Origin of the sequence: Fulvivirga sp. M361 (genome assembly GCF_007097395.1) — a bacterium.
Taxonomy (GTDB): Bacteria; Bacteroidota; Bacteroidia; order Cytophagales; family Cyclobacteriaceae; genus Fulvivirga.
Window position 1 is genome coordinate 115,343 of the sequence record NZ_VKDC01000008.1, and the last position, 230,686, is coordinate 346,028.

167 protein-coding genes (1 of these 167 only partly in view) are annotated in these 230,686 nt (G+C 42.2%); 95 read left to right on the forward strand and 72 right to left on the reverse strand.

The annotated features are described in order from the left end of the window. Nucleotides 1-114: 114 nt before the first annotated feature. Both FNH22_RS31985 and FNH22_RS11190 read left to right on the forward strand, forming a co-directional pair. Nucleotides 115-1,029 (forward strand): hypothetical protein, encoded by a 915-nt coding sequence (locus FNH22_RS31985; RefSeq protein WP_185154182.1) that lies wholly within the window; start codon nucleotides 115-117, stop codon nucleotides 1,027-1,029. Nucleotides 1,030-1,079: 50 nt separating this feature from the next. Then, nucleotides 1,080-3,863 (forward strand): CHAT domain-containing protein, encoded by a 2,784-nt coding sequence (locus FNH22_RS11190; RefSeq protein WP_143398462.1) that lies wholly within the window; start codon nucleotides 1,080-1,082, stop codon nucleotides 3,861-3,863. Here the strand turns inward: FNH22_RS11190 and FNH22_RS11195 are convergent. From FNH22_RS11195 to FNH22_RS11225, 7 genes are all read right to left on the reverse strand, one after another. After that, nucleotides 3,860-5,602 carry an ABC transporter ATP-binding protein gene (locus FNH22_RS11195; RefSeq protein WP_143398463.1) on the reverse strand — a complete coding sequence of 581 codons (1,743 nt, stop codon included), beginning with the start codon at nucleotides 5,600-5,602 and terminating at the stop codon, nucleotides 3,860-3,862. The two genes, FNH22_RS11190 and FNH22_RS11195, sit on opposite strands and share 4 nt — an antisense overlap. Then, a complete protein-coding gene (locus FNH22_RS11200; protein ID WP_143398464.1) occupies nucleotides 5,589-6,671 on the reverse strand; it encodes a molybdopterin-guanine dinucleotide biosynthesis protein B in 1,083 nt (360 codons plus the stop codon). Before FNH22_RS11200 ends, FNH22_RS11195 begins: the two co-directional genes overlap by 14 nt. An 84-nt stretch (nucleotides 6,672-6,755) precedes the next feature. Beyond that, nucleotides 6,756-7,505, reverse strand: coding sequence for a DUF2490 domain-containing protein (locus FNH22_RS11205; protein WP_185154183.1), 750 nt, complete (start codon nucleotides 7,503-7,505; stop codon nucleotides 6,756-6,758). A gap of 330 nt (nucleotides 7,506-7,835) precedes the next feature. Then, nucleotides 7,836-9,161: a DCC1-like thiol-disulfide oxidoreductase family protein gene (locus FNH22_RS32385; protein WP_221420259.1), complete on the reverse strand. Its 1,326-nt coding sequence runs from the start codon at nucleotides 9,159-9,161 to the stop codon at nucleotides 7,836-7,838. Further along, nucleotides 9,158-9,619 carry a hypothetical protein gene (locus FNH22_RS11215; protein WP_143398466.1) on the reverse strand — a complete coding sequence of 154 codons (462 nt, stop codon included), beginning with the start codon at nucleotides 9,617-9,619 and terminating at the stop codon, nucleotides 9,158-9,160. Before FNH22_RS11215 ends, FNH22_RS32385 begins: the two co-directional genes overlap by 4 nt. A 278-nt stretch (nucleotides 9,620-9,897) precedes the next feature. Next, nucleotides 9,898-10,665, reverse strand: a complete 768-nt coding sequence (locus tag FNH22_RS11220; RefSeq protein WP_143398467.1) for a M48 family metallopeptidase — start codon at nucleotides 10,663-10,665, stop codon at nucleotides 9,898-9,900. Beyond that, nucleotides 10,655-11,281, reverse strand: coding sequence for an RNA polymerase sigma factor (locus tag FNH22_RS11225; RefSeq protein WP_255518032.1), 627 nt, complete (start codon nucleotides 11,279-11,281; stop codon nucleotides 10,655-10,657). Before FNH22_RS11225 ends, FNH22_RS11220 begins: the two co-directional genes overlap by 11 nt. 195 nt (nucleotides 11,282-11,476) lie before the next feature. Between FNH22_RS11225 and FNH22_RS11230 the strand changes: the two genes are divergently transcribed. Continuing rightward, entirely contained in the window at nucleotides 11,477-12,190 is a 714-nt protein-coding gene (locus tag FNH22_RS11230) for a ParA family protein (protein ID WP_143398468.1), read from the forward strand. A gap of 93 nt (nucleotides 12,191-12,283) precedes the next feature. Here the strand turns inward: FNH22_RS11230 and FNH22_RS11235 are convergent, their stop codons facing one another. Both FNH22_RS11235 and FNH22_RS11240 read right to left on the reverse strand, forming a co-directional pair. Continuing rightward, entirely contained in the window at nucleotides 12,284-12,652 is a 369-nt protein-coding gene (locus tag FNH22_RS11235) for a hypothetical protein (protein ID WP_143398469.1), read from the reverse strand. After that, nucleotides 12,649-13,053, reverse strand: a complete 405-nt coding sequence (locus FNH22_RS11240; protein WP_221420260.1) for an alkyl hydroperoxide reductase — start codon at nucleotides 13,051-13,053, stop codon at nucleotides 12,649-12,651. Before FNH22_RS11240 ends, FNH22_RS11235 begins: the two co-directional genes overlap by 4 nt. A 49-nt stretch (nucleotides 13,054-13,102) precedes the next feature. On the opposite strand from FNH22_RS11240, the gene FNH22_RS11245 reads away from it, so the two are divergent. Beyond that, on the forward strand, nucleotides 13,103-13,951 hold the full coding sequence (locus FNH22_RS11245) for an alpha/beta fold hydrolase (protein ID WP_143398470.1): 849 nt from the start codon (nucleotides 13,103-13,105) through the stop codon (nucleotides 13,949-13,951). Here FNH22_RS11245 and FNH22_RS11250 read toward each other — a convergent pair. Further along, nucleotides 13,883-14,275: a hypothetical protein gene (locus FNH22_RS11250; RefSeq protein WP_143398471.1), complete on the reverse strand. Its 393-nt coding sequence runs from the start codon at nucleotides 14,273-14,275 to the stop codon at nucleotides 13,883-13,885. The genes FNH22_RS11245 and FNH22_RS11250 overlap by 69 nt on opposite strands. Before the next feature lie 225 nt (nucleotides 14,276-14,500). Between FNH22_RS11250 and FNH22_RS11255 the strand changes: the two genes are divergently transcribed. From FNH22_RS11255 to FNH22_RS11280, 6 genes are all read left to right on the forward strand, one after another. Beyond that, nucleotides 14,501-14,836 (forward strand): hypothetical protein, encoded by a 336-nt coding sequence (locus FNH22_RS11255; RefSeq protein ID WP_143398472.1) that lies wholly within the window; start codon nucleotides 14,501-14,503, stop codon nucleotides 14,834-14,836. Nucleotides 14,837-14,903: 67 nt separating this feature from the next. Then, nucleotides 14,904-15,602, forward strand: coding sequence for a hypothetical protein (locus FNH22_RS11260; RefSeq protein WP_143398473.1), 699 nt, complete (start codon nucleotides 14,904-14,906; stop codon nucleotides 15,600-15,602). A 184-nt stretch (nucleotides 15,603-15,786) separates the two neighbouring features. Continuing rightward, a complete protein-coding gene (locus tag FNH22_RS11265; RefSeq protein WP_143398474.1) occupies nucleotides 15,787-17,667 on the forward strand; it encodes a DUF4139 domain-containing protein in 1,881 nt (626 codons plus the stop codon). Nucleotides 17,668-17,835: 168 nt separating this feature from the next. Continuing rightward, entirely contained in the window at nucleotides 17,836-18,423 is a 588-nt protein-coding gene (locus tag FNH22_RS11270) for a Crp/Fnr family transcriptional regulator (protein ID WP_143398475.1), read from the forward strand. Between the two features lie 94 nt (nucleotides 18,424-18,517). Then, nucleotides 18,518-18,871: a nuclear transport factor 2 family protein gene (locus FNH22_RS11275; protein WP_143398476.1), complete on the forward strand. Its 354-nt coding sequence runs from the start codon at nucleotides 18,518-18,520 to the stop codon at nucleotides 18,869-18,871. An 8-nt stretch (nucleotides 18,872-18,879) separates the two neighbouring features. Beyond that, nucleotides 18,880-19,476 carry a YceI family protein gene (locus tag FNH22_RS11280; protein ID WP_143398477.1) on the forward strand — a complete coding sequence of 199 codons (597 nt, stop codon included), beginning with the start codon at nucleotides 18,880-18,882 and terminating at the stop codon, nucleotides 19,474-19,476. Between the two features lie 203 nt (nucleotides 19,477-19,679). On the opposite strand, the gene FNH22_RS11285 is transcribed toward FNH22_RS11280, so the two are convergent. Both FNH22_RS11285 and FNH22_RS11290 read right to left on the reverse strand, forming a co-directional pair. Next, nucleotides 19,680-20,222, reverse strand: coding sequence for a hypothetical protein (locus FNH22_RS11285; protein ID WP_143398478.1), 543 nt, complete (start codon nucleotides 20,220-20,222; stop codon nucleotides 19,680-19,682). Nucleotides 20,223-20,238: 16 nt separating this feature from the next. Continuing rightward, entirely contained in the window at nucleotides 20,239-20,787 is a 549-nt protein-coding gene (locus FNH22_RS11290) for a hypothetical protein (protein WP_143398479.1), read from the reverse strand. Between the two features lie 338 nt (nucleotides 20,788-21,125). On the opposite strand from FNH22_RS11290, the gene FNH22_RS11295 reads away from it, so the two are divergent. From FNH22_RS11295 to FNH22_RS11325, 7 genes are all read left to right on the forward strand, one after another. Further along, nucleotides 21,126-21,359 (forward strand): thioredoxin family protein, encoded by a 234-nt coding sequence (locus FNH22_RS11295; RefSeq protein WP_143398480.1) that lies wholly within the window; start codon nucleotides 21,126-21,128, stop codon nucleotides 21,357-21,359. A gap of 97 nt (nucleotides 21,360-21,456) precedes the next feature. Then, the gene (locus FNH22_RS11300) at nucleotides 21,457-21,720 is read left to right on the forward strand and encodes a DUF2024 family protein (RefSeq protein ID WP_143398481.1); all 264 of its coding nucleotides are present in this window, start codon (nucleotides 21,457-21,459) and stop codon (nucleotides 21,718-21,720) included. Between the two features lie 28 nt (nucleotides 21,721-21,748). After that, nucleotides 21,749-22,420, forward strand: coding sequence for a MarR family winged helix-turn-helix transcriptional regulator (locus FNH22_RS11305; protein WP_255518033.1), 672 nt, complete (start codon nucleotides 21,749-21,751; stop codon nucleotides 22,418-22,420). A 45-nt stretch (nucleotides 22,421-22,465) separates the two neighbouring features. Further along, the gene (gene map / locus FNH22_RS11310; RefSeq protein ID WP_143398483.1) at nucleotides 22,466-23,230 is read left to right on the forward strand and encodes a type I methionyl aminopeptidase; all 765 of its coding nucleotides are present in this window, start codon (nucleotides 22,466-22,468) and stop codon (nucleotides 23,228-23,230) included. A gap of 129 nt (nucleotides 23,231-23,359) precedes the next feature. After that, nucleotides 23,360-23,842 carry a DinB family protein gene (locus FNH22_RS11315; RefSeq protein WP_143398484.1) on the forward strand — a complete coding sequence of 161 codons (483 nt, stop codon included), beginning with the start codon at nucleotides 23,360-23,362 and terminating at the stop codon, nucleotides 23,840-23,842. Nucleotides 23,843-23,902: 60 nt separating this feature from the next. Beyond that, on the forward strand, nucleotides 23,903-24,364 hold the full coding sequence (locus FNH22_RS11320) for a RidA family protein (RefSeq protein WP_143398485.1): 462 nt from the start codon (nucleotides 23,903-23,905) through the stop codon (nucleotides 24,362-24,364). Nucleotides 24,365-24,369: 5 nt separating this feature from the next. Beyond that, a complete protein-coding gene (locus FNH22_RS11325) occupies nucleotides 24,370-24,945 on the forward strand; it encodes a uracil-DNA glycosylase family protein (protein ID WP_143398486.1) in 576 nt (191 codons plus the stop codon). 33 nt (nucleotides 24,946-24,978) lie between these two features. Here the strand turns inward: FNH22_RS11325 and FNH22_RS11330 are convergent, their stop codons facing one another. Beyond that, complete coding sequence (locus tag FNH22_RS11330) at nucleotides 24,979-26,067, reverse strand: family 16 glycoside hydrolase (protein ID WP_143398487.1); 1,089 nt, start codon at nucleotides 26,065-26,067, stop codon at nucleotides 24,979-24,981. 110 nt (nucleotides 26,068-26,177) lie between these two features. Between FNH22_RS11330 and FNH22_RS11335 the strand changes: the two genes are divergently transcribed. Continuing rightward, nucleotides 26,178-27,416, forward strand: coding sequence for a hypothetical protein (locus FNH22_RS11335; protein ID WP_143398488.1), 1,239 nt, complete (start codon nucleotides 26,178-26,180; stop codon nucleotides 27,414-27,416). 106 nt (nucleotides 27,417-27,522) lie between these two features. Here the strand turns inward: FNH22_RS11335 and FNH22_RS11340 are convergent, their stop codons facing one another. Genes FNH22_RS11340 through FNH22_RS11355 form a run of 4 tightly spaced genes read right to left on the reverse strand, consistent with a single transcriptional unit; the run spans nucleotide 27,523 to nucleotide 31,612 of the window. After that, entirely contained in the window at nucleotides 27,523-28,227 is a 705-nt protein-coding gene (locus tag FNH22_RS11340) for a LytTR family DNA-binding domain-containing protein (RefSeq protein ID WP_143398489.1), read from the reverse strand. Next, a complete protein-coding gene (locus FNH22_RS11345) occupies nucleotides 28,224-29,267 on the reverse strand; it encodes a sensor histidine kinase (RefSeq protein ID WP_143398490.1) in 1,044 nt (347 codons plus the stop codon). Before FNH22_RS11345 ends, FNH22_RS11340 begins: the two co-directional genes overlap by 4 nt. Before the next feature lie 48 nt (nucleotides 29,268-29,315). After that, nucleotides 29,316-30,320 carry a galactose oxidase gene (locus FNH22_RS11350; protein WP_143398491.1) on the reverse strand — a complete coding sequence of 335 codons (1,005 nt, stop codon included), beginning with the start codon at nucleotides 30,318-30,320 and terminating at the stop codon, nucleotides 29,316-29,318. A 14-nt stretch (nucleotides 30,321-30,334) separates the two neighbouring features. Continuing rightward, nucleotides 30,335-31,612 carry a DUF4270 family protein gene (locus tag FNH22_RS11355; RefSeq protein ID WP_143398492.1) on the reverse strand — a complete coding sequence of 426 codons (1,278 nt, stop codon included), beginning with the start codon at nucleotides 31,610-31,612 and terminating at the stop codon, nucleotides 30,335-30,337. A 316-nt stretch (nucleotides 31,613-31,928) separates the two neighbouring features. Here FNH22_RS11355 and FNH22_RS11360 point away from each other — a divergent pair, with 316 nt between their 5' ends. Then, nucleotides 31,929-33,182, forward strand: coding sequence for a hypothetical protein (locus tag FNH22_RS11360; RefSeq protein ID WP_143398493.1), 1,254 nt, complete (start codon nucleotides 31,929-31,931; stop codon nucleotides 33,180-33,182). A gap of 107 nt (nucleotides 33,183-33,289) precedes the next feature. Here the strand turns inward: FNH22_RS11360 and FNH22_RS11365 are convergent, their stop codons facing one another. From FNH22_RS11365 to FNH22_RS11415, 11 genes are all read right to left on the reverse strand, one after another. Beyond that, on the reverse strand, nucleotides 33,290-34,513 hold the full coding sequence (locus FNH22_RS11365) for a hypothetical protein (RefSeq protein WP_143398494.1): 1,224 nt from the start codon (nucleotides 34,511-34,513) through the stop codon (nucleotides 33,290-33,292). A 10-nt stretch (nucleotides 34,514-34,523) separates the two neighbouring features. Further along, nucleotides 34,524-42,032 (reverse strand): polymorphic toxin-type HINT domain-containing protein, encoded by a 7,509-nt coding sequence (locus FNH22_RS11370; RefSeq protein WP_143398495.1) that lies wholly within the window; start codon nucleotides 42,030-42,032, stop codon nucleotides 34,524-34,526. A 59-nt stretch (nucleotides 42,033-42,091) separates the two neighbouring features. Next, entirely contained in the window at nucleotides 42,092-42,775 is a 684-nt protein-coding gene (locus tag FNH22_RS11375; protein WP_143398496.1) for a hypothetical protein, read from the reverse strand. 42 nt (nucleotides 42,776-42,817) lie between these two features. Beyond that, a complete protein-coding gene (locus tag FNH22_RS32635) occupies nucleotides 42,818-45,346 on the reverse strand; it encodes a nidogen-like domain-containing protein (RefSeq protein ID WP_143398497.1) in 2,529 nt (842 codons plus the stop codon). A gap of 11 nt (nucleotides 45,347-45,357) precedes the next feature. After that, on the reverse strand, nucleotides 45,358-50,190 hold the full coding sequence (locus FNH22_RS11385; protein ID WP_143398498.1) for a hypothetical protein: 4,833 nt from the start codon (nucleotides 50,188-50,190) through the stop codon (nucleotides 45,358-45,360). Continuing rightward, on the reverse strand, nucleotides 50,187-50,789 hold the full coding sequence (locus FNH22_RS11390) for a hypothetical protein (RefSeq protein WP_143398499.1): 603 nt from the start codon (nucleotides 50,787-50,789) through the stop codon (nucleotides 50,187-50,189). The genes FNH22_RS11385 and FNH22_RS11390 overlap by 4 nt, the downstream gene beginning before the upstream one ends. After that, a complete protein-coding gene (locus tag FNH22_RS11395; RefSeq protein ID WP_143398500.1) occupies nucleotides 50,773-51,270 on the reverse strand; it encodes a hypothetical protein in 498 nt (165 codons plus the stop codon). The genes FNH22_RS11390 and FNH22_RS11395 overlap by 17 nt, the downstream gene beginning before the upstream one ends. 50 nt (nucleotides 51,271-51,320) lie before the next feature. Further along, nucleotides 51,321-52,118 (reverse strand): hypothetical protein, encoded by a 798-nt coding sequence (locus tag FNH22_RS11400; RefSeq protein ID WP_143398501.1) that lies wholly within the window; start codon nucleotides 52,116-52,118, stop codon nucleotides 51,321-51,323. Between the two features lie 52 nt (nucleotides 52,119-52,170). Further along, nucleotides 52,171-53,316, reverse strand: a complete 1,146-nt coding sequence (locus tag FNH22_RS11405; protein WP_143398502.1) for a hypothetical protein — start codon at nucleotides 53,314-53,316, stop codon at nucleotides 52,171-52,173. Between the two features lie 11 nt (nucleotides 53,317-53,327). Then, complete coding sequence (locus tag FNH22_RS11410) at nucleotides 53,328-57,044, reverse strand: leucine-rich repeat domain-containing protein (RefSeq protein ID WP_185154184.1); 3,717 nt, start codon at nucleotides 57,042-57,044, stop codon at nucleotides 53,328-53,330. A gap of 89 nt (nucleotides 57,045-57,133) precedes the next feature. Continuing rightward, nucleotides 57,134-60,985, reverse strand: coding sequence for a T9SS type A sorting domain-containing protein (locus FNH22_RS11415; RefSeq protein WP_143398504.1), 3,852 nt, complete (start codon nucleotides 60,983-60,985; stop codon nucleotides 57,134-57,136). A gap of 827 nt (nucleotides 60,986-61,812) precedes the next feature. On the opposite strand from FNH22_RS11415, the gene FNH22_RS11420 reads away from it, so the two are divergent. Genes FNH22_RS11420 through arsB form a run of 4 tightly spaced genes read left to right on the forward strand, consistent with a single transcriptional unit; the run spans nucleotide 61,813 to nucleotide 64,364 of the window. Beyond that, nucleotides 61,813-62,148 (forward strand): helix-turn-helix transcriptional regulator, encoded by a 336-nt coding sequence (locus FNH22_RS11420; RefSeq protein ID WP_143398505.1) that lies wholly within the window; start codon nucleotides 61,813-61,815, stop codon nucleotides 62,146-62,148. Nucleotides 62,149-62,195: 47 nt separating this feature from the next. Continuing rightward, the gene (locus tag FNH22_RS11425; RefSeq protein WP_143398506.1) at nucleotides 62,196-62,669 is read left to right on the forward strand and encodes a DUF6428 family protein; all 474 of its coding nucleotides are present in this window, start codon (nucleotides 62,196-62,198) and stop codon (nucleotides 62,667-62,669) included. A 29-nt stretch (nucleotides 62,670-62,698) separates the two neighbouring features. Next, on the forward strand, nucleotides 62,699-63,310 hold the full coding sequence (locus tag FNH22_RS11430) for a protein-tyrosine-phosphatase (protein ID WP_143398626.1): 612 nt from the start codon (nucleotides 62,699-62,701) through the stop codon (nucleotides 63,308-63,310). Between the two features lies 1 nt (nucleotide 63,311). Beyond that, nucleotides 63,312-64,364, forward strand: a complete 1,053-nt coding sequence (gene arsB / locus FNH22_RS11435) for an ACR3 family arsenite efflux transporter (RefSeq protein ID WP_143398507.1) — start codon at nucleotides 63,312-63,314, stop codon at nucleotides 64,362-64,364. Nucleotides 64,365-64,560: 196 nt separating this feature from the next. On the opposite strand, the gene FNH22_RS32640 is transcribed toward arsB, so the two are convergent. Continuing rightward, on the reverse strand, nucleotides 64,561-64,695 hold the full coding sequence (locus FNH22_RS32640) for a hypothetical protein (RefSeq protein WP_255518034.1): 135 nt from the start codon (nucleotides 64,693-64,695) through the stop codon (nucleotides 64,561-64,563). A gap of 608 nt (nucleotides 64,696-65,303) precedes the next feature. Here FNH22_RS32640 and FNH22_RS11440 point away from each other — a divergent pair. Continuing rightward, nucleotides 65,304-70,130, forward strand: a complete 4,827-nt coding sequence (locus FNH22_RS11440; protein WP_143398508.1) for a GLUG motif-containing protein — start codon at nucleotides 65,304-65,306, stop codon at nucleotides 70,128-70,130. Between the two features lie 205 nt (nucleotides 70,131-70,335). Here FNH22_RS11440 and FNH22_RS11445 read toward each other — a convergent pair whose 3' ends face one another. The 6 genes from FNH22_RS11445 to FNH22_RS31990 form a co-directional block, all read right to left on the reverse strand. Continuing rightward, nucleotides 70,336-70,926, reverse strand: a complete 591-nt coding sequence (locus FNH22_RS11445; protein ID WP_143398509.1) for a hypothetical protein — start codon at nucleotides 70,924-70,926, stop codon at nucleotides 70,336-70,338. A 235-nt stretch (nucleotides 70,927-71,161) separates the two neighbouring features. Further along, nucleotides 71,162-71,386, reverse strand: a complete 225-nt coding sequence (locus tag FNH22_RS11450) for a hypothetical protein (RefSeq protein WP_143398510.1) — start codon at nucleotides 71,384-71,386, stop codon at nucleotides 71,162-71,164. 1,338 nt (nucleotides 71,387-72,724) lie between these two features. Next, complete coding sequence (locus FNH22_RS11455; protein WP_185154185.1) at nucleotides 72,725-73,264, reverse strand: toll/interleukin-1 receptor domain-containing protein; 540 nt, start codon at nucleotides 73,262-73,264, stop codon at nucleotides 72,725-72,727. A gap of 85 nt (nucleotides 73,265-73,349) precedes the next feature. Further along, entirely contained in the window at nucleotides 73,350-74,075 is a 726-nt protein-coding gene (locus FNH22_RS11460; RefSeq protein ID WP_143398512.1) for a response regulator, read from the reverse strand. Nucleotides 74,076-74,078: 3 nt separating this feature from the next. Further along, nucleotides 74,079-75,893 (reverse strand): tetratricopeptide repeat protein, encoded by a 1,815-nt coding sequence (locus tag FNH22_RS11465; RefSeq protein WP_185154186.1) that lies wholly within the window; start codon nucleotides 75,891-75,893, stop codon nucleotides 74,079-74,081. Nucleotides 75,894-76,083: 190 nt separating this feature from the next. Further along, complete coding sequence (locus FNH22_RS31990) at nucleotides 76,084-76,224, reverse strand: hypothetical protein (RefSeq protein WP_185154187.1); 141 nt, start codon at nucleotides 76,222-76,224, stop codon at nucleotides 76,084-76,086. A gap of 1,005 nt (nucleotides 76,225-77,229) precedes the next feature. On the opposite strand from FNH22_RS31990, the gene FNH22_RS11470 reads away from it, so the two are divergent. Next, the gene (locus tag FNH22_RS11470; RefSeq protein ID WP_143398514.1) at nucleotides 77,230-78,000 is read left to right on the forward strand and encodes a hypothetical protein; all 771 of its coding nucleotides are present in this window, start codon (nucleotides 77,230-77,232) and stop codon (nucleotides 77,998-78,000) included. A 454-nt stretch (nucleotides 78,001-78,454) separates the two neighbouring features. Beyond that, on the forward strand, nucleotides 78,455-79,651 hold the full coding sequence (locus FNH22_RS11475) for a T9SS type A sorting domain-containing protein (protein ID WP_143398515.1): 1,197 nt from the start codon (nucleotides 78,455-78,457) through the stop codon (nucleotides 79,649-79,651). Between the two features lie 165 nt (nucleotides 79,652-79,816). Here the strand turns inward: FNH22_RS11475 and FNH22_RS11480 are convergent, their stop codons facing one another. The 5 genes from FNH22_RS11480 to FNH22_RS11500 all read right to left on the reverse strand — a co-directional run bounded on the left by FNH22_RS11480 (nucleotide 79,817) and on the right by FNH22_RS11500 (nucleotide 87,680). Next, nucleotides 79,817-80,815 carry an endonuclease/exonuclease/phosphatase family protein gene (locus tag FNH22_RS11480; protein WP_143398516.1) on the reverse strand — a complete coding sequence of 333 codons (999 nt, stop codon included), beginning with the start codon at nucleotides 80,813-80,815 and terminating at the stop codon, nucleotides 79,817-79,819. Between the two features lie 74 nt (nucleotides 80,816-80,889). Continuing rightward, the gene (locus tag FNH22_RS11485) at nucleotides 80,890-82,356 is read right to left on the reverse strand and encodes a SusD/RagB family nutrient-binding outer membrane lipoprotein (RefSeq protein ID WP_143398517.1); all 1,467 of its coding nucleotides are present in this window, start codon (nucleotides 82,354-82,356) and stop codon (nucleotides 80,890-80,892) included. Nucleotides 82,357-82,367: 11 nt separating this feature from the next. Continuing rightward, nucleotides 82,368-85,883, reverse strand: coding sequence for a SusC/RagA family TonB-linked outer membrane protein (locus tag FNH22_RS11490; RefSeq protein ID WP_143398518.1), 3,516 nt, complete (start codon nucleotides 85,881-85,883; stop codon nucleotides 82,368-82,370). Between the two features lie 150 nt (nucleotides 85,884-86,033). Beyond that, entirely contained in the window at nucleotides 86,034-86,993 is a 960-nt protein-coding gene (locus FNH22_RS11495; protein ID WP_143398519.1) for a FecR family protein, read from the reverse strand. A gap of 102 nt (nucleotides 86,994-87,095) precedes the next feature. Further along, nucleotides 87,096-87,680 (reverse strand): RNA polymerase sigma-70 factor, encoded by a 585-nt coding sequence (locus FNH22_RS11500; RefSeq protein ID WP_143398520.1) that lies wholly within the window; start codon nucleotides 87,678-87,680, stop codon nucleotides 87,096-87,098. A gap of 222 nt (nucleotides 87,681-87,902) precedes the next feature. On the opposite strand from FNH22_RS11500, the gene FNH22_RS11505 reads away from it, so the two are divergent. Further along, a complete protein-coding gene (locus tag FNH22_RS11505) occupies nucleotides 87,903-88,799 on the forward strand; it encodes a hypothetical protein (protein WP_143398521.1) in 897 nt (298 codons plus the stop codon). A 128-nt stretch (nucleotides 88,800-88,927) separates the two neighbouring features. Here FNH22_RS11505 and FNH22_RS11510 read toward each other — a convergent pair whose 3' ends face one another. Both FNH22_RS11510 and FNH22_RS11515 read right to left on the reverse strand, forming a co-directional pair. Beyond that, a complete protein-coding gene (locus FNH22_RS11510; protein ID WP_143398522.1) occupies nucleotides 88,928-90,343 on the reverse strand; it encodes a type IX secretion system membrane protein PorP/SprF in 1,416 nt (471 codons plus the stop codon). A 7-nt stretch (nucleotides 90,344-90,350) separates the two neighbouring features. Continuing rightward, nucleotides 90,351-91,085, reverse strand: coding sequence for a gliding motility-associated C-terminal domain-containing protein (locus FNH22_RS11515; RefSeq protein WP_185154188.1), 735 nt, complete (start codon nucleotides 91,083-91,085; stop codon nucleotides 90,351-90,353). On the opposite strand from FNH22_RS11515, the gene FNH22_RS11520 reads away from it, so the two are divergent. The 5 genes from FNH22_RS11520 to FNH22_RS11540 all read left to right on the forward strand — a co-directional run bounded on the left by FNH22_RS11520 (nucleotide 91,075) and on the right by FNH22_RS11540 (nucleotide 99,152). Further along, a complete protein-coding gene (locus tag FNH22_RS11520; protein ID WP_143398524.1) occupies nucleotides 91,075-92,421 on the forward strand; it encodes an IS1380 family transposase in 1,347 nt (448 codons plus the stop codon). The two genes, FNH22_RS11515 and FNH22_RS11520, sit on opposite strands and share 11 nt — an antisense overlap. A 196-nt stretch (nucleotides 92,422-92,617) precedes the next feature. Next, nucleotides 92,618-93,304 (forward strand): basic secretory protein-like protein, encoded by a 687-nt coding sequence (locus FNH22_RS11525; protein ID WP_143398525.1) that lies wholly within the window; start codon nucleotides 92,618-92,620, stop codon nucleotides 93,302-93,304. 75 nt (nucleotides 93,305-93,379) lie between these two features. Beyond that, a complete protein-coding gene (locus FNH22_RS11530) occupies nucleotides 93,380-95,671 on the forward strand; it encodes a GH92 family glycosyl hydrolase (RefSeq protein ID WP_143398526.1) in 2,292 nt (763 codons plus the stop codon). A 180-nt stretch (nucleotides 95,672-95,851) separates the two neighbouring features. Continuing rightward, on the forward strand, nucleotides 95,852-98,164 hold the full coding sequence (locus FNH22_RS11535; RefSeq protein ID WP_143398527.1) for a GH92 family glycosyl hydrolase: 2,313 nt from the start codon (nucleotides 95,852-95,854) through the stop codon (nucleotides 98,162-98,164). Nucleotides 98,165-98,174: 10 nt separating this feature from the next. Then, nucleotides 98,175-99,152 (forward strand): glycoside hydrolase family 43 protein, encoded by a 978-nt coding sequence (locus FNH22_RS11540; RefSeq protein ID WP_221420266.1) that lies wholly within the window; start codon nucleotides 98,175-98,177, stop codon nucleotides 99,150-99,152. A 206-nt stretch (nucleotides 99,153-99,358) separates the two neighbouring features. Here the strand turns inward: FNH22_RS11540 and FNH22_RS11545 are convergent, their stop codons facing one another. Then, entirely contained in the window at nucleotides 99,359-99,538 is a 180-nt protein-coding gene (locus FNH22_RS11545; protein ID WP_143398529.1) for a hypothetical protein, read from the reverse strand. A 304-nt stretch (nucleotides 99,539-99,842) separates the two neighbouring features. Here FNH22_RS11545 and FNH22_RS11550 point away from each other — a divergent pair, with 304 nt between their 5' ends. The 12 genes from FNH22_RS11550 to FNH22_RS11600 all read left to right on the forward strand — a co-directional run bounded on the left by FNH22_RS11550 (nucleotide 99,843) and on the right by FNH22_RS11600 (nucleotide 124,548). Next, nucleotides 99,843-102,947 carry a TonB-dependent receptor gene (locus FNH22_RS11550; RefSeq protein ID WP_143398530.1) on the forward strand — a complete coding sequence of 1,035 codons (3,105 nt, stop codon included), beginning with the start codon at nucleotides 99,843-99,845 and terminating at the stop codon, nucleotides 102,945-102,947. 17 nt (nucleotides 102,948-102,964) lie between these two features. Next, nucleotides 102,965-104,878, forward strand: coding sequence for a RagB/SusD family nutrient uptake outer membrane protein (locus FNH22_RS11555; RefSeq protein WP_185154189.1), 1,914 nt, complete (start codon nucleotides 102,965-102,967; stop codon nucleotides 104,876-104,878). A 46-nt stretch (nucleotides 104,879-104,924) separates the two neighbouring features. Beyond that, nucleotides 104,925-107,807 carry a SusC/RagA family TonB-linked outer membrane protein gene (locus FNH22_RS11560; protein ID WP_143398532.1) on the forward strand — a complete coding sequence of 961 codons (2,883 nt, stop codon included), beginning with the start codon at nucleotides 104,925-104,927 and terminating at the stop codon, nucleotides 107,805-107,807. Nucleotides 107,808-107,832: 25 nt separating this feature from the next. Continuing rightward, entirely contained in the window at nucleotides 107,833-109,575 is a 1,743-nt protein-coding gene (locus FNH22_RS11565; RefSeq protein WP_143398533.1) for a RagB/SusD family nutrient uptake outer membrane protein, read from the forward strand. 124 nt (nucleotides 109,576-109,699) lie between these two features. Continuing rightward, the gene (locus FNH22_RS11570; RefSeq protein ID WP_143398534.1) at nucleotides 109,700-110,605 is read left to right on the forward strand and encodes a DUF1735 domain-containing protein; all 906 of its coding nucleotides are present in this window, start codon (nucleotides 109,700-109,702) and stop codon (nucleotides 110,603-110,605) included. Nucleotides 110,606-110,706: 101 nt separating this feature from the next. Beyond that, the gene (locus FNH22_RS11575; RefSeq protein WP_185154190.1) at nucleotides 110,707-114,858 is read left to right on the forward strand and encodes a two-component regulator propeller domain-containing protein; all 4,152 of its coding nucleotides are present in this window, start codon (nucleotides 110,707-110,709) and stop codon (nucleotides 114,856-114,858) included. A gap of 147 nt (nucleotides 114,859-115,005) precedes the next feature. Beyond that, the gene (locus tag FNH22_RS11580) at nucleotides 115,006-117,480 is read left to right on the forward strand and encodes a glycoside hydrolase family 2 TIM barrel-domain containing protein (RefSeq protein ID WP_143398536.1); all 2,475 of its coding nucleotides are present in this window, start codon (nucleotides 115,006-115,008) and stop codon (nucleotides 117,478-117,480) included. 39 nt (nucleotides 117,481-117,519) lie between these two features. After that, a complete protein-coding gene (locus FNH22_RS32645) occupies nucleotides 117,520-117,645 on the forward strand; it encodes a hypothetical protein (RefSeq protein WP_255518035.1) in 126 nt (41 codons plus the stop codon). 12 nt (nucleotides 117,646-117,657) lie between these two features. Further along, the gene (locus FNH22_RS11585; protein WP_143398537.1) at nucleotides 117,658-119,589 is read left to right on the forward strand and encodes a sulfatase-like hydrolase/transferase; all 1,932 of its coding nucleotides are present in this window, start codon (nucleotides 117,658-117,660) and stop codon (nucleotides 119,587-119,589) included. Between the two features lie 28 nt (nucleotides 119,590-119,617). Beyond that, nucleotides 119,618-122,467, forward strand: coding sequence for a glycoside hydrolase family 2 protein (locus FNH22_RS11590; protein ID WP_143398538.1), 2,850 nt, complete (start codon nucleotides 119,618-119,620; stop codon nucleotides 122,465-122,467). Nucleotides 122,468-122,527: 60 nt separating this feature from the next. After that, nucleotides 122,528-124,045 (forward strand): hypothetical protein, encoded by a 1,518-nt coding sequence (locus FNH22_RS11595; protein ID WP_143398539.1) that lies wholly within the window; start codon nucleotides 122,528-122,530, stop codon nucleotides 124,043-124,045. Then, nucleotides 124,042-124,548, forward strand: coding sequence for a hypothetical protein (locus FNH22_RS11600; protein ID WP_143398540.1), 507 nt, complete (start codon nucleotides 124,042-124,044; stop codon nucleotides 124,546-124,548). The genes FNH22_RS11595 and FNH22_RS11600 overlap by 4 nt, the downstream gene beginning before the upstream one ends. 716 nt (nucleotides 124,549-125,264) lie before the next feature. Here FNH22_RS11600 and FNH22_RS11605 read toward each other — a convergent pair. After that, a complete protein-coding gene (locus FNH22_RS11605) occupies nucleotides 125,265-130,115 on the reverse strand; it encodes a glycoside hydrolase family 2 protein (protein WP_143398541.1) in 4,851 nt (1,616 codons plus the stop codon). 406 nt (nucleotides 130,116-130,521) lie between these two features. Between FNH22_RS11605 and FNH22_RS11610 the strand changes: the two genes are divergently transcribed. Both FNH22_RS11610 and FNH22_RS11615 read left to right on the forward strand, forming a co-directional pair. Then, nucleotides 130,522-131,325: a type II toxin-antitoxin system antitoxin SocA domain-containing protein gene (locus tag FNH22_RS11610; protein ID WP_185154191.1), complete on the forward strand. Its 804-nt coding sequence runs from the start codon at nucleotides 130,522-130,524 to the stop codon at nucleotides 131,323-131,325. Then, nucleotides 131,315-131,665 carry a hypothetical protein gene (locus tag FNH22_RS11615; RefSeq protein ID WP_143398543.1) on the forward strand — a complete coding sequence of 117 codons (351 nt, stop codon included), beginning with the start codon at nucleotides 131,315-131,317 and terminating at the stop codon, nucleotides 131,663-131,665. The genes FNH22_RS11610 and FNH22_RS11615 overlap by 11 nt, the downstream gene beginning before the upstream one ends. A 356-nt stretch (nucleotides 131,666-132,021) precedes the next feature. Here FNH22_RS11615 and FNH22_RS11620 read toward each other — a convergent pair whose 3' ends face one another. Both FNH22_RS11620 and FNH22_RS11625 read right to left on the reverse strand, forming a co-directional pair. Further along, a complete protein-coding gene (locus FNH22_RS11620) occupies nucleotides 132,022-137,526 on the reverse strand; it encodes an ELWxxDGT repeat protein (RefSeq protein ID WP_143398544.1) in 5,505 nt (1,834 codons plus the stop codon). A 343-nt stretch (nucleotides 137,527-137,869) separates the two neighbouring features. Next, the gene (locus FNH22_RS11625; RefSeq protein WP_143398545.1) at nucleotides 137,870-142,033 is read right to left on the reverse strand and encodes a hybrid sensor histidine kinase/response regulator transcription factor; all 4,164 of its coding nucleotides are present in this window, start codon (nucleotides 142,031-142,033) and stop codon (nucleotides 137,870-137,872) included. Between the two features lie 273 nt (nucleotides 142,034-142,306). On the opposite strand from FNH22_RS11625, the gene FNH22_RS11630 reads away from it, so the two are divergent. From FNH22_RS11630 to FNH22_RS11670, 9 genes are all read left to right on the forward strand, one after another. Continuing rightward, nucleotides 142,307-145,381, forward strand: a complete 3,075-nt coding sequence (locus FNH22_RS11630; RefSeq protein ID WP_185154192.1) for a TonB-dependent receptor — start codon at nucleotides 142,307-142,309, stop codon at nucleotides 145,379-145,381. A 9-nt stretch (nucleotides 145,382-145,390) separates the two neighbouring features. After that, on the forward strand, nucleotides 145,391-146,956 hold the full coding sequence (locus tag FNH22_RS11635) for a RagB/SusD family nutrient uptake outer membrane protein (RefSeq protein WP_143398547.1): 1,566 nt from the start codon (nucleotides 145,391-145,393) through the stop codon (nucleotides 146,954-146,956). A 104-nt stretch (nucleotides 146,957-147,060) separates the two neighbouring features. Then, entirely contained in the window at nucleotides 147,061-148,506 is a 1,446-nt protein-coding gene (locus FNH22_RS11640; protein WP_143398548.1) for an arylsulfatase, read from the forward strand. Nucleotides 148,507-148,536: 30 nt separating this feature from the next. Then, the gene (locus FNH22_RS11645; RefSeq protein ID WP_143398549.1) at nucleotides 148,537-150,105 is read left to right on the forward strand and encodes a hypothetical protein; all 1,569 of its coding nucleotides are present in this window, start codon (nucleotides 148,537-148,539) and stop codon (nucleotides 150,103-150,105) included. 245 nt (nucleotides 150,106-150,350) lie between these two features. Beyond that, the gene (locus FNH22_RS11650) at nucleotides 150,351-151,811 is read left to right on the forward strand and encodes an arylsulfatase (RefSeq protein ID WP_143398550.1); all 1,461 of its coding nucleotides are present in this window, start codon (nucleotides 150,351-150,353) and stop codon (nucleotides 151,809-151,811) included. A 33-nt stretch (nucleotides 151,812-151,844) separates the two neighbouring features. Continuing rightward, on the forward strand, nucleotides 151,845-155,006 hold the full coding sequence (locus FNH22_RS11655) for a glycoside hydrolase family 2 TIM barrel-domain containing protein (protein WP_143398551.1): 3,162 nt from the start codon (nucleotides 151,845-151,847) through the stop codon (nucleotides 155,004-155,006). Between the two features lie 6 nt (nucleotides 155,007-155,012). Beyond that, entirely contained in the window at nucleotides 155,013-156,479 is a 1,467-nt protein-coding gene (locus FNH22_RS11660) for a sulfatase (protein WP_143398552.1), read from the forward strand. A 27-nt stretch (nucleotides 156,480-156,506) separates the two neighbouring features. Further along, nucleotides 156,507-157,961, forward strand: coding sequence for a sulfatase (locus tag FNH22_RS11665; protein ID WP_143398553.1), 1,455 nt, complete (start codon nucleotides 156,507-156,509; stop codon nucleotides 157,959-157,961). A gap of 493 nt (nucleotides 157,962-158,454) precedes the next feature. Next, nucleotides 158,455-160,254 carry an alpha/beta fold hydrolase gene (locus FNH22_RS11670; protein ID WP_143398554.1) on the forward strand — a complete coding sequence of 600 codons (1,800 nt, stop codon included), beginning with the start codon at nucleotides 158,455-158,457 and terminating at the stop codon, nucleotides 160,252-160,254. Between the two features lie 187 nt (nucleotides 160,255-160,441). Here the strand turns inward: FNH22_RS11670 and FNH22_RS11675 are convergent, their stop codons facing one another. Then, on the reverse strand, nucleotides 160,442-162,244 hold the full coding sequence (locus FNH22_RS11675) for a tetratricopeptide repeat protein (RefSeq protein WP_143398555.1): 1,803 nt from the start codon (nucleotides 162,242-162,244) through the stop codon (nucleotides 160,442-160,444). Between the two features lie 797 nt (nucleotides 162,245-163,041). On the opposite strand from FNH22_RS11675, the gene FNH22_RS11680 reads away from it, so the two are divergent. From FNH22_RS11680 to FNH22_RS11745, 14 genes are all read left to right on the forward strand, one after another. Further along, a complete protein-coding gene (locus FNH22_RS11680; protein ID WP_143398556.1) occupies nucleotides 163,042-163,353 on the forward strand; it encodes a hypothetical protein in 312 nt (103 codons plus the stop codon). Between the two features lie 110 nt (nucleotides 163,354-163,463). Beyond that, nucleotides 163,464-164,189, forward strand: coding sequence for an ABC transporter ATP-binding protein (locus FNH22_RS11685; RefSeq protein WP_143398557.1), 726 nt, complete (start codon nucleotides 163,464-163,466; stop codon nucleotides 164,187-164,189). After that, nucleotides 164,170-165,594 carry a DUF3526 domain-containing protein gene (locus FNH22_RS11690; RefSeq protein WP_143398558.1) on the forward strand — a complete coding sequence of 475 codons (1,425 nt, stop codon included), beginning with the start codon at nucleotides 164,170-164,172 and terminating at the stop codon, nucleotides 165,592-165,594. The genes FNH22_RS11685 and FNH22_RS11690 overlap by 20 nt, the downstream gene beginning before the upstream one ends. Then, nucleotides 165,591-165,992: a hypothetical protein gene (locus FNH22_RS11695; RefSeq protein ID WP_143398559.1), complete on the forward strand. Its 402-nt coding sequence runs from the start codon at nucleotides 165,591-165,593 to the stop codon at nucleotides 165,990-165,992. The genes FNH22_RS11690 and FNH22_RS11695 overlap by 4 nt, the downstream gene beginning before the upstream one ends. Next, entirely contained in the window at nucleotides 165,992-167,299 is a 1,308-nt protein-coding gene (locus FNH22_RS11700; RefSeq protein WP_143398560.1) for a DUF3526 domain-containing protein, read from the forward strand. The genes FNH22_RS11695 and FNH22_RS11700 overlap by 1 nt, the downstream gene beginning before the upstream one ends. After that, the gene (locus FNH22_RS11705; protein ID WP_143398561.1) at nucleotides 167,296-167,706 is read left to right on the forward strand and encodes a MerC domain-containing protein; all 411 of its coding nucleotides are present in this window, start codon (nucleotides 167,296-167,298) and stop codon (nucleotides 167,704-167,706) included. Before FNH22_RS11700 ends, FNH22_RS11705 begins: the two co-directional genes overlap by 4 nt. Next, entirely contained in the window at nucleotides 167,657-168,883 is a 1,227-nt protein-coding gene (locus FNH22_RS11710) for a GTP-binding protein (RefSeq protein WP_143398562.1), read from the forward strand. Before FNH22_RS11705 ends, FNH22_RS11710 begins: the two co-directional genes overlap by 50 nt. Before the next feature lie 13 nt (nucleotides 168,884-168,896). Continuing rightward, entirely contained in the window at nucleotides 168,897-169,589 is a 693-nt protein-coding gene (locus tag FNH22_RS11715) for an ABC transporter ATP-binding protein (RefSeq protein ID WP_143398563.1), read from the forward strand. A 69-nt stretch (nucleotides 169,590-169,658) separates the two neighbouring features. Beyond that, complete coding sequence (locus FNH22_RS11720; RefSeq protein ID WP_143398564.1) at nucleotides 169,659-172,154, forward strand: TonB-dependent siderophore receptor; 2,496 nt, start codon at nucleotides 169,659-169,661, stop codon at nucleotides 172,152-172,154. 4 nt (nucleotides 172,155-172,158) lie between these two features. Continuing rightward, nucleotides 172,159-173,601 carry a DUF3526 domain-containing protein gene (locus tag FNH22_RS11725; protein WP_143398565.1) on the forward strand — a complete coding sequence of 481 codons (1,443 nt, stop codon included), beginning with the start codon at nucleotides 172,159-172,161 and terminating at the stop codon, nucleotides 173,599-173,601. Nucleotides 173,602-173,616: 15 nt separating this feature from the next. Next, on the forward strand, nucleotides 173,617-174,954 hold the full coding sequence (locus tag FNH22_RS11730) for a DUF3526 domain-containing protein (RefSeq protein WP_255518036.1): 1,338 nt from the start codon (nucleotides 173,617-173,619) through the stop codon (nucleotides 174,952-174,954). A 6-nt stretch (nucleotides 174,955-174,960) separates the two neighbouring features. Continuing rightward, nucleotides 174,961-175,767 carry a succinylglutamate desuccinylase/aspartoacylase family protein gene (locus tag FNH22_RS11735; RefSeq protein WP_143398567.1) on the forward strand — a complete coding sequence of 269 codons (807 nt, stop codon included), beginning with the start codon at nucleotides 174,961-174,963 and terminating at the stop codon, nucleotides 175,765-175,767. A gap of 73 nt (nucleotides 175,768-175,840) precedes the next feature. Further along, complete coding sequence (locus FNH22_RS11740; protein ID WP_221420261.1) at nucleotides 175,841-176,110, forward strand: succinylglutamate desuccinylase/aspartoacylase family protein; 270 nt, start codon at nucleotides 175,841-175,843, stop codon at nucleotides 176,108-176,110. A 132-nt stretch (nucleotides 176,111-176,242) separates the two neighbouring features. After that, nucleotides 176,243-178,453, forward strand: coding sequence for a DUF5916 domain-containing protein (locus FNH22_RS11745; protein WP_143398569.1), 2,211 nt, complete (start codon nucleotides 176,243-176,245; stop codon nucleotides 178,451-178,453). A gap of 335 nt (nucleotides 178,454-178,788) precedes the next feature. On the opposite strand, the gene FNH22_RS11750 is transcribed toward FNH22_RS11745, so the two are convergent. The 8 genes from FNH22_RS11750 to FNH22_RS11785 all read right to left on the reverse strand — a co-directional run bounded on the left by FNH22_RS11750 (nucleotide 178,789) and on the right by FNH22_RS11785 (nucleotide 183,214). Then, nucleotides 178,789-179,187, reverse strand: a complete 399-nt coding sequence (locus FNH22_RS11750) for a nuclear transport factor 2 family protein (RefSeq protein WP_143398570.1) — start codon at nucleotides 179,185-179,187, stop codon at nucleotides 178,789-178,791. A gap of 107 nt (nucleotides 179,188-179,294) precedes the next feature. Next, nucleotides 179,295-180,149 carry an AraC family transcriptional regulator gene (locus tag FNH22_RS11755; RefSeq protein ID WP_143398571.1) on the reverse strand — a complete coding sequence of 285 codons (855 nt, stop codon included), beginning with the start codon at nucleotides 180,147-180,149 and terminating at the stop codon, nucleotides 179,295-179,297. 25 nt (nucleotides 180,150-180,174) lie between these two features. After that, nucleotides 180,175-180,474 (reverse strand): hypothetical protein, encoded by a 300-nt coding sequence (locus tag FNH22_RS11760; RefSeq protein WP_143398572.1) that lies wholly within the window; start codon nucleotides 180,472-180,474, stop codon nucleotides 180,175-180,177. 164 nt (nucleotides 180,475-180,638) lie between these two features. Then, a complete protein-coding gene (locus FNH22_RS11765) occupies nucleotides 180,639-181,016 on the reverse strand; it encodes an iron chaperone (RefSeq protein WP_143398573.1) in 378 nt (125 codons plus the stop codon). Nucleotides 181,017-181,031: 15 nt separating this feature from the next. After that, on the reverse strand, nucleotides 181,032-181,892 hold the full coding sequence (locus FNH22_RS11770) for an alpha/beta fold hydrolase (protein ID WP_143398574.1): 861 nt from the start codon (nucleotides 181,890-181,892) through the stop codon (nucleotides 181,032-181,034). Between the two features lie 6 nt (nucleotides 181,893-181,898). Further along, entirely contained in the window at nucleotides 181,899-182,372 is a 474-nt protein-coding gene (locus FNH22_RS11775; RefSeq protein ID WP_143398575.1) for an SRPBCC domain-containing protein, read from the reverse strand. A gap of 31 nt (nucleotides 182,373-182,403) precedes the next feature. Further along, the gene (locus FNH22_RS11780) at nucleotides 182,404-182,892 is read right to left on the reverse strand and encodes an SRPBCC domain-containing protein (RefSeq protein ID WP_143398576.1); all 489 of its coding nucleotides are present in this window, start codon (nucleotides 182,890-182,892) and stop codon (nucleotides 182,404-182,406) included. Between the two features lies 1 nt (nucleotide 182,893). Then, nucleotides 182,894-183,214: a metalloregulator ArsR/SmtB family transcription factor gene (locus FNH22_RS11785; protein WP_143398577.1), complete on the reverse strand. Its 321-nt coding sequence runs from the start codon at nucleotides 183,212-183,214 to the stop codon at nucleotides 182,894-182,896. Nucleotides 183,215-183,251: 37 nt separating this feature from the next. Between FNH22_RS11785 and FNH22_RS31995 the strand changes: the two genes are divergently transcribed. Then, a complete protein-coding gene (locus FNH22_RS31995) occupies nucleotides 183,252-183,428 on the forward strand; it encodes a hypothetical protein (protein WP_185154193.1) in 177 nt (58 codons plus the stop codon). A 34-nt stretch (nucleotides 183,429-183,462) separates the two neighbouring features. On the opposite strand, the gene FNH22_RS11790 is transcribed toward FNH22_RS31995, so the two are convergent. The 13 genes from FNH22_RS11790 to FNH22_RS11850 all read right to left on the reverse strand — a co-directional run bounded on the left by FNH22_RS11790 (nucleotide 183,463) and on the right by FNH22_RS11850 (nucleotide 190,373). Continuing rightward, the gene (locus tag FNH22_RS11790) at nucleotides 183,463-184,080 is read right to left on the reverse strand and encodes a YdeI family protein (RefSeq protein ID WP_143398578.1); all 618 of its coding nucleotides are present in this window, start codon (nucleotides 184,078-184,080) and stop codon (nucleotides 183,463-183,465) included. Then, on the reverse strand, nucleotides 184,070-184,474 hold the full coding sequence (locus FNH22_RS11795) for a DoxX family protein (protein ID WP_143398627.1): 405 nt from the start codon (nucleotides 184,472-184,474) through the stop codon (nucleotides 184,070-184,072). The genes FNH22_RS11790 and FNH22_RS11795 overlap by 11 nt, the downstream gene beginning before the upstream one ends. 8 nt (nucleotides 184,475-184,482) lie before the next feature. Continuing rightward, entirely contained in the window at nucleotides 184,483-184,944 is a 462-nt protein-coding gene (locus tag FNH22_RS11800; protein ID WP_143398579.1) for an SRPBCC domain-containing protein, read from the reverse strand. 3 nt (nucleotides 184,945-184,947) lie between these two features. Then, entirely contained in the window at nucleotides 184,948-185,271 is a 324-nt protein-coding gene (locus FNH22_RS11805; RefSeq protein ID WP_143398580.1) for a helix-turn-helix transcriptional regulator, read from the reverse strand. Nucleotides 185,272-185,355: 84 nt separating this feature from the next. Beyond that, the gene (locus tag FNH22_RS11810; RefSeq protein WP_143398581.1) at nucleotides 185,356-185,745 is read right to left on the reverse strand and encodes a VOC family protein; all 390 of its coding nucleotides are present in this window, start codon (nucleotides 185,743-185,745) and stop codon (nucleotides 185,356-185,358) included. Then, entirely contained in the window at nucleotides 185,742-186,173 is a 432-nt protein-coding gene (locus tag FNH22_RS11815) for a VOC family protein (RefSeq protein WP_143398582.1), read from the reverse strand. The genes FNH22_RS11810 and FNH22_RS11815 overlap by 4 nt, the downstream gene beginning before the upstream one ends. A 39-nt stretch (nucleotides 186,174-186,212) precedes the next feature. Then, on the reverse strand, nucleotides 186,213-187,037 hold the full coding sequence (locus FNH22_RS11820) for a helix-turn-helix domain-containing protein (RefSeq protein ID WP_143398583.1): 825 nt from the start codon (nucleotides 187,035-187,037) through the stop codon (nucleotides 186,213-186,215). A 39-nt stretch (nucleotides 187,038-187,076) separates the two neighbouring features. Continuing rightward, the gene (locus tag FNH22_RS11825; protein WP_143398584.1) at nucleotides 187,077-187,529 is read right to left on the reverse strand and encodes a DUF1569 domain-containing protein; all 453 of its coding nucleotides are present in this window, start codon (nucleotides 187,527-187,529) and stop codon (nucleotides 187,077-187,079) included. Nucleotides 187,530-187,604: 75 nt separating this feature from the next. Further along, nucleotides 187,605-188,621 (reverse strand): alpha/beta fold hydrolase, encoded by a 1,017-nt coding sequence (locus FNH22_RS11830; RefSeq protein ID WP_143398585.1) that lies wholly within the window; start codon nucleotides 188,619-188,621, stop codon nucleotides 187,605-187,607. 75 nt (nucleotides 188,622-188,696) lie between these two features. Beyond that, on the reverse strand, nucleotides 188,697-189,089 hold the full coding sequence (locus FNH22_RS11835) for a VOC family protein (protein ID WP_143398586.1): 393 nt from the start codon (nucleotides 189,087-189,089) through the stop codon (nucleotides 188,697-188,699). Between the two features lie 11 nt (nucleotides 189,090-189,100). After that, nucleotides 189,101-189,478, reverse strand: a complete 378-nt coding sequence (locus FNH22_RS11840) for a nuclear transport factor 2 family protein (RefSeq protein ID WP_143398587.1) — start codon at nucleotides 189,476-189,478, stop codon at nucleotides 189,101-189,103. Nucleotides 189,479-189,496: 18 nt separating this feature from the next. Next, nucleotides 189,497-189,871 (reverse strand): hypothetical protein, encoded by a 375-nt coding sequence (locus tag FNH22_RS11845; protein ID WP_221420262.1) that lies wholly within the window; start codon nucleotides 189,869-189,871, stop codon nucleotides 189,497-189,499. A gap of 97 nt (nucleotides 189,872-189,968) precedes the next feature. After that, on the reverse strand, nucleotides 189,969-190,373 hold the full coding sequence (locus FNH22_RS11850; protein WP_143398588.1) for a VOC family protein: 405 nt from the start codon (nucleotides 190,371-190,373) through the stop codon (nucleotides 189,969-189,971). 107 nt (nucleotides 190,374-190,480) lie between these two features. On the opposite strand from FNH22_RS11850, the gene FNH22_RS11855 reads away from it, so the two are divergent. From FNH22_RS11855 to FNH22_RS11875, 6 genes are all read left to right on the forward strand, one after another. After that, entirely contained in the window at nucleotides 190,481-191,452 is a 972-nt protein-coding gene (locus tag FNH22_RS11855) for a GlxA family transcriptional regulator (RefSeq protein WP_143398589.1), read from the forward strand. 195 nt (nucleotides 191,453-191,647) lie between these two features. Beyond that, nucleotides 191,648-191,773, forward strand: coding sequence for a hypothetical protein (locus tag FNH22_RS32650; protein ID WP_255518037.1), 126 nt, complete (start codon nucleotides 191,648-191,650; stop codon nucleotides 191,771-191,773). A gap of 207 nt (nucleotides 191,774-191,980) precedes the next feature. Next, on the forward strand, nucleotides 191,981-193,789 hold the full coding sequence (locus FNH22_RS11860) for an alpha-L-fucosidase (protein ID WP_143398590.1): 1,809 nt from the start codon (nucleotides 191,981-191,983) through the stop codon (nucleotides 193,787-193,789). Between the two features lie 7 nt (nucleotides 193,790-193,796). After that, nucleotides 193,797-195,224 carry a sulfatase-like hydrolase/transferase gene (locus tag FNH22_RS11865; protein WP_143398591.1) on the forward strand — a complete coding sequence of 476 codons (1,428 nt, stop codon included), beginning with the start codon at nucleotides 193,797-193,799 and terminating at the stop codon, nucleotides 195,222-195,224. A gap of 18 nt (nucleotides 195,225-195,242) precedes the next feature. After that, nucleotides 195,243-196,178, forward strand: coding sequence for a family 43 glycosylhydrolase (locus FNH22_RS11870; RefSeq protein ID WP_143398592.1), 936 nt, complete (start codon nucleotides 195,243-195,245; stop codon nucleotides 196,176-196,178). 16 nt (nucleotides 196,179-196,194) lie between these two features. After that, complete coding sequence (locus FNH22_RS11875) at nucleotides 196,195-197,442, forward strand: redoxin family protein (protein ID WP_143398593.1); 1,248 nt, start codon at nucleotides 196,195-196,197, stop codon at nucleotides 197,440-197,442. A gap of 332 nt (nucleotides 197,443-197,774) precedes the next feature. On the opposite strand, the gene FNH22_RS11880 is transcribed toward FNH22_RS11875, so the two are convergent. The 4 genes from FNH22_RS11880 to FNH22_RS11895 form a co-directional block, all read right to left on the reverse strand. Further along, nucleotides 197,775-198,443 carry a hypothetical protein gene (locus FNH22_RS11880; RefSeq protein WP_143398594.1) on the reverse strand — a complete coding sequence of 223 codons (669 nt, stop codon included), beginning with the start codon at nucleotides 198,441-198,443 and terminating at the stop codon, nucleotides 197,775-197,777. Nucleotides 198,444-198,446: 3 nt separating this feature from the next. Next, entirely contained in the window at nucleotides 198,447-201,503 is a 3,057-nt protein-coding gene (locus tag FNH22_RS11885) for a class I SAM-dependent DNA methyltransferase (RefSeq protein ID WP_143398595.1), read from the reverse strand. A 13-nt stretch (nucleotides 201,504-201,516) separates the two neighbouring features. Next, entirely contained in the window at nucleotides 201,517-202,254 is a 738-nt protein-coding gene (locus FNH22_RS11890; protein WP_143398596.1) for a helix-turn-helix domain-containing protein, read from the reverse strand. Nucleotides 202,255-202,325: 71 nt separating this feature from the next. Then, the gene (locus tag FNH22_RS11895) at nucleotides 202,326-202,520 is read right to left on the reverse strand and encodes a helix-turn-helix transcriptional regulator (protein WP_143398597.1); all 195 of its coding nucleotides are present in this window, start codon (nucleotides 202,518-202,520) and stop codon (nucleotides 202,326-202,328) included. Between the two features lie 161 nt (nucleotides 202,521-202,681). On the opposite strand from FNH22_RS11895, the gene FNH22_RS11900 reads away from it, so the two are divergent. The 19 genes from FNH22_RS11900 to FNH22_RS11990 all read left to right on the forward strand — a co-directional run. After that, complete coding sequence (locus FNH22_RS11900; protein ID WP_143398598.1) at nucleotides 202,682-202,879, forward strand: hypothetical protein; 198 nt, start codon at nucleotides 202,682-202,684, stop codon at nucleotides 202,877-202,879. 207 nt (nucleotides 202,880-203,086) lie between these two features. Beyond that, nucleotides 203,087-206,026, forward strand: coding sequence for a hypothetical protein (locus FNH22_RS11905; protein WP_143398599.1), 2,940 nt, complete (start codon nucleotides 203,087-203,089; stop codon nucleotides 206,024-206,026). A 3-nt stretch (nucleotides 206,027-206,029) separates the two neighbouring features. Beyond that, the gene (locus FNH22_RS11910) at nucleotides 206,030-208,252 is read left to right on the forward strand and encodes a glycoside hydrolase family 3 C-terminal domain-containing protein (protein WP_143398600.1); all 2,223 of its coding nucleotides are present in this window, start codon (nucleotides 206,030-206,032) and stop codon (nucleotides 208,250-208,252) included. An 83-nt stretch (nucleotides 208,253-208,335) separates the two neighbouring features. Beyond that, the gene (locus tag FNH22_RS11915; RefSeq protein ID WP_185154194.1) at nucleotides 208,336-211,095 is read left to right on the forward strand and encodes a family 16 glycoside hydrolase; all 2,760 of its coding nucleotides are present in this window, start codon (nucleotides 208,336-208,338) and stop codon (nucleotides 211,093-211,095) included. A 5-nt stretch (nucleotides 211,096-211,100) separates the two neighbouring features. Further along, nucleotides 211,101-212,054, forward strand: a complete 954-nt coding sequence (locus FNH22_RS11920) for a ThuA domain-containing protein (protein ID WP_143398602.1) — start codon at nucleotides 211,101-211,103, stop codon at nucleotides 212,052-212,054. A gap of 8 nt (nucleotides 212,055-212,062) precedes the next feature. After that, nucleotides 212,063-212,725, forward strand: a complete 663-nt coding sequence (locus tag FNH22_RS11925; protein WP_143398603.1) for a sulfatase-like hydrolase/transferase — start codon at nucleotides 212,063-212,065, stop codon at nucleotides 212,723-212,725. A gap of 607 nt (nucleotides 212,726-213,332) precedes the next feature. Continuing rightward, nucleotides 213,333-214,823 (forward strand): sulfatase-like hydrolase/transferase, encoded by a 1,491-nt coding sequence (locus FNH22_RS11930; protein ID WP_143398604.1) that lies wholly within the window; start codon nucleotides 213,333-213,335, stop codon nucleotides 214,821-214,823. Between the two features lie 100 nt (nucleotides 214,824-214,923). Continuing rightward, entirely contained in the window at nucleotides 214,924-215,268 is a 345-nt protein-coding gene (locus FNH22_RS11935; RefSeq protein WP_143398605.1) for a hypothetical protein, read from the forward strand. Nucleotides 215,269-215,397: 129 nt separating this feature from the next. Continuing rightward, nucleotides 215,398-215,979 carry an RNA polymerase sigma factor gene (locus tag FNH22_RS11940; protein WP_143398606.1) on the forward strand — a complete coding sequence of 194 codons (582 nt, stop codon included), beginning with the start codon at nucleotides 215,398-215,400 and terminating at the stop codon, nucleotides 215,977-215,979. Between the two features lie 62 nt (nucleotides 215,980-216,041). After that, nucleotides 216,042-217,022 (forward strand): FecR family protein, encoded by a 981-nt coding sequence (locus FNH22_RS11945; RefSeq protein WP_143398607.1) that lies wholly within the window; start codon nucleotides 216,042-216,044, stop codon nucleotides 217,020-217,022. Nucleotides 217,023-217,109: 87 nt separating this feature from the next. Beyond that, nucleotides 217,110-220,514 carry a TonB-dependent receptor gene (locus FNH22_RS11950; protein WP_143398608.1) on the forward strand — a complete coding sequence of 1,135 codons (3,405 nt, stop codon included), beginning with the start codon at nucleotides 217,110-217,112 and terminating at the stop codon, nucleotides 220,512-220,514. 11 nt (nucleotides 220,515-220,525) lie between these two features. Then, on the forward strand, nucleotides 220,526-222,163 hold the full coding sequence (locus tag FNH22_RS11955; protein WP_143398609.1) for a RagB/SusD family nutrient uptake outer membrane protein: 1,638 nt from the start codon (nucleotides 220,526-220,528) through the stop codon (nucleotides 222,161-222,163). Nucleotides 222,164-222,314: 151 nt separating this feature from the next. Continuing rightward, entirely contained in the window at nucleotides 222,315-222,560 is a 246-nt protein-coding gene (locus FNH22_RS11960) for a hypothetical protein (protein WP_143398610.1), read from the forward strand. 2 nt (nucleotides 222,561-222,562) lie between these two features. Continuing rightward, nucleotides 222,563-224,950, forward strand: a complete 2,388-nt coding sequence (locus FNH22_RS11965; protein WP_143398611.1) for a glycoside hydrolase N-terminal domain-containing protein — start codon at nucleotides 222,563-222,565, stop codon at nucleotides 224,948-224,950. A gap of 30 nt (nucleotides 224,951-224,980) precedes the next feature. Beyond that, nucleotides 224,981-226,378, forward strand: coding sequence for a sulfatase-like hydrolase/transferase (locus FNH22_RS11970; protein WP_143398612.1), 1,398 nt, complete (start codon nucleotides 224,981-224,983; stop codon nucleotides 226,376-226,378). A gap of 9 nt (nucleotides 226,379-226,387) precedes the next feature. Further along, nucleotides 226,388-227,584, forward strand: coding sequence for a hypothetical protein (locus FNH22_RS11975; protein WP_143398613.1), 1,197 nt, complete (start codon nucleotides 226,388-226,390; stop codon nucleotides 227,582-227,584). Between the two features lie 89 nt (nucleotides 227,585-227,673). After that, entirely contained in the window at nucleotides 227,674-228,606 is a 933-nt protein-coding gene (locus FNH22_RS11980) for an alpha/beta hydrolase (protein ID WP_143398614.1), read from the forward strand. 122 nt (nucleotides 228,607-228,728) lie between these two features. Continuing rightward, complete coding sequence (locus FNH22_RS11985) at nucleotides 228,729-230,255, forward strand: sialate O-acetylesterase (RefSeq protein ID WP_143398615.1); 1,527 nt, start codon at nucleotides 228,729-228,731, stop codon at nucleotides 230,253-230,255. Between the two features lie 88 nt (nucleotides 230,256-230,343). Beyond that, nucleotides 230,344-230,686: the 5' end (the start) of a T9SS type A sorting domain-containing protein gene (locus FNH22_RS11990; protein WP_143398616.1), read on the forward strand. It continues 2,501 nt past the right edge of the window; only the first 343 of its 2,844 coding nucleotides appear in the window; it begins with the start codon at nucleotides 230,344-230,346; the stop codon falls past the right edge of the window.

Sequence of the window (230,686 nt, forward strand, 5' to 3'; positions counted from 1 at the left end):
AGGCCGTACTCTTTGGAACTATCTGAATATGAATTCGTTGGGCAAATGTGATGAAAAAAATCGCTTTACCGGTTACATCGCAACAACCTTAAACGACTAATTAAGAAAAAAACCATGTTCAGAATTTTTAGTGCTTTAATTATTTTGTCTATAGCAATGTTCGCGTTGGCCTGCGAGGGAGATGATTCACCCATGACACCAGACGTTGGTTCCGGCTCCGGAGACAGCAGTAGCTCCTGCGGCACTTTTGCTTACAGTGATACACTATTTTTTTTAAGAGAACAGGCTACAGATTATATCGAATCTCCTGTAACTGCACTATCCGGATCTTTTGGAGCTGTACCTGCCGGACTATCCATTAATGCTGCAACAGGTGATATCAATGTCAGTCAAAGTGACACCGGTGTAAAATATGAAGTGTTTTACGTACCTACAGGCACCACAGATACATGTCGTATCAAGGTAATTATTTCAGGTATAAATTACCTCAGCGGAGTTAGAATACTGGATAATAACGACACTTTGGCCATACCGTTTTACAACGGTCAGCAGGGATTGTTACCTCCCTGTTCTGATGATGATGACGACGATGACGATGATGACAACGACTGTGAATTTGATGATGGGAATGATGATGATGACGGTGATGGTTTTGGTGATGAGCCGCCTGCCGGACAGCAGATAAGACCACAAGGTATAGACATCAATGTAGCCACCGGCACGATCAATTTAAAACAGACAGTGGCCAACGGAACATTCGGCGCCATACCCGTAAGCGGTACTGTAAAGTCGGTCCGGTTGTATTACAGAATTAATGATGCCAGTAATGGTGCATTGGACTTTATTGATCTTGATCTCTATTATTATGACTCACTTAGCCAAGTACCTGCCTCTTTGATCGCAGAAACTACCGGTAAAAATGGAGCCCTCCTAAGGCGAAGGAATCCAATCCAACAAAAAAACCGACAAATGGCCCGTTATAAGCCCAGACCTCCGGCCTTGGTTATTGTAAATCGCGCCACAAGATAGCTTTTTTATATCTTACAGAGCTTATTAAATTTGAAGCTCTGTAAGATATTATGCTTTATAAATATTCTTTATTATTATCTCTGATTTGTCTAATAACGACAAAACCTTGGTGCCAAGAACGCCCCATTAATAAGGCTGAGGATCTTTACAGGAGAGCAGAAAAGCTTTATTCCAGTGGTGATGCCACTGATCAGTCAGATAGTATAGCTCTTACCTACTATAGATATGTCATTGACAATATCCCAGTCGACAATAAAAATGACCAGTTGATTCATTTTGATGCTTTTATGAAAGCTGGCCGATTAGCACATAGTTATTTACCACTTAAAGAAGCAATAGCACTCTATTCTGGTGCTTTAGTTAGTTCTGAGGTATATGGTTTAAATGATAGTACTAGATTTCATCCTAATTTACTCATTGGGATGGCTTATTATGTACTGCAAGAAATTGATTCATCGATCATATACCTGGAGCGAGCTGAGGCTATTTCAACAGAATATTCAAATATCAGTGAGCAAGATCGTCTTTTCAATTCATTAGGCGTATTATATTATGAGTCAGGAAATTATGGACAAAGTATAAATTACTTTCAAAAGGCCATTGGAATCACACCGAATATCGATGGGTACTATGAATATCAAACCAGCGCTTATAGAAGCAACATAGCTGCTGCCCTTCGAAGATTAGGCCAATACGATTCTGCAATAATCATTTATCGTAAAATAATAAGTGATGATCTAAACCAGGATTATATTCCTATTAATCTTGGAATAAGTTACAATCAGATGAATAAGCCCGATAGTGCAATCTACTTCTTCAATCAATTGAGTATATCTGATTTAAGCCAATCAAACGTAGCATTGCCGGCATTTTATAATAACATAGCCGAGGCATACGTCTTAAAAGGTGAGCTGAATAGAGCCGTTGCATATCTTGATACGGCAAGATTACTGTCAAAAGGTAATGATGGACTAAATACTTTTTTAAGTAGAAGCAATAAATTACTAGGTGACATAGCAAATTTAAAAGAATTGCCATTTGATGCACTCCATTACTATCAGCTTGCCTTAAACGAATTAGTATTGGAGTTCAATGATACTTCAATCTACACTAACCCAAAGACTGAGTTCACCATCAGCAGTTATGATTTGTTTGAAACCCTTGCGGCCAAAGCATCCGTTTTTGACAAGGAATACAGAAAAACTGGAGAATCAAATATACTACAAGGTGCGATTGATTCTTATGAGGCCGCAATACATGTATCTGACTACATTGCTAAATATTTTGACAATGACAATGCGCGAATATTTCATACTTCCCTGGCCCTCCCCATTTATGAGAATGCGGTAGATTTATTGGTTTATACCTATGAACGGACAGGCAATAATAAATATCTTGAAAAAGCCTTCTTATGGAGTGAGAAGAGCAAGGCTAATACACTCTCAATTAGCCTTAAAGAAGGTACTTTAAGAAGCAAAGAGCATCTACCGGACTCTTTGATCAAAATGGAAGATAATCTCAAATTTCGCTTATCACAACTTACTTTGAGACTAGAAAGTGTGAAAGATACTACCGAACTGAATCAACTGAAAAATGATTTAATCAACACGAAAGTCTCACTGTCCAGATTACGTGCCAGATTCCATGACTACCCTGAATACTACGCATTAAAATTTGCCTACGACAGTCTGTATCTTGAAGAATTTCAAAGCAGTATATTACAAAAAGGTCAGGCTTTACTGTCTTATTTTTGCTATCAAAATAATCTTTTGTTATTCATTGTCACCAAAAATGGATTAAAGTATGTTAATATCAATTTTTCCGATCAAGAAAAAGCCTCTTTAGCAGAATATATTAAGGGACTACAAACCATACAACCTGGTAAGCCCTACGCAGGGTACCAACTATCCACAACGCTTTTTGATCTGCTTATCGAACCTATATTTGATCATCTGACAAGGGTCCATTCGCTTATTATAATACCTCACCACCAATTAAATAACTTACCTTTTGAAACATTACAGTTCCATGAAAATGAATACCTGGTCGAACTTTTTGATATAAGTTACCAATATGCCGCTTCCTTTATTTCTGATGACAAGGAATTCAAAGTGAAATTAAGTGAATCGTTAGGCGTTGCCCCATTCAGCACGGGCACAGAACTCAAAAGTCAAAAATATGCACTACTACCCTCTTCTGCTCTTGAAATAGAAAGCTTAGATGGTATTAGCTTATTGGGAAAGGAAGCGACCAAGGAAAATATATTAAGAGATATTCAAGGTGTGAAATTATTACACCTTGCCACGCATGCCTATGCAGACAATACGTCACCCAGTAAGTCACACATCACCTTATACCCCGGATCTGCTGAAGATTCAGAGTACAAGCTTTTTACTACTGAGCTTTCTAACCTCGACCTGGACGCTTTGGAGTTGGTTTTTTTAAGTGCCTGTGAAACTGCTGCCGGCAAATTAGTCCATGGTGAAGGAATTATGAGTATTTCCCGTTCTTTTACCAGTGCGGGCTGTAAGAATATCATTACATCTCTATGGAAAGCAGAGGACCGCGCAACGGCTTTTATCAGCAAACGCTTTTACCATCATCTTGAAAAGGGGCACTCTCCGGCTAAAGCACTACAGCAAAGCAAAATTGATCTGTTATCCGACAAGGATTACAGCCAGTTCAAAACCCCTAACTATTGGTCACACCTGATCTACATTGGTGATAGTCAGGCATCTAATATGCAAAACTATTATTGGATCTATATTCTGGCCGCGGCGATTGCCCTCTTTTTGATCTACTACATAAAAACCACGAAACAAAGTGTGTTTTAGTTACTGTTAACATGACTCTTCTTCTGGTTTTGAGTTGAAAACTCAACAGGTTCTTTCATACTAATGAACCGGTCGAAATCAAGTAATCGCTCCTGATCAAATTGATCAAAAACTATCACTGTTTTCTTTCCTCTTAAGCCGTTAATCAGGTCAGCTATTTGACGCTGGGTAGCTCTGTCTAATCCGTGAAATGGACTATCAATGATCAAGACGGGCTTATCAGTTAGCAAGGCACGTGCGTATGCCAGGAGTTTGCGCTGGCCTTTAGAGAGGCCGGCCCCCAGATCTCCTATTCTACTGTCCAAAGATAGTTTTAAGTTTTCCGGCAAGTGCAATTGTACAGCATCCAGCATATCTTCTGCCAATCTTCTTTTTTCAGCTTTCCGACTATAACTTATGGCCTGGAAAACGGTTTTCCCTAATAGTGGCCAGTTTTCGGAAACAACAGCCATGGCTTTTCTTATGGACTTCCTGGTTACCGTAGATAAGTCTTGACGGTCAATGGTTATTTTACCTGTGCCTGGTAAATATAATCCAGTCAGCAACTTGATCATAGTGGTTTTTCCAACGCCGGCGCTTCCTTGTATCAAAGTAGTTTGCCCTGGGTGGATTACCTGGTCAATAAGTAATACTGACTTTACAGATCCCGGGTATTGAAAGCTTACACCACTAAAAACTATCCTACCTTCCACCAACTTCAACTCTGAAGAAAACGCTTCATCATTTTCAGCCAGATGCAATACTTTTATTAGTTTGTCAAACGATATGTGACCAAGTTCCCAAAATGTGCTGACCCGCAATAACCTTCTGAACACAGGCATGGAGGTAATAAGCAATAAAATAGCCGTGAGCAATGCACCCGCATCTAATGAAGGTAACCCTGACTGCTGTTGATAATATACATAGCATAAGATGGAAAACAAGATAGTATAAAAAAGGCCCGGAGCCACTGCCATAACAACGCTTCTTATCGCATGGTACTTCATACTTGCCCGGTACACCCGCTCAGACCGTTTTTCATAACGGTTCATCTCAGGAACCGTTCTGTTAAAAGCTTTAATGGAAAGTATACTCCTCAGCGTAATATTAACAAAGGACAGCAAACCGGATTTGTAATTTCTCTGCGTCAAGCTTTTGCTGTGTAATAACCGGTTCAAAAAGATAATCGTTACTCCTATAAAAGGTAAAGAGATCAATAAAATGATCAAAAGGTCTTTATCAAGTAGTGCAAGAGTAAGCAGCACCAGACAAAGCAGAATAACATCTACTGCAAAACCGACGATTCCTTTGGCCATATAGTTTTGAACACTTTTTAAATCTCCGCTATGCCGTAAAAGATATTTTCCGATGCCTTTTTCATCATAAACCGGCATTGGGATATCCAGCTGGGCTTTGAAAAGCATTTTCCGTATATCCATCAACAGCTTTTCTCCCATACCGGCTACCTGATAACGCTGGGCAAAATCAAAGATGACTTTAAGCATTACCAGAACAATAAAAAAGGTTAAAAAATGAGGTACCGTATCCCAAAAGACCGAAGGCAAAAAATCGAGCATTTTTGATCGTTGTGCATTCAACCCAAAAACAAGGTTATAGAACTTCCCTATACTCACGGGAATAACGATCGAAAAGACATTTGATAATAAGCTCACCACCACGGTAATCGCAGTAGTAAGCTTATTACTTTTAAAATAATCAAACAGTATGTCTTTTTTAGTCACCATTTCAAGCCACTTCACGTGCTCTTTTTTTGAATTGTGCCATATCAGGTGCCATTGTTGTCCGTATATGGGTATTAATAAAATAGTTTTCTACATCAGCAGAAGCCAAATGAGCTAAATTCAATACTGGAAGCTTAAGGTTACGATTTGCTTCGTCAACCAGTAACGGCCGCGTGTTGATCATACCGCTGATCGCGAAAGGCTTTATTTTCTTACTATGCAGCGTCTCCACCCCTTGCATTGCACTAAGACTGTCCCCGCTTGAGAATAAAACATGATCTACTGTAGACATGAAAGCTTCATGGCTGATCAACATCTCTGTTTCACGCTGTAACAAACCATCCGCTATTTCGATCACCACGTAATCCGGATTGATCTCCTCCACTTTATCCAACAACGCTTCATAAAGGTCTAATAATGAATCGGTCGGGCAAAGGTAGGTAGATGGAAAGCCAAAGTCTGAAAAATCTATGGCCATATCAGCGCCACAGTCATACGCCAGTACTTTATCTTTATTAAAAACCGTACCCGTAAGTTTTATAAATGCTACTTTATTTCCGGCAGCCTTAAGCCCACGACATAGGTAAGCTGCTGACGTAGTTTTTCCGCTATCCATACTGGCTCCTACGGAAAGGATGGTTTTGTAAGGTCGCTTTTTATCGGCATCAAATACTGCTGAAATACTTTTTTCATTTATGGTATTGATAACTTCTCCCTGCTTATCAGTAGCATAACCAATCAATTTCAGCTTAGTAGGGCCAAGTAATTCCAATTTATAGTACATGGAGGTAACAACACCTACTACACCACCTTTACCCATAAAATCATATTCTTCCTGAAATGTTGTCGGCACGTATCCTTCAAATTGGTTGCTGGCGTAACGATTTCCGAACACTGCCATTATTCTATCTCCCTCAAAAATGTAACGGTTTCTCCCGTCACTATCCTGCAACGTACTTAGACTACCTAATTGAAGCACCTCAAAAATAGCTACATCTCCAGCCATAGGTATATAACTTTTTGTGATGACAGTGTTCAATTTGTAATCGGTAACGCCTTTGCAACTCATTGGTTTTTTGATATTCATACTATTGGTTTTTAAAATCTTATTAAACTTTCTGAGCCAACTGACAATCGTTCAATTAAAGGTTGATTATTGATCTCTTCATTGTTATTTTTTCACTTTGAACCGGTATGATACACTTAGTATCATAGCAGAAAAGTTGCTAAATCTTCTTCTTATCCGCCCGTTACGCGGGTCTTCTACATTGATCCTACGATACTTGTTACCTAAATTAAATTCCGTTTGTCGCATAAAACGCAGGTTAACATTGGTCCTTTTAATAGGTCTGAGGGTTACTCCGAGTGTAAGTCTATGCGCGTGAAGACCTCTGGGCGATTGACGTATTACACGCTCTCCCTGCTCATCACGATACCAAAGTGGTCGCCCGGACAAATAATAATGGAATTCGTTGGTGATATAAGGTCTGGCCCTTAAAGGTAGCCTCCAGTTCCTTCGATGTATCCGAAAGGCATAGCGCAGGCGATATTCGAATTTGCTCCTTTCGGGAGAGTGCCACTCTGCACGGAAATAATTCATCAGCCTGATCTTTCCAAAATTTCGAGCCACATGTATACGCGCCGTAAGCCTGTTCCTTGCATCGTCGTTTGCATTTTGCACACTACCTGATCTTTGGTAACCCAAGCCCAGACATACTTTGCTATTGAGCCTATATTGTACATTAAGACTATTTTGTATTGTACCTAACTCTGTGGGATTTCTTCTAAATAAGAAAAGCTGGCCCACTGATACTCTCCACTCTTTAGTGATCCTGGCCTGCGCACTGTGTCCATACCAAAACCTCACCCCGTCCTGGGCAACTGCCGATTGAATGGTTGAAAAAACTAAGAGCAATAACATTAGTAACAATAAATTAATATTCAATTTGATTTTATCAATCATATTATCATTATTTATAATTATTTATTAATTAGTCGAATCAATCTGGTATGATGTAATCCTTTTTATTAAAAAAATCCGACCTTTTTTGCTATAAAGCCTGGTCACGGTATACACAGGCCTTCGCTACTAATGACAGAATAGTATTTGTGATAATTATTGGCATGAATGGTGTTAAAAAGTAATAGTCCCCGGAGCAGCAGAAGCCGGTATCTACACCTCTTCCTGCATTACCGAATAGCTTTCTTCACTGACCTTCCCACGCTACCCGGAAACTATCTCCACCATTTATTATAAAAATTTTGCTTTCATACGAGCATCGGGTATTTCACAGGTGTCTTTTATACCAAACCATTGATAACGATGCTTCGCGAATACCCTGTAAGCTGCATCCCTGAAAGGTTTTGGCAACCCTATCAATGGATATAACCAGTACCAGGGCCCTTTGAGCTGCCGGGCTATCCGCAATACAGCACTGCTTTTGGTAAATACCTTTGAATCTTCTATCAACACTATGGTCGAATTGTCACTTGGTGCGTGATACTGATTCAATAATTTTTGTCCTTCTAAGGACTGGATGGATGCAAACTGAAAGTGATTCTTGTTATCATTTTTTATAACAAACCGGACTGTGCTGTCACAAAAGTTACACACGCCATCAAAAAGCACTATGGCTGGCCGGACAGGCTCACTAGCATCAATCGTTGTACGATCAGAGTTACTTCTAAATATGTTTTTCAAAGGAGTTATGCTCTTTTCCACGTCAAAAAATGAAAGAAATATTAGTCCGCTTTGTTGATATCTAAAGCTTATACCCATGATAAAGAATATACCCCAATGCATACTCCATGTTAGAAAAGCCCATATCATACCTGCCCTTTTATTAAATAAAACCAGCGGGGCTCCCAGCTCAATAATAAAAGTACCGATACCCAGTATCAGAAATAACCCGGTATTGGGATATATCCATTCAAAAAGTGGCGAGGTGGTCTCACCAAAGATCTCCTTTCGAATGGCATCCACCGCTACCTGGGAACGCATAGCATCTCCACTGACCCAGTCCCAGGCCAGTTCTCCAAACAATTTGGCCAGACCAGACAGAAAATAAGTAACAACGGTCCCTGCGCAAATCAATTTTATAGGCCAGCCATAACGCCAGTGTGGTTGAACTTTCTTCTTTTTTGACATTGCATCCAGTGAGAGTGAATCTGCTGCCGAAACCAACCCGATGATAAATACATGTAATACAAGTGCTATACGGCTATGATAGATCATGGTCCAGGAGTTCCTGTAGCTCAGTATGAATAGCAAAAAGAGGGCAAACAACGGCCCCGTCCACTTGTACTTCCAGCCCAACGTGTAAGAAATACAAAGTCCGACGCCAACAGCTAATATCAAGGTAAACACAGCCGGGGGTAATGGTTCGCTGAATATATTCGCCAGGCCTACCGGTTCAAACATAGAAAGATCTGAACGGGATATTTTTTTCATCATGTCGAACCTGGTCAAAAGATACCATAAGGAGAAGCCTCCGGTACTGATCCTTAAAATTGCCAATCGGTTAGCAGGGGCCGGGTCGAACCAGAATTTTTCGATTTTCAATAGTAAGTCTTTCATTTTCTTTCGATGTTTTGACGGCTATAAACTTTTTCTTTAAGTGGCTCCTTTTTCTTTGTCAGAAAATAATCCTCAAGATGATAGCGCCCCTTTACCATTTCCACTTGTACAATCTGCGTCAGCGGCTCTCGTTTTGAACGTGCCAGACGTTTTGCTACTTCCATGGTCAGATCGTCATGTTTGCCGGTTTTTGCACTTTTTCTTACTTGCCTGCGTACTTGATTAAAGCCTCCTGTACCCAGGTATTTGTAAGGAATAGTGTGCCGGTTTCCGGTAGCATCATAACCTACAAAGTAGGTAAAAGAGTAAGTAGGTTTTCTTTTATGAGAAAACATAGGGTAATAGGACAGGGGGAACTCGTCCTTTGGTTTTTCCTGCCAGTTTTCCCGGACAGGCCAGAAAAGGGCAAGGGTCACCGCCAAGCTAAAGACAACTGCTAATGGTTTTTTTTCAATCATAATAATTGAGTATATATTTAGTTTAATGGTTCTACTTGTTAAATAAGTAGTATTACTATTAAGTCGATTCAGAGAGTAGACTTGTAACCTTGTTCGGCTATTTTTTTAAAAAAAACAGAAGCTTTAAATGGAGCACGAACTGCACTGATTAACAGCAAGTTCATGTTAGGCGCTGTGATATTAATCCAGGAGACTCTGCGCCAGAATAAGTAATAAGGTAAGACAACAACAGATCATAGGAGTAGTATAGTTACATTATGGGAAAATGTATTATGTGTTCAGTTTTTCAACTTAAGCATTTTCAAATCAAGCATATCCTCACTGGAAACATTGCAGCGATATATATGTGAAGGATTATTTTTAATGGCTTTAAACAATACCAATGCTTCATCAATATTCCTGTTATTCAAATAAGCCAGGGCCAGGTAGTAATCAGATTCCTGCTCAAAATCCTGTGTCCCGTTACGCTTATTTTCCTTTTTTAGTTCATTGAAAGTTTTCACGGCCTGATCATATTCAGCCTCTTTGAGGAAAGAAACGCCTGTAAGAAAGTAGTCCCGCGACGTTTTATTATCTAACTGCTGAAAATAAGCCATGACATCTGCATATCTCCCGCTGATATAAAGTGAATCCAGGTGCGCATATTCCACATCAGAAGACCGGGTGATGGGTAAGTTGTATTCCGTATATAGCTGGCTGTATATGTCTGAAGAATTTACCATGGAAAAACGAACGACACTATAACACACCATAAGCGCCAGCAATCCCGCTGCTATTCTCATGCCCCAGGTAGTTAAACTGACCGTTTTTATTTTGTGGTAAGGCTGATCCTGGTTTAAAAACCTATGGTTAGCCATTTTAACTTCTTCACGGATAGACGATCTTGTAGTAACTTCCACAGACATCTTAAAAAGATCAAATTCATTTTGAAGGTCCGGGTTCTCATTCAGCTCTGCTTCCAGCAGTTGCTGCTCACCTGGCTCCATATTGCCTTTCAGAAGGCTATCAAATCTTTCATAATAGGTTAAGGCTTTGTTATCTTCCATGTTCCAATGCGCTTTTTAGGTTTTGATATAATGCCGGTGAGGCTTCTATCCTCTTGATCAACTCTCGCTGACATTTGTATTTCTTGTTCCGTAACACTTGCTCGTTCTCGTAGTCTACATGTTCGAGGATCTCCCGCATTGGCAAGTCTTTAAAATAAAAAAGAGTGAGTATCTTTTTACAAACTTCTCCCAGGCTTTCAAAAAGGTTAGAGACAAACTTTAGTCCTTCCGAGTACTCCAGGTAATCAGTAACATCTTTTTCCAGATCATCTTTCTGATCTTCAAAATAAGTATCTCTTTTTAAGGCGCTACTTCTTTTCCGTGCTTCCGAAAACCACATATTCCGGGTAAGCGTGTATAGAAATGATCTGACACTGGCTTCCTTTCGATATTTCTCTTTTCTGACCAAATCAATAAATGCTACAAATACTTCCTGCATGATGTCCTGAGCATCTTCTTCATTGCCATTATTAGAAAGTATGATAGTCTTCAACATTTCAAAGTAGTTTCTATACATGAAATCCAGCACTTTACTGATTTCCCGGTTATTTTGGATGGATGAAATGATCTCCTCATCGGAAAATCCCCTTTCCACCTTCATGCTCTCCTTATTCATTAGTCGAAGTCAATTAATTTTTTGTAACCTAATTGTCAATATTTTTCCAACAATAACCCAACTATGACTACTTCAGTACAGGATGCTACGTTAAAACACCTATTATTTGAACTAGAAATTTACGCATAAAACTCGATTGATTGCCAAGCGATTTGGTTGGTACTTTGTACTGTATCATTTAAAACGGAAGAAGCGATGAGATTAGCAGTTGTAAATTTAGAAGATAAAAACGATCAGTTTAGTGCAGCATTAAGTATAGCCAGATCGTTGGTCAAAGAAAATGAAAGTGTATTATTGGTTGATTTAGATCCTCAAGCATACATTACAAGAACATTAAATATAGTAGATCCGGAAAAAACAATCAATGATGTTTTGAGCTGGGAAGCAAAACTGGAAGATACCTTCATGGAAGCTGAAGGCCTTACTATTGTACCGGCGGATATCCAATTGTCATTATTAAATATCTCTCTGGCATGGTCAGACCAACGTGAAATTTACTTGAAAACGGCATTGGATATGCTTTCGGAAAACTTCGATCATATCATTATCGATTGCCCGGGCTCTTTATCCTTTCTGACGATCAACTCACTGTATGCCTGCGATATGGCTATCATTCCTACTGTGCGCAATTCATGGAACAAAGATCACATGAATGAAGTGGAATTAATGTCTCTAAATGCGTGCGAGGAGCTGGTAGGTACAAAAGTAGTTTCAATGGATAATAGTTCAAATATTTTAAATGACCTGTCCAGTCACTTTATCAACAATAACAAGGTAGTAATACTCAATAATGCGGATAAAGAAACTCTTGAGGAAGTACCGGTATATTCTAATCGTACATCCTCACACAATTATTCCAAAATGGCTGTTATGCAGGAAATTAAGAACTATACAATACATTTAAATTAGTCAACAGAGTTTGTTCACTTAACTTACCACACTTATTTGAAGTTGATGAACTTACTCAATATCCGGTAATTTTTTACATCGTTCCGGAGTTTATCAGCCCTTTCTGTGCATCCATACCCAGGCAATCAATAATGGGTGGATGATCACCAACCTCAACCATGCCACCCACAGTGGCACACATAATCCACTCTCCACACATCCTCCCACCTGGATGAAATAAACATGGGACGGTATAAAAAGGATGAGTAAAAAGATCAGGGCATAAGCAGCATCATTTCTTACTTTACTCCATATCAAGCCCAGTCCAAGTATTACCTCCAGTATGCCGGAAATAACATTAATGACTTTTGGAAAAGGTAGATAAGGAGGAATAAGCGGGTAATAGAAAGCGGGGTCTCTGAAATGATTTAAGCCTGCCAGCACAAAAAAGGCGATCAACAGGTAAAAGCTAATTTTTTTCATACCGTAAGTTTCCAATTTCTTTTCTGATGTACGGCCCGTAGTATTAAAGCAAAAGGTATCCACCATATGAGGTCGTTAGTGATAAGCGTATAGCCAAATTCTGCTGGTGCAGCTCCGGAAAAATAATTAATTACATATCCCATCGGTCCAAAAAGCTTGCCTAAAAAACCTACGGCTACAATAGGCCAATGTACCAACGGCGCATAACTGGCCCACCAGTACCCGAGGCCATAAACACCAATTACCATCCCCATCCCCTGCCAGATCATCGGGTGATTGAGCGGGTCCATACCTGTTAACTCAAAGAAATGTTGTGGAAAAAGCACCACCCATGCTCCCCATAAGATATTGTAAAAAGCGGCTATTTTCAGCACGTAATTCATCCATTTTGAATCTTTCATAGTCCAGGTTTAATGCTACACTTTCTCATTAACCTTAAAACATCGACCAATGTCTTTTGTTAAGGCCTTAGTGTTATATTATGAAACCCGTAAGACAGATCACCAAAAGCCCTGGGTGGTATTTTTACATGGCGCTGGTGGCAGCATAAAAACCTGGTCATACCAGGTATCACATTTTACTGCCCATTTCAATCTGATACTGATCGACCTTCGGGATCATGGCAGATCAAAGAACATCGTCCCGGAAGTTGATCGTTACCATTTTTCTATTATCACGGAAGATATCAAGTGTGTACTTGATAATGAGGGCATTACCAAAGCACATTTCATCACATTGTCATTTGGTAGCGTACTGTTACAAGACTTATATATGCGTTACCCCTACCTGGTAGATCGTATCGTTATTGCCGGTGGTATATTTAAGGGGAATTTCTTTATACGTTCGTTTGTGCAACTGGCCCGGTTGCTAAATGTATTCCTGAACTTCTCTACTATGTACAGGCTCTTCTCATACCTTTTGATGCCTCGTAAACATCATACACTGTCCAGGCGCATATACCAACGGCAGGCATCAAAACTCACCCAGGAAGAATATATGAAATGGGTAGAGTTATATGCTGAGTTTTTCAGACTACTTCGCCTCTTTTACCGCCAAAAACTAGCGGTAGAAACCCTTGTAGTTATGGGAGAACAGGATTATGTCTTTCTGAAGGCTGCACGTTCCTTTACAGCAAGGCAGCAAGATGCTATATTAAAAGTAGTCCCAAATGCGGGTCACATTGTTAACATTGACGCTGCATTGGCATTCAATGAATTAGCCATCCCTTTTTTACAAGAGGTCCATCAAAAAAACAGCGCTCCAGAGCACAGTACGAGGCCAGTTCCACCAGATCAATGATTTGATGCATTCCGGGGTATTCTCATTACGATCAATTTGAGCATGTAATGGAACGGCCCTGAAAAACGTGACACCCCATGCACCGGAAATCATACTTGCCTGAATAATTCGCAAAATGGAGGGCTGCTGCCAAATGCCTATGGCATGAAAAGCTACCTGACTGAACATCAAAGGTATCACTATCACAGTTATCATCACTGTATATTTAGGATGCCACCGGCTAAGGCCCGTCTCATCAAAAAAATGAAAGGAGGGATAAACCACCAGCTGTACCATCCAGATAAGTATTACCAGGCCGAAGTCTATAATGATTTGAAAAGACATATGTATAAATTACTCCTAGCCTCCTAAACCAGTGACATTCTCATTTGTTCAGGATCAGGAAGATTTGAGATCATAAAACACGGCCGACACACATCACGGTTATTAATCAAAACACCACTCCAACCGGCCTTGGGCACAGAACGAAAAACAAATCCTTATTTTTTCAATTTCATAATACTAATTATTTTAGTATTTACTATTTTTGATAGTAAATAGATGAAGATTATGAAGTTACAGACTGGTATTTACAAAGTAAAACTTAAAACCCTCATTGAAGAATTCGCCATCCTACAGGTATATCATCGTGATCGAAAGACCTATTATAGGATTAACAACGGAATAGAGAATGATATTGACTGGCTTACTGAGCGGAACCCTTGCATTGTGGTAAAGCAACTTAACCAGTTAAACGTGCAGACGGCTCGTATGGAAATTAAATTCAGAGATGATGAGGGAGACTATTACAGTTTCCCGGCATCAAATGTGGATGTGATACGTCAGCTCTTTCAAACATTTCCGGAAGTGGCCAGAGCATTAGGATCAAAAATACGGGCCCGATAGTGCCATGGGCTACCTATTAGATCTGGCAATGTAACACCGAACCCCCAACCTACACCTTAATAACCTAGTGGAATTAATAAAAATAACGAATAAAGGCGCAACAGGAAATCTTTTCGTCGGACATGAAGAAGTCCTGTTTGTCGATTGGAATAATGGCAATAAAGAAGGTTTTTATGCTATTGATAAAAGCTTAGCACTTCGGCAAGTAGATAAAGTATATTTCGCATTAAACACGATTGGGGCACATTACCCGGTCATTGAAAATCAGCTCCCTTTTGCCATAGAAAACTATGTAACAACTCCTGGCCCTGACGGAGAGGTCTATTGTTCCTATTACCAGGAATCAAGCGTATACGGTTTTGATAAAACCGGTAAAAAGATCTTCGAATGGAAGGACCACATAGGGCAAGGTCATGCCTTGCACGACATCAGATTCCAACCTCCGCATTTTCTATGGCTTGCTTTCCCTACCGGGCAAACAGTGACTAAACTTTCGTTGATCGATAAAAAAGAAACATTTCGCATTGGAAACTACAACTGGAATTATGATAGGTATGAACCGTTGAGTTATCCTGAAAGCTTGTGGATAGACGAACATTTCCTTTACATCCCTAACATGGGCAACCATAAGATCTACAAGCTGGATTTGAACAACTATCAATTAAGTGAAGAAGTAACATTAAATGAGCAGCCATGGCAATACCTCAAATGCACTATTGGAACATTTATTGTGAGTGGAACAGGCATATACCAGGTAATTAATTAAACCTTTTACAAAACAAACCCGGATACTTGTTGCCATACTTATTAGGCACATGGGCGTACCGAACAGCAGGTAGCAAGTTAAACTCCTGACTTTTTTGACGATTAGATTTCAGGTGTTTATTCAAAAAAAACTCCCCAAGTTTATGGAATCCGGGTTTATTCTTCATCTATAAAAGAAAAAAATTATGCATCACCATCATCTCATTTTCTTACTATTACTCGCCAGTCCTTCGTTCTCACAAGACTTTCAAGAGCGGGCCTGCAAGACTTCTATCAAAGAAGTAACTATTTTTCTCAACAGCGCCCAAATCACCCGTAACGGGAAGGTCACTGTGCCAAAAGGTAAATCAACCCTTGTGGTTAAGTCTTTATCACCCTACCTGGATGACAAGAGCATTCAGGTAAAAGCCAGTGAAGGGTTCACCATTTTATCGGTTAATCATAAATTCAATTACCTGGATCGTTTGAGGCGAACTAAAAAGACTGACAGCTTAACAAAGGTGATGAAGTCCCTGGACCTCGATATTGCCGTAAATCATTCCCGCCTGGATGTATTGAAAGAAAAGCAGAGCTTACTGAATGAGAATAAGAATTTAGGTGGTCAAAACTCCGGGGCTTCCTTAACCCAATTAAAACAGGCCATTGAATTCTATGAGAAGGAACTTTCAGCCATTAAGGCTGACGAATTAAAGACCACACAGGAAATAGCAGCTTTAAATGAAACCCGGTCGCGAATAGAAAAGGAAATGTCAGAAGTTAAAAATAGCGATGAATTACCTAGTGGTGAAATTCATATAAGAATTGAATCCGAGAGAGAAATTAATGGGAACTTCACTATTACTTACGTAGTTACCAACACCGGGTGGTATCCAAAGTATGATGTGCGAGTCAAAACCATAGAACAACCTCTTCAACTTAACTATAAGGCAGAAGTTTTTCAAAATACCGGGGTAGATTGGAAAAATGTTAAACTGCGGTTTTCAAACGGTGATCCCAATCAAAGTGGGTTAGCCCCTGAACTAAGCACCTGGCACTTAAACTATGCCAGGAACACCATTTACCAAAAGGGGAACTATAGTAATATTGTTCGTAATGTCGGAAATGTTTCAGGAAGAATAACAGATGAAACGGGAGGACCATTACCTGGCGCAACAGTGGTAGTAATGGGCTCAACAATAGGCACTGTGACAGATTTGCAGGGTAATTATTCTTTGACATTACCCAATGGATCAACACATATCAGTGTATCATTTGTAGGATATGTTGCCCAGGAAATACCTATCAATTCTTCTAACCTGAATATTCAGTTGGCCCCTGATGTATCTCAATTATCAGAAGTAGTAGTGACAGGTTATGATCGCTTACAAGGACGTGCGCCAGGTGTACGTATAAGAGGAGTCAACAGTCTAAAAAAGAAGCAATTTAAAAATAGCATTTCTACCACTATCGTTGAAAATCAAACCACGGTAGAGTTTGAAGTAGAAAAACCCTATTCGATCAAATCAAACGGAGAAAAACTATCTGTTAACTTAAAAAACCTGGAAATTGACGCACTTTACAAGTATTATGCCGTACCTAAACTGGAGAAAGATGCCTTTCTTATTGCCGAAATAGTCGATTGGGACCAGTATAATCTGATGGAGGGAGAAGCCAACCTGTACTTTGAAGATGCCTATGTAGGCCGGTCAGTGCTGGATGCCAAAGCACTATCCGATACGCTCAGCATATCGTTAGGCAGAGATAGAAACATAGTTATTGCTCGCAAAAAGGTAGATGGATACACCAAAACAAGAACAATCGGGAGTAACGCCATAGAAGCAATAGGATATAAGATCATAGTAAGAAACAATAAATCCCAACCCATCAAACTCACTGTAATGGACCAGGCCCCTGTCTCTTCCATCAGTGATATAACTGTAACACCAGAAGAATTGTCTGATGGACAGATGAATGAAAAAACAGGAAAAATCGTATGGGAAATTACCTTAGAAAAGGGAGAGCAAAAAGAACTGAATATGGCGTACGAAGTTAAGTACCCTAAAAGAGAAAGGATTTACCTGGAATAACCTTTGACGCTGTCAGAATATAATCTCCAAATGACATGAGATGAACACCATCTGCACCAAAATTTTCATAGAATTGATATCTTAGCCAGACAGATCTCTTCCATAAAACGGATAGTTAAATTGAATCAATATTCGTCTGGCGGCAATTAACAGAATCAGCAGAAATAAATGGAGTCCAAACCCTTATTAGATTATATCGGCCGGTATATTCACTTAACCAGTGATGAAGAAGCACTGTTACTCGAAAACATCTCTTATAGAAGATACCTAAAAGGGCAATACATTACTCAGCAAGGAGATATTTGCAAGCAAGAAAGTTTTGTGCTATCCGGATGCCTGAGAACATTTTACGTGGATAACGAAGGCCAGGAACATATCGTAATGTTTGCGGTGGAAAATTGGTGGACAGCTGACCTGGGAAGCTTTATCACGCAAACCCCTGCTGACTATAATGTCCAGTGCCTGGAAAATACAGAGGTAATACAGTTCTCATACAACGATATTGAAGAGCTCTACATTAAAATCCCCAAACTGGAACGCTTTTTCCGAATTATCATCCAAAACGCGTATGTAGCATCCGAAAAGCGTATTATTCAGAGTTTCAGCATGACAGCCAAAGAACGTTATCTCAAATTCAGAGAACAGTATCCTCAAATAGAACAACGTGTTCCACAATATATGATCGCTTCTTACCTGGGCATTACAAAAGAGTTTCTCAGCAAGATCAGGAGCCAGTTGATCTTTGAAAACGAATAATGTTAATCTAGTTTAACTTCCTTTTTTAATATAGTTCATTTCATAGCCATTATGGGAGGCCCAACTTTGTGTCATCACATAATAAGAAAGAATCATGGCAACGTTATTAGAAAAAATCAGTGACCTGAATGACCTCATCCTTCAGGGTAAGGCAATGGAGGCCTTTGAAAAGTACTATCATGAAGATGTAGTAATGCAGGAAAATGAAAATGAACCTGTACTGGGAAAGGACGCTAATCGTAAGCGAGAGGAAGAATTTTTTGGCTCTATTACTGAATTCCGAGGCGCCAGCCCATTAAAGGTAACGGTAGGTGAAGGTACCACTATGGTAGAATGGCATTTCGATTACACACATAAGGATTGGGGGGAGAGAAACTACACTCAAGTATGTGTACAAGAGTGGAAAGACGGATTGATCGCTAAAGAAAAATTTTATTACGCTAACTAATCTTTAACATGAACTACCCAAGTAAAAAAATAACTATTGTGGCTGTTGCGGTGCTATTATCCATAGGAGCAGTTGCGCAAAGTACTAACTGGAAAGTAGACCCCAGTCATTCGTCCATTGGTTTTTCAATAGACCACATGGTGATCTCAGAAACAGTAGGTGAATTCAATGCCTATGACATGATCGTAAAATCAAATAAAGATGATTTTACAGACGCACAATTTGAAGTAACCATCCAAACCGGTAGTATCGACACGAAAGATGAAAAAAGAGATGGCCACTTAAAGTCTGCCGACTTTTTTGATGCAGAAAAGTACCCTACCATAACGTTCAAAGGTAAAAAGCTACAAAAAGTAGAAGGCAATAAATATAAAGTTACCGGCCTGCTCACTATGCACGGTATCACCAAAGAGGTGACGCTGGATGCAAAATTCGGAGGGACCGTTAAAGATCCGTGGGGAGGTACTCGTGCCGGATTAAAAATATGGGGTGAAGTAGATCGATATGATTATGACCTGAAATATAATTCAGTGCTGGAAGCAGGTGGCCTGGCTATCGGACAGGAAGTAAGGATAGAATGTAGAATAGAGTTGGTAAAAGGGTAATTCTGTAGTAGCTACAGCTGTACCGGACCCTATAAAGATTGTTTCAAAAGTAGGTTGAGACATCCTTTATAGGGTTTATCAATTTAAAACCATCCCTTTAGCTTAATACTTCATACCCGTCTTTCCTGACATAATCATAATGTAGCCACAGGTCACTCCTGACTAAAACTAATAGCCGTCAAAGAGCAGGCGGCATAACCTATTTAAAGGTTAAAATTATATCCTACAACGATCAGTACCGGCCACGCTTCCGTGAATTCAGCAATTCTGGGATCATTCTTAATGGCATCTTGCTGGTCTTTGAAACTCGTTGACGTAATAGGGACAAGCAAGCCAAAATCCCAAAAGTTCCCTTCCCTTTTCAGAGAATTCACTTTAACCCCCAGGCCAAATGAAGGTCCGATATATACCTCATCATATTCAGATAACCCTTCAACTTTTATAGCAGCATTCGTACCTACCATACCGGTAAAGTAAAACTCAGTCTGTTTCGTACTTGGAAGTGAATATTGCAATCCGATATTATATCCAACACCGGCTATCATATAGCCTAATCCACCAAATACATTGAAATGATCTGCCAGATTAAGCCCCAACCTTGCCCCGATAGAACCGTATTGTAATCCCAGGCCTAAACCCAGCGAGGCCTCTCCTTTTTGTGAGCTTTTATGAATATCCTGCGCACTTAAAGGTAATGAGACACTTAACGTTAAGAACAGAAAAATAGCTAGTACAATTGTCCGCATAAGTATGTGATTGGTTTTAGTTATGACTCATTTCAGACTGTAACTTCGGAAATTCCTTCCCATTTCTCTTGTCACGGTTGTATTTTGTAAGCCCATTTTTAATAAAAAATGCAAGCTCTTCCTCCTCTTCATTTTTTGATGCTGAGTTAACAATCAGTTTAGGTTCTTTATTCAATAGCCTGGATATTTTCCGGAGAGTTTTTTCATCTTCTCTCTTAACAGGAAATAATTTGACAGCAGCTTTCATTGCACCCATGGTAGGCCTGACCTCGACCAGGTATACTTTATCAGGCGCCAGATCCGCTTCAATAAATCGCCTGTTTTCTGCTGCTACCCAAAACACGTGTGGCCCCGGATCACATTCATAAATCATGTAATTCTTATTGCTGAATTTCCCGAGGTATTTTTCACTATCAAAATACTTAAAATTGATCAATGCTCCGGTACCGGAGGTCCTAAGGAAGTAAACGATACTTTTTCCATCTGAGGGCAGATTATAATTTTGTGCGTTTAAAAAAGAACCGATCGATAACGATAGCGTGAGGAATAAAAGAGTTGGCCTCATTTCAGTAAAGTATGTACACAAGGAACGAATATATTATGACAATGAAAAGTCCTGAAACCAGAAAAATACTCAGTAAGTAGGGTATTAAGATTTTATTTCATGAATGAGTCATAAAACTTTGCCTGCTAATTATTGCCAACTGCCTACTGATCGAATTATACTGATCATAATAAACACCATGCATGATGTACGTCCGGTACGTCATTGAATCATTAACTCAACACCTGTTTTCTATCACCAGGCCGCGTGATTAAAAAAAGTTACTTTATTTTTTATAGTTAGGATTCCTTACTATATTTGTGTCATCAAAAAGTAATGACCATTTAAAACATTAAAAAATGAGTAAATCAATTTTCTATCACGCAGGATGTCCGGTCTGCATAAGTGCAGAACACGACATCATCGGTCTAGTAGGTGAATCAAACGTAGAAGTGGTCCATTTAGGAGAGGACAGGGACAGAATCAATGAAGCGGAAAAAGCCGGGGTCAAATCGGTACCTGCCTTGCTGACACCTAATGGTAATGTATTGCACCTCAATTTTGGGGCATCCATGGAGGACGTAAAAAGATAAAAAAATTTCCCTTATTTGATTAGGAATCCCACCTACATTCCTGACCAAATACTTTGATCAGTTATCTATCTTATTCAATGAACCTTAATCAATACCTATGAGAGTAGCAGTTTGGGACACTTATGTAAACAGAAAAGACGGACAGGTTATGCATTTCGACATCCTGGTACCGGACACGTTAACAGATGAAAATGAAATATTTGAATTCGGTAAAGCTTATCTAAGGAATAAGGCTTTTGAAACGGAGGATATTAGCGCTGAAAAATGTAGCTTTTGTCATATCGCACAGGCACCTCAGCATGTTGTAGATTCAATTACCTTATCAGGTTATCACATCATTGAAATGGAAAATTGCCTGTGATTAGTTTCCTGACTTAATTTAACCCAGGATGACTAACTTTGTCAATGCAGGTGGCCACTCCATAAGCTTTTTCAGCATGAAAGACAGTATATTTAACTTAGAAGCTCAACAACTGAATACCAGTAGCAAGATTGTTGTCGGCCTTGAGCGCATTTCCGAAGCTTTTAAGGTACTGCTATGGAAACAGGCAAAAACCCTGGGGTTAAGCCCCATTCAGATTCAGTTACTCATTTTCATAGCCTTTCATAAATATGAATTGTGCAATGTAAGCCATTTGGCTAAAGAGTTTAACGTCACAAAAGCCACCGTAAGTGATGCGGTAAAGGTGCTGGATAAAAAAGGGTTGATCATCAAGACCCACTCATCCACGGACAGTAGAAGTTATATCATAACACTCTCATCCAAAGGCAAACAGATCGTGAACCAAACGAATAGCTTTGCTGATCCTATAAAAAGTGTACTGGAAAACGTAAACAAAACTGACCTGGATCAGCTATATGGCACACTTACTCAATTGATCTACGGACTGAATCGCTCAGGTATCCTTGATGTTCAACGGACTTGCTATGGATGTCAATTCTATGAAAAGAAAGAACGGGATCATTATTGTCACCTTTTAAAGAAGAAACTCTTCACTAACGAGATACGTTTGGATTGTCCGGAATACAATGAAAAGCCAACTGGTAATGAAGCATCCTGAAGATAGCTCGAATAAACGACTGGAAACTCAACTTAAAATCAAAAAATGTCAATAACAAAAGAATCAGAACTCACCGGTATGAAGAAGGTCAGTGAGGCCGTTGGTACTACGCTTAAGCTAATGAGAAAGTACACCAAGCCTGGTATGACCACAAAGGAGTTAGATAGCTATGGCAAGATGCTTTTACAAAGTTTTGGTGCAAGACCTGCTCCAAAGATCACCTATAACTTCCCAGGCTGGACGTGTATCAGCGTAAACAACGAAATCGCACATGGTATTCCTTCCAGTAACACGTGGCTGTCAGAGGGTGACCTCATAAATATTGATGTTTCTGCCGAGTTAAACGGGTTTTGGGCTGACAATGGCAGTTCATTTGTATTAGGAACAGATGTTAACAGGCATCAACCCCTGGTAGACACCTCCAGAAGGATCCTACTGGACACGATCCAAAATATCAAAGGAGGTGTCAAAATTGCTGATATCGGCCATTTTATAGAGATGCATTCCAGAGCTTCAGGATTTAAAGTAATCAAAAACCTGGCCGGCCATGGAATAGGAAGAAAACTACATGAAGCCCCTGAAGACATTCTGAATTACCGGGAAAAACGCAACAAACAACGCTTCAGAAAGAATTCTGTAGTAGCAATTGAAACATTCATTTCCACAAAGTCTAACTATGCGATCGAATCAAATGACGGGTGGACTTTAGTGGGAAATAAGGGAGGGTTTGTTGCCCAACATGAACATACGATCCTCATTACTGACAATAAACCTGTCATACTCACTGCAGCCAACGGCATTTGGGATTGAAAAATAAATGTCAAACGCTATTGCTGCCCTAAAACACTACAAGTGATAACATAAAAAAGAACGGAGGCTTTAAAAATGTTCCCGGACTTTCACGAACATAAATAGAGCATATTATCTCAAAACAGTAGCATGAGCAACAAAATAAAACAATACATTGAAGAGTGTAATACCATTTTCAATGGCGATCCATGGCATGGCGGCGGATCATTATTACAAAAACTAAACAGCATGGATCATAGGTATATAAATGACAAATGTATTTGTTCTGCTAATTCCATAGTCCGTTTAGTGGCACATCTCATTCGCTGGAAGGTATTCACTTTAAAAAAACTTCAGGGTGATATGAATTTCAAAATTGAACTAAACAGTACGGAGGATTGGCCTGATATACACATCTCTTCAGAGACAGAATGGTTCAACCTAATAGAGGATTTGACAAACACGCAGGAACAATTGATAGGTGAATTAGAAAATATGGCTTTTGAGAAGTTGGATGATATAGTACCAGGAGAAAATTATAGTCACGGCTATTTGATCTCAGGGATCATACAGCATGACGTTTATCATCTTGGTCAGATCCAATTGATTTACAATACCGTAAGCAAAGCTTGAACTAAATCAAAAGCACTTGGTGTTATGGGATTCATATCACCATTCTATCCATAAGCAGCTATGCAGCCACTCAAAAACCTAAAAGATCTGGGTATTGAACTTCCCGGACTTTCAACACCGGGAGGATCATACTCCTCGGTCAATATTCGTAAAAACATTGCTTATATTGCTATTCAATTCCCTATAAAGAACGAAGAATACCTCTACCGGGGAAGGTTTGGCACTGAGTTGTCTACAGAAGATGGCTATAAGGCAATGGAGTTATGTGCTTTGAATGTGCTTGCCCAGGTTCAGGAAAAGGTCGGATTTGAACAGATCATCGGGCTGAATCATATAGATGCCTACTATCAATCCGACGGGAATTGGGATGATGGTCCAAAAGTGGTAAATGGAGCATCAGACCTGTTTGTAAATGTACTGGAAGAACGTGGAAAGCACTCCCGGGCTATATTCGGAGTGCATCAGCTGCCACGCAATTTTAGCGTTGGACTTACTTCTACTTTCACCATTAAACATAACTAAGCGTCATGGAATCTCTGCTTCGGGAAATATCAAAATGTACTGTATGTGCACCTCAACTTGAATTGGGAGTAAACCCTGTTGTGACCGCAGACCCGGAAAGTAAAGTGGTGATCATCGGACAGGCGCCAGGACGTATCGTCCATGAAACAAGTATTCCCTGGAACGATAAAAGCGGTGATAACCTGAGGTCCTGGCTGAAAGTAGATAAAACTACTTTTTATGACACCAAGAAGATCGCCATCATACCCATGGGGTTCTGTTATCCAGGTAAAGGGAAGTCCGGGGATTTACCTCCCCGGCCTGAATGCGCCCCTTTATGGCACACGCGGTTATTAGCTAAAATGAAAAAAGTGCAGCTTACCTTGCTGATCGGGCAATATGCCCAGACCTGTTATCTGAATTCCAGTACAAAGAAAACGCTAACGGAGACGGTAAAAAACTACAAGACTTATCTACCCTCTTATTTTGTATTACCTCATCCATCACCGCGCAATAATATTTGGCGGGCACGTAACCCATGGTTTGACCAAACAGTCATTCCTGAATTACAGGAAAGGATACGGACGTTGATTGCTGACTAGAAAGAGTTATGGGAGCACAATGATATACTGCTACTATTCTTCAAATTTCCCCAGCAAACCCCACCCATTGGCCTTATCTGTTACGGCGCACAATATTTCATTGCTTCCTTTCTTCACATTAAAATAAACAGCGTTCCCTTCTATGTGTATATCACCCCTGTACATCGGGCCTTTAAAACGAAACGCATTTTTGCCCGAAAACAGCAATCTCCCATTAAAATAAAGGTCTATATTGTCGCTATAATCAAAGTAGAATTTTCTTTGCCCTTCCTCGTCTGATTCAAACGTGTGGCGAGCCCAAACCACCTCATCTTCATTTTTTTCAAAACTTCCAGCCTTCCTTTTCTTGCGGTATTTGTTGATAGGAAGTAATCCTGATGGTTCAGTTTTTCCGGTTACCCACTCAATCCGGTCCAACGCAGTTTTCCCCGGATACAGTCCTGTATTTACATTCTTATAAAGCATGCTGGGGCTAAGTTCCCACTCTTTCACAATACCTGCGGCATTCTTTACAGAGCGGACCTTTCCGGACTTGTCCTTAAATGTTGTATAACGAAAGTTGGTAAAATAGCTGCCTAAAAAACTGTAAAAACCAATAAACCCTTGTGCATTATCCAGTTTGAGGTGATCGACTTCCAAAACAGGTTTTTTAGCATTGTCAATATACACTTTCAGCTGTTGGCCCTGGATCTCTATCTTTAAATGCGTCCATTTTTTTGCATCGAACTTTGCATATTTCTGATGTTCACGATAAAGTTGCCAATTAGCCTCTCCATTGAATTCCGGATTATACTGTACAGCATCTGCACTACCGGACTTATGCATTCTTAAATACAGGGCTTCATAGTTCACCTGATCTTTGACTCTGAACATAAGTCCTGCAAAAGATCGCTTTTTTTCAGCTAATACATCTACCTCTACGATACCATCAGCCAGTGTTACCTCTTTCAAAAAAGCCTTTCCATTAAGGTATAACGCTTCACGCCCTTCAACATTGACGATTTTTCGTGACTCTCGCTCTACAAAATGGAATTTAGCCTGATCTATGGCATAGGATTTATCCTGGGTTTTTGCAGGTTTGAAAAATAAGATCAAACCCATTAAAATGAATAATATTCGCATAGTTTTTTTAGGTGATATTCATACTTTCAGCTTGAACAGGCCATTCAAAGACGTTCAAGATCATTCAAATGCATTCAACCCTTCTGAAAAAACCTCGTAATTAATAAAGAATGGATAATGATCAATACATAAAAGCCCTTGCTGCCCTGCTCGTTGAAAAATTAAACTGGGGCGATGTTGCCGAGTGGCATACCAAAGACTTCGATACGCTAAGCGAGCATATTTTGGATGCTACCGCTGTAAACCTAAGTGTGACCACGCTGAAACGGCTATTGGGAAAGGTAGAATACAATAGCCGGCCTACTATCACTACCCTGGATGCCATTTCAAAATACCTGGGCTATGAGGACTGGAGAGCGTTCGTCCGGTCGTGTGAAATAAAAAGGCCGAAACGTTCTAAACCAGAGTTGAAAAAAAGAATTGCCCTACCCTGGATGATCACTGTTAGCCTTATTGTGGTAATAATATTTGTTGTTTTTTCATTCATAAGTAGTCCAAAGGCAAACTTCAAAAACAATCCACCTCATTTCGAAGTGGAACGCGTAACAAAGGGAGTCCCTAATACTGTGATCTTTCGCTATAACGTGGACCCAAATGATGTGAGCGTGGTAGAAATTCAACAGGACTGGGACCCCACAAAACGGCACCGGGTAGACCCTAATAAAAATATCTTCACCCATTTTTACGAATACCCGGGCTACTACAACGCCAAGTTAGTATTGGATGGTCATGTAGTTGCACGGGAAGACCTTTATATTCCAAGCGACGGATGGATAGCCATGCTCTCGTATAAGGAAAAAAAGCCACGATATTTATTGGAAAATGAGTTTTCATTCAATCAGAAACTAAAGGTCAGTAGTAGTACAGAACAGCTTATTTCACAGGAAAGTGAGACAGTATTATTGAACTATTTCAATGCAATGGATGAACCTCAGCATGACTTCCAAAACTTTGAGCTGAATACCCGCTTCAAATTCACGGTAACATCAAGCAAAGACATTTGCGAATGCAAAAGGGTAGTGCTGTTTGGCACTAAAATGTCCATGCGAATACCCTTGACCATTAAAGGTTGTATATCAAACCTCAGGCTTAGGCTGGGTGATGTTTTCATCTCGGGCAAGGATCATGACCTGAGCTACTTCGGTGTAGAGCCAGGCGAAGCTACCGATCTTCGTATACTAAATAGGAATAACACACTTACCGTCTACATTAATGATCAAGAGGCCATCAAACACCATCTTACAAATGATTTTGGAAAAATAGCCGGCGTACGATTTGCTTTTCATGGGGCAGGTGAGGTAGAATCGATGGAGTTATCATCAGAGGGGGAAACGTTAATCAAATTATAGCGGATTGAGAAAGGCCTTTATTTCATTTACACCACCGATTATTCATATCTAATAATAGAACGATTGACTCTTACTTCGTTTCCTCCTCAAAACGAAGTGCAGTACTTCAGATCCGTCCCTTTAACACTACATCATTGAAAACATCTTTGTAACTGTCCCCTATTGGAATATACCTGTCTTTGATCTTCACCTTACCACTTCTTATGTCCTGGATTTTGCTGATGTTAATAATGTAAGACTTATGAATACGTACGAAATGTTCGGAATTCAGCTGTTCGGTAAGTGATTTGAGACTTTTTATCGTCAGAATGGGCTTTGCGTCTGCCGTATGGATCTTCACATATTCTTTATAGCCTTCAATGTAACAGATGTCTTCCAGTGAAATTTTTATGATATGATGCTCGGAATGAACAAAAATGAAATCAAGGGTTTGGGGTTGTATTGTACCTGAAGCCCTGACGGTAGTCTCCTTGTTTACTTTATTAATTGCCTTTAAAAAACGTTCAAAACTGAAAGGTTTTAACAGGTAGTCTGTGGCATCCAGCTCAAATCCTTCTACCGCATATTCCGAATAAGCCGTTGTAAATATGACATGAGGTGATTTATTGAGAGATTTGATAAATTCCAGCCCGCTTAAACCCGGCATGTTGATATCAATGAATATAATATCAACCTCGCTGGTATGAATTTTTTGTAACGCTTCGAAAGGGTTTTCAAAAGTAGCTGCCAACGTGAGGTACGGGACTCTCTTAATATAATCCCTGAGTACTGTCAGCGCCAGCGGCTCATCATCGATGGCTATACATTTCATTTACTGAGTTTTAATGTCACATTGAACATGTCATTACTACGATCCATTTCCAGTTTATGCCTGTCCGGATATAACAAGTGTAACCGTCTCTTTACATTTTCCAGACCTATTCCCGAATCTTTTTCCATTTGATCGCTAAAGTCGCCCACAGAATTAGAGACTTTAAAAACCAGTTCTTCACGGTGTTCCTGCTGAATAGAAACGTTAATCCTGGTTTTCCTGGTATAGCTATGGCTATGCTTAAATGCATTTTCCACAAATGGAACGAGTAATAAGGGTTCAATATCAAAATGCATGGCATCACTGTCATAATTAAATTCGACTTCCTTGCTATTTGTTTTGGAATACCTCAATTTATGCAGATCAATAAAGTCATTGAGAAACTGTATTTCTTTTGTTAAACTGACCTTTTCCACATTACTTTCATATAAAATATATCGCATAAGATTAGACAGCAATAGTACGGCACGTTGGGTATTATAGGAATCAGTGGCAGCCATAGCATATATGCTATTCAACGTATTAAAGAGGAAATGTGGATTGACCTGAGATTTCAAAAAAGACAGTTCTGCGGACAGTTTTTCTTTCTTCGTTTTTTCAATGACCTTTCCACGGCGCTCCCAATCCAGCAGCATTTCAAAACTGGTACCTAACGTAAGTGTAAGCAATAAAAAAGGTATGATCGGGCGCGGTAAGCGATGTCTTGCCGGTGGCATTTCAAAGTGTTTTCCAGAGTCCAGGTGAAATACAAAACTAATATCGCTTATGGGATCAACCCATTTGAAAAAGTAGTAAAAGGCGGCGATCATAACAACAATTCCTATAGCATACTCCCAGTATTTGCGTTGCTTTAGATACCTCGGAACCAAAAAAAATACATTCGTAAGGTATAGCGGGATGATAAAAATCGAGGTAAAGATCTTACGCCCTAATCGTTCAATATTCAAACCAGCATCATATGCTACGATCACCGGCATAGCCAACATGACAACAATTACCAGTACATGGAATACCCAACCGTATCGCGTACTCCTTTCCATCAAGCCTTCAGTTGATGTAAATCTATATTCATGTATATGTTTTAAACTTTAATCTTCTTCATCTTCTTCGTCAAACGGCTTAAATTCCCATATATCATCAAAATAAGAGCTCCCCGTTCTGCCGGTACTGATAAAACCACGCTCATTTACAGAGAACGCCACCGCATCTGTACGGGCAGCGCCTTCCAAAGGTGTTTTTTCCGTCCAGAAATCTGACCGGGGGTTATATTCCCATACAGAACTTGTCACAGACCCCCTCACACCGCTGACAATATAGGCAAAGCCATTCATGGTAAAAGCAGTAGCATTCTCACGTATGACCTCGTAGTCATCCTCCTCATCCAGGTCTTCCATTTGAGTCCACGGAAAATCAGGTAATAAAGTTTGGTCAAAACGCCAGAAGTCTAACTCCAGAACACCATTATCCGACCCGGTACCTACATAAGCAAAGTCATCCAGTACAAAGGCTACCGCATTTTCACGTTTGCTACCTCCAAGACTGGGTATTTGCAACCAGCTATCATTTTCAGGATCATATTCCCAAAAATCCTTAAGTGTATTGCCATCATCACCCGTACCTACATATCCTTTTCCGTTTAGGCTGAACGCAACGGAATTTCTTCTTGCTGAACCTCCGAAATCAGCAATTTGGCTCCAGCTATCGGTGGAGGCGTCGTAGGCATAGAAATCTTTCAACTCATCATCTCCGTCAAAACCCAGACCTACATAAGCCTTACCACCGATGCTAAATGCTACCGCTGCACTTCTTCCCACACCAGGAAAGCTGTCTACCCGTTGCCAGAAGTTCTGCCCCACATTATATCTCCAGAAGTCCTGGTAATACTCATCTTCCACACCATTAAATCCGGCACCTACATAGGCTACTTCACCAATAACAAATGATACCGCACTTGATCTTCTGATCCCTTCAAATTCCGATAACTCAATCCAGTTGCCAATAAAATCATCACCTTCGTCATCATCACCGCAGGATAACAGCACAAAAACTGCAGGAAGAAAGGTAATTATATAAGATAATCTAATGGGTTTCATAATCATTCTATTCATTAATTTCCAATACTATAATCGAGGATAAAAAGCTCCAGACTGACGTCATATTCGCTAAAGCTATCACCGAGCACCAGTTGGTCTGCCGTAGTGCCTAATGCGTCACTGGTACCGCTAACCATAATAGCATCTTCCGTTAGCTCGTCTTCATCAATCTTCTGTTGGATAAAATCGGTAATCAATATCCGGTACTCAGTATCTTCTTTAAATTCATCGTCAAAGTTTAAGACACCTGCCACACCCAATACCTGTTCAATGCGATTGAGCCTGTCAACTTCGTAAAAAGTAAAGCCAGCAGGAAGTGGTCGTACATTACTGTATGTATCTTTTACAGGCCTTAACACCAGAGTAGCCTCAGTAATGAAGTTATCGTTCAGCACCTCTCGTATATCTCGTAAAAAGGGAATCTCTAACTTAATGAACATCCCTACACTGTTATGAAGGTAAGAGCGGTTATTAGTTTGGAGAGAGGTAATGTCTTCTTCTCGTGTGACAAGATCGGCCAGTGCTGCTTTGCTTCGGTCATTGCTAATTTTATTGTATCGAATACCATTAGAAGATAATATCATTTCAAAGTCCTCTCCGGACAGGCGGTAGTTGATAATTAACCGGCTGGTGGTAGCAAACCCTAAAAATGACTGCGTTGTTGATGTATCTGCTACCAGGGCCAGTCCTGGGTAACGATCTTCGAAGTCATCAAGAAAATCGTTTTGATCTTCGGTAAGCGCCAGATTGAAAATACTACTTCCATACTCATCATCTACCGGAATGGAAATCGTTTTATTTCTTGAAGGGCGCGGGACAAAGGTCAAAGCTCCTAATCGGGTATTTTCCTGGTAGTCATAGCCGGATACATTATATAAGAAACCATCGTCATCAAGCTCCAGCACGTCCTTTAGCGGATACAACTCAATTGTAAAATTTTGACTTGTATCGTAGTAAAAGTATCCGTCATGAAATAATTCAAATTCTGCAGATAAATATGTCGCACCTTCATCAGGAAATTCCAGAGAATCAAGACTTAGGCCAAATAATGAACTTGAAGTAATACGACCGATCTCATCATCACGGAAGGTACCTATCAAGTGTCTGTCGGTATTAGAAGTAACGATAGAGTCACTGATAACCGTAGACAGTCGCACATCGATGGTGTCAATAAAAACAATATCCAGAATTTCGCTTTGAACGATTTCCTCGCCCAGTGGCGTGGGGAAATTGCACTTTCCTAACCAAAAAGGTACTGTTGCCAATCCAACATACACCACTATTTTATTCATGCTCTATCTGCTCCAGTAAATTACGCCACCTGTTTTACCTTATACCTCAAAAATTGCCGTATCACTACATCCAAAAAAATATATTCAACAAACGCTTGTAATTCATCTACAAAAAGAGGTTCACGACTTATGAATTCAAACGGACCCGTTGGATGGACCATATCATGGGTTAATAGAGTGAATCATCCCATACGTAGAGTTTAATTTCAAGACCGTCTACACCATACTAGCTTAGAAAGATGTGAATAGGGGTATTCTATATGAGGTATTCAAAAAAACAGTTATCCCTCCAGGTTTTTCACACATTACATATACAATGAAAAACGCTTTAATTTTAGTATTGACATTGAATGTAGGATTTGCTGCATATGGTCAAAATTCTCCGGGATCACCTTATACCTATTTTGGGATTGGCGATATCTATCACAAGGGGTTCGGACATCACTTAATGAAGGGCGGCACAGGAATAGCCGATCGCAATGGGTATACGATCAATAACTTAAACCCTGCATCCTACAGCAGCATGGGGTATCCGTACACATTCATCAATGAATTCGGCCTGAGTGTGGCCACAGCTACCCGCGACGACGGTAGTAACCAGGGAAGGCAGATGGAAATGGATTTTCCCTACCTAACCATGGCATTCAAAACCGGAGAAAAATCCGGAGGCTCGTTCGGACTGAGAAAGTTTAGCAGCGTTAACTATGATATTTTAGGGTTTGAAGACTTCAATGGGATACCCGGCAGGTATCAGGTAAGGTATGAAGGTTCAGGTGGACTAAATGAGGTATATTTTGGCTATGGCAGGACAATAGGAAAACGATTTTCGGTAGGAGCGCATTTTTCTTATATTTTTGGTTCACTTCAAAACCACCAGTTAGTCAACAGCGATGAGGTAAACTTTAATGTAAGCATTGAAGATAATAATCATCTTACAACATTAAGTGTTGATATAGGCGCCCAATACATTCTGCCTATAAAAAAATCTTCCCTGACTTTCGGATTGACCTACGATCCGGGCAATGACCTAAAAAGCTCGCATGAGCTCGAAATATTGGAAACGGAGCCAGGAAGTAATATACCCATTGATGTTTTATCGTCCGAACTCCTGGAAGAGGAAGAAGACTATATTCTACCTCATACGCTGGGCTTTGGCGTTTCATGGAACAAAAACAATAAATTCAGTATCAGTCTGGACGCTCAAACACAATTTTGGTCCGCTTCTTCCCTGGACGGCAATAATTTCAGCTTACGTGATAGCCGCCGGGTTGCTTTAGGTTTTGAAAAACTGCCCAACTACAGGTCTGAACACTATGTGGGACTAATAAGCTGGGGATTCGGTGCCTATGCAGAGCAGTCATACCTCGTACTGGATAACGAAGGATTAAACAATGCGGGAGTCACTTTAGGTTGTAGTCTTCCCTTAGGCAATCGCGGCATGGTCCGGTTCATCGGAGAACGTGCCGCCAGAGGCCAGTCATTAAGTGATTTTTTCAATGAAAGTTATACCAAGTTCACCATCAACATTACATTTATGGATCTTTGGTTTGCGCAGCGGAAGTTTAATTAGTTTCGGATGACAACACCGGAATGTCTATGGCTTAGATTATCGCTGTTAAAATCAATAAATCGTTGAGTAATCAGATTACCCTATTTCTTACATGAGAAAGTGTTAGCTCACCATTCCTGGCGCCACTTCCAGGTAATATCTTCGTATTCATCTATGCCTTCTTGATTAGCACGTTCATTAAAAAAGTCCACAAGATCCTGTCGGCAAGCAGTATCTAAGAAATGATCATTCTCGAGCTGTAGTTGGTCTAATGCTTTTATCGCTATTTTAAAATAGTCAATTTTACTTTTTTCACCATTCGTGTTATCAATAGAATGAACAAATGCAGAAAGTACGCTTTGCACTTTTTCTACCAGCATCTGGTCTATACCTTGTTCCGTCCAGGTTTCAGTAGGAAGTTGATTCTCCGATGACGTGGCGGTACCGATTGATTCACCTATTACCACATTCAACGATTCTTGATTTTTAATACCATCATTTAATGCCTTGCATGATATCTGATAGTGTTTTTCATCCTTAAAACGTACCTCCTTCAGATGTTTTAAAGATGAAAGAGGTGTTAAATCTCCATCTAATACTTTCGTAGCCCAAAAATCAAAGTACTCCAGCTCAGGAAAAACTTCCGGAAGCCATTTTAAAGTGTCAATGTTACCAAATTCTTTTAATCCAAGCCTACTGACGGGTATGCGGCCCTTATAATCCTGTATTGGCAGTTTCTTACAGTTAATAAAAGTGAGTTCAACAAGGTTTTTAAGGTCAAGAGTACTATGCTTTAGCGTTTTAAGGCTGCGCATATCAGCTATTTCCACTATTTCAAGGTTTTGATAAGCAGTAAGGCCTTCCAGGTCCTGGAGATTGCCCCCAGTAAGATGTAATTCTTTCAAGTTAGGGAACATGCCTAAGTCTGTTAGATTCTTTTCGGGTAAGGTGATGCCTCCTATACTTAAATACTCAAGGTTAGGTAAATTATCTTTTCCTATTACACTATTGGTCCACTCTATTGCCAGCTCTTTCAGATATTGACTGGACCTAAGGTTAATGGTTTGTGGTAACTTATCCCCTCCTATGTACAATGCACTAAGATTAGTGAGCTTATTTATACCTTCAATATTTTCAATCTCCTCCACACTCATCAACACTTTTTCAAACCCTTTGCCTTCCAGGAAATTAACGTCATCATCCCAGTACCCTCTCATCCAGTCAATACAAATTGCTTTTATCCCTTTACTCTCTGCATAGGACAAACACTCCACAATGTTTTTAGAGTCTATGCATAGAAAATCTTCTTCTCTATAGGTATCAAAAGTAAATCCATCAACTTCTTTTTTCATGTTCTTAGACTTAATTGCTCTTGGCTGGCCCGTCAGCTATAATTTTATTAAAGGTATCCAGAAAGTGTTTCTTTTCTTCTTTGGAAAGTGCTTCAAATTTCTTCTTACCCGGCGATTGGATCCTATTTATCGTACTTCCTTTATTTGCTCCATCAAGAAATCCATTGTCTCTCATATGTAAGTACTCAAATATAAACGCTGCATCTGAACTTTCCGCCTCATACCAATCTACTCCGCTTCCTCCTTCTCTCTTTTTAGAAATTTTGGCCCTGTCAAATTTACCCTTACCAACATAAACTTTACCATTCACTTCCACCCTGTAAAAACCATTTTTTACATTTAGGTCACAGGGCGTATTATGGACCAGAATACTGTGAGTGCCGACAAAATAGTTATGCAGGTCAGCAACACTAAAATTATGAACCTTAGTCAGTCCTGTTTTTACTTCGATGTTTTTTACCTCCGCTTCATTACCATCAAACAATGTTAAGCTTTGCCCTTCTTTAACTTCTGAGACTTTTATCCATTCACCTCCCACAAAAAAGGGATGGTCAGGGGTGACATTTATTTTTTCATTGCCAATATCTAATACATAGATACTATCACGTTCCAGAGAAAAGACTTTGTCTATCTGTTTTAATTCAGGCTCATTAGTCGTTTCATCCAGTGCCCAAACCAAATCACCGGCCTTCAACTCTTCAATGGATTTGTTCCCCTCAGCCGTTTTAACAAGTGTACCCGAAGTAAAACAACCGCAAGGACTACTCACTTTTTTCAGAGATGGAGCATATTTAGCGATGAGACTATTACTTACTCCTACATTTCTCAGCGTATTTCTTATCGTTTTGCCATCAAGCCCTACTTTTTTCAACCCCTTGGCTATGGCTTTAGGACCATATTTTGATAAAGCATCTCCTAAAATAGGTTCCAACAACCCCATACCACCAGCCAGCAAGGCACCTTCAAAACTGGCATTGTCCATACCTACTTCATCGATGTAGTTAAAAATACCCAGAGTGGCATTAGCCGCCATTCGTATTTTCTTGGTACCTAATTGGTCCACAAGACCCTCAGAAAAAGCATCCCAAAGACTTACTTCATCCCAAGCTTCGCCTACTGTATTTACATTATCGTCAAACATGTAGGCCATCAGCATTTGAGTGGCAATATTTATCCCTACATCAATGCCATATTTAATGATGATCTGGGCAAATTCACCATCCATGTCCTTCGCTGCAATAGGCGTATTAGCTGCAAAGGCATAGGGAGACATGCCTGGGAAATTCGGAGCCATAGGATCTACCGAAAGGAATCTTCCGATACGGGGGTCATGTATACGGGAACCAAAGTCATAGGAATTTCCGGGGCCTTTCCAATCATTGTCTTTCTCCATCCCATTGAACCCATACCGATATCCTATACTATCTGCAAAGGTTCGTCCGGCCATGAGCATTCCAAAAGGATAGTAATCTGAGGTACTAAGGACAGTGGCCCATGTGCTGTCCGAACTCATATGGATATTGTCTGTTATTACAGCCAATATATTTCCTAAATGATTAGCTAATTCATAGTGCTTACCTCCCAGGCTACGTGTGCCTGTCATACTTCTATCGAGGTATGTTCCTAACCGTGTCCCACCATAGATAGGTTGCTCTATGAGCACGCCGTCCTGGTAAATTGCGGCTATATTACCACCGGCATCACGCACGTAGGTTGTACGCTGAATGCTTCCGGCATTATCAACTTCTTTTGAGATACGGTGACCAGCGGCATCGTAACGGAATCGAATGGTGGTGCCGTCACTCTTACTTACTTCCTTGACCCTGCCGTATACGGTCCAGGTTATATGCAAACCTTCTGCTAAATCATTGGTCAAATTACCAATAGCATCATATTGATAAGTCTGGCTCGCATTACCTGCTACATTCTGCAAGCGGTTTGTACCAGGATAGTATTGATAGTTTAAGTTATCAGATACACTGTTCTGGTCATCCCTCCTTTGTAAAGTCAATAGATTACCGCTGGCATCATAGCTGTAGTCTGTATCATATACTTCCTGAGAGCTCGCCGTACGGGATATAAATCCATTGCCAGGCACGTAATCAGAAAGGCTTCTGCTATTCCTGATCCTGTGCAACTGATCATAGTGGTAGAGCATTGCCTGCATCCCTTTTTCCAACCTACCTTTACGCTGACCAACATCCGGCAGATCTGTTGTGATCCAGGATATATTACCATTATACAATCCTTTGGAGGTTGTATTATTATTCTGATAATGCGACCAAAGGCCATCACGTTCTCCGGAAATGGACACAGCAGGGTTCAGTGGTCGATAGTCGCCCTGGTAATAGCCTAATTCAAATGCAAAGGCATCACGACCAATACGTGAGCCAAACAAGCCATCCCTGGCCAAATCATCATTAAAGGGCATATTTATCCCTTTAAGCCAACCCTGGAGTGTGTAATAATAATCCAGCCCCTGAACGTTGTACTGCCCCAGGTGAACACGGGCCAGAGATCCATGCAGATAATAAAAATAGAATGCTTCCCGGTTCCAAACGAAACCATCGGAAGAAGTGAATACTTGCTGCAGGCGATTATCAGAATCATAACTGTACCGATGGATAAGCTGATCAGGCTGATTAAACTGGTACATGGCATAGCGTACATTACCACTAATCAGGTCATATAAGTAATCTATTTTTTTTGGTGCAGTATGAGGTAGTTTTTGTAAAGTGGATTTGATATTACCATGAATATCATAACTATAATAAGTCGCAACTGTGTCCGCAGTTGGGTCATCAATAACCTCTACCCAGGAAACTTTGCTTAAAAGATGTTCCTGGCTTAAATTCTGCTGTATGCGAGGATCGGGAAAGTCATAATAGGTATGAGTTACATCTTTTAAAGGATATGAGGTTGCCAAAGGAAAATTAGCCAGTGTATCAATTTTAGCAATCAGAGCGGCAACACTCTCTGTGGTAGTTATTTCACCAACTTCCACTACCCTACCTTGCTCATCATACTTGCTATAAGAATATTGATTGTCAATTTTTTGCTGAGCATCCTGTGAAAGCCGGAGTTGGCCCAATCGATCATACCAAAACCTACTTTCCCCACCGTCAGGTGTTTGTTGTGAAATGGACTGATCCAATGAGTTAAACCTGTAAGCAGAGGTCAGGTCATGCGTAGGCTCTATTCGGTTTCCGGCAAGGAAGGCATCTACCTGTGCCTGGATTAATGGATTCACACCTTTCGGAGGAACTGTTTGTACCAACTGGCCAGACTGATCATAATAGTATAAGGTGTAGTGATATTCCTTTTGGTCAAAGGTGTAACTAAGGTCTTCACCTGATTTCTCTATACAGGAGGCAGAATAGCTCTCATAAAAGTCACTTATCGCACCTTCAATAAATTCGGTGATTGCATAGCTTACCAGTATCTCTCTTTCTTCAGCGGCCCGTTCCTGGCAAAGCGCTACCTCCCTGCTCCAATCTACCGTGTAAGTAAAATTGGACAGAGAAGTATTGGTGGTGTCATAGTTTAGACAGACATATTGCCCTTCAAACAAAACTCCGTTTTGTCTTGGCAATATTTTTCGAACCACCAGGTCATTAAGTTCAATGGCCTGATAGGTATTGTTAGTACAGGACATAACACCCAGATAAAAATAGGTGCTAGCCTCTGTAGGTGTGAAAGAGATGCAGGTATCTTTCCTTACGGTTACATTACTACTATTATTTTGCATCCAAACATGGTCGCTTAGTGTGGACTGCCCCTCGAATAAAACCGGGTCCGGATACCGGGCGGTAGGTAAAAGGCAATTGGGCACAGTAGAAAATAGAGAAGCATCATTGCTATTTCGAGTGAATCGCTGAGTAGTGCTGTCTTTTCTTAGGCTGGACGATGCCAGAGCGGTCCCGGAAGCATCACTTCCGGCCTGAGTCAAAATACCCTGCGCATTTAGAAAGTCTCTGCTCCTTGAAAGTTGCAGGAAAGCATGATCCATCTGTCCACTATAGGTGGGGTCCTGGAAAACCGAATAACTCAGGCATAGTTCATATTTGACACCAGGAATCAATGGCTCGGCGAACGTACCCCTTATTGCTTCCGAATCAGGATCTCCAGGGTAAGCCCATAAAAAAACTTTACCCGTACTTCCTCCAATATCTGTATTCGGCGTGCCTGTGGCTACCGCCCAACCATCATAACAACTATCCGTAATGTCACTAGGGTGGCAGCCGACAGCGCCGTTGCGATCAAGCTGGGCATTGATAATGATGTTTTCGGGTTCTTCCTCACAGTTTAGCGGATCTTCCTGGGCTATACTATCTAATGCACAACTGTATCCGTTTAATATGGCCTGTATGGCTTGTAGTTGCGGATCACTTTGAAGATCAGGCCTCAGAATGAAGCGAAAAAAGTTCAGTGGATTACTGTTAAAATAGGTTTCAAGATGGCCTGCTATTGCAGTGCTATCTGCCGACGAAAAATTTGTCTCACACGTGAACGCCAGGTTTCCGATGGTCATTTCCAGCACTTCATTGTCCACCGGGCCGGTTGCACCATTTGCCTCCCCCCAGGTTTCCAGACCCTGCTGGGTCTGTGGGATACCGTCTACCTGCTCCAGCTCTTCCCTGGCCGCCAGGCAATTGCTGAAATCGGGTATCCCAAGTTTAGTTTTGCGTTTGGCCTCGAAGTAAAAGCTCTTGTACAAAGCCCACCGTTGCCCGTTGATTTCGTTATCATAAGTAGTCTGGTCCAGTTGGTCTCTACGGTCCATCAGATCCAAATACAAAATGTGTCGCCCATCGACCGGGTCAGGGTTACCACGCTGATCAATATAATAACTGGTATTGGCCGGGTCAGTCACCTCGTCCAGTGTGCCTCTGAATGTATTTGAACCATCAGCTATGCTATCTCCATCATTGTCAAATTGGATTACACCTACCAACAGGTCATTCAACCTGTTTTGCATAGAACCCTTGTGCCCATCACCACTCAAATTGGCATTATTGAAAAAGGGATCCTGGTCGATTAAATTTGTGTAACCTGCAGCCTGAGCACTGGTCCAATCTGCATAACGGGCTACCTGCTTTTCAAAAATGGTGCTTTCCTTATTTTTGATGCATAACTCATATTGACAATATAATGGGTGAGCGGCAATGCTATCTTCCGGTACTATGTAAGGAGTTTCCGAGGTGTTACCATACAGGTCCTGATAGTGTTGTATAATACGGTTATAGAGGTTATCACAGTCTTGTTGTGCTACTTCTTCTATGGCTTCATTTATAGTATCGCCGGCCTCAGGACAATCCGTACATATCTCACATGCTGCTGAGTCAATGGTATAGCTGTTAATAATGTTCTGAACTTCACTGGCGACAGAATCATTACTGAGCACAATACTAGCCATCTGCTCATAGGTAAGCCCTTTTGCAGTCAGGGTTTTCGTAACCGTATAGTCACCAACTTCCGGCAGTAACAAGGTAAATTCAATGTCATCAACAACCGTAGCTGCTGCACAACCGGTGGCTGTAATATTGGTGCGTAGATAGCTTTCACCTGTAGTTGACTCATTCCCTAAAGCCATTGAAAGGTCCATCGGACGGCCTTCCGTATCCGTTACGCTGATGGAAAGGTCAAAATTGCAAGTCTGGCAACTCAGGTTCCCCAATTCAGTCCCTAAGGCTGAAAGTGAGTACTGAAAAGCATAAGTTGTATTTGGGTTTACATTAAGAATTTTATGACTTATGGTACTCTGTTCGCCACTAAATGTATTCTTCTGGCCCAGTTCTATTCTTACAGAATCCGGAGATAAGTTATTATAACTGTCCAGCGCCTCCACATTGTCAGGTGGATTTCCCGCCAGTGCTGTAGCCACGGAACGTCCCACCTGATCGAGGTAATTCACGGATACCTGTCCGTTGGGGTCTACTACTACATTTTTTTTATAATGTGTTGCATTACCCACATTACTTCCGAAAAGCCGGATTAACTCGGCCGGAGCTGCGCTACCATAATAATAGCGGGTAGCATGGGCGCTGTCCACGCGAAAGGTTTTTCCAAACCCTGATTGGCGACTTACTCGTCCCGTACCGTCATTCGTGTATTCTGTCTGGCTGTACACATACCCCTCAGCATCCGGCAAATAGTTTCTATGGATAATAGACATACCATTTGAAGGAGAATAATACCTGCTTGCCCCATCAATATTGGCTATAATGCTATTTTCCAATCGTCGATTGTCATAATGGAATTTTTCGCGCGTCAGTGAGGTATGGCTGTTAACCGTTGCATTGGTGGTCTGGAAGCGATTAATACCAGGAACATAATCCAGTGTATTGTTCAGTACCGGACCAGGCATTATAGAAACTGATTCCCGACCTTCAAAATCGTACTTGAATTCTTCCAGAAGCGTTACTCCCTGGGAGCTCAGGTTGGTCAAAGTCTGTCTCGGACGCAGCGAACCATCGAAGTACTGCATGATCTTTTTGTACCTGCCTTCCTCAGAAAAAATGGTTTGTTGCTGCCAGGTTTTGGTGGCCTCATGGTTGCTATAAACCAATGCTGTACCCGGGCCGTAAGACCATTTACCGACAATGCGATGGTCAGGAAAATCAGGGGTATAGCCTACTGCTCTCACCCTATACCAAATCCTGCAACTAGGGTAGTTCGTGAGATGACTATAGAAATAAGACGAAGTACTGATACGTACCGGCTCTTTAAAATTAAAAGCCTCCTGGGCGGTAGTACCGGCAAAGTTCTCGTGATCTTCAATGGATACCCACTCAAGATCAAACTCTTCTACGCCTTCAGCTGTATAGCTCCAACTTACGTTGGTTTGTCCACCCCCGATAAGTTGGTAGTTAAGCGCTGGGACAATATTGGTGTTAAAGTTGTTTTCAGGTACCTTATAGAGCAGTATGCTTAAGTAAATATTATGTTCAGGCGTGATCGGATCAGATACTTTATTGGTAATTGAAAACAGGATATTGGCATTACACACCAATGAACTATCATGAAATACAGTAGCCAGAAAAGTCTGGTCAGACATAGCAAGTCCATTGGGTTTTTGCCACAAGGTGTCTGCCTGTCGGGCCAGAACAATATCCATTTGTGCACTCCAATCTTGTTCTGTATTAAAGTCACCCAGATCATACTCCAGCTGAAAGGCCAGGTAGTAATTACCTGAAATACAAGGTGGTGCCTGAAATACTTGTGTCCAGGCATCCTGTGTTAGGCTTGCCAAAGTGAATTTCCTTTCATAATCAGGAGTTGGCAAACGTCCTTCCTTACTTAACCGGATACCCGGTGGTATATATACTGAGTCAGAGCTATTGTCGGGTACAGAAACTTCTTCATTAGCTGGCAAAAAGTTCGCAGCAGATGCGTACGTTGTACATAGGACGCTGGTCAGAAATAAAACAGCAATAAAGGCGCTTCTCATGGTACTGAATAGCTGATAGGGTCTTGGGAGGTAGATGTAATTCATTGCGTTGGGGGTATTGAATTTCATATCATATGGTATTAAACTGACTTAGCAGTTGGCATATCGTTTTTGATTTAGGTCATGTATCACCTGGCTACTGATTCTACTAAATGGTATTGACGGTAAGCATTAGCTGTCACCATCTTTGTATCCTTCAACCGGATAAACTGTGCTTCGCTAAACGTGTCGGACTGAAAAGAAGGATGACCGTTAAACTGTTTAAATTCGATTTTCACATACGATCCCTGCCGGTATTCGTAATCCATCCGGCGTAGCAGCTTGGTGTGGTCATCTATCCACAAATAAATCTTATATACAGGTCCTTTTTGTTGAACAATACTGTATTGATGCAGGGCATTTTCATACCCCAGGTATTCGGGTTCATCATAAAATAACAGTATACTATCCATATTAAAATTCAGGTAATCGGGTAGGCTATTGTCATCCACTTCCGTTCGCTTTCCATATACCATTTCTTTTGCTGATTCATCTATCATAATGAAGTAGCGGTCATTCATCAGCATTCGATTGCTGCCGTAGTGATAGAGGTAATTTTCTCCCTCCTTTTTAATATCCACATTTAAAGCGTAAAAAGGTGCCGTTGCTTCTATGGTTTCTGATACTTCTACCGACATTTCAATATGTAACCCATCCATTTGATCATACATCTGCCGCATTTGCTGCAATGCATACCTGAGGTCTTGTGCATTGAGCAGATAAGGGATCAGTAAAAGGCCTGTCAATAGCCAGTGGTATTTATATGCATTCATAATACAACCATTTTTATGTATCCCTTTCCATATTGAATCCTATTAATGTTCCAGCACATAGCGTACATTTTCTGAGATAGTTTTGATACCCTTCTCTGTCTCTTTCTTTGTAAGGTATAGGTTGCCCTCACCATCATAATAGAAGAAAGTCCCAAAGTTCTCTTCGTCCAGCACAGCTTGCAGTCGGTAATCAGTAAGGCTATATACATAGGACTGCATATTACCTTTCGCAGGATGCAACCTCAGATCATCGTACCAGGCGGTACCTGTACTGCCGGCTTTGAAGCTAAGCTCCATTTTAGGATTGTTCAATGGGCTGGTGAATGTTCCTGTCACCTGCTGCCACCCCTCTATGATCTTACCGGCAGGTTCTGCCATAAAACTTCCCGCCAACACATCATTTTGATCCTTAAAAGTAATTTCAACACCTAATCCATCAGCCAGCTCAGGAGTGCTGAGATGCTCATTATTGACAGACACCCAGGCACTAATATGATAGGACTTCCCGGAATCTAAGCGCAACAGACTTTGCTCATAGATTTTGTTATTCGTCACTTTCAAGCTATGCTCACCACTATGTGAAATAGTATTGTCCAGATCAGGACTGATGATAGGTTGCAGCTCATTGCGCAACATCACATAGCCGCGCCAAAAGCCTTCAAAAAGCGCCCTGCGTAGAACCAATATAGACCATTCTGGTGTAAGTGGGTGTTCTCGACGACAGACAATCTCATTGTCACGTATATATCTGTATCCGAAAAAGGGGAAGAAACTATAAAAATAATTCCTTCCAAATACGTCTACCTTATCAAAGCCTTCGAGTTCTTTCAGACTGGCCTTCACTACCACAATGTGTTTATAGTTGTATTCTGTTCCAAACCAGCGATAACGTGGTATAGGCTGATTGCCAAATATCCAGTTGCCCGAAGCCTTGCCAGTCAGGTATTCAAACCCGGTAAAGGCCATTTCATCATTACGCATGTTAACACCGTTAGCTGATGGGAAATGGCCTCCGTAATCGTACAGTGCCGCATTGTATACACCCAGCACGTTCCTGTTTTCTAATTCGTAGCTGTAAGGACTGTATACTGTCATTGTGTTGGCCTTTATCCAATTAGGTATGGCATCAAGTGCAGCAAACTCCCAGTTAAATTGCTCTAATTCATACGAGCCGTCTTTCGACAAAGAAAGTGTGGGTGATTGCTTCCGGTCTACTTCATAGGCATGTGTTCCTTCCATACGCCATACACCCTGACTACCGTTCAAATATCCGGACTGGTTGGCCTGTGTCTGGACTTCATGCTGCAGTGGCCATGTATCTGAATATGTTGATGCCACATTGGATAATACCTCTTTTTTGATGGCTGAGCGAACATTGATAAGAGTATCTACAAAGAGGTTTTCATCCGGGTCCAATACAATTTGTTTCTTGATAGATAAGCTATTTCCTGTGCAGGCCCCGCATTGGTAAAATACATTCAGGGTTACGGTGTAGGTACCAGGTGCATTATAGCTATGCAACGGGTTTCTCTCATTGGATGTGGTTCCATCTCCAAAATCCCATTGATGAAATACCCTGCAATTCTGAGGGTTATCCACTTCCATCTCAAAATCAATGGCACAAAGCAGGTTTTTATGCTTAAAGTCTACACGCACATCTTCTAAGGTGGAAGCATCAAACCGGTAACAACGATTATCCAGGTGATCAACACCGCTTACCTGGAATGCGTCAATGTATTCGCTACCAGGCTTACCAAACCTACCTATCTGGTAGTAAAAACATGCTCCGGCACCTTGTCCGTTATTCAGTCCTACTGTTGCAGCTATGCCATAAAAGCCATTGCCACTACCTGATGCATCCCCTGTAGTCCATTGCATATCGCCATAGTAGAAGGCTGTATTATTACCGGCCCCAATAATAGGATCGGTCCCATCCGTAATCACCAGCTTGAAGGTATTGGTTTTATCAGTTTTTTGATTGTAATATCCTACCTTATACCAGATCACAGTAAAACGAGTAGCTTCTGCCTTGTAAAACACTCTCCCGTTACCAACGCCACGGGTATCTACATCCGCCCAAAAAGGAGCAATCATATCAAAGGAAGAAGGGAAACCGGTAGACGTATAGGTGGCGTTCGATGCGTTAAATGAAATGTTACCGTTATTATTTACATATACCTGGCTGTAATTATTGCCAAAGAAGTTAAAGGTAAACGGTAACGGAACGGCACTACTGGATTCATCATCGTTTACGGGTAGTACCTGATAAGAAGGATCAAACCATGGATTTTCAATGCTACAAGAAAAGCTTTGTTGTAAGGCAGCACTCTGATTACTAATAGTCTTGGGCTCAGAAGCAGCTACACCCTGCACACGGGCGACTTTTGTACTGGCATCGAGCAGTACAGGATAGTTTTTTTGTCTTGGAACCTGGGCAGGTTGCCTGATCAAACCTTCTGCTTTCAGTCGATCATACTCTTTCGTACCTGGTTGGGGGTTATTCTGTGCATTAGTCGTTATCCATTGAACAGAAAGAGCTAGGTAGAGTGTAAAGATAAATGTTGGTTTCATGGTGGGGGTGATTAATATGCTTTCGGTATGGACACGGTCTTCTGATAAGTTCTACTTCCCTGGTTGATTGAGGGGTCTACCAGTGAGGTAATAGTACTGGCTTTGGCCGTCAATTGGTTACGGAAACCGGCCCTTATTATCATGCACTTATATTCGCTGGCAGTTAGTGGGGTATCACAATACAGGATGCGTAACCCGTCTTCTTCGCCATTAAATACAGCCCGTGAAAGAGGGGCCGTCAGCTCTCCGTTAAAATCATAGAGTAATAGTTCATCACCTGCTTGTAAGTAAGTGCTATTTGAACTGGAAGTGGCAAAACTGTAGAGATCCGGTTTAAAAGGATTAACTACCACATTGTTGATAGTAAAGGTAAAGCCTGAGTTTTGGTAAGCGGCCCCCATACCCTGATACTGCGTGTATGCCGGCAGAGTATAGTTGTAAATCGGATCGTCAAAATTATTATTAGCTGAGGTAAGCAACACCTGGCCTGTGATCTTATCCCATTTTAAATTGTTGGTTTTCACCAGTGAGCCTCCATCAAAAGCTTCAATACTTTCTAATATTCCTGATTTGAAAATAACTTTGTTAGTAACAGCCGTTTTGAGATCGCTGGTACTTTTGGCTACCCTGGGCCAGACCGTAGGGACAGGTATAGGAATAATGGCAAATAGTATAGGGATGTAGACAATGTCCACGTTGAGCATGGCACCCCCCGTCCAGGCATTGTCCTCATAATGCCGCATATCCATAAAAAACTCCGTTTCCTGACCAAGCGTAACTTTGGATATCGCGCTATTTTGCAAATCACCCGCAGCGGCCAGGCTCAATGTACCTGATCCGTCTTCTTTGAACACGTTCATAAGTTCGTTCACCCTTTCTCTTTGGTAGATACGTGGTTTAGTATGATAATTATACTGTACCCAGGAAATGGCTTCCGGCTCTATAGCACCGGTTTTATCCTGGCGGTAGTTGCTTGTCTTCTTTTGCCTTCCGTGCATATCATTGGTCACTATGCTGTACCCCTGTGAACTAGCCAGTTTAGATATACTGATATTACCAAGAAAGGGTACCAGCACCGATAGTTTATAAGGCTTGTTACTTTTTTCGGTCTCATCAGTAATGATTGGAAAGTCCCTGGCTGTGTAAAACTCATGTACTGTAAGCCCGGTCGTTCCATAGCCTATCCCCTGGCCGGAAGGAAATAATGGTTTACCGTCTGATAGATTAATGTTTTTCACCTCCTTCCCTGCATGATAGGCAGAAGCCAGACTACTCACCTGTACCTTGCTATAACCCACCCTGGCGCCTGGATAGTAGGATTCATTGATAGGATATTCAAAATAAAGGTTATTATCGGTACGTAATGGCACACTCTGGACGTATTTTTTAGCATAGCGCAGTGGTATTTCTTCTCCACCGATCAACGGTTCGTAAGCGGCCACACCGCTACTGATGATTTTTCCGTTTTCTTCTGTAGTATATTCATATACTTCTCCATAAATTCCTTCTTCGTCATGTTCCCACTGGTCTTTCATGGTGATCTGGCGTACCCTCAGGCCTCCACCATATTTGATCTTATCAGGGGATTTGAGTCGTATCCAGGATTTATTAGCCACTACTTCCCTACCCCATTTTTTATTGTAACAATAACGGTAAAACCCTTCGAAGATCTGGCGTATTTGGGCACCGATACCTGCCAGACTTTTGATCTGACCGATGCGCTTACCCGTGCTATTGGTTTGCTCCAATTTCCTCCCTGAGTTGGTAAGTTCCGGCTGATTCGTGCGTAAATGCTGGAAGGTTCGTAGTGAAAACGGATGATATCCTTCTTCTGATTTTACATGAAAATACCCAAATACATACTCTCCTGAACCATCTTTTTCCAACCCCATGGGTTGAGCAAAATCTATATCTGCGTAACCCGAAATATATTCATGAAAATTTTCAGATGACGTACGCAGATTAATGAATGATTTAAAATATAACTGCCGGGTTTCCTCGTCAAGGTAGCGAAGTACTTCTCCACGATGTTCAGTAGCGGGTAAATTTCCAGGCAATGATTTTTCAAGCGCAAACCGTATCTTCATGTTGTCTTTGCTGAGCAGAAACTTATTTTTCAATGCTCCTGTAGAAACCGTATAAGGATCAACAATGTCGGTCATTTGCATGGCAGTTTTATGCTGCACATACGCGTAGTCATCACTTTCATAGTCGATAACTACTTTTCCACCTGATGGCAAGGTAATCTCCTTTAAGCTCCAGGCTGCCATATTTTGGTCTATTTCCGGCTTCATGGCCGGGTCTTGTTCTACATAAGGAAAGTCCCGATTTTTTCTAAAATCACCCGGCGGATAAGACTTATAGTTACCCCAGCGGTCATAAGCATAAAAATCATATCGGGGATTATTACTATGGTAGGTAAATTCATAAGGATTTAATCGTCCACGTTGGCTGTTGCCGTATTCGAACCATAGTTTTTTGAGCGTCAGCTTACCGGTACCCGAAGCGTTGTTAAAAACACCCGGGCAGAGTGAGTAATCATATTCAAACCGAACGGAACGAATGGGGTAAGCATTTCCTGTAGCACGGGTAAACAACCTGATCCTGTCCAATGCATAAAGTCGTGCACCTTTGTTGTTACTATCTTGAAGTTTGGAAGAAACTCCCCTGCCATCATTGCGTTGACTTATTTCAAATGTAGCGATGTGTGATTTAGTCTCCGCCTTGGTCAGATACCATATTTCTTTTTCGCCATACGTAAAATATCCTTTATCATCACGCGGATCTGTGATCCAACCTTCCTGGAAATGGGCCTGAGAATACGGGTCGCGCCACTTGTAAGGGTTGGCACCATCTGCCATTTTACGATAGGTGAACTTCACCCAATAACCCAGATCATCTTCACTGAGACCGTTGCCTGTCACATCCACGTAATCGGCGCCAATAATGGACGTCAAAAGATAGGAGTGCGCATATGCCGGTAGTTCTGTTCTCTTTAGATATTTTCGGGTACCGCTGTACTCAAAAGACGGATCCTGACCGCCGTTATTACCTACATTTACCCGGGCGGTCTGACCGGGCTGCTTACGTACGCTATGGTTTACTTCTTCCTGGTGCAGGTTATAAGCAGGCAACCCATAATTATAACGCAGCCCCTCTGTGCTTAAAGCAGTAAAACCTGCTATATGATGTCCCGGCAGCCCCGACCGGTTGTATTTTCTTTCGGTACCCAGCCGATCGATGTAATCAATTTTAAAATGAGTAACTGTTTCCTGTGAGCCACTGATCAGTTGCTCATTTGTAATGGGTTGAATGACCTGGCTTCTTGACTTTCTACTTCGGTTGGTGCTACTATTTGAAGGTGCTGTTTTGCTCCAGCCTCTTCTTTCCAATGTGCTGGTAAGCGAAGGGTTTCTCCTGCTACCACCCAGTCGTAATTTGACCGCTTCATCACCACCAATGTTCGTAATAGTGTTAAGAGCTTCTGCGGTAGGCTCACCATGTCCCTTGAAATACCAGGGTTCATAGATCTGGTTAATGCTCTTTTGCTGAAAGGCCGCCTTGGACGTCATCTGGTTATTTTCCGACCAAAGCCCCGAAGTGGATTTGGAGTGATTTACTTCCAAACTGACACCACCATGAGAAGCTGCAGGGGCCACATCCACTCCAACAGACCCTCCTGTAGATGTTGAAACCGTTTTAGGGTCAAATACTCTACCATAATCATTGCGTAATGGCCGGTACATAGCGGAAAGGCCCTGACCGTTAACACTGTAAATATCATATGTCAAAGATGGGATGGCGAGGTTGGGTGATTCTTTCAGCACTTGCCCGTCTTTTTCTCTATTGAAATCCAACAGGTCTTCATCGCTGGTGGAATGCTGATAGTTCAGGTATCCGTACGCGTTGGACCGCACTCTTTTTTTATTGTCTTTCAGCCATTGTTCATTGTAAAACCCCTTTATGTAAGGCGCTCCGAAAATCCCCCACCATGATCCTCCCGGCTTGAAGGTGGCCGCTATGTTCACATTACGCATAGGCATGCTGATCTGCGGCGTGTAAGACGGATGTGCCAATGACAGTGTTGTACCCCATTTATTGGTAACACTGGTTTTCCCCAGCTTCATAGGTTTTCGTTCATGTGTTGCAGAAACATTTTGCAACCCTTGTTTTGAATGATATTCAGCACCCAGCCCGGTGGAACCTATTTTTGAATCCAGGCTCAATGAAGGACTTACCCCTACACCTTCTTTAGGATCAAGCGTAATGTTCAACCCGACTCCCCCGGTCATGGATTTATTGATAGATTGTTCATAGCCGATTGAGGCATCGATACTGTATCCCATGCCTGTGTAATTGTTATGGGATACATTAAATCCCATTTTTAAGGAAAAGTTGTCACTCCCGAACACCTCCACTCCTGCTCCGGCTCCCAGTCCTACGGTAACACTTGGCTCAATCGACGTTTTAGTATGGACAGGGTCTCCTTTAAACTCATCAGGTAATCCACGCATCTGACGATTAATAGCACCTGGGTTTAAGTTAAAACCTAAACCTACCCAACTGGCTTCCTGATCCATACCTATCCCTGAGTTATAGTGCAAATTGAAAGGATATCCACCATCGGGTCCCGGTAGTTCAAACAGAGGGATGTTATAGCTAAAATCGCCACTGAAAAGATCCACCATGTCGGATACTCCTGCGGGCTGAAAGCTCCGGACCTCCGGTTGGCTGGGACCTGATGTTAAAGCCAGTGCCACACCGGTCTGGATAAATTCAAAAAACATCAAACTGGTTAAGAATATGGCGATAGGCCGCTTTTTTCGGTAGAGTAATCGTATCATAATTGGAGGGTTGGAATGTTATCTTTGGAAATTCTTATTTTAATCGGCAGGCTTCCAAAAACAGAAGACTCTATTACCACCACTGCATCCTTACCTGGAGTAATTTCTTCTTCAAAACCGAGCAGGAATGTTCTGCCAGGCATTAGTCCGCTTGCCTTTTCAAAGTGATATAATACGCAGGGCACTTTAGTCTTATTCACTTCCAGATAGATGTCATTTTGAAAGCTATAAGAAAAGTAATACAGACGTCTTTGCTTTTCTTTGACATTATTTACCGCACTACTGATAAGCTCTTTATCCTTATTTTCTGAGGAAATAGTGAGTTTGTAATATTGTAAGGAATTATCCCGGGTTCTTTTTTTTACAGAAGAGGGAGTGGTATTACTTTCATTTCGCTGCAGTCTGAGGTAGTCCTCCGGCATATATTGTATATCAAACGTGTAACCACCATAGACTCTTTTAGCATGTAGTCCATTCTCATAATCCTGTACCCATTTTCTGTAATGTTCCGAGTCTATTTTATCGGAACATGCGGAGAGTACAAGTGCTAAACATAGACCTGTAGTAGCAACTAATAAGTAGTTACAGTTTATCTTCATAATGATCGTTCATGTATTGTATTAGTTCCTTTGTTACATTTTTGGCATTGTTTGCGTACATCAAGTTTCCATCACCTGTAGCTCCAAAAATGAATTCGTATCCACGTTCCTGTCCAAATTGACTCACATATTCATTGATTTGCTTCCAAAGATCCATTTGGTACTGCTCTGCTATGGTTTTTTCCTCATGTGTAAACTGTAGCTGTGCTTTTTCGTAGGCATTTTTCAGACTTTCATTGCCATTATTTCTGAGCAAAAGTGATTTCATGGAATCCAGCTTTTGTCGGTTGGTCTGGCTTATAGACAACAGTTTTTTCTCCAGATCAGTACGTGCATGAAAAGCCTGATAGATCTCTTGATTGATGACATATGCTTTTTTATCTGCTTGATCTATGGCATATTCAGTTCGAAAGAATAAGGCCAGAAGCAATCCCAAAATGATTAAATTGATGGTCAAAACCAGGTAGTTATATTTCATCATTGTTAGTTTATTATCTTGCTGTCAGCATTTAATCCCTTTACTATCTCACTTTATTGTTTATTTACTGCTCCCATGGTCTTGGAAAGCGGCTCTATGAATATAGAGTGATATACTTTTTCTTCTTTCTGACAATTAACACTGACCACTTTATTCAACTTATTACCACAGGCGTCCTCTATTTGAGCCATCACATGATATGCCGGAGTGGCATCCACGGTTACAGACATTCCTTTGCCCGGGCCATCAATTTTTTCCAGACGTGGCAGGTAAAGGAAGTCGCTCATCTGTTCATTCAGAACGAACCATTGTACCTGGTAAGGAGTACGGCCACCGGACAGTATTACATAAAATTCTATGAGGTTGTCTGTAAATGATTCGCAACTTAGATTCATCGGATTGACGATGATTTCAGCATTCGGTTTATCCTCTGTTGGCGGCCCCTTCAGGCTAAAAGCTGTATGATGTGTGACCCCGGCTTCATCAATGGCCTCTGCAAAATAGACCTGTTCCACCTTCAAAAAGTCTATCTCAATATTGTAATAGTTGAGACCATAAGATTTGCTAAGCTTATAATGTCCAACTTCCTGCCGCTTCCAGTCATAAATAGTTACCGGTAGGAAATCAAGTGTATTGATAGCATCAAAATACTTGATACTCCATACATTATCAGGTAGCTGATGTATCGTGTTGGTGTTGATATTCAGATCAATGAAGTAGGAAGCTTCATGATCAGGTATGTCGGTAATCTTCTGTGTGAGACCAGGGTAAAAACCGGTCATCAGGAACATTAGTAACGGAACAAAACGTGCCTTACTAATATGGCGTATCTTTTGGGGTGGGGGGATCATGTTAACGTAGGGGTTTCGTTAGTTATTTTAATTCAGGTATCACTTATTTTGCTCATTTTCTACTTTTTTTTAGTGTGCTAAATCCAAGCCTTAACAACCAGGGGGAAGGGTATCCTTCCTGTGGTCCATGACGGTTATTCACTCGATACAACAAGGAAAAATTCAATCCCCAGTTGTGTGACAGGCGCATAATATAACCACCACCTGCATAAAACCTGTGCCTTCTGTCGTTATCGTTGTCTTGCATCAATTGTATGTTAAATATATTCTCTACGTGCAGATAAGCACTGTTTTCAAAAAGGTCGGCTTTTAAAAAAGCTCGGTAGCCCAGGCTGGATTTAATGTTCTCTTCCTTCTGCCTACCGGTAAACTGCAAATCCGGACCGACACCTAATGAAAAAGGGCCATAGAGCCGGTACGCCAAAGCTGGTGATATATGGGCGGCTCCTGCGTTATCAATGAAATCTGTAATACCTACTACACCTTCTAAATACCATCGATCAAAGAAGTCAGGCTTACGTGGTATAATAACCTTTTTTAATTCATTAGATGGTTCTGTTTCACGTAATTTATGAATGGTCTTAGTCTTGTTGACAACGTCTTCATTCAGCAGCCCGTTGAGTTGAGCAGAATCCAATACCGCTCCACGCAAAGGAGGCAGATCGCTGACAGCTATATCTGGCAATGTGAAATCTGCAAGGTCAAGGTCTACTGGCAATGGATCAACTGACGTGCCAGAAGAAGCAAAATCTTCCTTACCGGGCAGGCCGGTCTGAGACGGTACCTGAGTATGCTGATCATGATACGCCTGCGCTCCGGCCAATTGATCTGCAAAGGCTTCACGTACCTGTTGTGCATAGTCCCTTCTGTTCATGACTTTTTTTGCAACGCTTGACTGATTGATAAGACCGCACCGTTGTAATGAGTCAAAATGTTTATTGAGTGTTTTTTCTGAAAAAACCGTAGGGATAACATCCAATGAATCAACATTATTTTTTTGTGCAATGGAGTCATCAAAAGCCTGGGCAAACGGCATTAATTGACCGTTATTCGATTTTTCCTGTACCCAGGCATTGATATCTGCTGGTAACGGATCTATGGAAATTTGCTGTGCACAAGCCAATCCTGATATCCAGATCATGGCTAGCAGCGCTAACCGTGATTTAATGCAGTAGGATATCTTTATTCGCCGGCTCATAATATCCACAGTTAGTTGGTAATGGTAAATTTCATGGTCGTTGTCAGCTCGGCATCCAGATAGAGCCTGGCAAAATAGATCCCTTGCTGCAACTTGACCGAGCCTTCTATGTTCGTAATCTCCCAGGAATATTGATTTACTCCGGGAATTAATTCCTGATGATCAAGTGCTTGTCCAAGTCCATTAAAAATGACCAACTGGCCACTCTTATAGGTATACCCGGACAAGTTGAAATTCACTATTCCATTGCTCGGGTTAGGAAATATTTTCAGCATGGATAGTTCTTTGTCTGATAACAGGCTTGTTGTTACCTCCACGATATAATTTTCTTCCAGAAGATCTTGTGTCAGGACTTCATAAAACCTCTCTCCAGGAGAGAAACGCCTGTCATTGAGTTCAGGCACCACTATTCCGGACCAATTATAAGGTACCTGAGCCAAATAAATACCGTTTTCGTCTGTGGTAGTTTCAGAAGGAAAGCCTATCAGCACAACGTCACTCACGGGTTCTCCTTCAGTAGTAATTATCGTACCTCCAATTTTGTAATCTCCCACGTAAGTGGCCGAATAGTTCTGATCCTGCCGGCTAGAGGTTACATTTTGATATTCTCTACTGTCCGGTTCGAAAACGAAGTCCTGGAGCAAAGGTGTAATTGTGCCACTCCAGGCGTTAGGTACTTTGGCTTCATAACGTCCTGCCAAATCAGTTATCACTACATCGGGGAAACCTTCCAATAAAACTCCGGCAAGAGGGTTTCCCTGCCTTATATCCACTACAGTTCCATATACAGCATACCTTGTAGTACCATTGAACATACCTACATAGTCCTGCACTACCTGCGGAATATCCAGGTTATTGTAGATTACTGTGTCTGGCTGAAAAAGATAATCTTCCAGTACAGGATATACTTTACCTCCCCAACCAATCGGTAAAGTCACAGAATATTGTCCTAGGTTATCAGTGATAATGGTCTCCGGAAAGCCTTCCAGACGAACATCTGGTAATGGTTCTCCTCCTTCAGTTGACGTGATGACTCCAACAATTGTCACGGGTCCTATGTACCGGCCGCTGTAATTTTGTTCCGTCTGTATTACCTGAACATCGGTATACGTAATGGTGTCAGGCTCGAATGAATAATTAAGTAGTCCAGGGTACACTTTTCCACTCCAGCCAGGGGGAACACCGCATTCGTAGTGCCCTGATGCATCAGATAGTACCAATTCAGGAAACCCGATGAATTCCACACCAGCGAGTGGTTGGTCCAGCCTATCTTTAACAGACCCGCTTATGGTTATGCCATCAATAATAGTATAGGTAACTGTAAAACGGCTCTCACGTAAAAAATTGGTTTCTTCGGAGGCAAAATAGGCAATGGTGCCGGTATAACTACTGTCAGGATAAACCGGGGTTACCCGTGATATACTGTCTTCCAGTACCAGGGAGAGTGAGGGCATAGCGCTGGCCCTCCATATAATATTCTCCCTGGCTACATAGTCATCTTCTACAAATTCATTCAGGTTCAATACCGGGAACTGTGCTTTACCTTTCAATATCACTTGATCCGGAATAGCATTGATCAGTGGTGATCTATTCGGCTGTGCGCCCAATCCCAGAAATTGTATTTGTTGCTGCCTGATGCCTCCCTCCCTGTCGGTCACCTCCAGTGTAACTGTGATTGTAGTGTCCTGGTAAGCAAAGACGGTTGCATCCATAACCACCCCTTCCGGCTGAAGACCAAATTTGATTGTTACCTTATCCGTAATAACACCAGTGATCGGATCAGACTCCAAAATTCCGTACTCCAGATTATCAATCGATGTAAAATCATCCTTAACAAAGTGTTTCAACAATGTTTTGGATACAAAAGGGTAAAACGCTGAACAACCCGACGTTCCGGGGACGCAGGGAAGGGTGATATCTTGAAAAATATTCATGTAAATGGGCGGCATGCTAACTTGTGGGGCCTGATTTTCAGAAGGTAAAACAGTGACCGTAAAGGTAGCCTCACTGCTGCTACTGTTTTCATCTGCCACCATGACCGTAACGGTATCGGTACCTACCCATATTGGATCCAGTGCATAAATCAACCTTCTGCTCTCCAGGGGAAAAGAAGGATCAACTTCAAAACGCAAATGAGTGGTTTGTTGCGGCCAGGTATAACTAAGGTCTTCCTTAGCCGTGAAATCATCTATACCATTTGCAGTAACAGCAGTGGTATTTCCTTGCCTGAAAACTACGTCATTCAGTACTAGAGTGGGTGCAGCGTCCTCTGTAATAACTCTTATCCTATTACTTTCCAGGTTTAAGCCAGGTAAGCCGGGGTGTGTTACTTTACAATAATAAATACCGCTGTTCACTGCGGGATCAAAGGAAGTGAAGTTCAATACCTGTTGATCCGAAACCTTAACAGGGTTTCCCTCAGCCAGGGTAGCGATACGGTGCCATGCAAATACTGCCCCACTTACCGGTGTATAATTATCTATGGATATTGTAACACTCTCCCCGGCCTGGGGATAACGAGTACAAAAAGTACCGATCTTTTGCTGTGGCTGGAACTCAATGATGGTGTTATTAGCCGGGTCAAAGTCATTGTATTGCTCTATGATATCATTTAATGTAAACCGGTTGTTCGTTAAGAATAACCTTTGTGGCAGATTACCTGGGTCTATGGCTAATCTTCCCGATAATTCATTGTCGTCCAGGAAAAGCCTTAACCCGGTAGTATTAAAAACTGCATCAGGTATTGTCCCCATCATCTGATTACGTTCTCCGAAAATATTGCGTAACTGTGTCAGTCCTGCCAGTGAAGATGGAAATTGGGTAAGCCTGTTATCCGAGAATCTGATCTGTGTTAGATTGATCAACTGCCTGAAACTCGTTGGTAACACAGTGAGCAGGTTATGAGTGAGGTCCAGGTTAGTAAGGTTGACTAAATCACCCACCTCTTCAGGCAGAAACGTCAGTTGATTATGGGAGAGCTGTAGGTCTCGAAGCATCTGAAGTGCTCCAATACTGGCAGGCAGGTTGCTCAAAGCAGCACCATCTGCATCTAATACCTCCAGTGCAGTCAGGTTACTGATCTGCGTTGGTAATTCATTAATTAATGTAAAACTGATGTCTAACCTGGTCAGGTTTCGGAGGGCAAATGTAGCAGGTGGTAATTCTGTAAGAGTTTGATTAGCGCTTAGTGTGAGATTTTCCAATTGTGTCAATGCACTCAAATCCGGTAACCCTGTAAGCTTGTTGTTATTAAGAAATAGTAATTTCAAATGAACCAGGCGATTGATTTCCGGTGGTATTTCTGCAAGCCTGTTATAACCGAGCCCCAAGGATTCCAGATGTTGGAGGTTGCCAATTTCAGCAGGTAAATATTTAATACCTAATACGGAAAGCCATAAATCTTTCAATGAGTTGAGCGATTGTAATAAACCAATAGCAGATGGTAAACTGTCCGTTTGAAAAGGCGGTGAAATCCTGTCTCCACTAATATCAAGGCCTGTTACTTTTCCATTTACCGGGTCCAACGATACACCGGTCCATCCAGCTACATTCTGGTTGGTATTCCATAAGACAGGCCAGCCCTTCTGTATCAGTTCCTCGTGAAATTGCAGCAACAGCAATGAATCCTGCTTATCTGCCTTAAGCTGAGCCCAGGCACTTGTGACACAACACAAAAAAAATATCAAACAACCAAACCAACCAGTCAACTTCAACACTCTTTCTCTCAAAATAAAGCTTTAATCTAAATGGGTTTATAATTAAGAAGGTACCATCCAGGTATTTCCGGATGGACCTTCCATAAAGAATTATATTAGTCTTATTGCAAAATGATCTTCCTCACTTCAGAGGAATCACCCTGTCGAACTTTCAGGAAATAGATCCCCATTTCCAGGCCACGGGTATCCAGTTTAATTTGATGCTCACCTGGCGCATAATTTTTAGGTTCAATAATACGTACGCGCCGCCCGAGTGAATTAGTCAGATGAATTTCCGTAGGCTGAGGAGTGTCTACCACCTTAAAAGCTATCTTCAATTCATCGGCAGTAGGATTAGGGTACACTTTCAACGGATTGTCAAGCTCTGATATTAACCCTTCTTGTATGCTGCCGGCAACAGCCACCCTATGATTGGCATATACTCCAGCCCCTGTCCTCCAATTGGTTACTTCAACTACCTGCTCCTGGTTCGAAACAGGGGACCACACTTTTAATCGGAATGCCTCACCTTCAGACATAGACCAACCATCCAGGATAACCAAAGCACCCGCTGATTGTACTCCTACCTGGCCTATCAGATCATTTTGCATACTGTAAGCCCTGATCTCACTACCTTGCTCCGGTTCAAATGCCCATGCATCGGCTGGCAGCATTACATGCATATACTTGTTGGCTGATTTTACACGTTGCACAGTTTGGTTTACTGAGTTATCGCCTCTACCTGATCTCTTACGAGCGGTGAAAGGCCCACGCGGGGCAGGAAAGATAAGCGATGGTTCAGGTAGTAGGGCGAACGCATAATATGCCTGCCCGGGCCGCATATTTTTATCCACCCAATTATTGATAGCAAACATCGGTGAATAAGTTTCTATTGAAATAAATCCAGTGCCATCATTGACATATTTATCAACTGCATAAACGTTTGAGGTGTAACCACTAAATGCCGCCTCTACATTTTCAGCACTTTCGTACGGGCTGCCTATCAAGGTACTTTGTTGATTTCCAACCAGGCTTACTCCTCTTTGATCCAAAGGTATTCTACTACCTTCTACAGTGACTGTATGAATAGCATCAGCATAGACTTCATATCCATAGCCCAGCTGATAATCATTTAATGTATTAGCGGCGCCACCAGCAGGTTTCCAGATATTTCCTTGATCATCACGCACCTCACGCACCTGGGTTTGTCCTGAAAATATATCATCGAATTTGTTGCTTTTAGGCTCTAAGTAGGTGGACCATAGATTCAAATTAGTTTTGGCTTCTGCAGCCTGTCTGTAAAACGCCCGGATCGATGCTATGTCAGAAGTTCCTCCATCGCGAAATACCACGTCTTTGGCAGGTACTGTCACACGAAAGGTATGTTCAGCACTAAAATCACTCACCTCATTTTTTCTGAAGATCTTAAATATTAGTGTGTCACCATCTACAAAACCATCCTTTTCAGAGGTATTGATATCATCGCCATAAGCAAAAAAGGAATCCAGCGTAGGTTGTCCATTCCACGGATAGAAACCACCACTTTTTTCTACAGTCTGACAGTTGTTGCCCTGCGCATCACATTCCTGAGTAGTAAAGAAAACACCTATAAAATCACCTACATTGAGTGGTTCAATTCCCATTTTAGCATCTATCGACCAGATCGGAGGGAAGCTTGAAAAATCAATCCCCGCCAGATTTATCGTATGCCTGGCAGGTGAATTGGTGTTGACCTCCCAGGGTATGTCCGTGGATATGGGAAATGGGGTCAGTTCAGAACCGGCAAAAGCATCTACACCAAAATTGTCTGACGCCACAATGTAGTATTCGGTCAAGCCTCGCAGCAATGTAAGCCCGTTGAATATGTAGAGATTACCACCAGCTGAAGTCATTTGGTATTGCTGAAAACCAATATTATCGGAGGATTCTTGACGTACCCATACCCAAACACCCCCTATAGCATTTGTACTATCAACAGCTCTTGCTACAAAATTAATTATATCACCTTCTTTCAGCGACGACGACTGTGTAAGATTGGTGACCTCCGGCGGTAAATTAGGTAACACTGCAAAAGACCAGGGATACCCCTCACGATCAATAATTTCCGGCGCCGTAGTGGTGGCCTGTCCGTCAGAAGCCCTTATGTAATATTCAATTCCAGGATCTACAACATCAATTGCCGGTATGTTAGCCGTATATCTTTTGGATATGGTTCCAGTACCTACCTGGGTCATCGTCACTTCTTTGTATGGAACACTACTGCCTACCGTCCGGTAAAACATGGATACTGCCTGGGTAAAGTCTGCTATACGATCCACAACGTCCACCTGGATCGTTATCTGCCTTTGGTTCAACTGAGCACTTTTATGCAATTCCAGCGTAGCCTCAGTACGAAATACCGCCGGAGCAGAACCCGGGGTATAATCACCCAAAAGATCTAATGAACTGGAGTCGTAATCAATCGTTATTTTCACGTCACGCCTGAATCCATCAAACATAGGTACGGTAGGGGTGTATCGGACGGTGTAGGTATTACTGATCTGAGTACCTATCTCATTTAAAATATCATTAAAAGAACCCTCTAAAGCAAAGATACTTCCATTTGTCGCTGTTGAAATGGTTCCGAAGTCTCTCTCAAAATCAGCCAATGTCTCTCCTGATGTGAAATTTGTAAAAGGAACGATGGAGTAATTAGTAATATTTGCATCCTGTAGTCGGTTGATTACTAATTGTTGATCTGTGATCTGGCTGAATTGAGTATTCATTCTTGGTCCGGTCATTGACTCATTTGTAATGTGAATGAATATACGCTGCGCACCATTTCTGAACGTATAACTAGAAGCAGAAAAGTACATAGCGTCCCAGGAAGGTTCCCGGCTTCCGTCAACAGTATTCACAGCATTCCAAACACTGACAAATGTAGAATCATCCGTATACCATCCTGAATTGTTATGAAAAATAGGCGCTCCTAAACCCGCACCTTGTCCAAAACGGCATAGTGCCAGGCGGTAGTCAAAGCCCAGGGAATCAAGACGATCAACAAAGCTTTCCACATTGGCTGCAACAGCTGCCTGAGGACCATTCATGCTACCACTATTGTCCATAAGAAAAACAATATCTACCGGTCGGACGCTCGAATCACTTTGTGGTGCAAATACCTTAAAAGTATTGTCCTTTATAACATCTTTATCATAAGGAACACTGTCGTTAATCGTTTCTACTATAGAAAAATTAGACTCATCTAATGTATTTAACGGTGTGGCACCATCGTTAACATTCAAATTAGCAAAGATGAACCGGGGGAATTTCTGTGCATCGAGCCCGGTCAAATTACCATTAAGTGCTGCCATTGTCCGTGCACCTCGGTCGCCCTTGAAGCTGGTATCATTACTCCTCTTAAAAGTTAATGTCTCATGTTTCAATTGAATGTCATTGATAATCCATCCATCATAGATATTAGAATCATCTACCTGCATGTTAAACTTGATGCGAATGGTTTTATTAGCATAAGCAGATACATTAATCACTGAGGTATGGAGTTGGCTAAGACCTGTTCTTTCAGAGAGTGTATTCCATGTTTGCCCACTATCATCGCTGATCTGAATGAGTCCCTTATCATAAGAATCTTCTAATTCATAAGATTCGGTTAAATATAGATTCAGTCTTTCTGATGGATCTTGCAGCGCGGGTAAGCTTATTTCAGGGCTCTCAAGTTCGTAAGTGTGTCCATAATGGTATCGGCCTGTAAGAAATGCTTTGTGTCCGTCAATTGTTTCTATACTCCAGTCTCCAAGGTTCCAGTTGGCATCATCAGGCTTAGCCTCTACAAGTGTAGATATAGTCTGGTAAACATTCAATATTGGCATCACAGGGCGCTCTGTGATTTGTCCTTTTGCCGGGAGCGGTTCATTATCCTGGGCAAATGAAATAACGCTCAGAAGAAATAGAGCAAAAAAGGTAAAGTGCTGTTTCATTTTTTTGGGGGTTAAGTATAAAATAGTTGGTTTTAAAGCATATCTGTTCAGTACATATCAGCCATGTCTTATATTGAGAGTTATAGGTAAGATTTCTCTTATCATTTTAAAATTCAAATAAACGACCGGTTGGGACTCTCAAAATACTTTCCGGCCATTTAACTAATGTATTATAAGTATGTAAAGTCAGTCGCATAGATCAAAATGATAGTAACTTTGCAAGTAGACACCAGACAAATGTCATAAAAGGAAAAATCATAAAAAAGGTTACTCTCGAAGCAAACCTCACATTAGTGATAAGCATAATTAATAATATTAAATATTTAATTGATTTAATTATATGTTTGTTCAAACACACAACTAAACTTAACAAGACATCTGGCTTATCCACAAGGCATCAAACTGACAGTAAGCAACTTTATAATGGTCTGTAAAGAAAGCAAAGTGTAAGCTAATGGCTCTATTAAGAAATCATTACGAACATTTGAGACGTACAATTTAATTCCGGAAAAGGAATATATTAGATAAAAAACCTACTTCCTATGTCAGAAACTTACATTAACCATACAACCTTGCATTAAAAACCGGGTTACCTTACTATTCGGGTTTAATCATATAAACAGAATTCTATGAAGTGTTTTAAGTGATTAAGCAATATTTACCTGATTACAATGTCCTTAACTTAGTTGTTGATTTTAGAAAAGGTTATCAGTGGTACAGGTAAACTCTCCTTACTGTTTCGTTCATTTAATCTGCATTAAACTTAGATCTATGTTTTTGGTATCCAACCCAATTAATCGTAATATTGCAATATATTAATTAACTCAATGGGAGTAACAAAAACAGACCTGTTTTCAGATGTGCAAAATGAACTAGCTGTAGCAGCCAAAGCCTTTGCTCATCCAGCCCGTGTAGCCATCATTCAATACCTGTTGAAATCAAATGCCTGTATAAATGGTGACTTGGTACAGGAACTTGGACTTGCCCAGGCCACCATCAGTCAGCACCTCCGCGAACTAAAAGATACCGGCATTATTCAGGGGACTATCGAAGGTTCAAAAGTAAATTACTGCATCAATTCGGTGCGTTGGGCAGAGATAAAAGGCAAGTTCAATGAAATATTTAATCAATTTGACAAGCCCGGTACGGGTGAGTGTTGTTAAAAAAATTTGATTCCATCCATCGTGATATTGCAATAACATAACCAAATATGAAACTATCAGAAATAAAACAAGCCCTCAGCCAGGTAAATTCCATTCAATTTCTTTTACCAGATGGCGAACCGGTCCCTGCTCATTTTCACATAACGGAAGTTGGTAGAATAGACAAACATTTCATTGACTGTGGAGGTACCATACGCAAGGAGGCGGTGATCGATTTCCAACTCTTCACCGCCACCGATTATGACCATCGACTCAGCGCTCAAAAGCTCAACTCCATCATTGAGTTGTCAGAAGCACAGCTTGACCTTGAAGATCTGGAAATTGAAGTAGAGCACCAGGCAGATACCATTGGTAAGTATGGATTAACTTTTGATGGCCAATATTTCCAATTAACGGCTAAACAAACCGATTGCCTGGCAAAAGACAAATGTGGCATCCCACAGGAAAAGCCCAGGATCAGATTATCCACTTTAGGCGTTCAGCAAGACATTTCCTGTGAACCAGGCTCAGGTTGTTGTTAAATAATACTCAAGAAACGGATATAAAAGGAATGCAGCTAATCGATCAATTAACAGATACTGTACATAAGCTCAATATAGATGATGTATCGCAGGAAAGACTCAAAGTTCTGGAGCCATTAATCCACTATATACAATCAAAAGTCTATGCTGGTGAAAAAGTCAACTTGAATTTCATATGCACACATAATTCACGAAGAAGCCAGTTTTCACAAATATGGGCGCAAACAGCCGCTTATTATCATGGTATTGAAATCTGTAGCTACTCAGGAGGTGTAGAAGTCACTGCATTTAATGAAAGAGCCGTAGAAGCTGTGAAAAGGGCTGGGTTTGGAATAGTGGAAAAGGGGGAAGGTAATCCAACCTATTTCATCTACTTCTCTGAAGATGCCGAGCCTGTTACCACGTTCTCTAAGGTCTATGATGATGAAATAAATCCAAAGAAGAACTTCGCAGCCATCATGACCTGTTCTCACGCTGACGAGAATTGCCCGTTTATTCCCGGGGCGGAACAAAGAGTACCCGTACGCTATGATGACCCCAAAGCATTTGACGGTACTCCTTCCGAAGCTGCCAAATACGACGAAAGATCAATGCAGATAGCGAATGAAATGTTTTATGTATTCTCTCAAATAAAAAATTAGGATGAGCTCAACATCAAAAAAACTTAGCTTTCTGAATCAGTACCTCACACTCTGGATATTTCTTGCCATGGCAGTGGGCGTAGGCATAGGCTACCTTTTTCCCTCCAGCGCATCATTTATTGATTCGTTCAGCAGTGGTAGTACCAACATCCCTATTGCCATAGGTTTAATACTGATGATGTACCCGCCATTAGCCAAAGTAGATTACAAGCTTTTACCACAAGTATTTAGAAATGTGAAAATCCTCTCTATTTCCTTGATATTGAATTGGATCATTGGCCCGGTACTCATGTTTGTATTGGCTTTATTGTTCTTACAGGATTATCCGGAATACATGGTAGGACTCATTTTGATAGGACTGGCACGATGTATTGCCATGGTACTGGTATGGAATGACCTGGCAGAGGGAAGCAGTGAATATGGAGCCGGGCTGGTAGCGCTTAACAGTATATTCCAGGTATTTGGATATAGCTTCTATGCCTGGTTATTCATTACCGTTCTCCCCCCCTATTTCGGATTTGATGGCGCCATTGTAGACATTTCCATTGCCATCATTGCAGAGAGTGTCGCTATCTATTTAGGCATACCTTTCCTTGCAGGGCTACTCAGCCGGGTATTCTTAATAAAACTAAAAGGTGAGGAGTGGTACAAAACCAAATTTCTTCCTGCCATATCCCCCATGACGTTGATAGCCCTATTATTCACTATTGTAGTCATGTTCTCCTTAAAAGGTGAGTTGATCGTACAAATACCGCTGGATGTTATCAGAATAGCCATTCCATTAATGGTGTACTTCATTGTCATGTTTTTAGTAGGGTTCTTCTTTAGTAAGGCTATGGGAGCGGAATATGATAAGAATGCTTCCATTGCTTTTACAGCAGCCGGGAATAATTTTGAATTGGCCATTGCTGTAGCAATCGCAGTTTTCGGATTAAACTCCGGTCAGGCATTTACCGGGGTGATCGGTCCTTTGGTGGAAGTACCAGCACTGATTTTGTTAGTCAGGGTGGCATTTTGGTTGAGAAAGAGGTATTACATTTCTAACAATGCGTAAGAAAGATTTGCTTAATATTTAGATGCACACAATCATATAAGGGAATGCGGGCATATTCCAAGTCACCGGTCGTAGGGCATTTTCTTTGTCCATTCCGGATCTGGCAAGGCAGCTCTACGATCAGGAAAGGGTAACAAAAAATATCAGAACAAGGAACCTGGTATCTGATCTTCTATTTTTCAATGCATCCCTTATGTTATTGTTTCCCAAAAGAAATAATCCCTCCAACTCTCAATAGCTGTGCAAACATAGCTACCAGGGAACTGATCAAAGAGTTGATATCATTCAACACACTCATTTGACCGGAAGATACAAAAACAATCGAACTCACTACCAAGATGTTAAGAAGAAAAAGTATAATGCCTCTAAAGCCTTTTAATGATAAAAACCCTCTTTTATCTCTGATCAAGGATAGGTGAATCTTACCCCAGGTTACTTCCTTGCATGAAGTTCAAGAGATCGTTTCATTATAACTTTGAACTAGACGTTAAAAAGTTAAAATTCTCATCCATGTGTGCCACGCCATAATCGCTTTCACAAATAAAAAACGGATCATTTACCTGGCAGGGTATCAAACAAGACAAAAAACAGATAAATCAATGGACAAATCAGTGGACAATTGAAATTGAACCCATCCAACATCAACAATTCTAATTAAATTTCTTTCCAATGATTTTTTTTCTTTCACGAATTTCCCTTTTCAACTTATATGAGATTTTATCAGCCCCTTCACTATGAGATTTATCTTCACAATATGGCATATGGGGTCAATGGTCTATATAGCCCATTAGTTGTTTTTGGCTCTATTACCTATTCCATGATCATACTGAATTAAACATCGACATACATGCTGAAAATAGGCTTATGACTAAACTTTGAAGCATACGTTTTCAACTTCATTATTTTTTTTCGATCCAGTGACACAAACCGTTTTTAGACATGAAAATATACCACTGCCCAAAAATTCCAATCCTGTTTTGTCATACTATCTTATGCCTACTTATAAGCTTCACAGGCAAAGCACAATTTTCAGGAGGTAACGGCAGCCGGAATAACCCATATGAGATCGCTACCCTCACAGATTTAAGAACGTTATCAGAAAACCCAAATGTGTGGGACAGGCATTTTATATTAACGAATGACATTAACGCCTCCGACACACGTAACTGGAATGTCTTTGGTAATGAAGCACTTGGCTTCTCTCCAATTGGTGACGCACCACCGACTCAGGGTGTACGTCAGCAAATACCTTTTTCAGGTTCTTTCAATGGATTAAAACATAGCATTTCACAGTTGTATGTTAACCGTGCCGATGACCCGAACATCGGTTTATTCGGGTATACCGAGAACGCAGAAATTTCAAACATCGAATTGATCGATGTGAACCTTAGAGGACGTACGCAGGTCGGAGGCTTGGTAGGACAAGCTATAAATTCTGAGGTCCGTACCTGTTATGTAACAGGAAGGTTGCGCACCTTATCCACGAGTGCCTCGAGCATTGGAGGTCTGATAGGATTGACCAGCTCTACAACCCTGAATAGTTCTTATGCAAACACTGACGTTCAAAACAATGGCACGGGCGGAACCGGGGGCTTGATAGGGTTCAACATACAGTCTTTAGTAAATAATTGTTATGCCACCGGGCAAACTGCTTCCATGATAGATTCACTGACCAGTACCGGCGGGTTGATTGGCGTCAACGCTTCTTCCACTGTAAACACCAGTTATGCCATGGGAAGGGTAGTTGGAAATTCAAACGCTGATAAAAAATTCAACACTGGCGGACTGATTGGAGCCAACTTTTCTTCTCGGGTAAGACGTTGCTTTTATGATACGGATGTTACTGACCCAAGCACAGGTATAGGTGTAGATAGTAGCAGCCAAACGGTGACAGGCATAACCACATCGGATTTTAATGACAGAACACGATTTAACGATGCAGGCTGGGATTTTGATGACATATGGCGGATAAGAACGGTCAGTAGCATTGATGCCGCCCCAAGGCCTTACCTTAAGATGCAATTTTTAGATTTCGAAATCGATGTAACCGTTCTACCCGCATCAAAAGCCAATGTCAGAGGGGCGAGTTTTTACAATTTAAACGATCCTGTTATCCTTCGGGTGCAAATCCCATCTCCCGATTATACTTTTGAAGGTTGGCAACTCAATGGCTCTATAGTAAGTAGGGACAATCCTTATTCTTTTAATTGTACCGGCAATGCCCGTTACACTGCGTTACTAAAAGAAACTACCAGCATTTCTTTTACAGGAGGTATAGGTACTGAATCAGATCCCTATCAAATCACCACCATCGAGCAGTTAAATGCCATTCGCGAGGTTCCTACGCTATTGGAGAGGCATTACGTACTCACCTCAGACATAGATGCAACAGAGACGGTAAATTGGGACGGAGGGAAAGGCTTTGAACCAATAGGCTACCACAATGATATTTTTGACTTTCTACACTTCACCGGTACTATAAATGGAAATGGACATACGATTTCAGGACTTTATATCAATCGTCCTGAAGAAAACTATGTAGGATTATTTCGTTACAGCGATAAAGCCTTTGTCACTGATTTGGGATTTTTTGATTGTACGATTGTGGGTAAAGACACCGTAGGTGTGCTCTTTGCACACCACAACGGGCGTAGTAAAAGTGGTTTACCTGGTATTTCTAATTGCTACGTTTCCGGCGCTGTTAGCGGCAATGATTATGTAGGCGGCTTGATTGGACACAGCGACGACATCTACATCACTAAATGCTATTCTACCGCTGAGATTACCGGAAACAAAGATGTAGGAGGTTTAATAGGACACAGTAAGGCGTTAGGTATACTAAATTCATTTGCACAAATGACATTTTGTTATGCTGCCGGGCCGGTAACCGGACAAGAGGCTTTCGGGGCCCTGTTAGGAAGGTCCCTAAACACAAGTATCCAAAGCAGTTGCTATGATTTCAATACCACACTAATGGAAAAGGGTACCGGCGAAGGAGATGTCAGGGACAATATTATTGGTCTGAGCACAAAAAATTTCGCGACACCTTTCTTTCTCAGGGACCAGGTAGGTTTTGATCTTACCAATGATTGGCAGATCGCATACAGTCATGACGGATATAATCGCCCCTGTCTGAAGTGGGAAACAGTACATGACGTGGATATCATTGTTAGCGGTAATGGCACAGTGGAGGGTGCAGGTTCTCGTAAAGTGATAAACAGACGCGGTACAGGAGCATTGAGGGCATTGGCCGGTGACAGTCATAAATTTGTAGCGTGGAAAGATGCGGGTGACAATACCCTTGCTGTCGAAAACCCATCCGAGTTTAGTGACCTTATCAGTGACACATCTTTCAAGGCCGTATTTGAGGCCAGAACAGGTAATCAGAGCCTGACATTTACAGTAACAGGAGGTACAACTCCACTGGAAAATAGTACGATCAGGTTGGGTAACGATTATTATCTCACCAACACCAATGGACAGGTCGTCATTGATCCAATTGAGAATGGCACGTATTCCTATGTTGTCACAACGGATGGTTATGACGAAGCCACAGGATCAGTTTCAATAAATAATGCAGATGTAAATGAGTCTATAACCTTGCAAAAGGTGTCCAATACCACAACATTTAACGTAAAAAACGGGTCCTTGCCTGTTGCCAATGCAAAGATCTCATTGTTTAATTTGGCAGCACCTTTCAGTGTAATCCATAGGTTCACTAATGTTAATGGAATAAGCTCTGTAAATAATTTGGAAGGTCAATACACATACAGAATAGAAGCTCCGGGATTTGCGGATCTTGAAAGTGAATTTGTAATGTCCTCAGACGATGTAGTGATCAACGTTTCTATGAATGTGCTGAACACTTTGACCTTTGAAATATTTGGAGTTACTGAAGAAGCGGATACCATTCCTGTTCCCAATGCAGCCATAAGACTGGAAGGAACAGACTATATTACTGACATAAACGGAGAAGCGATTATCGATGAGATGCCTGCCGGAACATATTCTTACCTGGTATCAGCGGAAGGTTTTGCTACTATAAGTCAAAGTGTTCAGGTGATCGCAGATACCCGGGATAATGTAATACTCCCTCAACAATCAGGATCTGTACATCAGGTAACGTTAAACATTACCAACGGTCAGGACCCAATAATTAATGCAATAATCATTTTTGACGGCCTGACACTTTACGCGGATGCAAATGGTCAGGTAACTGTCAATGCAGGCGATGGAAGATATACTTATTCGGTCTTTGCTGAGCAATACAGGTCATCAGGAGGAAGTGTGGCAATATCAGGCGCCGACACTACTGAAGACATTGTTTTGAGACCCTCTTCATTAACTACAGTAACATTTCGTGTAACGGATGCTATAAGCCCAATTAACCTGGCTACTGTTACTTTTGATGGCATCGATTACACAACGGATAATAATGGTGTAGTAGTGATCGGTAATGTCTTACCTGGCAGTTATTCTTTGTCTGCCACCGCTCCGGGTTTTGGAGTCGAAAACTCAAGAATAAACGTTAGCACGGATCTTCAATTCAACATAAGACTAACCCCTCCCTATACGCTAACATTTAACATTACGGATGGCGCAAATCCCATTGAAGGGGCACGTATCACCACTAATTTTGATACGTATGTTTCAGATGTAAATGGGGAGGTGATGATAAACAACCTGGTGTCCGGTACCTATCGCTTCAATGTAAATGCTCCGGGGTTCCAGGTAAAGCCGATAGACATTAGTATAGCAACTTCTAATGTAACGGAAAGTATTATTTTGATACCTGTCATAGTAAGCACAATAACCTTTAATGTAACCGATGGCACAGATCCGGTCCCTGATGCTACCATCACTTTTGATGGAAACAATTATGTGACAAATTCCAATGGCGAGGCAACAATCAATGGTGTAATATCAAATGGATATCGTTACACTGTAACTGCACCAGGTTTTCAACAAGCAGACAGGACTATGGTTGTTGAAGATGGTGATGTAATTGAAAACATCCGACTACTCAAAACAGATGGTCCTAAATACGAGCTGACTTTAAGGGTAACCAACGGCAACAGGCCCATCTCAAATGCTGTCATAACTTTTGAAGGGGTAGAATATGCAACGGATAACAGAGGCCGGGTCGTCATCCCCAACCTTCCCGGTGGTACTTATAACTATACAGTATCAAAGACTGGCTTCGGAACTGCTGGTGGAATGATTGAAATCACAAACGGCGACGTCACCGAAACCATCACGTTAGGCCCACCGACCTACGATCTGACTTTTGTAGTAACCGATGGCACTGACCGTACTCCCGGTGCTATTGTAACTTTTGAGAATAATAATTACATTACCGATACTGAAGGAGTATCAATAGTGACCGGTATAGCCAACGGCACCTATCACTACCTGGTAACAGCTACCGGCTTCAATGATACCAACGGAACCGTTGAAGTAATGGACGATAACCTGATAGAAACCGTAACATTGAATTTAATTACTGGAGTGAATGAGCATCTTACCCATTACATCACGTACTATCCAAACCCTGTCCGTAACAAATTAAAGATTGAGCTGTCAAACCACTCTCAGGTTTCAATGATTGAGATCTGTACCTTACAGGGGGAAACCCTTTATCAGACTAATACCATAGAAGGGTCAGTAATTGAAATAAACTTTGAAGATTACCCCCGGGGGCTTCTTTTTATGAAAATGATGAACAAAGAAGGTACGCTGTTTACAAAAAAAATAATTAGAAAGTAGTACGGAAATATTTGGCTTCTTTTACTCTTAGTACCACTTTGTTCTGGCTGATCTTTAATGAACCTGGCTAGTTATACCTCGCAGGAGAATGGTATAATTATAACTATGAAGGCTTCCAAAATTTGGAAGCCTTCATAGTTATAATCAAAAGACTATTTTACTTCTTTCAACTTAACTTTTTTTGCGCTAATTAATTGAAAAACCATCAAAGTGACGCGGCTACGTCAACCGCAAGTGTAAGCCGAAACATTTGTTGCTCCAACCCTATACAGTCTTCTTTTAACCTGCCATTAATTTGATCGATATAGTTTAAAGCCATGCAAATGCTAATATCCGGTGAAGTATTCGCATTGATAAAAAAAGGGATATCGGTATCTATAATAAGTGAATACCTGCTATCAACCGAAGACAATCCTACCAGAATGAATGAAGTGTGCTTTTCACGGGCATAACGACACAAGTAGGTGAAGGCCTGGTAAAGCAGGCTTATGATTTTTTCATCAGGAGCCTTGCCAAAGGCTCCCCCTGGAGAAAACCCTTTGGATGAAAAAGATATAAACGTTTCTTTTAGCTCAGTATTGAGTAAATCGCAGAAACGCTGTAGCGCATGGACCAATCCATGAACATGCAGGACACGTTGGATAAGGCTATTCATGCAACGATCAGAAATGAGCAACATTCTAATGTTCTCTTTCATTTCCTCATTTTTCACTTGACATAATGAATTCAAGATCTTTTCCGAGGTGTCTGTATCAAATGTCTGTGAAAGTTGATGAAAGGGATCAGGTGTATCCATACAATCTGTTGGGTTTTACATTCAGGTTAAGCAATCAAAACGTTATACAGAATGATTTTCATTGCCTGAAAATCATTCCGGTTAATAGCAGGTTATACCTTATAAATCCATGCTTTTTTCAAAGTTCATAGGTTCTTCAGACTGTGTAAAAAAATCTTATCTACACAAAGAGATATGAATTGTTATATCAAAGAATAAAAACAATCAATCCTTAAAGTCAAACCTATGATCCGGTTCATTTGGCATTGGCCGACTTAACGCGGAATTCCTCAATACATTCTTCGCATGCATCTATTTCATAGAGATATTCTTCCGCTTCTCTAAGTGCGCTATAATAGTCAGGGTGCTCGCCAAGATAAAGTCCGTTTTTAAGTGGCAGATGTTGGCATCCTTCTTTATGCACTTCATGATCCTTGTTAGGATTACTATCTACCCAATTATTGACCCAGTACTTTTCCATGATGATAATGTTTTAGGGTTAGAAATGATATAATGAAGCTAATACCGAATAAAAACTTATACTAATTGGTTTTCCGAATAATATAAATTAGTATCCGAAATATTGGGATTTTCCTACATTGAAGGTGCTTTGCCTGACTTATAACGAGCATATTTTGCGTTTTCAAATTTATGTATGACCCAATATCATCCGGCGATAAGCCTAAACTAAAGGTTATTTTAAACCTACGTGAACCTCCACTTTCTGGCACCAATCGACGCTATAACCAACTTAGGGGGTTGGCTACTTAAAAGAATTCCCAACCTGTTAGATTTTCGAAAAGTAAAGGACCTTAATAGTTACATTGCCGCTGTCAAGGACAAGTTTCTTCTGACGATTTTTAATTTGTTTTTTGGACACTGGAAATTATAAATCACTATTTTCTGTGCGGGCTTAGGAACACTCAAATACAGTTAATTTTTTAAGTAAAAAGTGATCCAACTGAGGTTATTTATTAACTACCAAGGTCAAAAAAAATGTATATATGGTGATGAGCCTACTCAGTGATTTCCGAAAGCCCAGTACCTTACAGTTAACCAGGCTGCAAAACAAGGTATTTTAGTGGCAATTTTACTCATTAACCCGGGTCGGGTCATAAGACATCTAAAAGCTTAGATTAGATCCGTATCACTACTAGAATTTATATTGGATTTATAATCAGAAAGTTAAAGTAACCCTCCCGCGAAAGAGGCTACCTACACTTCCTACACTAACAATCCGGAAATTGGTTTGTGACAACAATTGGGTAAATTGTAGTTATAATCCCAACCCAGGTTAACAAGTATGTAAGCATCATTTTTTAAAAGTTAAGAAGGCACATGCGCGAGGCACCTACCTTCTATACCACCCTTTTCCATTCTGTCATTAAAACCTTCCAAAACCTATACGCCTACCACACAACCCTCCTTATACTATGAAGATCAGGATTAGTTTTAAATCGTTGTATTATTGTCAAAAAAGAGATATAACCGGATCATAAGAAAATGCATTTTCCCAATGCACCTCACTGCTTTCCGAAGAACTAACCTGAGTCATGAATTTTTCTACGCTTTTAAAATTCAACGATCCCTTTTCTTTAAAGCAGTAAACTTTTTATCAAAGCTTTGAAGCGCTGTTTTATACTATTAAACCCGGATCATGCTGACCATATAAGTGTTATATTGACCACTTCTGGCTATACACTATTTGTGATAATCTCCATACGGACTGTTTTTGAATCAGCATTGACAGTCGAATCCTGGAAAATTTCGAGACACTTTCTTACTAATGGCAGGGTCAATTTATACAAAGGGAATCCTGCTAAAGGAAATACCATGCACTTATTAAAACCATAGCAAGCAAAAAAACAATACCAAAACGCACATAAAGCTTATTACGGATTTTGCCTACAGGACTCACGGCTTCACGCATTGCAGCGTTCTCATCATCTCCTTTTATACAATACACCAATTTTTCCACCACCCTGTCTACTCCTTGTTTGGTATCTATATTGTAATGGTCAACCAGTGCAGGATCATATTTACTTACTTCCTCTTCTGTAATCTTATGCCAAACAGGGAATACTCTGTATCCGGGTTTTGGCCATAATGTATGAAGTTCCTTTTCCGGCCAGTCTTTCTGAAAGTAATTATGGGTAAACAGAGCAATGCCATACCTGGACCTGTCAAGACCTTCTTTGATCGTTTCATCCGCTCCAGAGCCTACTCTCAACTTACGACTGGAATACCATACTTTGATGCCGAAGTCTTCAAGTTTTCGTACCAGTTCATTGGCAATATCTATCTTATCCTCAACTGCGTGAGAGATAAAAACATCGTATTCATACTTTCGAAGAGTCATGTACATATAATAACTACTAGATAACCAAATCTTAAGGATATGTACAAACCTGATTTCCGAAACTATGGAATCACTTTCCGTGTAATCACTTGACTGTGTGTATTTTACCTATTAACGCATCTTTATATTTGCTGCTCATTTGTACGGTATACTTATCTCCTAATTTGATAAGATTACCCTCAATGCCGGTAATGCGATTGATATTAATGATAAAACTACGGTGTACTTTAATAAAGTCAGGGCTTTCGAACTGGTCAAATACCTTTCTCATGTTACTGGACAAAACATGTTTTGCTTTATCGGTGACAACACAACAATAGGCCCTTTCCGCTTCCAAATAAAGAATGTCTGAATACCGGATCATTTCAACGGCCTGGTTGTCCGTCCTTATAAAAATACGGTCCGAAAGTTTACTCGGACGATTCCTCGAATTTTGACGTTTGGCATTGATAAAAGCCAGCTCCAGGGCACGCAACAGATCACTACTTTTATAGGGTTTGGAAAGGTAATTGGCAGGAAAGGTGTGTTTGGCTCTGTCCACCGTGTGCTTATCTACATGATCAGACAAGTAGATAACCGGAATGTCATACCGCCGGGTGATCTGTTCTGTCGTTTCTATCCCGTCAAGATCACCATCTAAATGGATGTCCATCAGTATCAAGTCAGGCATATTGATGTCGATCTCTGTTAAAGCATCTTCACCGGAGGTATGGATGGCTGTTACTTCAAATTGATGTTCTTCCAGCCTGGCCTTCAGATCTTGCGCGATCAGTAATTCATTTTCAACAATAAGTACTTTTATCTTTTCCATGAGTTATACGACATTTAGATCAAGATCAAGTTTGAATTTAACGCCTTCACGGTTTTCCCAATGTATCTTGGCCCCTAACTGCCTGGCCAGTGTTTCTACAATATTAATACCCATAGAATCTCCGGTTTCCTTTTTTTGAAAACCTTCTCCATTATCTTGAATACTTAGCTCCAGGCGCCCATTGGTTCTCTCCAAAAGAACGGCAAGTTTAGGATGAAGAGATTGTGGAAAGGCATATTTAAAAGCGTTATTCACGAGCTCATTCACGATCAACCCAATAGGTATGACTTTATCTACATCCAAATCCAGGTTATCCATCTTCACAAAGATGCTGTCCCCTTGATGGTCCACCCCATAACTTTCCGCTAACTCATGGATCAGTTCCGTCAGATAGTCATTGACATTCACCGTTCTGGCATCTGTTTGCCTATACAATTTTTGATGGATAATTGCCATAGCATTCACCCTGTTCTCTCCACTTTTCACTGCTTCTAATGCATCCTTATCTCTCACCAACCTGGATTGAAGGCTGAAAATACTGGATAATAATTGTAAGTTATTTTTTACACGGTGGTGCAACTCCTGCATGAGGACCTCAATTTTATGTTTGTCTTTCTTTTCACTTCTCCAACGTGTCCAGATAAGCAATACAATTGCCAAAACAAGTAAACTGAAGATGGTGAGCGCCCATATCCAAATTTGGCGTAGTTTCAGGTTAGTTTCCTGCAACGTTTGTTTTTGTTGCAATAGTTCTATTTCCTGTTCCTTTTTATGCGTTTCATACCGGGTTTGCATCTGGGTTAAAGCCTTGATCTTATCTTCATTCAGTAAACTGTCTTTTATAACCGCCAAATGTTTAGAAGTGGAAAGTGCTTGTTCGGTCAGTTTTAAGGCCTCCTGAACGTCAAGCCTAATTTCTAAATTCTCTTTTAACTCTTCTAATAAGCCCTGTTTATCGATTATAGCTCTGGCCTGCTCAAGATATGATATTGCATCGTCGTACTTTCCAAGTGAATAATATAACCGACTAAGATTGTTTAATGTAATGGTTTTACCAGTCTCGTCCGTAGTATTCGAATGTATGTCCAAAGCATTCTCAAGATATTTTTTGGCCTGGCCATATTCGCCACGTTTCAAGTAGATCAATCCTACATTATTCAGTGTACTCGCTATTCTTTTATTATGCTTCAAAGAATTTTTTAATTCTATAGCCTTTAGGTAATAATGGAGTGCACTATCAATATTATCCCGTTTGCTATAGGTTGTACCTATATTATTAAGCGACAAGGATTCTTCTTTCGCAAGGTTAAGGTCCCTTGCGATTTTTAGCGCTTCTTGCTGGTATCTAAGAGAATTATCATAATCTTCCTGGCTTGAGTAGATCATGGCTATATTATTGTAAAAAGAAAACAAAGCTTTACTTTGCTCCATATCACTCAGATATTGAATCCCCTCCAGAAAATAATTTAGAGCCAAATCATAAAGTCCCTTTTCTTTGTAGATAACCCCGAGATTGTTATTTATGTAGGCCATCCGGAACTTATTGTCGAACGCCTTAAAAATCTCCTTGGCTTTGGTATAATAATAAATACTACTATCAACCTTGCCAATAGAATAATAAAGCACTCCAATATTATTTAACATACGGGCATACTTCTTTGAATTACGCTCCAAACCGTCAGAATGAATCGCTTTTTGATAATACTTCTTCGCGCTGTCATATTCACTATTTTTTAAATGCAGCTTGGCTATTTTCCTATACCAATCCTCATTTATACTACTTTGACTATACAGTGAATCTTTATACTTAAAAAGCAATGTGTCAGGATTAGCCTGACAATAAAAAATGGGTAAATGAAAAAAAAGGAGTAGGGGCCAATTGGACATAATCAAAATATAGAAGACAATTTAGAACTAAAAATAGAAAAACCACTTAAAATAAGTGGTTTTTCTTGTACTATATCAGTCTACTATTTATTGTAGTAAACAAAGGTTTATTACAGAAACTTTAATCATCATCATCCATAATCAGCACACTTTCATCTTCATCTTCTCCGCCATTCAAGGGAGTAACGGCTTCACCGTCACAAGCAAAAGCGAATGCACTAAAAATTATTACAAACACCGATAGATATTTTAACTTTTTCATTTTCCTTGATTTTTTAGTTACACATCGGTCAAGGCTGGTTTTTAGAGGCAATAGGGGTCTGCTTAAGCAATTTTTTTAATTGCAAATAATTGAATATCAGATACTTATTGACTTGTGAATGCCTTAACCCTTAAGGTGTGGGAAGGCTCTTACTTTCAAGAACTGGCCTGATCAGTTCCCACAACTGATCTTGTCCGGGACTCTAAAGTTTGAGCAGGTTGAAACATCTTCGCGAACAATGTTTCGGTATGATTAATCAATCAATACTATGCAAAAGTGTATCTATCTTGTTGATTTTCAGAATTTTAACTGGATTCTCTTTCCCTTTTTCAATACCTTAAGTACACATGACTGTACCGCAGCCTTTGAGCATTGCAGAAAATCAGATATGTTGGAACACCCTTATAAATGGTTTGGCTTCATCAAATAAAGTTCAAACCGTAGCTCAGGTTGCTATCATCGAAATAGTTTCAGGCTAGTGTGAAGGTGCTATGTAATAGTAAAAGAAAGGGAAGGAAAACATCCGTAATGTCTGATTCCAAAAGCGCAGTAAAATATGATGGCATCAGTTTAAAGAAGTTAGACAAAATATTTATTAAACTGATAATCAGTTATTTACATTGAAATTATTCTTTTTTTTCATATATTCCATACTATACTGGCATGATACGATCCATGCAAACCTGAAGCCTCCACCGCGCAACTTTGATAAGTAATAAATGAGCGGAGAAATTTTATAAAAACGAATTTGATCGTCAGGCAGTCTGAAATCTTTAAGTATCAGTTATTACTGCCCTGAGTCCTGCATACCCGAATAAAACACAGAAGTAGAAATAGAGGAAAAAGGTCCCTATCCCTTTGGGTGTCAAAACATGAAAAGCCTTACTACGCTTTTGAGTAGATAGCATTATTTCAAGTTAATTATCTGATAATCAGTTGATTAACTTGTTGATTTTTCTTTTTTTTGATATCTTCAATATACGTTTTTCATATCTCAGCACTACTATGAACCTAGAAGCACCTATCGAGCAACTTCAACGGATGTTAGTTGAACTGTGTAAAAAACTAAAGGTAGACCTGGACAAAGGCGGCTTTATGACCATGTCGTCTAAAATCACCGGTGTCAGTCACCGATACTTTCGGGATAACATGCATGGAAAAATGGTAGCCGCCAAAAAACGAGGCGACGCATTCATTAACCTCAGTCTCGAAAAGTTAAATGAAATTTCACGCTACCTGGGCTATGACAGTTTTGTGGCCTTTCAGGATTCATTCAAGCTAAATCCCTACCTGGCTTATTTTGAGGGAAGCTACTATTCATTTATACGAAAAAACAGTCGTAGTAAGGAGGTGATACAATCCCCTGTGAAAATTGAAAAAAAGGGCCCCGGAATGCGATTAACTTTAAAAGGAGAGGACAGGGAGTTTGAAGGAGACATAGAACTAAAGGAGGGTTGTATAACCTGTCTTATAAAATCCGTCGACGAGTCATTTTATCATGTCTATAAAGTAGGTAAAACGGTCAAGCCTAAGGTCATCCAAGGTATTTTTTCTGGTGTATCTTCAGCTCTTGACCCTATAGGCGGACGCTGCGTTCTGGTGCGACAAGAATCAGATTTCGAAACTTTGGCCAACTCTAAAATAGTACTAAACAAAGTACCTGTGGCAGAAAACAGCTATCATCAACCACTCTGGCGCTATTTTAAAAAGAACCAGGAAAATAACCTTAAGATCAAAACCCCGGTCGGGTTTGACCTGGATGATCTGATGATGTAGATTTTCTCAAGCATGTTAAGAATTCAACTTCGTGCACTGAAAGGTTATACCTTCTCTTGGGTCTGATTTACAAAGGTAAATTCTGAAATTCAGTCTGTTTGCTAAATCTTATTTACAAGGCTGCCGATGGAATTTTCTATTTTCTGCTAAATCATATCGACGTAGACCGATAAGGCTGCGACACCAGGATATAAGACGATCAATCTACCTTCCCTGGGCTTCAAGCTTATGCTTCTGTATAGTTCATACTCATTTACAGACCCAGTCAATGTAGGTAGAAATGAACCAGGAATATATGACCTCAACAAAGAAAAACATCGGGTTTCTTGCATAATGGTACATCAAATAAGGTCCAAAACCGGACAAATAAATGGACAGTTAACAGTATACTACAAATAATTTAAATCTAGTACGTAATTTTCGCTTTGGCTTTATTTTAAAATACTGTACTCTTATGAATACAAAAGTAATCCCCACAATATTACTGTTTCTCCTATCTTCTTTAGTTGCGTACGGACAGATTGACTATGACTCCCACGACAATTATACCGGTGATTGGTTAAATAACGACTCCTGGGTCGATCTTGATCCTACTCAATCATGGGCTCCTCAAACCCCATCTGACCCAGACAACAACATTCTGACGAACAGAAATGCAAATAACATCGATATTTCTGGTTATATCACCCGACGAGGTGACCTGACTGTTGAGCAAGCTAACCCTGTCATCACAGTTTATGATACCTTATTAGTGACCGGAAATGTCATATTGGGATCGGGAGCTTCAATGAACGTACCTGCTAATGGCCTCCTGATAGTAACGGGAAACTTAACAACAAAAGGGTCATTTGAATTAGGTAATTCCGGTCGTGTGGTAGTCGGAAGAGATGTAAACGTAACTAACGGAAACATTAACAATAACCAGGATTTTTATGTATTCGGAACCACAAATACCTCCGGTGGTGGTAAAATAGACGGGTGCGATCAATATGATCCGAAATGTGATGTCCCAAATGCCCTGGATGATGAGGATGATCTGCGTAATAACGACCCATCTCTCGAACAATTTCTACAATCCCTGAATATTCTGCCACCAGTACTCCCGGTTGAATTAATTTCTTTTGATGCCACGATGCAGGAAGAAGAAATAGTTTTAAGCTGGACCACAGCCAGTGAGCTTAACAACGATTATTTTGAAATACAACGATCTGAGAATGGGATAGATTTTCATATGATCGGTAGCATGGACGGTTCCGGCACTACGCAACAAATGACCCACTACAGTTTTACAGATGGGTCTCCTTTCAGAGGAGCGAATTATTACCGGCTTAAACAGTATGATCTTGATGGTGCATTTGAATACAGCGCTCCGGTCGTTAGGTTCTTTGATGCAGAACATAAGGATTTGACAGTACATCCTAATCCTGCCATTGGCCAACTTCACCTTTCACTAAGTCATAAGTTCATCAACACCAAAGTGCATTTGAAATTATACGATAGTAACGGGGCAATAGCCCTCGAACATAAATTTGCACCACATACTTTTGCAGCGGCCATAGAGCTGGAAAGTGTGAAGACCCCTGGTTTTTATCTCATCCATGTAAGTAATGGTGCATTTGAGGAATTTGACAGAGTATTGATCTTGAAATGATTAAAAATATATCAGGCAGGTGTTATACACCTACCTGATAAATAAGAAAGAAGTCCGTGGAATGAAGGATTGACACAGTCTCTCAACGTAATTTGTTCCATTGCACCTTTTACTTCATAATGTTGTACTTATACTAAATCATTGTTACCAATTTGTTTTAGTACCCTAATCAACTTCACTTTTTCGAAAAACACCGGTAAGCGGCAAATGATCACTGATAATGCGCATCGTATCGGGTGAGAAAAAGTACTCTACCCGTATGTCTTTAACTTCAGGATCCATATTTTCATTGACTAAGATATAATCAAGCCTGCGCCCGGGCTTATTGGAAGGATGCGTGTAAACCGTGGTATCCAACGGGTCAATAAATCCATTTTTTAAACCATTATTTTTCACCAAAAGACCAATTTCTTCGCTAGTGGGAGTTGAGTTAAGGTCCCCCGCCACGATCATATTTTTATTAGGATCTTCAGCCAGCATCCGGTTGAATTGAGCGGTCAACAAATTCATTTGTCCTTTACGCATAGCAATGTTACGGTTACCTCTTCCTGCTTTCAGATGCAGCCCGGTAAGTACAAAGCTGTAGTCTTCTGACGGGTATACATCGATGGACCACATCCTGGTATTAATATGGTTTTGTGTCTCTTTTTTGCCTTCGTCACTAACATATTCCGGCAAAGGGGTAGTAGCGCTTCCATATCCACGGATGATACCCATCGGAAATCTACTCATTACGACTACATTCATATACCAGTTATGGCTCGGGATATCTGCAAAAAATTGATATTCCATATCCGGAAAAGAATCCTGAGCCAGTTTTTTGAGGTATTTAGCACTTTCAAACTCCTGCAGGACTACAATATCTGCATCAGCCTCTTTCAGCGCATCAATCAAAAGTTTCCGACGGAGCGGCATATTATCAGGAGGAGAATTTTCTCTATCATTATCAATGTAAGGATCATCATATGGATCGATGAAATGTTCTACATTCCATGAAAGTAACTTAAACGTTGGTCCTTTCGGATAGTCATAATCATGGGGTGTAACTATTACGGAATTCCAGTCAAAAGGCTCATCCTTAAGAGATTCTGATTCTTTCACTACTTCAATGCAAGAAAAAGTAACGGCACAAATCAATATTAAGCGTATAAAGTTTCTGGTCATGTTTTATTCAGTTAAAAAAAGAGCAGGCAAAAGGCCTGCTCCTTACTCATAAAATTTGATAGATCGTTCGTTTGTTATTTAGACCACCATCCCTCGGAAAGCAAGTCATCCCCTTTGTCCAGTCTATTCACAGCGTCTGTATAATTCGCTTCATTTACTGCTTTTAACAACGGTGGGTATACCATACGTTTCATAATCTGGTCCGTGAGCATAGCAGAACCAATATTAAATTCAGGAAACCGGACTCTTCTGAAATTGAGCCAACCATCGTATCCCTGGTAGTAGAAATTGATGTAAGATTCTCTCCACACCTGGTTCAAGGCAACTTCTTTATCCGGTGATAGCTCAACATTGGTTTTGGCCAAATGACTGTCTATCTCATCTTCTTCCACCCCCCACCACAGGCAGTTGGAGCGGATACCGGCCTCATAGTGCATGGTTGCATCTCCGGTCACATACCCTTGCAGAATAGCCTCTGCAATATAAAACTCTACTTCAGCGTAGGATAAAAGTACAGAAGGAGCAGTAACACCATTAAGCCCTGTAAAAGGCGCCGCAAGTCCATTGAATTCACGAATAATATCAGGGTCTTCACCGGAAGGAACCCCCAGGTAAATGGGATTACCACCGTTATCTACGTTTATGGTATCACCATTTGTATCCACACCTAAAGCGGCCATTTTTGGTCTTCTTGGATCAAGTGTTTCATGAAGTAATTCCGCAAAAGTTTCAGCCAACGCCACAGAACCGGCCGTTCCGGTAGCGTTAGCAGGTTCAAGCCCAAAACGACCGTCATAGATAATGGCACATGTTTCATCATCTGAAGCAATAAGTTCACCACTGTTAATAAGTGTAGCGATAGCATCCTCAAGAGATGGGTCCACATTGACCATTTTCATGAGCATTCTTAATTTCAGGCTATTGGAAAGTTTTCTCCATTTTTCGTTATCCCCAAAATAGAAAGGGTCACCTCCCCTGATAAAGTTTCCTCCCGGACGGGTTTCTAATAACCCATAGGCTTTATCCAGTGAGTCCAGGTTAGCCCGATAGATCTCTTCCTGCATATCAAACTTAGGTGTGAAGTTAAGCTGGTCTCCTTGTACAGACTCATTAAAAGGTACCGGGCCAAATACATCTGTCAGGTAATTTGTGAGATAAACATCCAATATCAACCCTGCCGCCAGGTAATCATCCAACCCTTCATTAATGGCGCGCTGTTTGAGGTCAAATATGTCATAACGAATACCATAGATCACATCATACACGGCCTCTGAATCGGAACCTCTGAAATCATAGCGATGACGTTGGTCGATCAATGAAGTATTGGTCCAATATTGTCCGATATAGTTACCGATAGTTCCATAACTACGTGACCTCCTGCCTGCGTCAAAAGCTACCTGGGTAAGCAAAGATGAAGCGTCAATATTAGTCAAACGCGTGGGATCGGTATTGATCTCTTCAAAATCGTAACAAGAAGTAAATGCCATGATCATAGCCGCAGCCCAGATCAATGATTTGTTTTTCAGGATAGTTCTTATCATGATGGAAAGTTTTAAAAGGTCAGTTTTATGTCTACACCAAAAGTGCGGGTGGAAGGCGAGCCTACAGCTTCAAGTCCCGGGGTCAAAGACCCGTTATTGGCAACAGCAAGTTCCGGATCATAGGAAGGGAAATCTGTCCAAATGAAAAGTTCATTACCAAAAACAGCAAATGTTCCGCCTTTAAACATCCACAATGCAGGGATCTGATATTCCAATCGTAAATCCCGAAGCTTTAGAAAGGTAGTTTCATGCACATTACCTTCTATTTGATCACGCTCGTACATAGAGTTATAATAATAAGGAGCACCTGCAGAAACCGTATTTTTAACATACCCACCTGCATCTTCATCCCACATCAAACCATCGCCAATTACACCGAATCGGCCGTCTGCATTTTGTATCCACTGCTGTGCAGCCATGTCATACTCCGCACCTGATTCAAAAGGAGCACCACTTTCTCTTCCGAGAACTGTTTTATCCGACTTCCCCGTGTAATTCATGAGAAAGTGCGTTATAGAGTAAGCATTTCCCCCATGTTGGTAATCAAACTGGAATGAAAGACGGAAATTTTTGTATCGAATAGAGTTAATGATGCCTGCTCTCCAGTCGGGGAACACATTACCCAGGTAGTCCTCATCATTATCACGCTGTGCCAGGCCGTCTTTAAAAATGATCTGCCCCTCGTGTTTATCATAGCCTTTTCCGTATATCCTTCCCAATTGTTCGCCTGGTTCAGCTTTGATCAGAACCCTTGACCCAACATAACGGCCTATAATATAAGTATCAATCACTCCGGGCACCAGCTCTTCTACCTTACCACGATTTGCTGACCAGTTGGCCGTAATGTCCCAGCCAAACGAACTTGAATTGAAAGGTTTCGCTCCAAGTTGCAACTCTATACCCCGGTTGGATACGGAACCTGCATTCATCAAAGCATTCAAATAACCTGATCCAGAATCTACCGGTAAGGTTAATATCTGGTCCTTCGTAACGGACCGGTAAAATGTGGCATCAAAATTAAGCCGGTGGTCAAAAAGGTGAAGGTCTAATCCCAACTCTACTGAGTTCGTTGTTTCAGGTTTCAATGCCGGATTAGGCAATGTGGAAGGATTAGAATAACCACCGGTAACACTATTAGATACCGCATAATACCTGTCCAGGCGATAAGGCCTGGTATCGGAGCCTACCTGGGCGGCCGAAGCCCTTAACTTCAGGTAAGACAATGGCCGGAAATCCAGTTTAAGGGCTTCAGTAACATCCACCGCAAGGGCTGCCGACGGATAGAAGTAGGAATTATTACCTTTAGGTAATGTAGAGGTCCACTCATTCCTTCCTGTAATGTCCAGGTAGATCATATCACGATAGTTTGCACTAACTACCCCATAGGTAGCGTAATTCTCTTCCTGGTTTCTTCCAGGCCTGACAATAGGATCGTCAATAGAATTAGCAATATTGAACACGCCTGGTATCCTTAAACCCCTGTCTCCGTTATTACTTCCCCCCGTGTCGGCAAACATATCGTTCCCATCCTTATAAAAATGATTGAAACCTGCTGTTCCGGTTAATTCCAGGGTATTCAACTTCCATTTTTTAGATAAAAAGATATCTGTGTTCAACAGAAGTGTTTTGAGCGATTGTTCATTGTATTTACCAAATCTATTTCTGGGCTCTGACCAGGCCCTTTCCCGCGTCCTTAATTCCGTGTAGAAGTCAATACCACTTCTGGCCGTTATTTTAAAATCCTCAGCTATCTCATGATCAAACTGTAACTTACCAAAGACCCGATCCTTATCCAGTGTATTGATAGAATTCTGAAGGATCCAATAGGGATTGGCGCTCAATCCGGTTACCCTATCCTGCTGGATATTTTCCTGGCCATCAAACCAAAGGTTATCACGAAACCACGCCAGGTTATCATTGGAATTAAGCCAGAATACCTGGTAATGTGCATTTTGTCTGTCATAACCTTCGGCAGGAAGATTATCTGACGTTTGATTCACATAATTGATCTTAGTAGAAAACTGGGACTTACCTACCTTTACACCTGAAGAAATGGATAAGTTTAAACGCTCATAACCGGTATTCGCCATGATGTATTCATTGGTCAGATAATCCAGTGAACCTCTGAAATAGGCTGAGCTGTTACCTGCATCTACGGACACTCCTGTAACTTGTGTAAAACCAGTCTCATAAAAATCTCTTTCTATGTCATAGGGCTGCCACGGTGTCTGGCCTCCTACCTCATACTCCCATATTTCGTTTCTTCTGTCAGGGTCATATACAGCCGTATGTGGTGAGTTATATTGATAGAAATTCTGCCCCATGTATTTAGGTCCCCATGAATGGGAATTTTTAGTGTTACCACCATCAGGTGAGTCGCGGAAGGAGTAATAATCTCTCTCAGAACGGTTTCCTGAACCAAACATCTTCTGACGTGGCAACCACCGGTTGACTTGCTGAAAAGAGGTGGTACTTCTAAGGGTCACCCTTAATTTTTGATCAAACTGACCACTTTTTGTCGTGATCATAATCACTCCGTTGGCTGCCTGTGATCCATAAAGTCCGGCCGCTGTAGGTCCTTTTAGCACGGTTACATTTTCAATATCATCAGGGTTAAGGGCCGACAGGCCATCACCGTAATCGACCACAGCCCCTAAATAAGACTGTTCACCATCTCCATTCTGATCATTGGTGACGGGTACACCATCAATAACAATCAGGGCCCGGTTATTATCAAGGTCTAAGGAAGATTCTCCTCTCAACACAATACGTGAAGACCCCATAGCACCGGAGGAGCGGGTAAGCTGTAAACCAGGCACTTTACCTGCCAGTGCAGTGGCCAAATTAGGGTTCCCGCTTCGCGAGACGTCATCACTGTCCACCTTGGTAATGGAATATCCAAGGGCCCTGGTCTCACGCTCAATGCCAATGGCTGTTACTACTATTTCCTCCAGGTTCACAGAAGATGATCGTAAGGTAACATTAATCGCAGACCGGTTCCCTACCTCAGTCTCTTCTGTTTCGAAACCAACAAATGAAAACTGCAATGTAGTTTTGGGAAATGTCATGAGATTGTAATTCCCATCCAAGTCAGTAATGGTGCCTTGCGTACTGCCTTTTATTAAAACAGTGACTCCTACCAGGGGCTCCCCGGTCTCAGCCTCAGTTACTTTTCCGGTTACTTTCCGTTTTTCAGGAAACTTTACTGAGACTTTACGGTTGGATAGCCTGTACTCAAACCCGCTTTGCCTGGACAGTTCATCCAGTATGTCTTTCAGCGTAGCATCTGTATAATCCAGGCTGAACTTCCGTTGATCACTAATAACGACATCTCCATAACCAAACTGGTAGCCTGACTGCCGCTCCAGTTGATTGAAAATACGTTCAAGTGAAGCATTTTTCACCTCCAAGGTGATCTGCTCACTATTTTGGGCGTACCCTGAAAATCCTACTAATAATAGGATTACAACAAAAAGATTTTTTATTCGCTTTATAAATCTTGAATAAGTGGTTAATATAGCTCTCATGAATATTTTTTTGATTTTAGACTGGTCGTAAGTTTGAAATCATCAAGATGAAGTCCGGAGCTGGTAACGACAGTTCCGGACCATTTTTTGTGATCTTTAGTAGTGGTTATTTTCTCATATATTTCTGATTTTTAAATTGTTATATTTCTTTTATTGATAAATGGAAATGGAGTCATTCCTATGGGTATACCGAAAGTCAAGTATGAATTGAAGATCTTCCAGTACCGTCTCAATAGTTACATTCTTATATTGCGTTCTGATCGTTTGAGATAGCAGTTCTTCATCTTCGCAATAGATGGTGACATCAAAATGTTCCTCTATCCTATCTAAAGCTTCTGACAGTTTAATTTTATCCAGAACAAGCACTCGTTTCATCCAACCATGGTACAGAGGACCTTCGATTTGGTTCACTGATATTTCTTTGGTTTCGGGATTGAACGAAGCTTGCTGTCGCCGGGTCAGATAGAAAGGTTGCTCATCACTTTGATCTTTTGTCACCTTTACTTTTCCTGAAGCTACTGTAACTTCCGTAAGTGCATCTTTATAGGACCTGACGGTAAATGAAGTCCCCAACACAGTAGTTTTTAAACCTCTCGTTTTTACAATGAATAACCTGGAGGTGTCCCTTCGAACTTCAAAGAAAGCCTCGCCTGAAAGCGCCACTTTCCGATTCTTATTGTCAAAGCTCCTGGGATAGGTGATCGAACTGCCCTCATTCAATCTCACCAGTGTACTATCACTTAATCTGATGATAGCCGTTTCGCCCACTTCCGTCGACTGAGTGATATAGTTTTCCGGCCAGGGTTGAAACCGGGTGTATAGTAAGGAGGCAATACCAACGAGCAACGTAACGGCAGCCGCAACCTTCCATAACGCCGGCATACTCTTTTTCGGAAGGTCAACTTCAGTTTCCTGCTCAATACTCTTGTTAAGCGACTGGTAGATAGCTATTTTGACACGTTCTTTGTCTGTCAGCGCCCACCCCGGCCAGAATATATCCTCTTTTTTTTGATGGTCATCAAAAAACTGATCAAAGAGTTTTTTCTCAGTTTCAGTAGCATCCCCTTTGAGGTATCGATCAAGTAAATCAAGAAATTCTTGTCTCGTCATTAAATAATGTCTTTACCCTTAGAGTGTCATCAGCAGGAAAAAGCACGGGGGTAAAAACGACCAAAAACAGAAGGTTAATGATTTAGTAATACTACCAATGGTTTAGTAACACACTGATAAAATGGTGATAAAGATTATGGCAAGATGATCTAATGAAATACGGATGTGTTTAAGTGCATTGGAAATGTGCCATTCCACCGTCCGATGTGACAGGTTCATTTGCTGTGCAATCTCTTTATTAGATAAATTATTGAATCGGCTTAAACAAAATACTTCTTTGCACTTAAAAGGGAGTTGGTCCAGTATCACAAACAAACGGCCATTGAGCTCTTTATAATTGATCTCATCCTCGGTCGTGTTCGCCCATCTTAAATTTATCAAATGCTCATCGTGTGATTGGCTCAGCTTACCTTTTTTCAGGTGCCTGGCCACCTGAAATTTAACAGACTGACCAAGATATGGCAGCAGGCTCTCGATCTGATGAACTTCTCTTTTACGCCATACATCCAAAAAAATGTCTTGCACGATATCTTTGGAAGCATCCTCGTCTTTTATAACATTGAAAGCCAAACGGTATAGCTTTTCCCAATATCGAAAGAAAAGCTCATTGAATGCTATTCGGTTATGCGCTTTGATTAGCACTAAAAGTTTTTGATCGGATGCCTCACTGAACTTTCCTGGTTCCACTTGTCCAAATTATTTTTCTTCCTCAGCACGAATATAAATGAAACACTACGAGGGTGTCAAGTGCCTGATTATTAAGGAATTTTTAACTTTTAGTACATGAGGTGGTCTTGGTCAATGAGACTTCTGCCATAAAAACATGGTAAAGTTATTGTGGGTTTTATACATTGAGATCATGTCACTAAAATGATCTATAGTTGTTATTTGTTTATAAACCCGTTCAGCATGAAGCTCAATTACATTATTATTTCATTGATTCTTGTGAGTCTTAGTAGTTACAGTCAGGAAGTAGAATTAGTGAGGGAATATACCTATGAAGCAAGTGACCATGATAGCAAAATTTCTTCCAGGGAAAAGGCGATATACGCTCTCAAATCTTTGGCAATAGAAGAGATTGGATCAATGGTCTTATCCTTGCAAAACTATAGGGCTGAAGAAGAAAATTTCAATTTTAAGGACTATTACAAGAGTAAAACCAAAGTGTTGGCGAGCGCCATCACACGGCTTAGGATCATAGAGGAAAGCTGGACTGGCAAGGAATACTATCTAAAGGCTGCCATACAATTAGACCAGAACGAGATCCGGGAGAAGTTCGACGACCTTGTTCAAAAATTCTTAGAAAACAGCGAGCAGGTTCGGAGTTATCCGAAATGGCTAAATGCTATTATGAATAAGGAGGTGCATTCCGGTGAAGGGATAGGAGAATTACAATTAGGTATGAATAAAGCTACTGTAGTTAAATTACTTGGTAACCCAATAGAGCGAAAAACCGAAAACCATGTAAATAAGAAGGGTATTTCCTTTTCTTCAGCTAAATTCTATTATAGGTACAAGGGAATACGGTTAATAGTAGGATTTTTAGTAGATACAGATGCGGTCAATTTAATATCATATTCAGAGTCTTCATGGGATGATCATACGATCATCAATGTTTCACCCGTATTCTATGGTTTAAAAATTGGTTCCCGGATAAATCAGATGTTGAACGTTCTTGGGCAAGCAGAGAAAAAGGAAATCTATGAAAATGATTTGGTTGTTTTCCATAAATACAATGGGATCTCCATCGGTGAGGACACTACCATAAATCAAATATATTGCTTTCAGATCACCAAAGTAGATTAGTCGAAAAATGCTTCCGGTTGGCAAGGTATTTTTAACCCCGGATCATTCTGTTCACCAGACAAAACTTTCCGGTGCTATTTGATATCTATCAACAAAGATAACAGGAGCATAAGTCATCATAGGATGGTTCAATCGTACTTATATATCCACGGCTGCCCTTCTATCAAAAACGATTCTAACGCTATGACGTCTTGTAGTCCTTGAATAAGTACTTCCTTCTTTTTAGATGACAGGGTATATATAAGATAATGGGTCTGTTCTTTGTTTTGTACTACTTTGGTCTGTAAGTCATGGTTTCTTATGAGCAGTTTTTGATAGTTTTTGGCATGTTTCAGGTCTTGAAAAGAACCCACCACAACATAATACAAGGCATTACTATGGACAAAATCCTCTATTTCAGTATCTATCGAAGTTCGCTCAATCAGTCGTAATGTATTAAACCTTTGTTCGGCTATTATTTTCTGTAAATTCTCAATTTCCTGTTGTTCATATTCGCTCATTGCCGCGCCTTGCCTTAATTGAGATTCGAGTCGGTCGACTTGCTGCGCCAACTGGTCCATCTTTTCTTCCTGGACCTTAAAATCTTTGGTATAATCTTTTTGATCAATTATGGGTAGTTCCACTACCATGGGTTTTTGACTTTGCAATTTCTTCCCAAACCGGTAGCCAATGATGAATTCATGAGACCCACCGCTATAATCACCAAAATTTCCCATATTCATTTCATACGAATAGCCAATGGTTATCTTGTCATAGACAAATGTGCCTAATGAGGCAGCCCAGTTATTTGCCTGTCGGTAGGTAACTCCCAACCAAAGATCTTTATCATAAGTGAATAGGACATTACCTTCAACTTGTGAAGGTAGTCCCTGTGTGGCCCTGACCAGCAGCTTGGGCTGTACGGTGATTTTTGGATAAACATCAAACAGGTAAGAGGCTGATACGATATATTGGCGGACCAGGTCAAAGCTTACCGATTCCGTTCCGTCATTATTTTCATAGTCAAATCTACTGGCCAGCAGGTCATGAGCACCGAACCCTGCCCTCAATTTTTTGAATTTATAGCTTATGCCAGCACTTCCTTCTGCCGCCGTTTTATTCTCCCGGCCATCCAATATGGCATTATCAAATTGCTTTTGTCGTGAATTGACTTTATCAAAATCAATCCTGTTTTGGAGCACCCCAAAAGAAATTCCAAAGCTAATATCGTGACCTTCAGCCAGTGGAACAGAATAAGAGAACGTACCCATAAATGTAGTTCTGGAAACAATATTTTCCGAATCATTGATCAGAATTATGCCAGCACCTGCCCTATCATTAACAGGTCCGTCAATGGTCAGAAATTGTGTTTGTGGAGCATTTTGAATGTCACTCCACTGTTGCCGGAAAAAACCAAAAACCTGTGTATAATCGTTACGTCCAAAGTCTGCCGGGTTATAGAGGTTGGAATTAATAAAGTGTTGATTATAAACAGGAAAATGCTGAGCCAAAACACTTGAATGAAGTCCAACAGTAACGAGTATATAGAGTATTTTTTTGATCATTAGGTCGTTATTTTTTTCCGTCCCTGATTATGGTCAGCGCGCCCCGAAATATGGCATTGCTACTTTCAGAGACCACAATATAATAGTAGGTACCATCCGGAAGGATATCACTGCCACGCGTACCCTGCCAATCGTTATTATAACCGTTGCTGGAAAAGACTTCCACGCCATTTCTATCAAACACCTGGACGCTTGGATTATTAATGGATTCGAGATTATCAATCTCCCAATTATCATTTACTCCGTCCCCATTGGGCGTCAGTACATTGTTTATGTTGATATTGAAGTTCTCATTGACAAATATGGTAACACTGTCCTGATGTGTGCACCCTAAAAAATTAGTACCTTCTACCACATACATGGTTGTTGTGGATGGCGTAGCTATGGGGTTAGCTGCAAAAGGGTTGGTCAGGTCTTCCGTAGGTGTCCAGCTGTACGATTGCCCTCCCGAAGCTGACAACTGTACACTTGATCCATTATCAATGGTTTGATCATTTCCAGCCGATACACCTTGAAAATTCACAACGGAAATTGTCCTTGAAATGGCGTCAGAGCAGTTCTTATCAGTGGTAGCGGTAAGGGTTATCTGGTACACGCCCGATTCGCTATAGGCGTAATCAGGGTTGACCTCAATGCTTGAGTCGTTGTTCCCAAAATCCCAGGAATAATCAATCTTACTACTACTAAAAAAGGTATTATTATTAACCCAAATTACGCAATAGGATTTTCTAATGCGTAGCAATAAAGTATCTTTTGGTATGAATTGGGAGATACGCTTTAGTAGACAGCAAGTTACGGCATGGTCAGGTTTGGCATTTTTAAGGAGAATGATGGATAAGATGGGGTTCAGCGAGCATCTTTTAAGCGGAGATATGTTGCCCGAACCAAAATCAAACAGAGGATATAGCCCATTGACCATCATAGAGGCTTTTATGGTCAGTGTCTGGTGTGGTGCGAATCGTTTCCTGCACACCGAAATAACCCGCCACGATCATGCGCTTTGTAAGATTTTTGGATGGAAAAGGGCCCCTGGGCACGATACGTTCAAGCGTTTTTTCAAGAAGTTTGACTTGGAAAGCTCAAGCCAGTTGTCTGATCATTTATTTGGCTGGGTGTTTAACAATATACAGTTTGATAATATCACGCTGGACTGTGACTCTACGATCCTGACTCGTTATGGAGACCAACAAGGTGCTTTGAAAGGCTATAATCCCAAAAAGCCGGGTCGTCATTCTCATCATCCCATCCTTGCTTTTGTCAACGATTTGAAGCTGGTAGCCAATTTTTGGTTAAGGAGTGGGAATACCGGCTCTTCAAATAACTTTCGGGCTTTTCTGGAAGATACTATGAGAAAGTTGGGGGAGAAAACCGTAGGGTTAATCCGTTTAGATAGCGGTTTTTACAGCAAAGAAGTCTTTGAATACCTTGAAGAGATCTGCCTGGATTACTTAGTAGCAGTCCGGTTTTATATCCCTATTCAAAAAATGATCTCATTGGAGCAAAACTGGTTGTACGTAGATGAAGGGATAGAAATCTGTGATACTACTTATCAAAGCCCTGAATGGAAAAAACCCAGAAGGATCGTTGTAGTCAGGCAGAAAGTTAAAGAAAGGCCAAAGGCTGCAGGAAAGACGCTAAGTATTTTTGAAGGCACTCAAGATCACTATACCTATAGATACAGTGCTTATATAACCAACTTAAAGCTTCCTGCAGCGGAAGTTTGGCGGTTATACAGGAGACGTGACGATTCAGAGAATCGTATCAAAGAACTCAAGCAAGATTTTGGCTTGAACAGCTTCTCACTGAACGAGTTTTATGCCACTGAAGCAGCCCTAACAGTGGCCATGATGGCTTACAATCTAATGGCTATTTTCAGGCTCTTTATTCTTAAATCAGAAGTACAGCACACATTATCTACGCTACGCTTCAAAACTTTTGCCATCGGAGCGTATTTCCTGAAAGTAAAAGGAAAAACCGTACTCAAAATCGCACTAGCCAAACAACGAAGAAAATGGTTCAATGGACTTTGGAATACCTCAAATCAAGTCCAAACACCTCTGATATTTCCTATTGCGTAATTTGGGTTTATCCACTTTTGGAGCGGGGCGGCAGGTACGGACCTTAAACCTTTGGCAGAAGAGGCCTTCGGGTGGTCTGATGAGTGGGAAACTCAATTATACACAGCAAAGATAGACTTTGATAAAATAACCTATTAGTCCCTGAAGCCCTGCAACACTTAAATAATAACCCAAAGTATAGCAACTTATCTACATCATGAAAAATAATAAAAATGTATTACTGGCCACGACGATACTCCTTTCATTCATTATTGTTTCTTTCACCTTTATGGAGGACAGCGATGAAGTCTATAAAAGAAAGGGATATACATTGACAGTGATCAATAAAGCTACAGGCCTTGATGGTGACGTAAAAAATGACCTGGTTGAAACATTTTTTACCGTATATCCGGTACTAGCCAGAAGTTACAACCAAAACACAGTTAAAGAGGTGGAATTTTTTATCGATCCGGACTATAAAGGCGTAGCAGAAGCCGGTGGAGGAAGAGTAAGGATAAGTCCGCATTGGTTGAAAGAACATCCTACCGATTTTGATTTAGTTACACATGAAGTGATGCACCTGGTGCAGTCTTATCCTGGTAATTCAGGTCCATGGTGGGTCACCGAGGGGATCGCAGACTATGTGCGATATGTGAATGGATGCGACAATGCCAGAGGTGGCTGGTCTCTTCCAGATTATAGCCCGGAGCAGAATTATGACAATAGCTATCGTGTTACTGCCAGGTTCTTTTTATGGATAGAAAATAAAGTGAGTCCGGGCTTTGTTAAACGGCTTGACCACGCGATGAGAAGCAAAAGTTACTCCGAAAAAATATGGGTGAAACTAACCGGTAAAAATGTGGATGATCTTTGGAAACAGTACAGCAAAGATCCTTCAATTTAGTACAGGGAGGGTTAACTTTGGTTTACTATTCCGTCACACCACAAAATTAAATGACTTTTTAAAATAAAAATTCATATGAAGTTCAAGTACTCTATTTTTCTGTTCCTGTCACTTAGCATTACCGGGCGGGCACAGCTCATAAACGACATCACTGACCCGGTGGATTATGTCAACCCGTTAATGGGAACGGATTCGGAACCAGGCCTGTCAAATGGAAATACCTATCCTGCCATAGCCGTACCCTGGGGCATGAATTTATGGACCCCACAGACGGGCCCTATGGGACACGGCTGGGCGTATACCTACGATGCTTATAAGATCAGGGGCTTCAAGCAAACACATCAACCTTCACCCTGGATGAATGACTATGGTCAATTTGCCATTATGCCGGTCATTGGTATGAAGTTCAACCAGGACGAACGTGCCAGTTGGTTCTCTCATAAAGCGGAGACAGCAAAACCTTACTACTACAAAGTTTACCTGGCAGATCATGATGTGACTGTGGAATTAACGCCTACGGAAAGGGCCGCACAGTTTCAAATCACATTTCCTGAATCAGACAGTTCTTACGTGGTGGTGGACCCGTTTGATAAGGGTTCCTATGTGAAAGTGATCCCTGAAGAAAACAAGATCATCGGGTATACTACTAAATACGCCAGGGGTAAGCTTATTAACTTCAAAAATTATTTTGTACTCAAATTTGATAAGGCTTTTGACAATGTTCATACCTGGGAGGGTGAGGAGCTGGCCGTAGGCGTGGCAGAAATGGAAGGCAATCATGCAGGGGCCATTGTCGGTTTTAAAACTTCAAAAAAGGAAACGATCAATGTACAGGTGGCTTCTTCTTTTATAAGTTTTGAGCAGGCGGAGTTAAACCTTGAAAGAGAACTTGCCAATGATGATTTTGAAGCTACTAAGAAGAAAGCCAGAAATCTTTGGAATGATAAACTGGGCAGGATAAAAGTAGCGGGTGGTACGATCGACCAGGTACGGACGTTCTATTCCTGCCTTTACCGGACCCTTTTCTTTCCAAACAAACTTTATGAGATCAACGAAAAGAATGAGAGGATACACTGGAGTCCTTACAATGGGGAGATACTGCCCGGTTATATGTTTGCCGGTACCGGTTTCTGGGACACATTCCGGGCGCTGTATCCATTTCTGAACCTTGTTTACCCATCCATTAACAAGGAAATGCAGGCTGGTTTGGTGAATGATTTCAAAGAAGGAGGTTGGTTACCCGAATGGTCGAGCCCGGGGTACGCCAATATCATGGTGGGTAACAACTCGGCTTCGGTAGTATCAGATGCTTATATCAAAGGCCTGAGAGGCTATGACATCGAAACACTTTATGAAGCACTGACCCACGGCGCCAATAACGCCGGGCCAATGACCGCAGTAGGCAGGGCCGGAGCGGAGTATTACAACACATTGGGTTATGTGCCGTATGACGTGGGGATCAACGAAAATGCGGCCAGAACACTGGAATATGCCTACGATGACTTTACCATTTACCAATTGGCCAAGGCGCTGAAGAAACCAAAGAAGGAGATTAAATACTACGCAGAGAGATCACTTAATTACAAGAAGTTGTTCGATCCATCCTCCGGTCTGATGCGAGGGAAAAATAAGGACGGCTCCTTTCAATCTCCTTTCAGTCCTTTTAAATGGGGAGATGCTTTCACGGAAGGTAACAGCTGGCACTATAGCTGGTCGGTATTCCATGATGTACAAGGCCTTATTGAACTGATGGGAGGTAAGGAAAATTTTGTAATGAAATTAGACTCCGTATTTGATCTGCCACCCATATTTGACGAAAGCTACTATGGCGGTGTAATACATGAGATCAGGGAAATGCAGATAGCCGATATGGGACAATATGCACATGGTAATCAGCCTATCCAGCACATGATATACCTGTATAATTATGCCGGAGCGCCATGGAAAACCCAATATTGGGCACGGGAAACCATGAACAGGATGTACCAGCCAACACCCGATGGGTATTGCGGAGATGAAGACAACGGACAGACTTCTGCCTGGTATGTGTTTTCAGCCATGGGATTTTATCCTGTATGTCCGGGCGTAAATGAATACGTTCTGGGAGCCCCTCTATTTCAGAAAATTACATTAACGCTGCAGAATGGGAATGAATTAGTGGTCAATGCTCCCGGGAATAACGTTCAAAGCCGTTATGTGAATGAATTAAAGATCAACGGTAAAGTAAGCACTAAGAATTACCTGGATCACAACGAGTTAATGAAAGGGGGTACGCTGGACTTTAAAATGACAGATAAACCCAGTAAGAATAGAGGAATCGACAAGGAAGATTTTCCTTATTCTTTCTCAAATGAAAGTAAGAGATGATCATGTCACATATAAAGAAGATCAAAAGCGTTTAATCGCCAAAGTTGATATCAGAAGCTTAAGGCGTGCGTGCTTATCTTTAGTTTAATAGTCCATAATACTCAGTACAAGACTAACTGAAAACTCATGACTCACAACTATAGACTTACGACTAACTACTAACCAACAAAACACACAGGAATGAAAGCTAAAATTTATCCGTACATTATGCTATTGGTCGTTGTGGGATGTATCAGCAAAGAGCAGAATACCCAGCCATCCTCAGCCCCTGACCTCGTCCAATATGTCGACCCTATGATCGGTACTGCACGTATGGGACATACTTACCCGGGAGCTACCGCACCTTTTGGGATGGTACAATTGAGTCCGGATACGGATACGATACCCTATGCCGTAAATGGAAAATATACGGGAGATGTTTATAAGTATTGTGCAGGGTATCAGTATGAAGATAAAACAATTGTCGGTTTCAGTCATACGCACTTCAGTGGTACAGGACATTCAGATTTAGGGGACTTTTTGATCATGCCTACCACAGGTGAGTTACAACTCAATCCGGGTACGGCAGACCGGCCGGAGAATGGATATCGGTCCGTTTTTTCTCATGACGATGAAACCGCTGAAGCAGGTTATTACAAGGTAAAGCTGGAGGATCACAATATTACTGCAGAACTCACGGCCACTACACGTGTCGGGATGCATCAATATACATTTCCTGCATCTCAGAACGCACATATTATCCTGGATATGATGCACGGCATTTACAATTATGATGAAAAGACCACCTGGGCTTTTATACGAATGGAAAACGATACGCTCGTCACAGGGTACAGGTCCACTAACGGATGGGCCAGAACAAGGACACAGTATTTTGCCATGGCGTTCAGCAAACCGGTCAGGTCTTATGGTTTTAAGAGTTATGAAAAACATCCCTATAATGGTTTTTGGGGAAGGTTTGATCAGAAGAATAACTTTCCGGAGGCGGCTAATGAGAAAATTCGCGCACACTTTGATTTTGAAACGGAAGCAGATGAAAAGATCCAAATAAAGTTTGCTCTGTCTTCGGTGAGCACCGAAGGAGCGATCAGGAATATGCAGGCCGAAATTCCCGGATGGGATTTTGATGCAGTGAGATCTCAAACTCAAAAAGCCTGGAATAAAGAACTGAATAAAGTAACTGCCGATGCCGGTAGCGAAGGGGAGATGATCAATTTTTACACAGCCATGTATCACGCATTCCTTGGGCCTACGGTTTACATGGACGTGGATAGTCAGTATAAGGGTCTGGATCAAAATACACATACGGCGGATGGTTTTATCAATTACACCAGCTTTTCACTTTGGGATACCTATCGTGCTTTGCACCCCATGTTCAATATTCTGCAACCTGCTCGTAACCAGGATATGATCCGGTCTATGCTTGCCCATTATGATCAGAGTGTTCACCATATGCTGCCGGTCTGGTCCCATCATGCGAATGAAAACTGGTGCATGATAGGCTATCACAGTGTGTCGTTGATAGCAGATGCCATCATTAAGGGCAATGCGGATTTCGATGTGGAACACGCATTGGAGGCTTGTATAGAAACCGCCAATGTCCGCTATTTTGATGGCATCGGGGAATACATTGATCGAGGATACGTGCCGGAAGATAAGAGCCGGGCGTCTGTTTCCAAAACGCTCGAATATGCTTATGATGACTGGTGTATTGCTCAGATAGCCAAAAAATTGGGAAAAGAGGATGTCTATAAAGAATTTATGAAGCGTTCTGAAAGCTACAAAAATGTATTCGATCCGAAAACAGGATTTATGAGGCCAAAATTAGTCAGTGGAGAGTGGGTGAAAGTGTTTGATCCGCTGGATACACACTGGCAGGGGTTTATCGAAGGTAACTCCTGGAACTACAGCCTTTATGTACCGCACGATCCGGCAACGATGATAGAGATGATGGGAGGGAAGCAGCAGTTTTCACAACACTTGGATTCTCTTTTTTCTATGAAACTTCCGGACAAGTATTTCGAACATACCGAGGACATTTCCCGGGACGGGATCATAGGCAACTATGTGCACGGTAATGAACCTTCGCATCACGTAGCTTATCTCTACAATTGGACAGACCAACCCTGGAAAACCCAGGACAAGATCAGAATGATCTTAAAAGCCATGTACCGCCCTATGGCAAACGGATTAGGAGGAAACGATGATTTTGGACAAATGAGCGCCTGGTACCTGTTTAGCTCATTAGGTTTTTATCCCGTAGCGCCAGGGTCTGATCAGTATATGCTGGGTAGCCCCTCTGTGGTTTCTGCTACCATTCATTTAGAAAATGGAAAAGAATTCATAGTGGATGCCAAAAATCAGCATGATAAGAATGTATTCGTAAAGAAAGTAGAACTGAATGGCAAAGTGCTAAATAGGCGATACATCACCCATGAGGATATTCAAAAGGGAGGTAAGCTAACCTTTTATATGACCAATAAACCTAAGAAATAGATTGGGAGGAGTGAAACGGCTACTCATTCCGGTATTGTTTTTTGCGTTAGGAGTACTTAATGCTCAGAACGCTAAAACTGCCGGTAACCCGGTATTGGACGGGTGGTATGCGGATCCTGAGGGAGTCATTTTTGACGATCAATACTGGATCTATCCGACCTATTCGGATGCCTATGACAAACAGGTATTTATGGATGCATTTTCATCCAAAGATCTCATCAAGTGGGTAAAGCATAAACGAATCGTTGATACTACCACCATCTCGTGGGCTGATAGTGCAATGTGGACTCCTTCTATTATCAGAAGGAACAATCGTTATTTCCTCTTCTTTGCTGCAAATGACATTCAGAACAATGAAGCTTTAGGAGGTATTGGAGTGGCTGTTGCTGACAAGCCCGAAGGGCCGTTTACAGACTACCTGGGAAAACCTCTGTTAGGAGAAATCCACAATGGAGCACAGCCCATTGATCAGTTTGTCTTTCAGGATAAAGATGGTCAGTATTATATGATCTACGGAGGCTGGAGACATTGTAATATGGTAAAGTTAAAAAATGACTTTACACGTTTTGAACCTCATCAGGACGGAAGCATTTTTAAAGAAATAACCCCTGATGGCTACGTAGAGGGTCCTTTTATGTTCATCAGGAATAACAAATATTACTTCATGTGGTCAGAAGGTGGCTGGGGTGGTCCTGATTATAAAGTGGCCTATGCTATAGCAGACTCACCTTTTGGCCCTTTTGAGCGTATAGGTATAGTACTTCAGCAAGACCCAGAGATCGCCACCGGAGCCGGACATCATTCAATGATTAAAGTGCCCGGCAAAGATGAATGGTATATAGTTTATCATAGACGTCCGTTAACAGAGACACATCATAACCATCGTGTGATCTGTATTGAAAAGATGCAATTTGATGATAACGGTTTTATAAAACCTGTTAAGATCACTTTTGAGGGGGTACAAATGAATCTCTTAGAGAAGTTATAGAACAGGATGGGGACGGATGGGACAGGTACTACCCGCCGTTAGTCATCAAGAGAATGACCAAACCATGGGGGAGGTGTATATGGATGAATTAGCGTCCGGTGACTTTACACAATGGTAGGAATATTCCGATTATATCCGGCCAGGCCTATTCGTCTCAGGAAGTCATTAGAAAACATATCAGCCATCTCATAGCTAAGCAGTCTGCTTCATTGGTCCACCCATTCGTCATCCTTCGTGTCTATCAATCGGGGATAATCCCATGCAGCATTTTTCCCCCAATGCAACGTAAATTCAATGTTACTGGTAACTAAGGCTTTGATGATCTCCTTTTCATCGATTTCACGGCCCCATAGATTTCCTCTGGAGTCCCACTGAACCTCATCCATACCGATTATCACGGTCAGTGGGAATTTTGTGAATCCAATTCCAATCGAATGTTTTTTATGTATACTTTGAAACACCCGTATTAATGACCCTTGTATGATATCTCACTGCAAAATGGACCAGCCCATCCTCACACAAAATATCCCCTAAAGTACCATTACGAGATTACCCCTTTTGTAAAGCGAATTTGCCCATTCGCTGAAAAAGATATTTCCGTGAAATTTCCATTCGCATTGAAAGGAAGGCAAACCTACCCTTTCACCGCCTGATGAGGTACAAAAACAAGTTTTCACAAAACCATGTCATATGAGGCACTTTAACTTACTACTGTTTTTTATTGCCATTTCATGTTATTCCATGGCGCAGACCCTGGTCAGCGGAGTGGTAAGTGATGAGAATGGTGAGCCTTTACCGGGGGTTACGGTCATTGAAAAAGGCACACAGAATGGCAGTATCACCAATGTTGACGGCACATATAATGTCAGAGTAGAGTCAGGAGCTACACTTATTTTTTCCTTTGTCGGGTACACCATGGAGGAAATCCAGGTCAATGGCAGGACCCGTATAGACCTGTCCATGATGTTGAGTATTGTCAGCCTGACGGAGGTGGTGGTGATCGGGTACGGCGAGCAGAAAAAAGAAAGTGTGCTTAGCGCCATCGATCAGATCAAAAGTGAGGACATCCAGAAAGTGGGCTCTCCTAACCTGGCCAATGCACTCAGCGGCATTTCACCCGGACTGAACGTAGTGGTGGAATCCGGACAGCCGGGCGGCGAGGACGGTCAGATCTTCATACGTGGTAATTCAGACCCTCTTATTCTCGTGGACGGTGTCGAGATCGTGGGTGGTTTTTCCAATATAGACACCCGTGATGTCGAAAACATCAGTATCCTTAAGGACGGTGCGGCTACGGCGGTCTATGGGATCAGGGGGGCGAACGGTGTGATCATTATTACCACTAAAAGGGGGCAAAAAGGGAGGCCCAAAGTTACGCTTACTTCCGAATATACGATTAAGACCCCTACCACTACCCCTGACGTCCTGGGAGCGTTTGATGCACAGTCGGCCCTGAACTTGGGTATACTGAATGACCAGGCCTATAATGCAGGATATTCCAGTGCAGAAGACCTGGCCCGTTGGCGGGAAGGCGACGAACCCTACCTGTATCCGGATATAGACTGGTTTGACCTGATGATCAAAAAATCAGTGACCAGTCATAACCATAACGTTGGTCTTCGCGGAGGGAACGATTTTGTGAAGTACTTCGCTTCAGTGGGGTATCTGGAAGAAGGGGATATCGTAAAGACTGCCAAATTCTACAATTACGACCCGGAGTTTGATTTCAAACGTTACTCTTTCCGTGCTAATCTTGACTTCAAAATTACCAAAACTACCACCCTGAAAACCAGCGTTCACAGCCGTTTTGAAGATAAAAGTCAGCCACGGATACAAGGAGGCAGCCCGCAAAACCTGGGGCGAGTATTTGGAGGCCTGTATGCATCGGCGCCGGGAGGCGTGGTGCCACTTTATCCGGCGGAGGTCATGGAGGAGTATCCTGATGAGTTGTATCCGGGTCTAGCCGAACCCCGGTTTGGTGCAGGTGCCAATCCGTTTGCTGACCTGAATACTTTCGGGGTGGGCCGGAACTACAAAACGGTTTTTACGACAGACTTTGAGCTGAGACAAAAGCTGGATTTTTTTGTAAAAGGCCTTACCCTCGTGGGTAAATACAATTTTATTACCGACTACAGGAGTTCGGAAACTACTACCTGGAATGCAGTCTTGCATCCTCGTGTAGATGCCTATACCCTGGAAAGAGACGGGTCCTGGTTCTCATTTGAAGGCAGAAACTATGCCCGCCCGTTAGAGCACAACCTCAACAGTGAAAACCTCAACAGCAACCAGGAGAACATTTACTTCCGCGGCCAGTTGATCTATAAAAATGAGTTTGATAAGCATAGTGTCACGGGAATGGCGCTGTTCAGCCGGTTAAAAAGGACCATAGGTACCAGCTTTCCCTCATTTAATGAAGATTGGGTAGGCCGGGCCACTTATAACTATGACTACCGCTACTTTGCAGAAGTAAGCGGTTCCTACAATGGGGATGAGACCTTTGCCCGTGGGGAAAGGTTTCAGTTCTTCCCTTCCTTCGCTGTTGGTTACAACCCGGCCAATGAAAAATTTATAAAGGAAAACATCCCCTTCCTGAACAATTTTAAGATCAGGTATTCCTTTGGGCAAACAGGCCAGAAGACGGGCCTGAGGATAAGCAGGAACCCGGACCAGTTTGCCCGCTGGCAGTACCTTAGCTTTTTTGACTACCTGGGGGGGAGAGAGCGAACACGCTATTACTTTGGAGAGGACTTCGACGTGCCACTCAGTGTGATCGGCGAGGACCAGATCGGAAATACTGCCCTGTCATGGGCCATAGTGACCAAGCAGAATATAGGTATAGAGTTTGGCCTGCTGGACAGTAAAATAACCGGCAACGTCGAGTTTTTTAATGATCGGAGAGAGGATCTTATCCGCAGGCCTTCTGCCGCTGTACCGAGCTATGTAGGATCCATCGCGGCGCTTCCTTTTGCCAACCTGGACGAATCGAAAAGCCATGGGTGGGAGATAGAACTGACGTATCGTAATACCTTACCGGGTGGTTTCAAATATTCCATCGGTGGGTTTTATGGTTTTAACGAAAACCGGGTAGTAACCAGTGTGGCAGATGGGGCCGGTACCCCGGAGTATGCAAAGGCAGGTGGTAAACCTCGCGGTGTTACCTCACTGTTGCAGGCTGATGGTTACTTCCAAAACATTGATGAAGTGGTCAATTACCCCGAATTTGCCGGTAATCCGGGGTTGGGTGATTACCGTTACATCGATTACAATGCCAATGGAACCGTAATAGGTAATGAAAATGAAGACCAGGTAAGGTTTGATCTGCCTAACTCACCCAAAAATAGTTATACCTTCAGATTGTCGGCCTCCTATAAAGGAGTGTCTGTTAATGCTGCCTTTAACGGTGTGTTTGGGCATAAGGGACTCATCAGGGAAAATCTGGCATATGCACTGCCCACCGGAGAAGCTGCCGGCCGGCCGGAACAACTGGATTACTGGACACCTGATAATCGTAATGCACCTTACCCGGCGCTTCATGCGGAAAACAATCCTAACCTGTTTGCGCCGCACACGGCAAGGGTCATAGACCTTGATTATTTCAAGTTGAGAAGTCTGAGTATAAGCTATGACTTCAAAATGGATAATGTGAGGAACATCAGCAATCTGACCCTTTATGCCAATGGTAATAACCTTTTCACCATTTCAGACATCGATTTTGGCGACCCTGAAGGGAATTCTGCCGGCAGCTTGTATCCTATAGTCCGGCGTATCAACCTTGGTGTAAGGGCGTCTTTCTAATGTTAATTTTTACCAATATGAAAAAAATAGTTTACAGCATAGTTTTCTCTTCTTTCTGGCTGCTTTCCGGGTGTGAAGACTACCTGAACAAAGTAGAGGAATTCGAAGGGCTCCAGGAAGAAGATGTGTTTTCCGATATTCAATTGGCCAGCGATTTTCTGGATGGCGCCTATACACGACTCATTGCAGAAACCAGTGCCCGGGATCATCGCTCAGACTGGTTGCCCGGTATGACAATGTCGGACGAGGGGTACTCCGGGAGACTGGACAGGAGCCTCCCGGAGACCTTTAGTATCTATGCGCAGGGAGATTATCTGAGCCTGATGAACAGACCCTCCAATGCGCAGACCACTCCCTATTTTGTAGACCGTTACTACCAGGGGTGGAAAGGGATACGGACGGTGAATACATTCATCGACAAAGCAGATCAAATACAGAATAGCAGCCAGGAGGAGATTAACAGTTTGCTAGGCCAGGCTTATTTTCTGAGAGCCTATTTCTATCACCTTATGACCAAACGCCATGGCGGGCTGGTATACCTGAAAACGAACCTTGATTTAAATGCTTCATTTGATCGCGAAAGGGACACCTATGCGAACAACGTAACCGACATGCTGACGGACCTGGACCTGGCGATCAACCTGCTTCCCACCTCATGGGATTCGGGCAGATATGGAAGGCCTACCAAAGGCGCTGCTATGGCCCTAAAGTCCCGGATCACCCTGTTTGCAGCCAGCCCTCTCGCTAATACATCGGGAAGCCAGGAATTATGGGAAACTGCAGCTTCGGCAGCAAGGGACATGATCGACCACGCTAATACAACCGGCTTGTACCAGTTCACTGATGCCAGTGACGCCATTAATATGGACGTGGATCTGGGTGGGACAGATCTCCTGGTATCTGAACCTGTACAACTCACATCCTACCGCAGTATGTTTGTAGGTGCGGGTACCGCCAAGATTATCCCGGAAGAAGTCATTCTGATGGAACTGAATCCATTGTTTGATCTGCCCAACGGCAATTTTTTGAACCCTATCCCACGTCTGAGTCTCACTGCAGGGTTTGATATTATAAAGGGCAATACGAACCCCATGAATATTGGTGCTCTGGCAGGCTTTATAGACTATTTTGAAACAAAGAACGGACTGGATATTGACGATGATCCTTCCTATGATCCCCAAAACCCTTTTATTAACAGAGACCCCAGATTTTACAATGCGATATTGTTTGACGGGGTACCCTGGCAACATACCATAGGCGCCATTAATAAGACAGGATTTGCTGACCTTGCACTGGTGAATGAAGAAGGGAAGAGGGGGCTGGACCTTCATGATCCTGCGACCCCGGCATCGCGCCTGTGGCGGGTGATGAACCTGACAGGGCTCAGAATACGGAAGTGGGTGCCCAATGGTGCCTTTTGGCAATCCGGTGCCAGTGGCTCCTGGGATTTTTACGTGAACAATATCCATTTCAGGTTGGCAGAGATATATCTCAACTACGCTGAAGCCGTCAATGAAGCTTTCGGACCTGCGGGTACTGCACCCGGTGCTTCCCTAACTGCCCTGCAGGCAGTGAACAGGGTCCGTAACCGGGTAGGTATGCCCGATGTCAACCCGCTTTACAGTGGTTCCAGGGAAACGTTGCGGGAAAGGATCCGGGCAGAGAGGGCCGTGGAACTGTGCTTTGAAGGACATCGCTACGACGACCTGCGCCGATGGAAGATAGCACATCTGGAAGAGTATAAGAAAGTGGAATTCCTGGTTATGCGCTGGGAAGGTGGTCCTACTCCAACGTATCCGACAGGGTTCAGTTTTACAGTTGAAGAACAGGACAATCTGCGTAAGACGTTTAACGAGCGCCACTACTGGTGGCCTATTCCTTCCAGTGAAATTGCAGCCGTTCCATCCTTCAGACAAACACCCGGATGGTAGATCAGACAAGTGAACAGTATATCAATGTTACTATAAATAGTCATACATGAGGTTGAATTTTACACAAATAAGCATCTGCATCTCTGCGATATGTTTCAGTATGTTTATGCAGGGCAATACATATGGACAGGGAAAGAAAAATAAGGAAAATGTGCCAGGTATCGCTCTGGCTTCCTCCCATGCGTACTCTGGAGATCCTGTGCACGTGCCTGCCGCGGACCGAGCCCAGGTGCAGGACTCTTCACGGTTTGGAGGAACTGGCGGCGACAGGGTTTTGAAAACACCTTTTGGTACGTTTAATCTTAGCCAGACCACAGGCTCCGTATTCAGAGTGTCTGGCGACGAGCTGAGAAAAACACCGGGAAACAACCTGTCGGAAGCACTGAGGGGCCGGGTGCCTGGATTACGGATCACACGGGGTACCAATACTCCCGGCAGTGACGGGGGGTATTCGTATATTCTCAATGGAGGCACCCCATTCATCCTGATCGATGGACAGCCGAGAGGACTTCAGGTAGACCTGCGTGAGGTGAAGGAAGTGCTGGTACTGAGTGATGCTACTTTTAACTCCCTGATGGGTATCCTTGGCGATAATGGACTTATCTATGTGGTCACTAAAAGTGGTAATACGGAAAAAGCTGTAGTAGAGGTAAACTATCAGCACGGCGTCAATCAGCCTACCCGTTTACCGGAGCTTTTGAATGCGTATGAATATGCCACTGTTATTAACCGGGCGGCCAGCAACGATGGTTTTGGGAATATTTACAGTCAGGAAGAATTGGATGCCTGGCGGAATGGTGCTGCCGACCCGGTCCTTCTTCCGGATGTGGACCACATGGATGAATTTGTTAAAAGCTCGACCCCATCAAATTTTGCCTCACTGGGCGTTTTTGGAGGTACAGATAATACCGTATATAGTGCATTTGTGGGTTATAGTGACTGGAAGGGATTGGAGCGTGTAGGCCGTCGGATCAATGGCCGGGACATAACCTTCCGCACAAAGATCAGGGCGAGACTGAGTGACCTTATTTCCACGCACGCCAGTGTCTACGGCCAGTTTGGTGAGAATGAGCGCCCTGTTATAGGCGCCGACCAGATGTTCCAGTGGATCACTACTACGCCTGCCAATGCATTCCCTCTTACGTTTGGTGATACCACGTACATTGTGAACAATCAATTCAAGACCAACGTACTGTCGGAACTGAAGGCCGGGGGTATCCGCACGGATTATGACGCCAATATGTTTTTCGACTTTGGGTTTGATTTTGATTTCAGCGAGTCTGTGCCCGGGTTGAATTATCAGACCTACCTGCTGCTACGGACTTTTAATTCCCAGTCTTTGCAGGCTAACAATACGCCAGGTACCTACACTTTGGAAACCCTTACCGATCAAAATGGGGACGATTCTCTCGCATTGAGGGTAAATACCGTAGAGTTCAGACAACTGGATGTGGGCAGAACCAGCTCCGGCGTAGCAAGGAATTTTACCTATGGCGGAAATCTTAGCTATTCCGGATCCTTTGGTTCAGACAAGCTAAATATCAATTTAAGTCACCTGCTTTACTATGTTCCTACGCGCTCTTCCAGCCAACCGGATGTTCGTAATCTGACTTTCAACCTGAATGCTTCCTATGCTTACCGGGATAAATACATTCTATTTGCCAATCTGAACTCAAGCAGTAGTTCTAAATTCATTGGAGATAACAGGACGAGGATGTTTCCCAGCTTTGGCGTGGCATGGGTAGCATCGGAGGAAAGTTTCCTGGAGGACAGTAAGGTGATTGATTTCCTCAAGTTCCGCGGATCGTTTGGTCAGATCGGCACCGAATACACGGCATCCACGTTTCTTTACCTCGATACATGGGCAGGTGGCCGGAACAACAGTACTCTTTATACAGGAATAGCTGATACGCGGCAAAATGAATTTGGATTCAGGGTCAGCCAGATTGGCAATCCGGACATCGACTGGGTTACCTATGATCAGCTTTTTGCAGGGATGGATGTAAGACTTCTTGGCAGGCTTTCACTCGCACTGAACTATTTCAATATCTCTATCAATGATCAGGTGATACAGGCCGGAACGCTGTTTTCCGATGCTTTGGGTAACGATGCCTACCTTCCGTTCATTAACTATACAAAAAGAAAGAGTGAAGGATTAAATGCCGCCCTTACCTATGATGCACAGCGAGGTGATTTAAAATACTATGCCGGTATCAACGTGGGATACAATAAAAAGACGTTGAAAAAGGTGGCAGAGGTACAGCATCCGGATACTTACCGCCTTACGGTGGGACGTCCCGACGATATGATTATGGGTTTCGAAAGTGATGGGCTCTTTACAGCTGAAAATATTGCTGATGCCCTGCCCCAGTTTGGAGATGTGCAGGTCGGTGATATTCGGTATGTGGACCAAAATGGTGACAACGTTATTGACGTCCGGGACCAGGTAGAGATCGGGAATAACAGCCCCAGAGTGAATTATGGTATAAGCCTGGGAGCAAGTTATCGCGGTTTTAACCTTGACGTAGTGGGCTCGGGGACCGCCGGCTATGATATCGACCTATCAGATATTTCCTATTACAGGCATTCAGGACTGGGCACTTATTATGGCAGTGTGAACAAAGATCTGCCCAACGGAAATGCTAACCCAAGGTTGAGCGCTACGGTCAATGATAATAATTTCCGTACCTCCGATTATTGGCTGGTAAAAGGTAATTACTTCCGGATCTCTTTTGCAGAACTGGGGTATTCGCTGCCCGGGTCGTTGATATCCGGGATCCGGGTGGACAATGTCAAGGTATTTCTCAGGGGCAGTAACCTCGCACTTTTCAGTAAAATGAAAGGGCTGGACCCTGAAGATACACGGTCCGGTTTATTCGAGTATCCCATGATGAGGAATTTCACCCTCGGGGCTTCCATCAGTTTTTAACATAACATCGCTAAATCGTATCTATATGAAACGTTTACCTAAGCAGCTTACTATAATCCTTCTGATCACCTTATGCCTTGCCGGTTGTGAGGAATTCCTGGAGGATGAAATACAGACTTTGAAGACAGAGGAAGTGATCGACTTCAGGGAGCAGTCACGAGGCCTGATCAATGATATTTATTCGGATTATGCCTTTAACTATTTTAGTGACTTTTCCATAGAGTACCTGACAGACAATGCTGTCAATCGTAGCTCTCCCCAGCATTTGGCTACCGGTTTTTGGGGGCCTACTGATAATCCGTTCGGCAACCTATGGAAACGATCCTACAACAATATCCGGCAGGTGGTCCAATACATAGAGGAGGTCCATAACACCGGACTCCCTTTTAAGCCTGCCGCCCAGGATTCGCTGGAGAACGTACGAACGCTTAGACGTTACTTTGGGGAAGCCCATTTTTTGAAAGCCTTTGCAGAGTGGGAGTTACTCAGGATCTACAGCGGGCCATCTGCAGCCACAGGAGATATGTTGGGATTTCCCATCATCAACAGTATTTTGGCCTCCGGTGACTACACCACTCTGTCCCGGGCTTCTTTTGAACAATGTGTAGATCGTGTTATGATGGACCTGGATACTGCCATTCAGTACCTTCCTTTAATCTATTCCGGAAAGGGGAACAGCAATCCCGGATACAGTGTCATAGAAACAGGCAGAGCCAGCGGTCTGGCTGCTCATGCGCTTAAGGCCAAAGTGGCGCTACTTGCAGCGAGTCCGGCATTTAATCCTACGAATGACGTGAGCAAATGGGAGCGTGCAGCCCAGTTGGCACATGAATTGATCATCCAAAACGGAGGGTTAAAGACCCTTCAGCCCTATGATTTCAGAAGGGAGGACAACCCGGACCACATCTGGAGGCTGAGATTGTTCAGACAGAACAACAGCCTGGAGCGACGTTTGTATCCTCCGACCTTGTTTGGCCAGGGTGAAGTGAACCCATCACAAAATCTGGTCGACGCATTTCCGGCAGTCAATGGATATCCCATCAGTGCCGTGGAAAGCGGTTTCGATCCTGACAATCCCTATGCAAACAGGGACCCGCGCTTTAACCGGTTCATTTTCTTCAACGGGGACCATTGTTTTGACAATTCCTCCGGATGCCAGAACTATGACACCCTGGAGATCTTTGAGGGTGGAAGGGACTATTTCGGTGGTTTTATCCCTAATGTGGGTACCCGTACGGGGTACTACCTGAAAAGATTTCTGAATGACCTTGATTTTGATCCTTCTGTGAATGATGCCGTCACTAATCTGCCAAAGGTTTACGTGCAGCTGGGACTGACAGAAATGTATCTGACCTATGCTGAAGCAGCTAACGAAGCCTACGGCCAGCCCAATACCATTCCACCTGGAATGACTTTTTCTGCCCGGGAGGCGTTGGCCTTCGTTCGGCAGCGTGCCGGCATCAGTCCTGACCCCTATCTGGATGCAGTTGCCTTATCGACAGATGATTTCAGGGAGCTGGTTAGAAATGAACGTAGGATAGAACTGTCCTTTTCAGGTGAGCGGTTTCATGACCTGAGGAGATGGAGGATTATTGATACTATGGATAATGTACGTGGTATGAAGATCCTCAGAAATGACAACAATACCTTCAGTCATGAGGAGATCAGTGTGGAAGATCGTGTTTTTGATGCAAAGAACTATTATCTGCCACTACCCTATGAAGAGCTGTTGTTGAACACTAACCTGGAACAGAATCAGGGATGGTAGATGGAGGGTAAGTTATTGGGTGTGAGGTTATTTTGTCTGTAGAATGCCTTGGTATTTTAATAACATCGTAACTAAATGTCTGTACAGAAGAAATTAAATGACAAAGTATTAAGTAATCAGAGATATGCTTTACAATAACCAGAGAATGTTTACGATCATCCTGTTAGCCATGGGAGCCTTGCTTGCCTCCTGTGGTTATGATGATTTTGTCGAGAACGAATTTGAATATACGGCAGTCTACTTGCCTAAGGCAGAAATAGCACGGACTTTCATAATGGATGAAGGGATGAAGATTGGTGTAGGTGTGGTGCTGGGTGGGAGATTGTCAAATGACAGAGACGTAGAGGTCACTTTTTCACTGGACTCGACAGCTACCGTGGATGCAGGGTATGCTGTGCTTCCGGAAAGTCACTACAGGCTGGAAGGGCCTGACGGACAGCCTGTAAGTAACACCATAATCGTGCCTGCCGGAAAAGTACAGGGGTTTGTATACATCAAGGCAGATTCGGCTATCTTTTTGTCAGACCCTGTTGCTCTTGGACATAATTATGCATTGAGTTTTCAACTGGAAGAAGTCATAGGAGCAGATTCGATATTGGCCGACCTCACCACGACCACCATTTCTTTCTCTTACATCAACCAGCTCTTTGGAAACTACGTGCAGCGCGGGCGGATCACCCGAATGGAAAAGGGTGATCCTGTTGAACCCGTCATATACCCCGGAGGTATAGATGACGTTATAGCGTTGACTATGCACGCTCCGGATACACTCATTGTAGAAGGTATTGGGGAATCGAGGCAGTCAGGTGATAAAATGAAGATAGCTATTGGCGATGACAATACGATTGACATTATCAGCTTTCCCGGGGCAACACCGGTTACGGATGACGGGGGATCCAGGGTGAACAGGATGGCCAGAGAGGTGATACTTAACTATACCTTTGAAGTCAACGATATCATCCATACGGCCAGAGATACACTTGACTTCAGGAACAGGGTGGTGGACGGAGTGAATCAGTTTAACCTGTAATCCGTGACAAAGTACAGGATCTGATCGTTGGATTGCTTTTTCCAGCGAGAATGATTAAGTTATCTTTCAATTTTGATGGATAAGTGGTTGAAATGAATGCGATGAGCCCGATACATAGTCCGAATGAATGTAATGACTTGTTTAAGATATACAAGGAACGGGTTCTGAAGTGCTGCTTATTAAAGCGGCATGTGGTATGGCTTTTCTGCCTTCAGGTTGTTTCCCAGGCTGCATTTTCTCAATACAGCCTGAATCATCTGTCCGTTAATGATGGGCTTACTCACAGTGACGTGGTGGCCATCGTACAGGATATATCCGGTATTATCTGGCTGGGTACTAATAACGGATTGAACCGGTACGACGGATATACGTTTCAGACCTTCAAGCATGATTTTGAAGATAGCCTCAGTTTGCCGAACAACCGGATGAAGGACTTATTTTGTGATTCCCGGAACAGGGTATGGATGGTTACAGAGAAGAACTTCATTTCCTACTATGAGTCAGAGACCGGCCGTTTTTGCAATATGTTAATTGGGAATAGCGAAAGCGAAGAAATAGAGCAGATCGTGGAAGACGACGAAGGCAATATATGGTATTGGACAACCCAGGGCCGTCTGAACAAAATAACGTGGACCGATGATGGGTATAATCTCACACACTTCTCAATGCCTTTGGAAGTCACCATTTTGGAAATCCTGGCTTTTGATTCAAAGGTCTGGATAGGTACAAAGGCCCATGGCCTGTGGCAACTTGAGACGGGTAATGGTAAGATCAGTAGAGTACATACCGGGCTTTTCAGGTCCGCGTATTCCATGGGGGTGTTGGACGATGTCCTGATCGTTGCTACAGATCGAGGATTATATAGGATGTCAGGCATGGCAGGTTGGGAAGCGTTATTTCTATGGGAGGACCGTTCTATTAGTGATATAGTGGTAGATTATCATAAGAATATCTGGGTCGGGGTATACGATGGGGGTGTAGTGCAGTTAAAAAGAAAGCAAGACGGCAAATATATCCTGGGGTATACCTATACTGTATCCAATCAACTTAGCACGAACAGAGTAAATGACCTGATGATAGATTCCTTCGATGTGCTATGGATAGGTACTTCCGGAGGTGGCGCATATTTTATTGATCTGCAAGCCAAACCATTCCAGGTCATTAACAATACCAATACCACAATTCCTGATAATTACGTCACAGCAATCCACGAGGACCATGACCAGCTTTGGGTCGGTACCCGTCACGGTCTTGCCAGGGTCAATGCGGCAGGAGAGGTTACTGTTTATGAGCCTGAGCGACATATATCGGCCCTCCACAGGGACCGTACCGGACAGCTTTGGATCGGTACCCGCTTCAATGGGCTCAGACTTTTACAAAAAGACGGGACGATACAGGAATTCTCCAGTAGGGGAAAACAGGGACTATGCAGTGACAAGGTGATAGGCATCAGTGAAGATGCCTTTGGAAGGTTATGGATAGCTACCTTCAATCAGGGAGTGACATTGATGGACATAGCTACGAAAAAGATACTGGCTTCCCTGAATGAGAACAACTACCTGCCTACTAATAATCTGACATACATATATTCCGATCCGCAAAATGCTCATGTGATATGGCTTGGAACACGGGATGCCGGATTACTGAAGCTTTCCTTTCCCGGGATTTCGAAGATGGCTGTGGAAAACTACCGGTTCAGTGTGACAGACAGGTCGTCGATCAGTTCCAATTATGTGTGGCCTGTTTTGAGGACCAGTAGCAATACCCTTTGGGTGGGCACCATTGGAGGGGGTCTAAATAAAGCCGTTGAAAGTCCCAGTGGTGTTGTATTTCAGCATTTTACAGAGAAAGACGGACTTGCAGACAATGACATCGAGTCTATACTGGAGGATAATTCAGGAAGCCTGTGGTTAGGAGGCAAGGGACTTGTAAGGTTTGATCCTAAAGACAGCAGCTTCGTGGCTTATGATGTGAATGACGGACTGCAGTCAAATTCTTTCAAAATAGGCGCGGCATTCAAAAATGATAAGGGACAGTTGTACTTTGGCGGGATCAACGGGCTGAATTACTTTGATCCTGAAAAGATCATCCCTAACCCTCACAAGCCGAAGGTGATCTTTGACGATCTTAAGATCTTCAACCGTTCGGTAAGTGTAGGGGAGCGTATCCATGACCGGGTATTGTTGCCTAAAAAACTCGACTACCTTCCTGAAATTACCCTGAAGGCTGCCGAAAATGAATTTACGATTGACCTGCTTGGGTTGCATTACGCCAATCCCGGTCAGAACAAATATGCCTACAAGCTGGAAGGGTACAGTCAGGATTGGGTTTATCAAAATGCGGACCAGCGTCGTGTAACATTTTCCAATCTTCGGGCAGGAAGCTACCGGTTCATGGCTAAAGTGTCTAATAGTGACGGTCAATGGAGTGAAAACCGCATTCTCCGGATCAACATCTTGCCACCCTGGTGGGCTACCTGGTGGGCGTTTTTCGCCTATTCCCTGCTCATCCTGGGACTGTTATACCTATACGGGTTTTTGATGAGACGCCAGTCTGCATTGCGGCATGATCTGGTGCTGGCAGAAAAGGAAAAGGACCTGAATAAGCAAAAAATAAGATTCTTCACTAATATATCACATGAGATCCGAACTCCTCTCACCCTTATCCATAGCCCGCTGGAAGAGATTATTGAAGAGGGCCCCGGAGTGATTGGTTTTTCAGAAAAACTGGGCCTTATCCAGAAAAACGTCAATCGCCTGCTGGCGCTTACCAATCAGCTTCTTAACTTCAGAAAAATGGAAAGTGGCAATATGGTCCTGCAGGTAGCTGAGGGGAACTTTATAAAATTTGCCCGTGAGATATGTCTGGCCTTTCAACATATGGCCCATGAAAAGAAGATCCGTTACAATTTTCAGATAGACAGAGAATCCACCCAACTGACCTTTGACCGGGATAAATTTGAGATCATTTTGACTAACCTGATATCGAACGCCATTAAATATACAAAAGCCGGCGGCAGGATTGATATACAAATGAGGTCCGTGGGGAATGATGCTGAAGAAGCAATTTTTGAAAAAATAAAAGGAAAGAACAGATTATCCAATCATTACCTCGAGATAGGCGTCAGGGATAACGGCATTGGCATGTCGAAAGAGGAGGTAGGCAAGATATTTGACCGCTTTTACCAGGTCGGGGGACTCGATACATTATCTATTCATGGCACGGGCATTGGCCTGGCTCTTGTAAAGGGGATCATCGACCTGCACAAAGGGGAGATTAAAGTAAAGAGTATAAGAGGCAAAGGCTCTGAATTTATAGTGAAGATACCCTTTGGCAGCGCCCACTTTGATAAGTTACTGCTTTTGAAGGATTTCAGAGATAGTGATGATCGTATTCACTACCCTTCGATGGAAGAGGAACCACAGATCATTGAGCATAAAAGTGAGCCTTCTGCCATAAAGCAGTGTGTCCTGATCGTTGAGGACAATAAAGATGTACTCACTTACCTGGGTAAGCATCTCAGACAGCGCTACAGGGTGGTATGCGCTGCTGATGGTAAGGAGGGCCTTAGCAAAGCACATCATTATCTGCCGGACCTTATCATCAGTGATGTAATGATGCCGGAGATGGATGGTCTGGAGATGCTTTCCGCCATAAAACGTGATCCGGACCTTTCCTTTATCCCTGTTATTCTGCTGACGGCAAGGACCGCCACAGTTTATGAGTTGGAAGGAGTAGGTATAGGAGCCCATGACTATATCACTAAACCGTTTAATATCCGAATATTGTTGGCCAAGGTAGCCAGTATATTAGCGACACGGGAAAACTTCAAGCGCTATTACGAAGCCCATATTCGTTTACAGCCCGTTACCGAAGCGATATTGCCTAATTCAGAGCAGAAATTCCTCGATGAGATCACCGGCCTGGTCATAGATAACCTTACCACTGATAATTTCTCCGTACAGATGATGGTAAGGGAAATGGGAATGAGCCAGTCCGCCTGCTATAAGAGAATAAAGGAGCTTACCGGTCGGTCTGCCGTTCAGTTTATCCGGGATATCAGGCTGAAGAGATCCGCAGAGTTACTCCTGACAGGTGAGTTGAATGTATCGGAAGTGGCCTACAGTGTAGGCATCAATGACTTGAAATATTACCGGGAGAAATTTAAGGAGCAATATGGGTGCAATCCAAGTGATTACCCTTCCGGTGATACGATGAATGACAAGGAACCGGTTCCTCATAAGCTTGAGTAGTATCGCACGGTTTTTTAGCTTTTTTATACAAAAACACTTGTCTGGACTCGGTGAAGGATTTACCCCTTAACACGTCTCAAAATCCCCCCCTGCTGTCACTAAGATTTGGCGTTCCTTTAGATCAGGTAATATTTAAAAACCATCAGTATGATAAAACACTCCGTAAGCCCCTATATAGTGGTCATTTTCTTAACGATGCTTGGCGGTTGTTCTGTGAACCCTATGCCGGTGAGTGAGCAAAAAGGACGCTATTCCTATGACTTTAACTTGAAATGGAAGTTTAACCTGGGTGATTTTCCCGGAGCTTCCGGCGTAGATTACCCGGATGAGGACTGGAGAATGCTGAACCTCCCTCATGACTGGAGCATTGAAGGAGACTATGACAGTCTTAACCCGGCAGGCCCGGCAGGAGGATTTCTGCCTGCGGGTATCGGATGGTACCGCAGGTACTTTGAATGGAATCCGGAATGGCAAAACAAGCGGGTGGTGATAGAATTTGATGGTGTCTATTGTAATTCCACTGTTTGGATCAACGGTGTTGAGTTAGGCATAAGACCCAATGGATACATAGGCTTTTCCTATGATCTGACCCCACATCTTCAACAAGGAAAGAACCTGCTTGCTGTACGTGTTGATCATTCCAAAGTGCCGAGTGGAAGATGGTATACTGGGTCCGGTATTTACAGGAATGTCAGACTTGCCGTCATGGAGCAGCTTTACATCCCCGCCGGAGGTTTATTCATACGTACGCCCGAAGTAGATAAGAAGTCAGCAGAAGTAGCAGTCGATCTTGAAGTGATCAACGAGGTTCCTGAAATGGATGAGATACGGATCATCTATACAATAACAGATCAGAATGGACGACACCAGGCGGATAACACCCAGGTGGTGGAGCTTGTACAAGGCGAAAACCAAACACAGACGATACTGGAACTGCCTGACCCGTTACTATGGTCACCGGATACTCCAAACCTGTACTACCTGACAGTGACGATTGCATCCGGAGGGAAAGTCTGGGATGAATACCAATCTTCTTTTGGTGTGCGGACTATTTCTTTCACCACTGAAAACGGTTTTTTACTCAATGGTGAAAAAACCATCCTGAAGGGAGTCTGTAACCATCATGATGCCGGGCCGGTAGGTGCCGCTGTGCCGGTGGATGTATTGCACCGAAGACTGAAGATCCTTAAAAACATGGGGTGTAACGCCATCCGAACATCTCATAACCCTTTTGCCCCGGAGTTTTATGCTCTGTGCGATTCCATGGGGTTTATGGTCATGAACGAAGCATTTGACGGATGGGAGGCGGAAAAGGCGGCGTTTGATTACGGACTGAATTTTGAGGAATGGTGGGACAAAGACCTGGAGGCCTTTATAAAAAGGGACCGTAACCACCCCAGCGTGATTATTTGGAGCATAGGCAATGAAGTAAAGAAGTATACTGATGCTACACAGCGTAAGCTGACAGGTTTTGTTAAAAAACTGGACAATACCCGGCCTATAACACAGGGAAGAGGATATAATGGCCCGGCAGTTGACCTGGCGGGATTCAATGGTCACGGAGAGTACAGGAACGGACTGAAGCATTTTCATGAGAAAAACCCCACAAAGCCCATAGTTGGGACGGAAATCACACACGGAATGCAGACCAGGGGGATCTATCGGACTAAAACACAGTACAGACGGAGAGATTATCCTGCGCCATGGGAGATAGGAAAGCCCTTTAGCGGGATAGCCAAAAAGGTCTTTCTCGTGGAAGATCTGACAGACGAAGAGCTATTTGCAGACATCAACCCCTTGTATCATTCCTCCTATGACAATTCCATCGTACGCATGAGTATTCGTGATTATTGGAGAGAAACCAAAGACCTGACGTATTTCATGGGTTCATTTCGCTGGACAGGCTTCGACTATCTTGGTGAGTCCTTTAGCTGGCCCGCCAGAACAATGAGTTTTGGGGTGATCGACCTGGCTGGCTTCCCGACAGATAGCTATTACCTTTATCAGAGTATATGGTCAGACAAACCTATGGCGCATATGCTTCCGCACTGGACCCATCCCGGTTTGGAAGGAGTGGAGATACCGGTGGTAGTTTATACCAACTGCACATCGGCAGAGCTGTTCCTTAATGGCAAATCTTTGGGTGAAAAGCCAATGACTGATGAATTAAGGATTATTTGGAAGGTGCCTTATAGCGCAGGAGAGTTGAAAGTAGTGGCTAAAACAGACGGTGAAGTGATGGCCACACAAACGTATCGAACAGCAAGAGAGCCTTATGCCATCGCCATTGATATGGACAGGAGCATACTTTCTGCCAATCATAAAGATGTAGTTCATGCAGAAATAACGATTGTAGATAGAAACGGAGTAGCAGTACCCGGTGCCGGTAACCTGCTGAACTTTGAGATTGAAGGCCCTGCAAGACTCATCGGAGTGGAAAACGGGGATATATTAGACCTGAGTCCGCACAAGGTGAGTTACAGAAAGACCTTCAATGGAAAGTGCCTGGCAATTATACAGTCCACGGGAGCTGACGGTGATTTCGAGTTGAAAGTCACTTCGGAAGGGCTGAAGAAAAGCAGTGTGAAGGTAAGGGTCAAACCCTCTCAAAAGCCAATCTAGTCACCGGATCTATTAACCAAATTATAAGAAGGTTGGAAAATGAAAAACATTAACTGGCAGGAAACAGAGAGAAAACGAAAGGCGCTAAGTAACTCATTGTTCATTATATCCCTGGTAATAACGGGGCTTATATTATTGATCATCTATCTGAGTTTTGTTATTTGATACTTTGACACAATGACCAGTCAACTATTTATCCGATCACTTTTTCTTGTTTTATTGCTTTCCGGGTGTTCCAGGCAGTGGCAAGAGAAGCCTAATATCATCCTTGTTGTGATTGATGATCTTGGTTATGCTGATCTTGGCTTTTTACCTCATGCGGCTTCTGATGTCAGCACACCTAATATTGACAGACTTGCTTCCACGTCTGTATTTTTTTCCCGGGCTTATGCTACATCACCGATATGCAGTCCTTCCAGAGCGGGTCTCATCACCGGTAAGTACCAGCAACGCTGGGGAAACTACTGGTATGGAGAAGGCGGGCTTCCCGAAAGTGAAAAAAAGCTCCCACAGTTACTGTCAGAACAGGGCTACTATACTGCCAAAATAGGGAAAACCCATATGAATGGCGGACCGGTGGAGCATCCACTTGACCATGGTTATCAGTATTTTATGGGTTTTATGGACCACACATGGGATTACCTCAGGCTCAGCGAAAAGGACGAAAAAGCCTATGGGCTCAAGAATGCGAAAAGGGCACACATAGGTGCACTAATCAAGAATAGAGATAAGGTTTCCTTTGAACAGGACTACACTACGGATATTTTCTCCAGGGAGACGGTCAGAGTCATAGAAGATCAGGACCAGCCGTTCTTTATTCACCTTTCCTATAACGCGGTACATCATCCTATTTATGTTGGTCACCCGGCATACCTGGAGAAGTATGGCTTACAGCAGTTCCCTTTTTGGGACCCTGCCCGGGAGACCTACGGGCAGTGGCACAAAAAATGGGGGCACCTTGGTGAGGTAGATTCGGATGGGAGAAAGCGCTACTTACTGCAATTAAATGTACTGGATGACGGTATCGGAAAAATCTGGCAGACCCTGGAAAGATCTGGGAAATCAGAAAATACGGTGATAGTTCTGGTTTCCGATAATGGTGGAACGATCAATACTTATGCCAATAATCAACCGCTTAGCGGTTATAAATACATGTTCGGTGAAGGGGGTATCAGGGTACCTATGATGTGGTATGTCCCGTCGATAAAGATGGGTCGGCAGGAAAACAAACAACTGGTTTCTGCCATGGACATTATGCCTACACTATTGGAACTGGCAGGTGCTGAAGTGCCTCCTGATCTCGATGGGAAAAGTCTGTTGAAAATATTGGAAGAACAGAAAGTGCCGGCACAGACAGTACATGACCGGCTTTTCTGGTCTGATGGTCGCGACCAATGGGTGGCGATGGACCGTAAATGGAAGCTGGCCCATAATATCGGGTGGACCCACTTGAACTACAAAACAGAACAGGGCCGGCAGTTGAGGGCTGATCCTTATGAATACGGCGGGGGCATACAGCTTTATGATCTTGAAAAAGATGAGGCGGAGAAAACGAATCTGGCTGCGCGGCATCCCGAGATCGTCACAGCACTGACCGATAGCTACTGGCGGTGGAGAAACAGCATGTCAGACCCAAAGACGGGCAAGGGTGAGTTGAAACCTTTGACTGGAGGGTATCCCCGTCAAAATACTTTGCCAGAGGGAATTGTTAATACCTATAGCAATAGTTCGCCGATCAACCACTATGCTGCCTGTGCATTTGACGGAGATCCTGCTACCTCATGGCAAAGTAAAAAGGGAAATGATGCGGCTATACTCCCCTACTTTATTGTGACCGCACTGGATCAAAAACGTCTGATACGGGGGCTTCGACTTTTTCCTAAGAAAGGTAAGAGGACGTCAGCGATAAAAAACTATAGCTGCTATACCTCTGAAAACGGTACGGACTGGCAGTTGATCACTCAGGGTTCATTTGAAAATGATACATTTCAGAAGCGAGTAACATTTCCGGAAAAAGTGGAAACGGCGTTTCTTAAATTTCAAATGGATGCCTTATATGAAGGTCCGGAGGCCACCGCTTTGTCTGAACTGGAGTGGTTGGTAGAATAAATATGATCTATGCAGAAATGGAGACATTATGACTTACAATAAAAATATAAAAATCAGTCTTCTACTGATGTTGATGGCCTTTGGATTGTCAGCACAAAACAGGATTTTTCTTTCAGGAAAAGATGCCGGCCATGCAGAGCTTTGGGATTTCAGGATATCTACAGGGCGAAACAGCGGATACTGGACTAAAATTCCGGTACCGTCCAATTGGGAGCTGCAGGGCTTTGGCTATTATACCTACGGTAAGGACCATAAACAGTATCGTGAGAACCCTGAAATAGGGTACTATAAAAAGGACTTCTTCCTGGAGAATGTACCTGGTAAACGTTACCGGCTGACTTTTGAGGGGGTGATGACGGATACTCATGTCAAAATAAATGGTAAAAAGGCCGGTATGGTCCATCAGGGTGGATTCACGCAATTCCAATATGAAATCACTGACCATATCAGAGCAGGCATGAATACCCTGGAGGTGGAAGTACATAAATCTTCGGCACATCCCAGTGTGCAAAGGTCGGAAAGGAAGGCAGATTATTGGCTGTTTGGAGGAATATACCGCCCCGTATATATCGATGCATTGCCTTTGGAATATACAGAACGTGTGGCCATTGATGCAAAAATGGATGGCGCTTTTCATGGGACAGTTCATGTCGATGGTGTAACAGGTGCTGTGCAGGTAGAGGCCAGGGTAATTTCATCCGATGGTAAGACGCTAGGTAAGCCTCTGACTGCCGTTGCTGACAAAGGAGATAGTCTTGTTATCATGACCGGCAAATTTTCAGGTATCAAACCATGGTCACATGAATACCCTAATTTGTACAAGCTGGTAGTGGAATTAAAAAAAGCAGGTAAGGTGGTCCACACGTATTCACAAAAGTTTGGCTTCCGCACATTTGAGGTGCGTGATAAGGATGGGTTCTACCTCAACGGCAGACGAATTTTACTCAAAGGAGCCAATATGCATAGTTTTCGTCCTGCTGGCGGACGTGCCCTGTCCCGTAAAGACATTGAGCAGAACTTCAGGTTACTGAAGGAGTTGAATTTCAATTGTGTGAGACCATGCCATTATCCTCCGGATGCTTATTTTTTCGATCTGTGCGATTCGCTGGGGCTGCTGGCTATGGATGAATTGCCGGGATGGAATGCGCCCCTGCAAACCGGTGTCGGTGCCACGATGGTGAAAGAATTGGTGGTTCGTGACGTTAACCACCCCAGTATTGTCCTTTGGGGTAATGGAAACCACGTGTCACATAATCCTGAATTGGATGAGCATTTTTTCAAATGGGATATCCAAAAACGCCGTCCACTGAAAAACGCAGCGAAAAAGGAGGATATCTTTAAAAACTATCGTCCCTCCTTTGATATTGTTGACACACGTTTTTATCCTTCCTACGATAACCTGATCGATCGTCTGAATGGCGAGCACATCGTTTTACCTAATGAAGCGCTTCATGCCCTCTATGATGGGGGCGGAGCGGCCAGTCTCAAAGATTACTGGGATGCCTTTAAAGCATCAAAGGTAGGCGGAGGGTTGATGATATGGGCTCTATTTGATGAATGTGTGGTACGTTCGGATGAAGGCTTCCGGCTGGATTGTCAACAAAATAAAGCACCAGACGGTCTTGTAGGGCCGAATGGGGAAAAAGAAGGCAGCTACTATGCTGTTAGGGAAATATGGTCGCCGGTCCAGGTAGACCCTATGGTGGCGGATAAGGGCTTTGATGGCACGCTTAGTGTCTCCAATGAATTTACGTTTGTGAATTTAAAAGAGTGCCGGTTCGAGGGTAGTTTGCTCCATTTTAGCACCCCTAATGCGGCGGCTATCGGGTACCGGGAACGCGGGGTTTCTGTGGTGGTGGACGATTTACCTGCAGGAGAAAAAGGAAAAATCAAGGTCAACCTCCCTCATGATTGGGAAAGCTATGATGCGCTCCGGCTCACCGTATGGGATAACCAGGGAAACGAGGTGGATACATGGACCTGGCCGATAGGTGTGCGCAAAGGCCTCGCTTCCTGCTTTGTTGGCACCTTAAAAAAGCAGCTTGTCCGGGACCCGGAAGATGCTTTTTCGGTAAAGGTTGGAAGTACAGTTTTTAAATTTGATGAGGCTACGGGAGCTCTTACAGAAGTAGTTACAGGAAATAAAAGATTCCCTGTAGGAGCGACACCCTTTTTAGTCTGTCATGCTGAAAATGATCTTGAGCCAACTGCCTTGCCAAAAGGTAAAGTGACGGTCCGTAAAAAGAACGACGCCATTGTAATAGAAAGCAGTCACATCAACGGTTTTGACCACCTTAAGTGGACGGTCAGGCCCGAAGGGTATCTCACACTTGATTATGCCTACACCTTGCCCAGGGGAGAATACTATTATGCCGGCATAGGGCTTAGACTTCAAAACGAGGATGTTCTTGGGAAGCGTTGGCTTGGGGAAGGTCCGGCAAGGATATGGAAAAACAGGATGGAAGGCGGAGAATTGAATGTGTGGGATCAGGCAAAGAAATTAAATGTCCCCGGAGAGGTCTACGACCCTCCTGCATTTGAAGGCTGTTTTGCACCTTGGTATTGGAGTATATTCAGGCTTACAGGTAACCGTACCCTGGGGCTTTCCACAAATTCCGAGGGGCTGGTACTGGGGGTATCCACACCGGTAAATGGAAAAGATCCAAAGTTTGCCACCTGGCAGTATCCTGAGGAGGAAGGTATATATATCTTCAATTACATTTCTCCGGTGGGTGCCAAATGGAGAGGAGCACGTGAGTTTGGTCCTTCCGGCCAGCTCAACCGGATAGATGGGACCTGCACAGGTTCGATAAATCTTTATTTTGACTGGAACCAGGCTGATCTGACTACAGAAAAGTTTGAGGTCGAAATTGAATAGGTGGAGGTTTCCTGATGATCACCCCGGTGTACGAAACATAAGACAAAACATAACACTATAATGAAATACACAAGGTTGGTCATGCTACTTACTTTTTGGCTTTTGTCCTGTTCGGATAACAGGCTTTCCCGATTGGAATTTACCTGTGGAAATGCAAGCGCTTTTACAAAAGGTGACCAACTGGTCCTGTCGACTGGTCTGGTGGAAAGAGTTTATAAAATTACAGACTACGGACTGACTACCATACAACTAAGTAATGGTTTGTCATCCGGGGAATGGGTCAATTCGGACAGAGGTTTGTGCGATTGGGCGATAGGGGAGAATGTGCGGGGCAACTTGCTTTCGCTAAGAGCACGGGTATCTGATGATGAAAGGTTTACTAACGAGCACATTTTAGTGGAGGCGGAGTTTGAGTACCCGGAAAAATTTATGATCATTAAATACATTGCATGGGTCTATCCTGACGCTTTGGGTTTAAGAACACAACTTCAGATAAAAGCTATGCCGGGTTATTCTGCACGGAGTGAAAGATTTTCTGCTGATGTTACGGAAACACTGGAGTTGTCTGAAATGCCGGATGAGATGATAGCATTTGGACTGATGCAGGGAATAAAGACTAACATGACCGAAAGCCTGCTCACCGAACGCAGCCTGGAGCTTAAAGATCAAAAAATTAACTGGGCCAGCGGTATGGTCCTGTCCGGTGATGATGACGGCATAGTATTGATCAAGGAATCCAATAAATCTACCAGCCTGAAGAGTGAAGGGGACGTGGCGACAGGTGATTTTGAGATAAAAAAGCAAAAAATCAGTACGTCAGGAGCAGGTATGTTCCCCTCTGATCTGAAAGAGGATGAATATACCAGCATGTGGGCCAATTGGATCGTACTTTATGCCGGAGATCGTGACGATGCCAACCTTGCCTTGAAGCAGTTTGACAGATTAAGATACCCTGTGCATCCTGACCGCGATGTATTTATAATGGCCAATACCTGGGGTAGCGAGGATATGCCAACAGAATGTATTGCCGCAGCAAGAGAAGAAAATGTGTTAAAGGAGATAGAAAGTGTGGCTGACCTGGGGATAGATATATTGCAGATCGACGAAGGCTGGCAGAACAATGAATGGCTGCCTGCAAAGCATTCACGCGAGTTTCAACGGCTAAAATTCATCCAACGCGACTACCCGGTTTACCCACAGGGATGGAGAAAAGTACGTAAAAAAGCAGATTCTCTGGATGTGGAACTAGGGCTATGGGCGGCATGGACGATTCCCGAAGATAAGCTCAAGGTCAACTATGACAGTGGCAACTTCGCCTCCTTCAAACTTGATTTTGCCCATCTTAACTCCGCTGGAAAGCGGGATGATCTCATGAAAAAGGCCAGGAACCTTATAAAATATTCCGGCTATAACACCATAGTCAACTGGGATGTAACAGAGATAGCGCCCAGGGCCGGATATTTTTATGGACGGGAGTATGGAAATATTTACCTGGAAAACAGAAAGATCAATACCGCGAGGGAAAACGTAATGTATGTACCTTATAAAGTGATGCGTGGCAGCTTTCCAAATATGTGAACCTCAATAAATTTCAAATTACCGTTCAAAATATCGACATGACCGGTGATAAGACCAAAACAGATGCTCACCTTCACAATCATCCCTACGTTGTGGCCATAACTCTCATGGGCAGTCCTATCTTTTTCCAGGAGACACATTATTATACAAAGGAAGCACGAGCAAAGATCAAACCATTGCTGGCCACATATAAAAAACATCGGGCGGAGATGTACCAGGGATATGTTTTTCCGATGGGTGATGAGCCAGATAATAGCCAATGGACAGGATTCCAAAACCATCATTTGGAAAAAAACACCGGCTACCTGTTAATTTTCAGGGAACTGAACAACCATGAGGTATCGAAAGAGGTTGCGCTTAAACACGTAAGAGCTGCTGAGATAAGACTGACCGATCTTATGACCAATGAGAAACGAGTAGTGAGAATGAACGGAAGCAATGTTGTATTTGACATAGACGAACCCGCGGATTACAGGTTTTTCAGGTATGAAGTGTTGGATTAAACCTGATGGCATCGCAATTGGGTATATTTATTCGGATAAATGAATTTCCTGCTGCTGACATTTATGGCTTCAGTCTAAGTTACCTGGCTTTTAAAAATAGTGGATGATTAGATTAGGCTTTCTTTTAGATTAAGAATTTGAAAACGATTGATTTATGAGTTAGGGTAAGCAAGACAGTTTTTTACCCTGTCTTTCCATATGGCAATTGGAAATTGAGAATCCGAAACAATACCACCTAAAAAGACGAAGTCGCCACAGGTTCAGTGATGAGGAAATTACTTCACCGCTGCGTACAAAGCCTTAGACTGACGTAATAGCGATCTCTGTTATGAGTAGTCGCTCAGGCTCTAAAACCTTTTGAAAACCTCACAAGGATAGTTGTATGATCGCTTTAAAGCAGGTTCAAAACGAGTTTGTCTCACAAAAGAACCCACACCAGCTAAGCCAGTGCGGGTCGCCACTAATCAAACCTTGTATTATTATCTTCTCAGTTCCTTATCACACATATTTTGACACCATTTTGTTTTCAGTTTACCGTAAAACCATACGTACTCATCCCATTGTCGTCGGCAGTCTATAAGTAGTTGAAACTAAATCATAAGGAACCATTTGCTTATTGCTCTTTGCCTGCGGCTAGTTTATCAGGGATCCCCTTGTCCTGAAGAAAGTGTTCATTACATTATCTTTCAATTCATCGTTTCACACATTACGTGACATTAGTGATCAGTTACCATCATTTTTGCAAATAGAAGCAGGTCGTCAGAGTAGATCCTGACCACATACACCCCTGGAGACATGTTGGAGTAGGATAGCCGAAAGGAAAGAGGGTTGACTCCTTGTTTAGCTTCAACCGATTTTATGAAATTTCCACCGAAGCCGTATATCTCGGCCGTGCCATGATCAGAATCCAGTCCATTGATCAGGATATTAAATTCTTTGAGGTGAGTATCTTTCCAAACCATTACCTTATTTTTTTTCAATGGAAACAAGGTATTATCCAGGCCAGTGATAACGGCAGAAGTAAATACCTTCAAAGTAACAGTGTCCATAGGCATAAGAAAGCCTATTTGGGTAGAGTCCCCGCTGAAAGTACCTGATACACCGGACAGCTCCAGTGAAGTGATCACAAAGTCAGTAGCGTTACCTTTATTCAGTACAACTTCCAACGAGTCTCCAGTTACCACAAGGTCCCCACTGTTTACCATCACCCCGTCATTTATTGCTTCAATTGATCCGCCACCTGTCAGGTCAAAATAAAACGGGTAAGCGAAAGTTTCTGTAATCACCTGTACGTTTACATCATTTTCAGGCATCTCAAAAGAGAACGTCGTCGTAGGCTGAAATACATCAGGTATTCCGGTCACGGTGATACTGTTGATCCTTTGATTTTCGGCATTAATGTCAATATCGAAAAATAGGGAGTCACCCGGGAAAACAAAGTTTCCTGATGGAACGATTGTATGGTCTTTTAGCCGGGCAGTGAGTATACCTGCTTCCACAATTCCATACAATACCGTATACTTTGAGGTCAGTAGAATATCCATAGCTACCGGGTTATCCGGCATGATAAAACTGATTTCAGACCGCTCTTCATTGAGAATGCCTGTAACTCCTGAGACTTCCAGTGAGCGAAGTCCGTAGTTCATCGTTATACCATTGATTTTCACTGTGACCGTGTCTTTGTACTTTATAAGATCCCCTATGTTAACCTGTTGCCCATTCACTATTACCTGGGTGGATCCGTTTCCTGTCAGATTAACGGTTAGCGGGTTTGACGGTAGCCCGACTTTATCATAGTGTGCATTGAAAAATTTATTGGCAGAAACACTAGCTGCCGGATTGAAATCTTCAGAGACCATATAGTCTAAAAAGCGTCCGAAAATATGCATGGCGTCCACATCACCGGGATCTAACGTAAAGCCTGTGCCAAGTAGTTTTCCACTTTCAATGTGGGTTTGATAAAGATAGCTCCATATTCTGATGAGAGACTTGTTGACTCGTGGAATTCCTTCCACACACGATTCAATTTCCGTCTCTGTGAATTTGGTGCTCATGTCTGCGGCACTTGATTTCCACAGCAGATTCGAGAAGGCATTGTCCATAAACGGAAGCGAATCGGCGACAATAGGAAAATTACTTCCGAAAGGCGCTTTGTTGGTCACAGGGAGTCCAAAAATATCTTTGCTTCCTGTTCCGTATCCGCTGGCCAACAAATAGGTGGCATACTTGACCGGAACGCGTGAAGCATCCCTGCCTTTTTCCCAGATAATTTCCTCAAACAGGCCCTTGGACATTAAGAATACTTTTTTACCGGTTCTAAGAGAGCTTTTGACCAGGGGAGTCAGGCCGGCGCTGACAATCACCCCGTTCGCATCGATTAACGCCGTATCACTGACAATTCGGGCGTTGGGGAAGTAACGTGTGAACTCCGTCACCAGATCAGTGGATACATCCGCCGTGAAGAAGACCTTTTTGTCGTATGAATCGAGGTTGGGGTAAAGCATGTAAAACCAGTCATTTGTATAGGCTTTTCCTTCAAAGTCCATGCTCACCTTAAACTGTAATCGTTTCATTGTTGTCACTTGGGGCAGGGTAGCGGTAATGTCAGCAGCTGACCGTCTGCCATTCTCCACATTCATAACTTCACTGCCCGATGCGATGACTGTTCCCGTCGGATATTCGGCCAATTGCCAGTTGACAGTTTTACCGGCAATATTCACTCCTGAAGTATTGTGTATTTCGAATGATCCGGTGAATAAGGAGTCTGCGTACAAAACCCTTTTTCTGAGATTTACTTCTTTGGTGCCAAATCTTGAGTTATCACCCTGATTGTCTGTAGCTACATCATGACGGTTCATAAAAATGATGTCGCCGTTGTATTTTTGAAGTTGTTCAGCAGAAGCTCCTTTGCTGTCACCAAAATTATCCAGCATCCCCATGATGTATTCGGAGTCAGTCCCCTGCCATAAACTGTATCCATCTGCGTTTCTTTTTTTCTGACGGAAGAATTCAACGCTGGCCTTTCGGTTGATCTCCTGGAAAGCGCGGGATACTTTTACCCAATTTTCATACCTGTTGGTAAATCTTGAATTTATACCGTTCAGGATACGATCATAATACCACATGTTTCCTGATGGGTGGTAGGCCGTATACCTGCCCTGGTTGGCCACATTTGGAAATGATGAACTGTGGCAGTATTCATGTCTGAAATAGGGTTTGTCACTATAGTCTTTATTGCTTTCAATGATATGGCTGTTATTAACGGTAAGGGCTTGTTCGTGATGCGCAGATCCTGAGAAAAGAGCATTGGCCCCCAGCGTGTCATACATTTGCCTGAGCCGGGGTACGAGCGCCTGACCACCGGCCTCATTACCCATCATATAAAGAAACATCGAAGGATGGTTCATGGTCCGTCTTACCACCTTCTCCATTTTGCTGAACCGGGTGGAGTGATTAAGGGTATAACCACCGCTGGAGGTCCATTGTCCCATCATGGTCATCCCTACTTGTACTAATACACCAATGCTGTCAGCTACTTCGAGGTACTCTTCATTCGGCACCATACTATGATGCCTGACCTGGTTGAAGCCTGCTTCCTTCATGGCGGTGATGGTCTTTATATAAAAAGCTTTGTCAGTAGGAGGGGAAGCGGTTTCGGGAAAGACGTTTAACTCTCCATATCCCCTAATGTAAAGTTCTTCACCATTGAGAAAGATTTTTTGACCACTGGATTCAAAGTTACGAAAACCAATTTTTGTTTCATAACTATCCAATACAACGTCGCTCTCAAGCTCCAGCTCTACACGGTACAGGTTAGGGGTGTCCGGTGACCAGGGTTCTAAAAGCTGAGAAGATACAGCGTCCCATTTGATGGTATGGACTCCGCTGGTGGCCAATTGTATGGGCCGGGTAAAGGTCTCTATAACGCTGCCCTCACTTGTCTTCAACATCAGCTTAAGGTTACCGTCAAACGAACCAGCGGTCATGTTGTTGACCTCCAGGTTCATATTCATACTTTTTCCCGCATAGCTGGTGCCAATGTTCACCCGATTCAGTATTACCTTACCGGTGGTTTCTACTTCTACATCGCGATAAATACCACTCCAATAAGTGTTTTTGTTGAAATGACCGCCTAATATCCGCGATACTATATTCTCTTCCACTTTAACGATCACCGTATTCACTTCTCCGGCGCCGTTCACTGCATCCGTTATGTCCAGTTTGAAAGGTACGTTGGGAAGTTTGTGGCTGCCTACCTGTATACCGTTTAAGAATACCTTGCAGGAAGGGTGTACTGCTCCAAATTCAAGCCAGATACGTTTATCGGGATCAACAGTATTTAAAATGAATTCTTTTTTAAGCCAGGAATTCCTTAGATCTTTTGTTTGTGCCGTTACATCCTTCCATCGCACACTTCTGTAAAAGTCCTGTTTCAGCCCACTTGCCTGTATCGAAGCAGGCACTTTGACGGTTTCAGGGAAGGACACCTTACCCGGGACATACCATTCTTCCAACTCTCCGGTAGCGGTAAGGGCCTCGTCAAGATGGTCCCAGTCACCTCTTAGTGAGATCACCTGGCGGTGGGGGGACGGAAAGCGTTCATTGACATAAGCAGATTCATATTTAGGTACCGTGTTGATCGGTGGTCCGGTGGCATCCTGTTTAGAGGAAAACCAGCCCAGGTTGTCAATGATAATAGGCTTGACTTTAGCAGAGATAATGATTTCGACTTTCCCGGGAAGGTCACCCAGGTCGGAAGTGAAGGTCTTAAAGCCATCAACGGTCGTGTTACCTGCGATTTCCGATGTACCTAGGGCCAGGGTGGTACCATAATCCACGGATCGTAATGAAACTTCAAAGTAGCCTGCCCGGTTGTCAAATGCTTTCGAAAACTCAAAGGATACGTGCCTTGCGCCTTCGGGTACCACGCCGACAAGTCTGGCATCATCCTGTCCACGCATCATCAGGCTTTTTCCTTCTGCGCCATACGCCTGCCCGTCCCGGCAATGTGAGTAGGTCCATTTAATGCCATTGTCACCGGTGAAGGAACCATTCACGTTGGTTGCGCCTGCACTGATGTTGAGCGAGGAGAAGGTTTCCAGTTGACTAGCAGCCAGAAAGCGCATTTCAGCGAACGAGAGACTGGATGCTGCTGTGGTATATTCAATACGGATAAAAGGGTAGTACACATCGTTTGGGAAAGTGACCTTGGTGCGCTTACTGCCGGATAGGGCCAGGTCGGGATTGGTGTGAATAGGATCAAATGTAAGACTATCGACAGATCCCGAAACGGTAACTGATATCGTATTGCCGGTGGCTTGATTATTTGTGATCATATAACCGTTAACCGGCAGGTCCATACTCTCACCAGGTTTTACCACCAACCAGGCCGTATTTTGGTCAACGTTCCAGGTAGATTGGATATCGTTATCAAAAAGATTATCCAGGTTCACGTCATCTTCAGATCCGTAGATAGTAAAGTGACGGTCCGAAATGATCACCTGACCATAGGAGGAACTACACAACAACAGAAGGGGTATTATTACCTCAAAGTAGATTTTTTTCATAATGGATTTGATCTTGTGATAAGGGTTATAATAAATCTAAACAATGAAAATGTGGCTGAACAGGGGGTGATTTACATAGCAGATTATACCCCCTGGGAAAAACCAGAATGACCATCGGTTGTCGATAATCCTTGCTGTAATATCGGGTAGTGAGTAGGTGTGTTAGTGCCACACTCCGGATAAACTTACTGGTATTACAGTAATCGTTTAGCTAAGCTGTGCAGGCTTAGCCTTTCAGGTATGAATAAAAGCAGCTTTTCGTTCTTGCTTTTGCGAAATCTTTGTCAACCTATGAAGTTGAGCATCTATTATTTGCTGTTGTTGTGATGTTCTGATTTATAACAACAAATTGTTTTAAAAGAGAACAATGGGTATTTTTGTATTGTTAAAAGTTGAAAGTCCTATTATGAAAGACAAATTGTCACAAGTGAAAATTGGTCAAAGACTTGCGGAGCTTCGTAAAAGACGAGGTTTCTCGCAAGAAGATCTAGCTAAAATTGTTCAGATCTCAAGGCCTTCCATGGCCCAAATTGAATTGGGTAACAGAAGTGTAAATATTATGGAATTGCAACGTTTTTCGGTTGCACTTAGCTTTTCATTGGACGATTTCGTTTCGATAGATTTTCTTATGGATCAAGATGTGGAAACCCAGCCTGTGAAGGAAAAAGATGTAGTAAGGATTTCTGTACCCTCGCTTAAGGTTAATAAGTTCAAAAATGTACTGCTATATATTCTTGAAAAGTGTGCGGGCAAGCCAAATGTTGGAGAGACGGTGCTATACAAGCTTCTTTATTTTTCTGATTTCAATTATTACGAATTATATGAAGACCATTTGACCGGAGCCAGGTACAGAAAACTACCGTTCGGACCTGTTCCCCAAAAACTGGATGCTATAATCCAACAAATGATTGAAGACAATCAACTACAAAGAATAAAGACTGAATATCACGGATATCCCCAAACCCGTTATTTACCCTTGGAGAAATCCGATTTGACAGAGTTGAAAGCTAGTGAGAAAGAGGTTATAGATAGGGTGATTGAGCAATTAAGTGACTGGTCAGCTTCAGCTATAAGCAACTATTCACATAAAGATATGCCATGGCTGGCTTCAACAGAAGGAGAAGATATTGACTATGAATTGACGTTTTACAGGGAAGCTCCATTTTCAGTCAGGAACTACGGGGAGGAAATGGAAGAGCATGAAATATGATGAACTGGAAGAATTCAGGAAAGATATAAAGAAGCTTCTTAAAAAGTACCGGACCTTAAAAGATGATTTAGAAGTAGTCAAAAAAGTTTTGGATATAAAACCTGAAGCGAGACCACCTTTTAGTTTCCGGATTGACGGCTTAGGAATTGAGACGTGTGTAATTAAGGTTAAAAAAATAGCTTGTAAGGCCCTGAAGGGTAGAGGAGTGAACTCAGGTTTACGACTTATATACGCTCATTTTATAGAAAGTGAGCGTATTACATTTATTGAATTATATCATAAAAGTGACAAACACAACGAGGACAGGCAAAGAATAATTAAAAACTTCAAACAAGATTAAAGATAAGACCGGTACGTCTGTTCCAACCAAGTAAAGTGTAGTTGCATTCTTATAAATCAGCTTCTGAATTTTACAGGAAGTGTGGATTTGAAAATCCGTATCCGGGTAAAAATGATCTAAAGATTATTGATGGGTATCTCAGTCGTAATATAGGATGATGTATTTAGGAGGGAACAATTCCAGTTGGATCGTCCCTGTTGCAGTTCGATCTCTGATGTGCACATGAAAAAGAGGAGATCGTCTCAAAAACCCGATCATGAAAGTTGGAATAAGGTTGTTTTCAGTAAAAAGAGGCTGCCCTTCTTGAAGACAACCTCCCCGTTCGGCGGACCCTCTGCTTATTCTGTGTTCAATTTCTATTCGTTTTTCACTACTTTAAAGTTAACCGGAGTATCATTGTCAGGAATGACCTGTAGCATATAAATACCTGCCCGGAGATTAGCGGATATATTCAGTTCTCTCTGCCCCATGGGAATGGGTTTACGGTAGAACAACTGGCCGTTGATGTCTCGCAGTTCTACCCGGCCGCTCTCGATGTGGTTTGGAATATAAACAGTCAGAATATCATTGAATGGGTTGGGGAAAACCGTCATGGTCTGGTTAGCCCTGTTTTCGTTTGGTTCAGAAGAGGTAATACTTACTTCAATAGGTTCAGCCCCCCAAACCAACATGTCATTTTGGTACAGGGTGACCTGATCATTTTTTATCCATACATCAGTGGGCAGGAAAGAGTGATCATCGGTTTCATTGAAGGCCGTTGAGTTGCTTTTTGTAACCCGTACCTGGATAGTGCCTGACACGGCGCCAGTGACCAAAACCCCCGCCCCTGCATCGAAAGTAAGCTCCAAATACGTGTCGGCACCTTCCCGGGCCGGATCAAGTGCCACAAAAGCAGCTTGAATGTGTTCTATTCCAGGTCCGGCCTCCTGGATGAAAACTTCCAAAGGAGAAGGGCCTTCATTCGTAAACCAATAGCGTAATTTGATATCCTCGTAAGGCACGTCTACTTCCCTGTCGTTAACAATGCGAAAGAAAAGCGTCAGTTGATCGTCTTCGGGGCTGCCTTCGTTGCGGGATTCCACCCAGATCTCATCTGTGAAGCTACCCTTGTTTTTATTGATGGTCAGTATATTAGACGGATAAAAACTCTCGGAACTCGTATTCTTAGCTTTTACTACATAATAATGTGATCCCGGGCGACTGTTTGTAGTGTCTACAAATGAAGTTCCATTTATTTCATCAGCCACTTGTTGATAATTAGTCCACGGCGTACGACTGCGGAATATCTGGTAAGTGGCATTGTAAGAGGAATCAGATTCGGTCCATTGCAGTGATACGTCTCCGTTGGAGGTTTCCGAACCTCTCAGGTCATGGGGAGCAAAAGGAACTTCCGCTTTTGGTGTAGCTGCGAGTACATTTGACCACGGGCTGTCGCCTTCACCATTGTAGGCCACCACTCTAAAATAATATTTTGTGTCATTCGTAAGGTCTTTTATTGTAAATCCTGAGGCATTCCGCGCATCCACTTCCTTGTCCGGAGACGATTCGTTCGTTCCATAAAGGACCCGGTATCCGGAAGCATAGGGTACACTTTTCCAGAGCAAAGTTACACGACTATTTCTTTCATGGGTTTTTACCAGTGCCGGAGCTTCGGGTTTTGCCATTTTCACATCGATAGCTTTGGATAATGGGCTTTCTCCGGATGAATTAAAGGCAGCAACAGCGACATAGTTGACAGCATTTTTGGGAAGGTCCAGTATATGGCTATTGTTATCTGCTCCTTCGATGGTAACCGACTGGTTCAGTTGTGACGGACTAGTCCCATAGTATAAGGTATACCCTTCAGCATTGTCCCGCTTCCACCATTTCAGTTCTGCTCCGGACGTGGATACCTCAGCCTTAAATATACGTGGTGCGGGCGGGACTTTCATACCTGAGTCCCATTCCAGTCTGCAAACGCTATAACCGGGGATAGTGACGACTCCATCAATCATGTCAACGATGTCGCTTACGGTGCCAAAACCTTGATTTGCCAGCGGACTGGAGCTACTCACGATTACTCTTGTAACATTTGCAGGAAGGCTTAACCCCCGGATAGTAATATCGTGAGGTATATCTGATTTGTTTGTGAGCAAAATATAATCCTTATCGTAAGCGCCACGATAGCTATTGGCGTAGATGGCCGGGATGTTATCTACCTGGCTGTTAGAATGCTCTGCCAATACCGTTTCTCCCCCCGTCACCTGCGTATCCCAGCTATAGTTACTCCGGTTCAATGCTTCCACCGCTGTGAGTATAGCGCTGCCTGCAGGCACAATGTCAAAACCATATTGGATCGTATCTGCATTAAGTTCGATGTCACCATTGAAGGCCGCTTCCAGGAGGCTGTTATGGTTGAATTCGGGTCTTATTACATTGGTATTAAAAACGTGGAGCCCCAGGTATCTGGCATTAGGAAAGGCAGTATTGCGCATAAGGTATTCCGCGTTGTATAACCCACTGTAAAAGGTACCACCCAACGTATTGTTGAATACATTATACTCGGTAATGATATAAGGCATATCTGTTCCGAAGCCGTTGCGTACTTTTAGAGGAGCATCTGTACCCCCGATCTGCAAGCCTGCATTCCCATTTCTGATCGCCAGGGCGTCCGAAGGATTACTGTTATTAAAGGCAGCGTAGGAGTGCATGGAGTATATGTCCCAAAACCGAGGAGTAAAGTCGCGTACCTGTTTGGAAAAACCTGTTTCAATATCAACACCCCAACTGGCGCTGGGCGCTGTTAAAGCTTCCGGATAGTTCAGTTTGATAGCATCACTGATGGGGCGCATTTTAGCGGCGTAATCCGTACCGCCATTATAAAAATAATGATTAAGACTGGGGGTAAAGAAAAAGGGCTCATTGTTAAGTTGCCAGTACTCCACTTCTATGTGATTATCCTTACAGAACCTGGCGAAAAGACCCGCCTCTTCAGGGTCACCCATGAAGCCGGGCCAGGTAACGATCAGCTTACCACCTACTTCACCCAGCGCCTGGTACAGATCATAGACCAACTGGGGCCCCTTGGCTTCTACTCTGCCATAAGCTGTGATCTGGTTGGGCACCTTACGGAATTGATCGATCCATTCCAGCTCGTACGTACCGGTGTTCATATTAAAAGGATCGGAAATGGTGCCTGAGAGATAGCGCATCCAACCGGTTTTACCCGCTTCGAGAGCCTCAACAAATTCCGGATTTCGATAGCTCCAGGCCAGGTCCACACTACGATTATTATAGCCAAAAACCCCTTCTTCCATATCATGACCACTTTCAATATTGATGTCTACGGTGGCTTGCGCATTGATGCGACTGTTCAAAAATATATCTATCGCAACCTGTAAAAGTGCTTCATTCTGATCTATGATCGTCTGGTCGTTGCTGTTAATGAAAATATCAACAGCGTCCGTGATAGCGTTCTGAAGAGGTAACTTTGCACTGGCCGGAAATTCTCCCACAGCGTTGCCAATGGACGATGTGGTCAGTAATGAAGAAGCCGCTACAATTTTTTGGCGCAGATAGGATTTATTGACAGATCCGATCAAAAGGTCATCCATAAATACATTGCCCACATCAAACATGTAGGGAACGGAGATTTCGAGATCTGTTATATCATCTGTAGCTATAAGCAGCGGAATGTCCTCGGCGGTGAGAGTGGACTGTCCGTTTACTTCCATACTTATCAAGTCCGCTACCATGTCTATTTTTAATACCACCTGGTGGTCTACATTTTTTGGTACGGAGGTTTCGGAAATCAGGTTGACTGTTGCGGTGGGGTCACCCGATCCATTAACGGAAGTCACCAGTTCAATGCCATTGTTAAAACGAAGTTGGGCTATGGTTTCACCTGTACTGTTTTTAATGGCTATGGGTACATTAATGGTATTTCTTTCGGTATTAAAAATGAAACCAATGAAGGTAGTGCCTGAGGCGGCCCCGAAAGTACGGCGCGCAGTGACCACGGGCTGCCCCGGGTTGTAAAACAGAGAGAGGCGGCCCTCTTGAATAAATACGCGGCCTGTCGTGTTAGGCTCACTCCATCCATCGGGAAGGTTCTCACCAAAAAAATCATCAAAAACGAGAAAGTCCACGGGTTCTGCCGTAATACCCATACCGCTTACAGGAACCCTCACGGTGGCTACTTCATGCCCTTCAATACGGATGGACTTTTCAAAAACACCTGGTATGGCAGGGCGAAAACGGACGTGGATGGTGGTATTGATCGTACCGCTCTGGTCCGGGTTGACCTGTATGGGATCTGACTGAAAAGCTCCGGCGTTGGCCAGTGAGATCTCAAAGCCGTCGTCTGCAAAAACGGTAATCGGACCAGACAGGCCACTGTAGGTCACGTTAAAAGACTGAGAAATAGAAGACTGCCCTATATTTATACTTCCAAAGGGATCCAACGCAGGGACACTCAGAAATTGCTGAGGATTATAGGCATAAAGGTTACTTCCAAAACTTGTATTTTCAGTTGCAAAGTAAATACGTCCATTGCTTAAAACCACGGGTTTTGGTGACCCTGGATTACTTCCACCCGCACCTTCATTGATATCGGCTGCCAGGAATACATTATCGCCATCTGTAGCAAATAACTCTCTGCCTGTTTCTCCAAAAGGAGATCCGTCAGTAGTTTGGGCTACAAAATAGGCAAAACCTCCTGTAAAAGCGAAAAAATCGGGCCCAGAGCCACCACTGCCCGGGAAAAGATCTGTAATTTGATGTGTGCCGTCTGCAGTGCCATCTGTGACCCATGGTTCATTACCATTGCCTCCATTGGCCTCGAAGTATGTCTGGCCTGTTAATGGGTCGGCAATTTGATAGATCGGATTGGAACTGCCGGAGCCGGTTCTGAGCTGCCTGATCAGTTGCGTACCCGCTACCGTACCATCGCTTACCCAGGGCTCTATCCCGGAAGAGCCGAATTTTGCTCTGAAGAATAGCTTGTCACCGGATACGAAAAGGTTTTTCACATCGGCCTGAGCAGTGGGACCTATATTGATCTCTTTCCAAACCTTTACGGTTTCATCATTTGTATCGAAATAATGAAGTTCCTTTCCTACAGCCGTTCCACCGTCATTGCCGCGAAAAAAAAGGGTGTTCAGAAAGATGGCAGCATGCTCGGGGACGGTCTCTCCCAAACCACTACCGGCGCCCGGAAACAAGTCTCCAACCATGCGAGTATCTGTTGTGGTCCCGTTGGTGATCCATAATTCTATTCCATTCGTACCATCATCGGCGCGAAAAAAAAGCCAGGTGCCGTTCTGTCCAAACATCTTTTCGGTATTGGCTTGCATACCCGTTCCATTACCAGGATTGATGTCTTTGACCAGCACCGTTCCGGCAGTAGTGCCGTCTGTCTTCCAAAGTTCTTTGCCACTGGTTCCATCATTAGCAGCAAAATATACTTCTCCATTAAATTCGATGAAGTCTTCCGGGAAGCTGCTGCCTGATGGGCTTATGTCTTTCACCAATCGTGTGCCCGCGGAGGTGCCATCACTGAAGAACAGCTCCTGACCACTGACACCGTCGGTTCCTCTAAAGAGCACACCATTGCCAAAAGCAATAATGTTTCCGCCCATGTTAAGGTCGCCGTTCGGGTTGAGGTCAGTGACCATCTCATGATTGTCTGTAGTGGCGTCATATACCCACAGCTCATTCCCGGATATGCCGTCATCAGCCTCAAAGAAGATGCGGTCTCCTGCCTGTATGATCGAATTGGCCTTCAGCTGTGATCCGCTGAAAGCTGTGATTTTTGTAAGCTGGGCTTCTGCTGTTGTAAGGACACTGAAATACAGGAACAGAATAAAGTAGATAGATCTCATAGCTATGATTTTTATGTTTTATTCAACCGGACCGTTGAATCCGGATGTGTAACCCGGATTAAAACATAAATCTAGTGACAGGCTGTGAAACAAAAATCTCAATTTAGGGGTGTAAATGTAGCACAAGAGCCAGGAGAAGTAGTGTTATGAGATGAGAAGGCAGTAAGCAAAAAGCAGTAAGCGATGTGGTTTGTAAAGTTTTGCCAACTGCCAATTGCCCACTGGCGACTTTATTATCGGTTAACCATCATTTTCAACACAAGTGATGACTGAAAAATAAAGACAATGCAGGCGTGAAATGACATTAGCATATAGGCCGATCCATTTTACAGCAGTGTTGTTATCATCTGATGATGTCTTCCAGGAGGTTCGTTCTTATTTCTTCTTTCACGTTCTGTTGGTTTTGAACCCCTTTCATGAACTCGGTGGGACTCATATCATAGTGCTTTTGAAAACACCGGCTGAAATATTTTTGGTTTTTAAAGCCGGTCATGTAAGCGATCTCTGATATATATAGACTGCCGTCCTGCATTAATTGAGCAGCGCGCTTTAACCGTATTTGCTTAATAAGGTTAACAGGCGTTTCCTTTAAGATTTGCTGAACTTTTCGGTATAAGTTGGCGCGGCTCATACCTGCCTCCGAAGCCAGGTATTCCACACTTAGCAAGTGATCGTCTATTGAACTTTCGATGATCGTGACCAGCCTGCGGATAAATTTTTCATCATGTGACTCTTCGTTCACCATTGAGGGCTCTGCTGTAATTACCCTGCTATATTTTTCCTTCAATTCCCGCCTGGTTACCAATGTATTCCTGACCTTCCATTTTAAGAATTCCAGGCTGAAGGGTTTTTCAATAAAGTCGTCGGCACCCAATCCTGTACATTGTATTCTGACCTCTTCAGAGTCCCTCGCGGTTAACATAAATACAGGAGTGTGCTTCAAGTCGGGTTGCTGTTTTAACTTTTTGAGTAGTGAGACGCCATCTTCCACAGGCATAAGGATATCGCTGATGATCAGGTCAGGCTTTTCAATACACGCAGTCTCAAACCCTTCGGCTCCATTGACTGCAGTTATAATATGGTAGTCAACCGCTAATTCTTCGCTTACCATTTGTTGCACTTCCTTATTATCTTCCACGATCAGAATTTTTGCAGCATTCCTTTTTCCGTTATAGGCTGAGGTGGTTAGTGTTTCAAGCGATTCATCGGGCCGATGCAGTACCTGATCGCTTTCATAATTTTTTTGATGTTTCTGACGTTCTTTCTTCTTGTAATGTTCTTTTTCAATGGGCAGGTAAAAAATGAATTCACTGAATTCATTCTCTACACTTGTTACCGATATGGTCCCATAGTGGAGCTCTACCAGTTTTTGTACCAGTTCCATACCAATACCGGTTCCGGGCACCTGATGAGTAGGTAATTTTGTCGATTGATAGTAGCGATCAAAGATATAGGGAAGATCTGCTTCTGGAATGCCAATTCCGTTGTCCCGAACAGTACATTTCATATATTGTCCTTTTTTAAGGGAACTTTCTGTAGCAATGATCTTATGATCAGTCACTTCTTCCACCTTTATCTCGATCTTTCCTTTCTCAGGAGTGTATTTGAAAGCGTTCGAAAGCAAATTGAACAGTATTTTTTCCAGCACTTCAAAGTCAAACCAAGCCCTGATCATTGTGTGGTGTGATTTCAGGAGATATTCGATGTCATGCATGTGGGCCAGATCATTAAAGGCATTTTTTATTTTATGGATTCCCGCGATGACGTCCTGTTTCTTCACCGCCAGTTTAAACTCACCCACATCATGTTTTCGGATATCCATGATCTGATCGATCAGTCGGTTCATCCGTTTGGAATTATTAAAAATGCGTTGTGCAGTGATCGGGCCTAGTTTATAGTTTTTTTCCCTGATCACTTTTTCGATGGTTCCCTGTACCAGGGTCAACGGAGTTCTGAGTTCGTGTGATATGTCTGTAAAGTAGACCATCTTCATTTGGTGATGTTGTTTGTCTTTTTCATGACTGATCGTCTCCTTTAAAAGGTTTTGCTTAAGCTGATACCACCTTATGGAAAGTACAATAGCTACAGTGAGCATTGCCAGTATTAAGATTGTATAGATCAGATAGGCCCACCCTGTACGCCAGTAAGGAGGTTCCACCGTAAAAGTGACAATGGCCGGGTCATGGTTCCAGACACCGTCGCTATTCGAGCTTTTTACTTCAAAAGTATAGCTGCCAGGCGCCAGGTCATTATAGTTAGCGTAACGATTTTCTGCCGTGGTATAGGTCCAGTAATCCTTTACTTCTTTTAAACGGTAGGCATACTCATTCTTTCCGGGCGAGGTCAGGTCCAACGATGAAAAAGAGATAGAAATATTATTTTGGGAATAGGGAATGACAATCGAACCTGAACCCAAAGGTGATACATAAATACTTTTCTCTTTTATTACCGACTCCTCACTTCCTTTGGGAGGGGTTTGTGCTAACAACTTAAAACTGGAAATTATGGTTAACGGCAGAAGCCTTTTTCTTTTATACGCTTTATTCTTTATTTGGTGAACTCCGTTCGTTCCTCCAAAAAAAAGGTAGTCACCGGCAATGCCGGAAGTACTTGAATTATATTTAAAATCACTTTCTATTACCCCATCAGATACACCAAAGCTTGTAAAAACTTGATTTTCGTGGTTATAAACAGCCAATCCATTACCGGTGCTGATCCAGGTGCTACCATTTGAAGCAATTTCAATGGAGGATACAGTGCTGGAGGGAAGCCCGTCTTTTTCTGTGAATGTGATGAACCTTTGATCTTTATGGTCAAAAAAGCTTAGCCCTCCACCACGTGTTCCAATCCATATATTTCCATTTTTATCTTCTCGTAAGCAAAGAATGGCATTGGAATATAAGCCGGACTTCCTGGAAGGCTTTATTTCGTCAAATGTTTCATTTAAAAGGTCTACACGGAACAGACCTTTACCTCTTGTGCCTATCCACAGGCTACCATGGCTGTCATACAGGAGGGTGGATACATGACAGTTTTTAAGCCTGGCAATGAGCTGTTTTTTGAACGGACTGAGCTTGTTCGTGTTATTGATAATATCAATACCGCCAACCCAAAGTCCTAACCATGTTTCATTGTCATTAATTTGAACAATATCCATGACGCCTGCATACTCATTCTTAACAAGTGTTACTTGAAGAGCTGCAGTTCGGTGCTTTTTTACTTCATACAGATTTCTGTAACTTCCAATGAGGAGGCCGTCTCTTTTATAATTAGGCCGGATGCAGGTAACCCTGTGGTTCAAATGACTTAACTTATGGTATGTGTTGCGCTTTAGATTATACTTATACACGCCACTATTCGTACCTACCCAAAGCACATTGGGACCTTCCTTTAAAATTGAATTGACGCTGTGATTAGGAATGGATGGTACTTTCTCATCGATGGGCAGGAATTGGTAGAATGAGTTTCTGTCTGTGAGTTTGTTGACACCCCTTCCGGAACCAATCCATAAGTTTCCAAAACGGTCGACTACCAGGGAACTTATGCGGTTGCTGAGCAAAGAACCCTCCGTTTGTTCATGCTTTGAAAAAAGACCCCATTTGTAACGGTTGTTGATTCTTCTTCCCTGGTACAGGCCGTGATTGGTACCCACCCACAATGTACTATTGTTGTCTATGGTCATAGAAGTTATATCAACTTGTGGTTTATGCGGGCTTAAAAAATCAGTGTAGGATTCAAGTACCTCAAGATGGTCTGCGCTTTTGGTATAGCCCAGCCGGTATATACCCGCATTAGTGGCTACTAATAGTGTATTGTTACCACCGGCAATGATCAACCTGGTGTCTTTTTGAAACCCGGTGGATCTCTGTTGAAAATCAGGCCCTAGTAGGGAAACACCTTTGGAAGTCGCTACCCATTGCCTCCCAAAATTGTCTTCATATAAGGCGTTGATCTCATTCTTATTGGTACCGGATGGTATAATATGTTGAAAACGGGTTTCGAATGTTGCCTTGTCCTTGCTGTCAGCAGGGTTTATCCTGAATATCCCGGTTCTTGATATGGTACCCCAAATGGTACCGTCGTTACCTTCTATCATACAGCGTGTGTAGCTATCACGGTGATAATTCCTGAACTGTTCATACCTCCTGTCAAAAAAGACGAGGAAACTTTCAGTGCCTATCCAAAGATTTTTGTCGCTGTCTTCTACAATGGAGTTGATGGTATTATTCGGGATAGAATTGTCATCAAATACGTTAAACTTAAACGGTTTTAACGTATGACCATCATAACAGTAGAGGCCGGTGTTCGTTCCGATCCACAAAAAACCAAAACTATCTTCATACAGTGTGTTCACTCTTTTATTGAAAGGTATGCCACTGGCATTCAGTTCGTGAAAAAAAGTATTGTTCCACTGCCCCACAGCTATTGCAGGATGCAATATGATATACAAAATGCTGCTGAAAATCAGTATTTTAGAAAGTAAGGTGGGTTTTAATGAAACAGGCATCGTGCAGTTTACAAACGTTTGCAATAGTTAAATATACCGAAAATTACGCTGGCCAAGTCCTGTAAGTTGCCACTGATACTTAGTTCCGCTTATAAAAGTATTAAAAAATATAAATAAAGGTCAAAAAGTCCTGGTGTTGCAACATATGTGGGATCATAATGAGACGTTTGAAAGTGTTCTGACAGCTACATTGCACTCATATAGTAGTCTGGATAGAATTACATGAGGCCAGGCAAAACCAAATCTATTTGCAACAGCTAAAATCAAATGTGTATGAAGAGATCTGTTACTGTTTTTTTACTTTGTTTCGCCTTTTGTGCAACACAGGCGCAACAAGAGATTACCGGTAGGGTACTTGATGAGCAAGATGATGCGTTACCTGGAGTTAATGTTCTTATAAAGGGTACGAATTCCGGTACAGTCACTGATTTTGATGGGAATTTTACTATCCGCGCATCGAAAGAAGATGTCTTGACTTTCTCTTTTGTAGGCTATGCCAGGAAAGAGGTGGTGGTCGGCGCCCAGACAAGCATTACCGTATCGATGGAATTGGATATTTCACAATTGAGTGAAGTGGTAATTATAGGTTATGGCACAGCCACCAAGAAGGACCTGGTATCTTCAGTGGCACAGGTCAAGGCCGAGGAAATTCAGAATCAACCTGTAGTAAGGCTTGACCAGGTACTGCAGGGACGTGCCACAGGAGTGGAGGTGACCTCCAACAACGGAGCGCCGGGTGCGGCCGCTACTATCAGGATCAGGGGTAATAGTTCTATTAACGGAAATAATAATCCCTTGTATGTGGTAGATGGTCTTATCACGGGAGTAGATTTTGATCTTAACAGCTTAAATGTTAATGATATTGAATCTGTAGAGGTATTAAAAGATGCCACTGCGCTTTCCATTTATGGTACCAGGGGCGCTGCCGGTGTAATTTTGGTTACTACCAAGAACGGAAGCTCTCTTCCGGCCGGAAAACCTACCATCACCATTAATCAATATTACACTACTCAATCGGTAGCCAATGAAATTGAGATCATGGGAGGGCAGGATTACCTCAACTACATCAACGAGGCCGGGCAGTTTGTTCCCGGGCCTCTGGTAACTGTTGGTGATAGCGAGCTGTCATTAGGGATAACCGATGACTCCCTGCCACTGCTGTTCCCCGACCCCTCGTCCGTACCTACTACCGACTGGTTGGATCTTATTACTCAGCGTGGTGCCATTAGCAATACGGATGTATCCATTTCAGGAAATTCAGAGAATGTGAACTATTACGTTTCGGTTAACTACTTTGACCAGGAAGGTATCGTTAAGAATTCCGGAATTGAGCGCTTGACCGTTCGCACCAATCTGGATGTTAATCCTTCGGACAAATTTAAAACCGGGTTACGTTTGAATGTTTCCAATTTTAGAAGGGAGAACAACAAGGTGAATTTCAGTGGGACTGTGACCAGTGTGCTGCCCATACGTTCGGTCTATGACGATGATGGCAATTTTACGAATTCGAACCCTGTCAGTGGTGTACTTCAAAGAAACCCTGTGGCGGACTTACAATTACGTGAAGATCATAACCTGGTGACCAATATCATTGGAAATTATTATGCTGAGTACGAGTTATTTGAAGGCTTTAAGCTCAAGACGACACTTGGCGCTGAGTTGAGTTTTAACAAGGCAAATGATTACCGGTCGGGTGCTTTGCCGGAGAGGCTGGCCAATAATGAGGGAGGTCTTGCGTTCGTCAATGATACTTATAGAAAGAACCTGCTCAACGAAAATACTTTTCTGTACGAGAAAAGCTTTAATATCCACAGCCTGAAGGTACTGGGCGGTTTTACATGGCAAAAAGTTACTTCTGAAACGTCCGAATCGTCAGCAGAGGGATTTCCCAATGACGCTGTTACCTTTAACAATCTGGCCCTGGGCTCTAACCCGGATACCTATGTCGTAGGATCAGGATATGATCAAAGGACGCTGGCTTCATTTTTGGGACGTATCAACTATGGCTATGCGGGGAAATACCTGTTGACCGTTGTAGGCAGATACGATGGGTCCTCTGTCTTTGAGGAAGGTAACAAATGGGGTTTCTTTCCTTCTGTAGGTGCTGCCTGGAATGTTGATCAGGAGGGCTTTTTTGACGCGCTGGAAGTTTTTAGCAGTGCGAAGATAAGAGGTAGCTATGGTGTGGTGGGCGAACAAGGTGTTGACACCTATAACTCCATTGATATTTTCAGACCACAGAATACCTATTTTAATGAAGCACTGGTAGGAGCAGTCATATTGGACCGTGTAGCCAGTCGCGGGCTAAAATGGGAACGTACCGAACAACTGGACATCGGTCTTGAAGTAGGTTTTTGGGGAGAACGTCTGAGCCTGGAAGTAGATTATTACAATAAGACCACCAGGGACCTGCTGCTTAACAGGGAATTGCCCACGACAGCAGGAGGACCTCAATTACAGAATGTAGGGTCCGTGAGAAACAAAGGGTTTGAATTTTTATTGAATACCATCAATGTCGATAAAAGAGATTTCAGATGGGAAACCACTCTTACCGTTTCTGCCAACAGAAGTGAAGTGTTGGATTTAGGAGGCGAAGAATTTATTACACTTCAAAGTACAGGTAACCAAGGGGGTGCTTCGGCGCGTATCATTGTAGGAGAACCTCTTCCGGTATTTTTTGGTGCGGAGTACCTGGGTACTTATAAAACGGCTGAAGAGATCATAGCCGATGGCAGGGAAAATATATCTTTTCTGGGTAGCCCGAGATTCAGGGACCGGGACGGCAACAGTGTGATCAATGTAGAAGATTTTGTAGTGCTCGGTACCCCCCAGCCCGATTTTTACGGAGGGATCAGAAATAAGTTTTCATATAAGGGACTTACACTGGACATATTTTTTCACGGCCAGTATGGAGGAGAAATATTCAATATTTTTGCTCAAAGAGGCTTCTATGGCAGAGGAGATGAAAACCTGTTGCCAGAACTGGTCGGTCGTTGGCGGGAAGGTGTAAATGAAGGTTCGGATATTCCCAGGGCAGGTACTTCTACCAGTGTATTCAACCCAAACAGTGATGTGAATGTTGAGGACGGGTCTTTTTTACGCCTTAGACAGTTGACACTGGGCTATGATCTTCCGTTGAATAAATTCGGTGCAGACAATCTTTTCAAAAACATATATGTCTATATATCCGGAACCAATCTATGGTTAATTTCCGACTTTAGATTAGGCGATCCGGAAGTGAATAATTTTACAGCAGGAAGTGGCTTCGGTTCGGTTTCACAGGGCTTTTCCTCAGGTGTTTATCCTTATGCCACAAGTTTTACAGTAGGAGCTACAGTTACATTTTAAATTATCTGGATGATGAAAAGAGTAATTATAAGTAAAATATGGATCGTACTGCTTGGGTTGTTCATTACAACCGGATGTGAGGAATTTTTGGAAGAAGATCTGCGTGATCAGATAGGCACGGATAATTTCTTTAATAATGATGCAGAAGCCCAACTTGCGGTAAACGGGGTATACCGGATATTGCACCGTGGCAGTCTTTACAGGACCCGTGGCCTGGATAATTACCTTCAAAATGGAGCCGATGAGACTGCCCCCAGCAGGAACGTGAATGGCAACATTCATAATTACCTTATAGCTGAGGGAGTTGCAGATGGTGACAATACGTGGGCCGGTCTTTATGAAATAGTGCGTAATACATCTTCCTTTCTCACCAGTATTGATGGGAACGAAAACCTGGGTGAAGAGGAGAGAGATCAGGCCATAGGTGAGTTATTGTTCCTCCGTGCGCTGGCTTATTTTCACCTGACCAATCTTTGGGGTGACGTACCCTATTTTAGGGAATTGTTGAGCCTGGAGGAACTGGCTTCGTTAAGCAGAACTTCCAAAGAACAGATCCGTGAAGATATGAAAGAAGACCTGGCGAGGGCTTTTGTATTGTTACCCGGTTCTTATACCGGCAGCGATCTTGGCAGAGCCAGTAAATGGGCGGCGGCATCTCTGAAAGCCAAATATCACTTGTTTGACCAGGAGTGGCAGGCCGCTTTGGATGAATCTTTGAACATAATAAATAATTCACCCCATCGGTTACTGGATAACTTCGCTGATGTTTTTGATCAAAGCGATCCGGCCAACCAATACAATGATGAGCAAATATTTGCTGTCGACTTCACAAACGACAATTCTGTTTTCAGTGATGCAGTAACCTCTCGGACAGACGATTATAACCCGAGGATCAGGGACGAGCCTGTAAACAGGAACCAGAGACCCGACGGCCCCGGAACCCCGGCCCGCTGGGAGATGCTCCGGGATACTATGGCCTTGCAGGATGAGGAAATGAATGGCTTTGGTTGGGCCATACCGTTACCGGAGCTGGCAGATCAGACAAACTGGCAACCGGGCGATTTACGCTATGATGCCACAGTGGTCAAAGAATACCTCGGTTTTGAACTCAAGTTCCCTTATTTCAGAAAGATGTGGAACCTGGATAAAGTTAATTCTCCGAGGTCCAATCACCCGGAGAACTACGTGGTATTCCGGCTTGCCGATACCTACCTGATGGCAGCAGAGGCAGAGAATGAACTTAATGGCCCTGACAATGCCTATCAGTATGTGAACAGGGTGCGCGAAAGGGCCTTTGAACCGGACCAACCCTGGAGTGGTATGACTCAGCAGCAATTCCGAGAGGCCTTGTACGATGAAAGAAAATTTGAATTGTGTGCTGAAGGCTACAGGAGGATGGACCTGATCCGTTGGGGGACCTTGCTTGATGTGGTGAAAACGGTCGAGCACAGACCCTGGAATAATCCGGCAGATAATATACAGCCTTATCATGTGCTTTTGCCGATACCGCTGAATGAAATACTTCTTAACCCTAATCTTCTGGAAGGTGACCCCTCCAATAATGGTTACAGGTGACAATAGAGATAGTTTATATGGATCAGGAAGCCTGCCATGGGCTTTCCTGATCTGTTAAAACATTCTTAAAAGGCTTGGATAAACCTAAAGGCTAATACAGAAAAATGAAAAAGTATCTTTGGTTATGTTTCGCGATTATAGCTGGGTGTACGGCAAGGACTCATGAAAAGCGGTCGACAGTACCACCCAATATCATCTACATTATAGCAGATGACCTTGGCTACGGTGACCTTGGGTGTTACGGACAGCAAAAAATACAGACGCCCAATATTGACAAACTCGCTCAGGAGGGGATGCTGTTCACACAACATTACTCCGGGAGTACCGTTTGCGCACCATCTCGCTCTGTAGTGATGACGGGTCAACATACCGGGCATACACCCATAAGAGGTAATCGTGAGATAAAACCGGAGGGGCAATATCCGCTGCCGGACAGCGCCATTACAGTGGCGGAGATGCTTAAAGGGTCCGGCTACGCTACCGGGGCTTTTGGTAAATGGGGTTTGGGTTACCCTGCCTCAGAAGGTGACCCTGTTAATCAGGGCTTCGATACCTTTTATGGTTACAACTGTCAGCGGTTAGGACATCATTATTATCCACGGCACCTGTGGCATAACAGGGATTCTGTGGTGCTTCATGAAAACAGTGATCGGAACAAAGGACAGTATGCCCCGGCATTGATCCATGAACAAGCGCTGCAGTTCATAGAAAAAAACCATGACACACCTTTTTTCCTGTACCGACCTACCATTATACCGCATGCGGAGCTGGCAGCGCCTGAAGAGTACATGGATAAGTCCAGAGGAGGATTTGGTGCGGAAGAACCTTACGTGGGTTATGATGAAGGTCCGGAATACCGAAGCGGTCCTTATGAATCGCAGCAGGAGCCCCATACTGCTTTTGCCGCTATGGTTGATCTGATGGACCAGCAGGTAGGACAGATCATGCATAAGCTGGAAGAGTTGGGCATTGCTGATCGTACGATCATCATCTTCACTTCTGACAATGGTCCGCACCGTGAGGGTGGGGCAGATCCTGACTTCTTTGACAGCAACGGACCTTTAAGAGGGTACAAACGTGATCTGTATGAGGGAGGCATTCGCGTGCCTATGATAGTGCGCTGGCCCGGACAGGTAAAAGCCGGGAGCCGGACAGATCATATATCCGCCTTTTGGGATGTTTTTCCCACACTTGCCGGGATCACAAGTCAACCTACTCCGGATTATATAGACGGTATTTCTTTTTTGCCTACGCTATTGGGACAGGAAGGCGAGCAGTCGGAACACGAGTACCTGTACTGGGAGTTCCATGAAAAAGGAGGAAGAGTAGCTGCCCGGGCAGATAACTGGAAAGCTGTAAAATATGATATCCTTCGTAATCCTGGTGCTCCTGTTGAATTGTACGACTTGTCCAAAGATCCGGGGGAACAAAATGACTTGTCTGCTTTCCATCCTGAGCGGGTGACCGCTATGGAAGAAATATTCAGCGCTGCCAGGGTAGCTTCGCCTGTATTTTCATTTGATCAGGATACGTATCTAAACTCCCAGTGAAAAACTATTGGACAGTTAAATGAACTAAAAATGAACATGGTCATACGCTTTTTGAGTTTATCAGGAATTAGCAACTTACTAACTATATTCACAATTTTCGTAATCATACTTTCGGGAAGACAGGTTGAAGCGCAAACGGTGAAGGTGTATCCGGGCACTGCAGTGGGTAGTGGGGTGACCTATGGAACAGATGTAAAACTGACCTTATTCAGAATTACAAACCATGATGCTGTAAATCAGAAGTTCAGGGATTTAGGGATGGATGTTGTAAGGGTGCCGGTGGTAGCACACTGGGGGTCCGGTGATAACCGGTATGGCACGATCAGCAGCTATGCCAATAATGCAAAGGGCAAAGGACTCAATATTTTTGCCAGTATCGCCAATTCAAATGGTCTGTTCAAGCCAAACGGAGACCTGGATGATGCGCACAATGGTGCTAAATTCCCGGCATGGATGAAGTGTGCGAGTGCAGGAGGTACACAGAGTTGTAACAGCTCGCAAAAGGGCTTATATGGTATAAAACTACCCAAATATAGATCCTACCTTCAAAACGTGGTGGTGAACATGATCGGTAATGCCAGCTGGGTGGGGCCATGGAATGAAGACAATGCTGCAGTAAATGACTATTCGCAACTGGACTGGGGAATGCCTGTTGTGGGAGCTGAACTTTGGAATTTGGCCAATTCCGATCAGGAAATGGCACAGGTAGGAGGTGTAATTGATATAGGAGGCGCTCATCATTATGACAATAACTCCAATCTTTTATCGGCTTATACGGATTGGAATAATTTTCGGACGGCAGGTGGAGATTGGTTTACGGAATCCACCCTGTTTGCAAAAAGTACTGCCCAGGGAATAGCGCATATACTGCCTGCTATTTCAGGCGGTATGAAAAAAGTCCTCATCTACCAGGGTGTACCCCGGCTGGTAAGCCCTGACGGAACAAAAGGTCCGCATTATGATGCTGTAGATGAGTTGATAAAGAATTCAGTCGGTATGGGCGCTGCGCGCAAGGTAGAGGTCAACCATAAAGACTATGTAGCCGCTGCATTCAAATCAGGAAGTCAGCTTCATTTACATGTTGTAAATGCAGGCAGTACCACGCAAACAGTATTCGTTAACCTTAAACAAGGATATACGGTAAGTACCTCCGGCTTCAGCGTAACAAAATACGGAGGAAATACCGTCGGGGTTACTTTTGCAAATGCAGGGGCTCAAATCAAGGTGAATCTATCGCCTAAGACCTATGCCAGGGTAACACTCAACGGCTTGTTCACGACTACCAGGGTAGCCGATACCAAAAACATTAAAAAGACAGGTGCAGATGCGCAGGTGGGGGGCAAGGAGATTTTAAGTCCATGTGGATTATTCCCTAATCCGGTTACGGAGGGTAAAATCAATCTTAAAATTCCGGGGACAGACCCGGGCCTTCCCGTGGAGGTGACCCTATTTACAAAGGAAGGAAAAAAGGTATTTGAGAAAAAAATTGAAAAGTCGGATGTCATCAGTATTACGGTTGATGCCTATTTAAAAGGATTACACTTTTTACATATTGTACGAGGAGATCTACTGATCAGGAAAAAACTATTGTTAGAATAATAATGGATGCCGGGGATTGATGGGTACAAAAACGAACCCTGCTTTATTCTTGGATCCTTGCTTTTGTGTGACGGATGGACAGACATGGCGTTGCTATTTTGGTAAGAAGACCTGGGTATTTCAGGAAATGATCTTTCCGAGTAATTAAAACAGTATATGAGGCCATTATTTTGCGGGAAATATAGCATTCTAAATGGTGTGATATAGATGAACATTAATAGGACCGATTCAGTCTTTAAAGATTTATGGAGAACACAGGCATGTATATAAAAAATAATTTCATTTCTGTTTTTGTATTAGTTGTATTAAATCTATTGCCCGGAGGTTCTTGTAGCCGGACTTCTTCCGCAGAGCCTCCCGGAGATGTGGAGAAAAATAAGCCTAATATTATTTTCATTCTTGCCGATGATCTTGGATACGGTGACGTTGGATTTAACGGCCAGGAACTCATCAATACCCCGGTACTGGACAAAATGGCAACAGATGGCATTGTATTTACCCGTCACTATGCCGGTTCTACCGTATGCGGGCCTTCCCGTGCCAGCCTGATCACGGGGCGTCATACGGGGCACAGTGCAGTCAGAGGTAATCCCAGGTGGACAAAATCAGGTCGCCCGGTAGATATCTCAAACGAAGAGAACACAGTAGCCAAAGAATTGAAAAGGGCAGGATACCGGACCGGGATCGTAGGGAAATGGGGATTGGCGGAAAACCTGGATGCAGGAAAACCCAATAACCAGGGGTTTGACTATTTCTACGGTTTTAACCGGCATGGTCCGGCGCATCATTACTACCCCGAAAAAATATGGGAAAATGACAATCATATCACGTTGGAAGGCAATGTAATGATGGATAAGGTAGGTAGGTACTCACAGGATCTGTTTACCCAAAAAGCGCTGGACTTTATAGACCGGGAAAGCGAAAACCCTTTCTTCCTTTACCTGGCGTACACTATACCGCATTACGAACTTACCATCCCTGAAGAACAAAAGGCTGAATACCATAAAAAAGACTGGCCGCTTCGCAGGATGAAGATGGGGCACTACCGCAATGATGAGAATGGCCACGTTACTTATGCTTCTATGATCACCCGAATGGATAAAGACATTGGTCGTATCCTTTCAAAGCTAATAGAGCTGGGGATTGATGAGAATACCCTTGTAGTCTTTACCAGTGATAACGGGCACGAATACGATCAGCTTGACAATGAGTTTTTCAATAGTAACGGTGTTTACCGAGGCAGAAAAAGGGACCTTTATGAAGGAGGCATAAGAGTGCCTTTTGTTGCTAAATGGCCAGGCCGGATAACTCCCGGTATAGAGAGCGGACATGCTTCTGCTTTTTGGGATTTTTTACCCACGGTCTGTGATATTCTGGGCCAGGAGCCTTCGGCCCCGACAGATGGGAAATCCTATTTACCCGTCTTGCTGGGCATGGAGAAAAAACAAGAGCCACATGATTATTTGTACTGGGAATTTAATGAAAAAAAGGGACCTGTTCAGGCGTTGACGCAGGGAGACTGGAAGCTGATTCATTTTGTGGATATGAGGTATGAATTGTACCACCTGAAGGATGATCCCGGAGAGTCCAATAACCTGTATACTGAAAAGCATCCCGTGGCAGTAAAACTCCAAAAGCTCCTGGCTTCGGCACGGACGGACCATCCTGAATTTCCGCTGGTAAAACGAAAAAAAAGCGGGAACTAAACCTAATTCATAATACAAATCAAAAATAAGGAAATGAGAAAACGGGCACTATATTACACACTTTTCGTTGTGCTACATTTGACATGCATCTCTGTATATGGCCAGGTAAGGCCTGAGTGGGACAATGTTCATGTACTTCAAGTGAACAGAGAAAGGCCACATGCTTCCATGATGGTCTATGAAAACGATGAACAGGCATTAAAACTAACCAAAAAAGGATCCTCTTTTTACGTATCCCTGAACGGTGATTGGAAATTCAACTGGTCCAGAAATCCGGCTTCCCGTCCTGTGGGTTTTTACAAGACAGATTTTAAGGATTCACATTGGACCACTTTGTCAGTTCCTTCTAATTGGGAGATGGGGGGACACGGACTACCCATCTATAAGAATTCCGGTTACCCGTTTGAAAAAAAAGATCTTCGTGCCCCAAGGGAATGGAATCCGGTAGGCTCCTACCGTAAAAGTTTTACCCTTCCTGAAAAATGGCAGGGACGCAGGGTTTATATCAATTTTGACGGAGTACAATCTGCTTTTTATTTGTGGATCAATGGCAAAAAGGTAGGATATAGTCAAGGCAGCAGAACTCCCGGGGAGTTTGACATTACGAATTACCTGAAGAAAGGCAGTAACCTTGTGGCTGTTGAGGTATACAGATGGAGTGATGGTTCCTACCTGGAAGATCAGGACTTCTGGCGCCTGAGCGGAATATTTCGTGATGTTTACGTGTGGTCCGTGCCGCAAGCCCATGTCCGGGATTTTGCGGTCACCTCATCCCTGGATGAGTCACTGCAGCATGGTGTTTTCCAATTACGGGGTGAGGTGCAGTCCAAAAAATCAGGGGCTGCCATATTAAAAGCTCTGATACAGGATCAGACCAAAACGACGGTACTTGAGTTTTCTCAGGACCTGAAACTAAAAAAAGGTATCAATTCATTTGCCACAGAATCCTTTACCTTGAAAAACATCCATCCCTGGCATGGTGAGTCACCCTATTTGTATCAATTACTGCTAACACTACAGGATGAAAAAGGCAATGTATTGGAAGTGATTCCTCAGAAGGTGGGGTTCAGAAAAGTAGAGATCAAAAAAGGCCGCCTTCTGGTCAATGGTGTTGCTGTACTGTTAAAAGGGGTCAACCGGCATGAGCATGATCCTGAAACAGGTCATTACGTGACCAGGGAGGATATGCTGGCAGATATAGCGCTTATGAAGCAATACAACATCAATGCGGTGAGAACATGCCATTACCCCAATGCTCCGGAGTGGTACGACCTGTGCGATGAACATGGTATATACCTGATCGATGAGGGTAATATTGAAACGCACGGATTCGGAAGAAAAAAAGACAACAGGCTTAGCAACCATCCGGACTGGAAGGAGGCCTACCTTGACCGCGTACAACGTATGGTGTACCGCGACAGGAATCACCCGTCCATCATTATTTGGTCCATGGGAAACGAAAGTGGGGACGGCCCGAATGTAGGTGCTACCTATGAATGGGTAAAGGAAACAGACCCATCCAGGCCCTTCCATTATGAAAATACAACATTGAACGGCTACGGAACCGCTGACATTTATTCCAGGATGTATGCCTCACCCGAAGAAACCGGGGCGATCATCCGGGAAAATCCGGACATGCCCTATATCCTGTGTGAATACACACATGCCATGGGCAACAGTAACGGTAATCTGAAGGAGTATTGGGATATGATCTATGCAGATAATCCCTTCCAGGGTGCATTTGTCTGGGACTGGATGGACCAGGGGCTGAAGCAGCCGGTGCCTGAGAAGTTCAGAAAAACCTATTCCAAAGATCATTTTTACGCGTATGGTGGATGGTGGGAAAATGCAGTGGGAGTGAGTCATGATGATAATTTTTGTATGAATGGTTTGCTGGCAGCAGATCGCACACCTCACCCGGGACTATATGCGCTAAAATATTTCCACAGAAATGTACACGTAGAGGCCATAGATATTGAAAAGGGCAGATTCAGGATCATGAACTGGTTTGACTTTACAAACCTGCGTGACAAGGTTACCGGAAAGTGGAGCCTGCTCGAAAATGGGAAAGTCATCAAAGAAGAAAATATTCCGGCATTGGATATCCCGGCCCGCTCAGGTCAGGAATTCACGATCAATCTGCCGTTGGAGATGAATTCTGAGAGAGAATACCATGTTACATTTAGCTTCTACACTAAAAATGGGAACCAGTTTGTGGAAAAAGGTCATGAGGTAGCCTGGGACCAATTTAAATTTCCTTCCGGTAAGTATTACCGGGATCGGTCGGAAACACCCGCTGACCCGATTACAGTACGTCAATCCCGACGGGCAGCATATGTAAAAGGAGAACGGTTTGCTGCCATGTTCAACAAGCATACAGGCATATTGGAAAACTATTACTTTGACAATCAACTTTTGATAGAACGCGGACCTGCCCCGGATTTTTGGAGAGCACCTACTGACAATGATAGAGGAGGGGCGGACAAAAAAGAAGATCAATTCCCGGGACTATGGGCGTGGAAAGAAGCCGGATCGTGGCTTGTAACAGATTTTAAAATCGAGAAAAATCCGAAAGGTGTTGTTCTAGTCTCTGAAGGAAAGCTACCTGCGGTGGGTGCCACCTTTTCATTAACCTATCAGATCAATACAGCCGGAGAGATAACGGTAAAATTTGATTACCAGCCTGGTGATAGTAACCTCCCGATGATGCCACGGGTGGGTACGGAACTTTTGATCAACAAAACACTGGACCAGGTAGCCTGGTATGGCCCTGGTCCCAACCCTACCTATATCGACAGAAATATGGAGCGGGTCGGGATCTATCAGGCTACTGTGGATGATATCTGGATAGATTATTCCGAGCCACAGGAGAATGGGTACAAAACAGGTACACGATGGTTCTCACTTACGAACCGGGAAGGAGCCGGATTGAAAGTATACGGTGATCCGTTGATCGCCTTTGGGGTCAATCACTATGGGAAAGAGATGATCGAACAATGCAGGTATGACTTTCAGCTTATGAAGCAGCCTTACCTGTTCCTCAATATCGATCTGGGACAATCCGGAGTGGGGGGAACCACCAGTTGGGGCAAAAAATCATACCCAAGAGATGAATACCGGCTGAAAAACCAGGGGTATCAATATACCTATACCATAGCGCCTGTCAGTAGTAAGAATGTACTGTCCTTAAAATGAGAAAAGATGTTGAGACTTTTGAAAGCCTGGTTTGTCTTTTGTCTGCTCTTCCCTGGGGTGTTTTCATGCACTTCCAGTGAAAAAACGGTGCAAAAGTCGCTTCCGAATATCGTCTGGATCATGTTGGAAGATTGGGGATACCAGCTTTCCTGCTATGGGGAACCGGGCATTCATACTCCAAACATAGATAAAGTAGCAGCCGAGGGTATACGATATACACAATCATTTGCCACGTCACCCGTGTGTTCCCCTTCCCGGTCAGCCATGATGACTGGTTTTTACCAGAATTATATCCGTGCTCACCAGCACAGAACAAAGAAGGGAGAATCGGGATTCAGAAAGGCACCGCTGCCGTATGGGATCAAACCGTTTACCCGGATTTTGCAACAGAAAGGTTATTTCACCTGCTTTATGAAACCCTCGCGGAAGACGGACCTGAATTTCACCTTTGACGGTGACATTTATGAAGGGAAAGACTGGAGCGAGCGTGAAGAAGGGCAACCGTTCTTTGCCCAGGTGACTTTTGGTGGGACTCACAGGAGATGGCAAAGGGATACCCTGGACCCCATAGACATTACGGAGGTAGTATTACCTTCTTACTATCCGCAAACTGACCTGGCCAAAAGAGACTGGGCCAATGGTTTGGAAGCCGCCCAGATTGTGGACCGGCAGGTAGGCCAACTGCTCGACCGGCTGGAAAGCGAAGGGCTGACCGATAACACGCTGGTATTTATTGTTGGTGACAATGGACGATGCATGCCCCGGGGAAAGCAGTTTTTATATGACGGTGGCATACAGGTCCCGATCATTGCCCGTTGGCCGGGTAAAATTAATGCGGGAACGGTATCCGATGCTATGGTCATGACCATTGATATCACTAAAACCATTCTGGACGTAGCTGGTGCGCAGTCCGCACATCCTTTACATGGTCAAAACCTATTGGAGGATGAGATTAACGATCGTAAATACATTTTTGCGGCAAGGGACAAAATGGATAGCACCCACGACGCTATGCGTGCTATCAGATCGGCAAAATACAAGTTGATCCACAATCTGATGCCTGAACGGGCCTACTGTCAGTTCAACCGCTATAAGGAAGAGAACTACCCTGTACTGGCCTTGCTGAATGTAATGAACCTGAAAGGTGAACTTACTTCAGTACAGGCCAGTTTTATGGCGTCTACAAAACCTGAGTATGAACTGTATGACCTGGAGCATGATCCCTTTGAGCTGAATAACCTGGCAGATAACGTGGAATTTATCGATGTAAGACAGGAGTTACTCACCGAACTGAACAGATGGCGGGAGTGGATCAACGACCAGGGAGTATCTCCTGAGTTTAGAAACGGAGGATGGCCTTCTGACTATCCCACAAGGACGTTGGAGGAATGGGAAACACATCTTAAAGGTTTTGAACCATGGGTTTTCAGAAAACCCGGTTCAAAAATGAAACATCCTTATCACAAACGATGATTTCTGGCTAAAATAGAATTAGGTGGTATGAAATGGAAAAATAACTCAGGACTGGCTGGTACGATGCTTATTATGATCGCAGGAGGCATAATGATAGCTTTCTCAATAAATGGCAATACCGGGAGGAAAGCAATACATCAGCCCGGGGCCATGGACCGCCCTAACATTATCCTGTTCTATGCAGATGACCTGGGTTGGACAGATCTGGGTGTACAGGGTTCGGATTTTTACGAATCTGCTGCCATCGACAGGATCGCGAACGGAGGAATGAAGTTTACGCAAGCTTATGCTAATGCTGCCAACTGCGCTCCTTCAAGAGCTTGTCTGATCAGCGGTCTCTATACGCCCAGACATGGTGTTTATACCGTTAGTAATGCTGACAGGGGCAAGTCCAGTGAGCGTAAGTTGATCCCTGTCAGGAATACCACCGTTTTAAACAGAAAATTCAAGACACTTCCTGAAGTGCTGAAAAAACATGGGTATGCCACCTGTATAGCTGGAAAATGGCATCTTTCCGATGACCCAATACCCTATGGTTTTGATATAAATTTTGGAGGAGGTGAACGAGGGGCGCCTGGTTCCTATTTTTCACCTTACAATAACCCTGCGTTACCGGACGGTCCTGCGGGAGAACACCTGCCCGACCGGCTTTCCACGGAGGTATCTCATTGGATCCGCGAAAATGCCGGAAATCCTTTTTTTGTGTATTTTCCTTTTTACTCTGTGCATTCGCCCATCAGGGCCAGGAAGGACCTTACAGAAAAATATGCTCGAAAGGCACCAGGGAAATTTCATGACCATCCCAAATATGCCGCCATGATCGAAGCGATGGACCAAGCCGTTCAGAAAGTGATGCACACATTAGAGGAGTTGGACCTTGATGACAACACGCTGGTGATCTTTACCTCTGACAATGGCCCCTACGGCCGGGCTTCTGTGGCCAAACCTTTGAGAGGAGGCAAAGGTATGTTCTATGAAGGCGGGATCAGGGTACCCTTTTTTGTAAAATGGCCTGGAGTAATCAGTCCGGGTACGGTGAGTGATGAGCCTGTAATTGGTCTGGACATTTTTCCTACCTTACTGGAGGCTACTCATATTTCAACTGATATGGCCCTGGATGGAAAAAGCCTGCTTCCTGTACTGAAAGGAAGCAAAACCCCGATGGAAAGAGCTCTGTACTGGCATTTTCCAGCCTATCTGCAGATGTACAAAGCGGACCGGGGTTTCGGTGATTCACATGATGCGCCTTACTGGAGAACCACCCCCTGTGGTGTTATCCGTGAAGGGGACTGGAAACTGATCGAATACTTTGAATCCGGTGATATAGAGCTATACAATCTTAAAAATGATCCGGGTGAAAAAAATGACCTGAGCAAGATAGAGGCAGACAAAACAGCCAGGATGTATGCCAAACTAAGGGCATGGCAAAAACAAACCAATAGCCCCATACCTGAAACATTAAATCCGGACTATAAGCACTGAAGGGAGTTCTCACTTTTTCAGAAAACCGGAATACAGTTTTTCGCACATTATCCCAAATGACCATAAGCTACCTGCCTTCTTAAAAGTGAAGTTATAAAATAAAAAAATCAATGGTATGAACGTAACAAGACGTGTTGTTCAACGAGTAAAACAAAGATTAAGGGAAAAGCCCGGTATGGGTACCTGTGAAATGAACATAATTGGATACATATAAAGCAACCCTGTGCGATCAGAAACATAAGATCGGTCAAAAACCTTCCATTTTCTCATATAAAAAAACAGCCCATTTTAACCCATTAAGGTGTTTTAATGATTTTGTCGTGATTTTGTCGTGATTCTGTCGTGGTTTTGTAGGGCATGTGGACGATGCAAATCTTATCTCTATATTCTATGTTTGATTCCGGATTGTTTTATTAACATCTGTTCATCTCAAGTCACGGAGCCTCATTCTGGTAATTGAGAAAGTTTCTTGATTTTTTAACCGAATACTAACATGGAAAGAAACGCCAGCATAAGCCTAAAAAGATCGAGTGATTACCGTAAGTCAGTTCTGTATCAGGAAGAACCTCCTATAAATACCTCTTACAACCGTAATTTATTTATAACAGAACCTACTGAATTCAACAAGCCTGTAACGCAATACGCCAAAAGCGGCAGTATAAAAATCGCTTACCAGGTTTTTGGTTCGGGATCAATAGACCTGGTTTACATTCCTGGCTGGGTATCGAACATTGATTGGGTGTGGGAATGCCCCGAACTAGTCCATTTTTTACGTGAATTGGGTAAAATAACCAGAGTTATTCTTTTTGATAAGCGGGGAACAGGACTTTCAGATCGTGTGGTGGAGCTTTCTACATTAGAAGAACGGATGGATGACATTCGAGCAGTAATGGATGCAGCAGATTCTGAAAAAGCCGTTTTGTTTGGACATTCAGAAGGGGGATGTGTCTCTGCATTGTTTGCTGCCACTTACCCTAATCGCGTTATTTCATTGATTACGTTTGGAATATTTGCTAAACGCAGACACTCACCGGATTATCCCTGGGCACCAACGGATGAAGAGCGTCAGGAGGTGTATGATATGATCGAACACAATTGGGGAAATGGTAATATGTACCTGGAAAAGCTTGCTCCATCCAAATCCCATGATAAGAAATTCATGAATTGGTTGGCCAATTACTTTCGGTCAGGAGCTAGTCCGAGTGCGGCCATGGTACTTACCAAAATGAATACACAAGTGGACATTATCAATGTCTTAAGCTCAATAAAAGCGCCTACGCTGGTCATGCAACGTACTCATGATATTGATGTAAAGGTGGAGGAGGGACAATTCATAGCAGAACGCATAAAGGGCGCAGAATTCGTGGAGCTCGATGGAAGAGATCATCTTTTTTGGGTAGGGGATACAGAAAAAGTTTTGGGCCGGATGAAGGCTTTTATTTCAAATGAAAAGCCAACCGTAAATCATGAAGAGCAACTACTCACTATTGTAGCAGTTCGTATTGTATTTGCTCATAATACCCATCCCCATCCAACTCCCCGGGAACTCGTAACGAAAGTCATAGAAAAGTACCGGGGTAGGTTAATTCAACACGACCCTTTCATCCTGATGGCCACTTTTGAGGGACCAAGCAGAGCAGTCTGTTGTAGCATGGGTTTGATGGATGTTATGCAAAGTGTGCATGCACAACTTGCTATTGGCATTCACATTACAGAAGTAGCTGTGGGTGAGGCTTATTTTGCAACGGGCGAAACTCAAAAATTTGTGAAATTGATCCTTGACCAGGCCAGGCTTAACCGAATTTTAATTACCCAAACTGTCAAACACCTGCTGTCCGGGGCAGGTTTAACATTTACACAAGAAAATTCAACCTTCGAGACTGATTCTGGAGATACACTCCAACTGTTTACGGTTACTGACCCGGACCATTTGAACTCAAACGGTCATTTTTCCCAACATCAAGAATTTCCTAAAGACTCTTTCTTCGAAGTTGTACTGCAATGTATATATACCCATTTGGGCAATGAGACTTTCGGTGTAGACACTCTCTGTAAAAGTGTAGGTACAAGTGAGCGACAGTTGCAGCGTAAAGTTAAAACCATCACTAACAAGTCCCCCAATCAATTGATTTCCTCGGTGAGATTACATCGTGCAAAAGAACTGCTTCTTATGCGTAAATATAGTATTGCGGAAGTGGCTTTTCAAATAGGGTTTTCCAGTCCGTCATACTTTGCCAAGAGGTTCAAAAAAGAATTCGGAATAAGCCCTTCCCTTTTATCATTAAAAAATTGATCCGATTACATTGTAATTGTTTATAGCCGATAAATTCAGGGACTCAAGGCTTTGTTGATTTTTAACCCTTTCATATATGGGCGATGAAAATTGCCTGACACTTTGATTGGCAGGAAAGGAACCGTTTTCCGGCATTCCCAGGTATTTGTAGTATTAGCTTCTTGGGTTAGGATCATTCCATAAAGTATCACGTCTGTGCGTGTTGATTAACATATTCCAGGATGTTTTTGTCCTCTTTGTCCATACCCAATTTCTTTTTCACCCTTGTTTTCGATTGCTCTACTGCCCTCCTGGTTACATTTAAAATGGTGGCGATCTCTTTATTGGATAATTTCATTTTCAAAAAAGCTAATAGTTTGTGGTCATTTGCCGAAAGGTTTGGAAAGTGTTGTTCTAATTTTTGAAAGAAGTTGGGATGTACATTTTCAAAGTGGATCTTGATGCTGTTCCAATGGTCATCGTCATTTCGTAAACACTCGAGGTTTTTGATCACTTTTTTCCGATGATCGTCAGGAAGGTCAGCACTGTGTCTGATCTCGTCGATGATTTCTGTGAGTTTTTCATTGAAATTGAGTAATTGAATGGAGGTTGCGGTAAGTGATCTGGCTTTTTTATTGTTTTCGATCTCCAATTGCTTTCTGGTCGCTTCTTCGATCGTTAGCTTCTCCTCCTGGATTTCATTTTTTTTCCGAAGGTTAAGGTTGGCGCTCTGCTTCAAGCGATAATTTCGATAGATAACCATCACAAAGATAAGAGCAATCAATAACCCCAAAATCGTGATACGTTTGAAGAGTCGTTGCTGCTCTAACCTTGAATTGATATTGAGTAATTCAGCTTGCTTCTGGTATTCCAGCGAGTCACGTTCCAGTTCAAAGGTGTAGTTAAGTTCCATAGTAGTTAACTGCTCCGTTAACTCTTCGTTGAACAACTCATCCTTAAGCCGGGTGGTGATTTCAAGGTATTGAAGTGCCTTGGAAACATTACCGTTAAATCTGTAAAAATCATAAAGCCTATTTGATGCCTCCTGCATTCGGTCTTTGAAACTCTGGTTTTCAGCTATTTGGTAGCTTTCCAGCATTTTGTCTTCTGCTTGTTTCTTCAGCCCCTGTTTTGCAAGTATTTCTCCTATGCCCAGCAGAGTTCTACTGGTTGTATATGAATCTTTACAGACAACGGCATATTCATAGCCCAGATTTAAATATTCTAAAGCCAGGTCCAACTCATTAAGTGCCTTGTAGGAAAGACCTATGTTAGTTGCCGGATGGACGCTTCGACATTTAATGTTTAATGAATCGAGTATCTCAAATGCCCTGGTTTCATAAGCCAATGCTTTTGAATAGTCCTTTCGGTCCAGGTATAACAGTCCCATTTTTGTTAAGGTAGAAGCTTGCCCATTGATATCTCCGTGAGACTTCCTGATCTCTAAAGCCCTGTTATAATAATGAAGGGACAGATCATAATTTTTTTGTTTAGCATAAATAAACCCTATATTATGGAGTGTACTGGCTACCTTTAAACTGTCACCCTGATCAATTTTAAGTTTTAATGCTTGTTGAAAATGGTGCAAGGATACAGCGTAGTTACCATTGTAGAAAAATATTGCTGCTATGTTGTTAAGCGTACCTGAAATAGAGGCAGAATCTTGCATTTCTATCTTCATAGCCAGAGCTCTCTCAAAGTACATTAAGGCACTATCAAATTCACTTCTGACAAAAAAACTGGTCCCCAGGTTATGAAATGCATATGCCAGCCCTTTTTTATAATTGAGTTTATTGGAAAGGCGCTCAGCTTTTTTAGCCAGTATTCGTGATGAATCAGTCTCCGAATGATAAAGGCTTTCTGAAAGTATATTTAACACATTTACCTCGATGGTATCATGGGTATTTCGTGATAATAACTGTTTTAAACTATCAAGGTTCCCCTGTGATACGGCTGGAGTGGATAGCATCAGGAAAGTGAAGTAAACCCAGATCAGAAGAATTGTTCTCATTTCTTAAATGCTTTTGCAGGTACGTAAAAAGACTGTATGCGTTAGATTAGTTGTTCTTTCATAGATTTTTTTCCTATGAAAAGAGGGTGTCAAGACAAGGATTAGGACTATATAAAGTCAATATTAGCAAACTATTTGGGGATATGCATCAAGGTAACTGTATCCGGACCGGATATTCGATAAAGTGGATTTGTTTGTAGTAATACTGATTATCCAGGGGATGTCTAATGTGAGTGAAGTGTTATACAGTTGTCCTGTATCTGTATAACTCAAACATGACACATAAAAGGAAACCCTTATTTGCCAATGTCGGCGCTTGTTACACTGTAGGGTAGAAAGTAGCTTAAACTCGTTTTACTGATAATTCATGGCACTGCGAATTCAATATATCAAGCAATGTTTTAAGATTACCTGGCTTTGCCGGTAATGAGATAAAATCTGGATAATAACAATAACGATTGAATGGATAGCAGTATATGCCTTTGGTATAGCCTGGCTGGTAAAAGGGAGAGACGGAAAGCCCCTCATCCGATATCAGTGGATGGCTACTGCATGGAAGTAAAATACGGGGTTGATACTTCAATACTGATTGACACCGCAACTCGTCCTTCCGGGTTAGCCTCTAAGCCGAAGCACTTTATTATCGATAACCTATCCTATTATCAGCGTCGGAAATAAGGCATTGGATACAAGAGTATCGCACTCAAATCAATTAGTGTTAGACTACTATTTACCACTTATGTAATCAAATGCAACAATATTGCAATAAATGGAAATTTTGATATACATTTGTATTTGTGAAATATGTCATCCACATAGGAGCAAGGTTATTAATGGTGTATTTTGTTGCGCTACCTATCCTGTTTGGGCTTCATACCGTTCAACATCAGCATCAATGTGGTGAGGATCATAAAGAAGTATTGGAGTATGCTCAATTTACTCCTGATTGTACTTTATGTGACCTGTATCACAGTCAAGTTGCAGTTGTAGAGGATCCTTTTTTCTACGATGTTGATTTTTTCGCTACTACTTTTCAACTACGTTTTTTCGGGAATTTTGCGAATGTTTCCAAACATTTTAATCTTCTCAGAGGTCCTCCAATGGTCTAACGGATAGAATCCTATTTCTGAATGTGACTTGAGCCGGTCTGGCACGATCCGCAGAGTGTTGCGAAGGTCAATCCATTACAATTCTAGTTTTCACATAAACTTCTTCCCAAATGTTGGAAGCAATTAATTTATCAAAATCATACGGTGGGCATCAGGCGCTTATCGATTTGAATCTGTCTGTAGCGCCGGGTGAAGTATTTTGCCTGTTAGGTGCGAATGGAGCAGGTAAAACGACTACCATTAACCTTTTTATGGGCTTTATTCAGCCAGGTGCAGGGTATGTGATGGTGAATAATCTTGATATAACCGGGCAATCGGGAGAAACCAGGAAACACCTGGCCTATATTCCGGAAAATCTCAATTTATATGGTAACCTGACGGGATTGGAAAACCTACAGTTTTTCGCTGGTTTGGGGGGTGATAAACCGGACAAGTCCTCTGCTGAGCAGCTATTGAGGTCCGTCGGCTTGCAGTCGGATGCTGTTCAAAAGCGTGTATCCCAATACTCGAAAGGCATGCGCCAGAAGGTCGGAATTGCCATTGCCAAAGCCAAACAGGCCGACAACTTACTATTGGATGAGCCTACTTCGGGGTTAGACCCACAGGCAAGCAATGATTTTGCCCGACTGCTGCAAGATATGAGACAAAATAATGTGGCAATCCTGATGGCCACTCATGACCTGTTCAGGGCCAAAGACAGCGGAACACATATCGGTATTATGAAAGCCGGAAAACTGATCCATTCATTGAAAAGTAATGAGATCACTTTGACGGAATTGGAGCATTTGTATTTGGAAACCATGAAAAGTGAGGGGCATGTTGAAGTTAGTCATTAAGAAAGAATTCCTGACTGCCCTCCGAGATGTTCGCTTACAGGTTTCCGGCGCCATTTTGATCGCACTCATGCTCACCGCGGTATTTGTCGGAAAGCAGGGGCAAAAACAGATACAGGAGGAACGGACCAAAGCCCAATCTACTATGTATGCTAACTGGTTGAATCAGGGAACCAAGCACCCGCACAGTGCAGCGCACTATGGTCAATTTGCCTTTAAGCCCAAACCTGTATTGAGTTTTCTGGACGTAGGCCTGGACAACTACACGGGGATCTCCGTATTCCTCGAGGCCCATAAGCAAAACGAAATACTGTTCAGTGCGGCCCAGGACAGCAACGGCATGACCCGGTTTGGAGAAATGACCGCTGCTTTGATTCTGCAAGTCTTACTTCCCTTACTCATCATATTCCTGACATTCAACATCTTCAGTAAAGAACGGGAAGAAGGTACACTTAAATTGATCCATGCGCAGGGTTTGTCTATGCGGCAATTATTGATGGGAAAGGTGTGGGGTACCTACCTAATGGTACTGTTACTATTTCTGCCCATAATCCTGCTTGCCTACCTGCTGCTGGACCAGCAGTCGGTCAGTCTTGACCCTGGAGTTACTACAAAGTTTTTGCTGCTTACTTCAGCATATGCTATTTACTTCCTTGTATTTGTATTACTCTGTGTATTGATCTCCGCCTTTGCCAAAAGTTCGGGATTTTCTTTGCTGACTTTGCTGGGGCTTTGGATTGTCTCATGTATCATTTTACCTAAAGCGACCACCAATTTTGCTGACAAGGTATATCCAACTCCTTCACAGTTTGAGTTTAAGAAATCCATTAAGAACAAAGTAAAAAAGGGGATCGATGGGCATAATCCTTCGGATGTACGCTTTGCTACCCTGAAACAACAGGTATTGGATCAGTATGATGTTGAAACCATCGAAGAGCTGCCCGTGAACTGGAGTGGAATAGCGATGCAGGCAGGAGAAGAATATACCGATCAGGTCTATGATGCAGAGTTTTCGAAGATTGAGAACATTTTTAACCAGCAGAACCGCCTTTCGGAATGGGCCGGGTTTATCAATCCGTATTTAGCGGTCAGGAACCTTTCAATGGCTCTTGCGGGAACCGACTTCCACCACCATGTGGCGTTTGCCAAAGCGGCTGAAAACTATAGGAGAGGTTTTGTGAAGAAGATGAATAAAGACATGGAAGTGAATCACAAACCGGGCGTGGCTTACGGCGACTACAATGTTGGTGAAGAAATGTGGGCCAGCATTGGACCCTTTAAATATCAACTCCCCGGTACGTCAACTATTCTCTCCAACCAATGGAGAAGTATCGCTGCACTCGCCTTCTGGTTGGTGGGGCTATTCTTCCTTTCCTCCCTTTTTGCACCTAAAATATCGAAACTATGAACCTGAGAAATAGTTACATTATTCTGGCATTATTGCTGGTCTCATTCGGAGCAATCGGTCAGACCATTCAAGGAAGGGGCGTAGATGCTCATATCAATGGACCATTAACAGGAGCTACGATAGAGGTAGCAAGCGAATCAACAGGTGCGATAGCGGATGCACAGGGTCAATTTAGTATTACACCCGATGCTTACTCCGCTACACTAGGTCATGGGGCTGTTTTGAAAAAGATAGCTCAGAAGACTACCCTGAACGTACGAATGACTTCCGGCACACAGCAATTAAATGATGAATACAGTCAGATGCACGGTTTGAACTCCGGGTTCGGAGGCTTTTTCGATCCGGCTATGGATCACAATTACTACGCTGGAATTAAACTTAATTACCTGTTCAATTAATGAAAACGCTCTTTCACATCCTTTCCTTCGAATGGAAAACACTTTGGCGCAGTAATACGCTGAAGGTGTTGCTGCTGGTTGTTTTTGGCGCCGGAATTTATGGTATCTATTTTGGGAAGTTCGAAATTGATAAACAAGAAACACGGATCTTTCAGGTACAACAGTATGAAAGGCAACAGTTTGATAGCCTTTTAGTATGGGTAAAGCTCGATACGGCCATTGCGGAGAACAAGGGAAAATACCAACAGGCCGTTTCTCCTACCGGGGTTGGCTGGAACAAACACTTTACGTATTACCTAACCCATGAAACGCCTGCTGCGGCTGGATTATGTCTGGGACAGAGAGACCTGTTTCCGGTATATTATGGTTTTAATGTCACCGATCTGGCACGGCAGATCAACACAGGAGAGTTGGCCAATCCAATGAAGCTCCTGACAGGGAATTTTGATCTGTCCTATGTGCTTGTTTTCCTGTTTCCACTGTTGGTAGTGGCTTTGTTTTACAACCTGTATGCCGGAGAAAAGGAAGGTGGTACACTTTCACTCTTGCAATCGCAATCTACTTCGCTGAGAATGATACTCTTCAGTAAAGGATTGTTGAGATTACTCATCGTATGGGGATTGGCTACCGTTTTATTAGTGCTTGGATTCCTGCTTCAAGGTATCTCATGGATTGGTAATGGGCAATTGCTCATTCAATGGATGCTTATCGTTTTCGGATACTGCTTACTTTGGGCTGTGTTGATGGGAGTTATTGTCCGGTTGCGTCAGCGATCAGCTTTGAGTGCTATGCTTGGGTTAGGGGTTTGGCTGATCTTTACCTTGATCACACCTGCGTTGCTCAACCTTTTTGTACTGGCCAATGAGCCTTTGCCCAACCGGGCGGAGATGATCCATGCGGTAAGGAATTTGAACGATCAGAATTGGGAAAACCCCAAATCATTTGTATTGGACAAGTTTTACCCGGAAAATCCGCAGTATAACGATGGAGATACTACTGACTTTAATAAATGGTATTACGCCAGCTTCACCTTACTTGATAAGGAAGCCAATGTACTCAAAACCCGGTTTGAAGAACAGGTGAGTGAGCGGAATAGGCTATTGGAACGCTGGGAATGGCTTGCACCAGCTGCCATGGTACATGAAAAGCTTTCCACACTCTCAGATACTGACAGAAAAAGTCATCTCGAATTTGTGAAGGAAGTCCATGCTTATCACCAGAGCCTGAAAGAGCTGTATTATACCCGGATCTTTTCCGGTGAGCAGTTTTCATTCACTGATTTAAAAACCCTGGAAGGATCATTATGAACAAGTCCGTTTTTATTGACAAGTTAGGCATTTGTCTTTCTCTGTGCTGTGGAATACACTGTCTGTCTACAACCATCTTTGTGGCCATTGGAGCGTTGGAACTCTTTGATCTGGCAGTCAATGAGAAGCTGGAGTTTGCCATGTCCTGTGGCATACTGCTTATTGGAGTAGCCGCTTTGCTCCCGCAGCTCATTGCGCAACGCACTTACGGTTTAATGGCACTCTTTATAGGCGGTTTCATTCTTGTGAAAACCAGTGAAAATATGACTACGCTATGGACGCAGTTAACACTCCTCAGTTTGGGGATCCTGGCGATAACAGGGGCACATTATTTCAATATCAAATCAAAAAGAAAACATGCTGAATATATTAAAGCGGTCAAAGAAGCTGCCGGTTACCGTACTTAGCGGCTTTCTGGGTGCTGGTAAGACCACGCTGCTCAACCACGTACTCAACAACCGTGAAGGCCTGAAGGTGGCCGTGATCGTGAATGATATGAGTGAGGTCAACATTGACGAAAAGCTGATTGCCAATGGAGCAAAGCTCTCCCGAACGGATGAAAAGCTGGTGGAAATGAGTAATGGCTGTATTTGCTGCACCTTACGGGAAGACCTGATGATCGAGGTCGAAAAGCTGGCCAAGATGAAGAAATTCGATTACCTGCTTATCGAAAGTACAGGCATATCCGAACCCATCCCGGTGGCACAGACCTTCTCTTTTGCCACCGGAGATGAATTGTACGACCTCACTCAGGTCAGCCAACTGGATACAATGGTCACCGTGGTGGATGCGTTCAACTTCTTCAAGGATTTTGGCAGTGCGGATACCATTCTTGATCGGAAGATGACGGATGACCAGAAAGATGACCGATCCATAGTGAACTTACTGACTGATCAGGTCGAGTTTGCCAATGTGATCCTCCTCAATAAATCCGACCTGGTTACTGAAGACCAATTGGGCTTATTGGAAAAGACATTGTACAAATTAAACCCTACTGCTAACATCATCCGCACTACACATAGCAAGATTGACCCAAAAGAAATACTCAATACCGGCCTTTTTGATTATGAGATTGCGGAGCAGTCGGCCGGATGGCAGAAGGAGTTGGAGCTGGTACAAAAAGGAATCGCTCACAGTCCCGAGACGGAAGAGTATGGCATCAGCTCATTCGTTTATCGAAAGGCCAGGCCTTTCCATCCTCAGCGATTCCTGGAATATGTAAGCCGGGATTTTCCTACGACCGTTATCCGCAGCAAAGGTATCTTCTGGATTGCTTCACGTCCGGACAACGCTATCCTTTGGAGCCAGGCAGGTGGGTCGCTGAAAGCAGAAATCTATGGCCGGTGGTGGGTAAGCGTACCCATGAAGCAACGGGCGATGAGTCCGGCTTATCTGGAGAGTCAGGACTATATTCAAGCCAAATGGGATAAGCAATGGGGAGACCGAATGAATGAGCTGGTGTTTATCGGTCAGGATATCAATAAAGTCGGAATCACGGCCGATCTGGATAAGTGCCTGTTAACGGACCTTGAAATAGCGGGTATGGATTCAGGTAATCGATTTATAGACGAATGGCCGATTTAAAAAACCATCAGATATGTTAGAAGCTATTAATTTATCAAAAAAGTATGGGGGGAAAGATGCTCTCGTGAATCTAAACCTCACCATAGATCCTGGCGAAATATTTTGTCTTTTAGGTGCAAATGGAGCCGGTAAGACCACCACCATCAACATTTTCCTGGGATTAATTGGTCCCACAAGCGGAAAGGCATTGATCAACGGTACTGAGGTGACGGAGAAGAAAGTAACGAACCAACTGATCGCTTATATCCCGGAAGTAGTTCAGCTATATGGCAATATGAATGGTCTGGAAAACCTCGAGTTTTTCAGTAGGCTTTCAGGGTATAAGCATTCTAAAAGTGAATTGACTGCATTGCTGCATAAGTCGGGTTTGAAAGAAGAAGACCATCAAAAAAAGCTTTCTTATTATTCTAAAGGAATGCGGCAAAAAGTAGGAATAGCCATTGCACTATCGAAAAAAGCGAAAGTCATATTTATGGATGAGCCCACCTCTGGCTTAGACCCCAAAGCAACGGATGAATTCACTTCAATCTGTAAGGAGCTGGCCAGTGAGAATACATCTATTTTAATGGCTACCCATGACATTTTCAACGCCGTGAATGTAGGCAGCAGGATCGGGATCATGAAAGAAGGAAAACTTGTTCATTCCACTGATACAACGAATATCAATGCAAATGAGCTACAAGATCTCTACTTGAAAACAATATAGCGGATCATATTTATTAAAAGTTAACACACCCTTTTATGGGGTAATACCGACCTAACCCAACAATAATCTATGCAATTCAAACATTTACTTTTAGTATCATTTTTAGTGGTGACTGCACATTCTGTTGCTCAAATTCAGGTTAAGGGAAGAATACAGGACTCCAAAGATGAGGCCCTTCCGGGAGTGACTGTATCCCTCACAAAAGATGATCAGGTAGAAGGAGCGATCACCGATGAAAATGGTCGTTTTGATATTTTATTGGCGGATACAGGAGACTACCAACTGGAATTACGATATGTTGGTTTCAAAACATACAGACAGATGCTAAAGATTGAGGAATATAGAACGTATACCCTTGGTGACATTAAGATAAAAGAAGACGAATTGGAACTTCAAACGGTGGAGATCATCGGTAGGGCGCAACAGGACTACACTAGTGATTATTCTTTTTCAGCTACCAAAACAGGCATTAAAAATAAAGAGCTCCCACAGGCGTTGATCGCCATTACCAAAGAACTCATTACTGACCGCCAGGCGTTCCAGGTAGCTGATGCAGTTAAAACTGTGAGTGGTGTCTCCAACTCAAGTTTTTACAATCATTTTAACATTCGGGGTATTAGTCAAAACGAATCCGGGCAAATACTCAATGGGATGCGGACCCGGCAGTTTTATTTCCTTCAGCCTATCACTTCTAATATCGAACGGGTGGAGGTGTTGAAAGGCCCTGCTTCGGTAACATTTTCAAGTGTAGATCCCGGAGGTAGCATTAACATGGTAACCAAAAAACCACTGGATGAGGATCGCAAAGAGGTAAGCATGAGTGTAGGAAGTTTTAGTACCTTGAGAGGAGCGCTTGATTTTACCGGCCCTTTGGATAAAAAAGGCAAGGTGCTTTACAGGCTTAATGCCGGTCTGCAAAGAGCTGAATCATTCAGGGACCTTGTTCAAAATAATGCCGTGTTGGTGTCCCCGTCCATTAGCTACATTCCCGATGAAAACACTGCTATTAATGTAGAGATGATCTACAGTAACTCGTTGGGCAGTCTGGACAGAGGGCAACCGATTTTTGGTGCAGTGCCCGGTGAGACTGATTTGAATAGTACTCCCATACGCCTGAATCTCGGAGCGACCAATGATTTCTTCCAGTCGGAACAATGGATTATGACCACAAGCCTTTCTAAGAAATTTTCTGAAAAAATCAGTTTCAATGGAGCATACATGAAACAAACCTGGAGGGAAGACCTGCAAGAACACCGGGCAAACGGGTTTGCCATCGACAGCAGCGGGAATTCCATAGATAACCTGGTTGACATGCGATTTTCTGAGCGGCAACAATTCTGGGATGTGGATAATCTCAATGCCTATTTCAACTTTGACTTCGAGTCGGGGAGTATTGGGCATAAGTTACTGGTGGGGTATGATGTGCATCGGTGGCATAGGGCAAATGGCGGAGGACAAAACTCTGCAAGAGGCTTTTTGCTGAATGATGGGACTGCCACGAGAAGTTATGATCCTGCGGATGGGGCAGACTTTCAAATTGTTGAAATTGATGGTGTCAGGCTGCCCAGACCCAACGTTGAGCACTTTAATCTGAGTAATCCTTCCAATCCCATCAGAAATGTTCGGGATTATGTAATGAACTCTATTTTTGCCATTCCTGCCAACTTATCCGTAACGCATGCGGCCTACATCCAGGAGCAGGTAAAGTTTGGAAAATTTACTGCATTGCTGAGCGCCAGGTATGAATGGTTTGAAGACATCACGAATTTTGACCAGGTAGGAGAGCAGACTTTTCGCAATGAAGCATTTATACCGAGAGTTGGCTTGAGTTATGCATTGACCAAAAACATTAATGTATATGGCACTTACCTGGAAGGTTTTCAACCCCAATCCAATACGGTAGACCTGATGCCAAATACGGAGAACTTTTTCTGGAATCCCAATTCTGCTGCTCAGTTCGATCCGTTGATCAGTGATCTAAGAGAAATAGGGGCAAAGGGTACTTTCTTTAATGGCGATGTCACCATGAGTGTGGCGTTTTACGAAATCAATCAGGAAAACGTTTTGATCCCCTCTGAGCAAGACCCTGATCTATTGGTACAGAGGGGGGCAGATAGAAGCAGAGGTTTTGAGTGGGACCTGGCAGGCCATATTTTTCCAAACTTGCAGGTGAATGCATCTTATAGTTTCATTAATGCGGAGATTGTGGAAGATGCTGATGAAACGCTTATAGGCGAGCGAAAGGAAAACACACCCAGGAATAATGCCAACCTCTGGATGCGGTATGATTTTAATACTAACAGCCCCCTCAAAGGTTTAGGCTTCGGGTTGGGTGTTCAACACAGCGGAGATCGGGTGCCATGGTTCACCAGGGATTTTATTATCCCTTCTTTCACACTATTTGATGCCGCTGTTTATTATCAGCCCACCCATTCAAACATTCAACTGATGGTAAAAATGAATAACCTGTTGGATGAAACACACTGGGTAGGTGCGATGAATTATGCCCGGTTATTCCCGGGAGCACCTCGAAATTCTTTATTAACGGTTATTTACAAATTCTGATTGCATGCGAAAAGAAATATTACTGTTAGTTGCGGGACAATTTTGGGTGAGCGTTTTCAAATCAAAAGCCATATACCCGATCATTGGAATAATGCTCGTTCTGCTTCTTTATGCTGCCTACAGCGGACTTAGCTATCACGACCAAAATCATTTTCGAACGGACCACCAGAACATGGCCCGTGAAAGCTGGGAAGGAAACCCGGACAAGCACCCTCACCGGATGGCACATTTTGGAACATTTGCTTTCCGGTTAAAACATCCATTGAGCATTTTTGATTTTGGCCAGGAAAGCTATACCGGGAATGCGGTCTTTTTGGAGGCACACAGGCAAAATATGGTCAACTTCTCAGAAGCCGGTTTTTCTACCGGCATCCTTCGGTTTGGTGAGCTGCATATGGCCATGATCCTTCAATTGATCTTACCCCTGATCATTTTTTTTATTGGGTACGCTGCGATTGTCTCAGACCGGGAGAATGGCACTTTGAAAATATTGCTGACACAAGGGGCGAATTGGAAAGAGATCCTGTTGGGGAGGTCTCTGGGGCTTCTGGCGATATCGGCCCTGTTTATTTTGCCTTTCTTCATCATGACAATAGTCTTACTGCTGGGCGAAGGGCATGCCGCCTCAGACGAGTGGGGAAGGCTGGCGATGAGCAGCTTGACCTACTTGGTATTTGCTGTGGTTTTATGTCTTATTACTATTGCTGTTTCCGTGAGCAGCCGGTCTTCTAAAAACGCCCTGCTGAAGCTCCTGGGCTTGTGGTTACTCATGACAGTGCTGCTCCCAAGAACGTCTCAGGCGATCGGAGCATATTACCACCCCACGCCAACTAAATTGGAGTTCAGAGCTTCGATTGAAGAGGAAGTCATCCAATACGGAGATAGTCATAATCCCAATGACCCTTATTTCAATGCGTTGAAAGACTCGGTGCTTAAGGTACACAAAGTAGGGTCTGTTGAAGAGCTTCCGTTTAACTATGGAGGTTTTATCATGGGGCAGGGCGAAAGAATAAGTGCAGAGATCTATAAAAAACATCATAACCAGTTGCTGGACCAGTATAGAAATCAAAACCAATTGACCAGGTGGCTTGCCATTGTAAATCCTTATCTGGCGGTCAAACATCTTTCCATGGCGCTATGCGGGACGGACTTTGAGTCCTATGTTGATTTCCAGGGTCAGGCGGAAAACTACAGGTACCTCTTATCACAAAATATGAATGAGCTTCAAATGAAATACATTAGCCCTAACAAGATAAGCGGATCAGAAGGAAAGACCCACGTGATAGATCGCAAAGAATGGAAAGCACTGCCTGATTTTGAACATCGCTTCTTACCCCTTGGAAAGGTGATCAAAAACGAATCAATCTCCATAGGTTCCATGGTGCTTTGGTTGACCTTTTCTATTGGATTGGTTATTTCCCTATCTAAAAACGCAAAAGCCATTTAAGCTATGTACCTATTTATGTTTAAACAATTTTTAAGGACCGGAACATGCCGACTGGGTTTGGGCCTGGTCTTGTTCCTGGGCTTAATTAGTATCATTACAGGTAAGCAATTCTTAAACGATCAGGAAAAGGTTGCTTCAGAGGTCGTAGAAAGGCAACTGGACCATATCAAGCGAAACATTGAGTTTCATAGTGATGACCTTGGCTTACTACTTTATTATTTGAAGTTTACGCTGGTCAATGAACATGACCCACTGTCCGCATTGGCGATAGGTCAAAAGGACCTGAACCCAAGCGTACAACATGTGAAAATTTTAACCCTTGAAGGGCAGAAGTACGATACGGACCTGGTCAACCCGACTAAACTTCTTTATGGCAACCTGGACTTGAGTTTTGTTCTGATCTATGTATTTCCGCTTTTGATCATTGCCTTTACTTTCAATCTTCGATCGGAAGAAGAAGAGACAGGCACCTGGAAAATAGTGAGTGTCATGTCTAAGTCGAACCTGAAATTCCTATTGTCAAAACTCCTGGTGAGGCTCATTTTGTTGGTACTGCTGATGAGCTTTCTGTACCTGGTAGCCAGCATCGTATTGAACATCTCCTGGGGAGAGTTGTCCTTTGCATTCTTTGTCGTTGGCTTTGTTTATATATTATTTTGGTTTGCCCTCAGTTTTTGGATCATTTCTCTGAAACGTGCTTCTAATTTCAATGCGTTGGTCCTCCTCTCGTTCTGGTTAATGTTGGTGATCTTATCACCTTCCGTTGTTAATACTATCATTACTAATCGACTTCCTGTACCGGAAGCTTTAACCACCATGATCCGGCAGCGTGATGGGTACCATCAGAAATGGGACATGGATAAGCGAGGTACGATGGAAAAATTCTATGACAGCTACCCGCAATTTGAAACGTATGGCTATCCCCCGGAAGAAGGTTTTAGCTGGCTCTGGTACTACGCCATGCAGCATTTGGGTGACGAAGAATCTCGCGAAGAAAGTTTGTCTATGCGGACCAAAATAATGCAAAGAGCAAATTTAAGCCGGAAGTGGGCAAAGTTTGTGCCCTCCATGCATACCCAATTAGCTTTCAATGACATAGCAGGTACCGGACTGATCAACCATTTGAATTTTCTACAGCATACCAACACATTTCATGAAAACACACGCCTTTACTTTTATCCGAAAATATTTTCGAATGGCACGGCAGAGGACGTAGACTGGGATCAATTCAAACCTGTGTATTTCGAAGATGAAAGGTCATCATTTGATTGGTTGGGAAACCTGATACCCTTGTGTACAGGCATTGTATTTTTCTTTGGGTTATCTGGTTTATCGATAAGAAATAACATGTGAACATCAATGAAAATAAAAGACACCCTGATCCGCCGGCATGATGAGAGGTACTTGGTTAAGCTCCTTACCTCTAACGGGATCGGTGAGGCCATTTTGCGTAAAATGCGTATCGCGCTTTTCCTGATGATCTGTATATCATTCAGTACAGCGCTAAGGGGACAAAGCTCTTTTGATTTCAATGGGGAAAAGATTTTGCCGGGATCCAGGATACATTTAAAGATCCCGATTAAGGACGACACAAATGAGACCTTTATCCCCATAACCATTTTTCATGGAAAAGAAAGCGGGCCGGTGCTGGGAATTACAGCGGGAGTACATGGTTACGAGTACGCACCGATACTTGCAGGACAAAAACTGATCCGAAAAATAGACCCGGAAAAGCTCAAAGGTACCGTTATTCTGGTGCAGGTGGCCAACGTTGGGAGCTTTTTAGGCAGGCCGCCCTACATTAACCCATTAGATGGTCAAAACCTCAACCGCACGTTCCCAGGCAATCCGGAGGGTACCGTTACAGAAAGAATAGCTTCTTTTATTTCTGAAAAGATCATCCCCCGTTGCCATTATTTTGTGGATGCCCACAGTGGAGACGCCCCTGAAGATTTGATGCCTTATGTTGCCTATTACCATCATGACAACAAACCCGGGATTTCTTCGAAAGGAAGAGAAATGGCCAAGCATATGGGATTTGATCATGTCATTGTGTTCAATACGACAGCGAAGAAATATATGACAGAAGGGTCACCCAGCCTGTATTGCTTTGCGCAGGCTTTTAAGTGGGGAGGGAGTCCCTGCCATGGACATAGAATGCGGTAGGTTGGGTCAGGTGGAGGAAAAATTCGTGACCAGGATTATCGAAGCGATCGGCAGCTTATTAAACTACCTTAAAATGACGGACGAAAAGCCTCTTTTATCAGAGGGAATAGCTTTTATAGAAGAACGGTCTTACATAAATAGCGCTCATACCGGATTTTTTTACCCACTGAAGTCCAGCGGAGATTATGTGAAAAAAGGCATGAAAGTAGGTTACGTCACTGATTTTTTTAGTGAAACCAAAGAAGAAATATACGCAGATACAAATGGCATCATCTTGTACCTGCTAGGGACACCACCCGTAAGCGAAGGGGAAACGCTGGTAGCTATAGGAATGATAAAGTAATAGCGCGACAGGTCTAAAAATATAGTGTATGAATAACCATGAGATTATTATTGGCCTCCCGGGCAATGGCCTGTTCATCATTGAGGCCATCAGCATGCAGCCAGGAAATGGGCTTCAAAATGATTGGGACGTATGAAAACGATTCTCTTTTTATCAGTCGTCTTCGTTTTTCTGATTTCCGCATCTCTTCACGCCCAGGAAGATAAAAACTTCCCGCCCCCGGAGCATGTGCCTGTTATCAATGCTCGAAAAGTGCAGAGTACTATCAAGGTAGATGGAAAACTCAATGAAGTCGACTGGCAGAATGCTGAGGCAGTCACTGACTTCTTTAAAATGGAACCCCGGCAGGGAGGTGAATATCTGTACGATACGGAGGTGAGGCTGCTCTTTGATAAAAAAAACCTTTATGTAGGCGCCTTTTGCAAAGACTCACTGGGGAGAAAAGGAGTAAGGGTGCAGGACTTGAGACGTGATTTTAGCTGGGGAGAGAATGACATCTTTTTTGTGCAACTCGACCCGCAGAACCTGAAGCAATACTGTGTTTCCTTCCAGACTACTCCCTACGGAAACCAGCGCGACTTGCAAAATTTTAACGATAGTAATACCGACAATGACTGGAATGCCTTGTGGTCAGTTCGTACGCATCGGACGGATTCAGGCTATTATGCTGAGTTTGCCATTCCCTTCAAATCCATACGTTATGAAGAAATTGAACCCGGTGAGTCACCTGGTTGGGGGATCACATTCAGTCGGCTGGCCAGAAGAGATTATGAACAGACTGTTTTTCCCGCTATTCCTCAATCTTTTTCACCTTACCGTATGACGTATGCCGCACAGCTTGAAGGCCTGGAACTACCGGAACCTGGCGCCAATGTTCGTGTGGAGCCTTATTTTTTGTATCAGTATGAGAACATTGAAGATGGTGAAATGAGTACTTCTGATGGTGATGTAAAACTCGGTGGCGACATTAAATGGGCGATTGATCCCCGCTCGGTGCTGGATGTGACCTTCAATACCGATTTTGCTCAGGCAGACGTAGATCGTGCTGTGAACAACCTCGAGCGGTTTACTATTTTCTTCCCAGAAAGGCGACAATTCTTTTTGGAAAACTCAGGAATCTGGGCAGGAGCCAATAACCGGTCTGTGGTACCGTTCTTTAGCAGGACCATCGGACTACAGGGTAATTTCAATGCCGAACCCGCCCGTATTGATGCCGGAGGACGGTATACCATGCGAAATGAAGATCGGTCGATAGCGGCATTGTATATTCATCAGGCAGAAACGGATAATTCTCCGGGAGCAAGCTTTATGGCGGGAAGGTACCTTCAGAATTATGGAAAAGAAAACAATATAGGCTTGATGTTCACCCACCGACTGGATGAGCGGTCCGGGAAACTTGGAATACAAGAAAGCAATAATACGACTTTAACGGTAGATGGGGCTCTGCGTCCAAGGGATGAGATAACAGTCCAATACATGCTGTCAGGTTCACGGGATAATTCAAATGATACCTTAGGAGTAGCCGGCCGTTTGTTTACCAGCTACACTACCAATAAATTCTATTTAGGGTGGTTAACCAATTTTGTATCAGAAGATTACAATCCTGACATGGGCTTTGTCTTTCAAAAGAATGTCATCTGGCATAATCCCGGCGGGTATTTTATCTGGCGGCCAAAGAATATCCCCTGGATCAGAAGATTTGACCCGGGAGCATTTTTTAACTACTATCATGATTTTAGTGACCCAGCGAACTTCCAGCAGGCTAATATTTACCTTTTCCCTATTTACCTTATTTTGACAGATGGAAGTTTCCTGGAATACGCCATATTCCCCACCTGGCAAAATATCAACTTTGACTTTGCTCCTTTAGGCATAAGGATCGCTCAAGAAGACTTTTACTACACACGTCACCGAATTCAGTTCAATACTGATCAGTCCGCTAAGTTTTCCGTATCCGGAACGGTAAATTGGGGTACATTCTACAATGGCAGACGAATGACGTTGGAAGGAGGCCTGCGAATTGCTCCGGTTCCTCACGCGGCATTGACCGTGAATTATGAGTACAATGACCTGACGGACCTTGGAGAGGCGAATGAAAACCTGGAAACTCACTTAACCACCATAGGTTCCCGCTTTGCCTTAAACCCCAGAGTGCAATTATCTGCTTTTTATCAATACAACACATTCGATGAACAGGGAAGATGGAACGTCCGGGCAAGCTGGGAATACCAGCCGTTATCTTTTGTTTACCTGGTTTTCAACGACACCCGAATTGATGGGTTTGAAAGCCCTTTTCAGGAACAACAGTTTATTGGGAAAGTCACTTTTTTGAAGCTGTTTTAACCCGAATCTTAATGCATGATCCGGGGTTAACCACTCAAAATCAAGTGATATGAAAAAGATAATAAACGACCTGTAGTTTGTAAAGTGAATGAAAGCGCCTGCTTCAAAGTTCTTTTGAGTACTATGGAATATTGGCTTGGTATTAGCCGCAACAAGTAGGGCTGTTTTCGCAAGTTCCCATTGCGTTATCGGCTGCTGTTGTTACTGTTGATTCTCAGTTACGGGTGGGATTCTAAAAGGGGTTGCGCTCTTTAACTCGTGAGATGGGAGGTGGGGAGTCACTTAACTTTTAATAAGGCAGGACACATAGGTCCTGTCCTATTTTGAGTTGATTGTTATTCAAATACCGGAGCTGTGTCCATGTAAAGCCTCACAGATTTTACTTTGCCATCAGAGTTGAGATCAGTAAATGCTACTGCTTTCACTGTTGCCTCTTTACCATCGTGCCTTTTGTAATGATTTAACGCCTCCAGTACATAGTTTTCATCTGTACCATAGATATTGACTAAATCATGCTCCACAGAGGCAAAGCTTTGCCAATAATTGCCAAGTCCCTGAAGGATTACCTCTTTGCCCTGACCAAACGGATTATTGTTGAAAAACATTTCTACATCATCTGCTAAAAACGATCCGTAGACCTCCACGTTCTTGCTGTCCATTGCTTCCAGATAAGTCATGTATTGGACGTAAGCGCTTGTGGACAATTGATTGATTCTTAAGTTTTTAGTTTTCATCGTTTTATTGTTTTTTGTTTAAATCATTTATGATTCAAAAGTCAGTCAAATAGGAAGGCAACATGTAGAGCAGAATACGGAATGAATGGTAGTTTTTTCGGATTGGCCTAGTTTGCCCTGTATGAAGCCGGAGTTAATCCGACTTTCGCTTTGAAAAGCTTATTGAAGTAGGAGGGGTCTTCATAACCAAGCCAGTATAGAATTTCCTTTACAGTCATACCGGTTTGTTTGAGGAGGCTCTTGGCTTCAAACAGTACAAATGCCTCAATACATTGCTTTGTTGTATGTCCTGTTTCAGTCTTTAGAACATCGGACAGATGCTTTGCGGAGATATTGAGACTATCGGAATAAAAACCTACGTCCTTATGATTTCTGTACTCTTGTTGGAGGAGATTGTCAAAGGTCCTTACGATTACATAATTTCTGGTTGGGACAATTTCCGATGATTCCTTCTTATAGGTGTTATTCAGCGACTCCAGTATGCTGTATAGTATCCCGGATGCTACTTTTAGATTTTTCTGCTCGTCATAGAGTAGCTTAAGGTATTTTGAAAACCAATCATAGCTATCATCTTTCAGGTCAATTACGTAATTGGCTCCTGGTTTGAAAAAGTCATAGTCGACAAGGAAATTACTGTAAAATGGTTTTTCGAATAATTCCGCTTTAAATAGTGCTGTAGTATTCCTGATCTTCCAATTATTTTTTAGCCAATGCCTTACGATACCAGAACCAACAACAGTAAGTGATTTTTTCTTAAGTGTAAATTCTCTAACGCCTACCTGGAGCCGGCATAGATCTTCATGCATTAATCCGAGAGCATAGAAGTAGCTGCGGTATGGAAACTCAATGCCTTGACCTTTACTGAATTCTTTCTCTGTGGCAACATATAGATTGGTTTCCGGCCCGTCAAACTTCAAGACTTGTCTAAGGTATTGGTGATATTCGAAGTTGTGAGGGGCCATTGGTAATTACAAAACCAAATTACACCTAATTCTCCAGCCTTCCGGCATAATTCAAAACCTTATCATCAGTCACGTCAAAATTTTGTGCATACGGATGAATCTTAATGATCTTTACTCCAACGCTGGCAATTCTTTCTAATTCTTGGAGCGCTGTATCACCCTCCATCGGATGTACAGGGCATATGGGTACAATCTCAAGGTATTTTTTAGCTAATGTTATTAATTCATCATTCCTTTTCCGGGTGCGTTCTGATTCAGCCTTTTTAGCTGTAAAGATTGCTCCGAATTGGGTGACTTTCTGTTTAGCAGAATCAAGCTGCACCATGTATACCTCATAAGACTTTTTGTTCTCCCATAAATGAACATGGTTATCACGGGTTAGTCGGCAATAGGACTTGACTTTTGCTGAGTTTGATCACAGCCGGCTATTGAGCAAAGAATTATCAGGGCAAGTAGAAGTGTTTATTTTTAATGATATAAAGATGACGTTCAGCTATTTTTTGCTTTAAACTTCGTTTCATTTTCCATAACTCTTGTTCTCACTATTTTCTTTATGATTTCTTCGGGTAAAGGCGCGTTTGGTGAAAAATGAAGTGTTGATCCTGTATTCTTAATACCCAGGGATTTTAACTCTTTTTTTATGGACTTAACCAAATCAGGATTCATAGTGTAGAGACTAATAGCATCTTTTTTAACTCCAAAGCCTACGAGCATGTAGTGGAGTCTGAAAGAAGGAATTTGATAGCTGATCAATTCTTCGGCGTCAGGTACTACTGACTTAATGATGGACCGAAGTTGTTCTAAACCTTGATAATAGTGCGCCTCTTGCAGGTCAATGTAATCTGTTATTGTTTTCGGGCTGGTCATGAGGGTTTATTTTGGTCAGTTTGACGATGACTTTGTATCTAAGAAGGCGGGGATCATTGCCAATAACCAATCCGTTCTTTCCATGACCCCTATATGAGTAGTTCCGGGGAGAATCGCGAGCTGACTATGTGATGCAGACATGAAATCAGGAGTGGGGCCTCCGTCTTTTAACCGATACATTTCTACCGTATGCTCCGGCTTCACGATATCTGCATCTCCGTTGATGAATAATATTGGGAATGGTATGTTGGCAATGTCCTCAGCCGCCCAGTTTTGCGGAGTTTCATCTAATGCAATCAGTTTCTCCATCAAAACCGGGAAATTGCCAGGATCAGGGGAAAGCGAATCGTAAGCCGCTTTGAAAGGTGTACCTTCCATATACTCCGGTTTCATCTGGCCTATCATAGCGCTGAGTTCGGGATATACATCCTCGGATCTGTAGGAGGCTGATGCAGCCACCATTTTATTGATCAGCTGAGGATGTCTGATGCCCAACTGCAGTGCCACTGCACCGCCCATGCTATAGCCAAACACGTCTGCCTTTTCCAAATTCAGATGTTTAATCAAACTAAACACATCATCCGCGAGGTGTTCGTAAGTGATCGGCCGGTCAATGTCGGGTGTCCTCCCATGACCTTGAAAATCCAAAGCGATGACCTGACGGCTTTTTGATAATTCTGTTATGAAGTTGCCCCATAAGCTGAGCGTGGCATAGGCTCCGTGCAGTAATAGGATAGGTTGCGTGTCTGTTTTTTCTCCGTGGATCTCATAGTACATATTCAATCCATTAACTTTTGCGTAGTTTCCTTTTTGGGCCTGGGCTATTCCTGATATGAGAATACTGATCAGTAGGATTATTTTTCTAAGTGAGTTCATTGTTTTCTATTTACTATTGATCTCGATTAAGTATTTGGCCAACTTATCCATGTTCTGCTTGAGTCCTTCATCTGCCTTGAAGTTCTCTACCGAAAACTTGAGTTGATCTTCCGACCCGAAAAGCATTGTCACTTGGACCAACGTTTGGCCATCCTGTTCTTTGAGTATTACTGTGGTTTGAAACCCTGAGCCTGTCTCGTCTTCAAATACGATCTTCTCAAGAGGATGGACCTCTTTGTAAATATTCTTATTCTCATAGTCCTTCCCACCTGGTCCATGCATTATAAACTCCCAGGTACCACCTGGCTTTACTTCCATTTTAGTGATAGTATTTGTAAAGCCATCCGGTCCCCACCAATGCTTAATGAGGTTGGGTTCCGTCCATGTTCGCCACATAAGCTCAATAGGTGCATCGAAAAGTCTCGTGACGGTAATGGTCCGTCCTTGAATGCGTAGTTTGGTTTGATTATCTGTTATCATTTTCTACATATGGTTTGAAATCATTCTTGTATTAAGAATTTAATTTTTTAAGCACACCATCCAGGTTTTCAAATGCCATTGAGAGACCTTCTTTCATTCCCATTTGAATGACTTGTTGTAGGTGCTCGTCTGAGACATACTCGGAAACTACGGTAACAAATGTTTCGTTATTGATTTCCACAAATTGGTTGTTGAATTTTGATACAGGCAGTTCAGAATTAATATTTCCCTCTTCATCACAGAAGGCATCTTCACCTGAAAATTGCTGATGTACATGGATGGACCGGTAATCTGTACGGGCCATATGCTTTTCCCCTTCCGGCCCTACCATCGCATAAGTACGATATCCTCCTTCTTTGAAATCCATATAAGATGTTTCGGATTTCCAGGGTTTAGGCGCCCACCACTGGTCTAATAACTCTGCTTCTGTCCATGTTCTCCAGACAAGATCGAGAGGTGCGTTGAATGATCGTTCTACCGTGAGAATGTTTTCATTTGCTGTAAACTTCGTGTTGTTCATCTTATTGGTTTTTTAGTTTGTTTAATAGATTATCAAGATTGTCAAATCTGTCCTCCCATATTTTTCTGAACTGTTCGAGCCATTGATCGATTTCTTTCATCTTGCCCACTTTTAGCTCATAGAATATCTCACGTCCTTGCTGATTTGACTCGATAAGGTCACACTCATTCAAGATTTGAATGTGTTTGGAAATCGTAGGTCTTGCTACATCAAAGTTATTGGCGATGGCCCCGGCAGTCATGGTCTGTGAAGTCAAAAGCACCAAAATGGCCCTCCGGGTAGGGTCTGCAATGGCCTGAAAGGGATCTCTTCTTAGTTTCATATTCTTCGTGTAGCTATTTGGCTACAAATATATGAATATGAAGTTAAATAGCTACATATTTAAAGATTTTTTTGTAGCGACCAGGTTTTACAATCTTATTGGAAGGGTGAGGAAAAGTTTATTCACCTGGCAGTTGATCTTCCAGATCTTCAGAAATATTGTTTTGGATGAATGGGTGATATGTTTCGAAATGGCATTACAAAACCGGGCATAACTTTGAAACATGAAGCAGAAACTTCTTTGATAGTTTATTCCTCATTCCAACCCTTACCTTCAAAGATTTTAGCTTTGTTTTTTTCAATTTTTGAGACCCTTGTTTTAGACTGCCTGGGGCGTGAGAATAGAATAATGTACCCTCTTTGCCTTCCGGGTGTCAGGGAGTAGAAAGCTTTTTTAAATAGAGGCTCATCTTCAAGCGCTTGTAGCAATTCATCAGGTATCGGCTCCGGATTCTTTTTGAATTCCACTTTCTTGCCGCTTTCTTCGATCTCAATTGCTTCGAGAACGTACACCTTCAGAATGTCTTTCAATTTTTTGACTTCTTCTGTGCTGGAAAACTTTACTATTCTGTCAGACTGTAAATTTCCTTGCTGACGAAGGATTTGATGTTTGTCTGTCAGTAGCACGCCTTTGAAAAAACCGATGTTAGCTGATTCTTTCAATGCACTGACAGTCACCACATTTTTACCATTATGGGTATAGACAGGAACTCCCCATTTGATTTCTTCCGTCAAGCCTGTTTCTAAAACGATTTGTCTCAACAACTCAAGCTCTTCAACCCAGTTCAGTACTTTGCATTGCGGAGTTCCTCCATATTTACACCGCATGCAGCCATATATCAGGTATTTATCAACTTTAGGACCCATCGTCACTATTTATTAACGGTTGAGTTACAAGTCTTCTACTCTCAGGTCTGAAATACCATGAGGTTATGGTAAGCAGGAGAAGCAACGATGGACCGAAATATTCTGTCAAACCATCATTGACAGCCAGATGCGTTAAAATGGCACCTGACATCAAAAAGAAAAAGCCTGCATATGCCCATTCTTTTGCCAGAGGGAGCTTAGGTAACAGTACTGCTATTACTCCTAATATTTTCCAAATACCGATAATGGTAAGGAAGTAGAGCGGATAACCCAACTCTGTCATTTTTTCTACTTCTTCTTCCATTTTGATCAATTGCACAATACCTGTGGAAGTCATTCCAAGTGCCAGCCAAAGTGTAGCTATCCAGTAAATGATTTTGTTTCTTTTCTCTATTTTCATGATCACTGATTTAGTATTTCTTCCAAACGATTGTGAGCATAGTTCAAGCCTTGGGCAAAAGGCATCTTTAGCAATTGATCTCTAAATTCGCCGGACCGGAATATCATTTGCATGTTTAACTGGCTTGTATTTGCGGATAGCTGCTCAAATTCCAAGAATTCCAACTGAACCGGGAATGAGGAGTTTTCCATTTCGAAGGTTCGGGTGATTCTCTTGTTGTTAATCACTTCGTGAAATGTTCCGTTGGCACTGAAGACTACATTTCCATCCTGGTCGCTCGTTTCAAACCGATAGCTGCCGTGAGGCACGCAGTCAAATTTGGTTAGCCTTGTACCCATCCACTGTTCAAAGAGTGACGAGTCAATGTAAGCCTTAAACAGCAGATCTATTGTAAGCTCAAATTCCCTGGTGATGGTAATCTGATGAGAGCCTTTCTTTGCAGTTACCTTAGTTTTTAATTCCATTGCTTAAGCGTTAGATTGATGGCTTTTCATCACTGCCTCCAACTTGTTGAATTTTTCATCCCAGAGTTTCCGGAAGGGTTCAATGAAGTCATTTACCTCCTTCATTTTTGAAGGATTGAAGTGATACTTGATCTCTCTGCCGTTTTGTTCCTGGGTAAGCAGGTCGCATTCTGCCAGGATTTGAATGTGTCTGGATATGGTCTGTCTTTTGGAGTCAAAGTTGTCAGCTATTGCACCGGGTGTCATGGCCCCAAATGCTACCAGGCCCAGGATCGTCCTCCTGGTAGGATCTGCAATGGCCTGAAATACATCTCTTCTTATCTTCATTATTAATTGCGCAGTTATTTGGCTTCAAATATACATGCAGTTATTTAACTGCGCAATAACTAAAGACTTTATTTTGAGGGTGATTCAACCCTTGTAACTATGGTATTCGGTGATGGTCAGATAATACCCGTCAGGATCTCGAAGTGAAAACTCTTTTTTTGTTGAATTAGTATTCTGATGTATTTCTTCTTCAACCGGGTAGCTTATGTTACTAAGGTTGTTTCGAATAATGTCTATGTTGTCAATTCTAAAATAAAGGATCAATCCATTGCCAGGTGTTTCATTTGGGTTTAGCATGGTTGGATGCTCATGTGCCAGCCATTTGTGCAGGCAAATCATGATTTCACCATCTTGAGAAACCAGTACGGCAAATTCATCTCCTCCGTGAGTTCTTTTGAGATCAAAGACTTCCTGATACCACGATGCACTGGCGTTGACATCTTTAACTGCTATGGTAGGATCAATCTTGGTCATTGGCTATTGTTACTCCACGGGTCATAAGACCCAAAATTCCAGATGTGACCTTCCAGGTCTTTGCAGGTGTAATTCTTTCCTCCATAATCCTCATTTTTCAGCTCCAGGAGAATTTCTGCGCCATGGCTTTTCGCTTTTTCATAATGCGATTCAATCTCATCATCATCGATAATGATGTACGGGCTCTGGGTCACAAAACCTCCAACATCTCTTGGGTGTTTGATGAGTTTGGAAAACTCTGACCCACTATCTGAAGATCCTAACATGATCATATTGCCCTTGTAAGTAAGTTGGGCATGAGCCACCTTCCCATCCTCAGTTTCATAAACAGCATCTTCACTGAAACCAAAGGCTTCACACAACCACTTGATGGCCCTTTTGGCATCCTGATAGCCAATGCTCGGGATAATTCTTACTTTGTTGTTCATAGTTTTAGGTTTTATTCCAAAGATGATTATCGGGCTCGTTCAATTCTTGGAATTTTGCGACATCTCCGCATCAGCGTTTCTCCATTCATATCCCACTTCATTGCCTGAGAAATAGCCCTTTGGATTGTATCCTGAGAACTTTTTGAATTCATTGGTAAAATGTGAATGGTCATAATAACCGAATTCCAAGGCAATTTGTGTCAGTGATTTTTGCTGCTTGTTGTACTCATCGGCAGCATTTTGAAAGCGAATGATCCGTTCGTACATTTTCGGACTAAAACCGGCCAGCATCTTGAATCGTCTTTCAAATTGTCTCCTGGAGAGTGAAAATTCTTTAGCTGTGAGCTCAATGTTGGTTTTGCATCCGTTATGAATGATTGAGCAAATTAAATGATGCATGCCAGCATCTCTTTTTTCAATTTGTTTAACCCTCCTTTCTAAAAATGCTGAAATAATGCTGATCCTGTCTGCATTGTTTTGGGAAGTTATCATTTGGTCTTCCAAATCTTTACCTTCCACGCCCAGAAAAGCATGTAAATCAGGCATTTCGTTGCTCAATTCATTGGCAGGTATATCAAATAGCGCGGGTACAGCATATGGATAGAAGTATATGCCAAAGATCCCAAAGGCAGATTGGCAGGTGTAGACCTGGTAGTCGGAAGATGTTCCTTGTATCGCTGAAGGTGGACAGGCACGCGGGCTATCGGATTTAATTTCATCAAATGAGCCTTGATAATGGAAAATCATTTCTACACTACCGTCAGCTAATGATCTGTGCTCATAGGATTGACCGCTTTCTAAGATCCAGAAAAATCGAACATACTCTGCTAAACTGACCGGAGGAGGTAGGGTAAGGTATTTCATATTTAACTGAATATAGGAAATCCAGAGCTATATTATAAGTTATACGTTGAATTGCCTGAGATGATGATCTGTATGCTTGTAGGCAAATATTCCGATCTGCTCCCTGGTCATCTTACCGTAAAAGTCATGCATAAAATACCACTCAGAATAGTCCTCATACTCCTGGATCAAATGGACCCATTGTTCTTTTAGTTTGTCAATATTATCATTGACCTCATTGATGGTGAATTCTTTTCCCGCAGGCATTCCTTTAGCCATGGGAGTAGCATCTTTTGTGTCTTTTTTGAGCATCCACTTTCCAATGAGCTTACCAAGAAAGCTTTGTTGATGTGGCAGATCATTTTTTCCCAGCACCCATTCATTCCAGATGTTCATGTGAGCGATCATTTGACCGACAGTCATTTTACCCCATTGAGCTTTATGTTCACTTGAAAGTTTACTGATTCTTTCGATTAATTCTACTCTGGACGTCTCGTCAAATATTGTTTTCATCTTCATCGGTGATTATTCTTCAATTAATGCTGAAATACGCCTGCAGCTTGTAAGTCATCTTCATTTTACCAAAGCTTATCGCTCCATAAAGATTATCATCTCTTCGATAAGCTTTCGTTTGCCTTTATCTGTCTTATCAAGAAAGACATAATGTGTACCAGGAATTGTTATAAATCGTGATCGTGGTGCATGAAGCATATCCTTTTCGATAGCTTTCAAATCCTCCGGCCGGGACCAGAAGTCAAGTTCCGTTCGCATGATCAATGCCGGAACCTCGATATCCTTTGCATCCCAGTATTTTTTACCCAATGACATATAGAAACTCTCCTCGCGATAACCACCAGGTACTTTCATGACAGTTGTGTCTTCCCCGAAGCTTGAAGCGTTTACACTGTAAGCTTTCTCTACTCTCGTATCACGCCAATTTTCCTTGTTATCAATAGGAATTGTTCTGGTCCAGGATCTGGTCAGACTCTTCTGCGGTGATTCTCTAAAGAAAGATGTTTTGTTGAATTGTGTGGAATCATCATCAGATTGAAAATATTGCCTCAGTCCCCATGGCGCATTCACGCCATAAAGAGAATTAAGGGAAATGAAAGTTTGTACTGTTTCCGGGTATTTCGTACTGTAATAACCCGCCCAGTGCCCTCCGGTTGCCCAGCCGAACAAATGAACTTTTCCAATATTTTCTTTATCCAAAATCCACTTTACGGTAGCATAAATATCTTGCGAGGCTTCAAGGTGGGAACCTATTATCGTCAATGAATCACTAAAATCATATTGGGGCAGTGTGGATCTTTCCCAACCTCTGATATTAACCAGGTATACCTTAAACCCTTTGTCAACCAGGTTTTGAGCAAATGAGGAACCTTTGATGGGTAAATCGAAAGAGGCAGTAGCTCCCGGTCCACCTCCATGGATCATAACCAGTGGGGTGTGATGTTTGCTATCCGTAGGGGTAATCTCCCTTATATGGAGTCTAACATCATTTTCGGCATCAATAATGTGATCTGTGCGTATTACCTGACCACTTCGAATAGTCTCGCAGGAACTGATGGAGAGGAGTAGAGTAAGTATGAAAATAATCCTCATGGTATGGGTTTAATTTTCAGTTTTATTGTTAAATGTAGCTACATTTTTGTGTTGGATTCCAATTATAAAAATGTTTTATTGTTCCTCAATCAAAGCCAGGATATTCCCGGCAGTATCCTTGAACCATGCTATGTTTGGACCTTTATTATCTCCGGAATGCCAGTAAATTCCCTTCTCATCCGTTTTCATGGGTTCAGGATATTGCTCGAACGTAATGCCTTTGCTGATCAGGCGGCCTACTACCTTTTCAATGTCCTTGATTTCAAAATTGAGGACGGTAAAGTTGGCCGGTTGGTGGGTTTCGCCTTTTGGATAAATAATGAATTTGTTGCTGCCTCCGGCCTGTATTTCGAGGATGCCCATTTCATTTTCAATTACTTTAAGACCAAGTGTTTCGCCATAAAACTTCCTGGAGGCATCCAGGTCATTGGTGGAGAAGGAGTTGAAGGTATAGAAGTCTGCTAACATAGTTTTAATCTTTAAGTGATGGGAAGGACATAAGAATCCATTTGCCTGATGGTTTCGCTGGTGGTATTGGTAAAACGATAGACATCACAAAAAGCATAGGTTTTACCTGCCATTTTCATTTCACCATTTACTGCCGCCTCTCGACCGTGTGTGATAATGGAATGAATTACTACTTCATCAGCTGTGTAATCCTTCATGATATTCATCTCTTTCACGAAATGGTCTTTTCCTTCTATGTGCTTGTCGCCATAGATGTTCCAGCGAATGTCATCATTGACATGCCGAATAATGAAATCTGCATCGCCGGTAGCGAAGGCAATATTAAAATCCTTTAAGAATTGTTTACGAGGTGCGTTTTTGCAATCTGGAGTTACTGTTATTTTAGTCATTCTTTTATTCAGTTAGTATTAATCGTATTTCATCATTAATAAAGTAAAAAGTTGTAGTCTCCTTTGGATCCAGGGTTCCCGTTTTTCGTGTGTTAGAACATAAACATCTGCTTTGTATACATCTTCTGCCCAATGGACTTCGCCTTCTTCAAACATTCGTTTTTCCATAATGTAAGAACCGGTTCCCGCAAACACATCGTCAATTAGTCTACTGTCCGCGCTGTATTCTTCACCACCTTCCATATTGATGTTTTTCCAAAATGCTTTTTGTTTATACATCTGGTTGTAAATTGCCGGCCCATTGTCTCCAATTGGGTCGCCTGGTCCTCTGTTGTTACCTGCGAAAAAACCATCCAGAGATATTCCGCTATCAAAGAAAATTTTACTCATCATGGTTTATTGTTAGTCAAAATTAATTGCCGTCAGTTGTTTCGATGGCTGGTGCTGTTACCCTGTAATTACCGCCAACTTATTGAAGAATTCATTGTATTTACGCTTTAGGCATATTTTCCCAGTCCAGGTGAACGATATTCCATCGATGACCATCCAGGTCAACAAATCCCATGTTATACATCCAGCCCTGGATTTCCTGTGCTTCTGAAAAAATGACTCCACCCACCTCCTTCACTTTTTTGACCATTTCATCCACATAAGCCCGATCCGGTGCGTCTACAGAGGTGAGTAACTCGCTTCCTTGCTTTGTATCCGAGATTTGATGGGAGGTATACTTTTCAAAATCAGAGTGCGCTACCATCATAACAGGTACCTGTCCGATATTAAAACCGATCATACCCGGTACATCTCTTGTGGATTGAAATCCCAGGGACAAGAAGAAGTCTTTGCTCTTCTGAAGGTCTTTGACGGGAAGGTTAAGCCATAACTCTTGTTTTTTCATTGCTACATTTTATAATCAAATTTAGGAGTTGCTAAGGATCGTTGCACAGTGTGAAACCGACTTACTGGGGGGTTGATCACGACAATAGGATTTCCTACCTTGCTTTTATGAAAAGGATCTCTTTGATCGCTCCTGAGGGCGAATTCAGCATTGTTAACCTGGATTTATCAAGACAAATGTTTCAGTGGGTGAATGAAAACGCTCCTTCTCCGATATTCGATATTGAGATCATCGGCTTGTCTCATGAAGTAAAGCCATCCGGGCAGCTATACTCCGTCAAGACAGACAGGCTGGTGCATGAGGTGAGCCACACAGATGTGGTGATTATACCGGCTACTTTCGGAAATCCCGAAGAAGTAATAAAAATGAACCAGGAACTTGTACCATGGGTCATGAAGCAATATGATAACGGAGCTGACTTGGCCAGCATGTGTGTTGGGGCATTTTTTCTCGGCTCCATGGGTTTACTAGATGGAAAACGTTGTTCTACCCATTGGGGAGCTGCCAATGATTTCCGAAGGTTGTACCCAAAAGCTATTCTTGAAGATGAGCGGATTGTGTCAGAGTCTGATCGGATCTATACCAGTGGGGGAGCTCTGGCTTTTACTAATCTTCTCATTTATTTATTGGAGCGGTATGCCGGACGGGAAATAGCTATTATGGCAGCTAAAGCCTATATGATTGATATTGATCGGGCAAGTCAATCTCCCTTTGCTGTTTTCACAGGTTTGAAAACCCACCAGGACAAGGAGGTATTAAAGGCGCAAGAGTTTATCGAATCCCATTTTCAGGAAAAATTTACCGTGGAAGAAATCTGTGAGGAGATAGGGCTTGGGAGACGGTCTTTTGAAAGAAGATTCAAAAACTCGACCGCCAACACGATATTTGAGTACCTCCAACGGGTGAGAATTGAAGCAGCTAAAAAAGAGCTTGAGAATGGTATGAAAACTGTCTCTCAGGTTATGTATGATGTCGGGTACTCTGACACAAAAGCCTTCAGAGATATGTTTAAAAGGTGGGTTGGAATGACACCCATTGAATACAGGAACAGGTATAACAAAGAGGCCGTAACTGTATGAGCAACTTTAAAGTATTGATAAAGGATTTTAATCAAACTACGGAAACCCGGAAATTCCAATCAGAGAGGTACAACCGTATCTTGCTTCCAGGTTTACTATTAATTGCCTGACAAATTCAGTCCTGTGATCAAAAGATAAGTAGTAGAAACTATCGATGTCAGAATCAAAACGTTCTCTACCAAAATCGATGCTTATTTGATCAGGGGTAAGAAGGCCATCGTAACAGGAGGTGGAAGTGGCATAGGTAAGGCTATTGCAATAGCATTGGCAGGAAATGGCCCATGTATCTATTTTGGATATGGATATCGAACATGCGGCTAATGCAGCCTGATGATAATAAAAACAGATATTCCAAACTTGAAAAACTAGTCCCTTTCAGCAAGAGCTGAAAGTTATAATGCACAGGTGTGCGGTTCAAATGTGTCGATCACCGCTTTCTGAAAGGCCACTAAATCCATACATTCATTTATTGGTTAATTTATATTAAGTAATGATGCTGGCCTTTTGGCGTGAACGACTCACAGATACATGAAAAAAACAACTTACAGATACATGAAATATACCAGTGGTCTCCTACTTATACCGTTGATGATTAGTTCCTATTCCATTTTTGCACAGAAATCGGAAGGCATGGATGAAATGTGGGGTGATCAAAAAGTAATTGAGCGATCAGATATTGGAGCCAGGGCCGCATTGTTTGACGATGGTAACTATTCCATGTTTATTCACTGGGGGATCTACTCCAATATTGGCAACAAATGGGAAGATACCACTTATTATGGCATTAGCGAATGGATCATGCACCCACGCAGGGCCAATATACCTGCAAAGGAATACATGGCAGAAGCAAAGAATTTTAATCCGGTAAATTTTGATGCGAAGGCCATTGCCAGATTAGCGAAAGACGCAGGTATGAAATACATTATAGTTACCAGTAAGCACCATGACGGGTTTGCCATGTACGATTCCAAAAGCAATGATTTCAATATCGTAGACGCCACTCCATTTGCACGTGATCCAATGAAAGAACTTTCAAAAGCGTGTAAAGAAGAAGGTATTGGCTTCGGCTTCTATTACTCTCACAATCAGGACTGGACGTTTCCCGGAGGAAATGGAGGTCCTTCAAAAACAGCAAAAGGAAAGGAGGTAGGATTCGATTATTACTTCAAGGAAAAGTGCCTTCCTCAAGTCAAAGAAATCACAACGCAATATGGGGATATAGCCCTGGTGTGGTTCGATACCCCAGGTAAAATGGAAAAGAAGTATGTCGAAGAGTTGGTGGAGGTCGTTAGAAAAAACCAGCCCAATGCCCTGGTCTCTGGCCGGGCCGGACACAACCTTGGTGATTACCTCTCTTTTGGTGACATGAATATCCCGGTGAGAAATGTGAATGGATTATGGGAGACAGTAGATGTTACCAACGACTCCTGGGGTTACGCCTGGTACGATGAAAACTGGAAAAGCCCCAAACGCATTCTGAAGTCCGTGATTTCCACGGTGGCCAGAGGAGGTACCTATATGCTCAATGTAGGGCCTAAGCCGGATGGCACCATTCCAATAGAAGCTCAAAACGCATTAAGAGGTAGTGGAGAATGGATCGATAAGTATCCACAGGTCATTTATAAAGCCGATCCATCGCCATGGGGAAAGGCACTACCCTGGGGTGATGTTACAGTATCTGAAGGCAAGCTAAATCTATGTATTTATGAATGGCCGCTGGATGGTGAAATAGTCTTGCCAGGATTGAATAACACAATCAAATCAGCAGGACTTTGGGTAGATGGAGCGTTGGAGTCGCTGCAAGCAAGTAAGTCTGGAAACTGGGTAACGATCAAGCTACCTGCCCGTCGACCAGAAAAGCTGATCTCTGTTGTTGAACTTGAAGTTCAGGGAGAAATTTTGGTAGATAAATCTTTGAGTATTGATCCTGCCTATTCAACTGAACTGCCAGTGGATTTTGCCAGGGCAGAAAATTGTATCATCGAAGGAAAAAGATGGATGGAAAAATTTGGAGAATGGAAACACATCTCGCATGCACATGATTGGAAAGACAACAGTAAAGTGTCTTGGGAAGTGGAAATCATGGAGGCTGGTTACTATCAGGTGGATCTGAGTTATGCCGGTGCTGGCCGATTGGTTTGGAGAATAGAAAGTGCCGAGGGGGATATGGTGCAAAACCAGCAGAATGCATCACATGTCTACAGCTTTTATGAGATGGGACTATTGAAATTTGAAAAGCCGGGAAAACATACTGTTTCTGTTTCTCTCAAAGAAGGGGATCGCGCCAGTGCCAGCCTGAAAGAGATAAAATTCACACCGCTATCAAGTTTAGAATAAGTAACAAATGAGAAAATATCAAAAGTCTATACGAGCATTTTCAATATATAGCCTGGTAGGAGTACTGCTCTTTTCTTGTAAGCCCAGGCCAACCCAAGAGTCTGTAAAATTAGAAACAACTGGTAAGCCCAATATCATTTTTATTTACGCCGATGATTGGGGCTATGAAGATTTAGGTAGCCATGGCAGTACATTTTGCAAAACACCCAATCTGGATAAGATGGTGAAGGAAGGGGTGGACTTCCAAAATTTCACAGTTTCCAATCCGGTATGTTCTCCAAGTAGAACAGCAGTGATGACCGGACATTTTCCTGCACGTCATTCCGTCCACGGGCATTTTGCAACGGTGCAATCTCACATTAAGAGGAATATGCCCGATTGGCTTAATCCGGAGGTGGTCATGTTACCTCGTTTATTAAAAGAGGCAGGTTACAAAACCGCTCATTATGGTAAATGGCATTTATCAAATACACATGTGGCAGATGCTCCTTCACCTTTGGACTATGGTTATGATGCTTATGATGCATTTAATCTGCCTAATCAGCTACCGCAAATGAGTGCAGACTCTACCATGACACGGACATTGGATTTCATAGAGAAGAATAAAGAGAACCCTTTCTTTGTAAATGTATGGGTACATGCAACCCATACACCTCATTATCCTAAAGAGAAGTTCCTAGCTCAATTTTCTGATTTAGATGAGCAGCAACAGGTTTATGCTGCGGTAGTTGCCGAAGCAGACTATAACATTGGCCTATTATTTAATAAGCTAAAGGAATTAGGACTAGATGAGAATACATTGGTTATTTTTTCCTCTGATAATGGTCCTGAAATAACAGGTAATGAGTATAAAAAACATGCTGAAGACAATTCTACGGGCCCAGGTTTAGGAACCTATTATTCTGTGGGGGAAACGAATGGTTTAAAAGGCCGGAAACGCTCATTGTATGCGGGAGGCATACGTGTTCCTTTTATTGTGCGTTGGCCAGGTGTTGTTCCTGCCGGTAAGGTTGATAAAACCACACCGTTAGCCGCTGTAGATATCTTACCAACCTTTGTGGAATTAGCTGGGGGAACGTTACCGGAAACTTACGAACCTGACGGAGAAAGCCTGGTGTCGATTTTTAAAGGAAACAGCTATACCAGGCAGTCTACCATTTATTGGCAATGGCTGTTTGCGAATGTAAACACTGATTTTTGGCCAGGCTTGGGTATTCAGGATGGGGAGTGGAAGTTGCTCATCAATAGAGAAATTAATAGAAAAGAGCTTTACAACACCAATACCGACTGGGCTGAGCAAATTGACCTGGTTGCACAAAATCCCGGAAAAGTAAAAGAACTAGAGGCAAAGCTGGATAAATGGTTACTCACACTACCCGAAAATCCACCAACAAATTGCTTCTCTGCTGAAAGAGGGAGCCTTACTAACAACTGAACACCAAATTATAGAAAGATGAAAAATTTTACATTTCTGATCTTATTAATGGTTAATCAGTTGAGCAATGCTCAAAATCCTATTCTTTGGGATACGGATTCCAATTTTCTTTATACGGCGTTTCCGGCAGCTGAAGTATACAACGATAAGGTTTATGTGTACTGTTCGCGCAACCAGCCAGATGCAACGAATTACGCAACCATGCAGGATTACATGGTATTGGAAACAGAAGATATGAAAAATTGGGTTAACCATGGAGTGGTACTAAAACCACGGGAATACTCCTGGGCAGACGGACAAATGAATGCCGCAGATGTGGCGTATAAAGATGGCTGGTATTACTTCTATTTCCCTTATAACAAAACCCATATTGGTGTCGCTAAAAGTCGAAACCCCGAGGGCCCCTGGGAAGAAGCAGTCACTGACAAGATAACCAGCATATTTGATCCAACCGTAATTATTGATGACGATGGCCAGGCATATATTTATGGTAACGATCATAAAGTAGATATAGGAGAACCCGGGACGTACATAATGGGGGCAAAACTTAAGGATAATATGACCGAGCTGGATGGAGACTGGATTAGATTGAGCAAAAAAGAAGTAAAGGAAGCCGCTCATGTTTTTAAACGAAAGGGCATCTATTATTTTCATGCAAGTGTAGGTGCAAAAACAGTGTATTGGATGGCGGATACCCCGTTGCCACAATATGCAACATTTAAAGGGGTACTGGCAGAAAATTCCCCCGATTCACCCAACCATGCATCTGCCATAGAATTTAAAGGACAATGGTACTTTTTCTATCATCGTGGCGATGTAAACAACGGTTCTTTTTTTCGTCCATCAGCATGTTTTGATAAAATGACCTTTAACCCGGATGGTACAATTCAGCCCATTGTTTATACTCTTGACCCTGACTACAGGCAAAGGCCTGTAGGTATAAAAGACGAATAAAAATTTTGGTTTTACTATGATGAAGTTAAAGACGATCTATACCAATTATCTAATGGATAAAGACAATAATCAAATGGCCAATAAAAAATTCGTATTGCTGTTTTCAGCATTGCTGATACTATTTTCATCTTGTCAGGATACCAGCAAAAAACAAACCATTGCTCAGGACTTAACGAAAGAGTTTACTGCAAATCCGGTAAAAATTGAAAAGCAGGAGGTAGTTACGCTCGCAATAGGTGCTGATGCCCCGGATTTTAATTTACCGAATTTGAAAGGGGAATTTATGAGTTTGAAAAATTTCGAACAGGCCGAAATACTTGTGATGATTTTTACATGCAATCACTGTCCTACCTCTCAGGCTTATGAAAACAGAATAATAGAATTCACAAAAGAATACAAAGATAAAGGTGTAGCTGTTGTTGCAGTTAATTCTGCCAGTCCGTTGGGCTTAATGTATCCGGAGAGTTCATGGTCTGATGTTGATGATTCTTATGAAGACATGAAAATAAGGGCCAGGGATAGAGGTTTTAATTTTCCTTATCTGTATGACGGCGATTTGCAGGAAGCATCCTTAAGTTACGGTGCAATGGCTACCCCACATATCTTTATTCTGGACAAGGAAAGAAAACTTCGCTACCAGGGACGAATAGATGCAGATCAAAAGCAGGGGGTTGGTAAATCTGAAGATTTGATTCAGGCTGTTGAAGAATTGCTGGCAGGAAAAGAGGTAAGTAATCCGGTAACTAAATCCATTGGTTGTTCCACTAAATGGTCGTGGAAAGCAGATAATGCTAAAGCCCTTGATGAGAGATGGGCAAAACGTGAAGTGGCCTTAAATGAGATCGACAATGAAGGAGTCAAAGAATTATTGGCCAATAATACCGAAAAATTACAACTGATCAATGTTTGGGCCAGTTGGTGTGCACCTTGTGTTGTAGAATTCCCCGATTTGGTAAAATTACAAAGAATGTATGGCAAGAAAGATTTTCAATTTATCTCACTTTCTGTCGATAAAATGGAGATAAAAGATAAGGTTTTAAAATTCTTAAAAGAAGAACAAGCTGCTGTGGAAAATTACATCTATTCACAAGGTGATCTATATGAACTTATAGAGTTGGTTGATCCTGATTGGAGCGGTGCGCTTCCCTATACATTGTTAGTGGAGCCCGGAGGTAAAAAGGTTTATACGTATCAGGGCGCAGTTGAATTGCTTGAGTTAAGAAAGGCAATTGTAGATCATGAATTGATTGGCAGGTATAGATAGTTAAGGTTCCGGGGCAATACCAAAAGGATATTGGTCTGAATTTATGAAAGATGCCGCGTATGATACCTGTTTTAACAAGAAGGGACACATTGAAAATTCCGAACGCCCGGAAGGCTAATCACCTTACCCTGTTGATGACCGAATTGACCGGATGAGTATTTCCGTCTGATTTTCAAAGCTCTGCAAGTGGAAAATTTTCCTTTTTTAGTACCTTTTTCCCGATCGAGGGAGAAGGAGTTTTCATTTGATTTTCAACTTTTCATTCTGTGCGCTGGCTTTGCTCTTTGCCACCGCAGGAACGAGGATGGTAATGTTGCAAATAGCGTTGAGCTTTATAGTTTCAAAAGAAAGTGTCGAAGTGCTCCATTTGAGTGCTTAGATCGATAACAATTTGGATAAGAATACACTGATTCTTTATCACCTAAAATTTCACTTTCTCTTGAAGGAGATTTCTGCCGAAGAATTTCATTGATGTCTAAAACTATTTTATCAGGATCACCTTGTACGACATATCCAGCTAAGCAACCTTCTGGATAATGTCCTGAAATGAAATGGTCTATTCCTGTTTCGATATATCGTTTCTTTTGCGCTTTAGCTATCACTTTACTGTCTGATTCCTTTTTCCAATCTCGTTCGGAAAGGTTCTTTGCTTCGATGATGTAAACGAACTTTACTGGTGTACTCCATGTATTGTTGCTCCACATGCAGATCCGAATATCAGCTTTGGGCGACTTTTTGGGTGACTTTTTCCCTTCAACTACTTCCTCGTCATAAAGACGTGGTTCAGGAATGATGTCCATCCGATACTGATTGACTTCATTCAAATGTTCCATGTGTGAAATTAGATGAGCACTGAATTGTTCTTCCTCCCAACTCAGACTGTATTGATTGGCAGAAATCATAGACTGGTAACCTTTCACTAGAACTTCAACACATCTATCGGTAAGAGCACGCTTAAATTCAATTTTGATATGTGATGATAGGCCTCTTGATTCGTCCATCTTTTATGAATTAGAGACCTCTAATATGATTTCATCTGCATCGCTTAATGCAAGTGACTTAGACCAAAAACGTCTCTCATTCGGCTTGATAATGTAAATTGTATCTCCCTTGTAATACCTAACTGTCTTCCGGTAATAAAGGCTTTCAGAGAATTGGTCGTAAGTATATTTTTCAATTTGGGCTAAAAGCTCTTCAATTTTGGCTTCTGAGAATTCATTCTTTACACTATTCGGAGCTTCTTTTGAATTCAAATGAATAGATACCAAATTCAGCGGAGTTCGTAATGGAATGTTATAAATAGTAGCCCAACCTCTAAGGTTTGAACTTTGTTTTAGTAGGTTGTTTATTTCGCCACAAATTATTTCTGCATATTGTTTATGACCATGTTTGGTGCAAGTCTTTCTAGCCTCTGAGTTTTCTCCTTTATTAAATAAATCAAGGCTACTAGAAAGTACATTTTCTATCAAAGCAATTTGCTCTTTGTCAAACTCTGAGGCCTTGAAAATTAATTTATCGATTTCCTTTTCTATAATTAAAATGTGCTCATCAACTCCAAGGAACTCATTCTTTTTGGAGTTAACTATTTCATCAAATTTCTCTATAATTTTCTTTTGCCATGACTCGTTAAAATCAAAGACAAACGCTGGAAGTTTCATCCATTCATTGGACATGATTTTCTCTCTTTCTACACCCCATGAAGATGATGTTAGAAACAAATAGTAAGAAGCAAGAGATGAATTTAAGAATGCGGTAAGTAGTTTGAGTAAATGGGACTCACCATTAATTCCATAGACTGCGTCTCGATATGAGCAGTCATAGTCAAGATATGAAGCACAAAATCTTTTTTTCGATTGTCCTTTTTTGATAAGAACATGGGGAGCTAAATAGGCTCTTTTTGCACCTCTTCTCCTAAACAGTTTAATGTCAATATTTGTAGTGCTTGATTCAGGTGTAAAATATCTTTCAATGCGACTTGCATGTATATGTGGTACTTGGGAAATCTCCGAGTCTGGTTTATCCGCGGGGTGAGAAGTTTCAAACCCAACCCCCATATTCCATCCATGATTTTCTTTTTCTATTAGAATATCGCCTATCGATTTGTGTTTATCAAGCAAGTTGATAAACCGAAAGTCACGGTCAGTCCCCCACATGGCGGTCTTCCAAATTTTGGTGTTTGGTTTATTGCATTCAATTCTTGGAAGATATTTGATGTCCGTCTGATCAATGGCAATTCCATCTATGATACTGTTTTTGATGGCTGTTTTTGGTGCACAATATAACAGCAGATCTGAATAATCCTTTGGCTTATGCTTTTGATAGAATATTACGCAAGCAGGCCCAACGGCAGAAGCAAAAAGGTTCCCACCATATTTCCGACTTGTTTTACGAAGAATGGAAAAGTTATAGATTTCTTCGACGTAGTTCTCATTGAACAGAAATTGTCTGAAATTTTGATAGGTACTCAACGTATTAAACAGAACTGGTTTTACAGCAGCCACCAATGCAATCTTTCCATTTGGACATAAATATGAGACTCTGTCGAGAAATGCCACCACCATTTCTTGTGGATAATTCCTTTGATCATTATAGTCTTTTGTCTCTTTGTCTAGTTTACCTTCTTTGAATGGAGGATTTCCTACGATAAGGTCAAATTTGATCTCTTCAAATGGCCCATTGCCAAGGCTACTCATTCGAAACAGGTTATGGCCTTGAGTGCTATCGTCCTCGTTTTTGGGGTCATAAATTAAGTATGGGAAAGCTTTTTCTTTCCAAAGTGTTTTGGGTTCGAGGTTGTCTAACATTGCCAGATATAGACTGAAAGCCGCTACCTTTATTGCTTCTTTATTGAGTTCTATCCCGAAAATGTTATTCCTTACAAGTTCGATCAGTATCTCAAAACTTATTTTTTCAGAGGGATTGTTTTGCTTCCACCTATCAACTAATCGCTTAAACGCTTCGACTAAAAAGATTCCCGAACCACATGTTGGATCAAGTACTTTGATATTGTAATTATTAGCCTTTTTGTTTGTGCTGCCCCAAGGCAAAACCTTATTCAATATAAAGTCAACTAAAGTATGAGGAGTGTAATAAGCTCCATCTTTTGCTTTTTGATCTTCCCCTTCTTCTTTTAACAAAAAATCCTCATAGATTTCGCTTATAAGTTCGATCGGTATGTATTTGAAATCAAAGGTCTTCCAATCAAAAAGTTTTTGTTGACCATGGAGTTCGATTTTATCCCAAAAACACTCTCTTATAGTTTGCAGATGGGCAAGATTAATCAAATCCAATTCATCTTGGGTAACTGGACAAAGGTTACCGTTGAAAGAACTTTCCAATACAGCGAAGAGTCTGTATGTCGCTGAAATGTCTTTTTCTAAAATATCATAATAACCTATTGATTCTGGGAGGATATTTTGATAAAACTCATCATTCGTAGCGCCTCTATCTTCAAGATAAAGCAGAAAGAGTGACCGAAGAAGAAGGTCATGAATAATGCTATAATCAATTCCATATTCCTTATGCAGGACTTTTCGAGTGTGTTTAAGGTTTTCAATCAGCACCTGATTAATTCTGCTTTGATTCGTAAGCTTCTTAGCGTATTTATTTTTCTTCCAGAATTGACCTGTCTCAATTGATACTTTACCAAATACATTCCTAAGTTCTTCTAAATCCTTTAGATTGGATTTAGTGGCATTAAAAAGAAGGGCATCATCTATATGAGCATTATTATTATTTGGATTTATAGGTTCATAGTAACAATTGTAAATACGTATTTCGTTTGGGCTGTTTACATAAAGGAAAGGCACTTTTCCTTGGTTCCAGATCTTGCGATGTGTTTCTCGTATTTCGACAAGTATAGGTTCTTGGAAACTTTGAACTTCTTTAAAATATATTGAGGGGAATTCCCCTGAGAAATAGACCAAATCAATACCGAAATCTTTTTCTCTTATTTCTTTTACTAAGTGCTGGCTGTATGGGGATAGATTATCATGGGTGTCGTTAATATTAACAACTCCATGGTTAAAGTCAAGGAAATCGGTTATGGAATTAATGGCCACTTAGTGTATTGTTTCAGTTTTTAACCAGATTTTCTATTTTGTTGTCAATGACTTCAAGCTTTTCAAATATATCCTCAATAACATGTGAGTGATAATCATCTGGAAAGCCAATGAAGGAATAAAAACTCCATATTTCCATAATCTCATCTTTGTTAATTGAATATGGAGGATACGATAAATTGTCTGAAATCAATATCAATTCGGTTAGTGATTTGATATTTTTTTTAATTCGCTTAAAAACAATGCCCTCATTCATAGTGATTAGGATATAACGTCTATTATTGACTATTTCAGTAAATGATTCAACATATTTACCAATTACAATGAAACCATCATTAATAGGAGGCATTGAGTTCCCCTTTATTTCAAAAGCCCTGTATGTGCCAGTAGGAAGGTTTGGAAAATGGAATTTGGGAAGAGTTTTAATAAACTCTGGGTCGCTATAACCATCAAGGTACCCAGCCTTTGCCTTTTCCGGTATCAATTCGATATTCTCATTATTTACAGCGTCTACCGTGACAGCCAGAACTTTCAATCCTTGATTGGATGATTTATTACCATTGCCATTTATCAATTGATCTAAAGTAATGTTGAAATATTCTGAAAAACGCTTAAGAGTTTCAATGTTCGGTTCAGAGGCACCCGTTTCATAATCTGCCAAAGTTGACCTATTGATACCAATCTCGTTAGCCAATTGCTTCTGCGACATCTTATGAAGCCCTCTCAGTTTTTTTAAGGTTTGTCTTATCATTGTCGGTATTTAAGACAATTGTCGTTAATTCAGACAAACTTAATATTTCCTCTCGATTTTTCATAACTGAATTAGCCTTTTGTTGGAACCAAAAGTTCCCTAACATCCACATCCAAAACCTCCGCAATACTTCTTAATACAGGTACACTTGGTTGAGCATTGTTATTACAGTAGTTAGTAACTACTACATAACTCTTCCCAATCTTCTCAGCAAGCCAAGTTTGCGTTCTTCCTTGCTCCTTAAGCACCTCTTTTATCCTATTCATAATATTGTATGATACACAAGTTTATCAATAAACAATACAGAAAAATATAGCATTCTGATATCTTCTTTTTGAATATGTTAAAATACAATACAAAAATGTATTGTGAAATATTATAATTTGATATGTATTTGTATTGAATTATAATATAAAACTCGATTGTTATGATCAGAAGATACACCAAAGCCGATTTAGAAGAAATCGTTTCCGTTCAACTGGAAAACCTCAATGCCATGCATGACCTTTTGAGCATCATGAAACATCAAAATGAACTATTGAATGGTGCCAACAAGAAATTGAAAGATGAAATCACAGATTTTAAGCAGAAGTTATATCCAACCCGAAAGCGAAAAATCAAATAAAAATCTCTTGTGCGTGGGAGAAATTACCACCGACCTTTCTTAGGGCTATTGTAGCTAACTGAAAGATATCTCTATGTAAGGGAATGTCTTTTTAGTGTCAGTCGTCAGGGCAAAGGTGTGCACATCGAATTATAAGGACAATCGACAGAGGATGGATATCTTGTGTAAAAATCTTTTGGATCAACAGTGTAACCCAAAAATGACGCAATGAAGTACTTATTCCCTATAAAAAGGGTCATACATACAGCCTGGTTTTTAATGTTATTGGTTGGTCAGTCATGTCAAAACCAAGCGCCAAATGTTCAATTAATTGGTTTTGAATTCGATCAGAAAAGCCCTTCAGCCCATGGTCTCAATAAAATACTTCTGGCACTTGCTTCAAAAGAGGTAGCCATAGAGGAACACCCTGAACCAGTCAATGTTGAACCTGCTTATTACATTTTTGCAGGTTTGGCATCTCAGGAAAACAAGGCTACTCAATTGCTGAAGGAGATAAGCCAACCCTTGCCCGAGGGAAAAGAGGCCCTGCTCATCAAAAAGACCACTTATAATGAAAAACCTGCTCTAATACTATGCGGTTCGGATGAAGTAGGGCTTATGTATGCCGCACTGGATGTTGCCAAACGAATATCCTGGAGCGATCATAACGCTGACATTTTCGAGTATGTGAAGGATGCCTCCGAAACACCAGACGTGAAGGAACGCGCGGTATCTGCCGGGACGTTTCATCGCAACTACTTCGAACAGCGACTTTACGATAGCCTCTATTGGGAAAAGTATTTTGACATGATGGCTGAAAATCGTCTGAATCAGTTCTTGTTGATTTTTGGTTATAAAAACAACCAATACCGGGAGCCCAATTTTACCGCTCCTGTTTACCCCAATTTCTTTAATGTAGATGAGTTTCCCTATGTTAAAATGTCGAATATGACGATGGAGAAACAGCAGAAAAATACCAGGGCATTAAAAAAAATTATTGCTTTAGCGCATTCCAGGGGGATCGAATTTGGTGTGGGATTGTGGGATCAGATTGATCGTGATCGTCGGTATCGTGAGATGGTGAAAGCGGATTCGGATATCCCTGCAGGCCTGCCGGCTAACATCATTTGGGGGCTTACTAAGGAAAACCTGATCCCTTACACCAAAATTGCGATGCGAAAATTCTTCCGGACTTTTCCGGAAATCGATCTGGTTCAATTTCGGATGCATTGGGAATCTGGTATTTCAGGTGAGGTTGCTTCAGCGTTTTGGAAAGAAACGTTTAATATCATCAAGGAAGAGATCCCTGATTCAAAAATTGAAGCCCGGGCAAAAGATGTTCCTGACGAGACATTATTTGATGGTGTGGATACAGGAATGGATTTTAGAGTGGCCACCAAACACTGGATGGAACAAATGGGCATGCCTTATCATCCAACTCATATTAACAGGGACAATCAATTCGATCGGCGACACGGCTATGCGGACATGCTTCGCTACCCAAAAAAGTATGGATTTAAGTGGCGTGTCTGGAGCGGTGGCACCACGAGGCTCTTTTTGTGGGGGGATCCTCAGTGGGTGCGGCTTTTCTCAGAAGGCTCCCACTTGTATGATGCTGCCGGTTTTGAGTTCAATGAGCCGCTTTATTTCAAGATGAATGGCAGCAAGCATGACGCTCAGGTTTCCGAGCTCCTAAATCCCGGTTACAAGTACTACACCTACGAATTTGAACGGTACTGGCATTACTATCAGCTAATGGGAAGAGTAGCTTATAATGCAAATACTCCTTCTGACTTATGGGAGATGGAATTTGCGAACCGGTTTGGAGAGGAAGCCGGGCCGTTGCTGATGGACGGTTTGCATGAAGCCAGTAAAATACTCCCGAAAATCGTTACCGCCAGTTACTTGTACCCACGTTTTATGAGTCCTCAGGGATGGCCGGAACTGCAGCGCATGGAAGACCTGAAGCACTTTGCAAAGCATTCCAGACCTTCCGATATCCAGCAGTTCACTTCACCCAAAGAAGAGGCAGAACAGATCTTAAACGGAAAATTCCCGGTCAGAAGAAATGCAAGTCAGGTGAGTGATTGGTTCTTGCAGACTTCACAAAGTATCCTTTCGCGTGTGAAACGTGCAGAAGAATTGGTGGGAGACAAACAAACAAAAGAGTTTGTTTCGACCATCACAGACCTTAAAATGCTTGCTCATTTGGCTTCATATCATTCCCACAGATTGAAGGCTGCCGTCTATTATAATCTATACACAAAAACAGGCGATTTAACCTCATTTGACAAAGCACTGGCGTTGGAAGAACAAGCGGTCGAGGAGTACGGAAATTTGGTAGCGTCTGCTGGCAACATATACAACAGCCAACTGGATTTTGGATCCAATAAAGCGCTTTTCCCCGGGCACTGGCGTAATGAACATCAGCGACTGGTGGATGAGCTGGAAAGTATCAAGGAAGACCGAAAGACGATACAGGATAGCATAGGTCTCAAAAGACTGTTCGTACATGTGCCTGTACAACGGGGTTTACCCGATGAGTCAATGGAGATTTCAGCCACTATCATTTCGAAAAAATCCATTAAATCTGCCAGAGTGATGGTGGCCACAGAAGGGGAAGAGTTCAGGTCTGTTGAAATGAGCGTCTCTCATGGTATTGGTTTTGCTGAAATCGCTAACTCAGGCCCTGAAGGCATACTGAAGTACTACATTGAAATCGATGAAGGGTCTGGCGGGAAAACCTATTTACCCAAAGGCGGAACTAAATCAGCCTATCAAGTGATCATAAGCGATGACAATGAGGCGCCGGTTGTTGATTTGGATCGTATCACTACTGCCAAACCGAATGAGAAACTTAAGGTGTCTGCCAAAGTCACGGATGGTTCAGGGCTAAAACGTGTAAGCCTTCGATACCGAAGGTTGTCCCAATTCGAAGATTACCAATCCGCTCAGATGACCTATGAGGCCGGCTCAGGTAAGTATGAGGCTGATATCCCATCAGAGTTTTTTGATGGTAAGTATGACGTGATGTACTTCATAGAGGTGATGGATTCAAAGGGTAATGGTAGAATGTATCCTGATATGGAAACAGAGAGGCCTTATGTGGTTGTTCACCTCGATAGACAAGGGAAATTTCCCACTGGTCAGTTGAGTTCAGAAAAATAGCGAATGATGAGAAAACTGGTCATAATAGTTGTTAGTAGTCTCTGTATAGTTCTACCGGGCACCGCACAATTGTATAAGGATGCATCTGTATCTCCTGAGGATCGCACCGAGGATCTCTTAAGCCGGATGACTTTGGAAGAGAAAGTAACACAACTCGTAGGAATAGGGGTAGGAGAAGGAGAGTTTGGAGATGTCACCGCTGGAATTTTTGGTACAGCAGGGAACGAACGTCTGGGCATCCCCCGATTAGTAATGGGTCATGGTATCACAGGGGTACGATCGGGAAGGGATCGAACAATAAACTCAACCTACATGATGGCACCAATTGGTATTGCCGCATCATGGAATACTGATTTGTATGCAAGGGCAAGCGCTGCTGTGGCACAGGAAATGAAGGCGTTGAACCAGGATCTCAATCTTGGCACCACGCTGAATATTATCCGTCATCCCTTAGGAGGAAGAAATTGGGAGTGCTTTTCGGAAGACCCTTATCTCACTGCGCGTTTAGGCGTAACTCATGTGAAGACCATGCAGGAAAATGGTATTATCTGTGGGCCAAAACATTTTGTAGCCAATAATCAGGAGCGGCACAGATTTGATATTAATAATGAAGTGGATGAGCGCACGATGAGAGAGATCTACCTGCCGGCTTTTAAGGCTGCTGTCATCGAGGGTGGGGCGTTGAATATTATGGGGGCGTATAACCGGTTAAATGGCACATTTATGTGCGAGAATAAATGGTTGTTGACCAATGTTTTGAGAAATGAATGGGGCTTTAAAGGATTTGTATTGTCCGACTTTGGCAATGGAGTTCAATCAACGGTACCCGCGGCACTTTCCGGAATGAATATAGAAATGCATGCACCAAAGTTCTATGGAGGGAAGATGGTCGATGCAGTGGAGGCAGGCGGGTTAGAGGAATCAGTGGTGGATCAACTTCTTCGTGAAAAACTATTCGTAATGTTCAAAATGGGACTTTTCGACAAGGGGCCGGTGGTGTCCAGGGATATTGTTCATAGTGATCCGCACAAGAAGATAGCGCTCGAAGTAGCCAGAGGGGCCGCTGTACTTTTAAAAAATGAAGAGGCAACACTGCCATTAGATCGAACTAAAATAAAAAAACTGGCGGTGATCGGGCCGAATGCAAAAAGATCAAAAGGCCACCCGGACTTCTATTACATGCAGGGGGGAGGTAGCGGTCGCACTTTTCATTTTCAAGATGCAATAAATAACCCGGTGGATGAGATCGCAGCATTAGCACCACAAACGGACATCGTCTATGCCCGGGGGTGTACCGTTTCCAGCAAAAAAAGGGAAAGGGGGGTTGATAAAAAAACCGAGGTTTTGGAGAGGATTAAAGCCGATGAAGTACAAGACAAACTGCTGATTGCAGAGGCAGTTGAGGTGGCCAAAAGTACCGATGCAGTAGTCATAATTGTTGGTTTGCACGGTGGTTTGGAAACCGAAGGTTGGGATCGGGAACATGCGAACTTACCCGGTACTCAGGTTGAATTGGTGAAGCAGGTAGCGGCGGTAAATCCTAATACCGTAGTCGTACTTACAGGAGGTAGTTTTATTGATGTCAGCGATTGGATCGATGATGTTAAAGGCGTGATTTATCACTTCTATTGCGGAGAGAAAATTGGTCAGGCGATGGCCGAAGTATTGTTTGGTGATGTAAACCCAAGTGGGAAATTACCTTTTAGTTTCCCTAAATCGGTAGCTCAATATCCCGAAGGGAGCATTCTTACTCATCCTGAAGGCTACTCGAAAAGCAATGTGAGCAACCTATATTCCGAAGGGATCTTTGTGGGCTATCGATACTTCGATAAACAGGAGGAAGAAATGCGTTTTCCATTCGGATATGGTCTGAGCTACACCGATTTTTCCTACAGAAAGTTAAAAATCCGGAAAAACGAAAAGGGCGCAATGGTTAGTGTTATTATCAAAAACACCGGACCTGTGTCGGGTGATGAAATTGTGCAGCTCTATGTAAGCGACAAAGAATCAAGCGCTTCCAGGCCAATGCGGGAGTTGAAGGGTTTCAAACGCGTTTCATTGAAGCCCGGTGAATCCAAAAAAGTGGAATTCAGTTTGGACAAAGAAGCGTTCGCATTCTGGTCGCCCATTTCAAAGAAGTGGATAGTAGAGCCAGGTGAGTTTGGAATTGAGATCGGAGCTAGTTCAAGGGACTTGAAATTAGCGGAAATCATAACGTTCGAATGATGAATACGATTGAAACACAATAGCCCGATATAAATTAAAGGGACCGGATTAGGCACATAAATAGAATGATAACTGATGTTAATATGAAACACTGTCTGATCGTAATAATAATATTTATTTCTTCTTTTTCGTATGCTCAAACGAGCGGCCCATCCTGGGTTAAAGAAAAATTAGTGGAAAGCGGTGTATTCAATAGCCCGTTTTTTGAATTCACAAAGGCTTATGATACTGAGAAGGAGAACGAAAATATTTCAGGAGTTCTCATAAAGGGCCTGGATTATATGGGAAACCCCACCAAATATTTTGCATGGTATGGGGTGCCAGCATCACTTGAGGAAGGACAAAAGGCGCCCGCCGTAGTTTGTGTGCATGGTGGAGGGGGTACAGCCTTTGAAAAGTGGGTGCAAAAATGGAATGACCGCGGCTACATTGCCATTTCTATGTCTTTGGAGGGAAACGTACCGGGGGCAAGAGATGAAAATAACCAATGGCCTACCTTCGGGTTTTCCGGCCCCAGGCGTGATGGGTTTTTTAGAGATGCAGATAAGGACTTAAAAGATCAATGGTTCTACCATGCGGTGGCCGATGTGATCATGGCCAATAGTCTGCTCAGGAACCCTGATTTTACCAATCAGGTAGATACTGATCATATTGGAATTACCGGGATATCATGGGGGGGTATTCTCACCACTGTGATTACCGGCATAGATAATCGTTTTGACTTTGCCATCCCTGTTTATGGATGCGGCTACTTGCAAGAGGCCCCTCTTTATGCTGCACAACTCTCCGCAAATACACGTGACGAGCAGGAGTTTTATCTGGAGAATTGGGAACCCTCGCTATATGTGCCGTTTCAATCAATGCCCACGCTCTACGTGAACGGGACGAACGATAAGCATTTTAGTATGAATTCTTTTACAAAGACCTATAGGGCATCAGCCAATGAAAAATACTTACGCATAGCGTCCGGTATGCGCCATGGTCATAGGGCAGGATGGGAACCCGAAGACATCTATCAGTTTGCTGATTACATCACAGGATCAGGAGATAAAAGGCTTGAGTTTACCTCGCAAAATCTTGAAAACAACAATACGCTTTCATTTAATTATGAATATGATGGAAGTCTGAGTAGCGCCTGGTTGTACTACACCGTTGATACCGCTGACTGGTCTGGGAAGGGATATGAATGGATTGAAACACAGGCCAATCTTTCAAGTACTTCCAAATCGATATCTGTCAGCCTGCCTGTAGAAGCCCAGGCATATTTCATCAATGCAGTAAGTGCCGAAAGTCTTGTTTTTTCATCTCCGATGGTAGTAGTTGGGCAAAATAACCTGACTGAAGGTGAGGCAATCACTAAATCATTAACAGATACCAGACCCTTCAATTTTCCCGGCGGAAGGATCGCTTTATCACACGATGGAAATAATTATGACAAAGATGATTTTCTGGCAGTTGCCATGAATTGCGCAATTTTGGACGCGTCAGGGTTCAAATCCAAACTTGTCCACTTTGACCATTCCTGTCATATAGGGAAAAACCTTCCTGAGAGATATAGTGAAATGCTCGAAAGCATTGAAGGAGGGGCAAGCCGCTTTTCCATTGATGCGAACAAAATCTTCGATTCTCAGAAACAGCTAGATGAACTCATAGCCAACTTTAAAAAAGAAGGAGATAAATCCTCAGCGGATAATCCACTTTGGTTCTGTATTGCTGGACCTATGGAAGTGCCTTGGCAGTGCATAAATGCTGTAGAGCCATCCAAGAGAAAATACATTCACTGCATCTCTCATGGACCGTGGAACAACGAGCACACTTTTCCTCCACAGATGACACACACTTGGGAAGATGTCAAAAAGCTAGGAGTAACCACGCACGACCTCCCGAATCAAAACAAAACTGGCTGGAACACCGAAATAGGTAATATCTCATGGATGGAGAACTCGATAAATGATGACCTAAGATGGTTATACAGCAGAAACGCAAAACCCACTTTTGATACCTCAGATTCAGGGATGCTATGGTGGGTGTTAACGGGAGCGACCAACGGAGGTAATGAAGATGCAGGGTGGTTGGATTATAAGCCCTTATTAGAATCCAGATATACTGATGGGTTTCAAACCATATTTAATGGTAAAAACTTTGAGGGGTGGTACCTGAAGTTGAGAAATGGAGACGAGGAGATGGCCAAAAACGTCTTTGCCATAGATGATGGAGCGGTACATGTTTTTAAGGATTTTCCGGACAGTCTTAATTTGAATACAGGTGAAAATGAAACCCACGGTCTTTTTTATTCCAAAAAGAAATACAGCAAATACATCCTCCGGTTTGAATACAAATGGGGCGAAAAAATCACCAATAACTTCGATAAATGGCAATACGATGCGGGAGTGTATTACCACGTCGTTGATGATAAGATCTGGCCTACAGGAATCGAATACCAGATCCGGTTTGATCATACCAAAAACAGAAATCACACAGGAGACCTGATCAGGCCAGCAGGAACCAAATACAAATGGTATCAGGATGATGAAACGAACACGTACCTACACCCTAACGATGGAGGCAAGCTGGATACCGGAAAAGGTTGGCTGCATTTTGCTTCCCCTACCACCAATTATCAAGACGTGAATGACAAATGGAACCAATGTGAGATCATCGTCATGGGGCATGAATATGCCATTCATAAGTTAAATGGCGAGGTAGTGAATATGGCTTTTGATCTTTCACCCGGAGAAGGGATTGTCGGATTTCAATCAGAAACCGCGGAAATCTATTATCGAAATATCAGGATCAGGGAATTGGATGAAATTATTCCTGCCGAAGAATTTTTAAAGCATTAAGAGGCATGAAAAAAAGCCCTATCATTCTATCAACTATAGCCATCCTATTTATTAGACTGAACTGTGATCACAAAATTGTCGAAGCTTCGGATAGCGCGGGAGCCATGAAAGAGGTCAGTAAAGACGAAATCAGGCTGCTTATCGTTGATGGTTTTTCAAATCATGATTGGCAGTTGACCACCCAATTCATCGTGAAGATCTTGAACGAATACGATGACATTAAAACCGATATCACTACTTCCCCTGATCATTTGGTTCCAAGCGAGACATTGCAAAAATGGAATCCTGACTTTTCGGTGTATGATGTGGTTTTACTCAACTGCAATGACCTGAAAAACCCGGTGAGGTGGAGCGACAGAGTACGTAGTGGATTGGAGAATTTCGTAGCTCGGGGAGGCGGTTTATACATTTTTCATTCGGCTAACAATGCCTTTGAAGACTGGGAAGCATACAATAAGATGATTGGTATGGGCTGGAGGAAAAAGGGCTTTGGGAAAGCCATTCTCATTGACGATAACGAACAAATGAAAGTGGTGGAAACAGGAGATGGAGAAGATACAAGCCATGGAAAACGAGTGGACGCCTTGGTAACCCGAATAGGAGACCATCCGATTCAAAAGGGATTGCCCCGAAGCTGGGTATTTGCTGATGTAGAAATTTACACCTATGCCCGGGGGCCTGCTGAAAACCTCACCGTCCTTAGTTATGCCAAAGACGAAAAATACCAACTCAACTTCCCTATTGAATGGACGGTGAAATATGGGGAAGGAAATGTTTACAATTCCTCCTTAGGTCACCAATGGATAAACCAGGAAGAACCAACAGGACTGAAGTGCGCGGCTTTTCAAACAGAGATGGTAAGGGCTATCCAATGGCTTGCCGGAAGGGAAATAGATCAAAGTGTTCCTGAAGATTTTCCCGGAACAGAAACCACTTCATTAAGAGACAACATAAAGTGAGGAAATCTATGATGAAAATATGCCTATCCGTTTCCTTACTTCTTTTTGTAGGGTCTTTTGGCTATGCTCAAACGAACTCAGAAGCCAGCCAGAAACCTAATATTGTCATCATTTACACGGATGATCAGGGGTATGGAGATGTTGCAGCCCTCAATCCGGAGGCGAAATTCAAGACGCCCAACATGGATCAAATTGTTAACGAAGGTGCCACTTTCACTGATGGTCATAGCAGTGATGCGGTGTGTACGCCATCCCGATATTCTTTACTTACAGGCAGATACAGCTGGAGAACTTCCTTAAAGAAAGGAGTGCTTAGAGCTGACGGACCATGTTTGATCGAAAAAGGTAGAACCACGATTGCTTCGCTATTACGAGAAAACGGATACAACACAGCCATGGTAGGGAAGTGGAAACTCAATATGCTTCGGGGCTCTGGAGGTTCACTGCAGCCGACTTTCATCGAGCCACAAGCCGGAGAAGCACCGTTCGAGCTTTACAATTTGGAAGACGATCCCGGAGAAACGACAAACCTCTATTTCCAACATCCCGGCATTGTGGATCGATTGAAAGTAAGAATAACTGAGATAGTGGAGAACGGAAGATCTACTCCGGGTGTGCCACAAGGTTTTGTGAAAGAAAACTGGAATCAGCTCACCTGGATGAAATTTTAAACTATTGAAATTTTCTACCATAGTGGTGCTCTGCCTCATTCACAAAACTTCCTGATTTATTGTGATTTAAACTCTCATCACGAAGTTCTAAATGCATAAAAGGGTTTAACAATCGCCACACTAACTGAAAACTCTACACAGTGGGTATGGAGGGATCAAGTATGATAGAAGGCTAAGCGTTTTCCCCTTCTTCTTTACGGGCCAATAAGCCAAGAGTGACCGATGCTAAAGTTGAAATGTTGAGGACGAAATGCACAGGTGTGTCCTTAAAATATAGCTATAATACAATAAAAAAGTAATGTGTAATCCACTAACTTCTGGTTGCAAAGAGATTTATTCACAATAAGTAGTCATTGGAAATCTTATTTATTGATCACAAACAAGCCCATTTTAGTTGATCCACCGATGATATAAACTGGATGAAACGAGCCATAAATAACTCAATAGCACTTAGGCGGAGAGCACATTAGTCGTTCTGCCGAAAAGTAAAATCCGCGAACGGCTTATGAAAAATTCAGGGTTAAGCATATGAAATTATATGCTGATCGTCAGGAGAAAAGAGTATTGAATGAGGGCTGAAACTAAATACAGACAGAATTAAAATAGTATGATAAAGATAAACATTAGCTCTATTTCAGTATTCGTTATACTCGGGTTAGTGAGTGTATGTTGCAGGCCTGCGGGTAAGGAAGAAACGGAGAAAAGAGAAAAGCGTCCCAACTTTTTATTTGTGTTGGTAGATGATCAATCCCCGTTTGACTTGAAAACATATGATCCAAAATCCAGCCTGGAAACGCCCAATATAGACCGGCTGGCCCAGGAAGGGATAGTGTTTGAAAGTGCCTACCACATGGGTTCATGGAGTGGGGCAGTTTGTACCCCGTCCCGCCATATGATAATGACTGGCCGCACGCTTTGGCATTTGCCTTCATACAGACAATTTAAAAACCCAAATGAGCCTGATAGTCTGGAGAAGCAGTCCATGGCAGCCGTTTTTAATAGAGAAGGGTACAAAACCATGCGTACCTGTAAAAAAGGTAATTCCTATGCAAAAGCAAACGAGCAGTTTACTGTCGTAAAAGATGCCACCAAGCGGGGAGGAACAGAAGAAACAGGAAGTGCCTGGCATGCCAAACAAGTACTCAACTATTTGAGTGAACGCAAAGAAACGAAGGAAACCAACCCATTTTTGATCTATTTTGGTTTTTCACACCCGCATGATATCCGTGACGGTACTCCTGAACTTCTGGCAAAGTACGGAGCAGTAAACCATACCGATACATCAAGCCTGCCCCCGGCCAATGCCAAACAACCTCCGCTGCAGGATAATTACCTCCCCGCACATCCCTTTTTTCATGGTCATCCGGAGCTTAGGGATGAAGAACGGGTAAGTGGTGTATGGAAAAACAGGGACGAACAGACCGTACGCAACGAACTCGGGCGTGAGTACGCCTGCTCAGAAAATATTGACATACAAATAGGCAAAGTGCTTAACAAACTCGAAGAAATGGGCGAACTGGATAATACCTACATTATCTACACGTCCGATCATGGCATGTCCATCGGGCGACATGGACTCATGGGAAAACAGAACCTGTATGAACATACATGGCGTGTGCCTTTCATTATTAAGGGCCCGGGAATAGCTTCAGGCAAACGGGTAAAGGGTAACGCCTATTTGCTGGATGTACTACCTACTTTATGTGATCTGGCCGGAATCAAGATCCCGACTACAGTGGAAGGCGCTAGTCTTAAACCTGTCATAAATGGAGAAAAAGAAACGGTAAGGGAAGTGATGTATGGTGTTTATTCCGGGGGTACAAAACCTGGAATGCGGAGTGTGAAAAAAGGAGACTGGAAATTAATCAAGTATGATGCTATGGATGGGGCAGTGCGTGAGACCCAGCTTTTCAATTTAGCAGAAAACCCACATGAGTATCTGCCCGAGCATGGTAAATCCGGAGAAATGGAAACTAACCTGGCCAGTAACCTGAAATACGCCAACAAGTTGGCTGAAATGGAGGCGCTATTACTCCAACAAATGGTGCAACATGACGATCCGTACAGACTGTGGGATCAAACAGCACAAGACGATTAGATAGGTAAAAGAAATGATTTGTAAAGCTTACTATGTGAGATTTGTTATTGGGAAATTGAGCAACATAGGCTTAGCACAAATAAAAAGATCCTTTTTGTTTGTGCCAATTCTGATAGTCGGTACAGCTACTGCCCAGCAACTTAAGCCGGCCAATCTCTTCTATGACCACATGGTCTTACAGCGAAAGCAAGCTGTACCTATCTGGGGCACAGCATCTCCAAAAGAAAAAATCACCCTGACTTTTGCAGGACAAACCAAAGAGACCAAAGCAGGTAGCGATGGAAAATGGATGATCCAGCTAGATCCGTTGCAAACATCCAATAAAGGGCGTGAAATGACATTCTCTGGAAAAAATGAGGTCATCATTTCGGATATCCTGGTAGGTGAAGTTTGGATTTGCTCAGAACAATCTAAATGGGTATCCTTTAGACTGAACTTGAAATAGTTATATGGACACACCTGTGCACGTGTTATATTTATCAAAAGTTGCTACCTTTTATTTTCATAAATCATGTCATTTGTTTTAGATACATAATAATGGTCAAATTTTTTTCTAATATAATTTTGGTATCTGATGAGGACTGAGAACGAATCGCGTCTGATAATCTTACTTAAGAAAGGTGACAGTCGAGCCTTCGAGCAGATATATAACCTCTATTGGGAATCTCTCTATGCTATTGGATGCAATAGATTGCAATCCCAGGCCGAGGTTGAGGACGTTATTCAGGAGCTGTTCACCGGTATCTGGAATAAAAGACAATCTCTCGAAATTCGTGACGGTCTCAAAGTATATATATATACGGCGATGAAGTACAAGGTGATAGACCATATTCGTAAAAGGAAGCTGAATCAGGTGAATTTAGATCACGCCCAATCTACCTGTTGGGTTTCGACCAATAACACCTCAGAGGTACTTTCATTTAATGAGCTTTATGGCAGATTCAAAGTTGGCATTGAAAATTTGCCCGATCGCTGCAAGCTTGTTTTTAAGATGAGTCGTGAAATGGACATGTCTTCCGACGAAATAGCCAAGGAATTGGACCTCTCTAAGCGAACTGTTGAAACTCAAATTTATAAGGCACTTAAATATTTGAGAAAGGACTTAAGTGACTATACGGTTATTTTTTTAATTGCTCTATTATCTCTCTTCTTCTAGTTTTTTAAAAAAATGTTAATTCTGGATACGTAAGTGGCGCTCATATTACGACTTTTTTATTAATGAGTCGAAAAGTTACGAAAAACCAACTTGAACTACTTGCTGATAAAGTGCTGAAAGGCACTGCGACAGAACAGGAACAGGAGCAGCTAAACACCTGGTATCAATCGTTTGATGATCACAAAGTTTTGCTTTTTACGGATGAATCCCCAAGGGAGTTGCAGCTGAGGTTGTTGAATAGGATTAACGCTGACCTGCGTACCGACCTCAAGCCGGATAGAAGACAGAACAAGAGCTTTTTGAAATTGGCGGTCGCCATATCATTGATTTTTGTTTCAATAGCTTGCTTGTACTTAACCTTTGATAAAGATCCTGAAAAGTTTGGCTCGGAAGCATTCATTTTTTCAGAGTCAAAGAATACTCAGTGGGGGCAGAAAAAAGTGGTCAAACTTCCAGATGGAACAGTTGTCAAACTTAATTCAGGAACCAGCATAAAATATCCTCAGAACTTTCAAGTCGACAAGAGGCAAGTAGAATTATCAGGTGAAGCCTTTTTTGATGTGGCCCATGATGAAACGAGACCTTTCGTAATTAATGCGGGCGATATTGCTGTGAAGGTTTTAGGTACTTCATTCAACGTCAGGTCCTATTCGGAGGAATCGGAAATTGATGTAATGGTCATGACCGGTAAGGTCAGGGTCATCAAAAGTGAGACAGATGAATCTGTCACTCTTTTACCTGATCAAATGGCAACATACTTCCCTTTGTCAAAGACGTTGGAAAGGAAATCGATACCGGATAAGGATGCCGTTTTTGGGTGGATTGATGGAAATTTGGTTTTTCGCGATCAAGATTTTCAGACAGTTATCAGGACACTCTCAAGATGGTATGGTGTGCAGTTTAGGGTAAGTGATGACCTTTTTCTGACCAAAAAGATTACTGCTAATTTCAGTAATGCCTCACTAAAAGAAGTAATGAAAATATTGTCCCACAATTATGAATTTCGATTTAAAATAAAAGAAAAAATTGTTGAGATAAATTGATAATGAAAAAGCTGAGTGTGCTTTTGGGGAAAAGGGCTCAGCTTTTTTTGAATAACAAGTTTTAGAATAAACCAAAACCTGAAATATATGAATGTAAAATTACGAAAAATTATCTTGAACATGACCAAATCGACGATATATGCAACGATTTTTTGCTGTTCCCTCACTATAACATTTGGTTCAGATTCAGCGGCCCAGCGCAAGCAGCTCAATGAAATTGATATCAATTTAAATTATCAGGGCTCGAATCTTTTGGAATTGATAGAGGAGATAGAAGAGGTTTCTGAGTTTTCCTTTGCGTACTCTAAAAAGGAGTTGTCCAAAAAATCAGTTTCAATTAAAGATGGTATTTGGAAGATGAGTGACTTGATGCGCAGCATTTCATTACAGTCGCATACTTCAATAAGGAGAGTGAATGAGACTATTTCTTTGAAAGGCTTAAAATCTGATCTGCCTGTGCCTAATGTCTACGAAGAAATTACTCCCGATGTGATCATTACTGGAAAAGTCACTGATGAAAATGACGAAGGCCTGCCTGGCGCTACAGTTCTGGAAAAGGGTACTAATAACGGGACTATTACAGATGTGAGCGGTAATTATACGCTTAAAGTTTCAGATGATGCCATTTTGGTTATTTCATTTGTGGGATATGACGACGTGGAGGTGCCTCTGGCTGGAAGGGTTGTTATTGACGTAGAGATGACCACGAACATTGAAAGCTTGCAGGAGGTAGTTGTTCTAGGATATGGAGTCACGGTAAAGAGAGAAGATTTGACAGGGGCAGTATCAAGTGCCGATTTGGATCAGGTAAATGATTTTCCTAACGTATCTATTGTACAGGCGCTTCAAGGTAGAGTTGCTGGTCTTAATATTGGTGCCACCCAAACAGCGGGACAAAACCCTGTAATATCTGTCAGGGGGCAAAGCACTTTATCTAGTGGAAATGCTGCCAATGCCCCTCTTATCGTTTTAGACGGGATTATTTATAGAGGAAATCTTGTTGATTTGAACCCTGCTGATATTGGATCAATAGATGTATTGAAAGATGCGAGTTCTGCCGCTATCTATGGTTCACAGGCTTCTAATGGAGTCATATTGATTACTACGAAAAAAGGAAAAATATCGGTTAAGCCAACCATTGAGTACAATGCAAGTTATTCTATTCAGTCTCCAACAAGTAGTGCTTTTGTCCCCATGCAGGCAGCAGAATACGAAGAATTTTATCAGGATATATTTTGGGCAGAAGGAGGTCGATTAGGGCCTGACTTTCTGGAAGTAGACCCTGATTATGTTTGGCAAGGTAATTTTAAAACAAATGAAATAGCCCAAGGTTATGCCGATGGGATCGATACACCTTGGTGGGACTTGTTTACAGCAGACCCATTTGTTAATACCCACAATATAAGTATTCGTGGTAAAACAGAAACTATTGATTATTTTGTGTCAGGTGGTATTACCGATCAAAAAGGCTTCTTGAAAAACGATGAATATACGCGATACAATTTTAGGGCCAATATTGATATGCAAATTACTGATTGGTTAAAAATTGGGACGCAGAGCTTCCTATCCATAGGAGATTATTCGGGAGTAGATGCTGGGTTTAATACACCATTTAAGTTACAGCCTTGGGCGCCAATTAGAGATGGCAATGGAGAAATCATCCCTCAACCAGAAGGATTTGTACTGAACCCTTACCTTACTATTGCTCAAGATGATTCAAATATTGACAAAAACTACTTTAGTCTCTTATATGCAGATATAGAACTGCCATTAAAAGGGCTCTCTTACCGGGTTAATTACTCTAATAACTACAGAACCCAGAATACTTATCGATTTAATCCTTCCGGAAATGGATTTACAGGTAGTGGGTTCAAAGATTACGGTGAATCATGGGACTGGACGTTTGATAATATTTTAACCTACAAAAAAACGTTTAAACAAGACCATAACTTTAATGCTACGCTCTTATACGGTGTTGAAAACAGGAATATAAATTCTTTTAGAGCAACAGGTAATCAATATGACGTTGATCTTTTAGGATATGATTTTTTAGAAGCAGGAGATCCTCTTCAAAATGAAATTGAGTCAGAGAAGGAGGTAGAAAGTAGCTTATACACCATGGCCAGGTTGTTATATGATTATAAGAACAAATATTATTTTACAGGAACTGTTAGAAGAGATGGTTTTTCCGGCTTTGGTTCCAATGATAAAACGGCTGTATTTCCAACAGTAGCACTGGGTTGGGTTATAAGCAATGAAAGCATGTTTAAAGATACTCCCTGGTTGGATTTTCTTAAACTAAGAGGTTCTTACGGCCAAACCGGAAGAAGAGGCATTGATCGTTATAGTACGCTTGGTGAAACGGAGAGAGAAGCCGATTACGTATTTGGTGATGGAAGTCAATCCTTTCTAGGTCAAGAAAATATAAGTCTTCCAAACAATGAACTAACTTGGGAAACAACTACCGGAACAAATTTAGGACTAGACTTTGAGATATTCGATTCTAAAATCAGGGGTAATGTAGAATATTATAACAATAAGACTGAAAATATTCTTTTTGGAATAGATATCCCGTTTGTTACAGGGTTTGAAGATATAAATACTAACATCGCAGAAGTTTCTAATCATGGATTGGAGTTTACACTTTCCAGTACCATAGTAAAAAATGATGATTGGAATTGGGAAGCCTCAGTAAATTTTAGTCGTTATAGAAACAAGATTGAATCTATTTTGGGAGCAGGTGGATTAGAAGGAGATGGACTTGAAGATGATCTTATTGAAGATAATTTGTTTATCGGAGAACCACAAAATGTAATTTACGACTATGAGGTAATCGGTATGTGGCAATTGGCTGATGAGGCCGACGGTTCAATCTGGGCCGGTTTTTTACCCGGAACTTATAAATTGAATGATCTTGATGATAGTGGGGATATCTCTTCTTTAGATGACAGAAAAATAATAGGCTATCGAGATCCAGATTATCGTTTTGGTATTGCCAACACGGTTACTTATAAAAACCTTAGTTTGTACGTTTTTATTAACTCAATCCAGGGAGGCAGTGATTTTTATTATGGTAATGACTCACCACATGCTGGAGTCAATTGGGGTACTTCAGGTACTTTGGCTAGTAATAATGTGCCAAGTGGTGCTTGGGATTATTGGATGCCAGAAAATCCCGATGCTACGTACAGACGTTTGGATGCAGCCTCTTCATTAGGTGGCAATATTTATAATCAAAGAAGTTTTGTTCGCTTACAGGATATTTCTTTATCCTATTCTTTTCCTAGACAAATTCTAGATGCTTTAAAGCTGAGCAGGCTGAAATTATTTGTTTCAGGGAGGAATCTTGCTACTTGGACGAAATGGAACGGCCAAGATCCTGAAACACAAATTACTAATAACAATACCGGGCAAAACATTGCTAATAAGGGTTTTAGTGCTGGAATACCGCTTTTGAAAAGTTATTCAGTGGGTCTAAATGTTGAATTTTAAGCAAAACTAAAATGAAAAATATAGTATATATAGTGTTGTTATGCGTGTTTATCACTGCGTGTGATGAAGAAAAATGGTTGGAAGAAGAAGTTTTTAGCGCGTACACTTCAGATAATTCTTACAGTACGCCCCAGCTTATAGATATTGCTGTGGTACAACTGTACAGGAATATTAGTGATATCCGCTATGGGGATATTAATACTGGTAGCACCTTTGCCTTTCAGTATACAACAGATTGCGGGTATAATTCCCTTAATTTAAACTCTAATCTTAACGGGTGGGGAGATAGTATAGTGCCTGAAAATGGTCAAGTTGAACATTTTTGGGAGAAATATTTTAAAATAATCTATAATGCAAATGTAATATTAAATAGGATCGATGCTGTTGAATATACCTCAGAAGCTGAACGCAATATTAAAATAGGAGAGGCCAAATTTTTTAGGGCCTATGCTTATAGAAGTTTGGTTATTTTGTACGGTGGTGTACCATTGGTATTGGAAGAAATCACTAGCCCAAAAAGGGACTTTGTTAGGGCTTCTGCAGAAGCTGTTTGGGAGCAAATAATTGATGACCTTACAGATGCAACACAATTATTGCCGGAAGCAGATGATGTGGAGCAAGATGGAAGAATAGCCAAAGGCGTAGCATACCATGCATTATCCGAGGCATATATAGTGGTCGAAGATTATCCAAAAGCTATAGCAGCAGCTTCAGAGGTAATAGATAATTTGGGCTATGAGTTAATGAAAGTTCGTTTTGGTACTCGAAGTACTGAGCCAGGCGATGTATATTGGGACCTGTTTCGAAGGGGTAACCAAAATAGAGGTTCAGGTAATACAGAAGCTATTTATGTATCACAATACGAATTTCTTACACCAGGTGGTGAAATTAATGATCTACTTCCTAGGTTCTCATTAGCACAGTATTGGAGATTAACCGGTAATGATGGAGTAAATTTATTCACGGGCCCTACTAAGCGCAATGGTGGTAGAGGTATTGCCTGGTGGTCTCCATCAAATTATGTAATAGATCAAATTTGGGAAAATTCACCAGGAGATATACGCAATTCCGAGTATAATGTTATTCGCGATTTAGTTGTTGATAATCCTGCATCGTCTTATTTCGGTCAAAACATGGTGGAAAGTGGTGCCTTGGATGGTGTAAATATTCCTTTTGGTCGCCGATGGCCTGGTGCTATTTTTGCAAAATGTACACCAATTGATAATTTCCCGGAGGAAGTGGTTGATAACCAAGCTAACAATTCTCATCGCGATCGTTATGTGATGCGCTTGGCAGAAACTTATTTGTTAAGAGCAGAAGCCTACTTACTTAATGGGAATCCTGATGCTGCAGCAAATGATATTAATGAATTAAGGGCCAGATCATCAGCGCCTCTTATAACGGGTGGCGATGTAACTATGGAATTCATTTTGGATGAAAGGGCAAGAGAGTTATTTGTGGAAGAGGAAAGATTACTTACGCTAATGAGAACAGGTACTATTGTAGAACGGGTTCGTCAATTTAACCCGGTGCACAACGGTACTTACGGATCACTACAAATTTTTGACCACCAAAATGTATGGCCAATACCAAATAGGGATATCATTGTGAATTCTGACGCTGTATTAGAACAGAACCCGGATTATTAAATTCCTTATGTTCTTTACTGAAAATATAATGGGTTGGCCTGGAAAGCCTCCCATTCATTTCCTAGAATAAACTCCAGCACTTTGTGAGTTAACGGGTGTCGAACCTCCTTCTAAATTGTCGGGTTCTGACTTGATGCCTTAACTCAAAGATATGAGTACATCTGGGAAAGCGTATCAATTTACAATGGGAGCGCCCAATGGATATGAGATACGTGCAAAAAACATCATTATACCGAATAGAGAAAGGACTAAAACTAATGCAGATCACTCAATGCTTTACTATTTAGAAAAGGACCCTAATGAGTTTAATAATTTAACCGATGACCCAGTTATGCAGGAATTAAGTGAAAAGATTAGTGCTGCTATTTTAAAAAAAATGAGCAAGTATATATTGTGAAAATGAAGTGTCTTTCAATTTGTACCCTGATTTTAGCTGTTTTGCCACAATTTTCCTGTGATACAAAACCTATAGAAAAGGAATTAAACCCCTCATTGGTTTTGTGGTACAACAAGCCTGCTGAAAACTGGACTGAAGCGTTGCCCATTGGAAACGGCAGATTAGCTGGTATGATTTATGGCCGTGTTGAAAATGAAACCATTCAGTTTAATGATGAAACTTTATGGACGGGACAGCCGCATGATTATGCGAACGAAGGGGCGCATAAAGTTTTGGAGGAAATAAGGCAGTTGCTTTGGAACGGTAAGCAAGAGGAAGCTGAGAAATTGGGTAACGAAAAGTTTATGTCGAAACCCTTAGGGCAGATGTGTTATCAGCCTTTTGGTAATGTCTTACTGGATTTTATTGGGCATGAAAGTGCTACTAATTTTCAAAGAAAACTGGACTTGGAAGAAGCCATTTCTTTTGTTACGTATGAAGTTGATGAAGTAAAATTCAAGCGGGAAATTTTTTCCTCTGAACCTGACCAGGCAATAATTATTAGACTGGAATCATCAAAAAACGGCACATTAAATTTTAGTGCTGGATTAGATTCACCTCATGAAAAATATGACGTATTAGTTGATAGAAATGTAATAATTATTAGAGGAAAAGTTAACAATTATCCTAAAAAAAGAGAACGTAAAGGGGCACCTTACCCTGAAAGCAAACTCACTTTTGAGGCAAGATTACAAATAATTAATGAAGGTGGTGAAGTTGTTCAAAACGATAAAACCATAAAAGTAGTTAATGCCAACAGTGCTACCTTAAAATTAGTAGCTGCTACCAGTTTTGTGAATTTTAAAGATATCAGTGGAAATCCATCTAAATGGTGTGAGAAACAGCTCAAAAATATAGAAAACAAGTCATTTTCAGAGTTAAAGGACACGCATGTATACGATTATCAAAAACTATTTAGTCGTGTAGCCTTAGACCTTGGTAAATCTGAAATTTCAAATCGTCCAACCGATAAAAGACTGGTAACTTTTCGGCAAGATGGAGACCCCAGTTTGGTGTCTTTGCTTTATCAATATGGAAGATATTTGCTGATATCATCTTCTAGAGCGGGAACTCAACCAGCAAATTTACAAGGTATTTGGAATGATAAAATTTATCCTTCCTGGGACAGTAAGTACACCATTAATATTAATACCCAAATGAACTATTGGTTGGCAGAGATGACCAATCTTTCAGAACTGGTAGATCCTTTAATTGGTATGGTTGAAGATCTTTCTGAAGCTGGAGAAAAGATAGCAAAAGAGCACTATAATATGGGTGGATGGGTGACACATCACAATACTGATATTTGGCGAGGAGCAGCTCCTATAAATAGATCTAATCATGGTATTTGGCCGGTTGGCGGGGCTTGGTTAAGTCAGCATTTATGGTGGCACTACCAGTTTACTGAGGATGAAGAATATTTGAAAAAAAGAGGGTATCCTGCAATGAAAAAAGCGTCCCGGTTTTTTGTAGAATATTTAGTTCCTGATCCTGAAAACTCGAGTTGGTTAGTGAGTGGGCCAAGTAATAGCCCGGAAAATGGAGGGTTGGTTATGGCACCAACCATGGATCATCAAATTATTCGTAATCTTTTTGCAAATACCATTGAAGCTGCAGAAGTTTTAAGAGTTGATGCTGATTTTGTTAAGAAATTAGAAGAAAGACGTTCAAAAATAGCCCCCAATCAAATTGGTCAGTATGGGCAATTACAAGAGTGGTTAGAAGACAAAGATGATCCTGAAAATGAACACCGTCATGTTTCTCATCTTTGGGGTTTGCATCCGGGCAACGAAATTCATCCATTAACTACTCCTGAATTGGCGGAAGCTTGTAAAGTAACCCTTTCACATCGTGGAGACGGAGGTACCGGATGGTCGCGTGCTTGGAAAATTAATTTTTGGGCAAGACTTTTGGATGGTGACCATTCATTTTTATTACTAAAAAATTTAATGAAACCACCATCAAAAGATGGTGGGTCTATTTACCAAAATAAAGGGGGTTTATACAACAACCTGTTTGACGCACACCCCCCTTTTCAAATAGATGGGAACTTTGGGGCTACTTCCGGAATTACCGAAATGTTGTTGCAGTCACATTTACGTGATGACAATGGTGATTTCTATCAGGATATACTTCCGGCACTTCCATCAGCACTATCTTCTGGTAAAATAGAAGGAATAAAAGGTAAAGGAGGGTTTGAGATTTCTATTACATGGGAAAACGGTCAGTTGGTTCAAGTAGATGTGAAATCCCTTCTCGGAAATAATCTCAACCTGAGGTATTCAGGGAATTTAATTAAGCAAAGTACCAGTCCTGAAAAAATTTATTCATTTCAACTTAAAGATTTCTGAGAGTTTGAGATTAAAAATTTAAAACAAAAAATGAGAAGATTTAAAAGTTTGTTAATAGGCCTATGTATTCAATTAAACACTTGCTTATTATTTGCTCAAAACAATGAAAACAGCTTGCAAAAACAGCCGAATATTATTCTTATCATGGCTGATGATATGGGCTATGAATGTTTAGGTGCAAATGGTGGGGTGTCTTATGAAACTCCGAATCTAGACAGACTATCAGAAAAAGGAATAAAATTTAACTATGCTATTTCGCAACCCTTATGTACGCCTTCAAGGGTTAAAATAATGACAGGCAGATACAACTCTCACAATTATAAAGCATTTGCTTATCTCGATGTTCAGGAACGAACATTTGGGAATGTTTTAAAAGATGTTGGTTATGAAACATGTGTGGTGGGTAAGTGGCAGTTAAATGGTACGAGATCAAAAATTGAATCATCAGAGGAAGCTGAGCTATTGAATCGTCCACATCATTTTGGTTTTGATGAGTACTGTTTATGGGAATTTATAAGTATAAAAGGGGCTAAAACAGGAACAGAATACGGTAGCAGATTTGCCGATCCTCTACTATATCAAAACGGTAAACAATTAAAAGGTTTAGAGGATACTTATGGACCCGATGTGGTAAGCGATTATGCTGTCGATTTTATAAAAAGAAAAAAGGACAAGCCATTTTTTCTTTATTATCCTATGATGTTGGTGCATTCGCCATTTGTTCCAACTCCAGATTCAAAAGAATGGAGTAATAAGAGTTTAAGGTTGAAAAAAGACAATCGTTTTTTTAAAGATATGGTTGAATATACCGATAAAATAGTTCAAAAATTGATTGACGCCGTAGAAGAGCAAGGACTTTCTGATAATACGATTATTATTTTTACGGGTGATAATGGAACTCATATCTCTTTAACGACCCAAACAGTTAATGGTCCATATCCAGGGGGTAAAGGTACCATGGCAGATGGAGGGACCCATGTTCCTATGATTGTTTCTAATCCTTCCAAAATTAAGAAAGGATTTGAGTATAATAGTCTGTTCGAATTCAGCGATTTTGTACCCACATTTGCTGAATTAGCGGGAGCTCCAATTCCTGAAAATATTGACGGAAAAAGCCATTATTCTCTTTTTACAGGACAGAACCAGAAAGAACGTAATACGGTATTTGTTCATTATGACCCTTTAAAACCAGGAGGGAAGGAGCGCTGGTATGGGCGTTTTGTGCGCAATAAACCCTATAAGCTTTATAACGATGGTAGATTTTATAATGTAAGCCAGGACCCAAAGGAAAAAGAGCCCATTCCTGAGGATAAACGTACTAAAAAGGAAAAAAAATTAGTAAAAGAATTTCAAAGTGAGTTAAATAAAGCTCCCGATTTTCATTTCAAACAGCCATCAGCATACAGAAGAAATAAACTTAAGTTTTAAAATAAAAAAATGAAACTATATTTAATTGCAATTATTTTCGCCTTGATTTTTATCAATGCCAATGCTCAAACTGGTTCTGAAAGAAACTCGCTTGTGGGCTCTTGGGGAGTACGCCTAATAGTTGAAGGAGGAGTACAATTGGATAAAGCCAACTCATCTGGCGATTGGGTAAAAGGGGCACAGGATATTGTGGATAATCTCCCAACAGTTGGCCACGTGTTTACAAACTTCACGCATCGTGCCCATGGCTACTGGTTTACCTTAAGGGATAATCCTTATGTAGATGTTGCCAAGGAAATCCATCCTGAATTTGTGCCTTCTCTTGAAAATGAAAAAATAATTCTGGATGTAATTGACGTATTACATAAGGGAGGAAAAAAAGTAATTCTTTACATCGCTACCGATGGGCCTTCAGCAAGATCGGGTACAAAAGACAATGCGGAATATAAGGCAGCTTGGGAAAACTATTACAACACAAAATTTGATGGTGATGAAGGTTTGGCCTACCGTACTTTATGCAAAGGTTTTATCGAAAGGTTTAAAGGTTTGGCAGATGGATATTGGCTGGATCATGTGGGCGGAATTGCTGGTGAATTAGCAGATTTTATTAACATGATTAGAGAGGTAGATCCAACTGTTATGATAGCCTCTAATGGCATAGTGGAAAATGAGCGTTCGAATAGATCAAAATATTTCAAAGATAAAAATGGAGATTATTTGGAAGTGGACTCAGACGGAACAAATGACCCGAATGATAGAAATTATAGAATAAGGTCTTTTGATATAGATGATCCCTATACTGATTTTACCTCTGGTCACCCAACTCCTTTAGCCTGGGGGGCACCACCCAACTCATGGGCATATGAAGAGTTTACATTTCCTGAAATAGTAGACGCAATGGCAAGCTATGACCCAACCAAACATAATGTAAAGCACGCCTGGATGCCAATGCGAATGAAATGGACAAGCCCAAAGGCTGATTTGATGTTTGATGTAGAACAAGCCTATCGTTTTGTGCGGACTTTAACTGATGCAGGTTGTGCTATTACCTGGGGAAATACACAAACAAATGGTTCTATTACAAAAGAAGAAATGGACATTATGAAGGAAATAGACAAGAGATTAAGAATGAAACCAATGCCTGAATATATGCCATATAAAAGGCCTTCTGGAGCAAAATTGGTCGGAGAAACAAAAACTAAATGATGAAGCGCTGAACATAAACGAGTAAAAGGAAAAGTCTTGTAAATCGTACAGACTGGTACTTAGTAGCTTCTACAAATAAAAATTAGATTATGAGAAACACCTGTATCCTTAAATATAACCAACTTACGCTTTTGTCATTAGTTTGTTTATTCACGTTCAACAATCATACATCTGCTATAAGCTTAGAAAGAGCTAAACCTGTTGATATTTCTAACGAAAATCCAACGGAATGGGTGTTTAAGCAAGTAGACGGCAAAGAGCTTAAAATGTCAGTTTTTTTACCGGATAATTATGCTGATTCGGAGAGGGAATTTCCTTGTATCTTATTTTTTCATGGTGGAGGCTGGAAGGGGGGGAAGCATAGTTGGCATTTTCCCGATTGCAGATATTGGAGTAAAAGGGGGGTGGTTGCAGTTTCCGTTGATTACCGGCTAAAAGACAGGGACAGTGTTGAGGTTCCCTTGGAATGTGTCAAAGATGCCAAATCTGCTGTTCGTTTTCTTCGGGCAAACGCAAACGAATTAAAAATTGATACCGAAAAAATCGTTTGCGCCGGTGCTTCAGCCGGTGGACAGTTGGCTGCTGCTACTGCTATGATAACTGATCCTAAAAGTAATGATGATGTTTACAATCTCTCAATTTCTTGTATTCCCAATGGCCTTATCCTTTATAACCCATATTTCAAATGTGAGGAATGGCTTTCTCCAAAACACCATATTGTGGAAGGTTTGCCTCCTACCATAATCTTTTCGGGAGGAGCAGATCCTGTAGTACTGGAACAGGAAATGGTCGATTTTAATAATTCTGTCAAACAAGCAGGTAATATATCTGAATTATATATTGGGAAAAATAGAAGACATGGGTTTTGCATTGGAATAAAAAAAACGAACCGCTTTTTTTATTGGTCACTCGAGCTGGCAGATCAATTTTTGTCAAAACAGGGTATTCTTTCCGGAAAGCCAATGGTAGAACGTCCTGATGGAGTACTACCGCTTAAAGAAGAGGAATTTTCTAGATATTAAATCATGATTCTGTCACATTAATTAAGAATTCAATAATTCTTGCAATAACATCGAAATGGTTTTTGTATGATTTTTTCAAAATATGAGTTTAAGTATTATAAATAAAAATTAAAAGGAGATAAGTGAAAATTATATATTTTATACTATTTTTTTTAGTTACAATCGGGGTAAACGCACAAACAAGGTTACCTGATATTTTATCCGACAATATGTGTTTGCAACAGTCGGCTGAAGTACAAATATGGGGTTGGGATACACCAGGCCAAAAAGTGGTCGTTGATCCATCGTGGGGTAAGCATTCGCAAACTATAACCGGTGAAGATGGCAGTTGGCTGATACGTATTACAACACCAAAAGCCGGAAAAACAGGTAGAATAAAAGTAACAGGGTCTACACAGCAAACCATTGAAAATATTGCATTTGGTGAGGTTTGGCTTTGTTCCGGACAGTCGAACATGGAAAGGGAATTAGGCCTTCGTAAAGGGCAAAAACCTATTGTCAATTTTTGGGAAGAAGCTAAAAAGGCAAACTATCCAAAAATACGCATGTTCAAGGTTGCTACTGTAGCTTCGCAAATTCCATTGAGTAATTGCCAGGGAAAATGGGTGGTGTGCAACCAAAAAACCGTATTTGACTTTTCGGCTGTAGGGTATTTTTATGCGCAGGCGCTTCACGAAAGCCTGTCTGTCCCAGTTGGCCTAATTCAATCATCCAGAGGAGGAACACCCGCTGAAGCATGGACACCAGAAGAAGGTATCGACGAGAAGTTGCGTGAGAAGTTTAAAACCTTGGAAACAAGCTTTCAACTTGATAGCAATTACTATAGAACAGCACTAGATAATTATAAAAATGGGCTTATAGAGGAATCTCCTGACATGCCAGAAAGTGTTAGCCTGCTCAGAAACAAATACAAAAAGTTATCGGTGTTGTATAATGGCATGATTTCGCCTTTAACCAACTACACCATAAAAGGTGTCATTTGGTATCAGGGTGAAGCAAATGTTCCGAGCTGGAAAACGTATAAAACACTGTTCCCAAATATGATATCGAGTTGGCGAGAGAAATGGGGTATTGGTGATTTTCCGTTTTATTTTGTGCAAATACCTCCTCACAATTACGGCGATAAATATGGAATGCCATTTGGGGTGCCAAAAATTGTCGAAGCTCAGTGTGAAGCTTTAAAACTACCAAATACAGGAGTAGCGGCTACACAAGACATAGGTACATTTTATGATATTCATCCGCCGCATAAAAAGGAGGTGGGTCGCCGCTTATCTTTAATTGCCCTGCACAAAACGTATAATAAAACAGATATTGTTTATGCCGCTCCTTTTTTAAGTTCATACAAAAACCAAGGCGAGGACATTGTTCTTCAAATTGAAACACCAGGTTCCGAATTGTACTTATTGTCTGCAGCAATTGGAGGGATTTGGGCTTTCCATATCGCCGGCGAGAATAAAATTTTCTATCCAGCTAAGGTCAGGCAGGATGGCAATAAAATACGACTAAACTCACCCAAGGTGAAACATCCGGTAGCGGTGCGTTACAACTGGGCGAACAATGCAAACGCAACAATTTACAACAAACAAGGATTGCCTGCGCTTCCTTTCCGGACAGATGACTGGGACGAGTTTTTTTATGGTGAGTGAGGTTTAGGTTAAAAAGAATAGGAAACGAGTTTTCCGTATATGGATGGCTTTTGACAGAAATATGAAATACATGCTTTAAAACCAAATTATGATGAAAAACTTACAAAAATTGATACTTTTTTTTCTGGAAAACAGGCTGTTTTCACGCATGAAAGCCGTTGTTTTATTAGCTTTTTTGATCATTTGTTCTGACTCGGCAAACGCACAGACCTCAGAGGTAGAATGGATGGAAGGCTCTTGGGGTGTTCGCTTAATTATTAGAGGCGGAAAAGACTTAGATACTTTTGTGGCTAATGGTTATGACTATGTTGAAGCAGCCAGGCAGATAGTTAGAGATTATCCTAATATAGGCCACGTAATGACAAATTTAACCAATAACGCCAATAGTAGTTTATATACATTACGACAAAATAATTATATAGATATAGCGA

Coding starts and splice junctions, on each gene's coding strand:
- FNH22_RS11450 (WP_143398510.1), bottom strand. CDS start 71,386: ATGGAAAAGTACTGGGTCAATAATTGGGTAGATAGTAATCCTAACAAG.
- FNH22_RS11460 (WP_143398512.1), bottom strand. CDS start 74,075: ATGGAAAAGATAAAAGTACTTATTGTTGAAAATGAATTACTGATCGCG.
- FNH22_RS11560 (WP_143398532.1), top strand. CDS start 104,925: ATGAGGTTGAATTTTACACAAATAAGCATCTGCATCTCTGCGATATGT.
- FNH22_RS11315 (WP_143398484.1), top strand. CDS start 23,360: ATGAGCAACAAAATAAAACAATACATTGAAGAGTGTAATACCATTTTC.
- FNH22_RS11275 (WP_143398476.1), top strand. CDS start 18,518: ATGGCAACGTTATTAGAAAAAATCAGTGACCTGAATGACCTCATCCTT.
- FNH22_RS11950 (WP_143398608.1), top strand. CDS start 217,110: ATGAATGTAAAATTACGAAAAATTATCTTGAACATGACCAAATCGACG.
- FNH22_RS11345 (WP_143398490.1), bottom strand. CDS start 29,267: ATGGAAAGGAGTACGCGATACGGTTGGGTATTCCATGTACTGGTAATT.
- FNH22_RS11890 (WP_143398596.1), bottom strand. CDS start 202,254: ATGATAAGACAAACCTTAAAAAAACTGAGAGGGCTTCATAAGATGTCG.
- FNH22_RS11720 (WP_143398564.1), top strand. CDS start 169,659: ATGCAATTCAAACATTTACTTTTAGTATCATTTTTAGTGGTGACTGCA.
- FNH22_RS11730 (WP_255518036.1), top strand. CDS start 173,617: ATGTTTAAACAATTTTTAAGGACCGGAACATGCCGACTGGGTTTGGGC.
- FNH22_RS11695 (WP_143398559.1), top strand. CDS start 165,591: ATGAACCTGAGAAATAGTTACATTATTCTGGCATTATTGCTGGTCTCA.
- FNH22_RS11360 (WP_143398493.1), top strand. CDS start 31,929: ATGAAAAACGCTTTAATTTTAGTATTGACATTGAATGTAGGATTTGCT.
- FNH22_RS11535 (WP_143398527.1), top strand. CDS start 95,852: ATGAAAGCTAAAATTTATCCGTACATTATGCTATTGGTCGTTGTGGGA.
- FNH22_RS11255 (WP_143398472.1), top strand. CDS start 14,501: ATGAAGTTACAGACTGGTATTTACAAAGTAAAACTTAAAACCCTCATT.
- FNH22_RS11430 (WP_143398626.1), top strand. CDS start 62,699: ATGCAGCTAATCGATCAATTAACAGATACTGTACATAAGCTCAATATA.
- FNH22_RS11760 (WP_143398572.1), bottom strand. CDS start 180,474: ATGGTGCAGCTTGATTCTGCTAAACAGAAAGTCACCCAATTCGGAGCA.
- FNH22_RS11565 (WP_143398533.1), top strand. CDS start 107,833: ATGAAACGTTTACCTAAGCAGCTTACTATAATCCTTCTGATCACCTTA.
- FNH22_RS11485 (WP_143398517.1), bottom strand. CDS start 82,356: ATGATAAGAACTATCCTGAAAAACAAATCATTGATCTGGGCTGCGGCT.
- FNH22_RS11420 (WP_143398505.1), top strand. CDS start 61,813: ATGGGAGTAACAAAAACAGACCTGTTTTCAGATGTGCAAAATGAACTA.
- FNH22_RS11550 (WP_143398530.1), top strand. CDS start 99,843: ATGAGGCACTTTAACTTACTACTGTTTTTTATTGCCATTTCATGTTAT.
- FNH22_RS11455 (WP_185154185.1), bottom strand. CDS start 73,264: ATGACTCTTCGAAAGTATGAATACGATGTTTTTATCTCTCACGCAGTT.
- FNH22_RS11860 (WP_143398590.1), top strand. CDS start 191,981: ATGAAAAAAACAACTTACAGATACATGAAATATACCAGTGGTCTCCTA.
- FNH22_RS11905 (WP_143398599.1), top strand. CDS start 203,087: ATGAAGTACTTATTCCCTATAAAAAGGGTCATACATACAGCCTGGTTT.
- FNH22_RS11445 (WP_143398509.1), bottom strand. CDS start 70,926: ATGGATACACCTGATCCCTTTCATCAACTTTCACAGACATTTGATACA.
- FNH22_RS11575 (WP_185154190.1), top strand. CDS start 110,707: ATGAGCCCGATACATAGTCCGAATGAATGTAATGACTTGTTTAAGATA.
- FNH22_RS32385 (WP_221420259.1), bottom strand. CDS start 9,161: ATGAAAGACTTACTATTGAAAATCGAAAAATTCTGGTTCGACCCGGCC.
- FNH22_RS11940 (WP_143398606.1), top strand. CDS start 215,398: ATGAGGACTGAGAACGAATCGCGTCTGATAATCTTACTTAAGAAAGGT.
- FNH22_RS11915 (WP_185154194.1), top strand. CDS start 208,336: ATGAAACACTGTCTGATCGTAATAATAATATTTATTTCTTCTTTTTCG.
- FNH22_RS11475 (WP_143398515.1), top strand. CDS start 78,455: ATGAATACAAAAGTAATCCCCACAATATTACTGTTTCTCCTATCTTCT.
- FNH22_RS11900 (WP_143398598.1), top strand. CDS start 202,682: ATGATCAGAAGATACACCAAAGCCGATTTAGAAGAAATCGTTTCCGTT.
- FNH22_RS11265 (WP_143398474.1), top strand. CDS start 15,787: ATGCATCACCATCATCTCATTTTCTTACTATTACTCGCCAGTCCTTCG.
- map (WP_143398483.1), top strand. CDS start 22,466: ATGTCAATAACAAAAGAATCAGAACTCACCGGTATGAAGAAGGTCAGT.
- FNH22_RS11335 (WP_143398488.1), top strand. CDS start 26,178: ATGGATAATGATCAATACATAAAAGCCCTTGCTGCCCTGCTCGTTGAA.
- FNH22_RS11955 (WP_143398609.1), top strand. CDS start 220,526: ATGAAAAATATAGTATATATAGTGTTGTTATGCGTGTTTATCACTGCG.
- FNH22_RS11755 (WP_143398571.1), bottom strand. CDS start 180,149: ATGGCCCCTCACAACTTCGAATATCACCAATACCTTAGACAAGTCTTG.
- FNH22_RS11470 (WP_143398514.1), top strand. CDS start 77,230: ATGAACCTAGAAGCACCTATCGAGCAACTTCAACGGATGTTAGTTGAA.
- FNH22_RS11910 (WP_143398600.1), top strand. CDS start 206,030: ATGATGAGAAAACTGGTCATAATAGTTGTTAGTAGTCTCTGTATAGTT.
- FNH22_RS11270 (WP_143398475.1), top strand. CDS start 17,836: ATGGAGTCCAAACCCTTATTAGATTATATCGGCCGGTATATTCACTTA.
- FNH22_RS11205 (WP_185154183.1), bottom strand. CDS start 7,505: ATGTTATTGCTCTTAGTTTTTTCAACCATTCAATCGGCAGTTGCCCAG.
- FNH22_RS11440 (WP_143398508.1), top strand. CDS start 65,304: ATGAAAATATACCACTGCCCAAAAATTCCAATCCTGTTTTGTCATACT.
- FNH22_RS11690 (WP_143398558.1), top strand. CDS start 164,170: ATGTTGAAGTTAGTCATTAAGAAAGAATTCCTGACTGCCCTCCGAGAT.
- FNH22_RS11230 (WP_143398468.1), top strand. CDS start 11,477: ATGAGATTAGCAGTTGTAAATTTAGAAGATAAAAACGATCAGTTTAGT.
- FNH22_RS11545 (WP_143398529.1), bottom strand. CDS start 99,538: ATGGATGAGGTTCAGTGGGACTCCAGAGGAAATCTATGGGGCCGTGAA.
- FNH22_RS11820 (WP_143398583.1), bottom strand. CDS start 187,037: ATGAAATACCTTACCCTACCTCCTCCGGTCAGTTTAGCAGAGTATGTT.
- FNH22_RS11605 (WP_143398541.1), bottom strand. CDS start 130,115: ATGAAAAAAATCTACTTTGAGGTAATAATACCCCTTCTGTTGTTGTGT.
- FNH22_RS11835 (WP_143398586.1), bottom strand. CDS start 189,089: ATGTTAGCAGACTTCTATACCTTCAACTCCTTCTCCACCAATGACCTG.
- FNH22_RS11415 (WP_143398504.1), bottom strand. CDS start 60,985: ATGAAACAGCACTTTACCTTTTTTGCTCTATTTCTTCTGAGCGTTATT.
- FNH22_RS31985 (WP_185154182.1), top strand. CDS start 115: ATGTTCAGAATTTTTAGTGCTTTAATTATTTTGTCTATAGCAATGTTC.
- FNH22_RS11800 (WP_143398579.1), bottom strand. CDS start 184,944: ATGGAATTAAAAACTAAGGTAACTGCAAAGAAAGGCTCTCATCAGATT.
- FNH22_RS11655 (WP_143398551.1), top strand. CDS start 151,845: ATGAGAAAACGGGCACTATATTACACACTTTTCGTTGTGCTACATTTG.
- FNH22_RS11855 (WP_143398589.1), top strand. CDS start 190,481: ATGAAAAGGATCTCTTTGATCGCTCCTGAGGGCGAATTCAGCATTGTT.
- FNH22_RS11750 (WP_143398570.1), bottom strand. CDS start 179,187: ATGAAAACTAAAAACTTAAGAATCAATCAATTGTCCACAAGCGCTTAC.
- FNH22_RS11870 (WP_143398592.1), top strand. CDS start 195,243: ATGAAAAATTTTACATTTCTGATCTTATTAATGGTTAATCAGTTGAGC.
- FNH22_RS11805 (WP_143398580.1), bottom strand. CDS start 185,271: ATGAAGATAAGAAGAGATGTATTTCAGGCCATTGCAGATCCTACCAGG.
- FNH22_RS11585 (WP_143398537.1), top strand. CDS start 117,658: ATGACCAGTCAACTATTTATCCGATCACTTTTTCTTGTTTTATTGCTT.
- FNH22_RS11525 (WP_143398525.1), top strand. CDS start 92,618: ATGAAAAATAATAAAAATGTATTACTGGCCACGACGATACTCCTTTCA.
- FNH22_RS11945 (WP_143398607.1), top strand. CDS start 216,042: ATGAGTCGAAAAGTTACGAAAAACCAACTTGAACTACTTGCTGATAAA.
- FNH22_RS11590 (WP_143398538.1), top strand. CDS start 119,618: ATGACTTACAATAAAAATATAAAAATCAGTCTTCTACTGATGTTGATG.
- FNH22_RS11645 (WP_143398549.1), top strand. CDS start 148,537: ATGAACATGGTCATACGCTTTTTGAGTTTATCAGGAATTAGCAACTTA.
- FNH22_RS11290 (WP_143398479.1), bottom strand. CDS start 20,787: ATGAGGCCAACTCTTTTATTCCTCACGCTATCGTTATCGATCGGTTCT.
- FNH22_RS11480 (WP_143398516.1), bottom strand. CDS start 80,815: ATGACCAGAAACTTTATACGCTTAATATTGATTTGTGCCGTTACTTTT.
- FNH22_RS11280 (WP_143398477.1), top strand. CDS start 18,880: ATGAACTACCCAAGTAAAAAAATAACTATTGTGGCTGTTGCGGTGCTA.
- FNH22_RS11815 (WP_143398582.1), bottom strand. CDS start 186,173: ATGAACAACAAAGTAAGAATTATCCCGAGCATTGGCTATCAGGATGCC.
- FNH22_RS11650 (WP_143398550.1), top strand. CDS start 150,351: ATGGAGAACACAGGCATGTATATAAAAAATAATTTCATTTCTGTTTTT.
- FNH22_RS11845 (WP_221420262.1), bottom strand. CDS start 189,871: ATGATGAGTAAAATTTTCTTTGATAGCGGAATATCTCTGGATGGTTTT.
- FNH22_RS11925 (WP_143398603.1), top strand. CDS start 212,063: ATGATGAAAATATGCCTATCCGTTTCCTTACTTCTTTTTGTAGGGTCT.
- FNH22_RS11520 (WP_143398524.1), top strand. CDS start 91,075: ATGCGTAGCAATAAAGTATCTTTTGGTATGAATTGGGAGATACGCTTT.
- FNH22_RS11425 (WP_143398506.1), top strand. CDS start 62,196: ATGAAACTATCAGAAATAAAACAAGCCCTCAGCCAGGTAAATTCCATT.
- FNH22_RS11610 (WP_185154191.1), top strand. CDS start 130,522: ATGAAAGACAAATTGTCACAAGTGAAAATTGGTCAAAGACTTGCGGAG.
- FNH22_RS11850 (WP_143398588.1), bottom strand. CDS start 190,373: ATGAAAAAACAAGAGTTATGGCTTAACCTTCCCGTCAAAGACCTTCAG.
- FNH22_RS11235 (WP_143398469.1), bottom strand. CDS start 12,652: ATGAAAAAAATTAGCTTTTACCTGTTGATCGCCTTTTTTGTGCTGGCA.
- FNH22_RS11505 (WP_143398521.1), top strand. CDS start 87,903: ATGAAGCTCAATTACATTATTATTTCATTGATTCTTGTGAGTCTTAGT.
- FNH22_RS11765 (WP_143398573.1), bottom strand. CDS start 181,016: ATGACCAGCCCGAAAACAATAACAGATTACATTGACCTGCAAGAGGCG.
- FNH22_RS11215 (WP_143398466.1), bottom strand. CDS start 9,619: ATGATTGAAAAAAAACCATTAGCAGTTGTCTTTAGCTTGGCGGTGACC.
- FNH22_RS11240 (WP_221420260.1), bottom strand. CDS start 13,053: ATGAAAGATTCAAAATGGATGAATTACGTGCTGAAAATAGCCGCTTTT.
- FNH22_RS11840 (WP_143398587.1), bottom strand. CDS start 189,478: ATGACTAAAATAACAGTAACTCCAGATTGCAAAAACGCACCTCGTAAA.
- FNH22_RS11530 (WP_143398526.1), top strand. CDS start 93,380: ATGAAGTTCAAGTACTCTATTTTTCTGTTCCTGTCACTTAGCATTACC.
- FNH22_RS11660 (WP_143398552.1), top strand. CDS start 155,013: ATGTTGAGACTTTTGAAAGCCTGGTTTGTCTTTTGTCTGCTCTTCCCT.
- FNH22_RS11975 (WP_143398613.1), top strand. CDS start 226,388: ATGAAACTATATTTAATTGCAATTATTTTCGCCTTGATTTTTATCAAT.
- FNH22_RS11825 (WP_143398584.1), bottom strand. CDS start 187,529: ATGAAAACAATATTTGACGAGACGTCCAGAGTAGAATTAATCGAAAGA.
- FNH22_RS11715 (WP_143398563.1), top strand. CDS start 168,897: ATGTTAGAAGCTATTAATTTATCAAAAAAGTATGGGGGGAAAGATGCT.
- FNH22_RS11635 (WP_143398547.1), top strand. CDS start 145,391: ATGATGAAAAGAGTAATTATAAGTAAAATATGGATCGTACTGCTTGGG.
- FNH22_RS11670 (WP_143398554.1), top strand. CDS start 158,455: ATGGAAAGAAACGCCAGCATAAGCCTAAAAAGATCGAGTGATTACCGT.
- FNH22_RS11510 (WP_143398522.1), bottom strand. CDS start 90,343: ATGATCAAAAAAATACTCTATATACTCGTTACTGTTGGACTTCATTCA.
- FNH22_RS11775 (WP_143398575.1), bottom strand. CDS start 182,372: ATGATAACAGATAATCAAACCAAACTACGCATTCAAGGACGGACCATT.
- FNH22_RS11740 (WP_221420261.1), top strand. CDS start 175,841: ATGACGGACGAAAAGCCTCTTTTATCAGAGGGAATAGCTTTTATAGAA.
- FNH22_RS11325 (WP_143398486.1), top strand. CDS start 24,370: ATGGAATCTCTGCTTCGGGAAATATCAAAATGTACTGTATGTGCACCT.
- FNH22_RS11370 (WP_143398495.1), bottom strand. CDS start 42,032: ATGAAATTCAATACCCCCAACGCAATGAATTACATCTACCTCCCAAGA.
- FNH22_RS11320 (WP_143398485.1), top strand. CDS start 23,903: ATGCAGCCACTCAAAAACCTAAAAGATCTGGGTATTGAACTTCCCGGA.
- FNH22_RS11595 (WP_143398539.1), top strand. CDS start 122,528: ATGAAATACACAAGGTTGGTCATGCTACTTACTTTTTGGCTTTTGTCC.
- FNH22_RS11790 (WP_143398578.1), bottom strand. CDS start 184,080: ATGGGTCCTAAAGTTGATAAATACCTGATATATGGCTGCATGCGGTGT.
- FNH22_RS11700 (WP_143398560.1), top strand. CDS start 165,992: ATGAAAACGCTCTTTCACATCCTTTCCTTCGAATGGAAAACACTTTGG.
- FNH22_RS11375 (WP_143398496.1), bottom strand. CDS start 42,775: ATGAATGCATATAAATACCACTGGCTATTGACAGGCCTTTTACTGATC.
- FNH22_RS11865 (WP_143398591.1), top strand. CDS start 193,797: ATGAGAAAATATCAAAAGTCTATACGAGCATTTTCAATATATAGCCTG.
- FNH22_RS11200 (WP_143398464.1), bottom strand. CDS start 6,671: ATGAATATCAAAAAACCAATGAGTTGCAAAGGCGTTACCGATTACAAA.
- FNH22_RS11675 (WP_143398555.1), bottom strand. CDS start 162,244: ATGAGAACAATTCTTCTGATCTGGGTTTACTTCACTTTCCTGATGCTA.
- FNH22_RS11250 (WP_143398471.1), bottom strand. CDS start 14,275: ATGTCTTTTCAAATCATTATAGACTTCGGCCTGGTAATACTTATCTGG.
- FNH22_RS31990 (WP_185154187.1), bottom strand. CDS start 76,224: ATGAAAAAGTTAAAATATCTATCGGTGTTTGTAATAATTTTTAGTGCA.
- FNH22_RS11555 (WP_185154189.1), top strand. CDS start 102,965: ATGAAAAAAATAGTTTACAGCATAGTTTTCTCTTCTTTCTGGCTGCTT.
- FNH22_RS11810 (WP_143398581.1), bottom strand. CDS start 185,745: ATGACCAAGATTGATCCTACCATAGCAGTTAAAGATGTCAACGCCAGT.
- FNH22_RS11580 (WP_143398536.1), top strand. CDS start 115,006: ATGATAAAACACTCCGTAAGCCCCTATATAGTGGTCATTTTCTTAACG.
- FNH22_RS11225 (WP_255518032.1), bottom strand. CDS start 11,281: ATGAATAAGGAGAGCATGAAGGTGGAAAGGGGATTTTCCGATGAGGAG.
- FNH22_RS11330 (WP_143398487.1), bottom strand. CDS start 26,067: ATGCGAATATTATTCATTTTAATGGGTTTGATCTTATTTTTCAAACCT.
- FNH22_RS11285 (WP_143398478.1), bottom strand. CDS start 20,222: ATGCGGACAATTGTACTAGCTATTTTTCTGTTCTTAACGTTAAGTGTC.
- FNH22_RS11665 (WP_143398553.1), top strand. CDS start 156,507: ATGAAATGGAAAAATAACTCAGGACTGGCTGGTACGATGCTTATTATG.
- FNH22_RS11735 (WP_143398567.1), top strand. CDS start 174,961: ATGAAAATAAAAGACACCCTGATCCGCCGGCATGATGAGAGGTACTTG.
- FNH22_RS11880 (WP_143398594.1), bottom strand. CDS start 198,443: ATGGACGAATCAAGAGGCCTATCATCACATATCAAAATTGAATTTAAG.
- FNH22_RS11405 (WP_143398502.1), bottom strand. CDS start 53,316: ATGAGCCGGCGAATAAAGATATCCTACTGCATTAAATCACGGTTAGCG.
- FNH22_RS11615 (WP_143398543.1), top strand. CDS start 131,315: ATGAAATATGATGAACTGGAAGAATTCAGGAAAGATATAAAGAAGCTT.
- FNH22_RS11395 (WP_143398500.1), bottom strand. CDS start 51,270: ATGATGAAATATAACTACCTGGTTTTGACCATCAATTTAATCATTTTG.
- FNH22_RS11780 (WP_143398576.1), bottom strand. CDS start 182,892: ATGAACAACACGAAGTTTACAGCAAATGAAAACATTCTCACGGTAGAA.
- FNH22_RS11620 (WP_143398544.1), bottom strand. CDS start 137,526: ATGAGATCTATCTACTTTATTCTGTTCCTGTATTTCAGTGTCCTTACA.
- FNH22_RS11340 (WP_143398489.1), bottom strand. CDS start 28,227: ATGAAATGTATAGCCATCGATGATGAGCCGCTGGCGCTGACAGTACTC.
- FNH22_RS11220 (WP_143398467.1), bottom strand. CDS start 10,665: ATGGAAGATAACAAAGCCTTAACCTATTATGAAAGATTTGATAGCCTT.
- FNH22_RS11490 (WP_143398518.1), bottom strand. CDS start 85,883: ATGAGAGCTATATTAACCACTTATTCAAGATTTATAAAGCGAATAAAA.
- FNH22_RS11930 (WP_143398604.1), top strand. CDS start 213,333: ATGATAAAGATAAACATTAGCTCTATTTCAGTATTCGTTATACTCGGG.
- FNH22_RS11305 (WP_255518033.1), top strand. CDS start 21,749: ATGACTAACTTTGTCAATGCAGGTGGCCACTCCATAAGCTTTTTCAGC.
- FNH22_RS11875 (WP_143398593.1), top strand. CDS start 196,195: ATGATGAAGTTAAAGACGATCTATACCAATTATCTAATGGATAAAGAC.
- FNH22_RS11960 (WP_143398610.1), top strand. CDS start 222,315: ATGAGTACATCTGGGAAAGCGTATCAATTTACAATGGGAGCGCCCAAT.
- FNH22_RS32645 (WP_255518035.1), top strand. CDS start 117,520: ATGAAAAACATTAACTGGCAGGAAACAGAGAGAAAACGAAAGGCGCTA.
- FNH22_RS11710 (WP_143398562.1), top strand. CDS start 167,657: ATGCTGAATATATTAAAGCGGTCAAAGAAGCTGCCGGTTACCGTACTT.
- FNH22_RS11970 (WP_143398612.1), top strand. CDS start 224,981: ATGAGAAGATTTAAAAGTTTGTTAATAGGCCTATGTATTCAATTAAAC.
- FNH22_RS11770 (WP_143398574.1), bottom strand. CDS start 181,892: ATGAACTCACTTAGAAAAATAATCCTACTGATCAGTATTCTCATATCA.
- FNH22_RS11355 (WP_143398492.1), bottom strand. CDS start 31,612: ATGAATAAAATAGTGGTGTATGTTGGATTGGCAACAGTACCTTTTTGG.
- FNH22_RS11705 (WP_143398561.1), top strand. CDS start 167,296: ATGAACAAGTCCGTTTTTATTGACAAGTTAGGCATTTGTCTTTCTCTG.
- FNH22_RS11965 (WP_143398611.1), top strand. CDS start 222,563: ATGAAGTGTCTTTCAATTTGTACCCTGATTTTAGCTGTTTTGCCACAA.
- FNH22_RS11495 (WP_143398519.1), bottom strand. CDS start 86,993: ATGACGAGACAAGAATTTCTTGATTTACTTGATCGATACCTCAAAGGG.
- FNH22_RS11640 (WP_143398548.1), top strand. CDS start 147,061: ATGAAAAAGTATCTTTGGTTATGTTTCGCGATTATAGCTGGGTGTACG.
- FNH22_RS11625 (WP_143398545.1), bottom strand. CDS start 142,033: ATGCCTGTTTCATTAAAACCCACCTTACTTTCTAAAATACTGATTTTC.
- FNH22_RS11920 (WP_143398602.1), top strand. CDS start 211,101: ATGAAAAAAAGCCCTATCATTCTATCAACTATAGCCATCCTATTTATT.
- FNH22_RS11745 (WP_143398569.1), top strand. CDS start 176,243: ATGAAAACGATTCTCTTTTTATCAGTCGTCTTCGTTTTTCTGATTTCC.
- FNH22_RS11630 (WP_185154192.1), top strand. CDS start 142,307: ATGAAGAGATCTGTTACTGTTTTTTTACTTTGTTTCGCCTTTTGTGCA.
- FNH22_RS11385 (WP_143398498.1), bottom strand. CDS start 50,190: ATGATACGATTACTCTACCGAAAAAAGCGGCCTATCGCCATATTCTTA.
- FNH22_RS11785 (WP_143398577.1), bottom strand. CDS start 183,214: ATGAAACTAAGAAGAGATCCCTTTCAGGCCATTGCAGACCCTACCCGG.
- arsB (WP_143398507.1), top strand. CDS start 63,312: ATGAGCTCAACATCAAAAAAACTTAGCTTTCTGAATCAGTACCTCACA.
- FNH22_RS11830 (WP_143398585.1), bottom strand. CDS start 188,621: ATGAGGATTATTTTCATACTTACTCTACTCCTCTCCATCAGTTCCTGC.
- FNH22_RS11190 (WP_143398462.1), top strand. CDS start 1,080: ATGCTTTATAAATATTCTTTATTATTATCTCTGATTTGTCTAATAACG.
- FNH22_RS32635 (WP_143398497.1), bottom strand. CDS start 45,346: ATGAAACCAACATTTATCTTTACACTCTACCTAGCTCTTTCTGTTCAA.
- FNH22_RS11300 (WP_143398481.1), top strand. CDS start 21,457: ATGAGAGTAGCAGTTTGGGACACTTATGTAAACAGAAAAGACGGACAG.
- FNH22_RS11570 (WP_143398534.1), top strand. CDS start 109,700: ATGCTTTACAATAACCAGAGAATGTTTACGATCATCCTGTTAGCCATG.
- FNH22_RS11295 (WP_143398480.1), top strand. CDS start 21,126: ATGAGTAAATCAATTTTCTATCACGCAGGATGTCCGGTCTGCATAAGT.
- FNH22_RS11895 (WP_143398597.1), bottom strand. CDS start 202,520: ATGAATAGGATAAAAGAGGTGCTTAAGGAGCAAGGAAGAACGCAAACT.
- FNH22_RS31995 (WP_185154193.1), top strand. CDS start 183,252: ATGAAGTTAAATAGCTACATATTTAAAGATTTTTTTGTAGCGACCAGG.
- FNH22_RS11350 (WP_143398491.1), bottom strand. CDS start 30,320: ATGAAACCCATTAGATTATCTTATATAATTACCTTTCTTCCTGCAGTT.
- FNH22_RS11400 (WP_143398501.1), bottom strand. CDS start 52,118: ATGATCCCCCCACCCCAAAAGATACGCCATATTAGTAAGGCACGTTTT.
- FNH22_RS11685 (WP_143398557.1), top strand. CDS start 163,464: ATGTTGGAAGCAATTAATTTATCAAAATCATACGGTGGGCATCAGGCG.
- FNH22_RS11245 (WP_143398470.1), top strand. CDS start 13,103: ATGTCTTTTGTTAAGGCCTTAGTGTTATATTATGAAACCCGTAAGACA.
- FNH22_RS11980 (WP_143398614.1), top strand. CDS start 227,674: ATGAGAAACACCTGTATCCTTAAATATAACCAACTTACGCTTTTGTCA.
- FNH22_RS11365 (WP_143398494.1), bottom strand. CDS start 34,513: ATGAAAAAAGAAGTTGATGGATTTACTTTTGATACCTATAGAGAAGAA.
- FNH22_RS11390 (WP_143398499.1), bottom strand. CDS start 50,789: ATGAAGATAAACTGTAACTACTTATTAGTTGCTACTACAGGTCTATGT.
- FNH22_RS11725 (WP_143398565.1), top strand. CDS start 172,159: ATGCGAAAAGAAATATTACTGTTAGTTGCGGGACAATTTTGGGTGAGC.